The organism is Sphaerotilus hippei, assembly GCF_003201595.1.
In the GTDB taxonomy this organism is placed as follows: Bacteria; Pseudomonadota; Gammaproteobacteria; order Burkholderiales; family Burkholderiaceae_C; genus Sphaerotilus; species Sphaerotilus hippei.
Window position 1 is genome coordinate 1 of record NZ_QJJS01000001.1, and the last position, 222,006, is coordinate 222,006.

At 70.3% G+C, this 222,006-nt stretch carries 221 protein-coding genes, 1 pseudogene, 2 riboswitches and 1 other annotated feature (1 of these 225 only partly in view); of the genes and pseudogenes, 89 read left to right on the forward strand and 133 right to left on the reverse strand.

Going from position 1 to position 222,006, the window contains the following annotated elements; genetic code table 11:
• Positions 1-493, reverse strand: a pseudogene (locus tag C7444_RS00005) (transposase); the annotation flags it as partial.
• Positions 99-215, reverse strand: a sequence feature (AL1L pseudoknot). Its footprint overlaps the pseudogene before it by 117 nt.
• 173 nt (positions 494-666) lie before the next feature.
• Here C7444_RS00005 and C7444_RS00010 point away from each other — a divergent pair.
• Positions 667-3,105, forward strand: coding sequence for a hypothetical protein (locus tag C7444_RS00010; protein ID WP_146219317.1), 2,439 nt, complete (start codon positions 667-669; stop codon positions 3,103-3,105).
• A gap of 326 nt (positions 3,106-3,431) precedes the next feature.
• Here the strand turns inward: C7444_RS00010 and glmS are convergent, their stop codons facing one another.
• Positions 3,432-5,294 carry a glutamine--fructose-6-phosphate transaminase (isomerizing) gene (gene glmS / locus C7444_RS00015; RefSeq protein ID WP_110398781.1) on the reverse strand — a complete coding sequence of 621 codons (1,863 nt, stop codon included), beginning with the start codon at positions 5,292-5,294 and terminating at the stop codon, positions 3,432-3,434.
• Between the two features lie 156 nt (positions 5,295-5,450).
• On the opposite strand from glmS, the gene C7444_RS00020 reads away from it, so the two are divergent.
• Complete coding sequence (locus C7444_RS00020; protein ID WP_110398782.1) at positions 5,451-5,927, forward strand: Lrp/AsnC family transcriptional regulator; 477 nt, start codon at positions 5,451-5,453, stop codon at positions 5,925-5,927.
• A 21-nt stretch (positions 5,928-5,948) separates the two neighbouring features.
• Here the strand turns inward: C7444_RS00020 and C7444_RS00025 are convergent, their stop codons facing one another.
• Together C7444_RS00025 and glmU are read right to left on the reverse strand one after the other, a co-directional pair.
• Entirely contained in the window at positions 5,949-6,251 is a 303-nt protein-coding gene (locus tag C7444_RS00025) for a hypothetical protein (RefSeq protein ID WP_110398783.1), read from the reverse strand.
• A gap of 4 nt (positions 6,252-6,255) precedes the next feature.
• Positions 6,256-7,656 carry a bifunctional UDP-N-acetylglucosamine diphosphorylase/glucosamine-1-phosphate N-acetyltransferase GlmU gene (gene glmU / locus C7444_RS00030; RefSeq protein ID WP_110398784.1) on the reverse strand — a complete coding sequence of 467 codons (1,401 nt, stop codon included), beginning with the start codon at positions 7,654-7,656 and terminating at the stop codon, positions 6,256-6,258.
• A gap of 34 nt (positions 7,657-7,690) precedes the next feature.
• Between glmU and C7444_RS00035 the strand changes: the two genes are divergently transcribed.
• A complete protein-coding gene (locus C7444_RS00035; protein WP_110398785.1) occupies positions 7,691-8,626 on the forward strand; it encodes a DUF6279 family lipoprotein in 936 nt (311 codons plus the stop codon).
• Here C7444_RS00035 and C7444_RS00040 read toward each other — a convergent pair.
• Genes C7444_RS00040 through C7444_RS00055 form a run of 4 tightly spaced genes read right to left on the reverse strand, consistent with a single transcriptional unit; the run spans position 8,607 to position 11,516 of the window.
• On the reverse strand, positions 8,607-9,278 hold the full coding sequence (locus C7444_RS00040) for a DUF4136 domain-containing protein (protein ID WP_110398786.1): 672 nt from the start codon (positions 9,276-9,278) through the stop codon (positions 8,607-8,609). The two genes, C7444_RS00035 and C7444_RS00040, sit on opposite strands and share 20 nt — an antisense overlap.
• Positions 9,279-9,294: 16 nt before the next feature.
• A complete protein-coding gene (ttcA, locus tag C7444_RS00045; RefSeq protein ID WP_110398787.1) occupies positions 9,295-10,296 on the reverse strand; it encodes a tRNA 2-thiocytidine(32) synthetase TtcA in 1,002 nt (333 codons plus the stop codon).
• A 25-nt stretch (positions 10,297-10,321) separates the two neighbouring features.
• Positions 10,322-10,693, reverse strand: a complete 372-nt coding sequence (locus C7444_RS00050; protein ID WP_110398788.1) for a dihydroneopterin aldolase — start codon at positions 10,691-10,693, stop codon at positions 10,322-10,324.
• Between the two features lie 10 nt (positions 10,694-10,703).
• The gene (locus tag C7444_RS00055; RefSeq protein WP_110398789.1) at positions 10,704-11,516 is read right to left on the reverse strand and encodes an SDR family oxidoreductase; all 813 of its coding nucleotides are present in this window, start codon (positions 11,514-11,516) and stop codon (positions 10,704-10,706) included.
• Positions 11,517-11,530: 14 nt separating this feature from the next.
• Here C7444_RS00055 and C7444_RS00060 point away from each other — a divergent pair, with 14 nt between their 5' ends.
• The gene (locus C7444_RS00060) at positions 11,531-12,670 is read left to right on the forward strand and encodes a class I SAM-dependent methyltransferase (protein ID WP_375136893.1); all 1,140 of its coding nucleotides are present in this window, start codon (positions 11,531-11,533) and stop codon (positions 12,668-12,670) included.
• A 22-nt stretch (positions 12,671-12,692) separates the two neighbouring features.
• The gene (locus C7444_RS00065) at positions 12,693-12,884 is read left to right on the forward strand and encodes a DUF2905 domain-containing protein (RefSeq protein ID WP_110398790.1); all 192 of its coding nucleotides are present in this window, start codon (positions 12,693-12,695) and stop codon (positions 12,882-12,884) included.
• Here C7444_RS00065 and C7444_RS00070 read toward each other — a convergent pair.
• Entirely contained in the window at positions 12,847-14,103 is a 1,257-nt protein-coding gene (locus C7444_RS00070; RefSeq protein WP_110398791.1) for a multifunctional CCA addition/repair protein, read from the reverse strand. The genes C7444_RS00065 and C7444_RS00070 overlap by 38 nt on opposite strands.
• A 204-nt stretch (positions 14,104-14,307) precedes the next feature.
• On the opposite strand from C7444_RS00070, the gene C7444_RS00075 reads away from it, so the two are divergent.
• Positions 14,308-14,925, forward strand: coding sequence for a PEP-CTERM sorting domain-containing protein (locus tag C7444_RS00075; protein WP_110398792.1), 618 nt, complete (start codon positions 14,308-14,310; stop codon positions 14,923-14,925).
• Between the two features lie 9 nt (positions 14,926-14,934).
• Here C7444_RS00075 and C7444_RS00080 read toward each other — a convergent pair whose 3' ends face one another.
• Both C7444_RS00080 and C7444_RS00085 read right to left on the reverse strand, forming a co-directional pair.
• Positions 14,935-15,915 carry a complex I NDUFA9 subunit family protein gene (locus C7444_RS00080; RefSeq protein WP_110398793.1) on the reverse strand — a complete coding sequence of 327 codons (981 nt, stop codon included), beginning with the start codon at positions 15,913-15,915 and terminating at the stop codon, positions 14,935-14,937.
• Positions 15,912-17,984 (reverse strand): lytic transglycosylase domain-containing protein, encoded by a 2,073-nt coding sequence (locus tag C7444_RS00085; RefSeq protein WP_245909335.1) that lies wholly within the window; start codon positions 17,982-17,984, stop codon positions 15,912-15,914. The genes C7444_RS00080 and C7444_RS00085 overlap by 4 nt, the downstream gene beginning before the upstream one ends.
• 202 nt (positions 17,985-18,186) lie before the next feature.
• Between C7444_RS00085 and C7444_RS00090 the strand changes: the two genes are divergently transcribed.
• Positions 18,187-18,783 (forward strand): 5-formyltetrahydrofolate cyclo-ligase, encoded by a 597-nt coding sequence (locus C7444_RS00090; protein WP_110398794.1) that lies wholly within the window; start codon positions 18,187-18,189, stop codon positions 18,781-18,783.
• A 96-nt stretch (positions 18,784-18,879) separates the two neighbouring features.
• On the opposite strand, the gene C7444_RS00095 is transcribed toward C7444_RS00090, so the two are convergent.
• The 8 genes from C7444_RS00095 to C7444_RS00130 all read right to left on the reverse strand — a co-directional run bounded on the left by C7444_RS00095 (position 18,880) and on the right by C7444_RS00130 (position 26,465).
• The gene (locus tag C7444_RS00095) at positions 18,880-19,476 is read right to left on the reverse strand and encodes an OmpW/AlkL family protein (RefSeq protein WP_110398795.1); all 597 of its coding nucleotides are present in this window, start codon (positions 19,474-19,476) and stop codon (positions 18,880-18,882) included.
• Positions 19,477-19,688: 212 nt separating this feature from the next.
• Positions 19,689-20,546 (reverse strand): methylenetetrahydrofolate reductase [NAD(P)H], encoded by an 858-nt coding sequence (gene metF, locus C7444_RS00100; protein WP_110398796.1) that lies wholly within the window; start codon positions 20,544-20,546, stop codon positions 19,689-19,691.
• 43 nt (positions 20,547-20,589) lie between these two features.
• On the reverse strand, positions 20,590-21,399 hold the full coding sequence (locus C7444_RS00105; protein WP_110398797.1) for a TlyA family RNA methyltransferase: 810 nt from the start codon (positions 21,397-21,399) through the stop codon (positions 20,590-20,592).
• Between the two features lie 14 nt (positions 21,400-21,413).
• Entirely contained in the window at positions 21,414-22,847 is a 1,434-nt protein-coding gene (gene ahcY / locus C7444_RS00110) for an adenosylhomocysteinase (RefSeq protein WP_110398798.1), read from the reverse strand.
• A 104-nt stretch (positions 22,848-22,951) separates the two neighbouring features.
• A riboswitch (S-adenosyl-L-homocysteine riboswitch) is annotated at positions 22,952-23,042 on the reverse strand.
• Positions 23,043-23,169: 127 nt separating this feature from the next.
• Complete coding sequence (ppk2, locus tag C7444_RS00115) at positions 23,170-24,387, reverse strand: polyphosphate kinase 2 (RefSeq protein WP_245909336.1); 1,218 nt, start codon at positions 24,385-24,387, stop codon at positions 23,170-23,172.
• A 90-nt stretch (positions 24,388-24,477) separates the two neighbouring features.
• The gene (locus C7444_RS00120) at positions 24,478-25,461 is read right to left on the reverse strand and encodes a DUF6976 family protein (RefSeq protein WP_110398800.1); all 984 of its coding nucleotides are present in this window, start codon (positions 25,459-25,461) and stop codon (positions 24,478-24,480) included.
• 16 nt (positions 25,462-25,477) lie between these two features.
• Positions 25,478-25,699, reverse strand: a complete 222-nt coding sequence (locus C7444_RS00125; protein WP_110398801.1) for a hypothetical protein — start codon at positions 25,697-25,699, stop codon at positions 25,478-25,480.
• A gap of 139 nt (positions 25,700-25,838) precedes the next feature.
• The gene (locus C7444_RS00130) at positions 25,839-26,465 is read right to left on the reverse strand and encodes a DUF2238 domain-containing protein (protein ID WP_110398802.1); all 627 of its coding nucleotides are present in this window, start codon (positions 26,463-26,465) and stop codon (positions 25,839-25,841) included.
• Positions 26,466-26,544: 79 nt separating this feature from the next.
• Here C7444_RS00130 and C7444_RS00135 point away from each other — a divergent pair, with 79 nt between their 5' ends.
• A complete protein-coding gene (locus C7444_RS00135; protein ID WP_110398803.1) occupies positions 26,545-27,222 on the forward strand; it encodes a ProQ/FINO family protein in 678 nt (225 codons plus the stop codon).
• A gap of 62 nt (positions 27,223-27,284) precedes the next feature.
• Here C7444_RS00135 and metK read toward each other — a convergent pair whose 3' ends face one another.
• Entirely contained in the window at positions 27,285-28,466 is a 1,182-nt protein-coding gene (gene metK, locus C7444_RS00140; protein WP_110398804.1) for a methionine adenosyltransferase, read from the reverse strand.
• A gap of 173 nt (positions 28,467-28,639) precedes the next feature.
• On the opposite strand from metK, the gene C7444_RS00145 reads away from it, so the two are divergent.
• The 6 genes from C7444_RS00145 to C7444_RS00170 all read left to right on the forward strand — a co-directional run bounded on the left by C7444_RS00145 (position 28,640) and on the right by C7444_RS00170 (position 33,822).
• A complete protein-coding gene (locus C7444_RS00145) occupies positions 28,640-29,536 on the forward strand; it encodes a lysophospholipid acyltransferase family protein (RefSeq protein ID WP_211317448.1) in 897 nt (298 codons plus the stop codon).
• Positions 29,533-30,432, forward strand: coding sequence for an LpxL/LpxP family acyltransferase (locus C7444_RS00150; protein WP_110398805.1), 900 nt, complete (start codon positions 29,533-29,535; stop codon positions 30,430-30,432). The genes C7444_RS00145 and C7444_RS00150 overlap by 4 nt, the downstream gene beginning before the upstream one ends.
• 38 nt (positions 30,433-30,470) lie before the next feature.
• Positions 30,471-31,331 carry a diaminopimelate epimerase gene (gene dapF, locus C7444_RS00155; protein ID WP_110398806.1) on the forward strand — a complete coding sequence of 287 codons (861 nt, stop codon included), beginning with the start codon at positions 30,471-30,473 and terminating at the stop codon, positions 31,329-31,331.
• 79 nt (positions 31,332-31,410) lie between these two features.
• A complete protein-coding gene (locus C7444_RS00160; RefSeq protein ID WP_211317449.1) occupies positions 31,411-32,091 on the forward strand; it encodes a DUF484 family protein in 681 nt (226 codons plus the stop codon).
• Between the two features lie 12 nt (positions 32,092-32,103).
• Entirely contained in the window at positions 32,104-33,045 is a 942-nt protein-coding gene (locus tag C7444_RS00165; protein ID WP_110398808.1) for a tyrosine recombinase XerC, read from the forward strand.
• Positions 33,046-33,183: 138 nt separating this feature from the next.
• Positions 33,184-33,822: a hypothetical protein gene (locus C7444_RS00170; RefSeq protein ID WP_110398809.1), complete on the forward strand. Its 639-nt coding sequence runs from the start codon at positions 33,184-33,186 to the stop codon at positions 33,820-33,822.
• A 41-nt stretch (positions 33,823-33,863) separates the two neighbouring features.
• Here C7444_RS00170 and xylB read toward each other — a convergent pair whose 3' ends face one another.
• From xylB to C7444_RS00210, 8 genes are read right to left on the reverse strand one after another with little or no spacing between them, the layout of a single operon-like run.
• On the reverse strand, positions 33,864-35,333 hold the full coding sequence (gene xylB, locus C7444_RS00175; RefSeq protein ID WP_110398810.1) for a xylulokinase: 1,470 nt from the start codon (positions 35,331-35,333) through the stop codon (positions 33,864-33,866).
• 26 nt (positions 35,334-35,359) lie between these two features.
• Entirely contained in the window at positions 35,360-36,292 is a 933-nt protein-coding gene (locus C7444_RS00180; protein ID WP_110398811.1) for an AraC family transcriptional regulator, read from the reverse strand.
• A 20-nt stretch (positions 36,293-36,312) separates the two neighbouring features.
• The gene (locus tag C7444_RS00185) at positions 36,313-37,104 is read right to left on the reverse strand and encodes an L-iditol 2-dehydrogenase (protein ID WP_110398812.1); all 792 of its coding nucleotides are present in this window, start codon (positions 37,102-37,104) and stop codon (positions 36,313-36,315) included.
• The gene (dalD, locus tag C7444_RS00190; RefSeq protein ID WP_245909337.1) at positions 37,101-38,519 is read right to left on the reverse strand and encodes a D-arabinitol 4-dehydrogenase; all 1,419 of its coding nucleotides are present in this window, start codon (positions 38,517-38,519) and stop codon (positions 37,101-37,103) included. Before dalD ends, C7444_RS00185 begins: the two co-directional genes overlap by 4 nt.
• Positions 38,520-38,557: 38 nt before the next feature.
• Complete coding sequence (locus C7444_RS00195) at positions 38,558-39,616, reverse strand: ABC transporter ATP-binding protein (RefSeq protein ID WP_110398814.1); 1,059 nt, start codon at positions 39,614-39,616, stop codon at positions 38,558-38,560.
• A 33-nt stretch (positions 39,617-39,649) separates the two neighbouring features.
• Complete coding sequence (locus C7444_RS00200) at positions 39,650-40,480, reverse strand: carbohydrate ABC transporter permease (RefSeq protein WP_110398815.1); 831 nt, start codon at positions 40,478-40,480, stop codon at positions 39,650-39,652.
• 14 nt (positions 40,481-40,494) lie between these two features.
• A complete protein-coding gene (locus C7444_RS00205) occupies positions 40,495-41,352 on the reverse strand; it encodes a carbohydrate ABC transporter permease (protein WP_110398816.1) in 858 nt (285 codons plus the stop codon).
• Positions 41,353-41,412: 60 nt separating this feature from the next.
• Entirely contained in the window at positions 41,413-42,720 is a 1,308-nt protein-coding gene (locus C7444_RS00210; RefSeq protein WP_110398817.1) for an ABC transporter substrate-binding protein, read from the reverse strand.
• A gap of 264 nt (positions 42,721-42,984) precedes the next feature.
• Here C7444_RS00210 and C7444_RS00215 point away from each other — a divergent pair, with 264 nt between their 5' ends.
• The 3 genes from C7444_RS00215 to C7444_RS00225 all read left to right on the forward strand — a co-directional run bounded on the left by C7444_RS00215 (position 42,985) and on the right by C7444_RS00225 (position 45,161).
• Positions 42,985-44,166: a class I SAM-dependent rRNA methyltransferase gene (locus C7444_RS00215; protein ID WP_110398818.1), complete on the forward strand. Its 1,182-nt coding sequence runs from the start codon at positions 42,985-42,987 to the stop codon at positions 44,164-44,166.
• Between the two features lie 154 nt (positions 44,167-44,320).
• On the forward strand, positions 44,321-44,770 hold the full coding sequence (locus C7444_RS00220; protein WP_110398819.1) for a universal stress protein: 450 nt from the start codon (positions 44,321-44,323) through the stop codon (positions 44,768-44,770).
• Between the two features lie 49 nt (positions 44,771-44,819).
• The gene (locus C7444_RS00225; protein WP_110398820.1) at positions 44,820-45,161 is read left to right on the forward strand and encodes a zinc ribbon domain-containing protein YjdM; all 342 of its coding nucleotides are present in this window, start codon (positions 44,820-44,822) and stop codon (positions 45,159-45,161) included.
• Between the two features lie 32 nt (positions 45,162-45,193).
• On the opposite strand, the gene C7444_RS00230 is transcribed toward C7444_RS00225, so the two are convergent.
• The 7 genes from C7444_RS00230 to C7444_RS00260 all read right to left on the reverse strand — a co-directional run bounded on the left by C7444_RS00230 (position 45,194) and on the right by C7444_RS00260 (position 50,907).
• Positions 45,194-45,685 (reverse strand): heme-degrading domain-containing protein, encoded by a 492-nt coding sequence (locus tag C7444_RS00230; RefSeq protein WP_110398821.1) that lies wholly within the window; start codon positions 45,683-45,685, stop codon positions 45,194-45,196.
• Positions 45,686-45,697: 12 nt separating this feature from the next.
• Positions 45,698-46,747 (reverse strand): oxidoreductase, encoded by a 1,050-nt coding sequence (locus tag C7444_RS00235; protein ID WP_110398822.1) that lies wholly within the window; start codon positions 46,745-46,747, stop codon positions 45,698-45,700.
• On the reverse strand, positions 46,744-47,511 hold the full coding sequence (locus C7444_RS00240) for a DeoR/GlpR family DNA-binding transcription regulator (RefSeq protein ID WP_110399130.1): 768 nt from the start codon (positions 47,509-47,511) through the stop codon (positions 46,744-46,746). The genes C7444_RS00235 and C7444_RS00240 overlap by 4 nt, the downstream gene beginning before the upstream one ends.
• A 69-nt stretch (positions 47,512-47,580) precedes the next feature.
• Positions 47,581-48,600: a TRAP transporter substrate-binding protein gene (locus C7444_RS00245; protein WP_110398823.1), complete on the reverse strand. Its 1,020-nt coding sequence runs from the start codon at positions 48,598-48,600 to the stop codon at positions 47,581-47,583.
• 38 nt (positions 48,601-48,638) lie between these two features.
• Complete coding sequence (locus C7444_RS00250) at positions 48,639-49,931, reverse strand: TRAP transporter large permease (protein ID WP_110399131.1); 1,293 nt, start codon at positions 49,929-49,931, stop codon at positions 48,639-48,641.
• A gap of 5 nt (positions 49,932-49,936) precedes the next feature.
• Positions 49,937-50,431, reverse strand: coding sequence for a TRAP transporter small permease (locus C7444_RS00255; protein WP_110398824.1), 495 nt, complete (start codon positions 50,429-50,431; stop codon positions 49,937-49,939).
• Complete coding sequence (locus C7444_RS00260) at positions 50,428-50,907, reverse strand: gluconokinase (protein ID WP_245909361.1); 480 nt, start codon at positions 50,905-50,907, stop codon at positions 50,428-50,430. The genes C7444_RS00255 and C7444_RS00260 overlap by 4 nt, the downstream gene beginning before the upstream one ends.
• Positions 50,908-51,116: 209 nt before the next feature.
• Here C7444_RS00260 and gntR point away from each other — a divergent pair, with 209 nt between their 5' ends.
• Positions 51,117-52,142, forward strand: a complete 1,026-nt coding sequence (gene gntR / locus C7444_RS00265) for an HTH-type transcriptional regulator GntR (RefSeq protein ID WP_110398826.1) — start codon at positions 51,117-51,119, stop codon at positions 52,140-52,142.
• Between the two features lie 31 nt (positions 52,143-52,173).
• Here the strand turns inward: gntR and C7444_RS20365 are convergent, their stop codons facing one another.
• From C7444_RS20365 to C7444_RS00300, 7 genes are all read right to left on the reverse strand, one after another.
• Positions 52,174-54,210 (reverse strand): S8 family peptidase, encoded by a 2,037-nt coding sequence (locus tag C7444_RS20365; protein WP_211317450.1) that lies wholly within the window; start codon positions 54,208-54,210, stop codon positions 52,174-52,176.
• Between the two features lie 130 nt (positions 54,211-54,340).
• Positions 54,341-55,072 carry an amino acid ABC transporter ATP-binding protein gene (locus tag C7444_RS00275; protein WP_170130594.1) on the reverse strand — a complete coding sequence of 244 codons (732 nt, stop codon included), beginning with the start codon at positions 55,070-55,072 and terminating at the stop codon, positions 54,341-54,343.
• A gap of 19 nt (positions 55,073-55,091) precedes the next feature.
• Positions 55,092-55,742, reverse strand: coding sequence for an amino acid ABC transporter permease (locus C7444_RS00280; protein WP_110398828.1), 651 nt, complete (start codon positions 55,740-55,742; stop codon positions 55,092-55,094).
• Between the two features lie 13 nt (positions 55,743-55,755).
• The gene (locus C7444_RS00285; protein WP_110398829.1) at positions 55,756-56,430 is read right to left on the reverse strand and encodes an amino acid ABC transporter permease; all 675 of its coding nucleotides are present in this window, start codon (positions 56,428-56,430) and stop codon (positions 55,756-55,758) included.
• Positions 56,431-56,455: 25 nt separating this feature from the next.
• Positions 56,456-57,244, reverse strand: a complete 789-nt coding sequence (locus tag C7444_RS00290) for a transporter substrate-binding domain-containing protein (RefSeq protein WP_110398830.1) — start codon at positions 57,242-57,244, stop codon at positions 56,456-56,458.
• A gap of 140 nt (positions 57,245-57,384) precedes the next feature.
• Complete coding sequence (locus C7444_RS00295; RefSeq protein WP_245909338.1) at positions 57,385-58,191, reverse strand: alpha/beta fold hydrolase; 807 nt, start codon at positions 58,189-58,191, stop codon at positions 57,385-57,387.
• Positions 58,188-59,237 carry a M14 family zinc carboxypeptidase gene (locus C7444_RS00300; protein ID WP_375136894.1) on the reverse strand — a complete coding sequence of 350 codons (1,050 nt, stop codon included), beginning with the start codon at positions 59,235-59,237 and terminating at the stop codon, positions 58,188-58,190. The genes C7444_RS00295 and C7444_RS00300 overlap by 4 nt, the downstream gene beginning before the upstream one ends.
• A 161-nt stretch (positions 59,238-59,398) precedes the next feature.
• Between C7444_RS00300 and C7444_RS20750 the strand changes: the two genes are divergently transcribed.
• Together C7444_RS20750 and C7444_RS00305 are read left to right on the forward strand one after the other, a co-directional pair.
• Positions 59,399-59,524 (forward strand): hypothetical protein, encoded by a 126-nt coding sequence (locus C7444_RS20750; protein ID WP_259372546.1) that lies wholly within the window; start codon positions 59,399-59,401, stop codon positions 59,522-59,524.
• 143 nt (positions 59,525-59,667) lie between these two features.
• The gene (locus tag C7444_RS00305) at positions 59,668-59,889 is read left to right on the forward strand and encodes a DUF2061 domain-containing protein (RefSeq protein ID WP_110399133.1); all 222 of its coding nucleotides are present in this window, start codon (positions 59,668-59,670) and stop codon (positions 59,887-59,889) included.
• 17 nt (positions 59,890-59,906) lie between these two features.
• Here the strand turns inward: C7444_RS00305 and C7444_RS00310 are convergent, their stop codons facing one another.
• Positions 59,907-60,173 carry a YkgJ family cysteine cluster protein gene (locus tag C7444_RS00310; RefSeq protein ID WP_110398832.1) on the reverse strand — a complete coding sequence of 89 codons (267 nt, stop codon included), beginning with the start codon at positions 60,171-60,173 and terminating at the stop codon, positions 59,907-59,909.
• Between the two features lie 49 nt (positions 60,174-60,222).
• Here C7444_RS00310 and C7444_RS00315 point away from each other — a divergent pair, with 49 nt between their 5' ends.
• From C7444_RS00315 to C7444_RS00340, 6 genes are all read left to right on the forward strand, one after another.
• Positions 60,223-60,822 carry a YecA/YgfB family protein gene (locus tag C7444_RS00315; protein ID WP_110398833.1) on the forward strand — a complete coding sequence of 200 codons (600 nt, stop codon included), beginning with the start codon at positions 60,223-60,225 and terminating at the stop codon, positions 60,820-60,822.
• A 3-nt stretch (positions 60,823-60,825) separates the two neighbouring features.
• Positions 60,826-61,410, forward strand: coding sequence for a M48 metallopeptidase family protein (locus C7444_RS00320; protein WP_110398834.1), 585 nt, complete (start codon positions 60,826-60,828; stop codon positions 61,408-61,410).
• Between the two features lie 199 nt (positions 61,411-61,609).
• Positions 61,610-63,628: a tRNA uridine-5-carboxymethylaminomethyl(34) synthesis enzyme MnmG gene (gene mnmG / locus C7444_RS00325; RefSeq protein WP_110398835.1), complete on the forward strand. Its 2,019-nt coding sequence runs from the start codon at positions 61,610-61,612 to the stop codon at positions 63,626-63,628.
• A gap of 1 nt (position 63,629) precedes the next feature.
• Entirely contained in the window at positions 63,630-64,295 is a 666-nt protein-coding gene (gene rsmG / locus C7444_RS00330) for a 16S rRNA (guanine(527)-N(7))-methyltransferase RsmG (RefSeq protein WP_110398836.1), read from the forward strand.
• A 40-nt stretch (positions 64,296-64,335) separates the two neighbouring features.
• Positions 64,336-64,956 carry a LysE family translocator gene (locus C7444_RS00335; protein ID WP_110398837.1) on the forward strand — a complete coding sequence of 207 codons (621 nt, stop codon included), beginning with the start codon at positions 64,336-64,338 and terminating at the stop codon, positions 64,954-64,956.
• 91 nt (positions 64,957-65,047) lie between these two features.
• The gene (locus C7444_RS00340) at positions 65,048-65,827 is read left to right on the forward strand and encodes a ParA family protein (RefSeq protein WP_110398838.1); all 780 of its coding nucleotides are present in this window, start codon (positions 65,048-65,050) and stop codon (positions 65,825-65,827) included.
• Here C7444_RS00340 and C7444_RS00345 read toward each other — a convergent pair.
• A complete protein-coding gene (locus C7444_RS00345; protein ID WP_110398839.1) occupies positions 65,814-66,887 on the reverse strand; it encodes an MBL fold metallo-hydrolase in 1,074 nt (357 codons plus the stop codon). The genes C7444_RS00340 and C7444_RS00345 overlap by 14 nt on opposite strands.
• Before the next feature lie 56 nt (positions 66,888-66,943).
• Here C7444_RS00345 and C7444_RS00350 point away from each other — a divergent pair, with 56 nt between their 5' ends.
• The 4 genes from C7444_RS00350 (at position 66,944) to C7444_RS00365 (ending at position 70,663) form a co-directional block, all read left to right on the forward strand.
• On the forward strand, positions 66,944-67,390 hold the full coding sequence (locus tag C7444_RS00350) for a MerR family transcriptional regulator (RefSeq protein ID WP_110398840.1): 447 nt from the start codon (positions 66,944-66,946) through the stop codon (positions 67,388-67,390).
• Positions 67,391-67,454: 64 nt separating this feature from the next.
• Positions 67,455-68,177, forward strand: a complete 723-nt coding sequence (gene can, locus C7444_RS00355; RefSeq protein WP_110399134.1) for a carbonate dehydratase — start codon at positions 67,455-67,457, stop codon at positions 68,175-68,177.
• Between the two features lie 24 nt (positions 68,178-68,201).
• The gene (aceK, locus tag C7444_RS00360; protein ID WP_110398841.1) at positions 68,202-69,986 is read left to right on the forward strand and encodes a bifunctional isocitrate dehydrogenase kinase/phosphatase; all 1,785 of its coding nucleotides are present in this window, start codon (positions 68,202-68,204) and stop codon (positions 69,984-69,986) included.
• Entirely contained in the window at positions 69,983-70,663 is a 681-nt protein-coding gene (locus tag C7444_RS00365; protein ID WP_110398842.1) for a LysE family translocator, read from the forward strand. Before aceK ends, C7444_RS00365 begins: the two co-directional genes overlap by 4 nt.
• 4 nt (positions 70,664-70,667) lie before the next feature.
• Here C7444_RS00365 and C7444_RS00370 read toward each other — a convergent pair whose 3' ends face one another.
• From C7444_RS00370 to argS, 8 genes are all read right to left on the reverse strand, one after another.
• Positions 70,668-71,285, reverse strand: coding sequence for a hypothetical protein (locus C7444_RS00370; RefSeq protein WP_110398843.1), 618 nt, complete (start codon positions 71,283-71,285; stop codon positions 70,668-70,670).
• Positions 71,286-71,364: 79 nt separating this feature from the next.
• Positions 71,365-71,685 (reverse strand): hypothetical protein, encoded by a 321-nt coding sequence (locus C7444_RS00375; RefSeq protein ID WP_110398844.1) that lies wholly within the window; start codon positions 71,683-71,685, stop codon positions 71,365-71,367.
• A gap of 262 nt (positions 71,686-71,947) precedes the next feature.
• Complete coding sequence (gene rpoN / locus C7444_RS00380; RefSeq protein WP_110398845.1) at positions 71,948-73,639, reverse strand: RNA polymerase factor sigma-54; 1,692 nt, start codon at positions 73,637-73,639, stop codon at positions 71,948-71,950.
• 14 nt (positions 73,640-73,653) lie between these two features.
• On the reverse strand, positions 73,654-74,394 hold the full coding sequence (gene lptB / locus C7444_RS00385; protein ID WP_110398846.1) for an LPS export ABC transporter ATP-binding protein: 741 nt from the start codon (positions 74,392-74,394) through the stop codon (positions 73,654-73,656).
• Positions 74,391-74,945 carry a lipopolysaccharide transport periplasmic protein LptA gene (gene lptA / locus C7444_RS00390; protein ID WP_170130579.1) on the reverse strand — a complete coding sequence of 185 codons (555 nt, stop codon included), beginning with the start codon at positions 74,943-74,945 and terminating at the stop codon, positions 74,391-74,393. Before lptA ends, lptB begins: the two co-directional genes overlap by 4 nt.
• A gap of 131 nt (positions 74,946-75,076) precedes the next feature.
• Positions 75,077-75,745, reverse strand: a complete 669-nt coding sequence (locus tag C7444_RS00395) for a thiol:disulfide interchange protein DsbA/DsbL (RefSeq protein ID WP_110398848.1) — start codon at positions 75,743-75,745, stop codon at positions 75,077-75,079.
• A 17-nt stretch (positions 75,746-75,762) separates the two neighbouring features.
• Complete coding sequence (locus C7444_RS00400) at positions 75,763-76,392, reverse strand: SPOR domain-containing protein (protein WP_245909339.1); 630 nt, start codon at positions 76,390-76,392, stop codon at positions 75,763-75,765.
• A gap of 30 nt (positions 76,393-76,422) precedes the next feature.
• Positions 76,423-78,108, reverse strand: a complete 1,686-nt coding sequence (argS, locus tag C7444_RS00405) for an arginine--tRNA ligase (protein WP_110398850.1) — start codon at positions 78,106-78,108, stop codon at positions 76,423-76,425.
• An 82-nt stretch (positions 78,109-78,190) separates the two neighbouring features.
• On the opposite strand from argS, the gene C7444_RS00410 reads away from it, so the two are divergent.
• The 8 genes from C7444_RS00410 (at position 78,191) to C7444_RS00445 (ending at position 84,047) form a co-directional block, all read left to right on the forward strand.
• On the forward strand, positions 78,191-79,537 hold the full coding sequence (locus tag C7444_RS00410; protein WP_110399135.1) for a protein kinase domain-containing protein: 1,347 nt from the start codon (positions 78,191-78,193) through the stop codon (positions 79,535-79,537).
• A gap of 117 nt (positions 79,538-79,654) precedes the next feature.
• Positions 79,655-79,927 carry a hypothetical protein gene (locus C7444_RS00415; RefSeq protein ID WP_110398851.1) on the forward strand — a complete coding sequence of 91 codons (273 nt, stop codon included), beginning with the start codon at positions 79,655-79,657 and terminating at the stop codon, positions 79,925-79,927.
• A gap of 62 nt (positions 79,928-79,989) precedes the next feature.
• A complete protein-coding gene (locus C7444_RS00420) occupies positions 79,990-80,430 on the forward strand; it encodes a CopD family protein (protein WP_110398852.1) in 441 nt (146 codons plus the stop codon).
• Between the two features lie 22 nt (positions 80,431-80,452).
• Positions 80,453-81,601, forward strand: a complete 1,149-nt coding sequence (locus C7444_RS00425) for a VanZ family protein (RefSeq protein ID WP_110398853.1) — start codon at positions 80,453-80,455, stop codon at positions 81,599-81,601.
• Complete coding sequence (locus C7444_RS00430) at positions 81,598-81,927, forward strand: (2Fe-2S) ferredoxin domain-containing protein (RefSeq protein ID WP_110398854.1); 330 nt, start codon at positions 81,598-81,600, stop codon at positions 81,925-81,927. The genes C7444_RS00425 and C7444_RS00430 overlap by 4 nt, the downstream gene beginning before the upstream one ends.
• A gap of 19 nt (positions 81,928-81,946) precedes the next feature.
• Positions 81,947-82,558 (forward strand): alpha/beta hydrolase, encoded by a 612-nt coding sequence (locus C7444_RS00435; RefSeq protein WP_110398855.1) that lies wholly within the window; start codon positions 81,947-81,949, stop codon positions 82,556-82,558.
• A gap of 35 nt (positions 82,559-82,593) precedes the next feature.
• Positions 82,594-83,742, forward strand: coding sequence for a D-alanyl-D-alanine carboxypeptidase family protein (locus tag C7444_RS00440; protein WP_110398856.1), 1,149 nt, complete (start codon positions 82,594-82,596; stop codon positions 83,740-83,742).
• Positions 83,742-84,047, forward strand: coding sequence for an HP0495 family protein (locus C7444_RS00445; protein WP_211317451.1), 306 nt, complete (start codon positions 83,742-83,744; stop codon positions 84,045-84,047). The genes C7444_RS00440 and C7444_RS00445 overlap by 1 nt, the downstream gene beginning before the upstream one ends.
• Positions 84,048-84,053: 6 nt before the next feature.
• Here C7444_RS00445 and C7444_RS00450 read toward each other — a convergent pair whose 3' ends face one another.
• Together C7444_RS00450 and C7444_RS00455 are read right to left on the reverse strand one after the other, a co-directional pair.
• A complete protein-coding gene (locus C7444_RS00450) occupies positions 84,054-84,263 on the reverse strand; it encodes a DUF2788 domain-containing protein (RefSeq protein WP_110398857.1) in 210 nt (69 codons plus the stop codon).
• A 95-nt stretch (positions 84,264-84,358) separates the two neighbouring features.
• Positions 84,359-85,132 carry a DUF2189 domain-containing protein gene (locus tag C7444_RS00455; protein WP_110398858.1) on the reverse strand — a complete coding sequence of 258 codons (774 nt, stop codon included), beginning with the start codon at positions 85,130-85,132 and terminating at the stop codon, positions 84,359-84,361.
• A 207-nt stretch (positions 85,133-85,339) separates the two neighbouring features.
• Between C7444_RS00455 and C7444_RS00460 the strand changes: the two genes are divergently transcribed.
• Both C7444_RS00460 and C7444_RS00470 read left to right on the forward strand, forming a co-directional pair.
• Positions 85,340-86,206, forward strand: coding sequence for an HDOD domain-containing protein (locus C7444_RS00460; protein ID WP_110398859.1), 867 nt, complete (start codon positions 85,340-85,342; stop codon positions 86,204-86,206).
• A 1,038-nt stretch (positions 86,207-87,244) separates the two neighbouring features.
• Complete coding sequence (locus C7444_RS00470) at positions 87,245-88,945, forward strand: long-chain-fatty-acid--CoA ligase (RefSeq protein ID WP_110398860.1); 1,701 nt, start codon at positions 87,245-87,247, stop codon at positions 88,943-88,945.
• A gap of 210 nt (positions 88,946-89,155) precedes the next feature.
• Here the strand turns inward: C7444_RS00470 and C7444_RS00475 are convergent, their stop codons facing one another.
• Positions 89,156-89,542: an SET domain-containing protein gene (locus tag C7444_RS00475; RefSeq protein WP_245909341.1), complete on the reverse strand. Its 387-nt coding sequence runs from the start codon at positions 89,540-89,542 to the stop codon at positions 89,156-89,158.
• Positions 89,543-90,049: 507 nt separating this feature from the next.
• Here C7444_RS00475 and C7444_RS00480 point away from each other — a divergent pair.
• On the forward strand, positions 90,050-92,728 hold the full coding sequence (locus tag C7444_RS00480; RefSeq protein WP_110398861.1) for a bifunctional acetate--CoA ligase family protein/GNAT family N-acetyltransferase: 2,679 nt from the start codon (positions 90,050-90,052) through the stop codon (positions 92,726-92,728).
• On the opposite strand, the gene C7444_RS00485 is transcribed toward C7444_RS00480, so the two are convergent.
• From C7444_RS00485 to C7444_RS00495, 3 genes are all read right to left on the reverse strand, one after another.
• Positions 92,715-93,626 carry a helix-turn-helix domain-containing protein gene (locus C7444_RS00485; protein WP_110398862.1) on the reverse strand — a complete coding sequence of 304 codons (912 nt, stop codon included), beginning with the start codon at positions 93,624-93,626 and terminating at the stop codon, positions 92,715-92,717. The two genes, C7444_RS00480 and C7444_RS00485, sit on opposite strands and share 14 nt — an antisense overlap.
• Positions 93,627-93,772: 146 nt before the next feature.
• Entirely contained in the window at positions 93,773-93,973 is a 201-nt protein-coding gene (locus C7444_RS00490) for a zf-HC2 domain-containing protein (protein WP_211317452.1), read from the reverse strand.
• Positions 93,970-94,527, reverse strand: a complete 558-nt coding sequence (locus C7444_RS00495; protein WP_110398864.1) for a sigma-70 family RNA polymerase sigma factor — start codon at positions 94,525-94,527, stop codon at positions 93,970-93,972. The genes C7444_RS00490 and C7444_RS00495 overlap by 4 nt, the downstream gene beginning before the upstream one ends.
• 134 nt (positions 94,528-94,661) lie before the next feature.
• Here C7444_RS00495 and C7444_RS00500 point away from each other — a divergent pair, with 134 nt between their 5' ends.
• The gene (locus tag C7444_RS00500) at positions 94,662-95,015 is read left to right on the forward strand and encodes a hypothetical protein (protein ID WP_146219318.1); all 354 of its coding nucleotides are present in this window, start codon (positions 94,662-94,664) and stop codon (positions 95,013-95,015) included.
• Positions 95,016-95,020: 5 nt separating this feature from the next.
• Here C7444_RS00500 and C7444_RS00505 read toward each other — a convergent pair whose 3' ends face one another.
• Together C7444_RS00505 and C7444_RS00510 are read right to left on the reverse strand one after the other, a co-directional pair.
• Positions 95,021-95,242, reverse strand: coding sequence for a tautomerase family protein (locus C7444_RS00505; protein ID WP_110398866.1), 222 nt, complete (start codon positions 95,240-95,242; stop codon positions 95,021-95,023).
• Between the two features lie 16 nt (positions 95,243-95,258).
• On the reverse strand, positions 95,259-96,179 hold the full coding sequence (locus C7444_RS00510; protein WP_110398867.1) for a DMT family transporter: 921 nt from the start codon (positions 96,177-96,179) through the stop codon (positions 95,259-95,261).
• Between the two features lie 105 nt (positions 96,180-96,284).
• On the opposite strand from C7444_RS00510, the gene C7444_RS00515 reads away from it, so the two are divergent.
• Positions 96,285-97,178: a LysR family transcriptional regulator gene (locus C7444_RS00515; protein WP_110398868.1), complete on the forward strand. Its 894-nt coding sequence runs from the start codon at positions 96,285-96,287 to the stop codon at positions 97,176-97,178.
• A gap of 9 nt (positions 97,179-97,187) precedes the next feature.
• On the opposite strand, the gene C7444_RS20135 is transcribed toward C7444_RS00515, so the two are convergent.
• On the reverse strand, positions 97,188-97,361 hold the full coding sequence (locus C7444_RS20135) for a hypothetical protein (RefSeq protein ID WP_170130580.1): 174 nt from the start codon (positions 97,359-97,361) through the stop codon (positions 97,188-97,190).
• 113 nt (positions 97,362-97,474) lie between these two features.
• Positions 97,475-98,320, reverse strand: coding sequence for a 2OG-Fe(II) oxygenase family protein (locus C7444_RS00520; RefSeq protein WP_110398869.1), 846 nt, complete (start codon positions 98,318-98,320; stop codon positions 97,475-97,477).
• Positions 98,321-98,356: 36 nt separating this feature from the next.
• On the opposite strand from C7444_RS00520, the gene C7444_RS00525 reads away from it, so the two are divergent.
• Positions 98,357-99,289 carry a Rossmann-like and DUF2520 domain-containing protein gene (locus tag C7444_RS00525; protein ID WP_110398870.1) on the forward strand — a complete coding sequence of 311 codons (933 nt, stop codon included), beginning with the start codon at positions 98,357-98,359 and terminating at the stop codon, positions 99,287-99,289.
• Here the strand turns inward: C7444_RS00525 and C7444_RS00530 are convergent.
• On the reverse strand, positions 99,271-99,624 hold the full coding sequence (locus C7444_RS00530; protein WP_110399138.1) for a nucleotide pyrophosphohydrolase: 354 nt from the start codon (positions 99,622-99,624) through the stop codon (positions 99,271-99,273). The genes C7444_RS00525 and C7444_RS00530 overlap by 19 nt on opposite strands.
• Before the next feature lie 368 nt (positions 99,625-99,992).
• Between C7444_RS00530 and C7444_RS00535 the strand changes: the two genes are divergently transcribed.
• The 13 genes from C7444_RS00535 (at position 99,993) to C7444_RS00590 (ending at position 110,164) form a co-directional block, all read left to right on the forward strand.
• Complete coding sequence (locus C7444_RS00535; protein WP_110398871.1) at positions 99,993-100,922, forward strand: branched-chain amino acid ABC transporter permease; 930 nt, start codon at positions 99,993-99,995, stop codon at positions 100,920-100,922.
• Positions 100,923-100,940: 18 nt separating this feature from the next.
• A complete protein-coding gene (locus tag C7444_RS00540) occupies positions 100,941-102,023 on the forward strand; it encodes an ABC transporter permease subunit (RefSeq protein WP_110398872.1) in 1,083 nt (360 codons plus the stop codon).
• A gap of 10 nt (positions 102,024-102,033) precedes the next feature.
• Positions 102,034-102,822 carry an ABC transporter ATP-binding protein gene (locus C7444_RS00545; protein ID WP_110398873.1) on the forward strand — a complete coding sequence of 263 codons (789 nt, stop codon included), beginning with the start codon at positions 102,034-102,036 and terminating at the stop codon, positions 102,820-102,822.
• A 14-nt stretch (positions 102,823-102,836) separates the two neighbouring features.
• Entirely contained in the window at positions 102,837-103,580 is a 744-nt protein-coding gene (locus C7444_RS00550; RefSeq protein WP_211317453.1) for an ABC transporter ATP-binding protein, read from the forward strand.
• A gap of 182 nt (positions 103,581-103,762) precedes the next feature.
• Positions 103,763-104,905 carry a branched-chain amino acid ABC transporter substrate-binding protein gene (locus C7444_RS00555; RefSeq protein WP_110398874.1) on the forward strand — a complete coding sequence of 381 codons (1,143 nt, stop codon included), beginning with the start codon at positions 103,763-103,765 and terminating at the stop codon, positions 104,903-104,905.
• Positions 104,906-105,265: 360 nt separating this feature from the next.
• A complete protein-coding gene (locus C7444_RS00560; protein ID WP_110398875.1) occupies positions 105,266-106,024 on the forward strand; it encodes a class I SAM-dependent methyltransferase in 759 nt (252 codons plus the stop codon).
• The gene (locus tag C7444_RS00565) at positions 105,999-106,868 is read left to right on the forward strand and encodes a transglutaminase-like domain-containing protein (RefSeq protein WP_110398876.1); all 870 of its coding nucleotides are present in this window, start codon (positions 105,999-106,001) and stop codon (positions 106,866-106,868) included. Before C7444_RS00560 ends, C7444_RS00565 begins: the two co-directional genes overlap by 26 nt.
• A 94-nt stretch (positions 106,869-106,962) precedes the next feature.
• On the forward strand, positions 106,963-107,262 hold the full coding sequence (locus tag C7444_RS00570; RefSeq protein WP_146219319.1) for a hypothetical protein: 300 nt from the start codon (positions 106,963-106,965) through the stop codon (positions 107,260-107,262).
• 124 nt (positions 107,263-107,386) lie between these two features.
• A complete protein-coding gene (locus C7444_RS20755; protein WP_259372547.1) occupies positions 107,387-107,521 on the forward strand; it encodes a hypothetical protein in 135 nt (44 codons plus the stop codon).
• A 298-nt stretch (positions 107,522-107,819) separates the two neighbouring features.
• A riboswitch (FMN riboswitch) is annotated at positions 107,820-107,988 on the forward strand.
• A gap of 8 nt (positions 107,989-107,996) precedes the next feature.
• Positions 107,997-108,476: a 6,7-dimethyl-8-ribityllumazine synthase gene (locus tag C7444_RS00575; protein ID WP_110398878.1), complete on the forward strand. Its 480-nt coding sequence runs from the start codon at positions 107,997-107,999 to the stop codon at positions 108,474-108,476.
• 1 nt (position 108,477) lies between these two features.
• Positions 108,478-109,167 carry a tRNA-uridine aminocarboxypropyltransferase gene (locus tag C7444_RS00580; protein ID WP_245909342.1) on the forward strand — a complete coding sequence of 230 codons (690 nt, stop codon included), beginning with the start codon at positions 108,478-108,480 and terminating at the stop codon, positions 109,165-109,167.
• 45 nt (positions 109,168-109,212) lie between these two features.
• Positions 109,213-109,428, forward strand: coding sequence for a YjfB family protein (locus C7444_RS00585; protein ID WP_110398879.1), 216 nt, complete (start codon positions 109,213-109,215; stop codon positions 109,426-109,428).
• Between the two features lie 145 nt (positions 109,429-109,573).
• Positions 109,574-110,164, forward strand: a complete 591-nt coding sequence (locus tag C7444_RS00590) for a DUF1345 domain-containing protein (RefSeq protein WP_110399141.1) — start codon at positions 109,574-109,576, stop codon at positions 110,162-110,164.
• An 18-nt stretch (positions 110,165-110,182) separates the two neighbouring features.
• Here the strand turns inward: C7444_RS00590 and C7444_RS00595 are convergent, their stop codons facing one another.
• Both C7444_RS00595 and nhaR read right to left on the reverse strand, forming a co-directional pair.
• Positions 110,183-112,489 carry an ATP-dependent DNA helicase gene (locus C7444_RS00595; protein WP_110398880.1) on the reverse strand — a complete coding sequence of 769 codons (2,307 nt, stop codon included), beginning with the start codon at positions 112,487-112,489 and terminating at the stop codon, positions 110,183-110,185.
• Positions 112,486-113,406 carry a transcriptional activator NhaR gene (gene nhaR, locus C7444_RS00600; protein WP_110399142.1) on the reverse strand — a complete coding sequence of 307 codons (921 nt, stop codon included), beginning with the start codon at positions 113,404-113,406 and terminating at the stop codon, positions 112,486-112,488. The genes C7444_RS00595 and nhaR overlap by 4 nt, the downstream gene beginning before the upstream one ends.
• Before the next feature lie 77 nt (positions 113,407-113,483).
• Here nhaR and C7444_RS00605 point away from each other — a divergent pair, with 77 nt between their 5' ends.
• Both C7444_RS00605 and C7444_RS00610 read left to right on the forward strand, forming a co-directional pair.
• Positions 113,484-114,245, forward strand: coding sequence for a TerC family protein (locus tag C7444_RS00605; protein ID WP_110398881.1), 762 nt, complete (start codon positions 113,484-113,486; stop codon positions 114,243-114,245).
• 31 nt (positions 114,246-114,276) lie between these two features.
• Positions 114,277-114,966, forward strand: a complete 690-nt coding sequence (locus tag C7444_RS00610) for a Bax inhibitor-1/YccA family protein (RefSeq protein WP_110398882.1) — start codon at positions 114,277-114,279, stop codon at positions 114,964-114,966.
• Between the two features lie 18 nt (positions 114,967-114,984).
• Here C7444_RS00610 and zwf read toward each other — a convergent pair whose 3' ends face one another.
• The 7 genes from zwf to C7444_RS00645 form a co-directional block, all read right to left on the reverse strand.
• Positions 114,985-116,448 (reverse strand): glucose-6-phosphate dehydrogenase, encoded by a 1,464-nt coding sequence (gene zwf / locus C7444_RS00615; RefSeq protein WP_110398883.1) that lies wholly within the window; start codon positions 116,446-116,448, stop codon positions 114,985-114,987.
• Between the two features lie 96 nt (positions 116,449-116,544).
• The gene (locus C7444_RS00620; protein WP_110398884.1) at positions 116,545-116,835 is read right to left on the reverse strand and encodes a hypothetical protein; all 291 of its coding nucleotides are present in this window, start codon (positions 116,833-116,835) and stop codon (positions 116,545-116,547) included.
• A 37-nt stretch (positions 116,836-116,872) separates the two neighbouring features.
• Positions 116,873-117,313, reverse strand: coding sequence for a CBS domain-containing protein (locus C7444_RS00625; RefSeq protein WP_110398885.1), 441 nt, complete (start codon positions 117,311-117,313; stop codon positions 116,873-116,875).
• Between the two features lie 103 nt (positions 117,314-117,416).
• Entirely contained in the window at positions 117,417-118,304 is an 888-nt protein-coding gene (locus C7444_RS00630) for an NRDE family protein (protein ID WP_110398886.1), read from the reverse strand.
• A gap of 41 nt (positions 118,305-118,345) precedes the next feature.
• Entirely contained in the window at positions 118,346-119,185 is an 840-nt protein-coding gene (locus C7444_RS00635; protein ID WP_110398887.1) for a class I SAM-dependent methyltransferase, read from the reverse strand.
• A gap of 55 nt (positions 119,186-119,240) precedes the next feature.
• A complete protein-coding gene (locus C7444_RS00640) occupies positions 119,241-119,816 on the reverse strand; it encodes a chromate transporter (RefSeq protein WP_110398888.1) in 576 nt (191 codons plus the stop codon).
• Positions 119,813-120,430 carry a chromate transporter gene (locus tag C7444_RS00645; protein ID WP_110398889.1) on the reverse strand — a complete coding sequence of 206 codons (618 nt, stop codon included), beginning with the start codon at positions 120,428-120,430 and terminating at the stop codon, positions 119,813-119,815. Before C7444_RS00645 ends, C7444_RS00640 begins: the two co-directional genes overlap by 4 nt.
• A 147-nt stretch (positions 120,431-120,577) precedes the next feature.
• Here C7444_RS00645 and C7444_RS20140 point away from each other — a divergent pair, with 147 nt between their 5' ends.
• The gene (locus C7444_RS20140) at positions 120,578-120,745 is read left to right on the forward strand and encodes a hypothetical protein (protein WP_170130581.1); all 168 of its coding nucleotides are present in this window, start codon (positions 120,578-120,580) and stop codon (positions 120,743-120,745) included.
• A gap of 14 nt (positions 120,746-120,759) precedes the next feature.
• Here the strand turns inward: C7444_RS20140 and C7444_RS00650 are convergent, their stop codons facing one another.
• Entirely contained in the window at positions 120,760-121,164 is a 405-nt protein-coding gene (locus tag C7444_RS00650) for a ribbon-helix-helix domain-containing protein (RefSeq protein WP_110398890.1), read from the reverse strand.
• A 144-nt stretch (positions 121,165-121,308) separates the two neighbouring features.
• On the opposite strand from C7444_RS00650, the gene C7444_RS00655 reads away from it, so the two are divergent.
• The gene (locus tag C7444_RS00655; RefSeq protein ID WP_110398891.1) at positions 121,309-121,818 is read left to right on the forward strand and encodes a TerB family tellurite resistance protein; all 510 of its coding nucleotides are present in this window, start codon (positions 121,309-121,311) and stop codon (positions 121,816-121,818) included.
• Positions 121,819-121,841: 23 nt separating this feature from the next.
• Here C7444_RS00655 and C7444_RS00660 read toward each other — a convergent pair whose 3' ends face one another.
• The 23 genes from C7444_RS00660 to choX all read right to left on the reverse strand — a co-directional run bounded on the left by C7444_RS00660 (position 121,842) and on the right by choX (position 150,343).
• Entirely contained in the window at positions 121,842-122,417 is a 576-nt protein-coding gene (locus C7444_RS00660) for a DJ-1/PfpI family protein (protein WP_110398892.1), read from the reverse strand.
• A gap of 106 nt (positions 122,418-122,523) precedes the next feature.
• Entirely contained in the window at positions 122,524-123,615 is a 1,092-nt protein-coding gene (locus C7444_RS00665) for a GlxA family transcriptional regulator (protein ID WP_110398893.1), read from the reverse strand.
• Between the two features lie 28 nt (positions 123,616-123,643).
• Positions 123,644-124,468 (reverse strand): ABC transporter permease, encoded by an 825-nt coding sequence (locus C7444_RS00670; protein WP_110399143.1) that lies wholly within the window; start codon positions 124,466-124,468, stop codon positions 123,644-123,646.
• Positions 124,469-124,502: 34 nt separating this feature from the next.
• A complete protein-coding gene (locus C7444_RS00675; protein WP_110398894.1) occupies positions 124,503-125,549 on the reverse strand; it encodes a quaternary amine ABC transporter ATP-binding protein in 1,047 nt (348 codons plus the stop codon).
• A 197-nt stretch (positions 125,550-125,746) separates the two neighbouring features.
• Entirely contained in the window at positions 125,747-126,862 is a 1,116-nt protein-coding gene (locus tag C7444_RS00680) for an FAD-binding oxidoreductase (RefSeq protein WP_110398895.1), read from the reverse strand.
• Between the two features lie 52 nt (positions 126,863-126,914).
• Positions 126,915-128,213 (reverse strand): aromatic ring-hydroxylating oxygenase subunit alpha, encoded by a 1,299-nt coding sequence (locus C7444_RS00685; protein WP_110399144.1) that lies wholly within the window; start codon positions 128,211-128,213, stop codon positions 126,915-126,917.
• Positions 128,214-128,268: 55 nt separating this feature from the next.
• Complete coding sequence (locus C7444_RS00690) at positions 128,269-129,093, reverse strand: hypothetical protein (protein ID WP_110398896.1); 825 nt, start codon at positions 129,091-129,093, stop codon at positions 128,269-128,271.
• Positions 129,090-130,223 carry an electron transfer flavoprotein subunit alpha/FixB family protein gene (locus C7444_RS00695; protein WP_110398897.1) on the reverse strand — a complete coding sequence of 378 codons (1,134 nt, stop codon included), beginning with the start codon at positions 130,221-130,223 and terminating at the stop codon, positions 129,090-129,092. Before C7444_RS00695 ends, C7444_RS00690 begins: the two co-directional genes overlap by 4 nt.
• Positions 130,220-132,178 carry a DUF3483 domain-containing protein gene (locus C7444_RS00700; protein ID WP_110398898.1) on the reverse strand — a complete coding sequence of 653 codons (1,959 nt, stop codon included), beginning with the start codon at positions 132,176-132,178 and terminating at the stop codon, positions 130,220-130,222. The genes C7444_RS00695 and C7444_RS00700 overlap by 4 nt, the downstream gene beginning before the upstream one ends.
• A gap of 2 nt (positions 132,179-132,180) precedes the next feature.
• Positions 132,181-134,253: an NADH:flavin oxidoreductase gene (locus C7444_RS00705; RefSeq protein WP_110398899.1), complete on the reverse strand. Its 2,073-nt coding sequence runs from the start codon at positions 134,251-134,253 to the stop codon at positions 132,181-132,183.
• Between the two features lie 24 nt (positions 134,254-134,277).
• A complete protein-coding gene (locus tag C7444_RS00710) occupies positions 134,278-134,817 on the reverse strand; it encodes a DUF5943 domain-containing protein (protein WP_110398900.1) in 540 nt (179 codons plus the stop codon).
• A 58-nt stretch (positions 134,818-134,875) separates the two neighbouring features.
• Positions 134,876-135,853 carry a dipeptidase gene (locus tag C7444_RS00715; protein ID WP_110398901.1) on the reverse strand — a complete coding sequence of 326 codons (978 nt, stop codon included), beginning with the start codon at positions 135,851-135,853 and terminating at the stop codon, positions 134,876-134,878.
• A gap of 24 nt (positions 135,854-135,877) precedes the next feature.
• Positions 135,878-137,152 carry a serine hydroxymethyltransferase gene (glyA, locus tag C7444_RS00720; RefSeq protein WP_110398902.1) on the reverse strand — a complete coding sequence of 425 codons (1,275 nt, stop codon included), beginning with the start codon at positions 137,150-137,152 and terminating at the stop codon, positions 135,878-135,880.
• Between the two features lie 26 nt (positions 137,153-137,178).
• Positions 137,179-137,850: a sarcosine oxidase subunit gamma gene (locus C7444_RS00725; RefSeq protein WP_110398903.1), complete on the reverse strand. Its 672-nt coding sequence runs from the start codon at positions 137,848-137,850 to the stop codon at positions 137,179-137,181.
• On the reverse strand, positions 137,843-140,851 hold the full coding sequence (locus C7444_RS00730; RefSeq protein ID WP_110398904.1) for a sarcosine oxidase subunit alpha family protein: 3,009 nt from the start codon (positions 140,849-140,851) through the stop codon (positions 137,843-137,845). Before C7444_RS00730 ends, C7444_RS00725 begins: the two co-directional genes overlap by 8 nt.
• Complete coding sequence (locus C7444_RS00735) at positions 140,848-141,156, reverse strand: sarcosine oxidase subunit delta (RefSeq protein ID WP_110398905.1); 309 nt, start codon at positions 141,154-141,156, stop codon at positions 140,848-140,850. The genes C7444_RS00730 and C7444_RS00735 overlap by 4 nt, the downstream gene beginning before the upstream one ends.
• Positions 141,157-141,170: 14 nt before the next feature.
• Complete coding sequence (locus tag C7444_RS00740) at positions 141,171-142,430, reverse strand: sarcosine oxidase subunit beta family protein (RefSeq protein ID WP_110398906.1); 1,260 nt, start codon at positions 142,428-142,430, stop codon at positions 141,171-141,173.
• A gap of 369 nt (positions 142,431-142,799) precedes the next feature.
• On the reverse strand, positions 142,800-143,690 hold the full coding sequence (locus C7444_RS00745; RefSeq protein WP_110398907.1) for a glycine betaine ABC transporter substrate-binding protein: 891 nt from the start codon (positions 143,688-143,690) through the stop codon (positions 142,800-142,802).
• A gap of 163 nt (positions 143,691-143,853) precedes the next feature.
• A complete protein-coding gene (locus C7444_RS00750) occupies positions 143,854-145,245 on the reverse strand; it encodes an L-serine ammonia-lyase (protein WP_110398908.1) in 1,392 nt (463 codons plus the stop codon).
• A gap of 59 nt (positions 145,246-145,304) precedes the next feature.
• The gene (gene betA / locus C7444_RS00755; protein ID WP_110398909.1) at positions 145,305-146,990 is read right to left on the reverse strand and encodes a choline dehydrogenase; all 1,686 of its coding nucleotides are present in this window, start codon (positions 146,988-146,990) and stop codon (positions 145,305-145,307) included.
• Positions 146,991-146,998: 8 nt separating this feature from the next.
• Entirely contained in the window at positions 146,999-148,453 is a 1,455-nt protein-coding gene (gene betB, locus C7444_RS00760; protein WP_110398910.1) for a betaine-aldehyde dehydrogenase, read from the reverse strand.
• Positions 148,454-148,511: 58 nt separating this feature from the next.
• Positions 148,512-149,393, reverse strand: a complete 882-nt coding sequence (locus tag C7444_RS00765) for a formyltetrahydrofolate deformylase (protein ID WP_110398911.1) — start codon at positions 149,391-149,393, stop codon at positions 148,512-148,514.
• 2 nt (positions 149,394-149,395) lie between these two features.
• Positions 149,396-150,343, reverse strand: coding sequence for a choline ABC transporter substrate-binding protein (gene choX / locus C7444_RS00770; RefSeq protein WP_110398912.1), 948 nt, complete (start codon positions 150,341-150,343; stop codon positions 149,396-149,398).
• Positions 150,344-150,639: 296 nt separating this feature from the next.
• On the opposite strand from choX, the gene katG reads away from it, so the two are divergent.
• Positions 150,640-152,823 carry a catalase/peroxidase HPI gene (gene katG / locus C7444_RS00775; RefSeq protein ID WP_110398913.1) on the forward strand — a complete coding sequence of 728 codons (2,184 nt, stop codon included), beginning with the start codon at positions 150,640-150,642 and terminating at the stop codon, positions 152,821-152,823.
• Positions 152,824-152,838: 15 nt separating this feature from the next.
• Here katG and C7444_RS00780 read toward each other — a convergent pair whose 3' ends face one another.
• A complete protein-coding gene (locus C7444_RS00780; RefSeq protein WP_110398914.1) occupies positions 152,839-153,888 on the reverse strand; it encodes a MerR family transcriptional regulator in 1,050 nt (349 codons plus the stop codon).
• Between the two features lie 185 nt (positions 153,889-154,073).
• Here C7444_RS00780 and C7444_RS00785 point away from each other — a divergent pair, with 185 nt between their 5' ends.
• Genes C7444_RS00785 through C7444_RS00805 form a run of 5 tightly spaced genes read left to right on the forward strand, consistent with a single transcriptional unit; the run spans position 154,074 to position 158,597 of the window.
• Positions 154,074-154,382 (forward strand): high-potential iron-sulfur protein, encoded by a 309-nt coding sequence (locus C7444_RS00785; protein WP_245909343.1) that lies wholly within the window; start codon positions 154,074-154,076, stop codon positions 154,380-154,382.
• Between the two features lie 16 nt (positions 154,383-154,398).
• Positions 154,399-156,018 (forward strand): cryptochrome/photolyase family protein, encoded by a 1,620-nt coding sequence (locus C7444_RS00790; RefSeq protein WP_110398915.1) that lies wholly within the window; start codon positions 154,399-154,401, stop codon positions 156,016-156,018.
• Complete coding sequence (locus tag C7444_RS00795; RefSeq protein ID WP_110398916.1) at positions 156,015-156,746, forward strand: SDR family NAD(P)-dependent oxidoreductase; 732 nt, start codon at positions 156,015-156,017, stop codon at positions 156,744-156,746. Before C7444_RS00790 ends, C7444_RS00795 begins: the two co-directional genes overlap by 4 nt.
• Positions 156,747-156,757: 11 nt before the next feature.
• Positions 156,758-158,239: an FAD-binding domain-containing protein gene (locus C7444_RS00800; RefSeq protein ID WP_110398917.1), complete on the forward strand. Its 1,482-nt coding sequence runs from the start codon at positions 156,758-156,760 to the stop codon at positions 158,237-158,239.
• A gap of 10 nt (positions 158,240-158,249) precedes the next feature.
• Positions 158,250-158,597: a hypothetical protein gene (locus tag C7444_RS00805; protein ID WP_110398918.1), complete on the forward strand. Its 348-nt coding sequence runs from the start codon at positions 158,250-158,252 to the stop codon at positions 158,595-158,597.
• A 28-nt stretch (positions 158,598-158,625) separates the two neighbouring features.
• Here C7444_RS00805 and C7444_RS00810 read toward each other — a convergent pair whose 3' ends face one another.
• From C7444_RS00810 to C7444_RS00835, 6 genes are all read right to left on the reverse strand, one after another.
• Positions 158,626-159,324 (reverse strand): pentapeptide repeat-containing protein, encoded by a 699-nt coding sequence (locus C7444_RS00810; protein ID WP_110398919.1) that lies wholly within the window; start codon positions 159,322-159,324, stop codon positions 158,626-158,628.
• 126 nt (positions 159,325-159,450) lie between these two features.
• Positions 159,451-160,230, reverse strand: coding sequence for an HpcH/HpaI aldolase family protein (locus C7444_RS00815; protein ID WP_110398920.1), 780 nt, complete (start codon positions 160,228-160,230; stop codon positions 159,451-159,453).
• Positions 160,231-160,244: 14 nt separating this feature from the next.
• Positions 160,245-161,417 carry an iron-containing alcohol dehydrogenase gene (locus tag C7444_RS00820; RefSeq protein ID WP_110398921.1) on the reverse strand — a complete coding sequence of 391 codons (1,173 nt, stop codon included), beginning with the start codon at positions 161,415-161,417 and terminating at the stop codon, positions 160,245-160,247.
• Positions 161,418-161,434: 17 nt separating this feature from the next.
• Complete coding sequence (locus tag C7444_RS00825; RefSeq protein ID WP_110398922.1) at positions 161,435-162,649, reverse strand: sialidase family protein; 1,215 nt, start codon at positions 162,647-162,649, stop codon at positions 161,435-161,437.
• Positions 162,646-163,653, reverse strand: coding sequence for a 4-hydroxythreonine-4-phosphate dehydrogenase PdxA (gene pdxA / locus C7444_RS00830; RefSeq protein WP_110398923.1), 1,008 nt, complete (start codon positions 163,651-163,653; stop codon positions 162,646-162,648). Before pdxA ends, C7444_RS00825 begins: the two co-directional genes overlap by 4 nt.
• A gap of 72 nt (positions 163,654-163,725) precedes the next feature.
• A complete protein-coding gene (locus C7444_RS00835) occupies positions 163,726-164,727 on the reverse strand; it encodes a Bug family tripartite tricarboxylate transporter substrate binding protein (RefSeq protein ID WP_110398924.1) in 1,002 nt (333 codons plus the stop codon).
• Positions 164,728-164,890: 163 nt separating this feature from the next.
• Here C7444_RS00835 and C7444_RS00840 point away from each other — a divergent pair, with 163 nt between their 5' ends.
• From C7444_RS00840 to C7444_RS00885, 10 genes are all read left to right on the forward strand, one after another.
• Positions 164,891-165,721 carry a DeoR/GlpR family DNA-binding transcription regulator gene (locus tag C7444_RS00840; protein ID WP_110398925.1) on the forward strand — a complete coding sequence of 277 codons (831 nt, stop codon included), beginning with the start codon at positions 164,891-164,893 and terminating at the stop codon, positions 165,719-165,721.
• A complete protein-coding gene (locus tag C7444_RS20830) occupies positions 165,718-166,851 on the forward strand; it encodes a four-carbon acid sugar kinase family protein (protein ID WP_110398926.1) in 1,134 nt (377 codons plus the stop codon). The genes C7444_RS00840 and C7444_RS20830 overlap by 4 nt, the downstream gene beginning before the upstream one ends.
• A 118-nt stretch (positions 166,852-166,969) precedes the next feature.
• The gene (locus C7444_RS00850; protein WP_110398927.1) at positions 166,970-167,935 is read left to right on the forward strand and encodes a Bug family tripartite tricarboxylate transporter substrate binding protein; all 966 of its coding nucleotides are present in this window, start codon (positions 166,970-166,972) and stop codon (positions 167,933-167,935) included.
• The gene (locus C7444_RS00855) at positions 167,925-168,635 is read left to right on the forward strand and encodes an SDR family NAD(P)-dependent oxidoreductase (RefSeq protein WP_110398928.1); all 711 of its coding nucleotides are present in this window, start codon (positions 167,925-167,927) and stop codon (positions 168,633-168,635) included. Before C7444_RS00850 ends, C7444_RS00855 begins: the two co-directional genes overlap by 11 nt.
• Positions 168,636-168,822: 187 nt before the next feature.
• The gene (locus C7444_RS00860) at positions 168,823-169,179 is read left to right on the forward strand and encodes a DUF2946 family protein (RefSeq protein ID WP_170130582.1); all 357 of its coding nucleotides are present in this window, start codon (positions 168,823-168,825) and stop codon (positions 169,177-169,179) included.
• Between the two features lie 252 nt (positions 169,180-169,431).
• Positions 169,432-171,396 carry a TonB-dependent receptor gene (locus C7444_RS00865; RefSeq protein ID WP_110398930.1) on the forward strand — a complete coding sequence of 655 codons (1,965 nt, stop codon included), beginning with the start codon at positions 169,432-169,434 and terminating at the stop codon, positions 171,394-171,396.
• A 5-nt stretch (positions 171,397-171,401) separates the two neighbouring features.
• A complete protein-coding gene (locus C7444_RS00870) occupies positions 171,402-172,517 on the forward strand; it encodes a PepSY-associated TM helix domain-containing protein (protein WP_170130583.1) in 1,116 nt (371 codons plus the stop codon).
• Between the two features lie 33 nt (positions 172,518-172,550).
• Positions 172,551-173,147 carry an SAM-dependent methyltransferase gene (locus C7444_RS00875; RefSeq protein WP_110398932.1) on the forward strand — a complete coding sequence of 199 codons (597 nt, stop codon included), beginning with the start codon at positions 172,551-172,553 and terminating at the stop codon, positions 173,145-173,147.
• A 17-nt stretch (positions 173,148-173,164) separates the two neighbouring features.
• Positions 173,165-173,443, forward strand: a complete 279-nt coding sequence (locus C7444_RS00880) for a helix-turn-helix domain-containing protein (protein WP_110398933.1) — start codon at positions 173,165-173,167, stop codon at positions 173,441-173,443.
• Positions 173,444-173,528: 85 nt separating this feature from the next.
• Positions 173,529-173,795, forward strand: coding sequence for a DUF2798 domain-containing protein (locus C7444_RS00885; RefSeq protein WP_110398934.1), 267 nt, complete (start codon positions 173,529-173,531; stop codon positions 173,793-173,795).
• Between the two features lie 9 nt (positions 173,796-173,804).
• On the opposite strand, the gene C7444_RS00890 is transcribed toward C7444_RS00885, so the two are convergent.
• Together C7444_RS00890 and C7444_RS00895 are read right to left on the reverse strand one after the other, a co-directional pair.
• Entirely contained in the window at positions 173,805-174,482 is a 678-nt protein-coding gene (locus C7444_RS00890; protein ID WP_110398935.1) for an HAD family hydrolase, read from the reverse strand.
• Positions 174,483-174,624: 142 nt separating this feature from the next.
• Positions 174,625-176,856, reverse strand: coding sequence for a glycoside hydrolase family 3 protein (locus tag C7444_RS00895; protein WP_110398936.1), 2,232 nt, complete (start codon positions 176,854-176,856; stop codon positions 174,625-174,627).
• 233 nt (positions 176,857-177,089) lie between these two features.
• Between C7444_RS00895 and C7444_RS00900 the strand changes: the two genes are divergently transcribed.
• The 3 genes from C7444_RS00900 to C7444_RS00910 all read left to right on the forward strand — a co-directional run bounded on the left by C7444_RS00900 (position 177,090) and on the right by C7444_RS00910 (position 180,052).
• Complete coding sequence (locus C7444_RS00900; protein ID WP_110398937.1) at positions 177,090-178,067, forward strand: LysR substrate-binding domain-containing protein; 978 nt, start codon at positions 177,090-177,092, stop codon at positions 178,065-178,067.
• Between the two features lie 102 nt (positions 178,068-178,169).
• Positions 178,170-179,477, forward strand: a complete 1,308-nt coding sequence (locus C7444_RS00905) for a tryptophan--tRNA ligase (protein WP_110398938.1) — start codon at positions 178,170-178,172, stop codon at positions 179,475-179,477.
• Between the two features lie 29 nt (positions 179,478-179,506).
• Positions 179,507-180,052, forward strand: a complete 546-nt coding sequence (locus tag C7444_RS00910; protein WP_259372548.1) for an NADPH-dependent FMN reductase — start codon at positions 179,507-179,509, stop codon at positions 180,050-180,052.
• Between the two features lie 87 nt (positions 180,053-180,139).
• On the opposite strand, the gene C7444_RS00915 is transcribed toward C7444_RS00910, so the two are convergent.
• Together C7444_RS00915 and C7444_RS00920 are read right to left on the reverse strand one after the other, a co-directional pair.
• Positions 180,140-180,703 carry an ester cyclase gene (locus C7444_RS00915; protein ID WP_110398939.1) on the reverse strand — a complete coding sequence of 188 codons (564 nt, stop codon included), beginning with the start codon at positions 180,701-180,703 and terminating at the stop codon, positions 180,140-180,142.
• A gap of 45 nt (positions 180,704-180,748) precedes the next feature.
• Positions 180,749-181,381: an NADPH-dependent F420 reductase gene (locus C7444_RS00920; protein ID WP_110398940.1), complete on the reverse strand. Its 633-nt coding sequence runs from the start codon at positions 181,379-181,381 to the stop codon at positions 180,749-180,751.
• A gap of 123 nt (positions 181,382-181,504) precedes the next feature.
• On the opposite strand from C7444_RS00920, the gene C7444_RS00925 reads away from it, so the two are divergent.
• Positions 181,505-182,404: a LysR family transcriptional regulator gene (locus tag C7444_RS00925; protein ID WP_110398941.1), complete on the forward strand. Its 900-nt coding sequence runs from the start codon at positions 181,505-181,507 to the stop codon at positions 182,402-182,404.
• Between the two features lie 27 nt (positions 182,405-182,431).
• On the opposite strand, the gene C7444_RS00930 is transcribed toward C7444_RS00925, so the two are convergent.
• From C7444_RS00930 to C7444_RS00985, 12 genes are read right to left on the reverse strand one after another with little or no spacing between them, the layout of a single operon-like run.
• A complete protein-coding gene (locus C7444_RS00930; protein ID WP_211317455.1) occupies positions 182,432-183,184 on the reverse strand; it encodes a class II aldolase/adducin family protein in 753 nt (250 codons plus the stop codon).
• Positions 183,185-183,215: 31 nt separating this feature from the next.
• A complete protein-coding gene (locus C7444_RS00935) occupies positions 183,216-184,271 on the reverse strand; it encodes a ketopantoate reductase family protein (protein ID WP_245909345.1) in 1,056 nt (351 codons plus the stop codon).
• A gap of 32 nt (positions 184,272-184,303) precedes the next feature.
• Positions 184,304-185,284, reverse strand: coding sequence for a tripartite tricarboxylate transporter substrate-binding protein (locus tag C7444_RS00940; protein WP_110398942.1), 981 nt, complete (start codon positions 185,282-185,284; stop codon positions 184,304-184,306).
• A 19-nt stretch (positions 185,285-185,303) separates the two neighbouring features.
• Positions 185,304-185,843, reverse strand: a complete 540-nt coding sequence (locus C7444_RS00945) for a flavin reductase (protein WP_245909346.1) — start codon at positions 185,841-185,843, stop codon at positions 185,304-185,306.
• Positions 185,844-185,882: 39 nt separating this feature from the next.
• The gene (locus tag C7444_RS00950) at positions 185,883-186,854 is read right to left on the reverse strand and encodes a PDR/VanB family oxidoreductase (RefSeq protein ID WP_110398943.1); all 972 of its coding nucleotides are present in this window, start codon (positions 186,852-186,854) and stop codon (positions 185,883-185,885) included.
• Between the two features lie 30 nt (positions 186,855-186,884).
• Positions 186,885-187,652 (reverse strand): SDR family oxidoreductase, encoded by a 768-nt coding sequence (locus tag C7444_RS00955; RefSeq protein ID WP_110398944.1) that lies wholly within the window; start codon positions 187,650-187,652, stop codon positions 186,885-186,887.
• Between the two features lie 13 nt (positions 187,653-187,665).
• Positions 187,666-188,151 carry an aromatic-ring-hydroxylating dioxygenase subunit beta gene (locus tag C7444_RS00960; RefSeq protein WP_110398945.1) on the reverse strand — a complete coding sequence of 162 codons (486 nt, stop codon included), beginning with the start codon at positions 188,149-188,151 and terminating at the stop codon, positions 187,666-187,668.
• A gap of 34 nt (positions 188,152-188,185) precedes the next feature.
• Positions 188,186-189,460: an aromatic ring-hydroxylating oxygenase subunit alpha gene (locus C7444_RS00965; RefSeq protein ID WP_110398946.1), complete on the reverse strand. Its 1,275-nt coding sequence runs from the start codon at positions 189,458-189,460 to the stop codon at positions 188,186-188,188.
• A gap of 55 nt (positions 189,461-189,515) precedes the next feature.
• Complete coding sequence (locus C7444_RS00970; RefSeq protein WP_110398947.1) at positions 189,516-190,091, reverse strand: nuclear transport factor 2 family protein; 576 nt, start codon at positions 190,089-190,091, stop codon at positions 189,516-189,518.
• 10 nt (positions 190,092-190,101) lie between these two features.
• Positions 190,102-190,482 carry an IacB protein gene (locus tag C7444_RS00975; protein ID WP_110398948.1) on the reverse strand — a complete coding sequence of 127 codons (381 nt, stop codon included), beginning with the start codon at positions 190,480-190,482 and terminating at the stop codon, positions 190,102-190,104.
• A gap of 27 nt (positions 190,483-190,509) precedes the next feature.
• Positions 190,510-191,688, reverse strand: a complete 1,179-nt coding sequence (locus C7444_RS00980) for an acyl-CoA dehydrogenase family protein (RefSeq protein WP_110398949.1) — start codon at positions 191,686-191,688, stop codon at positions 190,510-190,512.
• Positions 191,660-192,823: an amidase gene (locus C7444_RS00985; protein WP_110398950.1), complete on the reverse strand. Its 1,164-nt coding sequence runs from the start codon at positions 192,821-192,823 to the stop codon at positions 191,660-191,662. Before C7444_RS00985 ends, C7444_RS00980 begins: the two co-directional genes overlap by 29 nt.
• 479 nt (positions 192,824-193,302) lie before the next feature.
• On the opposite strand from C7444_RS00985, the gene C7444_RS00990 reads away from it, so the two are divergent.
• The 6 genes from C7444_RS00990 (at position 193,303) to C7444_RS01015 (ending at position 199,674) form a co-directional block, all read left to right on the forward strand.
• Positions 193,303-194,460 carry an ABC transporter substrate-binding protein gene (locus C7444_RS00990; protein WP_110399150.1) on the forward strand — a complete coding sequence of 386 codons (1,158 nt, stop codon included), beginning with the start codon at positions 193,303-193,305 and terminating at the stop codon, positions 194,458-194,460.
• 10 nt (positions 194,461-194,470) lie between these two features.
• A complete protein-coding gene (locus C7444_RS00995) occupies positions 194,471-195,511 on the forward strand; it encodes a branched-chain amino acid ABC transporter permease (protein WP_110398951.1) in 1,041 nt (346 codons plus the stop codon).
• Positions 195,508-197,388, forward strand: a complete 1,881-nt coding sequence (locus C7444_RS01000; RefSeq protein WP_110398952.1) for a branched-chain amino acid ABC transporter ATP-binding protein/permease — start codon at positions 195,508-195,510, stop codon at positions 197,386-197,388. The genes C7444_RS00995 and C7444_RS01000 overlap by 4 nt, the downstream gene beginning before the upstream one ends.
• Positions 197,385-198,155, forward strand: a complete 771-nt coding sequence (locus C7444_RS01005; protein WP_110398953.1) for an ABC transporter ATP-binding protein — start codon at positions 197,385-197,387, stop codon at positions 198,153-198,155. Before C7444_RS01000 ends, C7444_RS01005 begins: the two co-directional genes overlap by 4 nt.
• Positions 198,156-198,296: 141 nt before the next feature.
• A complete protein-coding gene (locus tag C7444_RS01010) occupies positions 198,297-198,770 on the forward strand; it encodes a MarR family winged helix-turn-helix transcriptional regulator (RefSeq protein ID WP_110398954.1) in 474 nt (157 codons plus the stop codon).
• A gap of 34 nt (positions 198,771-198,804) precedes the next feature.
• On the forward strand, positions 198,805-199,674 hold the full coding sequence (locus tag C7444_RS01015; protein ID WP_110398955.1) for a helix-turn-helix domain-containing protein: 870 nt from the start codon (positions 198,805-198,807) through the stop codon (positions 199,672-199,674).
• Here C7444_RS01015 and C7444_RS01020 read toward each other — a convergent pair.
• The 11 genes from C7444_RS01020 to C7444_RS20835 all read right to left on the reverse strand — a co-directional run bounded on the left by C7444_RS01020 (position 199,671) and on the right by C7444_RS20835 (position 213,391).
• Positions 199,671-200,777, reverse strand: coding sequence for a porin (locus C7444_RS01020; protein WP_110398956.1), 1,107 nt, complete (start codon positions 200,775-200,777; stop codon positions 199,671-199,673). The genes C7444_RS01015 and C7444_RS01020 overlap by 4 nt on opposite strands.
• Positions 200,778-200,939: 162 nt before the next feature.
• Positions 200,940-202,658 (reverse strand): methyl-accepting chemotaxis protein, encoded by a 1,719-nt coding sequence (locus C7444_RS01025; RefSeq protein ID WP_110398957.1) that lies wholly within the window; start codon positions 202,656-202,658, stop codon positions 200,940-200,942.
• A 25-nt stretch (positions 202,659-202,683) separates the two neighbouring features.
• On the reverse strand, positions 202,684-203,700 hold the full coding sequence (locus tag C7444_RS01030; RefSeq protein ID WP_110398958.1) for a cytochrome-c peroxidase: 1,017 nt from the start codon (positions 203,698-203,700) through the stop codon (positions 202,684-202,686).
• A 234-nt stretch (positions 203,701-203,934) separates the two neighbouring features.
• Entirely contained in the window at positions 203,935-204,702 is a 768-nt protein-coding gene (locus tag C7444_RS01035) for an amino acid ABC transporter ATP-binding protein (RefSeq protein ID WP_110398959.1), read from the reverse strand.
• 20 nt (positions 204,703-204,722) lie between these two features.
• Positions 204,723-205,835 carry an amino acid ABC transporter permease gene (locus tag C7444_RS01040; RefSeq protein WP_110398960.1) on the reverse strand — a complete coding sequence of 371 codons (1,113 nt, stop codon included), beginning with the start codon at positions 205,833-205,835 and terminating at the stop codon, positions 204,723-204,725.
• Positions 205,836-205,839: 4 nt separating this feature from the next.
• Positions 205,840-206,919, reverse strand: a complete 1,080-nt coding sequence (locus tag C7444_RS01045) for an amino acid ABC transporter permease (RefSeq protein WP_110399151.1) — start codon at positions 206,917-206,919, stop codon at positions 205,840-205,842.
• A 68-nt stretch (positions 206,920-206,987) separates the two neighbouring features.
• Entirely contained in the window at positions 206,988-208,007 is a 1,020-nt protein-coding gene (locus tag C7444_RS01050) for an amino acid ABC transporter substrate-binding protein (protein WP_110398961.1), read from the reverse strand.
• Positions 208,008-208,137: 130 nt separating this feature from the next.
• The gene (locus C7444_RS01055) at positions 208,138-209,199 is read right to left on the reverse strand and encodes a pirin family protein (protein ID WP_110398962.1); all 1,062 of its coding nucleotides are present in this window, start codon (positions 209,197-209,199) and stop codon (positions 208,138-208,140) included.
• Between the two features lie 13 nt (positions 209,200-209,212).
• Positions 209,213-210,262: an L-glyceraldehyde 3-phosphate reductase gene (mgrA, locus tag C7444_RS01060; RefSeq protein ID WP_110398963.1), complete on the reverse strand. Its 1,050-nt coding sequence runs from the start codon at positions 210,260-210,262 to the stop codon at positions 209,213-209,215.
• 187 nt (positions 210,263-210,449) lie between these two features.
• A complete protein-coding gene (locus tag C7444_RS01065) occupies positions 210,450-211,967 on the reverse strand; it encodes a two-component system response regulator (protein WP_110398964.1) in 1,518 nt (505 codons plus the stop codon).
• Positions 211,964-213,391, reverse strand: a complete 1,428-nt coding sequence (locus C7444_RS20835; protein WP_110398965.1) for a sensor histidine kinase — start codon at positions 213,389-213,391, stop codon at positions 211,964-211,966. Before C7444_RS20835 ends, C7444_RS01065 begins: the two co-directional genes overlap by 4 nt.
• A 193-nt stretch (positions 213,392-213,584) precedes the next feature.
• Between C7444_RS20835 and alaC the strand changes: the two genes are divergently transcribed.
• Together alaC and C7444_RS01080 are read left to right on the forward strand one after the other, a co-directional pair.
• Positions 213,585-214,793, forward strand: coding sequence for an alanine transaminase (alaC, locus tag C7444_RS01075; RefSeq protein ID WP_110398966.1), 1,209 nt, complete (start codon positions 213,585-213,587; stop codon positions 214,791-214,793).
• 265 nt (positions 214,794-215,058) lie between these two features.
• Complete coding sequence (locus tag C7444_RS01080; RefSeq protein ID WP_110398967.1) at positions 215,059-217,434, forward strand: putative bifunctional diguanylate cyclase/phosphodiesterase; 2,376 nt, start codon at positions 215,059-215,061, stop codon at positions 217,432-217,434.
• Positions 217,435-217,461: 27 nt separating this feature from the next.
• Here the strand turns inward: C7444_RS01080 and C7444_RS01085 are convergent, their stop codons facing one another.
• The 3 genes from C7444_RS01085 to C7444_RS01095 form a co-directional block, all read right to left on the reverse strand.
• Positions 217,462-219,462, reverse strand: a complete 2,001-nt coding sequence (locus C7444_RS01085; protein WP_110398968.1) for a tetratricopeptide repeat-containing protein — start codon at positions 219,460-219,462, stop codon at positions 217,462-217,464.
• Positions 219,463-219,545: 83 nt separating this feature from the next.
• Entirely contained in the window at positions 219,546-221,324 is a 1,779-nt protein-coding gene (locus C7444_RS01090) for a toll/interleukin-1 receptor domain-containing protein (protein ID WP_110398969.1), read from the reverse strand.
• A gap of 83 nt (positions 221,325-221,407) precedes the next feature.
• Positions 221,408-222,006 carry the 3' portion of a metallophosphoesterase family protein gene (locus C7444_RS01095; RefSeq protein WP_110398970.1) on the reverse strand. It continues 388 nt past the right edge of the window, so 599 of the gene's 987 nt are visible here — the last part of the coding sequence; its start codon lies beyond the right edge, outside the window; it ends in the stop codon at positions 221,408-221,410.

Here is a 222,006-nt window from a genome sequence, read left to right on the forward strand (position 1 = left end):
ACCCGTTGGATCTCAGGGGCCAGCACATCGTCGCTCCGGGCTCGCGCACAGCGCCTGTGCGGTTCGCGCTGAAGCGCTGCATGCCGGCGATATCCGGACGGGGAAATCTGCAGAACCTTGCAGATCGGCTCGACCCCGAACGTATCCCGGTGCTCGTCGATCAGCGCCCTCAGGACTTGAATCGGCGGTCGAGCTCCGCCTGGGCGAAAAACGCGCTGGCCACCTTCAGGATCTCGTTGGCCCGGCGCAGTTCCTTGACCTCGCGCTCGAGTTCCTTGACGCGCATGGCCTCGCTTGTGGTCACGCCTTCACGCACGCCGGAGTCAATCTCGTGGCGCTTGACCCAGGTCAGCAGCGTCTGCGGCACACACCCGATCTTCGGAGCAATCGACTCGATCGCCAGCCACAGCGAGGGGTACTCCCCCCGGTGCTCCAGCACCAGGCGCACCGCGCGCTCGCGGACCTCAGGTGAGAACTTGTTCGACTTGTTCATGGCTCCATCTTCTCAAAGGTTGGAGCCTCCACAATTCCCGGGCCGGTTCACGGTAGCTGACGGCGAAAAAAATGGCGCAGTAGACTTCTTGAGCGCATGATGCGCGGAGCTAGGGACAGCGGGACCGCGCAGGAGCTATGCGCGCTCGCCAAGTAGAACGCTGAGAGGGATGAATGCTGCGATTGCTGGATGCGCGAATCAAAGACGCCGAGAAGTTGAAAGACCCAGCACACGTAAGAAGTGCGACGCTCGGCCTTTATCGAATCATCATGCAGCATGCTTGCGTGACTCTGGGCGAGTGGCTTTCAAGCCACTTGCGAGAGCACCCTGATCAACTCGCTCGATACTCGCCGGTCGACGTCAGTGCTTTCACCGCGCCATCGGACGGAGCTTTGATCGATCTGTTATCCCAGCTACTGGTAGCAGCGGAAAACCTGGACTGGCGCTCTGCTGGTAGGCCGTTCTGGATGCAGCAGAAACTGCCGCCTGAGTTGCGCTCGTTGGCCACCGCAGCTTCAGCCAACCTCGAGACGGTCTTGCGTGCCTTCGTCCGTTCCCGCAACGACGGCGCAGAGGGGCACGGCCTGCCAGGCGATTACACCCCCGAAGCCGACATCGCCGTGCTGCGTGCGCTGCTGCAGGGCGTGGAGCGCCTCATACCCGTGGCCAACAAGGAAACGGGCCAACTAAGCCTGCCGGAAATTGACGGCAAGCCCCCCGTTGGGCTTGCCACTCTAAAGCTAAGCGACGGCCACCCAATCTGTTATCGCCGCCTCAGCAGGGTTAGCGCAGGACGTCTTCTGGTCGACGCGCAGGTTCAGAAAACGTCCCTGACCAGAGGGGAAATCTCATTTGAGGTGCCGAACATTCTCCTGGACCTGCCGAAAGCCGCAGTGCCGGAATATGCCTTTTGTCAGCCCACTTGGTCTGATTCCTGGCGTCCGCTTGTCTATATCCCCGATCGTCTGGCAACAGAGAAGGTCTTCACCGGTCGCGCTAAAGAGCTTTCATCTCTGGCCCAATGGATGGACGACTCCGACTCTAGGAAATGCATGGTGTGGGGGGACGGCGGCGTTGGCAAGACAACCCTTGTCGTCGAATTTCTGCATCGCCTCCTGGACGGAAGCACCCCCGTTCAGTGGCGCCCCGAGATCATCACGTTTTATACGGCGAAGAAGACTCGTTGGGGAATCGATGGTTTGGAACATATATCGGCCCAGGACATTGGTGTGGCCGACGTGGCGCTCGATATAGCGCGTATGCTCACGACGCCTGCGCTAGACCGGTCATGGTTTGGCAAAGAACCTAAGGAGGTGATTCAAAAGCTCGGAGGACTTCTGGCGGAGATGAAGGTCAGCCGCGATCAGCATTTGATCATTCTCGACAACACTGAGACGATGGCCAGGAGTACTGCGGACATCGAGTCACTTGCCTCGCAGATAAACGAGCTATCGCGGCGTGTGGGCAAGGTTGTCTTGACTTCGCGACGCAGAGAGCAAATAGAAGCCCTTCCCATTCAGATCGAAGGATGGTCCGATGACGAGGGCGCGGAGTTCCTGAAGAAGCGTGCAGAGATGTTGCGCTGCAACTCAATCTTGCAGGCTGGCATCCCCACACTCAAGAAGTACTCTGGCCAGCTCGTCAACAAGCCCATCGCTCTGGAGGTATTCGCACAGGCTGCGGCCGGCGTAGGCGTAGGTCTTGAGGCCGCCTTTACGCGTGTGCAGCGCATGCAACGCCGCGACCTCGGCCAGTTCCTGTACGACGATGCTTGGGCGCGCCTGGCTCCCAGCCTGCGGCGTGTGCTGTTGCTTATGAGCCGCATAGCGGACACGCTGGATCAATTCTTGATGCAGCTGTGCTGCCAGCGAGCCGAAGTGTCAGTCTCGGCGGCAAGTGAGGCCATTGAGGAGAGCCGCGGCATCGGTGTAGTCTCGCGAACTGCGGGCGCCCTTTACTTCTCATTCAACCCGGAGTTCCATAACTATTGCGTTGAGCGATCGGAGATGATCGGCGGCGTGTCTACGCCCACCGATGAGGATGTCGAGTGGGTGCGTCGCCGCTACACGGAGTTCATCAAGAGCGCAAACGTCAAGGTCAAAGACCGTAACTTCAAGGCCTTCCGAGTACCTGCGGCGCGTGCGGCATGGAAGTGGTTCACTGACGGCGATCCTGTGAGAGCTTTGGAGTATTACGAACTTGCGGAGTTGGAAGACCCCGAGAACGGGTGGCTGTTTGATCGATATGCATACTGCCTCATGCGCATGAGGCGGTTTGAGGACGCCATGCTGAAGGCCTCGCGCGCTGTCCAATTAGAACCAAGCGACCCTGAAGTTCATTTCACAAAGGGAATGATTCACAGCCGGGCGGGCCAAACAGACGAGTCCATCTCGGAGCTCAACCTTGCGGCCAAGCATGGCAAGCCTAAGCATCTCTGCGAAATGCAGAAGGCCTACGCCTATGTCTACGCGGCAAAGCCGGACTTTGCGACGGCCAGAGTTGCCGTTGAGGCCGCTCGGAGGTCCGCCCCGAAGGACAGCTTCCAGAACAAATTTCTGAGCGAGCTCACACGATTCGAAAGGCGTTGGCTACCGGAAGAAGCTCGCTATTGAAACTAACCGCAGAAAAATGCAGGCGCGCTTCACAACGAATTTGACACGGTAGCTAAATCAACCCTGGACCTCACTAGTGACGGTTCAGCGACATGATTGCTTACATGGAGATGGCGAACCGCTGTCCGCTGCCTAGTCAGCGCGGTCATTCGGCCTACCCACTACGAGCCTTTTGCGGGCCATCGAGGCGACACTGCAAATCAGTGCAGAGAGCAAAACCCTCAGTGACCCGATCATGTCTCTGACATTGATGCGCCGTCTCAGACTTTAATGCGCTGTCTCAGACATTAATGGCAAAGAACACCAGTCACCGCCCGATCCGCGGCTCACTCCACCGTCACGCTCTTCGCCAGGTTGCGCGGCTTGTCCACGTCGGTGCCGCGGGCGCAGGCGGTGTGGTACGCCAGCAGCTGCAGCGGGACGACGTGCAGGATGGGGCTGAGCGGGCCGTAGTGCTCGGGCAGGCGGATGACGTGCACGCCGGGCTCGCTCTCGATGCGGGTGTCGCTGTCGGCGAAGACGTAGAGCTGGCCGCCGCGGGCGCGCACTTCCTGCATGTTGCTCTTGAGCTTCTCGAGCAGGGCGTCGTTGGGGGCGACGGTGACCACCGGCATCTGGGCGGTGACCAGCGCCAGCGGGCCGTGCTTGAGCTCGCCGGCGGGGTAGGCCTCGGCGTGGATGTAGCTGATTTCCTTGAGCTTGAGCGCGCCTTCGAGCGCGACCGGGTAGTGCAGGCCGCGGCCGAGGAAGAGCGCGTTCTCCTTGCTGGCGAAGTCCTCGGCCCAGGCGATGACCTGGGGCTCCAGCGCCAGCACGGCCTGCAGGGCGACGGGCAGGTGGCGCATGGCCTTGAGGTGGGCCTGCTCCTCGGCCTCGCTCAGGCGGCCCCGCGACTGCGCCAGCGCCAGCGTCAGCAGGAACAGGCCGGCGAGCTGGGTGGTGAAGGCCTTGGTGGAGGCCACGCCGATCTCGACGCCGGCGCGCGTGATGTAGGCGAGCTTGCACTCGCGCACCATGGCGCTGGTGGCGACGTTGCAGATGGTCAGCGTGTGTTCCATCCCCAGGCCGCGGGCGTGCTTGAGGGCGGCCAGCGTGTCGGCGGTCTCGCCGCTCTGGGTGATGGTGACGACCAGCGTGGCCGGGTCGGGCACGCTGTCGCGGTAGCGGTATTCGCTGGCGATCTCGACCTGGGTCGGGATGCGGGCGATGGATTCGAGCCAGTACTTGGCGGTCAGGCCGGCGTAGGAGCTGGTGCCGCAGGCCAGGATCAGGACCTTGTCGATGGCCTTGAAGACGCCGTGGGCGCCGTCGCCGAAGAGCTCGGGGGTGATGGCCTGCACGCCTTCGAGCGTGTCGCCGATGGCGCGCGGCTGCTCGAAGATCTCCTTCTGCATGTAGTGGCGGTAGGGGCCGAGCTCGGCCGCGCCGCTGTGGGCGTGCACGGTGCGCACCGGCCGCTCGACCGGCGTGCGGCTGCCGTCGGCGGCCATGGCGGTGATCCAGTAGCGGGTCTGCTGCAGGTCGACGACGTCGCCGTCCTCCAGGTAGACGATCTGGTCGGTGACGCCGGCCAGCGCCATGGCGTCGGAGGCGAAGAAGTTCTCGCCCTGCCCCACGCCCAGCACCAGCGGCGAGCCCAGGCGCGCGCCGACCACGCGCTGCGGCTCCTCGCGGCAGAACACGGCGATGGCGTAGGCGCCCTTGAGCTGCGGGATGGCGCGCTGCACGGCGTCGAAGAGGTCGTCCTGGTAGCAGGAGTCGATCAGGTGGGCGATGACCTCGGTGTCGGTCTGGCTGACGAACTCGTAGCCGCGGGCGCGCAGCGCGGCGCGCAGTTCGTCGTGGTTCTCGATGATGCCGTTGTGCACCAGCGCGATGCGGCCGGGGCGCTGGCTCATCGCGTCGGCGCCGGGGCCGTGCGAGAAGTGCGGGTGGGCGTTGTGCACCGCCGGCACGCCGTGGGTGGCCCAGCGGGTGTGGGCGATGCCGATGCGGCCTTCGACGCCGTCATGGTCGACCAGCGTGCCCAGTTCGGCGACCCGGTCGGTGCTGCGCGAGCGGCGCAGTTCGCCCCCCTGGTGCACGGCGACGCCGCAGGAGTCGTAACCCCGGTACTCGAGGCGCTGCAGGCCCTGGATCAGGACGGGAACGATGTTGCGCTGACTGACGGCGCCGACGATGCCACACATGAAGCACACCTCCGAAGGTTCGTGATGGCCGGAATGCTAAGCAGGACCGGCTGAAATAAAACACCTGGATATCGTCATTTGCGATGGAAAATTCGACGTTTCAGCCAGCATGAGCATTCATTTCTTGGAAGCTGATCTGATGAAATCATCCATCACATGAACAAGCCGGAACTGGATGCGATCGACCTGCGGCTGCTCGACGAACTGCAGCGTGACGCCAGCCGCACCAACCAGCAGCTGGCCGAGGCGGCGCATGTGTCGCCGGCCACCAGCCTGCGCCGCATCCGCCGGCTGGTCGAGGCGGGCGTGATCGAGCGCACGGTGGCCATCCTGTCGCCCGAGGCGCTGGGCCACGGGCTGACGGCGATCCTGGAGGTGACGCTGGACATCCAGAACGTGGACACGCTGGGGGCCTTCGAGCAGCGGGTGCTGGGCGAGCCGGGGGTGCAGCAGTGTTACCGGACCCAGGGCGGGCCGGACTTCGTGCTGATCGTGCAGGTGGCGGACATGGCGGCCTACGACGGGCTGTGCCAGCGCCTGCTGACGCAGGACGCGCGGGTGCGCAACGTGCGCAGCTTCTTCAGCGTGCGGCGGGCGCGCCACCACACCCGGATCAGCCTGCCGGGCGCCTGAGCCCCGTCCTGGCGGGCGGGCTCAGGCCCGCAGGCCGCCGACCAGTGCGGCCAGCAGCGCCAGCACGCACGCCACCGCGGCCAGGCGCAGCAGGCGCCGGCGCCGGACCGCGCGGGTGATGGCCGTCCGTTCGCGGCGCAGGTAACGGTCGTAGACCTGGCGGCGGCGGCCGTCGGCCAGCACCGCCAGCGCGAGGCGGGCGGCCTCGTCGGCGGGCGCCGGCCGCCCGGCCAGCGCGGCCAGCTCGGTGGCGGTGACGTCCTCGGCCAGGCCCAGCACCGCGTAGTGCGTGGGGTCGAGCGGCGGGCCGTGCCGGGGGTTCAAGGCTTCAGCCCGCCTTGGGCGCCTTGACCGGGCGCTTCCAGCCGGCCAGGCTGAGCTGCTTGGCCCGCGCCACGGTGAGCTGGCCGGCCGGCGCGTCCTTGCCCAGGGTCGAGCCGCCGCCGATGGTGGCGCCTTCGCCGATGGTGATCGGGGCGATCAGCACGCAGTTGGAGCCCACGTGCACGTCGGCGCCGATGACGGTGCGGTGCTTGTTGGCACCGTCGTAGTTGGCGGTGATGCTGCCCGCGCCGTAGTTGACCCGCTCGCCGACCGTGGCGTCGCCCAGGTAGGCCAGGTGGTTGGCCTTGGCGCCGTCGGCCAGCGTGGAGTTCTTGACCTCGACGAAGTTGCCGATGTGCACGCCCGCGCCCAGCGTCGCGCCGGGGCGCAGGCGGGCGAACGGGCCGATCAGCGAGCCTTCGCCGACGGTCACGCCCAGCGCCTCGCCGTCGATGTGGGTGAAGGGGTGGATGACGGCACCGGCGGCGATCGAGGCGTTGCGGATGACGCAGTTCGCGCCGATGCTCACGTCGTCGCCCAGGGCGACCGTGCCTTCGAAGACGCAGTTGACGTCGATGGCGACGTCACGGCCGCAGGTCAGCGCGCCGCGCACGTCCAGGCGGGCCGGATCGGCCAGGCGCACGCCGGCCTCCATCAGCGCGTCGGCGACCTGGCGCTGGTGGCGCCGCTCCAGGTCGGCCAGCTGCAGCGGGCTGTTGACGCCGAGCACCTCGGTCTCGCTGCCGGCCAGCGTGGCGACCACGGGCACGCCATCGGCCTCGGCCATCGCGACGATGTCGGTCAGGTAGTACTCCTGCTGCGCGTTGTCGTTGCGCAGCGCGGCCAGCCAGCGCCGCAGCATCGCCGTGGGCACGGCCATCATGCCGGTGTAGCCCTCGCGGATGGCGCGCTGCGCCTCGCTGGCGTCCTTGTGCTCGACGATGGCGAGCACGCGCTCGCCGGAGGCGTCGCGCACGATGCGGCCGTAGCCGGTCGGGTCGGCCAGCTGCACGGTCAGCAGCGCCAGGCGCTCGCCCCCGCAGGCGGCCAGCAGCGCCCGGGCGGTCTCGGCCCGCACCAGCGGCACGTCGCCGTTGAGGATCAGCGTCGTGCCCTGCTCGCCCAGCGCGGGCACGGCCTGCTGCACGGCGTGGCCGGTGCCCAGCTGCGGCTCCTGGCGCACGAAATGCAAGGGCGCCTCGGGCAGGGCCGCACGCATGGCGCGCTCGACAAGATCGGCACCATGGCCGGTCACGGTGATCAGGCGCTGCGCCCCCAGGCCGGCAGCGGTGTCGAGAACATGCTGCAATAGGGCGCGTCCGGCCAGGGTGTGCAGCACCTTCGGACGGGCGGACTTCATCCGCGTGCCTTTGCCGGCGGCCATGATGACGATGTCGAGTGCCATGAACGTGTTCTCTCTGGATGGTTCTGGAAAGCGGATGCAACTACAGCCGATTATCGACAGCCCGACCCGTCCGACCGGTGACGGCCGCTGGAAGCGACGGGCGATCGCGGCACTGCTGGGCGTGACGCTGCTGGCCGGCTGCAGCACGTTGCGCCTGGGCTACAGCCAGGGCAGCACCCTCGCCTACTGGTGGCTGGACCGCTACGTCGACTTCGACGCCAGCCAGACCCCCGCGGTGCGGCAGGCGCTGGAACGCTGGTTCGACTGGCATCGCCAGACCCAGCTGGGCGAGGACGTGCGCCTGCTCGAGCAGGCCGCCCGCGAGATCGAGCTCGACGGGGGCAGCACCCAGGCCTGCCACTGGCTGCGCACGGCCCAGAAGCGCCGTGACCTGTATGCGCAGCAGGCCCTGCCGGCGGTGGCCGAGCTGGTGTCGCAGCTGAGCCCGCAGCAGCTGCAGCACCTGCGCCACCGGTTCGCCGAGCAGGACGAGGACTGGCGCGAGCAGAACCTGCAGCCCGATCCGGCCGAGCGCCGGGCCGCGGCGCTGGAGAAGGTGGTCGATCGTGCGCAGATGCTCTACGGCCGCCTCGACGCCGGGCAGAAGCGTTTCCTCGCCGAGCGGCTGCGCAACTCGCCCTGGGATCCGGAGCGCTGGCTGCTGGAGCGGCAGCGGCGCGCCGGGGACACCGTCGACACCTTCCGGCTGCTGCAGGGCACGGAGATGACGCCGCTGCAGCAGCGCGAGGTGCTGAACCAGTGGCTGCTGCGCGCCACCCGCCCGGTCGACCCGCAGACGCAGGCCCATCTGGACGAGCTGAGCACCGCGCAGTGCTCGCTGGCCGCCGACCTGCACAACCGCACCAGCACCGAGCAGCGCCGCCATGCGCAGGGGGTGCTGCGGGGCTGGGCGCAGGACCTGCGCGGCTTCCTGCCGATGAAAGCGGCTGCTACGGCAACATCCCGGTGACGCGGCGCTCGCCCGCGGGCAGGTCCGGAAAACCCTGCAGCGCCGCATCGAGCATCAGCGGCAGCATGTCGTCGCCGGCCACGCGGCCCTCGTGGCGCACCCGCACCTCGACCAGCACCTGGCGGGAGGCCCGGTCGATCAGCAGCAGGCGCAGCTCCTGCTCGTCGCGGACCGGATCGGACGGCCCCCAGCCCCAGCCGAGACCGACGGCCCCGCGCGAACGCCCGCCGTAGCCGATGCCCACGCGCCAGCCCGGCGCCGGCCAGCCCTGCTCGTGGGCGGGGTCGACCATGCGGCCCTCGCGCCAGTCGAGCTGCACCAGCACGTCGGCCGCGTCGGCCGAGCGGGCCGGACTGAAACCGACCTTCTCGAGCGAGGGGCCGGCGAGCAGCTCCAGCCGGTCACGCGCGGCACCGCCCTGCGCCTGAGACGGCAGGCGGTCGAAGGCCCAGCGCCCCGGCGCACGTCCGGCCGGCCACCGGCCGAAGGTGCCGACCGACATGCTGACCTGCCTGAGGGCGGCGCAGCCCCCGAGCACCGAACCCGCCAGCGTGGCCACGCCCAGCGCCAGCAGCCGGCGACGCGGCGGCGACGGCGATGCGCCGGTGGCCGACGCCACGGCTCCGGTCAGCGACAGCTCGGTGCGGGTCATGGTCGTCTCCTTGAGGTCAATCCCTGGGTCGGCGCACGAACTCCATCGGTACCGCGACCTCGCCCAGGGGGGCCGGGGTCGGGGTGGCGCAGGTCTCGTCCTCGTCCTCGTCGAAGGCCTTGTCACCGGCCGGGTCGGCCAGGCCGGTGGGCACGATGGTCTCGAAGGGAAACAGCTGGCGGTCCATCAGGTGCGAGGGCACGACCTGGGAGAACGCACGGTGCATGTTGTCGATGCGGCCCGGATGCTTGCGGTCCCATTCGCGCAGCATGTTCTTGATCTGCACGCGCTGCAGGTTCTCCTGGCTGCCGCACAGGCTGCACGGGATGATCGGGAACTGGCGGTGCTCGGCCCAGCGCTCGAGGTCGGTCTCGGCCACGTAGGCCAGCGGGCGGATCACCGTGTGGCGGCCGTCGTCGCTGACCAGCTTGGGCGGCATGCCCTTGAGCTTGCCGCCGAAGAACATGTTCAGGAAGATGGTGCCGAGGAAGTCGTCGCGGTGGTGGCCCAGCGCGATCTTGTTCGCCCCCAGCTCGTCGGCCACGCGGTAGAGGATGCCGCGGCGCAGGCGCGAGCACAGGCTGCACATCGTCTTGCCCTCGGGAATCAGGCGCTTGACGATGCTGTAGGTGTCCTGGTTCTCGATGTGGAAGTCCACGCCCAGGCCCTTCAGGTAGGCCGGCAGGATGTGGTCCGGGAAGCCCGGCTGCTTCTGGTCGAGGTTGACCGCGACGATGCTGAAGTCGATCGGCGCACGCTGGCGCAGCGACAGCAGGATGTCGAGCAGGCCGTAGCTGTCCTTGCCCCCCGACAGGCAGACCATGACCTTGTCGCCCTGCTCGATCATGTTGTAGTCGGTGATCGCCGCGCCCACCTGGCGGTGCAGGCGCTTGCTGAGCTTGTTGGTCTCGTGCGCGGCACGCTGCTCGGCGGAGCGGCCGGGTGCTTGGGCGGTCCCGGCGGCGGCCTGCGGCTCGCACGGGGTCTCGGACGGATCGGCGGAAAGAGCGGTGTTCATGGCGGGATTGTCGGGGTTCAAGGCTTCACCACTGGCCGGTCTCGACCCGGATCGCGACCTCGCAGTCATCGAAGATCTCGAGCTTGGCGATGCGCACGCGCACGCCCAGCACGCCGGGCAGGTCCATCAGCCGGGCCGCGACCTTGCCGATCAGGCTCTCGAGCAGGTTGACGTGCCGGGCGGTGCACTCCTCGATGATGATGCTGCGCACCCGGCGGTAGTCGAGCACGTGGTGGATGTCGTCGTCCGCCGGGGTCAGCGGCTGGGTGCCGAGGTTGAGCTCGGCGTCGACCGCGATGGGCTGCGGCGCGGCCTTCTCGTGCTCGAGCACGCCGAGGCTGGCGTCAAAGCGCAGGCCGGTCAGGGTCAGGATCTGGGTGCCGCGGGTGGTGGACATCGTCAGGGGCTCACATCAACGAAAAATCGCGCTCGAATCGGCGCAGGTGCTGGCCGGCGTCGACGAGCAGCGTCGTGCCGGTGATCGAGCGGGTCTCGATCACGAAACGCACGGTGCGGGCGACATCCTCCGCGGTCGACGAACGACCGAGCAGGCCGGCGCTGCGGTGCAGGGCCTCGAACTTCTCGCCCTGCAGCCACTCGCTGGTCAGCGTCAGGCCCGGCGCCACGCCGGCCACGCGCACGCGGGGCGCCAGCGCCAGCGCCAGCAGCGTGGTGGCCGACTCCAGCGCCGCCTTCGAGAGCGTGTAGCTGAAGAAGTCGGGGTTGGGGTTCCAGAGCTTCTGGTCCAGCAGGTTGACCACGACCGCGGGCGGCTCGCCCGGCAGCGGCGGCTGGGCGTCACGCTGCTCGGCCAGCGCCTGGGCCAGCACGATGGCCGGGGCGGTGTTGGCGCGCAGGTGGCGCTCGAGCATCGCGTAGCTGAAGCTGCGCACGTCGTCGAACTCGAAGGTCGAGGCGCTGTGCACCACCGCGTCGAGCCGGCCCAGCGCCGCCACGCACCGCGGCGGCAGCGCCCGGCAGGCCGCCTCGTCGGCCAGGTCGGCCGGCAAGGCGCAGGCCCGCGCACCCAGCGCCTGCAGGTCGGCCACGGTGGCCAGCGCCTCGGCCTCGGAATGGCGGTAGTGCACCACGACGTCGTGGCCGTGGCGCGCCAGGTCGAGGGCGATCTCGCGGCCCAGCCGCCGGGCCGCGCCCGTCACCAGCACGACGGGCCGCACGGGCGTGGCACACGCGCCTTCAGGCGTCGGGGTCGAGGTCATGGGAAACTGGAGGGGTGAATGCCCAAAAGACAAGCAGTGTAGCCAGCACCCCGCTGGCCGACCTCATCGCCGCCGAAATCCGCCGCCAGGGCGGGTGGATCGGCTTCGAGCCCTTCATGGCGATGGCCCTCTACACCCCCGGCCTGGGTTACTACAGCCGCGACGACCGCCAGTTCGGCAGCCTGCCGGCCGACGGCAGCGACTTCATCACCGCGCCGGAGCTGTCCCCGCTCTACGGCCGGGCGCTGGCCCGCCAGGTCGCGCAGGCGCTGGAGCTCAGCGGCACCCGCGAGGTCTGGGAGTTCGGCGCCGGCTCCGGGGCGCTGGCGGCCCAGCTGCTGGAAGCGCTGGGCGAGCGCATCGATCGCTACACCATCGTCGACCTGTCGGCCACGCTGCGCGAGCGCCAGCGCCAGACAGCGGAACAGCGAGTGCCCGCTCACGTGGCCAAGCTGCACTGGGCGGACGAGCTGCCCGAGCAGATCGCCGGTGTCGTGGTGGGCAACGAGGTGCTCGACGCGATGCCGGTGGCGCTGCTGCACTGGGACGGCTCGAGCTGGTTCCAGCGTGGCGTGGCCCTGGCGGACCCCGAGGGGGCGGCCGGTTTCACCTGGGCCGACCGACCGACCGACCTGCGCCCGCCGCTGGAGACCGGCTTCGTGCCCGGCACCGTGATCGAGCTGCCCCGCCAGGGCAGCGCCTTCATCCGGACGCTGGCCGGACGGCTGCGGCAGGGCGCGGCCTTCTTCATCGACTACGGCTTCCCCGAACACGAGTTCTATCACCCGCAGCGCACCGGCGGCACGCTGATGTGCCACCGCAGCCACCAGGCCGACACCGACCCGCTGGTCGAGGTCGGCCTGAAGGACATCACCGCCCACGTCGACTTCACCGCCATCGCGGTGACGGCGCAGGACGCCGGCATGGACGTGCTCGGCTACACCAGCCAGGGCCGCTTCCTGCTCAACTGCGGCCTGGCCGACGACCTGGCCGCCGCGCACGCCCGCGGGGACGTGCGCACGCTGGCCCACGCGCAGAAGCTCATCACCGAGCACGAGATGGGCGAGCTGTTCAAGGTGGTCGGCCTGGCCCCGGGCGGCGGCGAGTTCGACGCGCTGGGCTTTGCCGCCGGTGACCGCTCGCACACGCTCTGACCCCCTCGGCACGATCGGCACCATGCGCTGGCTCATCGTCTTCACCTTCGCGTTCATCGTCTTCAACGGCCTGCGCGAGGTGCTCGCCAAGCTGGGGCTGGGCCGGGTGCCGGGGGATTTCAGCTTCCGCTTCGCCGGGCGGGAATGGTTCTTCCCGTTCGGCTCCAGCGTGCTGATCAGCCTGCTGACGATGGTGGTGGCGCGCTGGCTGTGAGCGACCCGGCCGCCACGGCCTCCACCCGGGCCTGGTGCAGCGCCTGCCCCACCGCCGGCCCCCTGAGCCCGCGCGCCAGGGCCGCCGCCGTGACGGCCGATGCCTCGAGCCCGCTGGCCTGGGCCAGCGCACCACGCAGCAGCGGCGCGGCGTCGTAGGGTTCGTCCTCCAGGCCCAGGCGCCCCCGGGCGTCACATTCGCAGGCCAGCAGCATGGCCTCGAACCGCTCCGGCCGCCGCCAGGCGTCGCAGCGGTCGAGCAACCGCACCAGCGCCGCCGCGCCCAGCCCGGTGCAGCGGTGCACATTGCCGTGTTCACGCGCGACCAGATCGGCCAGCTCGCGGCACTCGACCGGCACCCGCAGGCGCTGCGCCAGCGGCCCGAGCAGCGCCGCGCTGCGGCCTTCGTGGCCGAGGTGGCGCGGCAGCAGCTCCGCCGGGGTCGTGCCCTTGCCCAGGTCGTGGGTCAGGCAGGCAAAACGCACCGGCAGCGACGCCCCGAGCCGGGCCGCCATCTGCAGCACCATCATCACGTGCACGCCGGTGTCGATCTCGGGGTGGTACTCGGCCCGCTGGGGCACGCCGAACAGCCGCTCGACCTCGGGCAGCAGCCGGGCCAGCGCCCCGCAGGCCCGCAGCACCTCGAAGAAGCGCTGTGGATGCGCCTCCATCAGGCCCCGCGACAGCTCCTGCCAGACCCGCTCGGGCACCAGCGCGTCGACCTCGCCCTGATCGACCATGCGCCGGCACAGCGCCAGTGTCTCGGGCGCCACGTCGAAGTCACCGAAGCGGGCGGCGAAGCGGGCCAGCCGCAGGATGCGCACCGGGTCCTCGACGAAGGCCGGACCGACATGGCGCAGCACCCCGGCCCGCAGGTCGGCCTGACCGCCATGGGGATCGATGACCGTGCCGTGCTCGTCCTCGGCCATCGCGTTGATCGTCAGGTCGCGGCGACCGAGATCCTCCTCGAGCGTCACCTCCGGCCCGGCGTGGCAATCGAAACCCCGGTAACCCGGTGCGGTCTTGCGCTCGGTGCGGGCCAACGCGTACTCCTCGCGGGTGCGGGGGTGCAGGAACACCGGGAAATCGATGCCGACCGGCGTGAAACCCGCTAGCACCATTTGATCGGGCGAACCACCGACCACCACCCAATCACGGTCCCCGGACGGGCGCCCAAGTAAACGGTCACGTACCGCACCACCCACCAGATAGGTTTTCATGTTCGTTTTTCGCTTTCAGGGCATCCCTCACCACGCTCGAATCGAGGGTTTGCCCGAGATCCATCCACATCGTTTTGAATACCCGCGGTCTAATTCCCCCGGAGGAATGCGCGGCCCTACAAGCGTACGGGACATCCGACCGGGACTCGTCACCGTCCTCCCACCACGCCCATCAGGCCCACGACCACTCCGGGAGTTATCGACATGCACGCTCATTCAAGACTGCTCACATTGGCAGCCGCCATGGCCATGACGGCTGCCAATGTCCACGCGGGAGTATTCACGTATACCGAACTGGAAACCCTTCCAGGCGGCAACAGCAACAGCATCGGCACGCCGGAGCTCGTCGGTCCGCTGGCGGCCGGGGATACCCTGACCATCACCGGATACATCGGTGCCAGCAGCCCCGACTTCTATTCCTTCATCACCAGCGAAGCCCTGCTGCTGAACCTGACGCTGAAGGAATACACGAACGCCAATTTCATCGACACCTTCGACAATGGTGCGGCCAATGGCGTGCTGGGTTTGTTCAACGGATTCAATCTGCTGACCTATTCCAGCGAGAACAGCGATCTGGTCGATACCATTTCGAGTACTTATACGCTGAGTCTGCCGGGCACCTTCAAGACCGCGGTGGCCGGCTACAGCCCGGGCATCTCGCCGTTCGACAGCGGCGGCCTCGACACCGGCTGGTACTACCGGCTCGAGATCTCGGCCACGGCCGCACCCGTGCCCGAGTCGAGCACGCTGATGATGATGCTGGCCGGCCTGGGGGCGACCGGCCTGGTCGCCCACCGACGCCGCCAGCGCCCCGCCGCCTGACACGCCGGATCAGCCGCGCCGGGCTCGGGCGCGCCGCAGGTCCTCGCTGCCCGGCCCGCCCGACAGCAGCGGCGGCATCACCACCGACAGCGCGGCGGGCGTGATGCCCAGCTCCGCCAGGCCGGCCACGGTGCCGCTGGCGACGTTGGGCACGCGCATCGAGGCCAGGTTGTCGGCCGACATCAGCGGCTCGCCCGGCAGGCAGCCCAGCACCAGCGCCTGCAGCCGGCCGGCCCATTCCGGCAGCGGCACGATCAGGCGGCGGTGGCCACTCCAGGCGCCGGCCAGGCGCACCAGCTCGGCCAGCGTGTGCACCTCGGGTCCGGCACATTCGAAGGTCCGGCCGATGCAGCGGTCGTCGCGCAGGCTGTTCACCAGCGCCTGCGCCACGTCCTCCACCCAGACCGGCTGGAAACGTGCGTGCGCCCCCGCCAGCGGCAGCATCGGCGCCAGCGCCTGCAGCCGGGCGAACAGGTTCAGGAACCGGTCCTCGGCACCGAAGATCACGCTCGGACGCAGCACCGTCAGGTCCAGCCCGCTGGCGCGCAGCGCCTGCTCGCCGCGGGCCTTGCTGCGCAGGTAGTTCGACGGGGCACTGGCCGACCCCTCCACCGGCACCCCCAGCGCGCTGACGTGGACCAGCCGGCGCACCCCGGCCCGCCGGCAGGCGGCGCCGATCTGCTGCGCCAGCTCGACATGCACCCGCTCGAAGCGGGCCGCGCTGCCATGCAGCACGGCGATCAGGTTGACCACCGCGTCACAGCCCGCCACCAGCGCCGCCAGGCGGGCCGGATCGTGCACGTCGGCCTGCACCAGCTCCACCCCAGGCAGGCTGGCCAGCGCGCGGGCACGGGCGGCGTGGCGGCTGGGCACGACCAGCGTGGTGCCCGGACCGATGTCGGCCAGCCAGCGGGCCACGAAGCTGCGGCCGACAAAGCCGGTTCCTCCCAGCACCAGGATGCGGCGGTGCCCGCGGTGGCAGATCGTCATGGCAGCTCCTTGCGATCCGCCGGCGCTCCCGGCACCTTGGGACCCACCAGCACGGGCTGCAGGCGCGGCTTGAGGGTGGCCACGCTCTGGCCGCCCATCACCGCCGCGTAGTAGCTGGCGTTGGACAGCACCTTCTTGACGTAGTCGCGGGTTTCCTGGAACGGGATGTTCTCGGCCCAGGCGGCCAGCTCCGTCGGCGGGCCCTCGCGCCAGCGGCGGGGCCGGTTCGGCCCGGCGTTGTAGGCGGCCGCGGCCATCGCCTGCGAACCCTCGAAATCGTCGAGCACCAGCTTCAGGTAGCCGGTGCCCAGGCGCAGGTTGAGCTGGCGGTCGGTGATCTGCTCGGCGCTGTAGTTCAGGCCCATGCGCTTGGCGGTCCACTTGGCCGTCGCCGGCATGATCTGCATCAGCCCGGAGGCGCCGACGCTGGAGCGGGCGTCCATGATGAAACGCGACTCCTGGCGGATCAGGCCGTAGACATAGGCCGGATCCAGCCCGATCTCGCCGGTGACGGCCAGCACCTCGGCTCGGAACGGCGTCGGGAAACGCTGGGCCATGTCGACCTCCTGGCGGGTGCGCTCGCTGGTGTTGATGCAGCGGTCCCAGACCTCGCGGTCACAGGCCCGCTGGGCGGCGGCCAGCAGTTCACGGTCGGTCAGGCCGCGGAGGCCGTAGTTCCATTCGCGCACGCCCTCGTTGCGCAGGCCCAGGTCGATCAGCGCCAGCGCCCGCGACAGGCCGGGCGAACGGGCCGCCAGCTCACGCTCGGCGGCCGTCAGCGGCGCCGGACGCGGCGGCAGCAGCTGTGACCGGCCCAGCTCCTCGGAGGCGAGCTTGCCGTAGAAATGGAACTGCGGCGCCAGCCGCTCCTGCAGCAGCTGGGCGGCCATGCGCTGGCCGTCGCCGGCGGCACCCGCCTCGGCGGAGGCGTTCAGCGCACGGGCCTTCCAGTAGACCCAGGTCGGGTCGGCCTGCGCGGAGGCGCTCATCGCCGCGATGCCGGCCAGCACGCGCTGCCAGCGCGCCGCATCACCGGCACGCAGCGCCGCCCTCACCCGCCAGGCCTGCGTCTCGTCGCCCCAGTCGGCCGGCACGGCGCCGGGCACCCGCGCGGCGCGCTGGAACCAGCGATCGGCCTCGGGCTGCAGGCGGGTCGCCGCCTGGCGGGCGATCGAGGCCCAGACCCAGGCCTGCGCCTCGGGGGTGAGCTCGGACAGCCAGCGGCCGTCGAGCTGCTGGGCCGCGGCCGACGGGTCGCTGGCGGCCAGGCGGATCAGCGCCAGCGCCACCAGATCGGCCGGCGCGCCCGAGGCCGTGTCGGTCGCCCGGCGGCTCAGCCAGGGGCCGGGCTGCTCGAGCAGCGGCCCCAGTTCCCGGCGAGCCATGGCCTCGTCGATCAGGCCGACCGCCTGGCGCACGGCACGGCTGCGGTTCAGCTCGGTCGACTGGCGGGCCTTGAGCCAGGCATCGGCCGGTGTCAGCCGGCGCGCCTCGTAGAGCGTGGTGGCGAGCAGGGAGCAGCCGCTGTCCGCATCGCGCGGGCCCAGCCAGAGCTCGCGGGCCGCGGCCAGCACGTCCTCGCCGGCCTGGTGGCGCAGCAGCAGCGCATAACAGCTGACCTCGCGGTCGTCGTTCATGCGGAAACGCGGGTACTCGAGCGCCAGGTTGCTCCAGTCGCGGCGCTTGCCCAGCTCGAGCAGCCAGTCGTTGCGCAGCCGGTCCTCGACGTAGCTGGCGGGCCAGCGTGCATAGAAGGCCTCGAGCTCGGGCTGGGTCGCGGTGTCGAGGCGGCTGCTCAGCTCCCAGTAGTCGGCCCACTGGGCCAGCGGATGGCGGGCGGCGACGAGCGCGTCACGCTCGAGCTGCAGGCGCGCGCGGTCCTTGCGGCGCAGCGCCTCGCGGGCTTCGAGCACCCGGGCGTCGAGCAGCTTCTGCTCGGCCTGGCTCCAGGCGGGCGCCGGGCGATCGGCCTCGGGCGTCGCGGCCGGCAGGGCCGCCGTCATCAGCATCAGGCTCAGCCCCAGGGCAGGACGCAGCGCCTGCTTCCAGAGCGTGTTCTTCAAGGACATGTCGTGTCTTCCAGCAGGGCCGCACCCGAGGTGCGGCGGTTCGATCCACCTCGTAGCGTACGCCCTGGCACGCCGTCTTGCGCGAAGGCACGCAACGGGCCGGTGCGCCCGCGGGCCTTGTTCTCCTTTGCCCGAGCCATTTGCCCCGGCAAGGCCGGGCAAGCACAATGCAGGATCCCCGCTGCGATCGTCTGCCTCAGCCATGAACCTGCCCCCCTTCAAGCTGCCTGAGCCCCCCCGCGACAAGGCCACGCTGCGCAAGCAGCTGCAGGCCGAGCGCATGGCCATGAACGATCGCCACCAGCGATCGGTGCACCTGCAGGAAGTGCTGATGGTGTGGCTGCTGTCGCGCAAGGAGAGCACCATCGGGGCCTTCTGGTCCATCAAGGGCGAGTTCGACGCCCTGCCCGCGCTCTACCGCTGGGCCGAGGCCGACCCGAAGCGCCGCCTGGGCCTGCCGGTGATGGACCGCATGACCAAGCAGCTGCGTTTCCATGTCTGGTACCCGGGCTGCCCGATGGAGGAGGATGCGTTCGGCATCCTCAAGCCCAAGGACACCGAGGAGTTCCACCCCGAGCTGCTGCTCGTGCCCTGCGTGGGTTTCGGGCCCCGGGGCGTGCGCCTGGGTTATGGCGGCGGTTTCTACGACCGCACGCTCGCGTCGCTGCGCCCGATGCCCTTCACCGCGGGCGTGGGCTACGGCCATGGCTACATCCCCTGGCTCGAGGCCGAGGCGCACGACGTGCCGCTGGATGCGATGCTGACCGAAGAAGGCGTGATCTGGGACCGCGACGCCTGAAACGCGGGCCCCAATGACAACGGCCGCACGGAAGGTGCGGCCGGGTCTCCTCCACGGGAGCGCCTCTCGTGAAGGCGCGTGCTCCCGGGTCCTGGGTCAGAACTTGTAGCCGAAGCCCATGCCGATCAGGGTCGGGTCGACCTTGATGGTGCCGAGGTTGGTGCCACCGGCGCTCAGGTCGGTGCGGATCTGGACCTTCTTGACGTCGATGTTGAACGACACGGTCTTGGTCAGGGCGAAGTCGACGCCGGCCTGCAGCGCCAGGCCGAAGCTGTTCTTCTCGATCGAGAAGCCGGCCGGCAGGTTCACGCTGGAGAAGCGGGTGTAGTTGACGCCGGCGCCCAGGTAGGGCTTGACCGGACCGAAGCCGGTGAAGTGGTACTGCGCGGTCAGCGTCGGCGGCAGGTGCTTCAGGGTGCCGATCTGGCCACCGTGGGCCGACGAGTAGACCTTCTGCTTCTGGGGCACGGTCAGGATCAGCTCGGCGGCGAAGTTCGGCGTCACGAAGTACGTGAAGTCGACTTCAGGGATCCACTTGTTGTTGATGGTGACATCGGTGATCGCGATGCTGTCGTTGTTCGCGGCTTCGAGGTGCACGGCGCGGGCACGGACCACGAGGTCACCGGCCGACTGGGCCATGGCGACGGGGGCGAGGGCGGCGACGGCGGCGGCGATGCAGAGCTTCTTGATCATGGTGGGACTCCTGTGTCGGTTGAACACGGCCCGGCGTGTGCGCTCGGGTCTGGAGTCCATTGGAAGATCGCCACAGCCTGTTGCGTTTGAGCGACCTCAAACCGGCCGGCGCCCTGAGGGCAGCGGCTGTCGCCGCTTGACATGAGTCAAACGAGCAACAGTGTGACGATGCGAGCGCACCACACCTGCAGCGTGGTGCGCCCCGGCGCCGCTCAGGCGGACCACTTCAGGCGACGGCAGATCTCCAGCACCGTGGCGCTGCTGTTCATCGTGTAGAAGTGCAGCGCGGGCACACCGGCCGTGCGCAGCTGGTCGCACAGGTCGGTCACGACCTCGAGGCCGAAGGCCTTGATGCTGGCGCTGTCGTCCCCGAAGCCCTGCAGGCGCAGGCGCATCCAGCGCGGGATCTCCGCCCCGCAGCTGTCGGCGAAGCGCAGGATGCCGCTGGAGTTGGTGATCGGCATGATGCCGGGCACCACCGGGATGTCCACGCCCAGCGCCAGCGCGTCGTCGACAAAACGGAAGTAGGCGTCCGAGTTGAAGAAGAACTGCGTGATGGCCGAGTCCGCCCCGGCGCGCACCTTGGCCGCGTAGGCCTGCAGATCGGCCTGCGGGCTGCGCGCCTGCGGGTGCATCTCGGGATAGGCGGCCACCTCGATGTGGAAGTGATCCCCCGTCTCGGCGCGGATGAAGGCCACCAGGTCCGAGGCGTAACGGAACTCGCCCATCTGGCCGTAGCCGCTGGGCAGGTCGCCGCGCAGCGCGACGATGCGGCGCATGCCCATGGCGCGGAACTGCGCCAGCCGGTCGCGCACCGACTCGCGGGTCGCCCCGACGCAGGTGAAGTGCGAGGCGCCCGCCTGCCCCTCGTCCAGGATGGCCTGCACCGTGGACAGCGTGCCGTCCTGGGTGCTGCCACCGGCGCCGTAGGTCACCGAGCAGAACTGGGGGCTGAGCGCGTACAGCTCCTGGCGGGTCGCGGCCAGCTTGAGGGCCCCCTCGGGGGTCTTGGGCGGGAAGAACTCCAGACTCAGCGGCAGGGCGGCGTCGGATGCGGCGGTGAAGGTCATGACAGGTCCGTTTGGGTCGGGCGCGGCGGGCCGGATGGAGTCATCAGGCGGCGCGCTTCTTCGGTGGCGTCGAGGCGGCGATCGGCTTGTCGCCGGCTTCGGGGTGACGCGCCCACAGGAAGAACTCGGTGTTGCCATTGCCACCCGTGATCGGGCTCTGGAAATAGCCGTGCACCTTCATCGGCCAGGCGCGGCAGGTGTGGCGGATGCGGGTCTCGACGTCGGCGAACAGCGCCTTGTCGCGCACGATGCCGCCCTTGCCGATCTGCTCGGGCTGCAGCTCGAACTGCGGCTTGACGAGCACCAGCAGGTCGCCATCGGGCGCCAGGTAGTCGAACAGCGTGGGCAGCACGTGGGTGAGCGAGATGAAGGAAACGTCGGCGGTGATGAAGCCGAAGCTGGCCACCGGCCAGGCTTCGGCGAAGGCCGTGCCTTCGACATCCCGCGCATTGACCCCCTCGAAGCTCACGACACGCTCGTCCTCGCGCAGCTTGGCGGCCAGCTGGCCGTGGCCGACGTCGAGGCCGACCACCTTCGTGGCGCCCTGCTGCAGCAGCAGGTCGGTGAAGCCGCCGGTGCTCTGCCCCACGTCCAGGCAGGTGCGGCCGCGCACGTCGAAGCCGCAGCGGGCGATCGCGCCCTCGAGCTTCAGGCCGCCACGCGACACGAAGCGCAGCTCCGAGTCGTCGGTGACCTCGACGGTGGCCCCTTCGGGCACGTCCTCGCCGGCTTTCGACGGCACGGCCCAGCCCTTGGGGCCGAGCCAGCGAACGGCCTTGCGTTCGATCAGCCGCTGGGCCGCGGAGCGGGTCGGGACCAGGCCCAGTTGAACGATCAGCTGATCGATGCGCATGAAGGGGTTCTTTCTCAGTAGCGGTAGGTGTCGGGCTTGTACGGGCCCTGCTTGGGCACGCCGATGTAGGCGGCCTGTTCGTCGGTCAGCTCGGTGAGCATCGCGCCGACCTTCTTCAGGTGCAGGCGGGCGACCTTCTCGTCGAGGTGCTTGGGCAGCACGTAGACCTTGCCATTGTCGTAGCCATCCGGATGGCAGAACAGTTCGATCTGCGCGATGGTCTGGTTGGCGAACGAGGCGCTCATCACGAAGCTCGGGTGGCCCGTGCCGCAGCCCAGGTTCACCAGGCGGCCCTTGGCCAGCAGGATGATGCGCTTGCCGTCCGGGAAGATCACGTGGTCGACCTGCGGCTTGATCTCTTCCCACTGGTAGCCGGCGAGCGAGGCGACCTCGATCTCGTTGTCGAAGTGGCCGATGTTGCAGACGATGGCCTGGTCCTTCATGGCCGCCATGTGCTCGTGGCGGATCACGCCCTTGTTGCCGGTGGTGGTCACGAAGATGTCGGCCTTGTCGGCGGCCCACTCCATGGTCACGACCTTGTAGCCTTCCATCGCGGCCTGCAGCGCGTTGATCGGGTCGATCTCGGTCACCCAGACCTGGGCCGACAGCGCACGCAGCGCCTGGGCCGAGCCCTTGCCCACGTCACCGTAACCGGCCACCACCGCCACCTTGCCGGCGATCATCACGTCGGTGGCGCGCTTGATGCCGTCCACCAGCGATTCGCGGCAGCCGTAGAGGTTGTCGAACTTGCTCTTGGTGACCGAGTCGTTGACGTTGATGGCGCGGAACAGCAGCGTGCCGGCGGCGCTCATCTCCTTCAGGCGGTGCACGCCGGTGGTCGTCTCTTCGGTCACGCCGATGATCTGCGCGGCCTTGCGGCTGTACCAGGTCGGATCGACCGCCAGCTTGGCCTTGATGGCGGCGAACAGCTCGGTCTCTTCTTCGCTGCCGGGGTTGGCGATGACCTTCGGGTCGCGCTCGGCGCGCTGGCCCAGGTGCATCAGCAGCGTCGCGTCGCCGCCGTCGTCGAGGATCATGTTCGGGCCTTCGCCTTCGGTGCCGGCCGCGCCGAACTCGAAGATGCGATGGGTGTAGTCCCAGTAGTCCTTCAGCGTCTCGCCCTTGTAGGCGAACACCGGCGTGCCCTTGACCACCAGCGCGGCGGCGGCATGGTCCTGGGTCGAGAAGATGTTGCACGAGGCCCAGCGCACGTCGGCGCCCAGCGCCTGCAGCGTCTCGACCAGCACGGCGGTCTGGATCGTCATGTGCAGCGAGCCGGTGATGCGCGCGCCCTTGAGCGGCTGCTTGGCGGCGAACTCCTCGCGGATCGCCATCAGACCGGGCATCTCGGTCTCGGCGATGCGGATTTCCTTGCGACCCCAGTCGGCCAGGGACAGATCGGCAACCAGGAAATCCTGGTCGTGGACGGTTTTGACGGCAGCGTTCATCGGACAAGCTCCAGAGATTGAGCCGCCCGCAGGGCCGTGCACGGAAGGGACAGGGGCGATGCCGATGGCATGAGCTCACCCCGGATCCTCGCCGTGTGGATGCGAGCGGGTGAGCGCCGTTGCCTGAAAGGAGGGGTCCGAGCCTGGGGTGGATGCCACTCTGACGGCACCAGCCTTGCAACGCTCCTCGGACGCAAGGCGCGATTGTAGCCAGAGCCGTCCGGGCTGGCGCCGCGCCGGGCCCCTCGTCCGTCAGGCGCCTGCGGGCTTTGCCTCAGGCGCACGATTCTCGGTCTTTCGAGCGGCCCCCCGCTCAAGTCGCTCAGCTGCCGGCCGAGCCCCCGGCCAGCTGGTCGTCGGTGGCGCCCGGCACCAGCGAGGGCCGCCCCACGATCAGCGGGTCGGCCGCGCCGATGGTGGCCGGGTCCTTGCGCGCATAGGCCAGGCGGTGCAGCACGTAGCGCATCGCGTTGAGCCGTGCGCGCTTCTTGCAATTGGACTTGATGACCGTCCACGGCGCATCGGGCGTGTCGGTGTTGAGGAACATCGCCTCCTTGGCCCGGGTGTAGTCGTCCCACTTGTCGAGCGAGGCCATGTCGATCGGGCTGAGCTTCCACTGCTTGAGCGGATGGCACTCGCGCTCCTTGAAGCGGCGGCGCTGCTCGGCCCGGCTGACCGAGAACCAGAACTTGAAGACGTGGATGCCGCTGCGCACCAGGTGGCGCTCGAACTCGGGCGCCTCGCGCATGAACTGGTCGTATTCGGCGTCGGAGCAGAAGCCCATCACCCGCTCGACACCGGCGCGGTTGTACCAGCTGCGGTCGAACATGACGATCTCGCCGCGGGTGGGCAGGTGCTGCACGTAGCGCTGGAAGTACCACTGGCCACGCTCGACCTCGCTGGGCTTCTCGAGCGCGACGACGCGGGCGCCGCGCGGGTTGAGGTGCTCCATGAAACGCTTGATCGTGCCGCCCTTGCCGGCCGCGTCACGGCCCTCGAACAGGATGACCACCCGCGCACCGGTCTCCTTGACCCAGGCCTGCAGCTTGAGCAGCTCGACCTGGAGGCGGTACTTCTGCCGCTCGTAGCTCTTGCGGCTGAGCAGGTTCCTGTACGGATACGCCCCTTCGCGCCAGCCGGCCGACAGCTCCAGGTCCGGGTCGACCCCGGGCACACCGGCCTGCTCCGGGCGGGCGAACAGCGTGCGGCGCAGCGCCTTCAGGTCGTCGGGCGAAGCGCCTCCGGCCAGCGTGCGCACCTGCTCGAGCCAGGCGGCCTGGCTGATCGAGCCGCGCTCACGTTCGGCCAGGCCGTCGTTGAGCGCCATGGCCTGGACGGTGCGGGCGGCCTCCAGCGAGGCCTGCACCTCGTAGCGCTCGATGCCCGCGGCGCCGGCGGCATGCTCGGGCTGCCCGACCCCGACCACCGGCTCGCCCGCCCGGGGGCGTCGGCGCCGGCCCTCGGGCCTGGACGCCGGCGAGCCCGGCGCGCGGACCGTGGACGAAGAAGAGGATTCCTGGGTCATGGGCGGCACTTTCATCGGTCGATTCGATGACGACATGATGAAACGTGGCCGCATCCACGTCTTGCGCGACATCAAGACCGCCCGTCACGCGGGCGGTCGGCCGCCTCACTGCAGGCGCACCACCACCATCGTCTGGTTGAGCAGCTGGTAGCCGATCTCGCCGAAGGTGACCGGGCCTTCCACGCCGCCGATGGCCTTGCCCTCGAGCTCGCCGAACAGGAAGTTCAGGATGCAGTTGCACGAGAACACCGCACCGGTGGCGTCGTACTCGGCCAGGCGGCGGCGGAACTCGGCCGCGTAGTCGCCGACCGGGCGGGCGATGCGGTAGTCGACGCCCGGGAACACCGGTGCATACAGCACGACCTTGCCCTGCTCGACGTCGACCGTCTGGAAGGACACGTTGATGTGCGCCCCGGCGTAGTCGCCGACCAGCGGCAGGCGACCGTCGGCGATGCCACGCTCCTTCAGGTAGGCCGCCAGGTTGACCTTGCGGCCCGCCACCTCGCACTCGCCGATCTCGAAGCCGACGCGGTCGAAGCGCAGCACGTCACCGCCATCGGGCTCGAAGATGTTGATGATCTCGACCGAGGCCAGCTTGTCGTCGGCCAGGCGGATGTGGGCCACCACGGCACCGTCGGCGTGGGCCTGCCCGGTGCGGCCGTCGAACACCAGCGGCTTGCGGCTGCCCAGCTCGCTGAGGTGCACCCCGGCGATCCAGCCCACGGTGGGCTTGACGAAGGCGTCCTCGTAGGTCGCGGCCTCGCGGGCGAAACGGCTCAGCGCCTCGCCACCGGCGGGAATGATGGTCAGCGAGAAGCTGTTGTCCGGCGCCTCGGTGGTGATGCGCTGCAGCTGGTCGGCCGGGTAGTAGGCCAGCGACACGCTGCCCGCCTTCGACAGATCGGTGACGAACAGGCGCTCGTCGGTCACCACGACCCCGCCGCCGGCAGCCATGAAGTAGGGGATGGTGCCGCCGATCCAGTTGCCCGCGGGCAGCTGGCGCAGCACGTCTTCCGGGCCGGCCACGCTCAGCGGCACACCACGGCGGATCAGTTCGGCAGCGGCCGAGACGGAGGTCAGTTCATTCATGTCGAATCCTTGATGCTTACACGGTGGTGATCTGGCTCAGTTCCGCCGTCAGGATGCGTTCCCACTTGGCGAAAAAGGCATGGATTTCAGCGGCCTTGACGGCCACGGAATCCGGGCTGCGCTCGATGCGCTTGGCCAGCAGCTGCGTGCCGAGGTGGTTGGTCTTGAGGCGCTGGAGCCCCCCGGTGGCCAGGCGCTGCCAGCAGGGGTTCGAGGGAGGAGGAACAGGAAGTGCCATGGCGGGACCAGTCGTTGAATCGTTAGTCCCTGTGCTTTCGGCCGCGCACCGCGCGACTGAATGGCGGACAAACCCCCGATCCGGCAGAACTTGAGCGCAAACCGGACCTCGGCGTGAAGCCGGTCACGGAACCCGCCGGTCAGGCGTCGCGCCGCTTTTCCAGTTCCCGGTCGTGGCGCCGCGCCAGCAGCGCCTGCACCACCACGGCGCCGATCCAGGCCATCGCCATGTCCTTCTGGGTGTCCCAGACATCCCCCTGCGTGGCCAGGAATTCGTCGGCCCCGGCCCCCAGCGCCACCGCCGCGCCCCACTCGATCAGCTCGTAGATGGCGCTGACGGCCAGCGCCACCGCCGTCACCAGCGTGAACAGCCAGCCGCCGGGGCGCAGCGGCGTGCAGCGCAGCAGCAGCTCGCGCGCGACCATCGCCGGCACGGCCCCCTGCATGAAATGGCCGATGCGGTCGTAGTGGTTGCGCTCGAAACCGAACCACTCGCGCATCCATTCGCCCAGCGGCACCCGGGCATAGGTGTAGTGGCCGCCCAGCATCAGCACCGCCGCATGCACGAAGATCAGCGCATAGAGCAGCCGCGTCAGCGGGAAGGCGCCGCGTGTCAGCGCCATCAGCGGCAGCGCCACGATCGCCGGCAGGACCTCCATCAGCCAGGTGCCCCGCTCGTGGGGCCCGAGGCCCGACGCCAGCAGAAGGGCCATCCAGGCGCCGGCATAGACCAGCGATTCACGCAGCGTCGGCAAGGTCGATTTCATCGTGCCATCTTGCCCGAAGCCGCGGGGGTCGCGCTGCAGGCACAATCGAAGGCTTTCGATCCCACTGCCTGCGCCGTCCATGTCCTTGCCTGATACCCCGAACCCGATCCCGGCCGAGGCCCCGATGACGCCGGCCGAGTGCGCGCGCCAGCTCAAGGAGCGTTTCCCGGCGCTGTTCGGGAGCTCGCCCAAGCCACTGAAGCTGCGCATCCAGGCCGACATCCAGGAGCGTGCGCCCGGCGTGTTCACCAAGCAGGCGCTGTCGGCCTTCCTGCGCCGCTACACCGGTGGCACCGCCTACCTGATCGCGCTGAGCCGGGCGAAGCACCGCTTCGACCTCGACGGCCAGCCCGCCGGCGACCTCACCGACGAGCACCGCCAGGTCGCCGACGAGGAGCTCAAGCGCCGCCGCGCGGTGACCGACGAGCGCCGCGCGCTGGAAGAACAGCAGTGGCTCAACCGCGCCCACCTGCTGCGCGACTTCGAGGCCACCACGCTGACGCGGCCGAACTTCTGCGCCCTCAAGGGCGTGGAAGAGGACAAGCTCGACGGCCTGCTCGAGATCGCCCGCAAGGAACGCACCGAATGGGAGGCGAACCGGCCGGCCCCCGGCAGCGAGCGCCGTGCGCCGCGGCCCGGCGGCCCCCGCGGCGAGGGGGCGGGTGCGCAGCAGCGTCCTCGCCGCGAAGGCGAGCGAGCGCCCCGGGGCGAAGGCCGTGGCGATGGCGGCCCGCGCCGCCAGCGTCCGGCCCGTTGAAGCCGTCGACCATCAAAAAAGCGACCTCACGGTCGCTTTTTCATGGCCGCTCGGCGCCAGGCTCACAGGCCGGCGGCCGCGCGCAGCGCCTGGACCTTGTCCGTGCGCTCCCAGGTGAACTCCGGCTCGTCACGGCCGAAGTGGCCGTAGGCGGCGGTCTTGGTGTAGATCGGGCGCAGCAGGTCGAGCATCTGGATGATGCCCTTGGGGCGCAGGTCGAACAGCTGGTTGACCAGCCGGGCGATCTCGGCATCGGGGATCACGCCGGTGCCTTCGGTGTAGACCGTCACGTTCATCGGACGGGCCACGCCGATGGCGTAGGCGACCTGGATCTGGCACTGCCGGGCCAGACCGGCGGCGACGATGTTCTTGGCGACGTAGCGGGCGGCATAGGCGGCCGAGCGGTCGACCTTGGTCGGATCCTTGCCCGAGAACGCGCCGCCGCCGTGCGGGCAGGCGCCGCCGTAGGTGTCGACGATGATCTTGCGCCCGGTCAGGCCGCAGTCGCCCTGCGGGCCGCCGATGACGAAGCGCCCGGTCGGGTTGATCAGGTACTTGGTGTCCTGCAGCCATTCCTTCGGCAGCACCGGCTTGATGATCTCCTCGATGATGGCCTCGGTGAACGAGGCCTTCATCGTCGTCGCCGTCTCGCTCTGGTCGGGGCTGTGCTGGGTCGACAGCACGACGGTGTCGATCGAGTGCGGCTTGCCGTCGACGTAGCGCATCGTCACCTGGCTCTTGGCGTCCGGGCGCAGGAAGGGCAGCCGGCCGTCCTTGCGCAGCTGCGCCTGGCGCTCGACCAGCCGGTGCGCGTAGTAGATCGGCGCGGGCATCAGGTCGGGCGTCTCGTCGCAGGCATAGCCGAACATCAGGCCCTGGTCACCGGCACCGATGTTCAGGTAGTCGTCGCTGGCGCGGTCCACGCCCTGGGCGATGTCGTTGGACTGCTTGTCGTAGGCGACCAGGACCGCGCAGCCCTTGTAGTCGATGCCGTATTCGGTGTTGTCGTAGCCGATGCGCTTGATGGTGTCGCGCGCGACCTGGATGTAGTCGACGTTGGCCTGCGTGGTGATCTCGCCGGCCAGCACGACCAGGCCGGTGTTGGTCAGGGTCTCGGCGGCCACGCGCGACAGCGGATCCTGTGCAAGGATCGCGTCGAGGATCGCGTCCGAGATCTGGTCGGCCACCTTGTCGGGATGGCCTTCGGAAACGGATTCCGAGGTGAAGAGAAAATCGTTCGCCACTTCTTACACTCCTGGAGAGGTCAAGGCATCTGCACCTGTTGATGGGTTGCGATCGCCTTGGGTCCGGGGGAGACTGCGGCGAACGCTTTAGCGGCATTTGTTGATCTTCATGAAGAAGATCCAGGTGACCTGAGCCATCCTGTCGCCCCGCAAGTTGTTCCTTAACTCGGCGAATGTCCGATTTTAATGCTGTGATCGAATCCTTGTTCCGCGCGGCTTCCGGCCTTTCCCTGCCGCTTTTGCACCGATTGGGGTCCGCCCTGGGTTGGCTGACCTATGCGGCCTCCCCCACCTACCGCCGCCGCATGCGTGCCCACGTCGCCCAGGCCGGGCTGGAGTGGGCGCACGCACGGGGGGCGGTCGCCTCGACCGGGCGCATGCTGGCCGAACTGCCCCGGCTCTGGTGCCGGCCGGCCGACCAGGCACTGGGCGACTTGGTGCGCTGGGAAGGCGTCGAGCACCTGGAGACGGCGCTGTCGGCCCGGCGCGGCCTGGTGATGCTGACGCCGCACCTGGGCTGCTTCGAGGTCATCGCCCAGGCCTATGCGGAGCGTTTTGGCGCCCGCAGCCCGATCACCGCGCTCTACCGCCCGGCCCGCCAGCCCTGGCTGCGCACGCTGGTGGCGCAGTCGCGCGACCGGCCCGGGCTGCTGACGGCGCCCGCGACGCTGTCGGGCGTGCGGCAGATGATCCGGGCGCTGCGCCAGGGGGGCACGGTGGGCGTGCTGCCCGACCAGGTGCCGCCCGAGGGCATGGGCGTGTGGGCGCCGTTCTTCGGCCGCGAGGCCTACACGATGACGCTGGCCTCCCGGCTGGTGCAGCAGACCGGCGCCGCCTGGCTGCTGTTGCGCTGCGAGCGCCTGCCGGCCGGTCAGGGTTATGTCATCCACGTCAGCGCACCGCAGCAGCCCATGCCGCCGGCCGACGATCCGGTCGGCGCCGCCACCGTGGTCAACCAGGAGATGGAACGCCTGATCCGCGCCTGTCCGCACCAGTACCTCTGGGCCTACAACCGCTACAAGGCCCCGCGTGCCCAGCCCGCCGCGGAATCCGGCGGGGAGCAGCCATGAGGTCGCGCCCGCTGGAGAGCGTGGCGGCGCGCCTGGTGCTCGGCCTGCTGTGGCTGATCCACTGGCTGCCGCTGGGGGTGCAGGACCGCCTCGGCCGCGGCCTCGGGGCGCTGCTGTGGTCGCTGGGCAAGTCGCGCCGGCGGGTGGCGCTGCGCAACCTCGAGCTCTGTTTTCCCGAGCGGGACCTGGCCGAGCGCACGGCGCTGGCCCGCGAGCATTTCCGCTGGCTGGGCCGCAGCTTCATCGACCGCGGCATGCTCTGGCACGCCAGCGCCGAGCGGCTGCGCCGGCTGATCCATGTCGAAGGCGAGGTGCGGCTGGCCGAGCACAGCGAGCGCCCGGTGATGTGGCTGGTGCCGCACTTCCTCGGCCTCGACGTGGCCGGCCAGTCGGTCACGCTGTACCAGACCCGCACCGCCGGCTCGATCTACCAGACCCAGTCCAACCCGGTGATCGACGCGGCGATGCGACGCGGCCGCCTGCGTTTCGGCAACGCGCAGATCTACGCGCGCAGCGAGAGCGCCAAGCCGATCGTGCGCGCCATCAAGCGCGGCGACGCCTTCTTCAACCTGCCCGACATGGACTTCGGCGTCCGCGACGCCGCCTTCGTGCCCTTCTTCGGCGTGCCGGCGGCCACGCTGCTGGCGCCCTCGCGCATGGCCAAGATGCTGGGCATGGTCGTGCAGCCCGTCGTGGCCGAGCTGCTGCCCGGCGGCGCCGGCTGGCGGGTGCGCTACCTCGAGCCCTGGACCGACTTCCCCACCGACGACGCCGTGGCCGACACCGCCCGCATGAACCGCTGGATCGAGAGCGAGATCCGCCGCAACCCGGCGCAGTACCTGTGGGTGCACAAGCGCTTCAAGACCCGCCCGCCGGGCGAGGCCGGGCTGTACTGATGCCGGCGGTCGAGACACAACCGCGATAATCTCCCGATATGAAACTGCGCTTCACCAAGATGCAAGGCGCGGGCAACGACTTCGTCGTGCTCGACGCCACCGGACAGCCGCTGGCGCTCGACGAGGCGCAGCTGCGTTTCCTCGGCGACCGGCGCTTCGGCGTCGGCGCCGACCAGATCCTCGTGGTCGAGCGCAGCCTCACGCCCGGCGTGGACTTCCGCTACCGCATCTTCAACGGCGGCACCGGCGAGGAGGTCGAGCACTGCGGCAACGGCGCACGCTGCTTCATGCGCTTCGTGAGGGACCGCGGCCTGACCACGCGTGACGTCGTGCAGGTGGAGACCGTCAACAACCGGCTCGAGCTGCGCATGCAGGCCGACGGCCGGGTCACGGTGGACATGAACGAGCCGATGTTCGAGCACGCCCGCCTGCCCTTCGACGGCAGCGGCCTGGTGCCGCGCGAGCTCGGCGGCTTCGAGCTCTGGCCGCTGCAGGACGAGCACCACCGCTGCGAGGTCGCCGTCGTCTCGATGGGCAACCCGCATGCGGTGCAGCGCGTGGACGACGTGGACACGGCCGCGGTCGAGTCGCTGGGCCCGTGGGTCGAGGCGCACGCCCGCTTTGCCCGGCACGTGAACGCCGGCTTCATGCAGGTGGTCGGGCGCGATCGCATCCGGCTGCGGGTCCACGAGCGCGGGGCCGGCGAGACGCTGGCCTGCGGCACCGGCGCCTGCGCCGCGGTGGTCGCCGGCATCCGGCTGGGCTGGCTGGACGGCCGGGTCGACGTCGAGATGCGGGGCGGCCTGCTGACCATCGAATGGGGCGGCCCGGGTCACCCGGTGCTGATGACCGGACCGGCGGTGCGGGTCTTCGACGGCGAGCTGGAGCTGCCCGCCTGAGCGCGACGCGGGGATGACCGGTGCAAACCGCCCGTTTATCTCCCCCGATCCCACAACCTTTCCGGACTACCCTCCCGACATGAGCATCCCGGGCATCACCGAAGACGAAATCGCCAACTACCTGGCCCACACGCCCGGCTTCTTCGAGCGCCACGCCGAGCTGCTCGCCAGCGTCGAGCTGGCCAATCCGCACGGCGCGCGCGCGGTCTCGCTGCAGCAGCGCCAGATGGAGATGCTGCGCGAGCGCATCCGCGGCCTGGAGCGGCGCATCATGGACATGATCCGCCATGGCCAGGAAAACGCCGGCCTGGGCGACCGGCTGCACCAGTGGACCCGCAACCTGATGCTGTGCGGCGATGCCCGCGACCTGCCCGACGTGCTGGTGCTCGACCTGCAGGAGCAGTTCCTGGTGCCCGAGGTCGCGCTGCGGCTGTGGGACCTGCGCGCCGAGTTCTCCCGCGAGGTCTTCGCCGGCCCGGTCAGCGAGGAGGTGCGCCACTTCGCGTCGAGCCTGAACCTGCCCTACTGCGGCGCCAACGCCTCGTTCGAGCCCGTGCAGTGGCTGGGCAACAGCACCACGATGACCTCGCTGGCCATGGTGCCGCTGCGGCGCGGCCCGTCGGCACCGGCCTTCGGCCTGCTGGTGCTGGGCTCGCCGGACCCGACCCGCTACACCGCCGACATGGGCACCGAATTCCTGGTGCGGGTGGGCGAGCTGGCCAGCGCCGCCCTCACCCGCCTGCTGCCACCGGTCGACTGAGGGCACGCGCCCATGGTGGCCGACACCCCGCTCGGTCCCGAGTCCTGCGCCTTCCTCGAGCACCTGCGCCTGCAGCGCCGCCTGGCCGACCGCACGCGCACGATGTACCGCGACGCGCTGCTGCGCCTGGAGGCCGGTGCCGCCGAAGCGGGCATCGACCTCACCGCCGTTCAGAGCGCCCACATCCGCCGCTGGGCGGCCCGGCTGCACGCCCGCGGCCTGGGCTCGCGCAGCATCGCCATCCACCTGGCCGCCTGGCGCGGCCTGTACCGCTGGCTGGGCGGCGAAGGCCGGGTCGCCTTCAATCCGGTCGACGGCGTCCGGGCGCCGAAGGCCGGCCGACCGCTGCCCAAGGCGCTGCCGGTCGACCAGGCGATGGCGCTGGCCGACGCGCACGACGAGACCACCGACCCGCGGCTCGACCTGCGCGACCATGCCATCACCGAACTGCTCTACGGCGGCGGCCTGCGGGTGGCCGAACTGACCGGACTGGACCTGCACCCGAGCCCGCAGGCACGCGGCTGGATCGACCTCGAGGCGGGTGACGCCCATGTGCTGGGCAAGGGCAGCCGGCGCCGCGTGGTGCCGGTGGGCCGCGCGGCGCTGGAGGCCCTGCGCACCTGGCTGGAACCGCGCACCGCGCTGGCCGCCCCCGAGGAGCCCGCCCTGTTCGTCAGCCAGCGTGGCACCCGGCTGACCGACGGCCAGCTGCGCCGCCGGCTGGCGCGGCGCGCCCAGGTCGCCGGGCTGCCCACGCACGTGCATCCGCACATGCTGCGCCACAGCTACGCCTCGCACCTGCTGCAGTCCAGCGGCGACCTGCGCGCGGTGCAGGAGCTGCTCGGCCACGCCCAGATCAGCACCACGCAGGTCTACACCCGGCTGGACTTCCAGCACCTCGCCAAGGTGTACGACGCCGCTCACCCGAGAGCGAAAAAGAAGACCGCGGACTGAGCCTTCACCGCGCATCGGCGGGATTGAAACAAGATGTAAGTTATGCTGACCGGACTTCACGCCGGCCGGCCTTGCACGACACCAGGGCCCGCCCGGCGCCCGGACCGAGAGGCCGACATCGTTGGAGGTGGTCGCACCATGGCGACACGCTGGAATCGCAGTTTCCTGAACCGGGCGATCGCCCCGGGCATCGCCGACCTGACCGCCTGCGACATCCCCGATCTGGAACACTGGCCGGCGGAGGCCGAGGGCTGGCTGCGCAACGACGTCCTGAGCGGCGTGCATGCCGCCGCCTTCACCGGCCATGCGCGCCAGCACGCGATCACGCTGCTGCACCGGGCCCAGGCGACGGTCAGCCAATACCATCAGGCGCGGCGGAGCACGCTGGACTTCCTGCGCCTGAGCACGCCCCACGACCCGAGCACCCCGCTCTACTACGCCGCGATCACGCAGTGGGAGAGCTGCCTGATCAACCTGCAGGTCTTCACCGACACCGCGGCCCGTTTCCACGGCCGGCGCAGCTTCCTGCCCAACGACGGCAGCGCCGCGTTCCGGGCCCATGCGATCGGCAACGTCATCCGCGCCTGGGGCTCGCCCGCGCTGCGCACCGAACTGCACGACGACGAGGTGATGCCGCTGTGGCTGTCCAACACCGGCGTCCACACCCGCACGCTCAGGCTCACCTACCTGGAGCTGTTCCGCGTCGTCGAGGACGCGGCCATCGTCGCGCACCGGATCCAGCATCCGCACGCCGCCGGCAGCAGGCTCAAGGCATGAGCCCGCCAGGGCCGTGACGGCCACGACGGAAGACAGACCGTTCAGGCGGACGGGAACAGCGGTGCCACGGCCCGGTAGAGCGCCTTGAAACGCTCGTGGCGCGGCTGCAGCCGTGCGGTCTCGGCGGGGTCGGGCAGGAAGGTCGCCGCCACCGGAGGGGCGACACACACCTCGTCGACGCTGCCCCCATCGGCCAGCCAGGCCAGCCGCGCCGCGCCCAGCGCACCTCCGGCCTCGCCCCCCTGGCGGGTGACCATGGGCACGTCGAGGGCGCTGGCCAGCATCTGGGCCCACAGGGCGCTGCGGGCGCCTCCGCCGACCAGGGACAGGCTCTGCACCTCGCCCGGCCGGGTGCCCAGGCTGTGCCAGCCGTCGAGCAGGCCGAAGGTGACCCCCTCGATCACCGCATGGGCCAGCGTCGCCGCGTCGTGGTCGTTGCCCAGGCCGAAGAAGACGCCCTGGGCATGCGGATCGTTGTGCGGCGTGCGCTCGCCGTTCAGGTAGGGCAGGAACAGCGGGGCGCGCTCGCGCTGCGCGGGCGTCAGGCGGGCGACCTGCTCCAGCAGGGCCGCCTCGCTGCCGGCGCCCAGCAGCCGCGTGACCCAGCGCAGGCCGTTGGCCGCGCTGAGCATCACGCTCATCTGGTGCCAGCGCCCGGGCAGCGCATGGCAGAAGGCGTGCATCGCGCTGGCCGGGTTGGGCCGGTAGCGGTCGCTGCTGAGGAAGATGACCCCCGAGGTGCCCAGCGAGACGAAGCCCTCGCCCGGCCGCACCGCCCCGATGCCCACCGCGCTGGCGGCGTTGTCGCCCCCGCCCCCGGCGACGATGACACGCGCGCCCAGGCCCCAGCGTGACGCCAGTTCAGGCCGCAGCTGCCCGGAGACCTCGCTGCCCTCGACCAGGCTCGGCATCTGAGCCACCGACAGCCCGCAGGCCGCCAGGATGGCCTCGGACCAGCAGCGCCGGCCGACATCGAGCCACAGCGTGCCGGCGGCATCGCTCATCTCGCTGACCAGCTCGCCGGTGAGCCGCAGGCGCAGCCAGTCCTTGGGCAGCAGCACGCAGGCCACCCGCTCGAACAGCTCCGGCTCGTGCTTGTGCACCCACAGCAGCTTGGGCGCGGTGAAACCCGGCATCGCGAGGTTGCCGGTGATCTCGTGCAGGTCGGGGCAGGCGGCTTCCAGCTCGGCACATTCGACGCCGCTGCGGCCGTCGTTCCAGAGGATGGCCGGGCGCAGCACCTGCTGGTCGCCGTCGAGCAGCACGGCACCGTGCATCTGGCCCGACAGGCCGATGCCACGCACCTGCGCCATCGCGGCGGGGTGGCTGGCGCGCAGGCGCAGCAGCGCACGATCGGTGGCCGCCCACCAGTCGCCGGGCAGCTGTTCGCTCCACAGCGGCTGCGGGCGCTGCACGCTCAGGGATTCGCCGACGGTGGCGACCAGCCGGTGCTCACGGTCGAGCAGCAGACACTTGACTTCGGAGGTGCCGAGATCGATGCCGAGGTACATGGGTTCGGGTCCGTTGGTGACCACCCTCAGCCCGTGGCCGAGCCGAAGCGGTTCTCCGACTGCTTGCGGAATTCGCTGGGCGTCATGCCCTTGATCTCCAGGAAGCGGCGGTTGAAGTTGGCCACGTTGTTGAAGCCCACTTCGTAGCAGATGTGGGTGATGAGGCGATCGGACTCCATCAGCAGCTGGCAGGCGCGGTTGATGCGCAGGCGGTTGACGAAGTCGGTGTAGGTGTTGCCGGTGGCGCGGCGGAAGAAGCGGCTGAAGCGGCTTTCGCTCATGCCCAGCTCGGTGGCGACCTCGGCGGCCGAGCGCTGCTCGGCCACGTTGTCGGTCATGCGGTTGACGATGGTGTTGATCTGGTCGACCTGCGCGTCGTCGTCGGCGCCCTGCAGCTGCACGTTCGACAGCAGCCGGTAGTCGGTCCAGCGCGACAGCTCGCCCATGAAGTCGCAGAAGGCGGCGAAGCGGCACAGGCCGCTGCTGCGCTTGATGTCGCGCAAGCGGGTCATCGCGACCTCGCCCAGCCCGAAGAACTCGATGCCGTGGCGCGCCCGCTCGAGCAGCGGCAGCACCTCGGTCAGCTCGGGAATGAGCTCGGCCGCCCGGGCGATCGGCTCGTGCGGGAACTGCACCGCCAGGTCACGCTGGGGCACGCCGCCTTCGGGCAGGTCCAGGGTGATCCAGTTGTGCGGCAGGCGCGGGCCGCACAGCACCAGGTGGCCGGGCTGGAACGGCCCGATCCAGTCGCCGATGAAGGCCTTGCCCGAGGTGGCCGTGATCAGGTGCAGCTCGTACTCGTCGTGGTAGTGCCAGCGGGCCAGGGGCGTGGGGAAGCCGTGCTCCAGGCAGCGCACCAGGCCGGCCGGGCCCTCGTAGCCCAGCGACGGGCTGCGGGCGTAGTCGTGCTCCAGCTCGGGCTTGAGCTGGCGCGGCAGGTGGCGAGGCTTGCTGGCCATGGTGCGGACGCCGGACCGGATCAGCTCATCACGTTGCCACCGTCGACGTTGAGCGTCTGCGCGGTGATGTAGGACGCCTCGTCGCTGGCCAGGAAGACCGCGGCACCGCAGATGTCCTTCGGGTCGCCCATGTAGCCCAGCGGCACGGCCTCGCCGACGCGCTTCTTCTTCTCGCCCAGCGGCAGGTTCTCGTACTTCGCGAACAGCGCGTCGACGTGTTTCCACATCGGCGTGGCGATCACGCCCGGCGAGATGCCGTTGACCCGGATGTGGTGCGGCGCCATCGCCAGCGCGGCGCTCTGCGTGTAGCTGATCACCGCGGCCTTGGTCGCGCAGTAGTGCGACACCAGCGACTCGCCGCGCCGGCCGGCCTGCGAAGCCATGTTGACGACCGAGCCCTTGACGCCGGCCTCGACCATCTGGCGCAGCACGGCCTGCATGACGAAGAACATCGCCTTGACGTTGACCGAGAACAGGCGGTCGTACATGGCCTCGTCGCTGTCGAGCAGCGGCGCCATGTCGAACACCGCGGCGTTGTTGAACAGCACCTCGATGGCGCCGAAGCGCGCCTGGGCGGCCTCGATGACACGGGCGATCTCGCCCGCGGCGGTCAGGTCGGCGCCGACGTAGTGCACCTGGTCGGGCCGTTCCTGGGCCAGCAGCTGCACGCCGGCCGACGGCTGGCTGGTGATGTCGACCACCGTGCAGCGCGCACCTTCGGCCACGTAGGCCTGCAGCACCGACAGGCCGATGCCACCGCCGGCACCGGTCAGCAGCGCATGGCGTCCTTGCAGGCGTTGGGATCCGTTCATGAAACACTCCTCGAGGCCACGAAGGCCTTCACTCTTGAAAAGGCGCCACGCACGGCGGCCACCAGACGTTCATCGCCCGCCAGCGGGCCCCACAGCGGCGCGTCGGCGCAGAAGGCAGCCACCGGATCGGCCGCCTCGCAGATCGCGTGGGCGAGCGCCGGGTCCATCGCCTGGTCCTGGTAGGCGTAGGGAATCAGGCCGGCATGCCAGCGCTGCAGATAGGCCAGGAACAGCGCGGGCAGCATCGCCACGCTGTCGATGGACTCGCCGCGGGCCAGGCGCTCGCGGAAGGTCGGCGCGATGAAACCGGGGATCTTGCTGAAGCCGTCCATCGCCACGCGCTGGTTGGTGTCGGCGATGGCCGGGTTGCCGAAGCGGTCGAGCACGACGTCGCGGTAGGCGGCCAGATCGATCGGGCTCGGGCTGAGCACCGGGATCACGTCGTCGGTGACGTAGTCGTGCGCCATCCTGCGGATCTCGGCGTCGTGCGTGCCTTCATGGATGTAGAGGTAGCCGATCAGCGTGCCGGCCCAGGCGATGCAGCTGTGCGGGGCGTTGAGCAGGCGGATCTTGGCTTCTTCATACGGCGCGACCGACTCGACCATCTCGACGCCGACCCGCTCCCAGGCGGGGCGACCGGCGACGAAACGGTCCTCGATCACCCACTGGATGAAGCTCTCGCCCATCAGCGCGGCCGGATCGTCCACGCCGGTGGCCGCCAGCACCCGCTCGCGCACCTCGGCCGTGGGCCGTGGCGTGATGCGGTCGACCATCGCGTTGGGGCTGCTGGTGTGCTCGAGCACCCAGGCCAGCAGCTCGGTCTCGCCGGCCATCTCGATGAACTGCAGCAGCCCGGCACGCGAGCGTTCGCCGTTGTGGCGCAGGTTGTCGCAGTTCAGCAGCGTGACGGCACCACCGCCACGGTTCATGCGCTCGCGCAGGATCGCGGTCAGCGCACCGTAGAGCGTCGAGCCCGGGCGGCCTTCGCGGGCGGCCTCGAGGTCGGCCTTCAGGTCGGCGAAGCTCAGGTCGAGGCGGTTCTTCGCGTCGAGGTAATACCCCGCCTCGGTGACGGTGAAGGAGATGATGCCGGTGGTGGCATCGGCCCCCAGGTCGATCAGCCCGCGCAGGTCGGCCGTCCACGGCACGACGGTGCGGATGGACTGGATGCGCTGGTAGCGGCGCTCGCCCTGGGGCGTGACGGTCTCGAGCGTGTAGGCGCCCCCCTGGCTGCGCAGGGCCTCGATCGTCTCGGCCATGTCGGGGCGCAGGTTGCCACCGGCCAGCACCCAGGTGGAGTCACCCAGGGCGTGCAGCTGGTCGAGGTAGACGGCCTGGTGGGCCCGGTGGAAGGAACCCAGCCCCAGGTGGAGCATCACCCGGGCCGGGGCGGAAGTGGCGTGGTCTTGGGCCATGATCGGTCAGTCCAGTGAGGATACGGAAGGGCCGTCGGTCAATGGATGACCGGCGTCTCCAGCGCGGCACGGGCCAGGCGGCCCTGGGCGTCGAACAGGTGGGCGGTGCGGGTGTCGATGTCGAGGCCGACCCGGTCGCCCAGGTGCAGGCCCGTGCGGTGGCTCTGGCGGGCGACCAGCTGCGTGCCGTTGCCGGTGCCGACGTAGATCAGCGTCTCGGCGCCCAGCGCCTCGATCAGCTCGACCTGCCCCTGCACCTGGCCCGCACCGGCGGCGGTGATGGACAGCGCCTCGGGGCGCAGCCCCACCGAGCCGCCGGCGGGCACCTGCTGGCCGAACACCGCCTGCAGGTGCGGCGACTGGGCCAGTGCCACCACGTTCATCTGCGGCGTGCCGATGAACTGGGCGACGAACTGGTTGGCCGGACGGTCGTAGAGTTCCAGCGGCGTGCCGACCTGCTCGATCTGGCCGTCGCGCAGCACCACGACCCGGTCGGCCAGCGTCATCGCCTCGACCTGGTCGTGGGTCACGTAGATGGTGGTCGCGCCGAGGTCGCGGTGCAGCTTGGCGATCTCGACCCGGGTCTGGCCACGCAGCGCGGCGTCCAGGTTGGACAGCGGCTCGTCGAACAGGAAGACCTTGGGCGCGCGCACGATGGCTCGTCCGATGGCCACGCGCTGGCGCTGGCCGCCGGACAGGTCCTTGGGCGTGCGCTGCAGGTAGGCGCTCAGGTTCAGGATCTTCGCGGCCCGCTCGACCTTCTCCTGGATGAGCTTCGGGTCTTCCTTGGCCAGCTTGAGCGCGAAGCTCATGTTCTCGAACACGCTCATGTGCGGATAGAGCGCGTAGCTCTGGAACACCATCGCCAGGTCACGCTTGGACGAAGGGGCGTCGGTGATGTCGCGTCCGTCCAGATGCAGCGTGCCGCCGTCGATGTTCTCGAGCCCGGCGATCAGGCGCAGCAGCGTGGACTTGCCGCAGCCCGACGGGCCGACGAAGACGATGAACTCGCCCTTCTGGATCGCCAGGTCGATGCCCTTGATCGCACGGTGGGTGCCGAAGAACTTTTCGACGCCTTGGAGTTGCAGGAAGGCCATGGGGGCTCCTCTTCAGATTCTGATGTTCGAGAGTTACTTGACGGCGCCGAAGGTCAGGCCCTGCACCAGCTGCTTCTGGCTGAACCAGCCGAAGACGATGATGGGTGCGATGGCCAGCAGCGAGGCGGCGGACAGCTTGGCCCAGAACAGGCCTTCCGGGCTGGAGTAGCTGGCGATCAGCGTGGCCAGCGTGCCGGCCTGGGCCGCGCTCAGGTTCAGCGACCAGAACGCCTCGTTCCAGCTCAGCACCAGGCACAGCAGGCCGGTCGACGCCAGGCCGCCCATGCCCAGCGGCAGCAGCACGAAACGCGCTTCCTGCCACAGCGTGGCGCCATCCATGCGCGCGGCCTCGAGGATGTCCGGCGGGATGTCCTTGAAGTGCGAGTACAGCATCCACACCATGATGGGCAGGTTGCTCAGCGTGAAGACGATGGTCAGCGCGCTGAGGCTGTCGAGCAGGCCGGTGGTCTGCGCCAGCACGTAGATCGGCACCAGCGCGCCGACGGCCGGCATCATCTTGGTCGACAGCATCCACATCAGGATGTCGCGGGTGCGCTTGCTGCGGAAGAAGGCCATCGAATAGGCCGCCGGTGCCGCGATCAGCAGCCCCAGCACGGTGGAGGCCACGCTGGTGATGAACGAGTTCTTGGCGTAGAGCAGGTAGTCGCTGCGTTCCTGCACCTCGTGGAAATTCTCCAGCGTGGGCGAGAAGAACAGCTCGGGCGGCACCGCGATGGCCTGCAGCTCGGTCTTGAAGGCCGTCAGGAACAGCCAGCCCAGCGGGAAGAAGAGCAGCAGCGTGACGGCCCAGGCCGCCGCGGTGCGCACCACCAGGGCCACGGAAAACTTGGATTTCTTGGACATGTGGGGGCTCCGCTTCAGTCCAGGCTCTTGCCGATCAGACGGATCAGGAACGCCGCGGCCACGTTGGCCAGCAGCACGGCGAACAGCGCACCGGCCGAAGCCACGCCGGCATCGAAGTTCAGCAGCGCCTGCTTGAAGATCAGGAACGCGACGTTCGTGCTCGCGTCACCCGGACCGCCGCCGGTCGTGGTGAAGATCTCGGCGAACACGCTCAGCAGGAAGATCAGCTCGATCATGATGACCACCGCGACCGAACGGCCCAGGTGGGGCAGCACCATGTAGCGCAGCTGCTGCAGGTAACCGGCACCGTCCATGCGGGCGGCTTCGAGCTGCTCGCGGTTCAGGCTCTGCAGCGCGGTCATGAAGATCAGCGTGGCGAACGGCAGCCACTGCCAGGCGATCATCACGATGATCGAGAACAGCGGCAGATCGGTCAGCCAGTCGACCGGTGTCAGGCCGAAGAAGATCCACACCTGGGCCAGCACGCCGTAGATGGGGTTCATCATCATGTGCTTCCACAGCAGCGCATTGACCGTGGGCATGACGAAGAAGGGCGAGATCAGCAGCACCCGCACCAGCGCACGGCCGGGGAAAGGGTCGTCGATCAGCAGGGCCAGGGCCACGCCGCCGATCACCGTGATCAGGATCACGCTGCCCAGCAGCAGCAGGGTGTTGCTCACCGACGGCCAGAACGAGGGGTCGGTGACGAAGTATTCGAAGTTCTCCAGACCGATGAAGCCGGTCTGGTCGGGTTGCATCAGGTTGTAGCGGATGACGGAAAAATAGATCGTCATCAGCAGCGGCACGATCATCCACAGGAAGAGCGTGACCACCGCAGGCGCCATCAGGGCGCGGGGCAGGAATCTTTTCATGACAGGCCTTCAGCGAAAGGGGCACGCAGGACAGGGCCCGCGTGCCCGGAAGCGGCTTCCTTACTTGTAGTAGCCGGCCTTCTTCATCTCACGCTCGGCAGCCGTCTGGCCCGCCTTCAGCGCCGCCTCGACCGAGGTCTTGCCGGCCAGGGCCGAGCTCATCTGCTGACCCACCGCGATGCCGATGGCCTGGAACTCCGGAATGGCCGCGAACTGCACGCCCACATAAGGGCTCTTGGGCAGCGTGCTGTCGTTCGGATTGGCCGAGTCGATGGCCATCTTCTCGGCAGCGGCGAACTTCGCGGCCTTCTGGAAGTCGGCGTTCGCGTAGGTGCTCTTGCGGGTGCCGGTCGGCACGGCGGCCCAGCCATTGGTCTTGCCCACCAGCTGGATGTACTCCTTCGAGGTGGCCCAGTTGACGAACTTCTGCGCGGCGTCGACCTTCTTGGAGCCGGCGGGAATCGCCAGCGACCAGGCCCACAGCCAGTTCGCGCCCTTGGGGGTCACGGCGGTCGGCGCCTGGGCGAAGGCCATCTTGTCGGCGACCTTGGACTGCTTCGGATCGCTGACGAAGGAGGCGGCGATGGTCGCGTCGATCCACATGCCGCACTTGCCGGCGTTGGTCAGCGCCAGGATCTCGTTGAAGCTGTTGGCCGACGAGCCCGGAGGGCCGTAGTTCTTCAGCAGGTCGACGTAGAAGGTGATCGCGTCGTTCCAGGGCTTGGACTCGAGCTGCGGCTTCCAGCTCATGTCGAACCACTGGCCACCGTAGGTGTTGACCAGCGTCGACAGGAAGGCCATGTTGTCGCCCCAGCCCGGCTTGCCACGCAGGCAGATGCCGTACACGCCGTTCTTCGGATCGTGGATCTTGGCCGCCAGGTCCTTGATCTGCACCCAGGTCGGGCGGTCCGGCACGGTCACGCCGACCTTGTCGGCCAGATCCTTGCGGTACATGAGCATCGAGCTCTCGCCGTAGAAAGGCGCCGCGTACAGCTTGCCATCGACCGACAGGCCGTTGCGCATGGCCGGCAGCAGATCGTCCACGTCGTAGGCCGCGTCGGTCTTGAGCTCCTGCAGCCAGCCCTTCTTGCCCCAGATCGGGGTTTCGTACATGCCGATGGTCATCACGTCGAACTGACCGCCCTTGGTGGCGATGTCCGTGGTCACGCGCTGGCGCAGCACGCCTTCTTCCAGCGTCACCCACTTGAGCTTGATGTCGGGATTGGCCTGCTCGAAATTCTTGCCGAGCTTCTGCATCTCGATCATGTGCCCGTTGTTGACGGTCGCGATCACCAGTTCGGTGGGTGCTGCGTTCGCCAGTCCTGCGGCCAGACCAAAAGCCAGTGCCAGGGATGCCTTCAACTTCATTTGAGTCTCCTCGTCGATGGGATCACGTTCAGTGGAGTGCGACGTGTCTTCATGCACATCGGACGGTCGCAACGATAGGGGCCAGGGCCTCCTGCTCCTGATACGAGCCCAGCAAGGATCCGTACTCTCTTGCAAGAAAAGATCAGTGTTTTCCTTGATCCGATGCCATAACGTATTGGTTTTCGCGTTTACCCGCCCATTGCACGCAAGCGAGGCTCGAGTCCGGGCGGCGGGCGCCTGGCGCGGGCAGCGACAATTCGCCCCATGAAAACCATCCGACTGCGTGAAGGCAAGGAGCGCTCGCTCCAGCGCCGCCATCCCTGGGTCTTCCAGGGCAGTGTCGAAAAAGGCAAGGCCGACCCCGGCGAGACGGTGCGTGTCGAAAGCCACGACGGCCGTTTCCTTGCGTGGGGAGCGTTCAGCCCCAGCTCGATGATCCGGGTGCGGGCCTGGAGCTTCGACGAGGCCGAGCGCATCGACGCGGCCTTCTTCGCCTCGCGCCTGCAGGCCGCCGTCGCGATGCGCGCCCGGCTGGGCGTGAGCAGCAACGGCGTGCGGCTGGTGCACGGCGAGGCCGACGGCCTGCCGGGTCTGGTGGTCGACCGCTACGGCGACATCCTCAGCGTGCAGTTCCTGAGCGCGGGCACCGAGCGCTGGAAACCGGTCATCGCCGACGCGCTGCTCGCGGCCACCGGCTGCACGCGGCTGTACGAGCGCTCCGACGTCAGCGTGCGGACGCTGGAAGGGCTGGAGCCCGTCACCGGCTGGCTGCGCGGCGACGGCGACACGCGGGTGACGCTGACCGAGCACGACTGGCAGCTCACCGTCGATGTCGCCGAAGGCCACAAGACCGGCTACTACCTAGACCAGCGCGACAACCGGGCCGGCTTCGCGCGGCTGGTGCGGCAGTTCGGCTGCCAGCGGGTGCTCAACTGCTACAGCTACACCGGCGGCTTCTCGGTCGCGGCCCTGGCGGGCGGCGCCACCGAGGTGATCAGCGTCGACTCGTCGGGCCCGGCACTGGCCCGCGCCAGCGCCCACGTCGGCCTCAACGGCTTCGACGCCAGCCGCCACGCCACGCTGGATGCCGACGTCAACGCCACGCTGCGCCAGATGCTGCAGGACGGCCGGCAGTTCGACGCCATCGTGCTCGATCCGCCCAAGTTCGCGCCCACCGCGGCCCATGCCGACCGCGCCAGCCGGGCCTACAAGGACATCAACCGGCTGGCGTTCAAGCTGCTGGCCCCAGGCGGTCTGCTGCTGACCTTCAGCTGCTCGGGCGGCATCAGCGCGGACCTGTTCCACAAGATCGTCGCCGGCGCCGGGCTGGACGCGGGCGTGGACGGTTATCTGCTGCAGCGCCTGGAAGCCTCGAGCGACCACCCCACGACGATCAACTTCCCCGAGGGCGAGTACCTGAAGGGGCTGGTGGTGCTCAAGCGCTGAACGCCGGCGCGGAACGGACGCGGCACCCGACCTTGATCCATGTCGGGCCGCCGCACCGGCGGCTGGCGGCACCAGGCGGCGGCGGCGTACATTGGCAAGGCGGACCAGGCCCGTGCGCACCCGCGCCACGGCGGTCTCGCGGAGGAGACCAAGCATGCTGATTCTTGTCCCGGTCGATGGATCCCCGGCCTCGCTGGACGCGGTGCGACACGTGCTGCGCCTGCACCTGCAGGGCCTGGAGCTGTCCTGCGTGCTGGCCAACGTGCAGGACGAACCGCACCTCTACGAGGTGATCATGGGCGCGGACCTGGAGGTCGTGGCCGGCGCCAGCCACGATGCCGCGGAAGACGCGCTGGCCCCGGCCCGCACGCTGCTGAGCGCCGCCGGGCTGACCGTCGACACCGAGATCACGCACGGCGAGGTCGGCCCGCAGCTGGTGGACATCGCCGAGCGCTACGGCTGCGAGGCGATCGTCATGGGCAGCCAGGGCACCGGCTGGCTCGGCACGGCCCGGCTGGGCTCGGTGTGCCAGTGGGTGCTGCTGCACGCGGGCGTGCCGGTGACGGTGGTGCGGCATGCCACGCGCGAACCGGACGCCGCGTAGACCGCCGCCGCTATAGTGCCGCCCTCTTCTGCCACCGTCCGGATCCACCATGTCGACCACGCCCGCCTGCCCGCAATGCACCCTGGAGAACACCTACCCGGACGGCGACCACCTGGTCTGCGCCGACTGCGGGCATGAATGGTCCGAAGGCGGCGAGGCCGGCAGCGACGACGAGGCCGAGGCGGTGGTCCGGGACGCCAACGGCACGGTGCTGGCCGACGGCGACGCCGTCGTGCTGATCAAGGACCTGAAGGTCAAGGGCTCGTCGACCACGCTCAAGCAGGGCACCAAGGTCAAGAGCATCCGCCTGGTCGGCGGAGACCACGAGGTGGACTGCAAGATGGACGGCGGCAGCTTCATGCTGAAGGCCTGCTTCCTGAAGAAGGCCTGAGCGCGCACGGGGTGGCCGCTCGCCACCCCGGCTCAGTCGAGGTGCAACGCCGGTTCGTCGCGGCCCAGCAGGCGGGCCAGCACCTGCACCACCAGCGCATGGTCCTCACGCTGGGGCAGGCCCGAGACGGTGATGGTGCCGATCACGCCGGCCCCCGCCACGATGAGCGGGAAGCTGCCTCCGTGGCAGGCGTAGTCACGCTCGGGCAGGCCCATCTTCTGCTGCACGTCGCGGCCGTCGCGCCGGCCCTCGAGCGACATCGCGTAGGAGCTGCGCTGCACCAGCTCGACCACGTGGCGCTTGCGGCGGGCCCAGTCGGCGTTGGCCGGCGTGGTGCCGGGCATGGCGTGGAAGAACAGCAGGCCCTCGCCCCGGCGGATCTCGATGGTGACCGCGCCCTGCCGCGCCCGCGCGGCCTCGCGCAGCGCCACGCCCAGCTGCCAGGCCGTGTCGGCGTCGAAGTGCGGAAACACCAGCTCGGCCTCCTGGATGGCGATGCGCTGCAGATCGGCTTCGATGTCCATGCCGACCTCCCCTCAGCCCAGATCGCCGACCGTGACCACCCGGCCTTCGGCCACGCTGGCGTGGCCGAGCTCGATCAGGCGCATGACCTGCAGGGCCTCGCGCGCCGGCACCGGATTGGGGGCCCCGTCGACCAGCGCGTCGCGGATGCCGGCGTAGTAGCGGGTGTAGTCACCCGCCGCCCCCTCGAGCACCGAGGCCTCCAGCCCGTCGGCGCCGATCCGGGTCCAGGTGCCAGGCGCCGGGTCGGCGCCCCAGCCCGGCGTGCCGGGGCACCCGCCGGCCTTGAGCGCGTCCTCCTGCGGATCGAGGCCGAACTTGGTGTAGCTGCCCAGCGTGCCGTGCAGCGCGAAACGCGGCCCCAGGCCAGCCACCAACGCGCTGGCGTGCAGGATCACGCGCAGCTCGCCATAACGCAGCACGGCGTGGAACCAGTCGTCGGCCTGGCCGCCGTCACGCTGGGTCGCCAGGTCGAGCGACAGCGTCCGCGGCGGACCGAACAGGCGCAGCACCTGGTCGAGCAGGTGCGGCCCGAGGTCGTACCAGAGGCCGCTGCCCGGCCCGCCGCCTTCGCGCCAGCGCGGACGCACCTCGGGGCGGAAGCGGTCGAAGTGCGACTCCACATGGGTCAGGCGCCCCAGCGTGCCGGCAGCCACCAGCTGCTGCACGGTGAGGAAGTCGGCATCCCAGCGCCGGTTGTGGAAGACCGACAGCAGCCGGCCAGTCCGGTCGGCGAGCTCGATCAGCTCGCGCGCCTGGGCGACGTCGAGCGTGAAGGGCTTGTCCACCACCACGTGCTTGCCGGCGGCCAGCGCCTGCAGGGCCAGGGGATGGTGGGTGTCGTTCGGCGTGGGGATGACGACCAGGTCGATGTCCGGCCGCTCGAACAGCGCCTGGGCCGACGTGCAGACGTCGACCCCCGGCCAGCCGGCGCGCACCTTGTCCGGGTCGCTGCTGGAGATCGCGGCCAGCCTCAGACCCGGCACCGAGCGGATCAGCGGGGCGTGGAAGGTGGTCGTGGCAAAACCGCAGCCGACGATGCCGACCTGGATGGCTTGGGTCATGGGGTGAGTTCCTGGGGCGGGGTGACGACGGTGATCGCCGGGGCCGGGCCGCCGGTGGGCGGCAGCGCCACCGGGCGATCGGTGTAGAGGTGGTCGAAGTCGGCCAGCGGGGCCACGGCCCAGGGCTGGCGGCGCTCGAACTTGCTGTGATCGGCCACCAGCACCCGGGTGCCGGCGGACGCGAGCATGCGTCGCTTCAGGCGGGCATCCGCCGCGTCGGTGGCGGTCAGCCCGCACTGCACGTCGACCGCGCAGGCGCCGAGCACGGCCACGTCGGCGCGGCAGGAGGCGATCAGCGCCTCGGCCGCCTCGCCGTGGAAGAGGCGCTGGCGGGCACACCACTCGCCCCCGGCCAGCACCAGCCGGATGCGCGGGCGCGCGCCCAGCAGCACCGCGATGTCGAGCGAGGGCGTGATCACGGTCAGCGCCACGTCCGGCAGCGCACGCGCCACCGCCAGCAGCGTGTCGCCCGCGTCGAGCATCAGGATCTGGCCCGGCGTCACGGTGGCCGCCAGCGCCGCCCCCAGCGCCTGCTTGACCGGCGCCAGCACCCGCTGGCGCGGCACCCGCGCCATCGCCGGCACGTCCAGCGCCACCGCGCCGCCGTGGGTCTTCTGCAGCACGCCGTCGTCGGCCAGCGCCTGCAGGTCCCGCCGCACGGTGTCGTCGGAGACCCCGAAGCGGGCGGCCAGCGCGGCCACCGTCACCCGGCCGGCGTCGGCGATCAGATCGAGGATGGCTTGCTGGCGCTCATGCGTGGACATGCATGGATGATAGAACAAGCCGCAACATAACGCACCAATACCGCATTCATTGCGGTATTGGTGCCGGTTTCACTTGCGGGCGCGCAGCTTCGCCAGCTCGGCCTGGGTCTCGTTCCACAGGTCCATGCCGACGCTGACGCCGATGCCGGCGTTCACGCGCGTGAGCCGGGTGCGCATGCGCGCGGCCTCCATCGGCGACAGCTCGTTGACCTGCATGCCCTTGGCCTTGAGCTCGACCAGCGCACGGCCGGCCTCGTCGCGGGTGTCCTTGCGCTCGAAATCGCGGCTGGCCACGGCGGCCTCGCGCAGCACCTTCTGCTCGGCCGGACTCAGGCCGTCCCACCACTTGCGGCTCACCAGCACGATCCACGGGCTGTAGACGTGGTTGGTGATGCTCAGGTACTTCTGCACCTCGAAGAACTTGCTCGACAGGATGGTGTTGTACGGGTTCTCCTGGCCGTCGACCGCCTTGGTCTCGAGCGCGCTGAACAGCTCGGAGAACGGCATCGGCAAGGCGTTGGCGCCCAGCTGCTTGAAGCTGTCGAGGAAGACGTTGTTCTGCATCACCCGCAGCTTGATGCCCTCGAGGTCTTCCATGCGGGTCACCGGGCGCTTGCTGTTGGTGAGGTTGCGGAAGCCGTTCTCCCAGTAGACCAGGCCGACCAGGCCCTTGTCCTGCACCTTGGCCATCACCTTCTGCCCGATCGGGCCGTCCAGCACCGCATCGGCCTGCTGGGCGGTGTCGAACAGGAAGGGCGTGTCCCACAGCGCCATCTCGCGGGAGATGCCCACCAGCGTGGCGGTGGAGCCGACCATCATCTCCTGCGCGCCACCGATCAGCGCCTGCTGCATCTGCGTGTCCGGGCCGAGCGCGGCCGCGCCGATGGCCCGCACCTTCATCTTGCCGCCCGAGGCCTTCTCGACCTGCTCGGCGAAGAACTTGACGGCCCGGCCCTGGTTGCTCTGCTCGTTCAGGCCGTAGCCGAAGCGGATCAGGCGCGGCTTGATGTCCTGCGCGACGCTGGCCAGCGGGGCCAGCAGGGCGGTGGCGGCCGCGGCGGCCAGCAGGGTGCGGCGAACGAATGTCATGGAAGGTCTCCTTCAGGGGGAATGGGTCAGGGACGGGTTCAGCGCAGCCAGACCACCGGAGCGGTGACGATCTGCGGGAAGAGGACGAACAGCGCCAGGATCAGCGTGTAGGTGACGAGGAAGGGGTTCACGCCCTTGATGACCTGGTGCAGCGGCAGGCGGCCCACGCCGGCCACCACGTTGAGCACCGTGCCCACGGGCGGCGTGATCAGCCCGATCGCGCCGTTGAGCACGAACATCAGGCCGAAGTAGACCGGGTCGATGCCCGCCTTGACCGCGATGGGCAGCATCACCGGGGCGAAGATCAGGATGGTGGGCGTCAGGTCGAGCGCGGTGCCGATCAGCACCAGCACCAGCATCATCACCGCCATCAGCAGCTTGGGCGATTCCACCAGCGGGCCGAGCCAGCCGGTCAGCACGCCCGGCAGGTCGGCCAGCGTGATCATGTAGCTGGCCACCTGGGCACCGGCGCACAGGAACATCACGACGGCCGTCGTCTTGCCGGCGCGCACCAGCACGCCGTGCAGGTCGGCGAGCTTCATCTCGCGGTGCACGAACACCGCGATGACCAGCGCGTAGACGGCCGCCACCACCGCCGCCTCGGTCGGCGTGAACACGCCGCTCTTCATGCCGCCGATGATGATCAGCGGCATCAGCAGGGCCCAGAAGGCCTTGACCGTGGCGCGCAGCCGCTCGCACAGCGGCAGGGGCTGGCTGGCCTTCAGGTCCAGGTCCCGCAGCACCAGCTGCCAGGCCACGATCAGGCCGGCGCCCATGATCAGCCCCGGCACGATGCCCGAGACGAACAGCGCCGAGATCGAGGTGTTGGTGGTGACGCCGTAGATGACGAAGGGCATCGAGGGCGGGATGATCGGCGCGATGATGCCGCCCGAGGCCACCAGCCCGGCCGAGGTGCCCAGCGGGTAGCCCTGCTGGCGCATCATCGGCAGCAGGATGGTCGCCAGCGCGGCGGTGTCGGCCAGGGCCGAGCCGCTCATCGCGGCCATCATCACGGCCGCGCCGATGGCCACGTAGCCCAGCCCGCCGCGGATGTGGCCGACCCAGGCCTGGGCCATGTCGATGATGCGGCGGCTGATGCCGCCCCCGTTCATCAGCTCGCCGGCCAGGATGAAGAACGGCACCGCCAGCAGCGCGAAGCTGTCGACCCCGGCCACCAGGTTCTGTGCCAGCAGCTGGGTGTCCCAGAAATCCAGCACCCAGGCCATGCCGGCACCGGTCAGCACCAGGGCCAGCGCCATGTTCAGTCCGATCCCCATCAGCGCCAGCATGCCGACGCAGAAGACGATGAAGGCTTGTCCTTCAGAGCTCATGTCCATCACTCCACTTCGGCGCCATGGCCGAGGTCCAGCGGCGTGCGCCGCAGCAGTTCGACCAGCGCGCACAGGCCGATGCACACCGCGCACAGCAGGGCCGGCAGCGGCAGCAGCGCGACGGGATAAGCCAGCACCACCGAGCGGCTGTCCAGGCCCACCACCACCTGCTGCCAGGCCCCCGCGCCCAGCAGCGTGCAGGCCAGCAGCACCAGCAGGCGGATCAGCACGGTCATCAGCGCCAGCGCCCGGCCGCGCAGCAGGCCCACCAGGCTGGTGAAGGCCATGTGCTCACCCGCCGGATAGGCCGCGGCCGCCCCGATGAAGACCATCCACACGAACAGCAGCCGCGACAGCTCCTCGCTGGCCGGCAGGCCGTCGCCGAAGCCGTAGCGCAGCACGACGTTGACGAACACGGCCATCGACATCACCGCCAGGCACAGGGCCATCGCCCAGTGCGCCAGGTGCCGCAGGCGGGTGGACAGGCCCGGCGTGCTCATGCGCCCTCCTTCGCCAGCCAGGCGTCGATCCGCTCGACCAGCTGCGGCAGCGGCCGGGTCGCGTCGACCTGCAGCACGCCCGCCTCGTCCAGCGGCGGCTCGAGCGTGGCGAACTGGTTGTCCACCAGGCTGGCGGAGAAGAAGTGGTCGGCGCGCTGGGCCACCCGCCGCAGCGCCTCCTGCGGGTCGATGTCGAGGAAGACGAAGCGCAGGCCGGGCGCGGCCGCCCGCAGCCGATCGCGGTAGCGGCGCTTGAGCGCCGAGCAGGTCAGCACGGCCCCCCCCGGCTGGCGGCCCAGCGCGTCGGCCAGGCTGGCCAGCCAGCCTTCGCGGTCGGCATCGTCGAGCGGCACGCCGCGGCTCATCTTGTCGAGGTTGGCCGGCCCGTGGAAGGCATCACCCTCGATCAGGGTCCAGCCCCGGCTCGCCGCCACGGCCGCCCCGACGCTGGACTTGCCACAACCGGCAACTCCCATCATCACGACTGGTTCATTCATTGGATAGCGCTGTCCGAATCAGGAAAAAGAAAGGGCCGTGGATGCGGAGGATCCCGACCGGGAGGCGGCATGTCGACCTTGGATAGCGCTATCCTAAAGATCCGGACCCACCCCTCACACCCGGGCAAACCCGGATCCGCCTGCTGGGCACAATGCTTGGCAGCAACAGGCACAGGCCCGACGACACCATGAACGAACCCCGAGAACGCCGCCGGTCCACCGGACGCATCACCCTGGCCGACGTGGCGCGCACCGCCGGTGTCAGCCCCATCACGGTGTCGCGGGCGCTGCGCGGCGAACGGGCCGTCGATCCCGAGCTCGTCGCCCGGGTGCAGGCCGCCGTGCAGGCGCTGGGTTACGTGCCCGATCCGGCCGCGCGGGCGCTGGCCTCGCGCCACGGCTCGCACGTCGCGGTGCTGATCCCGCTGCTGTCGAATGCGCTGTTCGTCGACCTGCTCGAGGCGGTGCAGCGCGAGATGCGACCGGCCGGCTACCAGACCCTGATCGGCATCACGCACTACGACGAGAACGAGGAGGAGCAGCTGCTGCGCGAGCAGCTGATGCACCGCCCGGCCGGGCTGATCGTCACCGGCTTCGACCGCAATGCGGCGGCCCATGCCCTGATCGACCGCAGCGGCGTGCCCTGCGTGCACGTGATGGAGACCTCGCCGCAGCCGGGGGTGCACTGCGTCGGCTTCTCGCAGGCCGATGCCGGTGCAGCGCTGACGCGCCACCTGATCGCGCGTGGACGGCGCCGCATCGCCTTTGCCGCCGCCCAGCTCGACCCGCGCACCCTGCAGCGGCTGCAGGGCTGGCAACAGGCGCTGCAGGCGGCCGGCCTGCAGGCCCCGGAACTCGCCTGCCTGGACCCGGCGCCTTCGTCGCTGGCGCTGGGCGGGCGCATGTTCGAGCAGATCCTGGCGGCCCATCCGGACGTCGACGCGATCTTCTTCTGCAACGACGACCTGGCCCAGGGCGCGCTGCTGGCGGCCCTGCGCCTGGGCGTGGCCGTGCCCGGTCGGGTGGCCGTGGCCGGCTTCAACGACCTGACCGGCAGCGACCAGATGCTGCCGGCGCTGACCACGGTGCGCACGCCCCGGGCGGCGATCGGCACGCATGCGGCGCGCATGCTGCTGGCGCTGATCCGCGGCACGCCGCCGGCCGGCGGCTGCATCGACCTGGGCTACGAGCTGGTGGTGCGCGCCAGCAGCTGAAGCGCAGAAGGCCGGCGCGCCCGCGCTCGGCTCAAGGCCTGGTCGACGTCACCGTCTCGACGACGTTGCGCGTGGCGTTGTAGGCCATCGGCCCGGTCACGGACCTGACCTTGAAGCGCACGCTGGCGATCTTGTTGCTCACCGTCGCACCGAAGGTGCACTGGCCCAGCGCATTGGTGGTGCAGCGGTAGCTGCCCGAGGTGCTGGTGTCGGTGACGAGCCGGGTGGCCCACACCAGGGCTCCCGCCACGGGCTGGCCGTCGGCATCCACGACCGAGGCGGTCACGCTGGCCCGCCAGTAGGACGCGTTGTAGGCCGCCGACTGCGCCGCCAGCGCACTGACGAAACCGTCCTTGCGCACCGGCCGGCTGATGTCCAGCGCATCGAGCCGGTTCTCGCCCAGGTTGTAGGGGTAGGTCGGCGAGGTGACGGTGGTGACGACGAACCGGGTGCTCTCCAGCGACTCCAGCAGATTGGTGGTCGTGACCTTGCAGGTGCCGTCCACGCCGGTCTTGCACCTGGCCTTGTTGCCCCCGACGGTGAAGCCGCCGTTGAGGGTGACGTTGGCGATGCCGGTGCCGTCCTGGTTGGCCGCCTTCAGCGTCACGGTCGCGCGCCAGCCCTGGGCGCTCAGCAGCGTGGTCACCGGCGTCAGCGATTCGATGTGGGTGGTCCAGGCCACGGCAGGCGTGCCATCGGGCGCCGGTGCGTACAGCATCAGGTTGGGCGAGCCGGTCTTCATGCCGGTGAGCACGCTGGTGGCCGCCTGAGCCCGCAGCTGCTGGGTCACCTGAGCCGGGGTCAGGGCGGGATGGGCCTCCAGCAGCGTCGCGACCGCTCCGGCCACGTGGGGCGAGGCCATCGAGGTGCCGCTCTTGTAGGTGGCCTCGGTGTTCGAGGTGTTCAGCGCCGACAGGATGCCCGAGCCCGGCGCGAACAGCTTGACGCAGCTGCCGTAGTTGGAAAAGCTCGAGACCGCGTCGGCCGACGTGGTGGCGCCGACCGTCAGCGCCGACGGCTCGCGTGCCGGTGACACGTTGCAGGCGTTGGCGGTGCTGTTGCCCGCGGCGACCACCACCGGGATGCCCCGGGCGACGACCCGCGCCACCGCCTGGTCCATGGCGGTGGAAGCCCCGCCGCCCAGCGACATGTTGACGACCGCCGGCCGGATGCCGTTGGCGGCCACCCAGTCCAGCGCGGCGACGATGCCGCTGGTCGAGCCCGAGCCCTGGCAGCCCAGCACCCGCAGCGCCACGACCGTCGCCCCCGGCGCGACGCCGTAGGTCGTGCCGGCCACCGTGCCGGCCACGTGGGTGCCGTGGCTGTTGCAGTCGCCGACGCCGTAGCCGTCGCCGACGAAGTCCCGCCCGGCGCCGACGCGCCCGGAGAACTCGCTGTGCGAGGCGTTGATGCCGGTGTCGAGCACGTAGGCGGTGACGCCCGCGCCGGTGCGGGGGTTGGTGTAGAGGCCGTCGTAGGCGCGGGTCTTCACGTCGATGCGGTCCAGGCCCCACAGCGAGCCGCCGACCGTGCGGGTCGACAGCGCGCGCATGGTCGGCTGCAATGACGCGACGGTGGCGTCGGTCGGATCGTCGGGCAGGCGGGCCTGGTCGGGCTCGATCGACAGCACGAACGGATCCTCCCGCAGCGACTGCAGGGCCGTGACCTCCTGGCCGACGGGCACGTTGACCAGGAAATCCTTGCCCGAGACCCCGCCGCCGTGCTGCGCCTTGATCGCGGCCAGCGCGTCCAGGGTCGATGTCGGCGCGGCGGGACTGAGCGCCACGATGTAGCGGGCGTGGGTGGCCGGATCGCTGCCGACGTCGAGGGCGGCCAGCGCGGTGCGATCGGCCGCCGAGGCGATCTCGATGGCCAGCGGCTCGGTCACGGCCAGGGCGTTGTTCTCGTCGTAGACGGGTTCGGCCGCAGCCTCCGACGAGTTGTCGGTCGCGGGGTCCTGGACCACCGTCTCCTCGGCCGCCGCCGTGTCCCCGCCCCCACCACCGCCGCCGCAGGCGGTCAGCGCCGCGGCGCCCAGCAGCAACGTGATGAAACCCTTCTTGTTCATGTGACCACCCTCATCGGCATCCTGTGCGTCGAAAACGCCCGACAGCGAGGAGCACCGACATGCGGCAGATCACGACATGGACGCCCCCAGTCGTCTTATCGGCAGGCCGCCACCGCGGCTGTAGCCGGATTCAGCCCGGATCCAGCGTCGACAGGAACTGGCGCAGCTCCGGCGTGCGCGGGGCGCCGAAGATCTGCGCCGGGGGGCCGACCTCGTGTGCCCGCCCGGCGTGCATGAACACGACCCGGCTGCTGACGCGGCGGGCAAAGGCCATCTCGTGGGTGACGAGCAGCAGCGTCATGCCGTCGCGCGCCAGGTCCTCGACGGTGCGCAGCACCTCGCCGACCAGCTCGGGGTCGAGTGCGGAGGTGATCTCGTCGCACAGCAGCACGGCCGGCTGCATGGCCAGCGCCCGCGCGATGGCCACCCGCTGCTGCTGACCGCCGGAGAGCTGGTCGGGCCAGGCGTCGAAACGATCGGCCAGGCCGACGCGGGCCAGCAGCGCCCGGGCGGCCGCCTCGGCCTCGCCGCGTGCGGTCTGGCGCACGAGCGTGGGCGCCAGCATCACGTTGCGGCCCACGCTCAGGTGCGGAAACAGGTGGAAGCCCTGGAAGATCATGCCCACGTGCCGGCGCAGCCTGCGCAGGGCCTCGTCGTCACCGGTCTTCAGCGCCACGCCGTCGACCGCGATGTGCCCGGTCTCGGCGGTCTCGAGGCCGTTGAGGCAGCGCAGCAGCGTGCTCTTGCCCGACCCGCTCTGGCCGATGATGCAGACCACCTCGCCGGCGGCGATCTCCAGATCGATGCCACGCAGCACCGCGTGTGCCCCGTAGGCCTTGTGCAGGCCCCGGATGACGACCATCGGCGCGGCAGCGCCCAGCTCAGTGTCCACGGGCAAGCCGATGCTCCAGTTGGCGGCTGGCGCGCGAGATCGGCCAGCACAGCAGGAAATAGAACAGCGCCACGCAGGCGAAGACCACGAAGGGCTTCAGCGTGGCGTTGCTGATCATCGAGCCGGTCTTGGTCAGCTCGACGAAACCGATCACCGAAGCCAGTGCCGTGCCCTTGATGACCTGCACCAGGAAACCCACCGTGGGGGCCACCGCGATGCGCAGGGCCTGGGGCCCGATCACATGGCTCAGCGACTGAGCCAGCGTCATGCCCAGGCTGTCGGCGGCCAGCCACTGGCCACGCGGCACGGCATCGATGCAGCCGCGCCAGATCTCGGTGAGGAAGGCGCTGGCGTAGAGCGTCAGCGCCAGCGCCGCCGCCGTCCAGGCCGAGACGTTCAACCCCATCAGCCCGAGCCCGAAATAGGCCAGGAAGAGCTGCATCAGCAGCGGGGTACCCTGGAACAGCTGCACGTACAGCGACACCCCGCGCCGGGCGCCGGGCCAGTGCGCCAGCCGCGCCCACAGCAGCAGCGCGCCGACCAGCCCGCCCCCGAGGAAGGCCAGCAGGGACAGGGCGACAGTCCAGCGGGCGGCCAGCGCCAGATTGCCCAGGATGTCCAGCAGGGTGAACTCGATCATGCGGGACTCCGGTTCAGCGATGGGCCGGGGCGACTCGCCCGAACAGGCGCGGCCCGAGGGCCACGAGCAGGTGCCGCAAGGCGATCGACAGCCCCAGGTAGATCGCGGTGGCGACGATGAAGGACTCGAAGGCGCGGAAGTTGCGGCTCTGGATCAGGTTGGCCGCGTAGCTCAGTTCCTCGGTGGAGATCTGGCCGCACACGGCCGAGCCCAGCATCACGATGATGATCTGGCTCACCACCGACGGCCAGACCCGCCCCAGCGCCGGCGGCAGCACCACGCGCCAGAACAGCTGGCGCTCGGTCAGCGCCAGGCTGCGTGCGGCCTCGATCTGGCCGCGCGGGGTGCTCTGCAGGCCAGCCCGCACGATCTCGGCCGCGTAGGCGCCCAGGTTGAGCACCATGGCCAGCACGGAGGCGATCTCGGGCGTCAGGCGCAGCCCCAGCCCGGGCAGGCCGAAGAAGATGAAGAACAGCTGCACGATGAACGGGGTGTTGCGGAACAGCTCGACATACGCCCCCACCCCCAGACGCAGCAGCCCATGACCATGGACCCTGACCTTCGCGCAGGCGATGCCCAGCATCAGGCCGAGGACGGTGGCGACCGCCGTCAGGCTCACCGTGTGAGCCATGCCACGCAGCAGCAGCGGCCACTCGGCCAGCACGGCGACGAAATCCAGTGCGATCATGGGGCGATCCTGTGCGTCGACGGACTCAGAGCGGCAGCTCGCCGGCCGGGCGACCCAGCCACTTCTGCGACATGCGGTCGAGCTCGCCGGCGGCCCGGGCCGACGCGATGATCTCGTTGATCCTCAGGCGCAGCTTGTCCTCGCCCTTGGCCACGCCGATGAAACAGGGCGAGTCCTTGAGCACGAACTTGTATTCGACGCTGAGTTGCGGGTTGCGCGCCATCATGTTGCCGGCCACCGCCGCACCGACGGCGATCGACTGCACCTGGCCTGACACGAAGGCGGCCACGGTGGCGTTGTTGTCCTCGAAGCGGCGCACGTCCATGGTGGACGGACCGATCTTGCCCAGTTCCTGGTCCTCCATCGCGCCGCGGGTCACGCCCACGGACTTGCCGGCCAGGTCGGCCGCGCCCTTGATGGCGATCGTCTTCGGCCCGAACACCGCCTGGTAGAAGGGTGCATAGGCGGAGGTAAAGTCGATGACCTTCTCCCGCTCAGCGTTCTTGCCCAGCGTCGAGATCACCAGGTCGACCTTGCGGGTCTGCAGATAGGGAATGCGGTTGGCGCTGGTGACCGGCACGTACTCGACCTTGACGCCCAGCCTGGCGGCGATCAGGTTGGCCATGTCGACGTCGTAGCCCTGGGGCTTCATGTCGGTGCTGACGAAACCGTAGGGCGGGTAGTCGGTCGGCACCGCGATGGTGATGAGCTTCTTGGCCATCACGTCGTCGAGGGCGGTCTGCGCGGCCGCCTGCTGGCTGCTGCTCAGGCCCAGCAGGGCAAGACTCAAGGCAATGGCGTGGCGACGGAACATCGGGCGGACTCCTGCGGCAAAAGGGGATCGGACGGATCGGCCCCGCTCGCACCACGCAGGTGCAGGCTCGGGCCGGATCCCGAGCGGTTCGCAATCTGCATGCCAATGTGTATACGATCGATGCCGGCGCACCGATGGCGTCAGCCGAGGTCGTCGAGCCCGACGTGATCGAGCATGCCGAGCAGCTGCCGCTCGAGCCAGTCCGGCGCATCCAGCGGCAGGTCGTGGCCGGCAGCGGGGTGCACATGCAGCGGCAGGCCCCAGGCCTCGGCCAGCGCCCGCGAGCAGCGCGGATCGACCAGCTGGTCACCCGCACCGGCCAGCAGGCGCAGGGGCACGGCCGGCCGCACGGCCGGCGCCTGGAAGCGGGCGGCCGCCACCAGCTGGCGCCAGGCGTTGCGGGCGCTCACCGGACACTGCCGGCGCCAGCGCACCCAGTCCTGCAGCAGGGCACGGGCCGCATCGCCGTCCGGCGCGAACTGCCGCGAGGTCAGGCGCAGGATGGTGCGCTCCCAGCGCGGGGCATCGGCCCGGCCGGCCAGGCAGCGCAGCAGCGCCGGCACGCTGGCCGGCCGCAGGCGCTGCCACGGCGGGCTGAAGGGCCGCACGCTGGTGTTGACCAGCACGCAGTGCGCCAGCTCACGGGGATGGCGATCGGCCCAGGCGATGGCCACCATCGCCCCCAGCGACATCGCCAGCAGGTGGTAAGGCGCCAAGGCCCCCGCGGCCTGCAGCTCGGCACGCAGCCCCTCGACCATGTCCTCGACCCGCAGCGGGCTGGTTTCGCGCCAGCGCCGGCCGTTGCCGGGCAGGTCGGGGGTCAGCACGCGGGCGCCCGGCAGCGCCGCGGCCAGGCGCTGCGGCCAGGGGCCCCAGTGGCGCGCCTCGCGGGTCAGGCCGCGCAGCAGCACCCAGGTGGGTCCGGCCGCGCTGGGCGGGGGGCTCACCGCCGCCCCCGGTACCAGAGCGCCAGCGCCTGCTGGTGGTGCCATTCGCGTGCCGCGCCTTCGGGCATCCAGCGGCGGTGGCCGATGGCCGCGCGCACGACGAAGTCCAGCCAGCCCAGGTGGCGGCGCAGCACCCGCTGCTGGCGGTGCGCGATCAGCGGATTGAAGAGGCCGTGGCGGGTGAAGAGCTGGCGCGGGTTCTTGCGCACCCACATCCACGAGCCCATCTCCAGCGTCAGCGGCAGGAAGACCCGCGGCGAGGCCGCGCAGGCCTGCAGGTAGAGGTAGTCCCACAGGTCACCGTGGGCGAGGTACTGGCGGCTCTGCGGCTCGAAGACGTAGGGGTGGTGCAGCTGGGTCTGGTCGAGGATGGCCTTGAGCGCATGCAGCTCGGGCAGGTGGGCGATCGGCTCCGGCGTGTGGGCATGCGGGAACCAGATGCGGTCGTTGACGCCGAAGCCGGAGTGGCAGTCCACCACCAGGCTGAAGCGGTGCGGCAGCAGCTCCCGCTCGACCAGGGTGCAGACGGCCTGGTTCTCCATCTCCATGGCTGCGCCCCGCGGGCCGCGGTACCAGGGCAAGCCGGCACTCAGGCGCTGCCCGCCGACCAGGAAAGGCACCCGCGAGCGGGCGTCGAGCGGGGCGTTGCGCATCAGGTCGACCCCGTTGGGGTTGGCGCGGGTGCCGCGCCAGACCCCTCCCGGGTTGACCATGGGCATGAACACCAGGCGCACCTGCTCGAGCTCGCGGTGCAGCACGGCATCCCAGGCCAGTCGCTTGATCAGGCTGTGCAGGTAGGCGATGACCACCTCGGCGCCGATGCGCTCGAGCCCGTGCACGCCGCCGAAGAAGCCCACGGCCGGCACCTCGGGGTCCGGGTTGCCCAGCGTGTAGGCCTGCACCGGAAAACGCCGGGTGCCCACCATGACCTCACACAGCACCTCGTGGGCCAGGTGGGGCGAGCCTTCACCCGACAGCGCACGCAGGCCCGCCAGATCGGCCAGGTCGGCCCGTTCGTTCAGCTCGGCTTCAGGCAAGGCGGACAAGGGACGGGTGCCGGATCGATGCAATCCGCCAGCATACGCGGACCGGCCGGCCTGCCGCCTGGGTGTTGGCACGGAGTCACGGCGTCACGGACCTGCCATGCCCCGGTCATGCCGCGCCGCTAGCGTGGCAGGTTTCCAGTCCCGCACGGGGAGTCCCCGCCATGACACGTCGCCTGTTTCCGTGGATCGTCCACCCTGCCCTGGCGCTGGGCAGCACCCTGCTGTGGGGCGCGATCGAGTTCGTCGCCCTGTGCCGCTGCCGGCTGGGCGTGCGGCGCAGCGACTGACGTCCTGACGCGGCGTCACGTCCACCGTCGAACAGCACAAAAAGCTATCGAACAAATCAGGACGATTGATCCTGAAGATGGGTGATTTCGGCGACCATGAACCCCTGTCCAGGCCGCGTGGCCAGTTTCCGGGAGCATCGATCATGGCCAAGTCCGCCACCTTCGGCGTCATGCACGTCGGCATCGCCTTCGGCGTGAGCTACTCGCTCACCGGCAACTGGCAGATGGCCGGGGCGATCACCATCGCCGAGCCCATCGTCAACACGGTGGCGCACTACTTCTTCGACCGCTGGTGGGAGGGCCGCCAGGACGCCCAGTCGTCGCAGGACGGCACCTCACCCGACCCCGTGGCCCTGCCCGCCTGAGGCGGCCCACGAGCCTTTCAGGGCCGGGTCGCGGCCTCCAGCCAGCCCAGCCAGTGCATCGCCTGCCCACGGTCCTGTCCGCACATCTGCGGGTCGGGCTGCAGCCCGGCGCAGACCGCCGGGCGGTCCGGGTGGCCGAAGAGGCGGCAACGCAGCTGCTCGTCGAGCTGGACGCAGGGCACGCCGGCGGGCTTGCCCGCAGGCATGCCGGGGATGGGGCTGGAGATCGACGGCGCGGTGCAGCAGGCGCCACACCGCGGTCGACAAGGATGGGCTGGACTCATGACCCGGCGATGGTAAGGTGCCGGTCGACCCCGAACAGGAAACCACGCCGTGAACTACGCCCAGCACAACCCCGCCCTGCCCCTGGACCCGCTGACCGATGACGATCTGAACAAGCTCGAGCAGATCCTCAACGGCGTGCCCACCGAATCCGCGATGGACCTGGAGTGCCTGGACGGCTACCTGACCGGGTTGCTGGTCTCGCCCCGGCTGCCGCCCACCGAAGCCTGGATCCCGCTGATCTGGGGCGGTGACACGCCCGAAGGCCCGCCCTTCGTCAGCGGCAAGGCGCACAAGCGCTGCGTGCTGCTGATCATGCGCCTGCTGGCCGAACTGGACGCCCGCCTGCGCCACGACGTCGAGGCGATCGAGCCGATGTTCGGCGCGGCCTGGGTCGACGACGAGGAGCTGGTGGATGGCGAGCTCTGGTGCATCGGTTTCCTGCATGGCCTGTCCGCCTGTGCCGAACAGTGGGACGGTCACCTCGACGATGCCGCCGTGGCCCTGGCGCTGCGCCCGATCAGCCTGATGGGCAGCGACGAGTTGGGCGCCGAGGATGCCGCGCTGATCGAGACGCCCCGGCAGCGCGACGAATGGAGCCGCCAGGTGCCGGAATCGGTCGTGACGCTCTACCGCCACTGGCGGCCCTGAGACATGGCGTCGTCGCCCCGTCCGGCCGGGTCCGTCGACACCGGCGCGGCGGCCCTGCAGCCGCGCCCGGCGCTGCCGTATCTGGGCAGCTACCCGCCGGCGCTGCGCCAGCAGGTGCAGGACCTGATCGACGCCGGCCGCCTGGGCTCGTGGCTGCAGCAGCGTTATCCGCAGGTGCACACGGTGCAGACCGATCGTCTGCTGTACGAGTACACCATGGAGCTGAAGGACCGCTACCTGCGCAGCAGCGTGCCGCTGTCCAAGGTGGTGTACGACCCCAAGCTGCACATCATCCGCAACGCGCTGGGCACCCACACCACCGTGGCGCGGGTCCAGGGGGGCAAGCTGAAGGCCAAGCGCGAGATCCGGGTGGCCCAGCTCTTTCGCCAGGCTGCGCCCGAGTTCCTGAAGATGATCGTCGTGCACGAGCTCGCCCACCTGCGCGAGCGGGAGCACGACAAGGCCTTCTACGCGCTGTGCGCGCACATGGAACCCGACTACCACCAGCTCGAGTTCGACCTGCGCCTGTGGCTGACCTGGCGCGAACTGGCCCCTGCCCCCGCCGCTGCCCCCGCCCACCCGGCCTGAAACGACGGGCCTTGTTCCACGTGGAACAAGGCCTCGACCGGATCAGGGCACCACGCCCCGGCTCGTGACTTGTCCACAGCCTGTCACTTAAAATGGCGTGCTTCCCGTATCGAACACGTCCCGCCAGTCAGCTGCTGTGCGGGTTTTTTTGCTGGCATTCCCACCCCTGCGTGGACAGCCGGCCCGAGGTGGACCCCGTATGCTGTATCCCCAGGAATTTGACGTCATCGTCGTCGGCGGTGGACATGCCGGCACCGAAGCCGCGCTCGCCGCTGCACGCATGGGCGTGCGCACGCTGCTGCTGACCCACAACATCGAGACCCTCGGCCAGATGAGCTGCAACCCGTCGATCGGCGGGATCGGCAAGGGCCATCTGGTGAAGGAGGTCGATGCGCTGGGGGGTGCGATGGCGATGGCCACCGACGAGTCGGGCATCCAGTTCCGCATCCTCAACTCGAGCAAGGGCCCGGCCGTGCGGGCCACCCGGGCACAGGCCGATCGCATCCTCTACAAGGCGGCGATCCGTGAGCGGCTGGAGAACCAGCCCCATCTGTGGATCTTCCAGCAGGCGGTCGATGACCTGATGGTCGAGGGCGACCGGGTGGTCGGCGCGGTGACCCAGATCGGCGTGCGGTTCCGCGCCCGGGCGGTGGTGCTGACGGCCGGCACCTTCCTCGACGGCAAGGTGCACGTGGGCCTCAACAACTACCCGGCCGGACGCGCGGGCGATCCGCCGGCGGTGAGCCTGTCGGCGCGCCTGAAGGAGCTGAAGCTGCCCCAGGCGCGGCTGAAGACCGGCACGCCTCCACGCATCGACGGCCGCTCGATCGATTTCAGCCGCTGCACCGAGCAGCCCGGCGACCTGGATCCGGTGCCGGTGTTCAGCTTCCTGGGCGACGCGGCCCAGCATCCACGCCAGGTGCCCTGCTGGATCACGCACACCAACCAGCAGACCCACGACATCCTGCGCACCGGTTTCGACCGCAGCCCGATGTTCACCGGCGTGATCGAAGGGGTCGGGCCGCGTTATTGCCCCAGCATCGAGGACAAGATCAACCGGTTCGCCGACAAGGACTCGCACCAGATCTTCCTGGAGCCCGAAGGCCTGACGACCAACGAGTTCTACCCGAACGGCATCTCGACCTCCCTGCCCTTCGACATCCAGCTGGCCGCGGTGCGCACGATGGCCGGGCTGGAGAACGCCTACATCCTGCGCCCGGGCTACGCGATCGAATACGACTACTTCGACCCCCGCGAGCTGCGCTCGACCTTCGAGTCCAAGGCCATCGGCGGGCTGTTCCTGGCCGGCCAGATCAACGGCACCACCGGCTACGAAGAAGCGGCGGCACAAGGCCTGTTTGCGGGTGCCAACGCCGCCCTGCAGGTCCAGGGCAAGGACGCGCTGACGCTGGGCCGGGACCAGGCGTATCTGGGCGTGCTGGTCGACGACCTGATCACCAAGGGCGTGACCGAGCCCTACCGCATGTTCACCAGCCGGGCCGAGTTCCGGCTGCAGCTGCGCGAGGACAACGCCGACATGCGCCTGACCGAGATCGGCCGGCAGGTCGGCCTGGTCGACGACCGGCGCTGGGATGCCTTCAACCGCAAGCGGGACGCTGTTTCACGTGAAACCGAGCGGCTGAAATCGACCTGGATCTTCCCGAGCATCTTCCCGGCCGCCGAGGCCGAAGCCCTGCTGGGCAAGGCCATCGACCACGAGTACAACCTGGGTGACCTGCTGCGCCGACCGGGCATCAGCTTCGACACCCTGTCACAGGTGATGACGGTGGCCGAGCGTCAGCGTGCGCTGCAGGCCGGCCACCCCGAAGCGGCCGCCGTGGTTTCACGTGAAACACTGCGCACCGAACTGGGCGCGGCCGTGGCCGACGCGGTGATCGAGCAGGTCGAGATCGCGACCAAGTACGCCGGCTACATCGACAAGCAGAACGACGAGGTGCAGCGCGCCGCCGGCCTGGAGCACCTGAAGCTGCCGGCCGAGCTGGACTATGCCCAGGTCACCGCGCTGTCCTTCGAGGTGCGCCAGACGTTGATCAAGCACCAGCCGGAAACCCTGGGTCAGGCCTCGCGCCTGTCGGGGGTCACTCCGGCGGCGATCTCGCTGCTGCTGATCCACCTGAAGAAACGCCGCGGCCGCAGCGAGATCACCGGTGATCCGCGCCCCAGCGCCTCTCCCTCCAACCCCAGCGTGACCGCCTGACATGTCCGATACCCGCAGCGCCGAGCGCCTGACCCTGACCACCGGCGCCCAGGCGCTGGGCCTGTCCCTGAACGACACGACGGTCGAACGCCTGCTGGCCTACCTGGACCTGCTGCTGCAGTGGAACCAGACCTACAACCTGACGGCGATCCGCGACCGCCAGCATGCCCTCACCCACCACCTGCTCGACAGCCTGACGGTGGTGCTGCCCCTGCAGCGTCACCTGTCCGCACGTTCGCTGTCCCAGGCCAGCGTGCTCGACGTGGGCAGCGGGGGCGGCCTGCCGGGCGCCGTGCTGGCCAGCGTCTGTCCTGAATTGCAGGTGACCTGTGTCGATGCCGTGGCCAAAAAGGCCGGTTTCATCCGCCAGACCAGCGCCGAGCTGGGCCTGCCCCGGCTGCAGGCCCGCCACAGCCGGGTCGAGCAGATCCAGGACGCCCGCTACGACGTCATCACCTCGAGGGCGTTTTCTTCGCTGCCGGACCTGATCCGCCTGACCCGGCCGCTGCTCGCGCCCGGCGGTGTCTGGATGGCGATGAAGGGCCAGCACCCGGGCGACGAGCTGGCGGCCCTGCCCGCGGACATCGAGGTGTTTCACGTGGAACCCCTGCAGGTGCCCGGACTGGAAGCCGAACGCTGCCTGATCTGGATGCGCCCCCGCGTCTGAGCCTGAGCCTGAATCCACCACCCCTTCTCGGAGCCCCCTCATGTCGTTCTTCGGCATCGCCGACTACCCCGCCTTCTGCGGTGCCGTGGTGATCTTCCTGGCCCTGCCAGGGCCGGGCACGTTCGCGCTGCTAACCTCGACCGCCAAGGGCGGCTTCAAGGCCGGGGCGGCGGCCACGGCCGGGCTGATCCTGGGTGACCAGGTGCTGCTCTGGCTGGCCGTGGCCGGCGTGGCGGCGCTGCTGGCGGCTTATCCGGCCGTTTTCAGCCTGGTTCGATGGGCAGGGGCAGCCTACCTCGGGTGGATCGGCTGGAAGCTGCTGACGAGCCGCTCACCGGGCGCCGCGAGCCCCGTGCACATCGAGCCACGTGACTACGCCCGCCAGGCGCTGATGATCACGCTGCTGAACCCCAAGGCCATCGTGTTCTACATGGCCTTCTTCCCGCTCTTCATCGACCCGGTGCAGCACCGCGGCGGCATCACCTTCGTGGCGATGGCGCTGACCATCGCCGGCATCACCGCCGTCTGGTGCCTGGGTCTGTGCGCGCTGGCCCGGACGCTGGCCGAGCGGCTGCGCCAGCACCACGGCCTGACCCGATGGCTGGAACGGGCGGCCGGCGCCTGCCTGATCGGCTTCGGCTGGCGCCTGTTGCGCGACTGAGCGCCCGAAACACTTCCGGGTGAAGGGCCGAGCCGCGACAATCGCAGGCGCGCCTCATCGCTCCGACAAGGCGCCCTCACCCACTGTGCTCATGGCCCGCATCTTCTGCATCGCAAACCAAAAAGGTGGGGTCGGCAAGACCACCACCACCGTCAACCTGGCGGCCGGTCTGGCCGCCCTCGGTCAACGTGTCCTGGTGATCGATCTGGACCCCCAAGGCAATGCCACGATGGGCTCGGGCATCGACAAGCGCTCGCTCGACCCGTCGATCTACGACGTGCTGATCGGCACGGCCGACGTGCGCAGCGCCCGCCGCCACAGCGACAAGGCCGGCTACGACGTGCTGGGCGCCAACCGGGAACTGGCGGGTGCCGAGATCGAGCTGGTCAGCCTGGAGCACCGGGACCGGCGCCTGAAGATGGCGCTGCACGACGTCACCGCCGACTACGACCTGATCCTGATCGACTGCCCACCTTCGCTGAGCCTGCTGACGCTCAACGGCCTGAACTGTGCCCACGGCGTGATCGTGCCGATGCAGTGCGAGTACTTCGCGCTAGAGGGCCTGTCCGACCTGGTCAACACCATCAAGCAGGTCTACGCCAACCTGAACCGCGACCTGCAGCTGATCGGCCTGCTGCGGGTCATGTTCGATCCGCGCATCACGCTGCAGCAGCAGGTCAGCGAGCAGCTGAAGGACCACTTCGGCGAGAAGGTGTTCAACACCGTGATCCCGCGCAACGTGCGCCTGGCCGAAGCGCCGTCCTACGGCCTGCCCGGTGTCGTGTTCGACCCCAACTCCAAGGGGGCGCAGGCCTTCATGGCGCTCGCGCACGAGGTGGTCGCGCGCATCGGTGACATCAGGCCAGGCTGAAGCGCCAGACCCCCGCCGCGTCGCGCTCGCGGCGCAGCAGACCACGGTGCCACAGCGCATTCAGGTGAGCCACCGCCTCCCCCATCGCGAAGGTGGTCTGGTGCAGGTCCAGCTCGCGCCGGAACAGCACCGGCAGCGCATCGGCCGCGCTGCAGGGCGATGCCTGGCAGGCGGCCAGCAGATCGGCCAACCGCTCCTCGTGATGGGCATGCAGCTGGGCCACCCGCTCGTGCAGGCCGCGGAAGGGCTTGCCATGCGAGGGCAGCACCAGCGTATCGGCCGGCAGCACCCGCAGCCGGTCCAGCGACGCCAGGTAGAGCGGCAGCGGGTTGCCCTCGGGCTCCAGGTCGATCACGCTGACGTTGGTGGAGATGCGGGGCAGCAGCATGTCGCCCGAGATCAGCACGCCCAGGTCGGGCGAATGCAGGCTGATGTGCTCGGGCGCATGCCCGTAGCCGACCAGGCAGCGCCAGGACCGACTGCCGACATCGACCGCCTGCCCGTCCAGCAGGCGCCGGTACTGGCCCGGCACCTGCGGCACCATGCTGGCGTAGTAGTTGCCGCGCGCGCGCACCTTGGCTTGCGCCGCCGGATCGATCAGGCCATGGCTGGCGAAGAAGGCCGCGGCGGCCTCGCCACCGAAGCCGGTGGTCTGCTGCGACGCCATGCGGGCGGCATTCCAGTCGCTGCCGCTGATCCACAGCCGGCAGGTGCGTCCATCGAGGCTCCAGCGCTGTGTCAGCCAGTGCGCCAGCCCGATGTGGTCGGGATGCATGTGGGTCACGATCAGGCGCAGCACCGGCAGGCCGTCCAGCGCCTCGGCGAAGATGCGCTCCCACGCCGACTGGGTGCTGTCGTTGGTCACGCCGCAGTCGACGATGGTCCAGCCCTCGATGCCGTCCTGGCGGTCGCGCAGCAGCCAGAGGTTGATGTGATCGAGCGCAAACGGCAGGCCCATGCGCACCCAGAGCACCCCGGGGGCCACTTCCAGCAACTGGCCACGCTCGGGCAGGGTGTCACCCAGCGGGTAGCTCAGCTGGTGTTCATTCGGGTTGGCCATGCGCTTCTCCTGCAGCGGAATGCTTAGACTGACGGGACGTTCAACGCAGTTTACCCATGCCCCCCGAAGCCGCTGTCGCCCAGGTTCCACGTGAAACACGCACCTGCACCATCACCGAACTCGCGCAGGAGTTCGACATCACGCCACGGGCCATCCGCTTCTATGAAGACGTCGGCCTGCTCACCCCTTCCCGATCGGGTCGCAACCGGGTGTACAGCCAGAGAGATCGCGTACGCTTGAAACTGACGCTGCGGGGCAAGCGCCTGGGCCTGAGCCTGCTGGCGGTCAAGCAGCTGGTGGACATGTACGAGTCACCGGCCGACACCGAGCCGCAGCTGCGCCGCTTCATCGGCATGCTGCAGGCTCAGCGCCACCAGCTCGAGCAGCAGCTCGAGGACCTGAACCTGACGCTGCACGAGGTCCGCCAGCACGAGGCGAACTGCGAGCGGCTGCTGGCGCAGCGCCTGACGGGCGCCGAACCCCCTGCTCCGATGGCTGATTGACGTTAACGTCAATTTCCAGACCCTTTGACAGCCTGGTGCCATGGTCATGGGTCAGAATTCACGCATGACGACCGAACTTCACGAACTGTTTGAGAGCAACCGCGAGTGGGCCCGCGATGTCGAGGAGCGCACCCCGGGGTTCTTCACCAAGCTGCTGGAGCAGCAATCCCCCCAGTACCTGTGGATCGGCTGTGCCGACAGCCGGGTGCCGGCCAACGAACTGGTGGGCCTGCTGCCCGGTGAGCTCTTCGTCCACCGCAACGTGGCCAACGTGGTGGTGCCGACCGACCTGAACGCCCTGTCGGTGATCCAGTTCGCGGTGGACATGCTGCGCGTGCGCCACATCATCGTGGTCGGGCACTCCAACTGCGGTGGCGTCAAGGCCGCGCTGTCCAATCTGCGCGTCGGGCTGGCCGACAACTGGCTGCGCCATGTGCAGGACGTGCGCAACCGCCACCTGCGTTTCCTCGACGGCCTGCCGGCGCACCTGCGGGTCAATGCGCTGTGCGAACTCAACGTGCTCGACCAGGCGCGCAACGTCTGCCGTACCACCATCGTCGAGGACGCCTGGCAGCGCGGTCAGGACGTGGTCATCCACGGCTGGGTCTACGGCCTGCACAACGGCCTGCTGGAGGACCTCTGCATGACCGTCAGCAGTGCCGACCAGGTGGAGATCGCCTACGAACGCGCGCTCGCGGCCGTGATGGCGCGTTACCACGCCGAAGTGCCGCTGCCTTCGCTGGATCCGCAGATCGCGGACCGGTCGTCGGGCACCGGGCAGCCCTGACGCCCCACCGTCCCCAGGCGCGCCATGCACCCGCAGCAGCTCGATGACGGTCGCGCCTTCGACATCGCCGCGGCCCTGATCGCCGGCTTCAACCGGCACTATCGCCTGTTCCGCGAGACCAGCGCCGCGGCCCGGCAGCGTTTCGAGGCCGCCGACTGGCACGGCCAGCAGCGGGCCCAGCGCGAACGCATCGAGTTCTACGACCTGCGGGTGCAGGAGGCGGTCGAGCGGCTGCAGCACGAGTTCCAGGCCTCGAGCCTGTCCAGCGACACCTGGCACCAGGTCAAGCTGCACTACATCGGCCTGCTGATCGACCACCACCAGCCGGAGCTGGCGGAGACCTTCTTCAACTCGGTCACCACCAAGATCCTGCACCGCAGCTACTTCCACAACGACTTCATCTTCGTGCGGCCGGCGGTCAGCACCGAGTACATCGAGAACGAGGAGCCGGCGGCCACACCGACCTACCGCGCCTACTACCCGACCGAGGAGACGCTGCAGCAGGCCCTCACCCTCACGATCACCCACTTCCAGCTGCAGCGCCCGTTCGACGACCTCGAGCGCGACGTGCACGACGTGCGCAAGGCGGTGCTGCGCCAGCTCGGCGACAGCCAGCTGCGGGCGAACTTCCAGATCCAGGTGCTGGCCTCGCTGTTCTTCCGCAACAAGGGCGCCTACGTGGTGGGCAAGATCGTCAACGGCTACAGCGAGATCCCGTTCGCGCTGCCCATCCTGCACGACCCGCAGGGCCGGCTGGTGATCGACGCGGCGCTGTTCGGCGAAGACGATCTGCAGGGGCTGTTCAGCTTCGCGCGGGCCTATTTCATGGTCGACATGGAGATCCCCTCGGCCTGCGTGCAGTTCCTGCGCTCGATGATGCCGCGCAAGCCGCGCAGCGAGATTTACAACGCGCTGGGCCTGCAGAAGCACGGCAAGAACCTGTTCTACCGCGACTTCCTCTACCACCTGCGCCACAGCAGCGACCGCTTCCGCATCGCCCCGGGCATCAAGGGCATGGTGATGCTGGTGTTCGACCTGCCCAGCTTTCCCTTCGTGTTCAAGTGCATCAAGGACTTCTACCCGCTGCAGAAGGACACGAGCCGCGAGCTCATCCAGGGCAAGTACCTGCTGGTCAAGCAGCACGACCGGGTCGGTCGCATGGCCGACACGCTGGAGTTCAGCAACGTCGCCTTCCCGCGGGCGCGCTTCGACGACGAGGTCATCGCCGAGCTGCGGCACTTCTGCCCCAGCCTGATCGAGGACGACGGCGAGACGCTGGTGATCCGCCACGTCTACATCGAGCGCCGCATGATCCCGCTGAACATCTACCTGCAGGACGCCACGCCCGCCCAGGTCGAGAAGGTGGTGATCGAGTACGGCAACGCGATCAAGGACATGGTGGCGGCCAACATCTTCCCGGGCGACATGCTGTGGAAGAACTTCGGCGTGATGCGCCAGGGCAAGGTGGTCTTCTACGACTACGACGAGATCGAGTACGTCACGGACTGCAACTTCCGCCGCGTGCCGCCCCCGCGCAACGAAGAAGAGGAGATGAGCGGCGAGGTCTGGTATTCGGTCGGCCCCAGGGACGTGTTTCCCGAGACCTTCGGCCCCTTCCTGCTGGGCCATCCGGCGGTGCGGCAGGTGTTCATGAAACACCACGGCGACCTGCTCGAGGCGGACTTCTGGCAGCAGCACCAGCGGCGCATCAACGCCGGCCACGTGCACGACGTCTTTCCCTACGATCCTGAAAAGCGCTTTGCACACCAGCGTGAACGGCGCGTGATGGACGACCTGGCCTCTCCATGATCCCTCTGTCCGAACTGTCGAGCGGCCTGGGGCTGCAGCACCTGGCGCTGTTCTCCGGCACGGTCCTCGTGCTCAACGCGACCCCCGGGGTGGACATGCTCTGCACCCTCTCGCGCACGCTGCAGGGTGGGCCGCGTGCCGGCCTGGCCACGGCCGCGGGCATCGTCGCGGGCTGCCTGGTGCACACGCTGCTGGCCGCCTTCGGGCTGGCCGCGCTGCTGGCGGTGGCCGGCCGGGCCTTCCAGCTGATCAGCTGGGGCGGCGCGGCCTACCTGGCGTGGCTGGGCTGGGGGCTGCTGCGGACGGCCCTGGCGCGTCCGGGGAGGACGGCCGCCGCGACGCCCGCCGGCACCACGAACGCCCGCTCGGGCTGGGCCGATTTCCGCCTCGGGCTGCTGACCAATGTGCTCAACCCGAAGGTCGCGCTGTTCGTGCTGGCCTTCCTGCCGCAGTTCATCCGTGCCGACGCGCCCGACAAGACGCAGGCCTTCCTGGTGCTGGGGATCTGGCTGGTGCTGCAGGGCGCGCTGTTCCTGGCGGTGCTGGTGGCGGCGGTCGCCCGGCTGCGCGGGCTGGGGCGGCGTCCGGGCCTGCAGCGCGGCCTGCAGGCGCTGGGCGGCGGCCTCTTCATGGCGCTGGCCGTGCGACTGGCGCTGAGCGACCTGCCGCGCCCCTGAGCGCTCAGCGGGACGGGGGCAGGTAGAGCTGGTCCGAGTAGGTGGCCAGCCACTGCGGACGGAAGGCCACGAAGATCGACGCCAGCATGCCGCTGAGCACCGCATCACCCCAGGCGGCCAGCCAGCGACCGATCATCTGCTCGGCCGGATCCAGCAGCGGGGACCTGTCACCCCACCACCAGGCCAGCCAGCCCGAGCAGGCGGTGGCCAGCAGGGTCGCGAAGAACCCCCGGCCCAGGATGTAGACGAACAGGTGATGCGGCAGCCAGCGCCGCACCCCGGCCCCCAGCACCATCGCCAGCGTGCCCGGCAGCACGCCGAGCCAGACCATGCGGTGCAGGGCTTCGGCGGCGTCGACATGGGCCACGCCGATCATCATCAGCGTGACGGGCACCAGGCACAGCATCGCCAGCGGCCAGCCGGCCATCAGCACCAGCAGCGACGCGCCCGACAGCGGCTGCAGCACCGCGCTGGCCACCAGCCGGTCGCTGCTCCAGGCCCAGGGCAGCAGCGCACACCACAACAGCCAGGGCCAGGGTGGCCCGGACCAGCCGACCGCACGCCAGGGGCGGCAGGACAGGGCGGCCATCAAGGCGACCGACGCCAGCAGAAGATCAAGCATGCGGCGATGCTAGGGCAGCCGGCCGGCGCCCGCCTGACGGCGCGCAAGCCCGGCGCGTCCCGCGTGGACGGGAAGACGGTCAGGACAGCGGCGTCATGCTCGAGGGCACGCCGGCCGCGGACATCACCACGCCGACCTGCTGGCCCTGGCCTCGTCTCCCCCCGCCGACCGACAGGGGCCGGCCCGCCGGAGGCATCGGCAGGCGGGAAAACTCGTCGCCCAGGCGCACGAGCTCGGCGTTGCCGCTGGCGCGGCACAGGCTGAGCACCGCACGGGCGTATTCGGGCGGCCCCAGCATCAGGTTCATGTCCACGTCCTCTCCCAGCTCGTAGAGCAGGAGGTCGTGGATGCGGCCGGCCAGTCGTTGTCGGTTGCTGTCGATCATGGTGTCGTCTCCCATGACCATGCTCCATGCAGACGCCGTGCCGCACCACCCTCGCAAACGCGCAAATCTGCATCAGCATGTGAGCGAGCGTGAGCGGCATCACGCCGGACGCCCGGTACCAGCATCAGGCATCAGGGTCGGTCCCTAGTCGCGGAAAGGGCGACTGTCAAGTCCCGGCGCATGCCTGCCCCGGTACCGGGCACACGAACCCGTCGCCGATGGGCAGGGATGGTGCATGGATGGCGCGCACTGCACCATCGGGCACCGCGGACAGGGCTCACATCGCCTTGCGCTGGTTGGCAGGCGAGATCTTCAGCGCCTCGCGGTACTTGGCCACCGTGCGGCGCGCGACCTGGATGCCCTGCTCCTCGAGCATGTCGCTGAGCTGGCTGTCCGACAGCGGCTTCTTCGGGTCCTCGGCGGCGACGAACTGCTTGATCAGCGCCCGCACCGCCGTGCTCGACGCGTTGCCGCCGGCATCGGTGTTGAGCGAGCTGCCGAAGAAGTACTTCAGCTCAAAGGTGCCGAACGGCGTGTTCATGTACTTGGCCGTCGTCACGCGCGAGATGGTCGACTCGTGCAGGCCCAGCTCGTCGGCGATCTCGCGCAGCACCAGCGGCTTCATCGCGATCTCGCCGTGCGTGAAGAAGCCCTTCTGGCGCTCGACGATGGCCTGCGAGACGCGCTGGATGGTGTCGAAGCGCTGCAGGATGTTCTTGACGAACCAGCGGGCCTCCTGAAGGCGCGCCGACAGGGACGAACCGGCCTCGTCGGCGCCGTTGCCCGCGCTCTTCTGCTGGCCGCGGTGCTGGCGCAGCACCTGCGCGTACATGTCGTTGATGCGCAGCTTGGGCATCACGTCCGGGTTCAGCACCACGCGCCAGCCGCGCCCCGACTTCTGCACGATCACGTCGGGCACGATGATGTTGGCCTCGGCGCGCGAGAAGCGCCGCCCCGGCTTGGGCTCGAGCGTGACGATCAGGCTCTGCGCGGCGCGGATGAGGTCCTCGCTGGAGGCGGTGGCCGCCACCAGCTTCTTGACGTCACGCCGGCCGAGCAGCTCCAGGTGGCCGTTGCAGATGCGCATGGCCACGGTGCGGGCCTCGCTGCCGGGCAGCTCACGCAGCTGCAGCAGCAGGCACTCGGACAGGTCCCGCGCGCCCACGCCGGTGGGCTCCATGTTCTGCAGCCAGGCCAGCGCGCAGCGCAGCCGGCCGAGCAGATCCTCGCGCAGCAGTTCGACGTCGGGCTCTTGCTCGTCGGCCCAGGCCGCGGCTTCGGCGACGGCGTCCTCCACCATCGCCACCAGTTCCCCCTCGAGGGCCGGCACCGGCTCGTGCACCAGGCTGGCCACCGTCGGGAAGCTGCCCAGCTCCAGGCTGTCGGCCAGGCGATCGGCGATGTCCTCCAGCCGGTCGGCCAAGTAACCGTCCTCGCTGAGCGAATCGATCAGGGCCTCGACCAGCAGCGCGTCGACCGGCTGCAGGTGCAGGCCGCGCAGCTGGGTGCGCAGGTGGTCGGCCAGCGTCAGCGCGACGGTGGAGCGTTCGCTCCAGTCGGTGTCGTCGTCGTCGAGGGCGCCGTTGCGCACGCCCGGGGACTCGGCGATGCCGTCGAAATCGTCCCGCTCGGTGCCGTTTTCCCAGTCGTCACGCTCGGTCGCGCCAAACTCCATCTGGTCGACGGCCACGTCCGGCTCGGCCGGGGTGTCCGAAGGACTGGAGCCGGTTTCCGCGCCATCCCAGGCCTCCTCGGAGGCGCTGGTCCGATCGGGCGCCGGCGCTTCCAGCGCGGTGCGATCGGGCAGGGGCATGTCGTCGTCGGTCTCGAGGAACGGGTTCTGCTCGAGCATCTGCTCGACTTCCTGATGCAACTCGAGCGTCGAGAGCTGCAAGAGCCTGATCGATTGCTGCAGCTGGGGCGTGAGCGCCAGGTGCTGCGAGAGGCGGACCTGCAAGGACGGTTTCACGGATCAGCCTTTGTTCACATGCGGAAGTTCTCGCCCAGATAGACCTTGCGAACATCCGGGTTCTCGACGATTTCGGCCGGCGTGCCTTCGTACAGCACCCGACCCTCACTGATGATGTAGGCCCGGTCGCAGATGCCGAGCGTCTCGCGCACGTTGTGGTCGGTGATCAGCACCCCGATGCCACGGGCCTTGAGGAATTCGATGATGCGCTGGATCTCGATCACCGCGATCGGATCGACGCCGGCAAACGGCTCGTCGAGCAGGATGAAGCGTGGCTGGGTCGCCAGCGCACGGGCGATCTCGACCCGGCGGCGCTCGCCACCGGACAGCGCCGGGGCGGGGCTGTCGCGCAGCTTGCCGATCGACAGATCGCTCAGCAGGCCGTCGAGCAGCTGCTCGATGCGGTCCTTGCGCAGCGCCCGCCCCTGCTCGTCGACCTGCAGCTCGAGCACGGCGCGGATGTTCTCCTCGACGGTCAGGCGGCGGAAGATCGAGGCCTCCTGCGGCAGGTAGGACAGCCCGAGGCGGGCACGCTCGTGGATCGGCAGGCGCTCGATCGCCGCCCCGTCGATGCGGATGCGGCCGGCATCGGCTCGCACCAGGCCGACCAGCATGTAGAAGCTGGTCGTCTTGCCCGCGCCGTTCGGGCCGAGCAGGCCGACCACCTCGCCGCTGTGCACCGACAGGTGCACCTCCTTGACGACCTTGCGTGCGCCGTAGCTCTTCTGCAGGCCTTCGGCTTCCAGCACGCTCATCGGGCGCCTCCCGCCGGCGCCGAGGCCGCATCGGACGCAGCCCGCGGGGTCACCACCGCCCGCACCCGTCCCGGCACGGCGCCGGTCGCGCCCAGCACCTCGACGACGTCACGCTGGCGGTCGTAGGTGATCTGGTCGCCGCTGACCTGGTCGGCCAGCTTGCCGTCGCGGTAGACCCGTACGCGGGCGGCCTCGATGAAGCGCACGGTCTCGGAGGCCGCGTCGTATTCGATGCGCCGGGCGTCACCCTCGATCACCTCGTCGGGGCCGACGCGCTTCTGGCGGAAGGTCGCCGGCTGGGCGGCCGTGCCCAGCGCGGTGGCCAGCGCCCCCCGGGGTCCTTCGCGCATCTCGACCTCGCCGGCCTTGAGCACCAGCGAGCCGCGCGTGATCTCGACCCCGCCGGTGAGCTGGCGGGTGCGGCGCTTGCCGTCGATCTTCATCTGGCCGGCATCCACCGTCAGCGGTTCATCCCGGTCGGCCGCCCGGGCAGGCAGGCCGATCGAGACCATCAAGGCCAGGGCGAGGAGAGCGTTGGGCAGCGGACGCATTGCGGCATGAATTTTGCATTGATTGTAGCCACGAAGCATAAAGGCTCACGACCTTCGCCGCGAGCCTTTATCTGCCTGTGGTCTCGATGACACGTCCGTGTCCGCCAGGACACGGCACGCGCCCGCGGGGATCAGGTGCCCTTGCGCGCGCGCAGGATCAGCTGGTCTACCAGCTGCAGCGCCCGGCCGTGGCCGACGGCTTCGGGCGCGTTGTCGCCACCCGCCAGCGCGGGCGAGGTGTAGAAGCGGCCGTGCACGCCCAGCGCCGGCACGCCCTCGATCTTGTAGGCCTCGGCCAGCTTGCTGCTCTGGCGCACCCGGTTGGCCATGCCAAAGGAGTTGAAGATCTCCTTGAACTTCGCCTCGTCGACGCCGTTGGCCACGGCCCAGGCGATGATGGCCTCGGGCCGGTCCAGGCGCTCGCCCTCGACATGGATGCGATGGAAGACCTTGCGCTGCAGGCTGTCCATCAGGCCCATCGTCTCCAGCGTCAGCGCCAGGCGCTGCTGCGGCTCGAAACTCGGCCGGAAGCCCACATGCACGCGGCGGAACACCACGTCGGCCGGCAGCTTCTTGACCCAGGCCTCCAGCGTCGGCTCGAACGCGTTGCAGTGCGGGCAGCCGTACCAGAAGAACTCGACCACCTCGATCTTGCCGGCCGGCACCGACACCGCCACCGACTGCGGCAGGCGCACGTAGTGGCGCCCCTCCTGGAAAACAGCCTGCGCCGACGCGGCACCTGCTGCACCACCCGCCACCAGCAGCGCACTGCCCTGCGCGATGAATGCGCGACGATCCATGACCAGTCCTTTCAGATTCACTTGGCGACGCGCACCAGCGCGGATTCGCCATAACCAGCCCCTGCCGCCTCTTCCTTGGCCTTCTCGGCGTCGGACTGCGTGTCGAAGGGCCCCAGACGTACCCGGTAGATGATCCGTCCGCTCTGTTCGCGTTCCGTGATTCTGGCGGTCAGGCCGCTGATGGCGAGCTTGGCACGCTGCTGCTCGGCATCCTCGGTGCGTGTGTAGGCACCAACTTGCACGTAGAACTGCGTGCCTTCAGCACTGCCCGAACGAGCGGCGGACGATGCCGCCGACGCGGCGGCCGCCGGACGGGGTGCGGCGACCACGGCCGACGGCGTGGCCGCCGGTGCGGGTGCCGCCGCCGGCGGCTGGGCCGCACCGGACTGCACCACCCCGCTGGCGACCCCGGCGGGCGCACGGGCGGGGTTCTTGCCGTACAGCGGTGCGTTCGGGTCCCAGTTGCGGTTGCGCTCGGTCTCGGCCGCGTCCTGCTCCTGGGTGCGCTGGGGCACCTTGTCCACGAACGGCACCGGTGCCTTCGTCACGTACAGGGCCACCGCCAGGGCGACCGCCAGCCCGACCAGCAGGCCCACGACCATGCCCAGGCCGAAGCCGCCCCGCTGACGCTTCATGCTTGTCGCCATCACCCATCACTCCTCTGGAGGTTCGTCAGATCACATGCGATCGGGCGCACCGACGCCGAGCACCGCCAGCGCATTGCGCAGCACCTGGGCGGTGGCCGCCAGCAGCGCCATGCGGGCACGCATCAGCGCGGCGTCGTCGACCAGGAAACGCACGGCCGCGTAGTAGCCGTGATAGAGCGCGGCGAGGTCACGCAGGTAGAACGCGACATCGTGCGGCGCCAGGTCACCGGCGGCACGCGTCAGCATCTCGGGGTAGTCCGACAGCTTGTTCATCAGCGTGGCCTCGGTCGGCTCGACCAGCAGGCTCAGGTCGGCCGCGCCCAGGTCGGCCAGCACGCCACCGTGCTGCTCGACGTACTTCGCCAGCACCGAGCGGATGCGCGCATGCGCATACTGCACGTAGATCACCGGGTTCTCGTCGTCCTCCTTCAGCGCCAGATCGACGTCGAAGACGAACTCGGTATCGGCCTTGCGGCTGATCAGGAAGAAGCGCACCGCATCGCGGCTGGTCCAGTCGATCAGGTCGCGCAGCGTCACGTAGCTGCCGGCACGCTTGGAGATCTTGACCTCCTCGCCGCCGCGCATCACTGTGACCATCTTGTGCAGCACGTAGTCGGGCCAGCCCAGCGGGATGCCCACGCCTGCGGCCTGCAGGCCCGCGCGCACCCGGGCGATCGTGCCGTGGTGGTCGCTGCCCTGCACGTTGACGACCTTGTCGAAGCCCCGCTGCCACTTGTCGATGTGGTAGGCCACGTCCGGCACGAAGTAGGTGAACGTGCCGTCGGACTTGCGCATCACACGGTCCTTGTCGTCACCGTAGTCGGTCGAGCGCAGCCAGAGCGCGCCACCCTCCTCGAAGGTCTTGCCCGCGTCGCTGAGTTTCTGCACCGCCGCGGCGACCTGGCCGCTGCTGTAGAGGCCGGACTCGAGGAAGTAGTGATCGAAGCGCACGCCGAAGGCCTGCAGGTCCAGGTCCTGCTCGTGGCGCAGGTAGGCCACGGCGAACTGGCGGATGCCGTCGAGGTCGTCCGGGTCGCCCGAGGCGGTGAACTCGCGGTCGTCGGCCTTGACCGTCTCGCGCGCCAGGAAACCGCGGGCGATGTCGGCGATGTAGTCGCCGTTGTAGGCCGACTCCGGCCAGCCGGCGTCGCCGGGCTTGAGGCCCTTGATGCGGCACTGCGTCGACGTGGCCAGCGTGCCGATCTGCACCCCCGCGTCGTTGTAGTAGAACTCGCGGTGCACGTCCCAGCCCTGCGTGGCGTAGAGGTTGCACAGCGCATCGCCCAGTGCCGCCTGGCGGCCGTGGCCCACGTGCAGCGGCCCGGTCGGGTTGGCCGAGACGAACTCGACCATCGCGCGCCGGCCCTGGGCCGGCTGGCTGCCGTAGCGCTCGCCGGCACCCAGCACCGCCGAGACGATCTGCTGGCGCGCGGCGGGCTTGAGCTTCAGGTTGATGAAGCCCGGCCCGGCGATGTCCATCGACTCGACCCAGCGCTGCACCGCCGCCTGCTGCTGCAGGGCGGTGACCAGCGCCTGGGCGAGCTCGCGCGGGTTCTTGCGCAGCGGCCGGGCCAGCTGCATGGCCAGGGTGCAGGCAAGGTCGCCATGGGCGGCCTGCTTGGGGCTTTCGAAGGCGGGAGCGACCTGCGACTCGGGCGCCACCTGTGCCACCGCGTCCCTCAGGGCGAGCAGCAAGTCATCTTTGGCTTGGATCATGCGCGGATTCTACGGTTGGGGCTCCCGGCGGCATTACGCACTTGCCGCTGCCGGCCGCGAGTGAAAAGATCGGGCAGTGATCATGCCCACCTCTTCCTCCAGCCCACCCTCGGGTGCCATGCCGCTGCGCATCGGCAAGTACCGCATCATGCGCCGCATCGGCGAGGGCACGACCAGCGAAGTCTTCCTGGGCCATGACGAGTTCAACGACCGGCCGGTCGCGGTCAAGCGGGTGCGCGGCAGCATGCTGCGCGACGCCACCGACGGGCATGTGTTCTCGCGCTTCTTCGCCTCCGAGGCCGCGCTGGCCGGCCGGCTGCACCACCCCAACGTGGTCGACATCTACGATGCCGTGCCCGACCCGGTCGAGCCTTACCTGGTCATGGAGTACGTGCCGGGCACGACGCTGCGGGCCTACTGCCAGCCCGACCACCTGCTGCCGCTGGAGCAGATCGTCGAAATCGGCTTCAAGTGCGCGATGGCGCTGGGCTACTGCTACCGCCAGGGCCTGATCCACCGCGACGTCAAGCCCGCCAACATCTTTGCCGTCGAGGCCCAGGGGGTCGTGACCGACGTGAAGATCGGCGACTTCGGCAGCGCGCTGAACCTGACCTCCGAGGCCACCCAGGTGCACCGGGTCGGCTCGCTGGCCTACATGTCGCCCGAGCAGCTCGACGGCAGCGAGCTCGACGCGCGCGCCGACATCTACTCGCTGGGCGCGCTGCTCTACCACCTGATCGCAGGCCAGCCCCCGTTCGACGGCGTCAGCCAGGCCACGCTGATGCACCAGATCTGCCACGCCCACCCGCCGTCGCTGGTCAACCTGCGCACCGGCGTGACCCCGGCGCTCGACCAGGTGGTGCAGCGCTGCCTGGCCAAGCAGGCCGGTGACCGCTACGCGACCTGGGACGAGGTCGGCGAAGCGCTGTCGCAGCTGGTCAGCCTGCACCACGTGCCCCGCGGCGCGCTGCAGGGCGTGCTCGACTCGGAGCGCTTCACGCTGCTGCGCACGCTGGACTTCTTCACCCAGTTCGGCGACGTGGCGCTCTGGGAGGTCGTGCACCGGGCGCGCTGGCAGCGCTTCCCGGTCGGCCACCCGCTCTACAGCCGCGGCGACGAGGGCCGCACCTTCCACATCATCGCCGCCGGGGCGGTCGAGGTCTACCGCGAGGGCCGGCGCGTGGCCCAGCTCGGCAGCGGCACCTCGGTGGGCGAGATGGCCTACCTCGCGCCCAGCCCGGAACTGCGCCAGCACAGCGCCGACATCGTCGTGACCGAGGCCAGCACGACCATCTCCTTCACGCCCGACACGCTGGCGCGGCTGAGCCCGAACTCGCGCCACCTCTTCGACGAGGCCTTCATCCGGGTGCTGGTGCGGCGCCTGCACGCCGCCCACGAATCGCTCGCCCACCCGCGACGCATCCTCTGACGCCACGGTACCTGTGCGTCCATGTGCCGATCCACGCGCTTGCCTGCCGGCGCCGACCGCGCTCCAATGCGCGGGCAGCAGCACGCTGCAGATCACATCGTGGAAGAGGAAACCGACATGAAGACCATCATCACCATCGCCGCTCTCGCCCTGGCCAGCCTGGGCCAGGTCGCCTACGCCGCCGACGCCACCTGCGCCGAGAAGGCCGCCGAGAAGAAGCTGGCCGGCGCGGCCAAGAACAGCTTCGTCAAGAAGTGCGAGAAGGACAGCGGCGCGGCCGCCGTGCCCCCCGCCCAGGCCGCCTGCGACATGAAGGCCGCGGAGAAGAAGCTGGCCGGCGCGGCCAAGAACAGTTTCGTCAAGAAGTGCGTGGCCGACGCCGCCAAGTGAATCCGCCGGCCTGCAGGGCCTGAAGGTGGGCGGCCGTCGGCCGCTCTTCGTATGATGGCCCCATGAGCCATCTCTACCTCTGGGTCAAGGCCCTGCACATCATCTTCGTGGCCAGCTGGTTCGCGGGGCTGTTCTACCAGCCCCGCCTCTTCGTGAACCTGGCCATGGTGCCCTCCGACAGCCAGGCCGAACGCGAGCGGCTGCTGCTGATGGCCGACAAGCTGCAACGCTTCGCGACCCTGCTGATGGTCGTGGCGCTGGTCACCGGGCTGGTGCTGTGGCTGGGCTTCGGGCTGTGGCGCGGGCCTGGCAACGGCTGGCTGCATGCCAAGCTGACGCTGGTGCTGGCCGTCATCGGCTATCACCACTGGAACCGCCGCATCCTGCGCTCCTTCGAGGCGCGCGAGAACCGCCGCAGCCACCGCTGGTTCCGCGTCTACAACGAGTGCTCGGTGCTGCTGTTCGCCGCCATCGTCGTGCTGGTGGTGGTCAAGCCCTTCTGAGCCACCACCGCGGTCGCCGATCATGTCCTCACGCTCGTCCGCCTGGCCGCTGGCCGGGATCTGGGCTGCGCTGATCGTCTATGCCAGCCTGCATCCCTTTGCCGGCTGGCGCTGGCCGGCCGTGCTCGACACCGCCGGCTGGACGGCGCTGGTGTGGCCGCCGATGCCGCACTACTCGTCGCCCTTCGACCTGGGATCCAACTACCTGGGCTACCTGCCGATCGGACTGCTGCTGGCGATCGGCTTCCTGCGCGCGGACTGGCGGCCCTGGCTGGCGGGGCTGAGCGCCCTGCTGCTGGCCGGCCTGTTGTCCTGGAGCATGGAGACGCTGCAGCACCTGCTGCCCCGGCGTTATCCGTCGCGCATCGACCTGGCGATGAACAGCGCCGGCGCCGGCACCGGCGCCTTGCTGGCGCTGGCGGCCGCCCGGCTGGGCTGGCTGCGCCACTGGCAGCAGCTGCGTGACCAGTGGTTCGTGCCCCACGGCACCGCCGGGCTGGCCCTGCTGCTCTCGTGGCCGGTCGGGCTGCTGTTTCCCCCGCCGCTGCCGCTGGCGCTGGGACAGGGCCTGGGCCGCCTGATGGAGGCCATCACCGACACGCTGGCCGACTCGACGCTGGCCATCTGGCTGCCGCTGCCCACGCCGCACGGCCAGCTCGCCCCGCTGCTGGAGCTGATCTCGACCACGCTCGGCGCGCTGGCGCCCTGCTTCGTGGCCTACATCATGTCGCGGCGGCCACGCCACCGCATCGTGCTGATGCTGGGCTCGCTGGGCCTGGGGCTGGTGGCCACCACGCTGTCGACCGCGCTGAACTTCTCGCCCGAATACGCGCTGGCCTGGCTGACCCCGCCCACCCGACCGGCCCTGGCCACCGCGCTGGTGCTGGGCGTGGCCATGGCCTGGCTGCCGCGCCGGGCGGTGGCCGCGATCGGCCTGCTGGCGATCAACTCGCTGATCGCGCTGGTCAGCCAGATCGCGCCCGACCCCTATTTCGCCGACAGCCTGCAGGGCTGGGAGCAGGGCCGTTTCATCCGTTTCCACGGCCTGGCGCAGTGGGTGGGCTGGCTGTGGCCCTTCGCCGCGATGACCTTTCTGCTGGCGCATCTGATCGACGTTCCGGCCCCGGCCCGGCGGGCCGACACCCCTCGCACTCCTACAATCGACCCATGAGCAGTTACTTCCAGCGCCACATCTTCTTCTGCCTCAACCAGCGCCCGTCCGGCGAGGACTGCTGCGCCAACCATGGCGCCCAGGAGGCCTTCGAGCACTGCAAGGCCACCGTCAAGAAGGCGGGGCTGGCCGGTCCGGGCCAGGTGCGGGTGAACAAGGCCGGCTGCCTGGACCGCTGCGCCGGCGGCCCGGTGGCGGTGGTCTACCCCGACGCGGTCTGGTACACCTTCGTGGACAAGACCGACATCGAGGAGATCGTCGAATCGCACCTGCGCAACGGCCAGGTGGTCGAGCGCCTGCGGCTGGCCGACGACGTCGGCCGCTGAGCACCCCGGAGCTGTCCCGATGAACTCGCAGACCCGGCGCCTGCTGATCGACGGCCCCGTCGGCCGCATCGACTGCACGATCGACGAGCCCGCCGCCGCGCTGCGCGGCGTGGTCGTGATCGCCCACCCGCACCCGCTGTTCGGCGGCACGCTGGACAACAAGGTGGTGCAGACCATCGCACGCGCCTTCGTCCAGATGGGCTACCGCGCGGTGCGCTTCAACTTCCGCGGCGTCGGTGCCACCGAAGGCAGCCATGACGAGGGCCGGGGCGAAAGCGACGACCTGCTGGCCGTCATCGCCGCCTTCCGCCTGCCCGACCTGCCGCTGGCGCTGGCCGGCTTTTCCTTCGGCGCCTACGTCACCACGCTCGCGGCGGCCCGGCTGGACGAGTCCGGACGGCCTGAACGCCTGGCGCTGATCGGCCCCTCGACCCAGCGCGCGCTGCCGGCGGACGTGCCGGCCGACACGCTGGTCATCCACGGCGAGAGCGACGATGTCGTGCCGCTGTCGGCCACGCTCGACTGGGCCCGGCCGCAGCAGCTGCCGGTCATCGTCATGCCCGGCGTGGGTCACTTCTTCCATGGCCAACTGCCCCGGCTGCGCGACCTGATCGTGCGCAGCTGGCACTGAGACACGGGCTTCATGCCCTCACGACCCGAATCCCGATGAAATCACTGCACGCCTTGCTGGCCCTGTGCCTCGCACTGCCTTCGACGGCCCTGCTGGCCCAGACCCCCGCCCCCGACATCGCCGCCAAGGCCTATGTGCTGGTCGACGTGACCGCCAACCAGACCCTGGCCGAGCGTGAGGCCGACACCCCCGTGGAGCCGGCCTCGCTGACCAAGCTGATGGCCGCCTACCTGGTGTTCCAGGCGCTGCAGCAGAAGAAGCTGACGCTGGACCAGGAGCTGACCGTGTCCGAGCGCGCCTGGCGCACCGGCATGACCGACGCCTCGCGCATGTACATCCAGATCGGCACCAAGGTGAAGGTCGAGGACCTGATCAAGGGCATGATCGTGCAGAGCGGCAACGACGCCACCGTGCTGCTGGCCGAAGCGGTGGGTGGCACGCTCGAGAACTTCGTCGCGATGATGAACCGCCAGACCCAGGCCTTCGGCCTGAAGGTCACGCAGTTCAAGAACCCCGACGGCCTGCCCGCGCCGGGCCACATCAGCACCGCCCGCGAGCTGGGCATCATCGCCTCGCGCCTGCTGCGCGACTTTCCGGGCGAGGTGAAGTACTACTCGATCAAGGACTTCACTTACAACAAGATCACCCAGACCAACCGCAACCTGCTGCTGTGGCGTGACCCGAGCGTCGACGGCCTGAAGACCGGCTACACCGACGCGGCGGGCTACTGCCTGATCGCCACCGCCAAGCGGGATCTGCCGGCCGGCCAGCGCCGCCTGCTGACCGTCGTGGTGGGCGCGAACTCCAAGGAAGCACGTGCCACCGAGAGCCAGAAGCTGCTGAACTGGGGCTACAGCGCCTGGGACACGGTCAAGCTCTACGACGCCAGGCAGACCATCACCACCGCCCCGGTGTGGAAAGGCACGAGCAACACCGCCAAGCTGGGCCTGAACCAGCCGCTGTTCATCACGATCCCGCGGGGCGAGGCCGCCCAGCTCAAGCCGCAGCTGACCCGCACCGATCCGCTGATGGCGCCGATCACGGTGGGCCAGCAGATCGGCACGCTCAAGGTGATGTCGGGCAGCAAGGTGGTCGCGCAGGTGCCGGTGACGGTGACCGAAGAAGTCCCTGCTGCCGGCATCTTCGGCCGGGCGTGGGACAGTCTGCGCCTGATGATCAAGTGATGCGGATCGACACCGCGACGACCATGATGATGAAAGAGATCCCGCCCGAACAGTCCCTGATCACCTACCCCTGCGAGTTCCCGATCAAGGTCATGGGCGCGCAGGTGGACGGTTTCAAGGAAGCGATCACCGCGGTGGTGCTGCAGTTCGATCCCGGCTTCGATGCCGGGACCATCGAGCAGCGCCCCAGCAAGAGCGGCAACTACCTGGGGCTGACGGTCACGGTCACGGCCACCAGCCGGGAGCAGCTCGACGAGCTCTACCGCACGCTGACCACCCACCCGATGGTCAAGATCGTGCTGTGAGGCCGCTCAGCCTTCCATGAACCAGGTCAGGATGGTCTTGGCGATGAAGCCGACCATCCCGAAGGACAGCACGACGAACAGGACGAAGGTCCCGAAGCGCCCGGCCTTCGACTCGCGCGCCAGCTGCGCGATGATGAAGAGCATGTAGAGGATGAAGGCCCCCACCCCGAAGGTGAGTCCGAACTGGGCCAGTTGCTCTTCAGAATAACCAAACATGGTGCGCCGGGATCAGGGTTAACGCTCGCCAGGGGCGAACCCACGATCATATGCGGCCTGCCGCCGCCCGTGTGATGCGGCGTCGCCACGCCGGATCAGCGCTCGCCGGCCGGCAGGCAGTCCCGGTAGGCATACCAGGTGGCGTGACCCAGCATCGGGATCACGAACACCAGGCCCAGCAGCAGCGAGCACAGGCCCAGCAGCGTGAAACCGAGCACCACGGCCGCCCACACGCCCATCGGCACGGGGTTCTCGAGCACAGTGCGCCAGCTGGTCAGCACCGCCTCGAGCAGGCCGATCCGGCGATCGATCAGCAGGGGAATGGCCACCACGCTGGAGGCGAACACCGGCGCGGCCAGCAGCCCGCCCAGCATCAGCCAGGCCTCGAACAGCCAGCCGGAGGACTCCGACACGATCAGCCGCAGGAAATCGGCCGGCGTGACGACCGGCGTGGGCGCGAACAGCGTGATCAGCGCCGCCGAGGTCAGCACCCAGCCGGTGCCGGCCAGTGCCAGCAGGAGCCCGAAACCGACCAGGCGACGATCCAGCGAGCTCCAGACCCGCCAGACCGAGGACCAGCCGGCGGGCTCGCCCCGCTCGAGATCGCGGCTGATCGCGTACAGGCCGGTCGCCAGGATGGGGGCCACCAGCAGGAAACCCGACAGCGCACCGGCCAGCAGCCAGAAACGCTGCCAGGCCACGGCCACCACGACCCAGCCGAACAGGGCCAGCACCGCGCCGTGGGCAAAACTCGCCGCGGGCGCCCGGCGGATGTCGTGCCAGGCACGCTCCAGCCAGGTCAGGGGTTGGAGGGTGCGCAGCGTACGCACCCTTCCGGACGGAAAGGACGCAACAGCCAGAGTGGTCATATCGGCACCTTGCAACAGCGCTTGCGGTCGGGATGGCCGCAACCGGGGATCGACAGGGATGATGCTATCGGGGTGCATCGTTCCCCGATACTCGCACTCGCCCGGAGTCCCTGCTGCGCCCGAGGTGGCGCCGCGGCGATTCAAGCGTGGCCGGACGCCGGCCGATAAAGCCGTCACCCCCATCCGTCGCCCCACTGGAGAACCTGCATGACGCTGCCATCCGGGCTGGCCTGGCCCGACCCCGAGGCCTGGGCGGAGGCACTGGCCGCCGCACCGATCCCCATCATGCAGGCCACGGCCGACGAGCTGGCGCTGCTGGCCGCCATCGAGGCCCGGCGGGGCGATGTCGACGCCCGCACGATCGCCCAGGTCGTCGCCGACGATCCGCTGATGATGGCGCGGGTGCTGGGCGAGGCGGCCCGGCTGCGCCACACCCGCCAGGTCAGCGACACCGAGACCGTGACCGCCGCGGTGGTGATGATGGGCATGAGCCGCTTCTTCGCCAGCCTGGACGGGCTGCTCACCGTCGAGCGGCAGCTGGCCGCCCACCCTGCCGCGCTGGCCCGCCTGCAGCACCTCGTGCGCCGCGCCCACCGCAGTGCCAGCCTGGCGGCCGGCCTCGCGGTCCACCGCGGCGACGATGACGCCGAGGCGATGCAGGAGGCCACGCTGATGCAGGACCTGGGCATGATGCTGCTGTGCTGCCACGCCCCGGACTTCGTCGAGGCCACGCTGTCCGGCCGGCCGGACCTGGACACCGAGACGATGGCGCTGAGCCTGGCGCTGATGCGCCGTGCCTGCTTGCCCGAGGTGCTGATCCGGCTCAGCGATGACCAAGCCCCGGACCATGCGCTGATCCAGCCGCAGCGCCAGGTCGTGAAGCTCAGCCGGGAACTGGCGCGCCTGACCGAGACCGGCTGGCCCGGCTTCGACCCGCTGCGGGTCGGCCCCTCAGCCGAGCAGGCCGATGCCGGAGTCGACCCCTACCACGCCCGGCTGCTGCCCCTGCTCGGCCCGCTGACGGGCCTGTCGCCCCTCGCCACCGATCGCCTGCTGCGCACCCTCGACCTCTGATGCGGCCGGCGCCTGCCGCAGCAGCGCCAGCACCTGTTGCCAGACGAGCGGATCGAAGACCATCTCCAGGTGCGCCCGGCCCGGCAGCGGCAGCGCCGCCGCACCATCGAGCGTGGCCTGCAGCGGCGGAAAGACGACGTTGTCGCAGTGGCTGTAGACGCAGGTGAAGCGGGCACGCCAGGCCGGCGTCTCCGCCGCGGCCAGCGCCTGCAGCCAGGCGCTGCGCTGACGCATCTGGCGGGCATTGGTGGTCAGGCCCGCACGCGCCAGCACCGTCCCGCGATGGGGAGTGCCCAGCGTCAGCACCGCGGCGACGCGTGCGGTGACGGCCTGCGCGCCCTGCCCCTGCACCCGTTGCGCCCAGCGCCACCAGGCCCGCACGGCCAGTCCACCCATGCTGTGCGCCACGACCACCGGCGCCCGCCCCGTGGCGCGGTGGAGCTCGCGCAGGCCCTGCTCGATCAGGGGAGCGTAGTGCTCGATCGAGCCGAACATCGGCAGCAGGTCGACGCAGACATAAGGGATGCCGGCCCGATCCAGCTCCGCCTGCCAGGGCTGCCACATGCCACGCCCGCAGGTGTAACCGTGCACCAGCAGCACCCCGCGCGAACCGCCACGGCCCGGCCGACCTTGCGGTCGATCCGGGAAACGGGCCTCGGCCCAGGGCTGGACCCAGCCGAACAGGCGATAGCACCAGCCGATCTCGGCGCCACAGGCCCGCAGCCAGGCCCGCCAGCCCGCCCGCGGACTCGTGTCGCCGGCATGGAACAGCGCGGACATCAGGCACTCGAGCGCCACGGCCAGCGCAGGCAGCAGGACCGGCAGCAGCACGCCCCCCAGCACCCAGCCCCAGGCCCCGCGCGACGCCTGCAGCAGCCCCCACGCCAGCACCAGGCCCGCGACGAGAACCTGCACCCACCGGTGACGTCGGGCGACGCCGCCCGCTGAAAAGACCTTCATCGTTCCTCCCTGTCCCGACCTCGGCACCAAGGGCAAGCCCCAAGCCGCTCGTGCGCCAGCAGGATGATTATTCATGCCATGAACATCCACCTGCCTCCCCCCCGACCCTGGCTGGCCAGCTACCAGCCGGGCGTGCCCGAGGACATCGATCCTTCGACTTGTCCGACGCTGGTCGACCTGCTCGAGACGGCCTTCCAGCAGCACGCCGACCGCGACTTCGCCCTGTTCATGGACGAGCCGATCGGTTTTGCCGAGGTCGACCGCCAGTCGCGTGACCTCGGCGCCTTCCTGCAGGGACTGGGACTCGCCCCGGGCGCCCGGGTCGCGCTGATGATGCCCAACATCCCGCCTTACCTGGTGGCGATCGCGGCGGTGCTGCGTGCGGGCTGCACCGTGGTCAACGTCAATCCGCTCTACACCCCGAGGGAGCTGCAGCACCAGCTCGAGGACAGCGGCGCCGAAGTCATCGTGCTGCTCGAGAACTTCGCCCACACCCTCGAGCAGGTGCTCGAACGCACGCCGGTGCGCCACGTCGTGCTGGTCGCGATGGGGGACATGCTGCGCCCGGTCAAGCGGCTGCTGGTCAACCTGGTGGTGCGCCACGTGCGCAAGCTGGTGCCGCCCTTCCGGCTGCCGCGCACCTACGGCCGCACTGTCACCCGCTACGGCGAGGCGCTGCGCCAGGGCCGCCACCAGCACCTCGCGCACCGCCCGGCCCGCCCGGACGACATCGCCTTCCTGCAGTACACCGGTGGCACCACCGGCGTGGCCAAGGGCGCGATGCTGCAGCATCGCCACGTCGTGGCCAACATCCTGCAGACCGAAGCCTGGTTCCGGCCGACGCTGCTGCGCCTGGGCCCGCGCCAGCTGACCGCCGTCTGCGCGCTGCCGCTATATCACATCTTCGCGCTGACGGTGTCCTACTTCATGAGCGCCCGGCTGGGCAGCCGGATGATCCTGATCCCCAATCCGCGGGACCTGCCGGCGCTGATCCAGGCCATCGGCCGGCACAGGATCCACCTGTTTCCCGCCGTCAACACCCTCTACAACGCACTGGCCAACCACCCGGACTTCGCGCGGCTGGACTTCTCCGAGCTGGTCGTCAGCAACGGCGGGGGCATGGCCGTCCAGAAAGCCACCGCCGATCGCTGGCTGGCCATCACCGGCTGCCCGATCGCCGAAGGCTACGGGCTCTCGGAAACCTCGCCGGTCGTGACCGCCAACCGGCTGGACGTGCCGGCCTACACCGGCAGCATCGGCCTGCCGCTGCCCGGCACCGACGTGAGCATCCGCGACGACGACGGGCGGGAACTGCCACCGGGTCAGCCCGGGGAGATCTGCATCCGCGGCCCGCAGGTGATGGCGGGCTACTGGAACCGGCCCGAGGAAACGGCCGAGGCGATGACCGCCGACGGCTACTTCCGCTCCGGTGACATCGGCACCATGGACGAGCAGGGCCAGTTCCGGATCGTCGACCGCAAGAAGGACATGATCCTGGTCTCGGGCTTCAACGTGTACCCGACCGAGATCGAGCAGGTGGTGAACCAGCATCCCGGCGTGCTCGAGTGTGCGGTGGTCGGCATCCCCGATGAGCACACCGGCGAAGCGGTCAAGCTGTTCGTGGTGCGCAAGGATCCGTCGCTGGACGAGCCGACGCTGCGCCGGCACTGCCAGGAACAGCTCACCGGCTACAAGCGGCCGCGCCACATCGAATTCCGCACCGAACTGCCCAAGTCGACTGTGGGCAAGATCCTGCGCCGCGAGCTTCGCCCGTCCTGAGTGGACAAGATATCAACAGCGCGAGGATGTGGACAAGTTCATCCGGATCATCTTGTCACCACACTTGTCCACATGTGGACAAGCGCCTATTTCCTCTATGAAGAAGCAGGCCCTGTGGACAAGATTTCATCTTACTTGTCCACAGACCGGATGCATCGGCTGTCCCGCGAAGGCCGAAGGTTCTCCACAAAACTGTCCACAGCCTGTGGATCACAGATTGCCGCGACATTTCGGCGCCCCGCAGCGGCAGGCCAGCTGCCCCTCGTGGTGGGTCTCGCCGTAGTCGCAGGTGATCTCGTCGCCGGTGTCGATGTCACGCATCGCATAGATCTCGACCCGTCCCTGACGGATGCGCAGCACCGCATTGGGACAGCAGGAATGGTTCGTGAACCGCAGCGGATCGGCTGAATTGGAGGCATCGATCGCTCTTCGTGGAGAAACCTCCACGATCATGATGCGATCCAGCTTCTTCGCCCGCTCCCAGGCCTCGTAGACGCTGATCGTCTCGCCCCGGATCTCGCCGATCTTGCGGCGTGCCGGGATGGGCTCGGCCGCAAACGCCCCCATCCCGTCGATGCGGCTGGGGGCGTTGAGCACGGCAAATTTCTGCGGATTGGCGGGAGTTCCCAAGACAGCCTCGTGACAAGAGTTGCCTCATGGTCGGAGTGCGTCCAGGAGGTGTCAAGTGACAACTCTGTGGACAGTTCAGGAACAAGCGGCTGGATATCCACAGGCCTGGCGCCCGGGGATCAAGTTGTTGTCATTTCATCCTATGAAAAAACAGGGTGCAACCCACACAGTTGATAACTTCTCAAGTCATTGATTTAAAAAATGAAAAGTGACTTGTCCACAGAAACAGGCGACCTCTACTACGACTACCAATTCAAGAATTTAAGAAATACCTGTTGATAGAACGGAAGTGCACGGCACAAAAAAAACCGGAACTGAGGTCAGGGGCAGACAGCTGCAGGCACATCCCCCGGGCTTTCCGGCAAGATGGCTGGAGGTCTTGAGGCCGCACAAGCATCGAGATCGGTCGATGCATCAAAGTTGTCTCGACCGCAGCAGCTGCACCGCAGCCTTCTCCATCACCGAGGCCGATCCGTGGACCGCCACTTCCTGACCCCCCTCTTCGCTCCCCGATCCATCGTCGTGTTCGCCGGAGACCCCGACCAGCTCGACACGCAGACCAATCTCGGCCGCACGATGCTGGGCGAGCTCAAGGTCAATGGTTTCGAGGGTCAGGTGACCTACCTGAGCACCGACATGAAAGGCACGCTGTCGGACCTGGCGACGACCCGGGCCGACCTCGCGCTGATCGCGCTGCCGCACGAGGAACTGGCCGGGGCACTGGAGATCGCGGGGCGCATCCGCTGCCGGGCCGCGCTGGTGCTGACCTCGGGCGTGCCGCCGGCGCTGTGCACCCAGCTGCAGGCCATCGCCAGGCACCACGACATGCACCTGCTCGGCCCCAACAGCCTGGGCATGCAGCGGCCGCACCTCAAGCTCAACGCAGGCGCCGCCGGACTGCTGGCCGCCCCCGGTCCGCTGGCGCTGGTGTCGCAGTCGGGCGCGCTGACCTCCTCCGTGCTGGACTGGGCCAGCCGCAATGCGGTGGGTTTCTCGGCCGTGGTCTCGCTGGGTCCGAACACGTCAGTGGACTTGCCGCAAGTTCTTGACTTTCTTGCCAACGATCCTTCAACGCACAGCATCCTCATCTATATGGAGGGGATCCACAATGCGAGAAGGTTCATGAGCGCGCTGCGCGCTGCGGCCTACATCAAGCCGGTGGTGGTGATGAAGGCCGGCCGCCGCGCGGCCGGATCCCATGCGGCGCTGACCCATTCGGCCTCCATCGTCGGCTCCGACGACGTGTTCGAGGCCGCGCTGCGGCGTGCCGGAGTCGTGCGGGTGCGCACCGTCACCCAGCTCTTCTCGGCGGCCAAGTGCCTGGCCTCGCGCTTCAAGCCGGTGGGCAAGCGCCTGGCCATCGTCACCAATGGCGGCGGCCCGGCCGTGCTGGCCGCCGACTGGGCCAACGAACTCGGCCTGGACGTGGCCCACCTGAGCGACGAGGTGCGCAGCGAGCTGAGCACCAAGCTGCCCGCCTGCGTGCAGCTGGAACAGGTGCTCGACCTGGCCGAGGACGCCAGCCCCGACGACTACCGCGAGGCCCTGCTGGCCTGCGCGCGCGACAAGGGCGTGGACGGCATCCTGGTGATCTACGCGCCCAAGCCCGACAGCGACGCCAACGGCATCGCGCAGGCCGTGGCCGAGGTGTTCGGGCGCATCGGCAAGCCGGTGCTGACCTGCTGGATGGGCGACGAGCGCGTGCGCACCGGCCGCTCGACGCTCAATGCGGCGCACCTGCCGACCTTCCGCACGCCCGAGTCGGCGGTGGACGCGTTCAACAACATCGCCAGCTTCTACCAGAACCAGCAGCTGCTGCAGCAGACCCCGCCGCCGATGTCGACGCTGGCCAAGCCCGATGCCGAAGGTGCGCGGCTGCTGATCGAGGGCGTGCTGTCCGAGCGCCGCCGCGTGCTCACCGAGATGGAGTCCAAGGCGCTGCTGGCGGCCTTCCACGTGCCGGTGACCCGCACGATGCTGGCCCGCTCGGCCAACGAGGCGATGCTGATCGCCAACCAGCTGGGATATCCGGTGGCGCTGAAGATCGACTCGCCCGACATCTCGCACAAGTCGGATGTCGAGGGCGTGGCGCTCAACGTCACCACCGCGACGCGGGTGCGCGACACCTTCAACGACATGCTGGCGGCCGTGACCAAGGCCATGCCCGACGCGCGCATCAACGGCGTGACGATCCAGCCGATGTGCGCCAAGCGCCGCGGCCGCGAGATCTACATCGGGCTGACCACCGACCACCCCTTCGGGCCGGTCATCACCTTCGGTGCGGGGGGCACGATGATCGAGCTGATCGCCGACCGGGCGATGGAGCTGCCGCCGCTGAACCAGTTCCTGGCGCGCCGCCTGATCGAGCGCGCCCGGGTGGCCGAGATGCTGCACGAATGGCGCGGGGCCCCCCCGGTCGACATGGACGCGATCGAGCAGATCCTGCTGCGGGTCTCGGAGATGGTGTGCGAGCTGCCGCAGCTGCGCGAGATGGACATCAACCCGATCATCATCGACGATGACGGCGCGATGGCCGTCGATGCACGCATCGTGGTCGATCATGCGCCGCCGTCGGCACGCAGCTACAACCACCTGGCGATCCTGCCCTACCCCGCCAGCTACGAGCGCGAGTGGCCGATGAAGGGGGGCGGCTTCTACACCATCCGCCCGATCCGGCCCGACGACGCCGACATGCTGCAGTCCTTCGTGCGCAGCCTGTCCCAGGAAAGCCGCTACTACCGCTTCGCCAGCGCGATGCACGAACTGCCCGCGCGCATGCTGGCGCGCTACACGCTGATCGACTACGACCGCGAGATGGCGCTGGTGGCCGAGCACCGCAAGCGTGAACCGGACGGCGAGGGCGGCTTCACCGAGCAGGTCGAGGTGATCGGCGTGTCGCGCTACATCACCAACCCGGACCAGACCACCTGCGAGTTCTCGCTGGTGGTGTCGGACCACTACAAGGGCCAGGGCCTGGGGTCCCGGCTGATGCTGTCGATCATCGATTTCGCCCGCGACAAGGGCCTGTCCGACATCGAAGGGCTGGTGCTGGCCAACAACGACAACATGCTGCGCCTGATGCGCGGCCTGGGCTTCGCCGTGCGGCCGTTCCCCGAGGATCCGGACTTCAAGCTGGTCGTCAAGGCGCTCTGAGGCGCCGTGGATCGAGCTGGCGGCCGAGCCAGGCCGTCGGGCTCGTGCCCAGCCGCTGCCTGAACACCCGGGCAAAGGCCGCGGGCGAGGCATAACCGACGGCCGACGCCACGTCGTGGATCGCCCGGCCCTCGCGCAGCAGCGTCTGCGCCACGCCCAGGCGCCACTGCGTCAGGTAGTCCGCGGGCGCCTGCCCCAGCAAGGCCTTGAAACGGGCCGCGAAGCGCGCCCGGGACATGCCGGCGACGTCGGCCATCGTCTCGAGCGTCCAGGGCGCCTGAGGGCGCTGGTGCACGGCGTCGAGCACCCTGGCCAGCCGGGGGTCCGCCAGTCCGGCGATCAGCCCTTCCGGCGGGGTTTCATGGTCGCCGCGATGGACCTGCCCCCGCAGCAGCTGCACCACCAGCACCTCCATCAGGCGCCTGAGCACGGCCTGGTGGGCGCAGCCCTGACCCAGCAGTTCTTCCCACAACGCCGTCCAGATGCCCTGCAGCGGCCCCAGATCGGTGGCATGGATCTGCAGCGATGCCGGCAGGCTGCGCAGCAGCGGGTTGAGCTCCGGGCGGCCCATCTGCAACCGGGCCGCCAGCAGCTGGACCCCCTCGACCGTCATCGCCTGCAGGGCCACCGACCCGGCCGAGTGCGGCACCCACAGCAGCCCGGGCTGGGTGATCTGGCGGCGGGGCAGGTCGGTCCGTGCCGTTTCCACCTGCACCGCGCCCCGGCGCACCAGCACCAGCAGGCCCTCGGCCGTGCGTGCGTTGCGGGCCTGTGCATCGCCTGCGGGCGTTCCGGAGGGTTCATGGCCGGGGAGGGCGGGGCGGACCAGCAATCCCGCGTGGGTCAGGCGTGCAGCGGGCTGGAAGCGTTCGAGGAGAACCTGGAGGCGGTCAGCCATCGGTGCTCAGGAGTGAACAGGGTGAGACGATTTGCATCGTTTAATCCATAAAATATTGCAGATCGTACCTTGTCTTGAATGTGTCTCCTATGAGAGACACTCAAGGGTTCAATGTCTATTTCTGGTTGACATTCACTGGATTTTCGTTACCGCTTTTCCTGGTCTCGGTAGGAGCGCCACGGGTCCATCGTGCGGGCCATGAAACGTGTCTGCTGGCGAAAGCGCCTGCAGTGCCTGCACATGAGCAGGTGCAGGCGCAGCGACAGCCGTTCGATCGGTTGCAGCTCACGGTCCGCTCCCTGCAGCATCAGGGTGGCAGCTTCTCGGCAGGTGCGCATCAGTTTCATGGCGTCCTCGATACAAACCAGCGCTGCTGCAGGCACTCGCGCAGACGCAGGCGGGCACGGTGCAGCAGCACCCACAGGTTGGTCGACGAGATCGCCATTTCCTTGCAGATCTCGTCGGCGTCCAGTTCCAGCCACTCGCGCATCATGAAGACCCGGCCCTGGGTCGCCGGCAGGCGTTCGATGCAGGCGTCGAGCACGCTCAGGAACTGCTGCTGGCCGAGGCAGTGCTCCGGGTCGCCCCAGTCGGCAGGGGATGTTCTCCAGTGACCGTCCTGGTCGAACAGCAGGTCGTCGAGGTCCGCCTCGTCGTCCTGGCTGAGCACCGTGGCCTCCCGGGCATGGCGGCGCAACTGGTCGATCAGCTTGTGCTTGAGGATGCCGACCAGCCAGGTCTTGAGCTGTGAGGTGCCGGCATAGCTGTGCGGCTTCTCCAGCGCGGCCAGCAGCGTGTCGGACACGGCATCCTCCGCCCACGCGTCGTTGCGCAACTGGCTGCGGGCGTAGCGCATCAGCTGAGGGCGCAGGGCCTCGATCTCACGGGCGAAGGGGCTCATGGCGGCAGCGGGAGCGCTCCGGAGTGGGGTGTGCCGGGCAGTGTACGGACCCGGGGTGATCGATGCGCGGCCGGTCACGCCGGAACCATGCCGCCGGGCTCCGGTCGAACCCGCATCCCATGGAGAATCCCCGCATGAACAGCTCACCACGTCCTTCCGTCCGGGCCGTTGCGCTCGTGGTCCTGACGATGGCGTCCGGTCTGGCCGCCGCGCAGCAGCCGGCGGCAGAGGCCGCGTCGGCCAGCGTGACCGACCGGGCCCGGGAGACCGGCGCGGCCACCGCCGAAGCGGCCCGCAAGGCCGGCCAGACCGTGCGTCAGGCCGCCCAGGAGACAGGCAAGGCCGCGTCGGTGGCCGCCAGCGGCGTCGCCACCACGGCGGTCCAGGCCTTTCAGCAGGCCCGCAGCACCGGCCGGAAGGTGGTCTGCGAGGTGGCCGAACGCACCCGCGAGGTGGCCGAGAAGGTCAAGGGTGCGGTCAAGGACTGACGCCCTCAGGTCGAGCGGGGCGGGGCGCTGCGCAGGCGGCGCTGCGTGATGCTCTCGCCACCGATGCCCCAGTTGTCGGTCGGCACCTCGTCGATGACGACCACGGTCGTCTGCGGGTTCTTGCCCAGCACGTCCTGCAGCAGCCGGGTGACGCCTTCGATCAGGCGGGCCTTCTGCTCGGCGGTGGCCGGACCTTCTTCAGTGATCTTGATGTTCACGTAGGGCATGTGGATTTCCTTGGTCTCATGAGGGTCGGGAGGTGCCGCGGGCGACCGTCGTCGGCCGGGCGGCCAGGAAGGCCCCGGTCGACACCAGGGCCAGCCCGCCCAGCAGCCAGGCGGTGACGGCCTCGCCCAGCAGCGGTGCGGCGGCCAGACCGGCCAGCACCGGCACCAGCGCGATCATCGCTCCGGTGCGCTCGGGGCCCAGATGCTGCACCGCTTTCAGGAACAGCAGCATGGCCAGGATGGTCGGTCCCAGGCCTTGATAGAGGCCCTGGAAGATCAGCATGCCCACCGGCACCTGCGACAAGGCCTTGGGCAGCCACAGCAGATAGACCGGCAGGTAGACCAGTGCCGACGCCAGCGCCACGAAGCGGGTCAGTGTCCAGGGGGCAGGGCCCCAGCGCTTGGCCAGCAGGCTGTAGCCGGCCCAGACCACCGAGGACAGCAGCAGCAGGCCGTCGCCCAGCAGCAGGTCGGCGCTCCAGCGGTCCTGCCCGCTGACATAGGGCCAGGCGACGCAGGCGAGGCCGGCCCCCATCGCCACCAGCCCCGTCAGGCGCGCGCGGCCGGGCAGGGCGCCGGTCGTCAGCCAAGCGAGCAGCGCGATCAGGAAGGGCTGCAGGCCGGGCAGCAGGATGGCGCCGTGGGCCGCAGGGGCGTGCTTGAAGCCGCTGTAGACCAGCAGCCCGTAGCCGGCGCCACCCAGCATGGCCAGGCACCACAGCCGCGGATCACGCCAGATGCCCGCAGGCAGCCGCCGGGCGCCGACGGAAAGCGGCAGCAGCACCAGCGCGGCCGTGCCCAGGCGCAGGGCCAGCACGTCGCAGGCGGTCAGCGCACTGCGGCCGCCCAGCCGGGAAATCAGGATGAAGCCGGTCCAGATCGCGACCGTTCCCAGGGCGGCCAGGTCACCGGTGCGGCTGTTCGTGCGTGAGGTCATTCGAGCGCGGGGCCGGGAGGCCGGGTGATGCACGGGTCGCCAGCTTAGGCCCGGTCGTTCATGCTGGGAAATGAATTAACATGAATCAAATTATCTTGAAATGAGATGGATCTGGACGATCTCCACATCTTCCGCACCGTGGTGCGCGAAGGCGGCGTCACCCGGGCGGCCGAGCGGCTGCACCGGGTGCAGTCGAACGTGACCACCCGGGTGCAGCAGCTGGAGGCGGCGCTCGGGGTGGTGCTGTTCCATCGCGAGGGGCGCCGGCTGGTGCTGGCGCCCGCGGGGCATCTGCTGCTGGGTTATGCGGACCGGCTGCTCGATCTGGCCGAGCAGGCCCGTGCGGCGATGCACGGCAGCGAGCCGCGCGGGCGCCTGCGGCTGGGCTCGATGGAAAGCACGGCCGCCGCCCGCCTGCCGGGCAGCCTGGCGCGGTTCCATGTCGCCCACCCGAAGGTGCAGCTGGAGCTGCGCACCGCACCGACCGCGGCACTGATCGCCGACGTGCTGGACGGCCGGCTGGACGCCGCGCTGGTCTGCGCGCCGGTGGACACCGAGCGCCTGGACGTGCTGCCGCTGTGGCAGGAGGAACTGGTGCTGATCGCGCCGGCCACCCAGGGGCCGATGCGCAGCGCGCGCGAGCTGCAGACCCGCACGCTGCTGACCTTCGGCGCCGGTTGTGCCTACCGGCTGAGGCTGGAGTCCTGGCTGGCGGCCGAGGGGGTCACGCCCGAGCGCATCGTCGAGATGGGCTCCTATCACGCGATCCTGGGCTGCGTGGCCGCCGGCATGGGCATGGCCCTGGTGCCGCGGGTGCTGCTGTCGGCCGACCCGCAGGCGGTGCTGAGCGTGCATCCGCTGGGCCGGGCCGATCATGCGGTGGCGACCACGGTGCTGGTCCATCGCCGCGGTGCCGGCATGCCGGCCCTGCAGGCCCTGGCGGATCAGCTGGTCGCCGACACGCAGGTCGTCGCCACCGTGTCCGGTGGCACGGCCTGAGCCGAGGGCTCAGACCGCCGAAGGCGCGTCTTCCTGCCCCGGGGCAGCGCCCTGGGTGTTGTCGTGCTCCTGGCCATCCGACGGGCCGCCCGTGGTCTTGCGCTGTTCCTTTTCCGCTTTCTTCTTCTTCTTGGCCATTTCGCGCTGACGTTTTTCGAACTGGTAATTGGGCTTGGTGGCCATGGGGATCCTTGGGTCTGGTGGGGCGCGACCCGAACCAGAAAGGGCAGGGGCCGCTCTTCAGGGTACACCACTGCGGCGCGGGCCCGGCCCGGAGCGCCCGCAGGCGGGGGGCCTCAGATCACCCCGAGTTCGCGCAGCCGCTCGTCCAGGTAGCTGCCGGCGGTGTGCCGGGCCGAGAGCCGGACGTCCGGTCGCGGGTGCAGGAACAGCGGCAGCGACAGCCGCGAACGCTGTCGCGCCGCGCCCTGCGGATTGACCACCCGGTGGGTGGTCGACGGGAAATGTCCGCCCGAGGCCTCCTGGAGCATGTCGCCGGTGTTGATCACCAGCGAGCCGAAGTCGCAGGGCACGTCGCGCCACCGGCCGTCGAGGCCACGCACCTGCAGCCCCGTGTCGCTGGCCGCAGGCAGCACCGTGAGCAGGTTGATGTCCTCGTGGGCGGCGGCCCGCAGCGCGTCGGGGGGCTCGTCACCCTGCAGGGGTGGATAGCGCAGCACCCGCAGCAGGGTCTGCCGGCTGCCCTGGATCATGTCGGGCAGCGGCATGCTGTAAGCCGCCCGGACCGTCTCGGGCGAGCCCGCCTCGACCCAGCCCAGCAGCTCGGCCGCCAGCGACTGCGCCAGGTCGTGGTAGCGCCGCGCCGCATCGGACACCTCGGCCGGATAGCGGCCCCAGGGGTAGACGTGGAAATACTCCTTCAGGTCACGCCGGGTGTGGCCCTTGGCCGTCTCGGCCACCTGGGGGGCGAAATGACCATCCTGGCGCCGCGGATCGAAGGGGTAGGCCAGACGGGCCGGCGAGTCGAAGAAGTCCAGCCATTCGGCGTAGATGCCCTGGACCAGGCTCGCCGGGATCGGGTGCCGCGTCAGCACGGCAAACCCGGTGTCGCGCAGGCTGTCGCAGAAGCGGCGAGGGGCGTCGGCGACGGTGCAGTCGACCACCTGGATGTCGTGGCTCATCGGGAAAGGCTAGCACCGTTCGGCCACACTGCGGCCATGTTGCAGACGAACGAACCTTCTCCGACACCGGCGCTGAGGCGGCCGGTGATCGGCTTCATCGGCACCGGCCGGGTGGCTCAGGCCCTGATCCGCTGCCTGCTGGCGCTGGACTGGCCGCTGGCCGGCCTGGCCGGCCGTGACCTCGAGCGCACGCGCGCGCTCGCCACGGCACTGGGGCGGCCCGGGCTGGCCCTCGAGGTCGCGCCCCTGGTCGAGCGGGCCGACCTGGTGCTGCTCACCGTGCCTGACGATGCCATCGAAGCCACGGCGGCCGCCTGGCCCTGGCGACCGGGCCAGGCGGTGGTGCACTGCAGCGGGGCGAGCGAGCTGCAGGTGCTGTCCGCGGCGCAGCGTCGTGGCGCCCGGGCGGGTGGATTCCACCCGCTGCAGATCTTCTCCGATCCCGAACGGGCGGCCGGGCGCCTGTCGGGCTGCAGCGTGGCGGTCGAGGCCGCCGACCCGGCCTTGCACGAAGACCTGCGCGCACTGGCTGCCGCGCTGGGGCTCGTGGCGATCACGCTGCCTCCGGGCATGCGGGCGCGTTACCACGCCGCGGCCGGACTGGCCGCCAGCGGCCTGATCTCGGTGCTGCACGAGGCCGCGCAGCTGTGGGCGAGCTTCGGCGTGGACGAGGCCGCCATGCTGCGCGCCCTGCTGCCCCTGTCGCGGGGCGCCCTGGCGGCAGCCGAGGCACGGGGCCTGGCCGGGGCCGTGGCCGGCCCGGTGGCGAGGGGCGATGACGGCGTGATCCGGCACCAGCGCCAGGAACTGGTGACCCTGGCACCAGGCCCGCTGGCGCTCTACGACGCGCTGGCGTGGCGCCAGCTGGCGTTGCTGGACGGCGCCGGCCGGCTCGACGCGGCGACCCTGCAGCGCCTGGCCACCGCGCTGCAGGCCTCGCCCGCGCCGGTTCAGGTGGCCGAGGGCTGATCGGCGCCCGCCTCGGCGCGGCGCAGCGGCGGGTGCTTGATCGCGTTCATCCCGATCTTGCGGTGCACGGCCGCGCCGATGTCGATGCCGCTGTGGTCCGCGATCTGCACCAGATAGAGCAGCACGTCGGCGATCTCCTCGCCCAGGTGCTGCTGCACCTCGGGCTGCTCGGCGATCCGGGTCGACGCCTCCGGGGTCATCCACTGGAAGATCTCCACCAGCTCGGCGGCCTCGACCACCATCGCCATCGCGAGGTTCTTGGGCGTCTGGTACGGCGCCCAGTCCCGCTCGTCGGCAAAACGGCGCAGCCGGGCCTGCAGCGCGCCGATGTCCAGCACACCGCCGGCGGGTGTGCTCCGTGGCGGAGCAGCGGTCACCGGAGCGCAAGCCGGGGTTTCCTCGCTGGCAGGGACGAACCCGGTCTCGGGACAATCGGATACAGACTGAGTTTTTGACGGGATCATCCGGATAAACACAAAAGAAATTCAAGTGGTGCGCATTTATGATGCGCAAATGCACTGCTGAAGTGCATTTGAGCCGCATCCTGATCATTTTGGGATGCGGCTTTCCGTGTCGCCGAACGGGCGCCACAGGGTAAAGCAGGCCCGACACCGGTTTCTGCACGGTCAGGCATCAGGCTTGCTCGTGTGGACGGATACGGCAAGAACAAGGCGGCACAACTGCCTTCAACAGGAACGACCGGATGGACATTTTTGTACAACAGATCATCAACGGTCTGGTGCTGGGCAGCATGTATGCCCTCGTTGCACTGGGCTACACGATGGTGTATGGAATCATCAGCCTGATCAACTTCGCCCACGGCGAAGTGCTGATGGTCGGCGCAATGACCAGCTGGAGCGTGGCCACGGCCCTCGCCGGCACAGGCTGGCCCGGCTGGGTCATCCTGCTGATCTCGATGGTCGCGGCCATCGTGGTCTGCTCGCTGCTGAACTTCGCGATCGAGAAGATCGCCTACCGGCCCCTGCGCAATGCACCTCGTCTGGCGCCGCTGATCACCGCCATGGGCATGAGCCTGCTGCTGCAGACCCTGGCGATGATCATCTGGAAACCCAACCCCAAGCCCTATCCGCAGCTGCTGCCCGACACGGTCTACAACCTCTGGGAAGACGGGCCGGTCATCACGGTCACCCAGATCGTGATCCTGATCGTCACCGTCGTGGTGCTGTCGGCGCTGCTCTGGCTGGTCAACAAGACCAAGCTGGGCCGCGCGATGCGGGCCACGGCCGAAAACCCGAAGGTGGCCGGCCTGATGGGCGTGCGTCCTGACCACATCATCAGCGCCACCTTCGTCATCGGCGCGACCCTGGCGGCCATCGCCGGCATCATGTGGGCGTCCAACTACGGCACCGTGCAGCACAGCATGGGTTTCCTGCCGGGCCTGAAAGCCTTCACGGCCGCGGTCTTCGGCGGCATCGGCAACCTGGCCGGAGCGATGGTCGGCGGCGTGCTGCTCGGCCTGATCGAGGCCATCGGTGCGGGCTACCTCGGCGACCTGACCGGTGGTGTCTTCGGCAGCCAGTATGTCGAGATCTTCGCCTTCGTCGTGCTCATCCTCGTGCTGACCCTGCGCCCCAGCGGCCTGATGGGCGAGCGTGTGGCCGATCGCGCCTGAGCCCCCAAGGACATCGACATGAATCGACAGACTCGAATCATCGCTTTTCTGCTGGCGGCCGTCGCGCTGCTGGCGCTGCCGCTGTTCGCGGCCCAGTTCGGACAAGGCTGGGTGCGCATCATGGCGCTGGCCCTGCTCTACGTGCTGCTGGCCCTGGGCCTGAACATCGTGGTGGGCTACGCCGGCCTGCTCGACCTGGGCTACGTGGCGTTCTACGCGGTGGGGGCCTACCTCTACGCGCTGGGCGCCTCGCCGCACCTGAGCGAGAACTTCCCGGCCATCAAGGCCATGTTCCCCGACGGGCTGCACCTGCCGATCTGGGTGATCATCCCGGTGGCCGCGCTGGTGGCTGCCGGGGCGGGCATGCTGCTCGGGGCCCCCACGCTCAAGCTGCGCGGTGACTACCTGGCCATCGTCACGCTGGGCTTCGGCGAGATCATCCGGGTGTTCATGAACAACCTGGAGTACCCGATCAACATCACCAACGGCCCGCGCGGCCTGAGCCAGATCGATCCGATGAACATCGGCGGCTACAGCTTCGGCGACGACCACGTGCTGTTCGGCGTGACCATCCCGTCGGTCGCGATGTACTACTACCTGTTCCTCGCCCTGGTGGTGTTCAGCGTGATCATCTGCCACCGCCTGGAGTACTCCCGCATCGGCCGGGCCTGGATGGCCATCCGCGAGGACGAGATCGCCGCCAAGGCCATGGGCCTGAACACCCGCAACCTCAAGCTGATGGCCTTCGGCATGGGCGCGACCTTCGGGGGCGTGTCCGGCGCGATGTTCGCGTCGTTCCAGGGCTTCATCTCGCCGGAGTCGTTCACGCTGGCAGAGTCGGTGATCATCGTCGCGATGATCGTGCTGGGCGGCCTCGGCCACCTGCCGGGCGTGATCCTGGGTGCGGTGCTGCTGGCCGCGCTGCCCGAAGTGCTGCGTTATGTCGCTGGCGACATCCAGGCCATGACCGACGGTCGCCTCGATGCCGCCATCCTGAGGCAGTTGCTCATCGCGCTGGCGATGATCGCCGTCATGCTGCTGCGCCCGCGTGGCCTGTGGCCTTCGTCCGAGCACGGCAAAGCCGCGATCCAGCCGAAGTGAGGACACCGACATGACCCAGAAATCATCCGACATCGTCTTCAACGTCCAGGGTGTCTCCAAGCGCTTCGGCGGCCTGCAGGCCCTGTCCGACGTCTCGATGACCATCCAGCGGGGCCACGTCTACGGCCTGATCGGCCCCAACGGCGCGGGCAAGACCACCTTCTTCAACGTCGTCACCGGGCTCTACACGCCCGACGGCGGCACGTTCGAGCTCGCCGGACGGCCCTACACGCCCCAGGCCGTGCACCAGGTGGCCCAGGCCGGCATCGCCCGCACCTTCCAGAACATCCGGCTGTTCGCCGAGATGACCGCGCTGGAGAACGTGATGGTCGGTCGCCACGTGCGCACCGGCTCCGGCCTGCTCGGCGCGATCTTGCGCACCCCCGGCTTCAAGGCCGAGGAGGCGGCGATCACCGCCCGGGCGCATGAGCTGCTGGAGTACGTGGGCATCGGCAAGTACGCCGATTTCAAGGCCCGCACGCTGAGCTACGGCGACCAGCGTCGCCTCGAGATCGCCCGTGCGCTGGCCACCGATCCGCAGCTGATCGCGCTGGACGAGCCCGCCGCCGGCATGAACGCCACCGAGAAGGTCGTGCTGCGCGAGCTGATCGACCGCATCCGCACCGACGGCCGCACCATCCTGCTCATCGAGCACGACGTGAAGCTGGTGATGGGCCTGTGCGACCGCGTCAGCGTGCTGGACTACGGCAAGCTGATCGCGCAAGGCACGCCTGCAGAGGTGCAGAGCAACGAGAAGGTGATCGAGGCCTACCTGGGCGCCGATCACCAGACCCACTGAGCATGACCGACACCATGGCAAGTGCAATTCCCAATTCTTCCGCCGCCGCGCCGGTCCTGCTCAGCCTGTCCAACCTGAAGGTCGCCTACGGCGGCATCCAGGCCGTCAAGGGCGTGAGCCTCGAGGTCCGCGAGGGTGAGCTGGTCAGCCTGATCGGGGCCAACGGGGCGGGCAAGACCACCAGCCTGAAGGCCGTCACCGGCCTGCAGCCGGTCGCCGATGGCGACGTGTCCTATCTGGGCCGCAGCATCCGTGGCCAGGGCGCCTGGGATCTGGCCAAGCAGGGCCTGGTGATGGTGCCTGAAGGGCGTGGCACCTTCACCCGCATGACCATCACCGAGAACCTGCAGATGGGCGCCTACGTGCGTGACGACAAGGACATCGACGCCGACATCGAGAAGGTCTTCGCGATCTTCCCGCGGCTCAAGGAGCGGCGCGACCAGCTGGCCGGCACGATGTCCGGTGGCGAGCAGCAGATGCTGGCCATGGGCCGTGCGCTGATGGCGCGCCCCAAGGTGCTGCTGCTCGACGAGCCGTCGATGGGCCTGTCGCCCATCATGGTCGACAAGATCTTCGAGGTCGTCGCCGACATCCACCGCCAGGGCGTCACCATCCTGCTGGTCGAGCAGAACGCCAGCCGTGCGCTGGCGCTCGCCAGCCGGGGTTACGTGATGGATTCCGGCCAGATCACGATGACCGGCCCCGGCCGTCAGCTGCTGGACGATCCCAAGGTGCGCGAAGCCTACCTCGGCCATTGATGTCGATTCCGCACGGTCCGGTCCCCCGGATCGGGCCGTGTTTTCCCGAGTCTGCCGACCGATGTCGGCGACCTGCGACGCTCATCCGTTGTCTGCGGCAGTGCCTTGCGCACGCGGCTTGCATGGGTCCGCCGTCCATGTTTATTCTTTGTCTCTGTCCTTCAACCTCGAGGCTCTCGCTCATGAAATTCATCGTGAAACCCGTCCTGGCTGCCATCGCCGTGGCTGCTGCCGGCTCCGCGTTCGCTCAGGAAGCCGTCGTGAAGATCGGTCACGTGGCTCCGACCAGCGGCGGCATCGCCCACCTGGGCAAGGACAACGAATACGGTGCGCGCATGGCCATCGACGAGCTCAACGCCAAGGGCGTGGTCATCGGCGGCAAGAAGGTCAAGCTTGAACTGCTGGCCGAAGACGACGGCGCCGATCCGAAGCAGGGCACCGCCGCGGCCCAGAAGCTGGTCGACTCGAAGGTCGCCGGTGTCGTCGGCCACCTGAACTCGGGCACCTCCATCCCGGCCTCGAAGATCTACAGCGATGCCGGCATCCCGCAGATCTCGCCGTCGGCCACGAACCCGACCTTCACCCGCCAGGGCTTCAAGACCACGTTCCGCGTCGTGGCCGATGACGTGCACCTGGGTGGCACGCTGGGCCGTTATGCGGTCAAGAACCTGAAGGGCAAGACGGTCGCCGTCATCGACGACCGCACCGCCTATGGCCAGGGCGTGGCCGAGGAGTTCATCAAGGGCGCCACCGCCGCGGGCGCCAAGGTCGCCGGCCGCGAAGCCACCAACGACAAGGCCACGGACTTCACCGCCATCCTGACCAACATCAAGTCGAAGAAGCCGGACGTGATCTTCTTCGGCGGCATGGACGCCGTGGCCGGACCGATGATCCGCCAGATGAAGCAGCTGGGCATCAAGGCCAAGTTCATGGGCGGTGACGGCATCTGCACCGGCGAGCTGCCCAAGCTGTCGGGCGGCGCGATGGCCGACGAGCAGGTCGTCTGCGCCGAGGCCGGTGGTGTCGAAGGTGAAGCCAAGAAGGGCATGGACGTCTTCCGCACCGCCTTCAAGGCCAAGTTCAACACCGACGTGCAGATCTACGCACCGTACGTCTACGACGCGACCAACGTGCTGGTGGCCGCGATGGTCAAGGCCGGCTCCGCCGAGCCGGCCAAGTACCTGCCGGTGCTGGCCAAGACGACCGGCTACAAGGGCGTGACCGGCACCATCACCTTCGACGAGAAGGGTGACATCAAGAACGGCGCGCTGACGCTCTACACCTACAAGGGTGGCAACCGCGAGCAGATCGCCGTGGTGCGCTGATTCACCGTTCCGGCCCACGGCTGCCCTTCCGGGTGGCATGGCAGGCCGGATGGACGCCCCGTCATGGGGCGTGGACGGGCGGCTTTCGGGCCGCCCGTTTTTTTGTGCCCCGATCTTTCGGGGTCGAGCGCCGGGCGCGTATGCTCGGCCATCGCCGTCGGGCCCTGCACCGGGCGGCGATCTTCGTTCTGCCTCGCGTCCATGCCCTCGGCGCCCGCAGTGGCGCCCGCTCGGCGAGCGGGCCGCACACCGTGCCCTGATCCATCTTCGTACAGCACAGCGCCGATCTTCGGAGCGTTCACCCTGAGGGCGAGCGCTCCGGTTCCTGCCGCGCATCTCTGCTTCCAGAAGGGCCGACCCGTGCCGGGTTACCTCGTCAAACACGAACACATCACGGTCGCCGGCCTGGCGAGCCTGCACATCCGCAGCCTGCTGGATCGCCAGCAGTACGCCGATCCGCTCGGCGAAGCCGAGGCGGTGGGCATCTCGTCGGCCGCCTGGCCGCTGTTCGGGCTGCTCTGGCCTTCGGGGCTGCACCTGGCGGCGGCGGCGGCGATCCGGCCGGTGCGTGCCGGCGAGCGCATCCTCGAGATCGGCTGCGGCCTGGCCCTGGCCAGCCTGATCAGCCACCGCCGCGGGGCCGACGTGACGGCCAGCGACTGCCACCCGCTGGCGGGCAGCTTCCTGCTCGAGAACCTGAGGCTCAACGGCCTGCTGCCCTTGCCCTACTGCCATGGCGACTGGGCGATCAGCGATCCGGACGCGCCGGCAGAGGCCGGGCCGGCCAGTCCGCACGGCTCCAGCCTGCACGGACGCTTCGGCCTGATCATGGGCAGCGACGTGCTCTACGAGCGCGACGAGGCGGGGGTGCTGCCCCAGTTCATCGCCCGCCACGCGACGGCGGCAGGCGAGGTGATGATCATCGACCCCAACCGCGGCAATCGCAGCGCGTTCAACCGGCGCATGGCGGCGCTGGGGTATGGTCTGCAGGAAACGATCATCAAGGACCCCGAGGGTCCCGGTGGCGCCTACAGCGGGCGCCTGCTGCACTTCCGCCGCGAGGGCCTGGCCCCGTCCGTGCTCCAGGAGATCCATGGTTCGCATTCAACTGGTCATTGACCTGAATTACACCGTCGCGCCCCCCGGCGCCGACTTCGTCTTCAACATCCACTGCGCGCACACCCGCTGCCAGACGGTGGTCAGCCAGCAGCTGCACATCAACCAGCCGGTGCGCCCGCTGGTGCACACCGATCCGGTCACCGCCAACCGCTACCTGCGTCTGGCCGCCGTCCCGGGGCCGCTGCAGGTGCTCTACACGGCCTGCGTCGACATCCAGCAGCACTTCGAGTGGCCCGACCGGCTCGAGGAGGTGCCGGTGGCCCAGCTGCCCACGCCGGTGCTGAACTACATCTACCCCAGCCGCTACTGCCAGTCCGACCGGCTGGGCGCGCTGGCCACGGCCGAGTTCGGTCACCTGCCCAAGGGCTACCGGCGCGTGATCGCGATCCAGAACTGGGTGCGCCAGCGGGTCAGCTTCAGGCAGAACACCACCAACTCCCACACCTCGGCGCTGGACACCCTGACCGACCGGGTCGGCGTCTGCCGTGACTTCGCCCACCTGATGATCGCGCTGTGCCGTGCGTTGAGCATCCCGGCGCGTTTCACCACCGGCATCGACTACGGCGCCGACCCGGCCCTGGGCCCGACCGACTTCCATGCCTATGTCGAGGTCTACCTGAGCCACCGCTGGTACATCGTCGATCCCTCCGGCACGGCCATCCCGATGGGCTTCGTGCGCCTGGGGGTCGGGCGGGATGCGGCGGACGTGGCCTTCGCCACCATCTTCGGCGGCGTGCAGTCGGCGCTGCCGCGCCTGGAGGTGCGTGCGGTGACCGACGACAGCGGCCGCTGGGCCGTCCCGCAGCACCGCATCGAGGCCTTGTCGACCGATTCGGGGCCTTGAACCCCCGGATCGATGGGGTGTTCACAACGGCGTGAAAAACCCCTTCGATTCGTCACGCAATGGTGCTATGTTTCGTCAACTACCGGAGACGAGCATGGCCTCTACCCCCTCCACCGCCCGCGGCGGTGCCCGCAAGGGACGGCTGCCTTCCGGGGTTGCCGCTCAGGTGACTCCGCCACCGGTGCCGCGTCTGGAGCAGCTGCGCCGTGCCCTGCTGCCGACGATGGACTGCCTGCGCCGCTGCCGCGCCGACCTGATCGACATGGCCCTGATCGACGACTACGTCGACCTGAACTGGCTTGAATGGCAGGGGGGCAGCCTCAAGCTCACCGTGACCGGCCGCAACATCTGCGCGCAGCTGCAGCGCGCCCAGCGCGAAGCCAGTTCCGGTTGAGGTTCCGGCCCCACGCTGGCCGGGGCGTGCCTGCCGGCCTGACCGTTCTGCGTGCCAGCGCACCGACCGGCCCGATGCCGTCCTGCACCATGAGGCGCTCGACATCCATCGCAAGGAGGCGCACATGTCCAAAGGCAAGAACGGCAACAAGGAAGTCAAGAAGCCCAAGAAGGATCCAGGGCCGGGCAAGTCCATGACACCTGTCGTCGCCACCCCCGTGGTCGCCGCGGCCGCGCCGGTCCGGGCCCGCAGGAAGTGATGCGGGTGGCCGCCTGCCTCGGCGGGCGGCCCGCGGTGTCAACGGCACGGGGCCGAGGCACCTCACCTCGCAAGCCCATCGTCGTCCCACCGAACGTGGGGCAGCACGACCCGGTCGGCGAGCACCGCCTTTTCGCCGATCCGCGACGGCCGGATCCGGGACCGGCGCCCGCCTGATCGGTGGCTTGCGCCGCAGCACGTCGGCCGGCATGGCGGACCTGTTCCCGCGCCGGACGGCCCGGGCGCCGCGCGGTTGAGCGCATTACACTGTGGCCCGGAGGCGCTCGCAACGGCGCCTCCAGCGTTCTCAGGGCGGGGTGGAATTCCCCACCGGCGGTGATGGTGGTGGGGCTGCTCGCGGGCTCACGGCATGAGCCCGCGAGCGCCCGCAGGCTCATGCCGGCGGGGTCAGCAGACCCGGTGTGACTCCGGGGCCGACGGTCACAGTCCGGATGAAAGAGACTGGCCACACCATCATGACTCACACCTCTGCTGCTTCCGCTCCCCGCATCGCTGCCATCAGCGCTTCCTGGCACCGTGACATCGTGCACCGCGCACGTGACGCCTGCGTGGCCGAACTGGCCCGCCATGACGTCGCCGCCAGCCAGGTCGAACATTTCGACGTGCCCGGCGCGTTCGAGATCCCGCTGCTGGCCCGGCGCCTGGCCGAATCCGGCCGCTTCGATGCCATCGTCGCCTTCGGGCTGGTGGTCGATGGCGGCGTCTACCGCCACGACTTCGTCGCCACCGCCGTCATCGACGGCCTGATGCGCGTGCAGCTCGACAGCGGCGTGCCGGTGCTGTCGGCCGTGCTGACCCCGCACCAGTTCCACGAGCACGCCACCCACCAGGGCTGGTTCTCCGAGCACTTCGTGACCAAGGGCATCGAGGCCGCCCAGGCCGCGCTGCAGACCCTGGCGCTGCACCGCCAGGTGTCGACGCTGCTGTCGCGCTGACGTGACGCAGGGGCCCGACGCCCTGGCGGCGCCGAGTCCTTCGCGCCGCGCCCTCTGCCCCGCCTGCCAGCGGCCGCTGGCCAGCTGCCTGTGCCGCTGGGCGGCCCCGACCGATCATCAGGTCGAGGTGCTGATCCTGCAGCATCCACTCGAGGTGAATCAGGCCAAGGGCAGCGCGCGCCTGCTGCAGCTCAGCCTGGCCCGTTGCCGGCTGTTCGTCGGCGAGACCTTCGATCCGGTGTCGCTGGAAGCTTGGTTGCGACCGCCGGGTTCGTCGCGCCGCCCGGTGCTGCTCTATCCTGACACCGATGCGCAGGCTGACCCCGGCCTGCGGTCCGCGCCGGCCGCGTGCCCGGACGAGCTGCAGGATCCGGCGCGGCTGCGCCTGGTCGTGCTCGACGGCACCTGGCGCAAGAGCCGCAAGATGCTCTACCTCAACGCGCTGCTGCAGCAGCTGCCGCGCCTGGCGCTGCACGACCCGCCGCCCTCGCACTACCGTGCCGTGCGCCGGGCCCGCCGGCCCGATCAGCTCTCGACGCTGGAGGCCACCGTGCTGGCACTGCAGCAGCTGGAATCGACGACCGCCAGGGGCGACCCGCAGCGCTGGCAGGCGCTGCTGGAGGCCTTCGACGGTTTTGTCGAGGACCGGCTGGTGCGGGCGGCCTCCAGTTCGGGGCCGCCGTGCCGATGACCCGGAAGGTCCCATCCTTCGTGCAGATTTGAGCAGGAGCCTCCCATGAGCCCCATCAGTGCCTCCACCGCCAGCAGTGCGCTGGTCAACGGCGCGTCGTCGGGTCCTCCCGGCACGGTGTCGGGCGCGGCCTCGATGCTGGTGCTCAAGAAGGCGCTCGATGTCGAGGCCGGTTCGGCCGCCCAGCTGCTGCAGGCCTTGCCGCAGCCGCCGCTGGCCACGTCGGGATCGGTCGGCACCCAGATCAACACCTACGCCTGAGTCCGGCGGCCCTACCATCCGGGCATGTCCCCGCCGGTCGCGGGGGTCCTGACCTGGAGAGACGCTGCCCGTGACTGCGCATGTCCCCCGGCTCGCCGCCCACCTGCGGGCCCATCCTCGTCTGCTCGCGGCGCTGGTCACGGGCATGGCGGCGGCCTGGCTGCTGCCGGCCACGTCCGCGCTGATCACCCGCAGCCTGATCGGCTGGAACGTGACGGTGTGGCTCTACCTGCTGCTGGCCGGCCTGATGATGCTGCAGGCCGATCACCTGCGGCTGCGGCGCATCGCCGTGGCCCAGGCCGAAGGGGCGGCCACCGTGCTGTTCATCGTGATCGTGGCGGCGATGGTGAGCCTGGCGGGCATCGTGGTCGAACTGTCGGCGGCCAAGGTGCCGGGCGCCCGGCATGCCCTGCCGCACATCGCCCTGGCGCTGGCGACCGTGGCCGGTTCGTGGCTGCTGGTGCCCACCATGTTCGCGCTGACCTACGCGAGCGTGTACTGGCGCACGCCCCATGGCAGCGGGCTGCGCTTCCCGGAGGCCGATCCGGCCTTCCGGCCCGATTACGGCGATTTCCTCTACGTCGCCTTCACGATCGCCGTGGCCTCGCAGACCGCCGACGTCAGCATCACGAACCCGCCGATGCGTCGCCTGGTGCTGCTGCAGTCGCTGCTGTCCTTCCTGTTCAACACCGCCATCCTGGCGTTCTCGATCAACATCGCGGCGAGCATGTTCTGACGCGCGGGCATGGCCCGCTCAGCCGGGCGGCGTCGGCGGGGTCGACCCGCCGCCCGTGCCGTCCAGCGACCACCAGGCCGGCAGCAGCGCACGCACCTCGCGCCGCGCGAAGCGCTCGTCCAGCAGGTGCACCACCCCGCGGTCCTGCGGCGTGCGGATCACGCGGCCGGCGGCCTGCACCACCTTCTGCAGGCCGGGATAGAGGTAGGTGTAGTCGAAGCCGTGGCCCAGCAGCTGGTCGATGCGCTGGCGCATCTGCTCGTTGACCGGATTGACCTGCGGCATGCCCAGCGTCGCGACGAAGGCGCCGATCAGCCGGTCGCCCGGCAGGTCGATGCCTTCGGCAAAGGCGCCACCCAGCACCGCGAAGCCCACGCCCCGTCCGCCGGGAACGAAGCGCGCCAGGAAGGCCGCCTGCTCGGCTTCGCTCATGCGGCGCGACTGGCGCCACAGCGGCAGCCCCGGATGCCGCGCCTCGACGCAGGCGAGCACCTGCTCCAGGTAGTCGTAGCTGCTGAAGAACGCCAGGTAGTGGCCGGGGCGCTCGCCGTACTGCTGCGCGATCAGGTCGGCGATGCGCTCCAGCGAGGCGGCACGGTCCTTGTAGCGGGTCGACAGCCGCCGGGCGATGTGCACGGCCAGCTGGCCGCTGTCGAACGGGGACTCGACGTCGATCTGCGCCGTGTCCTGCGGCAGCCCCAGCAGCTCGCGGTGGTAGTGCCCCGGCTGCAGCGTGGCCGAGAACAGCGTGCTGCTGTGCGCGGCGGCCCAGCGCGGCGCCAGGAAGCCGGCCGGCACCACGTTGCGCAGGCACAGCGTCACCGCCAGCCCGCTGCGGGTCAGGTCCCACAGCGAATGGGGGCCGTCGCTTTCGGCCAGCCGGGTCAGCGCCAGGGTGTCGAGCAGGAAACCCTGCAGGTCGGCGTCGACCTCGGTCGGGTGCTCGGCCAGGTGCTCGTGGATGGCCGAGTGGGCCTGCTGCAGCGCCTGCAGCAGCGCCTCCGGCGCCTCGGCCAGCAGCTGGTGGTCCTCGGGATGGGCGCCGAGCAGCGCCTTCCAGCGTTTCTGCAGCCGCTGCAGCGGCAGGCGCAGCGCCGGGGGCGCGGTGTCGCGCACCCGCTTGAGGCTGGCGGCCTCCAGGCTGGCGCTGTACATCGAGCGGGCGCGGTCGACCAGGTTGTGCGCCTCGTCGACCAGCAGCGCCACGCGCCAGTCCTGCGTGGCGGTCAGTCCGTGCAGCAGCGCGCTCGAGTCGAAGAAGTGGTTGTAGTCGCCCACCACCGCGTCGCTCCAGCGGGCCAGCTCCTGGGTCAGGTAGTAGGGGCAGATCGTGTGGGTGGCGGCCAGCGCGCGGACCGTTTCGCGGTCCCACGCCGGCAGCGCGAGGGCGGCCTCGCGTGCGGCCCCCAGGCGGTCGTAGAAGCCCCGGGCCAGAGGGCAGGACTCGCCGTGGCAGGCCCGGTCCGGGTGTTCGCAGGCCTTGTCGCGTGCCACCAGCTCCAGCGTGCGCAGCGGCAGGTCGGCACTGCGGCGCAGCGTCTCCAGCGCGTGCAGCGCCATGGCCCGGCCCGAGGTCTTCGCGGTCAGGAAGAACACCCGGTCGATCCGCTGCGCCGGCATCGCCTTGAGCAGCGGGAAGAGCGTGCCCACCGTCTTGCCGATGCCCGTGGGCGCCTGCGCCATCAGGCAGCGCCCGGCGCGCGCGCCCTTGTAGACGGCCTCGGCCAGCGGCCGCTGGCCGGGGCGGAAGTCCGGGTGCGGAAAGCGCAGCGTCTCCAGCGAACGGTCCCGGTCGCTGCGGTGCAGTGCCTCCTGCGCCGCCCAGGCCAGATAGGCCCGGCAGCGCTGCTCGAAGTGGGCCTGCAGCGCCGCCGCCGGCGCCCGCTCGGTGAACACCGTCTCCTGCTGCGTGCCGATGTCGAGGTAGGCCAGCGCCAGTTCCACCTCCGCGAGCCCCTGCTGCGCGCACAGCAGCCAGCCGTAGATGCGCAGCTGCGCCCAGTGCAGCGCGCGGTGGTTGGCGGGCTGCCGGTCGAGCCGGCCGCGGTGGGTCTTGATCTCCTCGAGCCGCTGGCGGGCCATGTCGTAGCCGTCGGCCCGCCCGCGCACCCGCAGCGTGCCGAAGTCGCCGCTCAGCGGCAGCTCGGCCTGCCAGGCCGGGCCGCGGCGGGCGGCCACCAGCGCATGCCCCTCCTGGCCCTCGAGCGCGGTGGGCGAGGGCGTGAAACGCAGGTCGAGGTCACCCGCCTTGGCGGTGAACTCGCACAGCGCCCGCACGGCGACGGTGCACGTCGGCGTGCAGGGGTCGTTCCCGGCGGAGGTCATGTCGTCACCGGCGCGGCCGGGCGGGGCGCGAGGAAGTGCTCCCGGGCCGCCTCGGTGATCGCCGCGACGCAGGGGTGGGTGATGCGCCGCTCGACGGAGATGGCGAAGAACTCCTCCACCAGCACCCTCGACTGGCCGAGGATCTCGACGCCGTACTGCTCGCAGGTCTCGGCCTCGAGCACGGTGGGTGACATGAAGATCCCCCGGCCCTCGGCGCCGAAGGCCTTCAGCAGCGCCGCATCGTCGAACTCGCCGACCAGCCGCGGGCGCAGCCGGTGTTCGGCCAGCCAGATGTCGAGCCGCTGCCGCATCGCCGAGGTGGCGCCCTGCACCAGCATCGGCGCGCCCTCCAGGCAGGCCGGAAACTCGCCCTGCAGCGCATCCCGCAGGGCCGGCGTGGCGAAGAAGCTCATCGCCGTCGTGCCCAGCGCGTGGCTGAAGGCCTTGACGCTGAGGTTCTTGCCCATGGCCTCGTCGGCGATGACCAGGTCGAGCCGGTGCACCGCCAGCTGGGCCAGCAGGTCCTGCAGCTTGCCTTCATGGCAGATCAGGCGCACCGGATCCGGTCCGTCCAGCGCCGGCTCCAGCAGCCGGTAGGCGATGGACTTGGGCACCTGGTCGGCGATGCCGACCCGGAAGTCGAGCACCGTCTCGCGGTGGCGCACCTTGCCGATCGCGGTCTCCAGCTCGGTGCCCAGCGCGAAGATCTGGTCGGCATAACCGAGCGCCACCCGGCCGTCGTCGGTCAGCTCGAGCCGGCGCCCGCTCTTGCGGAACAGCGCACAGTCCAGGCTCTCCTCCAGCAGCTTGATCTGGGTCGACAGCGTCTGGGGCGTGGTATGCAGCTGCTCGCCCGCGCGCATGACCCCGCCGGCCTTGGCCGTGGCCCAGAAATAATAGAGGTGCTTGAAGTTGATCACTTCTGTTTTTCAGATCTGATGATTCTTGATATTCGACTTTACGCGAAGTGTTGGAGCCGCTAGATTTCGTCACCATGGAACTCCTGCTCGACCCCAACCTCTGGATCGCATTCGCGATGCTGACCGCCCTGGAAATCGTCCTGGGCATCGACAACATCATCTTCATCTCCATCCTGGTCGGGCGATTGCCACCCGAACAGCGTGACCTGGCCCGCCGCCTCGGCCTGGGCTTCGCGATGGTCTCGCGGCTGCTGCTGCTGTTCTCGCTGAGCTGGGTGATGGGCCTGACCGCCGACCTGTTCACCGTGATGGGCACGGGCATCAGCGGACGTGACCTGGTGCTGCTGTTCGGCGGCCTGTTCCTGCTCTACAAGGCGTCCCACGAGATCTTCGTCGAGGTCGAGGCCCGTGAGCAGCAGGGCCCCGATGCGGGCGAGACCCCCGCAGCCAAGAGTGCCGCCGGCAAGAAGGCGCTGCTGGGCATCGTCGGCCAGATCGCGGTCATCGACATCGTGTTCTCGCTCGACTCGGTGATCACCGCCGTGGGCATGGTCGACCAGATCGGCGTCATGGTGGCGGCCGTGGTGACCTCGGTGGGCGTGATGCTGTTCGCTGCCAAGCCGATCGGTGACTTCGTCGACGCGCACCCGTCCGTCAAGGTGCTGGCCCTGGCCTTCCTGGTGATGGTGGGCATGGCGCTGACTGGCGAAGCCTTCGACATGCACATCCCCAAGGGCTACATCTACGGTGCCATGGCCTTCTCCCTGGCGGTCGAGGCGCTCAACATCCGTGCCCGCACCAAGCGCCTGCGCCTGGCCCAGGCCGACGCGTCCTGATCCTCGTCGTTCCAACCTTCAAGGAAACATCATGAACAATGTCCAGTCCTTCCACTTCGGCCATGCCGAGGTATCGGTTGCCGAGCGCAACCGGACGCTGCGCAACACCTACTGGCTGCTGGCGCTGTCGATGGTGCCCACGGTGCTCGGCGCCTGGATCGGCGTGGCCACGGGCATCACCCGCGCCATGTCGCCGATGATGGGCATGATCATCTTCATGGCCGGCGCCTTCGGCTTCATGTTCGCCATCGAGAAGACCAAGAACTCCGCCGCCGGCGTGCCGGTGCTGCTGGGCTTCACCTTCTTCATGGGCCTGATGCTGGCGCGCCTAGTCGGCACCGTGCTGGGCCTGGCCAACGGCACCAGCCTGGTGATGACCGCCTTCGCCGGCACCGGCGCGATCTTCCTGGGCATGGCCTCGCTGTCCTCGGTGATCAAGCGTGACCTCAGTGCCATGGGCAAGTGGCTGTTCATCGGCGCGATCATGATGATGGTGGCCGGCATCGCCAACATCTTCCTGCAGTCGAGCGCGCTGATGATCACGCTGACGGTGCTGTCCATCGGCATCTTCTCGGCCTTCATCCTGCACGACCTCAAGCGTGTCCAGGACGGCGAGGAAACCAACTACATCACCGCCACGCTGGGTGTCTACCTGAGCATCTACAACGTGTTCCAGTCCCTGCTGATGCTGCTGGGCATCTTCGGCGGCAAGGACGAGTGAGGCCGGGGCGGCAGGGCCTCAGCCGCCATGGCGGTTGGGGTCCCGCCAGGCCCGCTCGAAAGGCAGCCGCCAGGCGTGCGGCGCGATGAGCTGGTGGATGGACTTCGGTCCCCACGAGCCCGGCGCATAGAGCCGCACCGGCGGCGGCGCCTCCAGCAGATGGGTCGACACCTCCCACAGGCGCTCGATGCCCTCGGCGGTGGTGAACAGCGTGCGGTCTCCCCGCATCGCGTCGAGGATCAGGCGCTCGTAGGCCTCGAGCACATCGCCGATCAGGCCCGTGTCGTGCATCGCGAACTGCAGGCTCAGCTTGTCCAGTCGCATGCCCGGCCCGGGCCGCTTGCCATAGAAGGACAGCGACATCTTCGAGGCGTCCGCCAGATCGAAGGTCAGGTGGTCCGGGCCCTGCGCCCCGACGCCCGAGCCGGCCGGGAACATGCTCTTGGGCGGTTCCCGGAAGGCGATCGAGATGATGCGCTGCCCCTCGGCCAGGCGCTTGCCGGTGCGCAGGAAAAACGGCACGCCGGCCCAGCGCCAGTTGTCGATGAAACACTTCAGCGCGATGAAGGTCTCGGTCTCCGATTCGGGATCGACCCCCTCCTCGTCGCGGTAGCCGGTGTACTGCCCGCGCACCACGTCGTGCGGCTGGATCGGCAGCATGCTGCGGAAGACCTTGTTCTTCTCCTCGCTGATGGGAGCGGGCTCCAGCGCGGTGGGCGGCTCCATCGCCATGAAGGCGAGGATCTGGAACAGGTGGGTCACCACCATGTCGCGGTAGGCGCCGGTCTGCTCGTAGAAGCCGCTGCGCTTGCCCAGGCCCAGGGTCTCGGGCACGTCGATCTGCACGTGGTCGATGAAGTTGCGGTTCCAGATCGGCTCGAATAGGCCGTTGGCGAAGCGGAAGGCGAGGATGTTCTGCGCCGGCTCCTTGCCCAGGAAGTGGTCGATGCGGAAGATCTGCTCCTCGGCGAAGACCTCGTGCAGCCGGGCGTTGAGCGTCACCGCGCTGGCCTTGTCGGTGCCGAAGGGCTTTTCCATGACGATGCGCGAGCGCTCCACCAGGCCGGCCTCGCCCAGCAGGCGCACCGCCGACAGCGCGGCGCTGGGCGGCACGCTGAGGTAGTGCAGCCGGCGGCTCTCGCCGCCCAGCGACATCTCGGCCCGGTCGACCGCGGCCCGCAGCGCACCGGCACCGGCGGCCAGCGGCACGTAGTCCAGGCTGCGCGCGAACGCCTCCCAGTCCGGCTCGGTCAGCGTGCGGCTGGAGAACTCCTCGAGCGCGCCGCGCGCGGCCTGCCGGAAGCCCTCGACGTCCATCTCGTCGAGCGAGACGCCGATGATGCGGCAGCCCGGGATGAACCCGGCGCTCGACAGGTGGTAGAGCCCGGGCAGCAGCTTGCGCCGGGCCAGGTCGCCCGTCGCACCGAACAGCACCACCACCTGCGGGTAGCGCGGGCCCACGCCCGGGGAAATCTTGGCCACTGTGTGCTCCTCGTCATCGGGATGAACGGCGCCCGCCCCGGGCGCATCGGAACACCCGGTCAGCAAGTCCTGGGCCTGAAGGTCCCGCACGGCGGGTCAGATCGGCAGCGTGTAGACCTCGGCGGCGGCCCGCTCTTCGGCGCTGTGGCCTTCGAGCGCATGGTCCCATTCCGGTGCCGTGGCACCCCGGATGGGCACCAGGCCCTGGGTCAGGCGACTGGCTTCCTCGGCCCCGGCATCGAACTCGGCGGCGACCGTCCGGTTCTCGAGGAACAGGCGCACGACCGTCGAGCCACCCGAGTCGATGAGCACGACGTAGCGCGCCGGGGGCCGGTGCGGGGTGCTGCTGTGCTTGCGGGGCAGTTCGCTGCCAAAACCGTGGTCCATGGTCGCACCTCCTGGTCGTGTCGTCGTGCCGTGCCGTTCAGCTCCGTTCCCCGGAGATGTAGTGCTCGAGCTGCTCGATGATGAACCGCTGCTCGGAGATGATGCCCTTGACCAGGTCGCCGATGGAGATCAGCCCCAGCAGCTGGCCGTCGGCCATGACGGGCAGGTGGCGCAGCCGGTTGCGGTTCATCAGGACCATGCAGTCCTCGGTGGTGTGCTCCGGGCCCACGTACATCACGGCCGAGGTCATGATCTCGTTCACCCGGGTCTCCTTGGACGAGCGCGACAGCAGCACGACCTTGCGGGCGTAGTCCCGCTCGGTGACGATGCCGACGACGTCGGGGCCCTGCGTCACGAGCAGCGCTCCGACGTTCTTTTCCGCCATCAGCTTGACCGCCTCGAACACCGACGCCGCGGGGCCGATGCAGTGCACGGTCTGATGGGGCTTGGACTTGAGCAACTCGGCAGCGGTCTTCACGGCACTCTCCTCGGTGATCAGGATCGCTCTAGTTAAGCATCTCTCGGGGGTGTTGTCGATGCGGATGTCTGCCGGTTGAATTCACCCCGGACTGCCCGGCGTTTCACGGCGCGGCGCCGAACACCCCGCCGTCCTGCTGCCACTGCTCCAGCACGGTGCCGCAGGGCTCGCCGGCGGCGTCGAAGCTGCGCTCCTCGAAATGCACCCGGCCGTCGCGCGCCATGATCAGCACGGTGCTCGAGCGGGTGCCGTGTTCCGCGCCGACGACGAACGGGGCCGAGCGGCGCTCCTCCTCCGCCGCGTCGAGGCCGGTGTCGGGCAGGCCCGCGCGGGTGGTGCCGCGGTCGGCCAGCATCAGGAAACCGGCCGCGGCGATGTCCTGCGGGCTGAGTTCGTCCTGCGGCACGGGCAGCTGCAGGCCGCGGCGGGCGAGCACGTCGCCGATGCGCGGGTAGCCGTCGACCAGCGTGACGAAGCCGCCGGTGCCCTTGACGTAGGCGCCGAACACGGTGTCCAGGCGCTCGGCGTTCGGCCAGCGCTGGTCGATCAGGCCGTTGCCCAGCACGTGGATGCCCTCGGTCAGCGGCAGCGAGACCCGCGCGCGGGTCGCCGCGTAATGCGCCTGGCGCGGGTTGCCCACGATCAGGTTGAACGGCGCGTACGGACCCTTGTCGCGGGCATAGCGCCGGGCGTGCACGACCGGCTCTTCGCCGGAGCCGAAGAACTCGACGGGCAGCCGGCCCCGGCTGGGCGTGCCGGGCTCGACCGGCGTGGTGTCCCGCAAGGGCGTGACCATCGCGAAGCGGCCGTCGTGGCGGTTCACGCCCAGCCAGGTGCCGCCACCCGCCAGGTCCCGCCCGGCGAGCAGGCCGTCGTGCCCGGGCCACCAGGCCGCCGGTGCGGTCGGGCGGTCGTGGCGCTCATCGCGGTTGCACAGCACGATCAGCGGGAAGTCGGGGTGGGCGCGCCAGGCGATGCTGATGAGGCTCATGGGGTGATCTCGCTCGAGGTGGAAGGGGGTGGCGCGCCGGTTCAGCAGGGTGCGGGCAGGGCCCGGGTGGCCACGGCCAGCAGGCGCACGCCGGTGTGGCGGATGCCTTCGTCCGTGCGCACGCGCACCAGCTCGGCCGCCACCTCGGAGCGGGCCCGGGCACGCAGGTTGAACGGGGTCTCGGGCAGCTGCCGCAGGAAGCGGCCCCAGCGACCGGCCTGGACAAATTCGATCGCGGCGTTGACGGAGGGGTGCACGGTCACGTCGGCCTGCGCCTCGATCCGCACCCGCTCGAACCCGGCCTCGTGCAGCAGCGCCTCGAGGCCGGTGGCGTTGACTGCCTGCCCGAGGTCCTCGGCGGCCGGTGGATGGCGGTCGTAGGGCTTGCGGGCCAGCACCGCGGCCGTCGCGGTGTCCACCGGGTGGGGATGGTCCCGGCATGGCGTCACCAGGCCGAGTCGCCCGCCCGGTCGCAGCACGCGGTGCAGCTCGTGCAGGACCTGCGCCGGCTCGGGCCAGGTGTGCAGCAGGTCGTTGGCGACGACGGCGTCGAAGCAGCCGGCCGGAAAACGCCCCAGCGTCGTGGCCGAGCCCACCTGCACCCGCACATGGGGCCGGGCCCGCTGGTGCGCGATGGTCACGTGATACGGCGACGGATCCAGGCCCAGCACCTCGCCACCCGGGCCCACCACCTCGGCCAGGTGCTCGCTCAGCAGGCCGGTGCCGCAGCCCAGCTCCAGCACGCCGCCGCCCTGCAGCGGCCCGAGCGCGGCCACCAGGGCCCGACCGGCCTTCAGGTGGCGGTCGGTGACGATGCGCGCGAAATGCTCCGCCAGGTCAGGCGGGGGCTGGGTGGCGGGACCGGGTTCCGGAGGGCTCATGGCCCATTGTTGGGCCGCAGGAGAGTCGTGGTGTCGTGGTCGGGATCCGGGCGGGTCAGATCCAGCCCAGCGCCCCCATCAGCGCGCCGGCTCCCAGCAGCCACAGCAGGTGCACCCGCGTGCGCCAGACCAGCCCGGCCGACACGGCGGTCACCAGCCACACCGGCAGGTGTTCGAGCGGCGCGCCCAGGCCCAGGTCCAGCACCGTGGCGGTGGCCAGCATCATGCCGATCACCACCGGTGCCATGCCCTGCTTGAAGGCCCGCACGCCGCGGTCCTCGTGGTGGCGCCGGGCCCAGCGGGTGGTCAGCAGCGTCAGCACCGAGCTGGGCAGCAGGATGGCCAGCAGGCTGAGCGCCAGGCCCAGCAGCGCGAGCGGCAGGCCGCCGGCGTTGAGGCCGACGTGCCAGCCGACCAGTCCGATGAACAGCACGTTCGGCCCGGGGGCGGCCTGCGCCAGCGCGACCGACGCGCTGAACTGGCCATCGCTGAGCCACTGGTGGTCCACGACCAGGCGGCGCTGCAGGTCCGAGGCCACGGTGATCGCCCCGCCCACCGACAGCAGCGACAGCAGCGCGAAGTGGCCGGCGAAGACCAGCCAGTCGAATCCGTCCAGGTGCACCCCGTTCATGGCCGACCCCCGGCACCGGGGCGCACCGCCTCCAGGCGGGCGAGCCGCCAGGCCACCAGCAGGCAGGCCGGGCCGCCCAGGCCGAGCAGCACCCAGGGCAGCGGCAGCCGCAGCACCGCGATCGCGACGAACACCAGGGCGGCGATCAGCGCCGCGGCCGGTCGGCCCAGCACATGGCGGTGCAGCGCCGTCGACAGCTTCAGCGCGGTGGCGACGATCAGGCCGGCGGCCACCGCGCCCATGCCCCGCAGCGCCCCTTGCACCTGCGGCAGGTGCTGGTAGTGGGCGAAGCCCAGCACCAGCACCATCAGCAGCAGCAGCGGGAAGACCAGCAGCCCCAGCATCGCCGCCGCCGCGCCGCGCCAGCCGAAGTGGCGATCACCGAACATCAGCGCCAGGTTGACCACGTTGGGGCCGGGCAGCACCTGGGCGACGGACCAGTCCTCGACGAAGCCCTCGCGCGTCAGCCAGCCGCGGCGCTCGACCAGCTCCCGCTGGATCACGGCCATCACGCCGCCGAAGCCCTGCATCGCGAGCAGGGAGAAGGCCAGGAAGAGCTCCCGGCAGGACCCGGGTCGCGGGCGGTCGGGCAAGGTCGGTGCGGAGGGACTCATGCGGAAATGGTAGCCGGGTCGTCCCCGGCGGCCCGGCGGCAGCGGGGCGTCCCTCAGAACAGGTGTCGCAGGCCCAGCTCCAGCCCGGTCGAGCGGCCACCGGCCTTCAGGCCGGCCGGCCCACCCGGCAGCAGCAGCTGCACCGCGTTGTTCGAGCGCACCCGCGTGTTCTGCGCGGTGCCGAAGGCACTGCGGATCGGGCCGGTCTGGCTGTCACCCGCCGCGCAGCAGCTCTACCCGCTCTTCCTGGAGATGAAGAAGGCCAGGCCCTCGCGGGCCCGCGGCGGCGCCTCGACGCGGGCCGCTGCGGGCTGAAGCCCGGCCGGGGCTCAGTGCCGGAGCGCCCCCGGCCGGTGGCCCGGCTCGTCGGGCGGCGCGGCGGTGGCGGCCCCCGGTCGGGCCAGCCCGTGCAGCACCTGTTGCGCGTCCAGCGAGCGGATCGGCACGGACAGGTCCCGCGGCAGCCGGCCCTGGGCGATCAGGCTCTCGTAGCGCAGCGCGCACACCCGCAGGAAGGAGCTGAAGTTGCCCACCGCGCCCCGTTCGGCCACCAGCTCGTCGTAGAGCCGCTCGATCAGCTGCACCACGCCCATGCCGTCACGCCGGGCGATCTCGTCGAGCACGTCCCAGTAGAGGTTTTCCAGCCGGATGCTGGTCACCACGCCGTGCAGCCGGACCGAGCGGGTGCGGCTGTCGTAGCTGGCGGGGTCGGCACTGATGAAGATCCTGCACATCTGTTCACGCTCCTGGGATCCATCGGCCTGCCGGAGGGATTGAACTCTTTTCCACCAGACCCATCTGACATGGCCGGATCGCAGATCCGGTGGCAGTTTCTGCACTTTATTCCAACGCACCACCCCACTGACGGAGATACACGAATGGGTCTGTTCGACATGTTCAAGAGCGACACCGGCGACAAGATGACGCCCCACCTCGCCTTCACCACCGCGCTGATCTACATCATGTCGGCCGACGGCGAGATGGACAGCGAAGAGGTCGGTCACCTGCTGTCCGTGCTGGGCGGCCAGGACGACGGCAAGGGCACGATCGGGGTCGGTGCCCAGAACCAGGCCCTGCTGGACGCGGCACTGAAGTACCGCCGGAAGAATTCGCTCGAGACCTTCCTGGCCGAAGCCGCTCCGCTGCTCAGCGATGCCCAGAAGATGTGCATCATGGTCAACCTGATCGACTCCTCGCTGGCCGACGGCCAGCCCGAGCCGGAAGAGCAGGCGATGTTCGCCAAGTTCCTGAGCGCCTTCGGCATCAGCGAGGAGCGTTTCCGCCCCTTCTTCGAGGTCATCATGCTCAAGGCCGACCGCACGGTCTTCACCAACCAGAGCCACCCGAAGAACCAGCCGGGCTACCAGGTCAAGCTCGCGCTGAACTGATCCCCGGCTTCACGCCTCACGCCTCACAGCGTGATGCGTGTGCCCAGCACCACCAGGAACTGGCCTATCCAGGCCGGGTGCGCCGGCCAAGCCGGCGCGGTGACCAGATTGCCGTCGGTGATGGCCTGGTCGACCGGGATGCCGACGTACTCGGCGCCGGCCAGTTCCACTTCCACCTGGCAGGCCGGATAGGCCGACACCCGCCGGCCCTTGATCAGGCCCGTGGCCGCCAGCAGCTGCGCGCCGTGGCAGACCGCCGCCACCGGCTTGCCCTCCTCCAGGAAATGCCGCGTCATGGCCACCACGCTGGCGTGCATGCGCAGGTATTCGGGCGCCCGACCACCGGGGATCACCAGCGCGTCATAACGGTCCACCTTCACGTCGGCGAAGCCGAAATTGAGCGTGAAGCGGTGGCCGGGCTTTTCGCTGTAGGTCTGCGCACCCTCGAAATCGTGGATCGCCGTCATCACGAAGTCGCCGGCCTTCTTGTCCGGGGCGACGGCGTGCACCGTGTGGCCCACGGCCTGCAGTGCCTGGAAGGGCACCATGGTCTCGTAGTCTTCGGCGTAGTCGCCGCACAGCATCAGGATCTTGCTCATGGCTCGTCTCCGGGGTCAGTGGGAAGGACGAGTCCATTGTCGAAAACCCGCCGCCACGGCGGGTAGTAGCCGCCTGTGGTCGAAACTGGGGTTCTCCCTGAGTGGATCAGGCCACCCGCAGTGCCGGCCGGCTGCCGATCGCCGGCGGCACGAACAGGCCGGCGCGGTCGGTCGGCAGGGCCGTGACCCCGGCCCCGAGCCGCCCCTTGCGCCGATGGTCGCTGGGTGCATGGCCGAACAGCGCCCGGTAGGCCTTGCAGAAGTGCGACGAGGACTGGAAGCCGCAGGCCACGGTGATCTGCATGATGGGAGCGCTGCTGTGGGTCAGCAGCTCGCGGGCGCGGCGCAGGCGCAGGTTCATGTAGTGCTGCGCCGGGTTCATGCTGTAGTAGCGGTGGAACAGCCGCTCCAGTTGGCGCAGCGAGATGCCGGTGGCCGCGGCGATCTCCGACAGCGTCAGCGGCTCCTCGATGTTGGCGGCCATCAGCTCGGCGGCCTCGATCAGGTGCTCGTAGCCCGGCCCGATGCACTCGGGCTGCGGCAGGCGCTGCTGGTCGGTCGGGGCGCGCACCCGGTCGACGATGAACTGCTCGGAGATGTCCATCGCGAGCTTGTTGCCGTGGTGGCCGCGGATCAGGTGCAGCATCAGGTGCAGCGGCGCGGTGCCGCCCGACGCGGTGCTGCGGTCGCGGTCGATCAGGAACACCTCCTGGGCGAAATGCACCTTCGGGAAGGCCTCGCGGATCGCCGCCAGGTTCTCCCAGTGCACCGCGCAGCGGTAGCCGTCGAGCACGCCCGCGGCCGCCAGCGCATGGGTGCCGGTGCACAGCGAGCCCAGTGCCTGGCCGCGCGAGGCGCGGCGCCGCAGGTCGGCCCGCACCAGCTCCGTGGTGGCGCTCTGCACCTCCACGCCCCCGCAGACGAACATCAGCTCGCAGTCGTCGAGTGTCGACAGGCTCGCACCGTGATCCACCCTCAGGCCGTTGCTGGCCTCGACCAGCTCACCGCCCGAGCCCACCACGGTCCAGCGGTAGAGCTCGCGCCGGCTGAGGTAGTTGGCCATGCGCAGGGCCTCGAGCGCGTTGGCGAACGCGATCATCGAGTAGTTCTGCAGCAGCAGGAAGCCGATGTGCCTCGGCGGTGGAGCTTCGGTGCGCGGGGTAGGGGCCATGGCGGGTGCGGTGTTGAGCGTGGACATCGAGGCGGCGGCGGGTCCGGGCGGGCGCTCAGCGTTCGACCTTGACGGTGCCGAAGCTTTCGGTCAGCCGGTCGAGGATGATGGCCAGCAGCACCACGGCGAGCCCGCTCTCGAAGCCCAGGCCGATGTCCAGGCGCTGGATGCTGGCGAGCACGTCGTTGCCCAGGCCGCCCGCGCCGACCATCGAGGCGATGATCACCATCGACAGCGCCATCATGATGGTCTGGTTGACCCCGGCCATCAGCGTGGGCAGGGCGATCGGCAGCTGCACCTTCCACAGCAGCTGCAGCGAGGTGCAGCCGAAGGCCTGGCCCGCCTCGACCTGCTCGGCGTTGACCTGGCGGATGCCCAGGCTGGTCAGGCGCACCACCGGCGGCATCGCGAACACGACGGTGGCCAGGATGCCCGGCACCCGGCCCAGGCCGAAGACCATCGCCGCCGGGATCAGGTAGACGAAGGCCGGCATGGTCTGCATGAAGTCCAGCACCGGGCGCACCAGCGCGTTGAAGCGCTCGCTGCGGGCGCACAGGATGCCCAGCGGCACGCCGGCCACCAGGCTGATGATCGTGGCCGAGAACACCAGGGCCAGCGTCACCATGGTCTGGTTCCAGAAGCCGGTGATCGTGATGATCATCAGGCTGACGGCGACGAAGAGGCCGAACTTCCAGTTCAGCCGCCACACGCCCAGCGCGACGAACGCCAGGATGCCGATCCACGAGGGCAGGGCCAGGAAGGCGCCCTCGATCTGCTCGGCAAAGCCCTCGACGATCGCGCCGATGGCGTCGAAGAACGAGCCGCCGTGCTCGAGCATCAGCTTGACGCCGTCGTTGACCAGCGCACCCAGCGGCAGCATGCCCTTGGTGTCGCCCAGCAGTTGGTTCAGGAAATCAGCAGACATGGCGGGTACTCGCGATCTTGACCAGCAGGCTCTTGGGCGTGATGCAGCCCAGCAGGTGTTCGGCGTCGTCGAAGACGCTCACGGGTTGATCCAGACCAAGCACGGTCTTCATCGCGTCGGGCAGAGTGGTAGTGGCCGGAAGTCTGGTCATGCCCTGGATGAACGGAAAATCGGCCGACGGCATCGCACTGTCGACCAGGTCCGCCGCGGTCAGGTAGCGCGAGGTGTCCACCCCCTTGAAGAAGCGGCGCACGTAGTCGTTGGCCGGTCGGGTCACGATCTCGTGCGGCGAGCCTTCCTGCACCAGGTTGCCCCCTTCCATGATGGCGATGCGGGTGCCGATCTTCAGCGCCTCCTCCAGGTCGTGCGAGACGAAGAAGATGGTGCGGCGCTGCTCGCGCTGCAGGTCGAGCATCAGGTCCTGCATCTCGTTGCGCTTGAGCGGGTCCAGCGCCGAGAAGGCTTCATCCATCAGCAGGATGTCCGGGTCCACCGCCAGCGCCCGGGCCAGCCCGACCCGCTGCTGCATGCCCCCCGACAGCTGCGACGGGTACTTCTGCGCATAGGTCTTCAGCCCCACCTGCTCGAGCGCGTCCATCACCTTGCGCTTGTAGTCCAGGCGCGCCATGCCGGCGATCTCCAGACCGAAGGCGACGTTGTCGAACACCGTGCGGTGCGGCATCAGCGCGAAGCTCTGGAACACCATCGCCACCCGCTTGCGGCGCCAGCGCACCAGTTCGCCCTCGGGCAGCCTGGCCACGTCCTGGCCGTCGATCGTGATCGATCCGGCGGTGGGCTCCACCAGCCGGTTGATCAGCCGGATCAGCGTCGACTTGCCCGAGCCCGACAGGCCCATCAGCACGTAGATGTCGCCGGCATTGACATTGAAGCTGACCTTGTTGACCCCCACCACCTGGCCGGTGCGCTGGAAGATGTCGTCCTTGCCGACACCTTGGCGCAGCAGCGCCAGGGCCTGCTCGGGACGAGGGCCGAAAACCTTGGTCAACTCGCGTACCTGAATCTTGGGTTCAGACATCCTGGCCTCCTCGGGCTGTTTGAATTCGGTGGGGTGCCGTCATGTTCGCAAACCCTGTGCCATTGATGCACCATGTTTGCCCTCGTGTCATGGACGGCGCTCCGCGAACGCCCCGACGGATCGGGGCGGTGTGCATCACATCGTGGGCAGCCCGCACGGTCACGGTGCGCGCTGCCGGGTTCATGGGCCGACCGTGCTCAGCGGTCGAGTTCCAGATCGCTCAGCGGCTGGCTGCAGCAGGGCAGGAACCAGCCCTGCGCGACTTCGCGCGGGCGCAGTCCGCCACCCTGCTGCATCTGCACCTCGCCGGACAGCTTGCGGGTGCGGCAGGTGCCGCACACGCCGTTCGAGCAGGAGAAGGGCAGCCGCAGCCCGGCCCGCTGGGCTGCCTGCAGCACCGTCTCGCCGGCACTGCAGGCAAACCGTTCGCCGCGCTGGCGCAGCTGGATCTCGAAGGTCGGCGCCTCGGTCGGCGCCGGGGCGGCGGCCTCGCCGCTCGACGGCGAGCTGCCCTCGAGGGCCGGGGCCTCAAATGAAAAACTCTCTTCGTGGTAGCGGGCCATGTCGAAGCCCAGCGTGCTCAACATGGTGCGCACGGCGGCCATGAACGGTGCCGGTCCGCAGCACCACACCTCACGCTCGAGCAGGTCGCCGACCTGGCCCTGCAGCAGCGCCGGGCTCAGGCGGCCGAGCAGGCCGGTGTAGCCGGGCTGATCGCCGCGCTGCTCGCAGACCACGGTGGCCCGCCAGCGGGGAAGCGTGCGCGCCAGCAGCGTGATCTCCTCGGCGAAGACCACGTCGCGCGGCGTGCGGGCGGCATGGATGAACTGCACGTCGGCATCGAGGCCCAGGTCGGCACAGGCGCGTGACATCGACATCAGCGGCGTGATGCCGCTGCCGCCGCTGAGGAAGAGCTGGCCCCGCGCCGGCACCGTCACCGGCCCGGGCGCAAAGCAGCTGAAGTCACCGGCCGGACCGGTGGCGCTCAGCCGCATGCCCGGCTGCAGGTGGTCGTGCAGCCAGTTCGACACCACCCCGCCCGGCACCCGCTTGACCGTGATGGTCACCGTGTCCGGCCGCGTCGGGCTTGAGCACAGCGTGTAGCAGCGGTGCAGGCGCTCGCCGCCGATGTCCAGGGCCAGCGTGATGAACTGGCCCGGGCGGTAGCGGAAGCAACGGGGCTCGACCGACCGCAGCACGAAGCTGCGCACGTCGTGGGTCTCGTCGCGCACCTGCACGCAGGTCAGCCATTCGTCGTCGACGGACCAGGCGGGAGCGGGTGAAGCGGCCAGGTCGGGTGCGGAGCTGTTCATCGGCGTGGACTCGTGCGTGAAAGTCGTGGAGGGCGGTCGGTCGGGTCGGGCGTCAGCGCAGCGTGCTCACGCCGGCGCGCAGGCGATCGACATACCAGGCGCAGAACTTCTCGACCAGACCTTCCGTGTACGGCGAGTAAGGACCGGGCTCGTAGGCCCGGCTGGCCACGCCGATCTGCGATTCCTCGACGAGCCGGCGGTCCTGGTCGTTGGTCGCGTTCCACACCCGGGTCAGGTTCTCGACCGTGTAGTCGACACCTTCGACCGCATCGCGGTGCACGCACCAGGTCGTGCGCACCAGCGTGCGGCCCGGACCGACCGGGATGACCGAGAAGCTCACCACGTGATCGCTCATGAAGTGGTGCCACGAGTTCGGCTGGGTCCAGAACGACAGGCCGCCCAGCGCCTTGTCCGGGAAGTCGGCCAGCAGCTTCTTGCAAGCCACCTCGGTGCTCATCGTCTGCGACTGGCCGGCGCGGTCCAGCGGCAGGCGCTGGGTGCGGAAACCCGAGACCATCGAATCCAGCGTCTCGATCTCGGCGCTGGGCAGGCCCATCGCTTCCCAGCGGGCGTGGCTCTCGCGCACGATGCCCTCGAAGCGCGCCAGGCCCTCGGCATTCTGCGGACCGGGCTGGTAGCCGAAGCCGTGCTCGAACAGCGAGATCGTCAGCTCCGGATGGTTGCCCACGCAGTGGTAACACTCGCGGTTGTTCTCCATCGTGAGCTTCCAGTTGCTCTGCTCGATCAGGTCGACCTGCGCCGCGACCTTGCATTCGTTCAGGCGGTGCGGCGCCATGTAGGGGCGCATGCGCTCGGCCAGCTGATCGAAGTCCTGCGGCGGCTCGTCGGCCAGGCAGATGAAGAGCAGGCCTTCGAGGTTGCGCAGGTGCACGGGTTTCAGGCCGTGGCTGCGGCGGTCGAAGCTCTCGCCCATGTGGTCCGCATGGATCAGCTGGCCTGTCAGGTCATAGGTCCATTGGTGGTACGGGCAGACGATGTTGCCCAGGCTGCCCTGGTGGGCCTCGCACAGGCGCGAGCCGCGGTGGCGGCAGACGTTGTGGAAGGCCTGCACCTGCATGTCGTCGTCGCGCACGATCAGGATCGAGTCGTGTCCCACATCGACGGTGATGTAGTCGCCGGCCTCGGGCACCTGCGGCGCCACGGCGACGAAGATCCAGTGGCGGCCGAAGATCAGCGCCATGTCGGCCTGGAAGATCTCGTCGCTCAGGTAGAACGGCGCCTCCAGGCTGTAGCCCGCGCGGCGGCGTTCCAGCAGCTCGCGCAGCGCGGCGGTGGAGGTGCCGGCGGCGGCGTTCGGGTTCGGTTGCAGGGTGATCGGTTGGGTGGGCATCATGGGCTCCCTGGTCATGTGTTCAAGAGGTGGGAAAACGGGATCGGTCGTGGCTTCAGGGCGCGACCAGCGCGAGCTGGCGCAGGTGCTCCAGCAGGACACGTGCCTTGTCGTCGGTCGAGCCGGCACGCACCACGGTGCTGCTGCTGGCCGCGGGGGTGCCGGAGCCGGTGGCGCGTGCCATGCGGGCCGCGCCGCTTTCCTGGCGCTCGGCCTGCAGGGCCCGCAGCTGGCGGCGCGCGGGCGTCGGCTGCCAGGCGGGTTCGGCCCGTGGCCCTGGCGTGGCCGGGGTGGTCACGGCGAGAGTCTCGATGCGACCGCGCCGGGCCGCATCCCAGGCGTGACGCTGCGGCAGGTCCTCGCGCAGCGCCAGGCGGGCGCTGGTGACCAGCACCGCGCGGGTGCCGGCCTGCAGGCGCAGCTGGCGGCGGGCGCCCCGCGGCAGCGCCTGGCTCAGCAGCCAGCTGCCGTCGGTCATCGGCTGCAGGTCGATCACGTCGGCGATCAGCAGGTGGCCCAGGCGGTGAGCCAGTGCATAAGGCAGCAGGCCGCTGGCGGCGCCGGATTCGGCCCGTGCGCCGGTGAGCACCAGCGTGCTCGTGCGGCAGGCCGTGGCCAGCGCCTCCAGCACGTCGATCGTGCTGCCGTCCGGCGCGGCGAGCTGCACGATCCGGCCCGTTCCCTGCGCCAGGTAGGCGCGTGCCACCGACTCCGGCATCGCGCCGGCGGTGCACAGCACCGGCTCGCCCTGCGGGTGGCGGGCCTGTGCCAGCGCCACGGCGGCGGCATCGGCGCGGCTGGGGGTCGCCCGGCCGCTGACGGGGTCGATGCGGCTGCTGACCAGCACGGTCAGCAGCGCATCCTTGATGCCGGTGTTCATGGCAGCGCCTCCTTCGCACGCCGTTCGGCGCGCACCTGTTCGAGCATCGATCGCATCAGCGCCTGGGCGTCCTCGACCACGGTCAGCTCGGCCCGGCGCACCATCGGGGCCGCCGCATCGGTGTTGACCGCCATCACGTGCCGGCATTCGCGGATGCCCTGCAGGTGCTGAACGGCCCCGGAGATGCCGAAGGACAGATAGCCGCGTGCCTGCACCGTCTTGCCGGTGGCGCCGATCTGCTGCGGCCGGGTGAAGCGGCCGTCGTCGACGGCCACGCGCGATGCGCCGATGGCCGCGCCCAGCGCCTCGGCCAGCTCGTGGAACAGCGCCACGTCGGTCACGCCGTTGCCGGCGGCGACGATGAACTCCGCCTCCTCCAGCGCGATCTGGCGGGCCTGGCCGGCGACGATGCCCAGGTCGGTCAGTCCGGCCGGGCGCAGCGCCTGCGGTGCCGGCAGCTCGATGCGTTCGCCCAGGCCGGTGCAGTGCAGGGCCGTGCGCGCGACCTGGCGGGCCAGCAGCAGCAGTGCGGGCAGCGGCGCGAGGGCATCGCCCGGGGCGCTGTCGGGTCCGCCGGTGCAGCGGCCGAGGTGGCGGATGCGCACCTGGTCCGCATGGATCTCGACCACCGGGCCGGCCAGCACCAGGCCCTGCACGACGGCCAGGCGTCGACCGAGGTCGGCGTCCGCGCCCCGGTCGGGCAGCAGCGTGTGGCGCGGGCTCAACGCCGTCCAGCGCGCCCGCACCACCTCCAGCAGCGCCTCGGGCGAGGTGCCATCGTCGACCGGCAGCTGCTCGATCCGGTCCACCCCCAGCGCGGCGGCTTCGTCGCCCACGCTGAAGCCAGGGCCGACCGGCGCGATCAGTACCACCGCCTCGTCCGGGCGGGCCAGCAGCACGGTGGCCGCGATGGTCTCCCGGGCATGCTCGTCCAGGCTGCCGCGGTCGGTGTGGGCGATCACCAGCAGGCAGCCGCGGGCCGGGGCGCTCAGGCGCTGCGGCAGCGTGGCGGCGCCGTCGCCGGCCAGGCGACCGGGTTCACGGTCACCCCGTTCACTGCCCAGCACGATGCGGCGCCGACCCAGCGGCGTGATCAGTGCCGGGCGGCGGGGATCGATGCGGCGGGTCATGCTTGCACCTCCAGGGAGCGGGCCACCAGTTCGGCGATGTCGAGCACCTCGGGGCGTGGTCCGACCACCCCTTCGAGCATGGCCGTGCACTGCGGGCAGGCCACGGCGAGCAGGCCGGCGCCGGTGGCACGGGCGTCGTCCATGCGCAGGTCGGGGATGCGCTGCGTGCCCGGGATGTCGGTGCACGGGGCCCCGCCGCCGCCGCCGCAGCAGCGGGCGTTCGTGCCGTGGCGCTCCATCTCGACGACCCGGATGCCGATGGCCTTCAGCGTGCGGCGAGGCGCTTCGGTCTGGCCGTTGTAGCGGCCGAGGTAGCAGGGGTCGTGCAGCGTGACGGTCGTGTCGGCCGGCGGCGCGGCGAGCGGTTTCAGCGCCCCCCGCTCGAGCAGATCGGCCAGCAGCTCGCTGTGGTGCCAGACTTTCGTGCCGCGGGCCAGGTGGGCGCTCCAGGCGGCGTCGAAGGCCGGGTATTCGTTGCGCAGCGCGTGCAGCAGGTGCGGGTCGGCGGTGACCAGGTGGCTCGCCGGATGAGCCTGGAGCGTGTCGATCAGCTGCCGTGCCAGGCGCTGGTAGCCGGCCTCGTCCCCCAGGCGGCGGGCGACGTCGCCGCAGTCCGTCTCGGCCGCGCCCAGCACCGCCGGGGTGATGCCGCCGGCCTGCAGCGACTGCACCAGCGCCCGCAGCGTGCGCTGGCCGCGCAGGTCGAAGCCGGACTCGCCGGCCAGCAGCAGCCACTCCACCGACTGGCCGGCGCGTGCCACCGGCAGGTTCAGGTCGGTGGCCCAGTGGTAGCGTGCCGACAGCGGGTGGCGGCCCTGGGTGTCGGTCTCGCGCAGCGCGGCCAGCACCTCCTGGCCCTTGTTGGGCACCGTGCCGCCCACCAGGGTCAGGTGGCGGCGCAGGTCGACCACCAGGTCCACCTGCTCGATCAGCATCGGACAGGCCTGCACGCAGGCGCGGCAGGTCGTGCAGCTCCACAGCGTGTCGGCGCCGATCAGCCCGGGCACGATCGCCGCGTCGGGACGGCCCTGGTGCTCACCCGTCGGACGGCCGGGGTAGGGGTTGCCGTGGTAGCTCGCGTCGCTGCCGCCGGACATGCCGGTGACCAGGTCCTGCACCAGCTTCTTCGGGTTCAGCGGCTGGCCGGCGGCGTAGGCCGGGCAGGCCGCTTCGCACTTGCCGCACTGCACGCAGGCGTCGAAGGACAGCAGGCGGTTCCAGGCCAGGTCGGCCGGACGGGCGACGCCGGGCGCGTCGGTGGCCAGATCCAGGGCCTTCAGCGCGCTGGCCGGGCGCCGGGCCGCGGGGCCGACGGGCTGGACGTCGAAACGTTCCGGACGGGGATGCAGGCCCAGGTGCAGCAGCCCGGCGATCGCGTGTTTCATCGGTCCGGCCAGCCCGACGCCCAGCGCCAGTTCGGCGGCACCGACGGCCAATGCGCCGGCGCACAGCCCCGCCCACCACGGCGCGATCTGGCTGCTCCACAAGGCACCGGCGGCCAGCAGCGCCGCACCGGTGGCGCCCAGCGCCAGGGTCCACGGCAGGCGATCCCACGGGCCGTGCGACACCCGTGCGGCCACCGCGGCCTGGCGGCGGCGGGCCGCCATCATCAGCGTGCCGGCCAGCATCAGCAGCGCGGCGGCGACCAGCGCCACGTCCAGCAGCACCCAGCGCAGCCGCAGGCCGTCGTTGAGCGCGACCAGCGCCAGGCTGGCCAGCGCGCCGCCGGCGACGGCGACATGGGCCCGCGCGGCCAGCGGCTCGCGCACCACCACCGCATGCAGGTCGACGAAATAACGTTTCGGGATGGCCAGCAGGCCGCTCCAGGCCACCGGGGCGGCCCGGCCGCTGCGCCACAGCGTGGCGCGGCGGGCCGTGCCGATCAGCAGCGCGACCACGGCCAGCCAGAACACGGCCGTGACCAGATCACGCCAGACGAGCTCGGAGGTCAGCATGGTCAGAAGTCCTTGCACAGGCGCAGCGCGTCGTAGATCGCGCCGTGGATGTTGTGCATCGACACGCCGTCACCGATGCGGAACAGCGCGAAGCGGTCGCCCCCCAGCGCCTGCGACAGCACCGGCTGCGGCTGCGCGTCGTAGAGCGTGTCGATGTCGGTCTGGCCCCGGTTGAGCGAGCGGTCCTTGAGCTGCCAGTACAGCGCCTCGTTCGGGCGGATGCCGTTCTCGATCACCACCTGGTCGACCGCCCGTTCCTCGAGCACGTCGGTGTATTCGTTGCGCAGCACGGCGATCAGCTTGTCGCCGTCGGGCGTGCTCTCGCGGTAGACCTGATCGAGCCAGCAGTTGGGCGTCAGGATCACGCCCTGGGCGTAGAGCTGGCGGTAGAAGATCGGGAAGGTCGTGCCGCCGACGTCGTCGGCGATCTTGACGTCGGGGGTCACCATCTCGACCCGGTGGCCGCGGCTGGCGATGAAGTCGGCCACGCCGGTGCCGGCATGGCCGCTGATGGCGTCGTAGACCAGCACGTTGCCCTGCGGCGCGACCCGGCCCGACAGGATGTCCCAGCCGCTGACGGCCAGGCCTTCGGCCACGCCCCAGGCCGGCACCTGGTCGGTGTGGGCGATGCCGCCGGTGGCCAGCACGACGATGTCGGGCCGCTCGTCCATGATCATCGCCACGTCGGCCTCGACCCCCAGGCGCCGGTCGATGCCCAGGCGCTGCGTCTCCAGGTCGAACCAGCGGATGATGCCGGCCATCTGCTCGCGCTTGGGCGCCTTGGCCGCCAGGTTGACCTGGCCACCGACCTGGGGCTGCTTCTCGAACAGCACCACGTCGTGGCCCCGCTCGCGGCTCACGCGGGCGGCCTCCAGCCCGGCCGGGCCGGCCCCGACGACGACGACCTTGCGCTTCGGGCCGCTCGACTTCGTGATGACGTGCGGCATCGTGCGCTCGCGGCTGGTGGCCGCGTTCTGCACGCACAGCACGTCCAGGCCGTTGTACTGGCGGTCGATGCAGTAGTTGGCGCCCACGCACTGCTTGATCTGGTCCTCGCGGCCGTCGCGGATCTTGATGACCATGTGCGGATCGGCGATCTGCGCGCGGGTCATGCCGACCATGTCGACCATGCCCGCGGCCAGCAGGCGCTCGGCCTGCTGCGCGTCGCGGATGCTCTGCGCGTGCATCACCGGGATCTTCACCACGCTCTTGATGCCCCCGGCCAGGTGCACGAAGGGCTCGGGCGGCAGCGCCATCGGCGGCATGCAGTTGGCCAGGGTGTTATGGGTGTCGGCGCCCGAGCCGATCACGCTCAGGTAGTCGATCAGGCCGGTCTCGCTCATCGCCTGGGCGATCTCCTTGAGCGCCTCGTGGTCCAGGCCGTCCTCGTGGAACTCGTCGCCGCACATGCGCAGGCCGACGCAGAAATCGGCGCCGACCTCGTCGCGCACCGCGTTCAGCACCTCCATGCCGAAGCGCATGCGGTTGGCCAGCGAGCCGCCGTACTCGTCCGTGCGGAAGTTGCTGCGCGGGCTCCAGAACTGGTCGATCAGGTGCTGGTGGGCGGCCGAGATCTCGATGCCGTCCAGGCCGGCGGCCTTCACGCGGCGGGCGGCCTTGGCGTAGTCGCCGACGATGCGGCGGATCTCCTCGATCTCGATGGTCTTGGCATTGCCGCGGTGCACCGGCTCGCGCACGCCCGAGGGGCTCACCAGGTGAGGCCAGTCGAAGCCGTGCCAGGCGTTGCGCCGGCCCATGTGGGTGGCCTGGATCATGATCTTGGCGCCGTGGCGATGCATGGCCTCGGCCAGCCTGGCCAGGCCGTCCATGGTCTCGTCACGCGACAGGTTGACCGAGCTCCACCAGGCGCTCGGACTGTCCTTGGCCACCGGGCTGGAGCCGCCGCAGATGGCCAGGCCCACGCCGCCCCTGGCCTTCTCCTCGTAGTAGCGGATGTAGCGTTCGCCGGGCATGCCGTCGTCGGCATAGACCTCGGCATGGGCGGTGCTGACGATGCGGTTGCGGATCGTCAGCCGGTTCAGCTGGATGGGCTCGAAGAGGTGCGGGTAGCGCATGGCGGCAGCTCGGTGCGGTCGAGGTCAGGCGGTGATCGGCGTCACGGTGAAGATGCAGTGCGCATGGCCTTCGCCGGCGCACTTGGTCTCCTCGCTGCGGGTCTTCCAGGTCTGGCCGGTGGCCTGTCCGACCCAGTCCATCGCCCCGGAGAACCAGCCGGCGAACAGGTAGCAGGCCTTGTCGGCGCTGACCGGCACCCCGGCGATGCCCTGGGCGAGCACGAACACCGAGTGGTGCAGCGTGACGCGGGCATGTCCCGTGGCGGCGTCGACGGACTCGAAGGCGAACTGCCCCCAGCCGCGCTGCGACAGGCGCTTGAGGTAGTGCTCGTAGACCGCCAGGCCCTGCAGGCCGTGGGTCTTCGACTCCTGCTCGCACCAGAACCAGGCCGAGCGGTAGCCGCCCTTGTACAGGCCGGCGGCATAGGCCTCGCGGCCGATCGCGGCTTCGGCCTCGACGTGGTTGTTGACGAAGAAGTGCCGCGGCACGTAGATCATCGGCAGACCGTCGGTGGTCCACACGCCGGTGTCGGCGTTCACGTCGATGGGGAGCTGGGGTTGCATGGTGAGGGCCTGCGGAGAAGGGGGTTCGGGTGGGGAGCGGCGTCGGCGTGGCGGGGGCTCACTCACCCCAGACGTTGGCGAAGAAGCGCATCCAGTTGCGGCCCAGCACCTTGCCGATGCGGTCCTCGGACCAGCCGGCCTGCTGCATCGTGGCCGTCAGGTTGGGGAAGTCGCCGATGGTGCGGATGCCTTCGGGATTGACGATCTTCCCGAAGTGGGTCAGGCGGCGCCAGCGGCCCTTGTCGTGCGTCAGCATCTCGAAGAACTCGTGGCCATGGCCCTGGGTGAAGTCCGAGCCCAGGCCCACGCAGTCCTCGCCGACCAGGTTGATCACGTAGTCGATGGCCTCGACGTAGTCGTGCACCGTCGAGTCGTTGCCACGCTTGAGGAAGGGCGAGAACATGGTCACGCCGATGAAGCCGCCGTGGTCGGCGATGAACTTCAGCTCCTCGTCGCTCTTGTTGCGCGGGTGTTCCTTCAGGCCCAGCGGCAGGCAGTGGGTGTAGGCCACCGGCTTGCTCGAGGCCAGGATGGCTTCTTCCGAGGTCTTGCTGCCCACGTGCGACAGGTCGACCAGGATGCCCACGCGGTTCATCTCGGCGATCACCTCGCGGCCATAGCCCGACAGGCCGCCGTCGCGCTCGTAGCAACCGGTGCCCACGAGGTTCTGCGTGTTGTAGCAGAGCTGGACCACGCGCACGCCCATGTCGTGGAAGGCCTCGATGTAGCCGAGGTTGTCCTCGAAGGCGTGGGCGTTCTGGAAGCCCAGGATGATGCCGGTCTTGCCTTCGGCCTTGGCTTGGACGATGTCGGCCGTGCTGCGGGCCAGGGTCACCAGGTCGCTGTTGTCGCGGATCAGCTGCTTGAGCTGGGCGATGTTGTCGACCGTCCTGGGAAAGTCGTCCCACACCGAGACGGTGCAGTTGGCGGCGGCCAGACCGCCCTTTTTCATGTCCTCGAAGACGCTGCGGTCCAGCTTGGCGATGATCAGGCCGTCGATGACGATGGACTGGTCGTGCAGGGAGGGGGTGCTCATGGGTCGGGCTCCTGTGGCGGTGGCTCAGCCGTAGATCGGGAAACGGGAGGTCAGGCTCTGCACCTGTTCGCGCACCAGCGCCTCGACGCGGGCGTCGCCGGCCGGGTCCTTGCGCAGGGCCTGCATCACGTCGAGGATGAGGCGGCCCACCTCGCGGCAGTCCTCCTCCAGGAAGCCGCGCGTGGTGATGGCCGCCGTGCCCACGCGGATGCCCGAGGTGACCGTGGGCTTCTCGTCGTCGAAGGGGATGCCGTTCTTGTTGCAGGTGATGCCGGCGCGTTCCAGCGCCACCTCGGTGGCGTTGCCCTTCAGGCCCAGCGGGCGCAGGTCGACCAGCAGCAGGTGGTTGTCGGTGCCACCGGTGACCAGGTCGAGGCCACCGGCCTGGAGCACCTCGCCCAGCGCGCGGCTGTTGGCCACGACCTGCTCGGTGTAGGTCTTGAACGAAGGCTGCAGCGCCTCGCCGAAGGCCACGGCCTTGGCGGCGATCACGTGCATCAGCGGGCCGCCCTGGGCCCCGGGGAAGACGGCCGAATTGAACTTCCTGGCCAGCGCTTCGTCGTCGGTCAGGATCACGCCGCCGCGCGGACCGCGCAGGGTCTTGTGCGTGGTCGAGGTGGTCACGTGGGCATGCGGCACCGGGCTGGGGTAGACGCCGGTGGCGACCAGGCCGGCCACGTGGGCCATGTCGACCATCAGGTAGGCGCCCACCTTGTCGGCGATCTCGCGGAAGCGCGCCCAGTCGATCACGCGCGGGTAGGCCGAGAAGCCGGCGATGATCAGCTTGGGCTGGTGCTCCAGCGCCAGGCGCTCGACTTCGTCATAGTCGATCAGGAAATCCTCGTGGCGCACGCCGTACTGCACGGCCTTGAACCACTTGCCCGACAGGGCCGGCTTGGCGCCGTGGGTCAGGTGGCCACCGGCCGACAGCGACATGCCCAGCACCGTGTCACCGGGCTGCACCAGGGCCAGCATCACGGCCGTGTTGGCCTGGGCGCCGGAGTGCGGCTGCACGTTGGCGAAGCGCGAGCCGAAGAGCTGGCACAGGCGGTCGATCGCCAGCTGCTCCACCACGTCGGCGTTGTCGCAGCCACCGTAGTAGCGCTTGCCCGGGTAGCCTTCGGCGTACTTGTTGGTGAAGACGCTGCCCTGCGCATCGAGCACGGCCCGGGAGACGATGTTCTCCGAGGCGATCAGCTCGATCTGGTCCTGCTGGCGGTGCAGCTCGGCGGACAGGGCGCTGGCGATGGCCGGATCGGCCTGTGCCACGGTGGTGGAGAAGAAGGCGGAGGTGGACATGGAGGGCGATCGTGGGGAAGAAGGGCTCAGTGCCGGGCGGCCAGCAGCGGCGTGAACAGCGGATCGGCGTTGCTGCCGGGCTGGGTCACGCACAGGCCGTAAGGCGCGGCCGTGCGGCGCAGCAGGCGCCAGAAGTAGTCGGCAAAGCTGCGGCGGAACAGCAGCACCACGCCCTTGTCGTCGGTGCGGCAGACCGAGACCACGGCCTTGGCCATCACGGTGCTCACGGCCTTGCCCACGGGCAGGCTTTCGAAGTCATAGGGGCCGAGGTGGCGAAGCAGCAGCATGTGGGCGGGGCCCGTCACGCGCATGGCGGTGTGGCCGCCGCTGTTGTCCACCACCTGGGCGAACACGCCTTGCAGCGCAGCCGTCAGCTTCGCCACCAGGGCATCGCGGCCAGCGCGGGGGGCGATCACCCACCACTCGTCGGGCGAGACCCACTGCACCACGCCACCCGGCGTCTGCACCAGGCTGGCGGGCTGGGTGGGCAGGCTGGCGCCGAGCACCGAAGCCACGCCATCCATGAAGGCCGCATCATCGGCCCGGCCACGCAGGATCACATAGGCCAGGTGGGGCAGCTCGCTGACCACCACGCCATCCTTGGCGGTGGGCGTGCGGGCTTGGGCCGGCAGGTCGAAGGCGTGCAGCGGGGTGCGCAAGCGCGCCAGGCCCGCGTCGGGGATGCGGTGATCAGACATTCTGGCGGTCTCCCTTGGGGTCGACGAAGACGGCGCTCGGGGCGAGCTTGACGGGGGTCACCTTGCCGCCTGCGAAGGCGTAGAGGGTGCTGTCCTGGTGCTGCTTCAGGCCGCCCTGGACGACGGCCATCGCGATGGACCGGCCCAGGAAGGCGCTGTGGTAGCTGGAGGTCACGTGGCCCAGCATCCGGGCGCCCGGGTTCGTGTCGGGCGTGGCCAGCAGCTGGGCGCCTTCGGCCAGCACGGCGTGCGGGTCCACCGGCAGCAGGCCGACCAGCTGCTTGCGGTCGGGCTTGGCCGTGTCGCTGCGGCTCAGCGAGCGTTTGCCCAGGAAGCTGAACGGCTTCTTCATCGACACCGCCCAGGACATGCCCAGGTCGATCGGGGTGACCGAGCCGTCGGTGTCCTGGCCGACGATGATGAAACCCTTCTCGGCGCGCAGCACGTGCATGGTCTCGGTGCCGTAGGGCGTGATCTCGAACTCGGCACCGGCGGCCATCACGGCCTCCCACAGCTCGTGGCCGTGGCCCGATTCCACGTTCAGCTCGTAGCTCAGTTCGCCCGAGAAGGACACGCGGAACACGCGGCAGGGCAGGCCGGCGACGGTGCCGGCACGCCAGTCCATGAACTTGAAGGCCTCGGGCGACAGGTCGATGTCCTTGCACAGCTTGGCCAGCACGGCGCGGGCCTTGGGGCCGACCAGGGCTACGGTCGACCAGTGGTCGGTCACCGACGACATCCACACCTTCAGCTCGGGCCACTCGGTCTGGTGCCAGCGCTCCAGCCAGGTCAGCACCTTGGCGGCGCCACCGGTGGTGGTGGTCATGTAGAACTGGGTGTCGTTCACGCAGGCGGTCACGCCGTCGTCCATCACCATGCCGTTCTCGTCGAGCATCAGGCCGTAGCGGCACTTGCCCGGGGCCAGCTGGCTCCATGCGTTGCTGTAGATGCGGTTGAGGAACTCGCGTGCATCGGGGCCGTCGATCTGGATCTTGCCCAGCGTCGAGGCGTCCATTACGGCCACGCCGTTGCGGGCGGCCAGGCACTCGCGGTGGACGGCGGCGTGCAGGTCTTCGCCCTTCTTCGGGAAGTACCAGGGGCGCATCCACTGACCCACCGGTTCCAGCTCGGCCCCACGCGCTTCGTGGGCGGCATGGCAGGCGGTGTAGCGGCTGGGCTCCAGCGTGTCCCCTTCCATCGTGCCGGCCAGCGCGCCCAGGGTCACCGGGGTGTAGGCGGGGCGGTAGGTGGTGGTGCTGACCTGCGACACCGGGCGCTTGAGCGCACGCGCCGTCAGCATGAAGCCGTTGACGTTGGACAGCTTGCCCTGGTCGGTGCCGAAGCCCAGCGCGGTGAAGCGCTTGACGTGCTCGATGTGCTGCCAGTTCTCGCGGATGGACAGCTCGATGTCGGCCGCGGTGACGTCGTTCTGGTAGTCGACGAAGGCCTTGGCACCCACGCCTTCCGGCTTGCCGTCGGGCAGGCGGTACATCGGGCGGGCCGGCGAGCCGGCGAGCTTCGGCACGGTCGGGGCCACCAGCTGGCCCGGGCGGCCCAGCGTGGCCAGCACGGCCTGCATGGCGACCGTGGTCTGCTTCAGGCACTCGCCCAGCTCGAAGGCGCCGGTCACGGCGCCCACGCAGGCCACGCCTTCACGGCCTTCACGCGGCACGACGAAAGCGGCGCAGGACTCGTCCCAGAGGGGGCGGCGGCCGTCGTGGCAGAACAGGTGCACCGTGGGCGACAGGCCACCGGAGGACAGCACCACATCGGCCTTGACGGTCGGGCCCTCGCCTGCCACCTCGTCGCGCTCGGCGTGCAGCTTGACCAGGCGGGCGCCGGTCGCGCGGCCGCGGCCCTTGACCTCGGCGATGCCGTGACCCTTGAGCACCCTCACGTTGGGCGGCAGGCCTTGCGGGTCGACCTTGCTGCGCACGTCGGCCACGGTGACCTGGGCGCCGGAGGCGGCCAGGGCGCGGGCCGCGTCGTAGATCAGGTCGCTGGTGCCGCAGATCAGCACCTGCTCGCCCACGCGCACGGCGTAGCGGTTCAGGTAGGTCTGGCCGGCCGAGACGGTCATCACGCCGGGCAGGTCGTTGTTGCCGTAGACCAGCGGGCGCTCGATGGCACCGGTGGCCAGCACCACGTGCCGGGCGTGGATCTTGTGCAGGCGCTGGCGCGGGCTCTCGTGCGAACGCTGGGCCACCGGCAGGTGATCCTGGATCAGCTCGACGGCCTGCACCAGGTTGTTGTCGTACAGGCCGAAGGCCGTGGTGCGGCTCAGCGTGCTCACGTGCGGCATGGCCTTCAGCGACGCCAGCGCGGCGTGGATGTAGGCGGCGCCGTCTCGGCCGTCGATCCGGGCCGTCGGGTCGGACAGCAGCCAGCCGCCGAACTCGTTCTGCTCGTCGACCAGCAGCGTCTTCAGACCGGCCAGGCCGGCCTGCTGCGCGGCCAGCAGGCCGGCGGCACCGCCGCCCACCACGACCACGTCCACATGGTGGTGCAGGTGGTCGTAGAGGTCGGGGTCGTTCTCGGTGGGCGCGTGGCCGAAGCCCGCGAACTTGCGGATCACGGCCTCGTAGGCGGGCCACAGCTTGCGCGGCCACTTGAAGGTCTTGCTGTAGAAGCCCGCCGGCATGAAACGCGAGGCGGTGCCCAGCACGGCCTTGAGGTCGAAGTCCAGGTGAGGCCAGCCCGAGGTCGAGGTCGACACCAGACCCGCGTACAGCTCGGCCTGCGTGGCCTTCACGTTCGGCACGGTCAGCGCGCCTTCGCCCAGCTGCACCAGGGCATTGGGCTCCTCGGCGCCGGCGCCGATGATGCCGCGCGGGCGGCCGTACTTGAAGCTGCGGCCGACGAGCTGGATGCCGTTGGCCAGCAGCGCCGAGGCCAGCGTGTCGCCGGGGTGGCCGGTGCAGGCCTTGCCGTCGTAGGTGAAGGAGACCGTCTTCGACGGGTCGATGCGGGCCGTGGCCAGCGGGATGCGTCGGGCGCTCATGGCTGCACCTCCGCGGCCCGGTCGGCCAGGAACAGCGGCTTGCCTTCGGCCAGCGTCCAGGTGCCGGCGATCTCGTAGGTGGCGGTGTGGCGCTTGACGGCGAACACCTTGCGGCAGCCGGCGCTGTGCTGCCACTGTTCCCAGAACCAGCCCTTGGTGTTGGTGCGGGCGAAGAGGTAGTCGCCCCAGGTCTCGTCGTCGACGGCCTCGGGCTGGGCCGGGCGCGCGATGTAGGCTTCACCGGCGCAGCTGAACTCTTCTTCGTCCCGCGTTTCGCCGCAGTGGGGGCAATGCAAGTGCAACATGGTGGGGGTCCGGATCAGTGGGCGACGGCGGCCGCGCCGTGCTCGTCGATGAGGTGGCCGGTGGTGAAGCGGTCCAGCGAGAAGGCCGCGTTGACGGGGTGGGGGGCGTCGTGGGCGATCGTGTGCGCGAACACATGGCCCGAGCCGGGGGTGGCCTTGAAGCCGCCGGTGCCCCAACCGCAGTTGAAGTACAGGCCCTGCACACGGGTCTTGCTGATGATCGGGCAGGCGTCGGGCGAGACGTCGACGATGCCGCCCCACTGGCGGTTCATGCGCACGCGCGAGAACATCGGGAAGAGCTCGATGATGGCCGCGGCCGTGTGGTCGATGATGTGCGGGCTGCCGCGCTGGCCGTAGCCCAGGTAGCTGTCGATGCCCGCGCCGATCACGAACTCGCCCTTGTCCGACTGGCTCAGGTAGCCGTGCACGGCGTTGGACATGATCACCGTGTCGATCACGCGCTGCATCGACTCGCTCACGAAGGCCTGCAGCGGGTGGCTTTCCAGCGGCAGACGGATGCCGGCCATCTTGGCCAGCACACCGGAGTGACCGGCGGCCACGCAACCCACGCGTCCGGCCTTCACGTAGCCCTGGCTGGTCTGCAGGCCCTGGATGCGGCCGGCCTCGATGTCCAGCCCCGTGACCTCGCAGTTTTCGATCAGGTCCACCCCCAGGCGGCTGGCGGCGCGGGCAAAGCCCCGGGCCACCGCGTCGTGGTGGGCGATGCCCGCGCGCGGCTGGAAGCTCGCGCCCAGCACCGGCAGGCGGCGGCTGCGGCTGATGTCGAGCTGCGGGATCCTCTCCTTGACCTCGGCGGCCGTCATCACCACGGCGTCGATGCCCTGCAGGTGGTTGGCGTTGACGCGGCGCTCGATGTCGCGCATGTCCTGCAGCGTGTGGCCCAGGTTGTAGACGCCACGCTGGCTGAACATCACGTTGAAGTTCAGGTCCTCGGTCAGGCCCTCCCAGAGCTTGAGCGAGTGCTCGTACAGGCCGGCGGCCTCGTCCCACAGGTAGTTGGAGCGCACGATGGTCGTGTTGCGTGCCGTGTTGCCCCCGCCCAGGTAGCCCTTCTCCAGCACCGCGATGCGGCCCACCTGCGGGTGGTTCTTGGCGAGGTAGTAGGCGGTGGCCAGGCCGTGGCCGCCACCACCGACGATGACCACGTCGTAGTGGCTCTGCAGCGGCCGCCGCTCCCAGGCCGGTTCCCAGGTCTTGTGGTGCTTCAGGCCGTGCTTGAGCAGGCTCCACCAGGAGTATTTTTCGCCGTGCATCGGGTTGTCCGTGTGATGCTTTGATGAAGCTCATTGTTTGGCGGAGTCCCCCTCGGACCTTGCGCAGGGCGGACACGCACTTGTCTGGAAACGACATCGACAGCACATCCGCGACAACCGGCCCGGGGGGGTCATCAGCCCCCTGGAACGGTGTTTTCCCCCTTGCAAATCAACGCTGGTGCATGGTGGGTCATGCTGGTGCGCGGGGTGCACCGTTGCGGGTCGGACTGGCCTGGAAACGACAGCGCGGAAACGACCTGGCGGCCACTCGGCCCGTCGCCTGCGCGTGGGCGACGGGCAACAAAAAACCGGCAGCGGGCGAACCCGGTGCCGGTCGATCGGGGCCGCGGACGGCCGCGGCTCAGGGTGTCACTTGACGGCGGACAGCCACTTGGTGACGGTCTCCGGATGGCTGGAGATGTAGGCGGCCGCTTCCTTGGCGGCGCTGCTGTCCTTGGCCTTGAGCATCACGCCTTCCAGGTCGGCCAGCGAGATCTTCAGGTTGCGGATGAAGGCGGCGGCCTTCGGGAAGTCGGCCGAGAAGCCCTTGCGGCCGACCGCGTGGATGGACTCCGCACCCCCCAGCGCCTGCTTCGGGTCCTCGAGGTAGCGCAGCTTGTACTGCGAGAACATCCAGTGCGGCGACCAGGTGGTCACGACGATCCACTGCTTGCGCTGGACCGCGCGGTCCAGCGCCACGACCATGGCCGCGTCCGAAGCCGACTGCAGCTTGTAGTCCAGGCCGTAGGTCTTGATCGCCGCTTCCGACAGCTTCATCAGGCCGGCGCCGGCGTCGATGCCCTGGATCCTGCCGCCGAGCTTTTCCTTGACCTCGGGCTTGTTCAGGTCGTCGATGGTCTTGAGCAGGCTGACCGGGATCTCGTCGGGCACGGCCCAGCCGAGCTTGGCGTTGGTGTAGAGCGGGCCCAGGTCCTCGACGTCGGCCGAGACCTTCTCCCAGTAGGCCTTGTGCGTGCCGGGCAGCCAGGCCATCAGCATCACGTCGATCTGGCCGCGTTGCAGGCCGGCGTACTGCAGGGCGATGTCGGTCATCACCAGCTCGACCTTCTGGGCCAGCTTCTGTTCGAGGATCTGCTTGGCGATCTGCGTCACCGCCTCGGCGTCGGACCAGGAGGTCCAGCCGATGCGCAGGGGCTTGGCCTGGGCCAGCACGCTGGCCGAGGTGCCGGCCAGGACGAGGGTGGTGGTGGCGCCGGCCACGAATTGCCGGCGGGTCAGCGAAGAGGAATCGCGGGTCATGCACAGGCTCCGGAGTGAGAAGACAAGCCCCGGACCGGAGGTCCGGGCGTCGTCCTCACCTTAAGGCCTGCAAGACGCCGGCCTGTTCCGCGGGCGACATGGATGTGTCCACCGGCGACAGACCCGCCATCGATTCCGGGCTGCAGGTTTCAGGCTGGCGGCCTCAGCACTCGACGATGTTGACCGCCAGGCCGCCGCGGGCGGTCTCCTTGTACTTGCTCATCATGTCGGCGCCGGTCTCGCGCATGGTCTTGATGACCTTGTCCAGGCTCACGTGGTGAGACCCGTCGCCCCGCAGCGCCATGCGCGAGGCGTTGATGGCCTTGACCGAGGCGATCGCGTTGCGCTCGATGCAGGGGATCTGCACCAGCCCGCCCACCGGGTCGCAGGTCAGGCCGAGGTGGTGCTCCATGCCGATCTCCGCGGCGTTCTCGACCTGTTCGGGCGTGCCGCCGGTGACGGCGGCCAGCGCACCCGCGGCCATCGAGCAGGCCACGCCGACCTCGCCCTGGCAGCCTACCTCGGCGCCGCTGATGCTGGCGTTCTCCTTGTAGAGCATGCCGATGGCCGCCGCGGTCAGCAGGAAGTCGATCACGCCCGCATCGTTGGCCCCGGGGATGAAGCGGGTGTAGTAGTGCAGCACCGCCGGCACGATGCCGGCCGCGCCGTTGGTCGGCGCGGTGACGACCCGCCCGCCGGCGGCGTTCTCCTCGTTGACCGCCAGCGCGTACAGGTTGATCCAGTCCATCGTCTGCATCGGGTCGCGCAGCGCGGCCTCGGGGTGGGCTGTGAGCTGCTGGAACAGGCTGGCGGCGCGGCGGCGCACCTTGAAGCCCCCGGGCAGCACCCCTTCGGTGGCGCAGCCGCGCCGCACGCAGTCCTGCATCACCTGCCAGATGCGCAGCAGGCCGGCATCGATCTCGGCGTTGCTGCGCCAGTGGCGCTCGTTGCGGCGCATCAGCTCGGCGATGCTGCAGCGGTGGATGCGCGTCAGCGCGAGCAGCTCCTCGCCGCTGTGGAAGGGGTGGGGCAGCACCGTGGTGTCGGGCGCGATGACCTTCTGCTTCTCGCCGTCGGCGGCGACTTGGTCGCTGACGACAAAGCCGCCCCCCACCGAGTAGTAGCAGCGGCTCTCCAGCTCGACGCCGTCGGCATCGAAGGCGATGCAGCGCATGCCGTTGGCATGGAAGGGCAGGGACTCGGTGCGGTGGAACACCAGGTCCTCGCGCTCGTGGAAGCCGATCGGGTGCCGCCCGCCCAGCGCCAGGCGGGCCCCTTCGCGGATGGCCGCCAGCAGCTGCGGCACGGCCTCCACGTCGACCGTCTCCGGGTCGTGGCCGGCCAGCCCGAGCAGCACCGCCTTGTCGCTGCCGTGGCCGCGCCCGGTGGCGCCCAGCGAGCCGTAGAGCTGCACCTGCACCCGCTGGCAGCGCGCCAGCGCGCCGGTGCCGGCCAGCCGGTCGGCGAACAGCCGCGCGGCGCGCATCGGCCCGACGGTGTGGGAGCTCGACGGCCCGATGCCGATCTTGAAGAGGTCGAAGACGCTGACGGCCATGGCGGATGCAAGGATGAAGTCGACAGGAAAGGGCCTGCGGCCGGCGGGTGCAGCCGCGCTCAGCGCTGCTGCGTCTGCCAGTGCGGGTGCACGAAATAAGGCGCGGTCGAGCGCGGCAGCGGAGTGCGGCCGCGGATCGTGTCCGCCAATTTTTCGGCCATCATGATCGCCGGCGCATTGAGGTTTCCGCTCACCACGTCGGGCATGATCGATGCGTCGACCACCCGCAGGGCGCTGACGCCGTGCACCCGGGCGCTGCCGTCGGTCACGGCCATCGGATCGTCGGCGCTGCCCATGCGGCAGGTGCACGAGGGGTGCAGCGCACTCTCGGCATGCTCGCGGATGTGGGCGTCGATCTGCGCGTCGCTGCGCACCTCGTCGCCCGGAGACACCGCCGCGCCGCGGAAGCGGTCGAAGGCCGGCTGGGCGAAGATCTCGCGGGTCAGGCGGATCGCCGCACGCATCTCCTTGCGGTCCTGCTCGGTGCCCATGTAGTTGAACAGGATGCGCGGCGCCTCCTTCGGGCTGACGCTGCGGATCTTCACGTGGCCGCGGCTGGTCGGGCGCATCGGGCCGACGTGGGCCTGGTAGCCGTGGAAGCTCGCCGGCGAGCTGCCGTCGTAGCTGATGGCCATCGGCAGGAAGTGGTACTGCAGGTCGGGGTGCTTCACGCCCGCCTCGCTGCGGATGAAGCCGCCGGACTCGAAGTGGTTGGTCGCCCCCAGCCCGGTGCCGCGCAGCAGCCACTCGGCGCCGATCTTCAGCTTGGCCAGCGGGTTCATCGCCGAGTACAGCGTGATCGGCTCCTTGCAGGCCACCTGCACATAGGTCTCGAGGTGATCCTGCAGGTTCTCGCCCACGCCCCGCAGCGGCGCGACCACCTTCAGCCCCAGGCGGCGCAGCTCGTCGGGGTTGCCGATGCCCGACAGCTGCAGCAGCTGCGGCGAGTTGATCGCCCCGCCGCTGAGGATGACCTCACGCTCGGCGCGGATCAGGTCGGCGTGCGCGCCGTTGACCACCTCCACGCCGATGGCCCGCGGCGGGCTGCTGCCGGGCTCGAACACCACCCGCGCCACCAGCGCGCGGGTGCGCACCTGCAGGTTGGGGCGTTTCATGGCTGGGCGCAGGTGGGCCATCGCCGTGCTCCAGCGCCGGCCCTTGTGCACCGTCATGTCCATCGGCCCCAGGCCTTCCTGGCGGTGGCCGTTCATGTCCTCGGTGCGCGCGTAGCCGGCCTGCCGGCCGGCCTCGATGAAGGCGTCGTAGAGCGGGTTGCGGCAGGCGCCGGTGGACACGTGCAGCGGGCCGCTGCCGCCGCGGTAGTCGTCGGCGCCCTTGGCGCGGGTCTCGGCGTGGCGGAAGTAGGGCAGGCAGTCGGCGTAGGACCAGTGCGCCAGCCCCGGCTGCGCCGCCCAGCCTTCGTAGTCCAGCGCGTGGCCGCGGATGTAGACCATGCCGTTGATCGACGACGAGCCGCCCAGCACCCGCCCGCGCGGGCAGTAGATGCGCCGCCCGTTCATGAAGGGCTCGGGCTCGGAGTGGTAGTACCAGTTGAAGCGGTCGTTGGCCAGCGGGTAGGCGAAGGCCGAGGGCATGTGGATGAACAGGCTGCGGTCGCCGGGGCCGGCCTCCAGCAGTAGCACCCGCACCTGCGGATCTTCGGTCAGGCGGTTGGCCAGCACGCAGCCGGCCGAGCCGGCCCCCACGATGATGTAGTCGAAACGGTCAGGGTTCGCGGCGCTCATGGCAGTTCTCAGCGGTAGCTGCAGGCGACGTCGCCCAGCTCGAGATAGACGGTCTTGACCTGCGTGTAGTGCTCCAGCGCGAGCAGGCTGTTCTCGTGGCCGATGCCCGATTCCCGCGCGCCGCCGAAAGGCATCTCCACCGGCGTGATGTTGTAGTTGTTGATCCAGCACAGGCCGGTCTTCAGGCGGGCGGCCATGCGGTGGCCACGCTTGATGTCCTGCGTGAACACGCCCGCGGCCAGGCCGAAGCGGGTCGCGTTGGCCCGCGCCAGCACCTCGTCCTCGGCGTCGAAGGCCAGCACGCTCATCACCGGGCCGAAGATCTCCTCCTGCACGATGCTCATGTCGTCACGGCAGTCGGCGAACACCGTCGGCGCGACGAACCAGCCGCCGCAGCCCGGCACCGTCACCGCCGTGCCGCCGACCACCAGCCGCGCGCCGGCCTCGAGGCCCTGGGCGATGTAGCCCATCACCTTGTCGTGGTGCGCCGCCGAGATCAGCGCGCCCACCTCGGTGACCGGATCGCTCGGGTCGCCCACCCGCAGCAGCGCGGTGCGTTCGGCCAGTCGCTCCAGGAAACGTGGCAGCAGCGCCCGCTGCACGAACACGCGCGTGCCGTTGGTGCACACCTCGCCCTGGGTGTAGAAGTTGGCCATCATCGCCGCCGACACCGCCTGCTCCAGGTCGGCGTCGTCGAAGACGATCAGCGGCGACTTGCCGCCCAGCTCCATCGTCACGCGCTTGAGCGTGCCCGCGGCGGCGGCCATCACCCGCTTGCCCGTGGGCACCGAGCCGGTCAGCGACACCTTGGCCACCTCCGGGTGCTGCGCGAGCAGCGCCCCGGTGGCGCCGCGCCCCTGCAGCACGTTGAACACGCCCGGCGGCAGGCCGGCCTCGGCATAGACCTCGGCCAGCTTCACCGCCGTCATCGGCGTCAGCTCCGAGGGCTTGAAGATCATCGCGTTGCCCGCGGCCAGCGCCGGGGCCGACTTCCAGCAGGCGATCTGGATCGGGTAGTTCCACGCGCCGATGCCCACGCAGAGGCCCAGCGGCTCGCGCCGGGTGTAGGCCAGCGCGGTCTTGAACGGGTACTGCGCCCCGGTCAGCGTGGCCGCGGCGCCGCCGAAGTACTCCAGGCAGTCGGCGCCGCTGGCCACGTCGACCACCGCCGCTTCCTGGATCGGCTTGCCCGTGTCGGCCACCTCCAGCGCCGCCAGCTCGTCGTTGCGCTCGCGCAGGATCGCCGCCGCGCGGCTCAGCACCCGGCCGCGCTCGGCGCCGCTCATCGCCGACCAGACCTCGAAGCCGGCCTGCGCCGAGGCGATCGCCGCCTCCACGTCGGCGGCCAGGGCCTCGTGCACCTCGCCGATCACCTGGCCGGTGGCCGGGTTCAGGGTCGGGAAACGTTCGCCCTGCCCGTGGCAGGGCCGGCCGTCGATGAAACTGGGAATCAGGAGGCTCATGGCGTGGCAGCTTGCAAGAAGGTGGCCCGGGGCGATCGTAAGAAGGAGGGGGACGGATTCAGCGCAGCACGACGGTGCGCAGCCCGTTCATGAAGACGCGGCGCTCCAGCACGTAGCGCAGCGCCCGCGACAGCACCAGGCACTCGACGTGGCGGCCCACCTGCTGCAGCCGCTGCGCGCTGTCGGCGTGGTCGACCCGCTCGAGCGCCTGCTCGATGATCGGGCCCTCGTCGAGGTCGCCGGTGGCGAAGTGGGCGGTGGCGCCGATCAGCTTCACGCCCCGCTCCCAGGCCTGCAGATAGGGGCGGGCGCCCTTGAAACCCGGCAGGAAGCTGTGGTGGATGTTGATCACCCGCCCGGCCAGCCGCTTCGTCAGCCCGTCGGAGAGCACCTGCATGTAACGCGCGAGCACCACGTACTCCGCGTCGTGCCGCTCGATCAGCGCCTCCAGCGCCGCCTCCTGCTGCGGCTTGGTCTCGGGGCTGATCGGCAGGTGGTGCCAGGGCAGGCCTTCGGCCTCGGCCAGCGGCGCCAGGTCGGGGTGGTTGGAGACGACCGCCACCACCTGCATCGGCAGCTCGCCGCGCCGCCAGCCGCCCAGCAGCTCGCGCAGGCAGTGGTCGAACTTCGACACCATGATCAGCACTCGCGGCAGGCGCGCCAGGTCGTGCACCGCGCACGCCGCGTGGCCGAAGCCGCGCGTCAGCGCGACGAAGTCCTCGTCCAGCGCCTGCTCGGCCGCCCGCCGCGCCGCGGGGCCGCCGGCCGGCGTGGCCCGGCGGAACACCGCCCGCACGAAGAAGCGGGCGCTCGGCGCATCGTCGTGCGCCGCCAGCGACTCGACGTAGGCACCGTGCGCGGCCAGCCGGGCCGACACCGCGGCGATCTGGCCCGGCCCGCTGTCGCAGGCCAGCGTCAGGCAGTAGCGCGACTCGTCCATGTTCAGCCCTGCAGCGCCTTGCGCACCACCGGCAGCGCGTCCTCACCCTTGAAGGTCTTCACGCCCTTGAGCCAGGGCTCGATCGCCTGCGGGTGCTTGACCAGCCAGTCGCGGGCCACCTGGTTGGGCTTGCCCTTGTTCAGGATGCCCTGCATCACCTCGTTCTCGATCGTGGTCGTGAACTGCAGGTTCTTCAGGAAGGTCACCACGTTCGGGCACTTCGCCTCGTAGCCGCTCGGCACCGCGGTGAACACCCGGGCCTCGCCGAAGTTCGGGCCGAACACGTCGTCCCCGCCCGTCAGGTACTTCATCTTCACCTGCACGTTCATCGGGTGCGGCTCCCAGCCCAGGAACACGATCGGCTTCTTGCCGCGCGCGGCCCGCTGCACCTGCGCCAGCATGCCCGCCTCCGACGACTCCACCAGCTTGAAGTCCTTCAGCCCGTACTGGTTCTTCTTGATCATGTCGGCGATCAGCGCATTGCCGTCGTTGCCCGGCTCGATCCCGTAGATCTTTCCCTCCAGCGCCTTGGCGAACTTCGGCAGGTCCTTGAAGTCCTTCAGGCCGGCGTCGTGCAGCGCCTCCGGCACCGCCAGCGTGTACTTCGCGCCCACCAGGTTCGGCGTCTCGAACACCTGGATCTGCCCCGCCTTCACGAAGGGCTCGATCATTGGCGTCATGCTCGGGTTCCAGTAGCCCAGGAACGCATCGAGCTGCTTGCTCTTCATGCCCGCGAACGTGATCGGCACCGACGCCACCGTCACCGTCGGCTGGTAGCCCATCGCCTCCAGCACCACCGAGGCCAGGCCCGTCGTGGCGGCGATGTCGCTCCAGCCCACGTCGGCAAACCGCACCTTCTGGCAGGCGGCAGCCTCCTGCGCCTGGGCGGGGGCGGTGGTCAGGCCCAGCATGCCGGCCAGGGCGACCAGGGTCAACGAGATCCTCTTCATGGCAGTCCTCTTGCGCGTATCGATGGAGTGGCGGGCGTGGCGCCGCAGCGCCCCCGGATGCCCTGACTGTTCCATGACGTGACGCAGGAACTTGCCCACACGCGACGCGGAATGCTCCGAATTCACCAGCGGGGCCTCGACCACATCCCCCTCACCGTCCCGCCCCTGGCGCGGGCGGGTGGCGCGGCGCCTGCCGATTCACCCTATCGCCGTGGTTGCCAGAACCAAATGGCGCTATGAGGGTCTCCAACCTACAGTGACTGCATCACACAGTGGTCACCCACAAGGAGAGACGAATGTCCAATGAAGCCAAATGTCCGTTCCATGTCCAGAAGCATGTGACCGCGGGGGCGCCGTCGAACGCCGACTGGTGGCCCGAGCAGCTGAAGGTGAACGTGCTTCACCAGCATGGCGCCCAGTCCGACCCGATGGGGGTGGCGTTCGACTATGCCGAGGCGTTCAAGCGCCTGGACCTGGACGCGGTGGTGCAGGACCTGCGGGCGCTGATGACGGACTCGCAGGACTGGTGGCCGGCGGACTTCGGCCACTACGGGCCGCTGTTCGTGCGCATGGCCTGGCACAGCGCGGGCACCTACCGCACGCACGATGGCCGCGGCGGCGCGGGCACGGGCAACCAGCGTTTTGCGCCGCTCAACAGCTGGCCGGACAACGTCAACCTCGACAAGGCGCGCCGGCTGCTGTGGCCGATCAAGCAGAAGTACGGCCGCAGCCTCTCGTGGGCCGACCTGATGATCCTGACGGGCAACGTGGCGCTGGAGTCGATGGGCTTCAAGACCTTCGGTTTCGCCGGCGGGCGCGAGGACATCTGGGCGCCGGAAGAGGACATCTACTGGGGCGCCGAGAAGACCTGGCTGGCCGACCAGCGCTACACCGGGGACCGCGAGCTGGAGAACCCGCTCGCCGCGGTGCAGATGGGCCTGATCTACGTGAACCCGGAAGGCCCGAACGGCCACCCGGACCCGATCGCCGCGGCGCGTGACATCCGCGACACCTTCGCCCGCATGGCGATGGACGACGAGGAGACGGTGGCGCTGATCGCCGGCGGCCACACCTTCGGCAAGACGCACGGCGCCGGCGACGTGAAGCACGTGGGCGTCGAGCCCGAGGCGGCCGGCATCGAGGCGCAGGGCCTGGGCTGGGCGAACAGCTTCGGCACCGGCAAGGGCGGCGACACGATCGGCAGCGGCCTGGAAGTGACCTGGACCACCACGCCGACGCAGTGGAGCAACAACTTCTTCGAGAACCTGTTCGGCTTCGAGTGGGAGCTGACGAAGAGCCCGGCCGGCGCGCACCAGTGGACCGCCAAGGGGGCCGACGCGACGATCCCGCATGCGCACGATCCGGCCAGCAAGCTCGTGCCCACGATGCTGACCACCGACCTGTCGCTGCGCTTCGACCCGGCCTACGAGGTGATCTCGCGGCGTTTCCTCGCCCATCCGGAGCAGTTCGCCGATGCGTTCGCCCGGGCGTGGTTCAAGCTGACCCACCGTGACATGGGTCCGGTGTCGCGTTACCTCGGCCCGCTGGTGCCCAAGGAGACGCTGCTGTGGCAGGACCCGGTGCCCGCGGTGGACCACCCGCTGATCGACGCGGCCGACATCGCCGCGCTGAAGGCGCAGCTGCTGGCCTCGGGGTTGAGCGTCGCGCAGCTGGTGCGCACGGCCTGGGCGTCGGCGTCGACCTTCCGCGGCAGCGACAAGCGGGGCGGGGCCAACGGCGCGCGCATCCGCCTGGCGCCGCAGAAGGACTGGGCCGCCAACGAGCCGGCCGAACTGGCTCAGGTGCTGCAGACGCTGGAAGGCGTGCAGGCGGCGTTCAACGCCGCGCAGGCCGGGGGCAAGAAGGTGTCGCTGGCCGACCTGATCGTGCTGGGCGGCTGCGCGGCGGTGGAAGCGGCCGCCCGGGCGGGTGGCCACGACGTGACCGTGCCTTTTGCGCCGGGCCGCACCGATGCCACGCCGGAGCAGACCGACGTGGCCGCGTTCGCGGTGCTCGAGCCGGTGGCCGACGGCTTCCGCAACCATGTGCGCCCCGGGCTGGAAGGCTCGGCCGCCGAGCGCCTGATCGACAAGGCCCAGCAGCTGACCCTGACCGCGCCGGAGATGACGGTGCTGATCGGCGGCCTGCGCGTCCTGGGCGCCAACGTCGGCCAGGCGGCGCACGGGGTGTTCACCCGGCGCCCGGGCACGCTGAGCAACGACTTCTTCGTCCACCTGCTCGACATGGGCACGAAGTGGCAGCCGTCGGCCGCCACCGCGGGCGTGCTGGAAGGGCGTGACCGCCGCACGGGCGAGCTGAGGTGGACGGGCACGGTCGTCGACCTGGTGTTCGGCTCGAACTCGCAGCTGCGGGCCGTGGCCGAGGTCTACGGCAGCAGCGACGCCCAGGCGGTGTTCGTGCGCGACTTCGTGGCGGCGTGGAACAAGGTGATGAACCTGGACCGCTTCGACCTGAAGTGAATGCGGGCCGGCCTCCTACGGTGACGCGGGGGGCAGGATCAGGCCTTCATGCCGGGCCACGTGCTCGAGCGCGGCCTCGAAGCGGGCCCGCGACGTGGCGGCGACCTGCCTGAGGTAGGCGTGCAGCTCGGCGTCGGCCGGGCTGCGGTGCTCGCACTCGGCGCTGTAGGCCTCGAAGTGCGACAGCTGCACCAGCAGTTCGGCGACGTGGCGCGGGCACTCGCAGGCCACCGTCGAGGACAGGCCGGCGAAGTCGGCCAGCGCGGCGTCGTCCCAGCGGCGCGGGGGCACCCCCCCGTCGACCCGGGGTGCCTCCATCTCCGGCGGCCGGGCCGCGGCAGCGGCCGACAGGCTGCACAGCCATTGCGCCACGACCACGTCGGGCTGCGGCTCGCGCAGCAGCGCCGTGCCGCCGGCGGCCAGGGTCTCGCACACGGCGTCGGACGCAAAACGGTAGAGCACGGCCTTCGGCACCGCGGCCAGTGCCGGTGCGGCCGCATCGAAGGCCGCTTGCCAGCCGGCGTGCAGCCGGGGTTCGTGCACCAGCAGCGCATCGAGGTCCGCAGGCTGCAGCGCCGCGGCGGCCTGCGCGGCGTCGTCGAACGGACCCAGCAGCTGCACCGGCCGGCCCAGCCGGCGCTGCAGCCCGGGCTGCCGCAGCCGGCGGCCCAGCGTGGCGCCGATCACGCCGACCCGCCAGGCCCGGGCGGGCGGGGGCGGTGCCACGACCGCCCGCTCGCCCTGCGTGGCCGTCAGCGCCTGGGCGTGGGTCGCGGCCACCCGCTGCAGCTGCGGCATGTCCAGCGGCGCCAGGCTGCCGATCGCGTGCCCCAGGTCCGTCAGCTGCTTGATCAGGGCCAGCCGCCGCACGTCGTCGGCCGAGTAGAGGCGCTGGCCGCTCGGCGACAGCTCGGGCCGGGTCAGGCCGTAGCGGCGTTCCCAGACCCGCAGCGTCGCCACCGGCATGCGCAGCATGCGGGCCACGGCGCCGCTGCGGTGCAGCGACGGGGCCTCGGTGTCCGTGGCGCGTTCGCCAGGGGGTCGTGCGGGCGGGGTCGTGTTCATGTGCATCCCATGTTGACGCTGATTTGACGCCGATTATCGGAGGGATCCGGCAGGTCTAACGCCTGATGAGTTGATATTGAACTGGGTGGACGTAGGATGCGGGCACTGTCGACAAGACCGATGCCCCGTGGCACGGCCGCTGTCGCGCCCCCGAACCGTCCTGCCACTCATCCGAGGAGCCTGTCATGACCCCTTCCGCACATCGCCGCGTGTTCCTGATGACCCTGGCCGCGTCCGGCGCCGCGCTGGCCACCGGCGCCCAGGCCCAGGCCCTGGTCGACGAGAAGGATGCGCAGGCGGTCGCGCTCGGCTACGTCGCCGAGGCCCGGCGCGTCGATGCCAGGAAGTACCCGAAGTTCGCGGCCGGTCAGAACTGCACCAGCTGCGCGCTCTATCAAGGCAAGGCCGGCGACAAGGCCGGTGGCTGCCCGCTGTTTGCCGGCCGGCAGGTGGCGGGCGCGGGCTGGTGCAGCGCCTGGGCCAAAAAGGCATGAACCCGCGGGTGGGCTGATGGCTGAGCTGCGCACCCTGGTCGTCGTGCTGGGCGACCAGCTCGACCTCGAGGCGTCGGGGTTCGACGGCTTCGATGCCGGGCTCGACGCGGTGTGGATGGCCGAAGTGGCGCAGGAGTCGACCCACGTCTGGTCGAGCAAGCCGCGCACGGTGCTGTTCCTGGCGGCGATGCGCCACTTCGCGCTCGCGCTGCAGGCCGCCGGCCGGGCGCTGCACTACACCCGGCTGGAGGCGCCGGACAACGCCGGCAGCCTGGCCGCGCAGCTGCAGGCCGACCTCACGCGCCTGCGGCCGGCCCGCCTCGTGATGACGGCCCCGGGCGACTGGCGGGTGCTGAAGGCGCTCCAGGCGGTGGCCCAAGCCAGTGGCCTGCCACTGGAGGTGCGCGAGGATCGCCATTTCTTCTGCAGCGTGCGTGAGTTCGCGGCGCATGCCCGCGGCCGCAAGTCCCTGCGCATGGAGTATTTCTATCGGGAACAGCGCCAGCGCCAGCAGGTGCTGATGCAGGACGACGGGCCGGTCGGCGGCCAGTGGAACTTCGACGCCGACAACCGCGAGGCCTTCGGTGCCGCCGGACCGGGTGCGGTGCCGCCACGCCCGCGCTTCGAGCCCGATGCCGTGACGCGCGAGGTGATCACGCTCGTCGACACCCGCCTGGCGTCGCACCCCGGCCGGCTCGACGGCTTTGCCTGGCCCGTCACGCGCGCGCAGGCGCAGCAGGCGCTGCAGGCCTTCATCCGGGAGCGCCTGCCACGGTTCGGCCGCTACCAGGACGCGATGTGGCCGGCCGAGCCGTGGCTCTACCACTCGCACCTGTCGGCCGCGCTCAACCTGAAGCTGCTGAACCCGCGCGAGGTGGTGGCTGCGGCGCAGGCGGCCTGGCAGGACGGGTCGGCACCGCTGGCCAGCGTGGAGGGTTTCATCCGCCAGATCCTGGGCTGGCGCGAGTACGTGCGCGGCATCTACTGGACCCGCATGCCGGCCTACCTGGAAGGCAATGCGCTCGAGGCCCGCGAGGACCTGCCCGCCTGGTACTGGACTGGCCGCACCGACATGGCCTGCCTGCGCGACACGCTGGCGCAGACGCTCGAGCACGGTTACGCCCACCACATCCAGCGTCTGATGGTCACCGGCCTGTACGCGCTGATGCTGGGCGTCGAGCCCAGGCAGGTGCATGCCTGGTATCTGGCGGTGTATGTCGATGCCGTCGAATGGGTCGAGCTGCCCAACACCCTGGGCATGAGCCAGTACGCCGACGGTGGCCTGATGGGCAGCAAGCCCTACATCGCCACCGGCAAGTACATCGAGCGCATGAGCCCGTACTGCAAGGGCTGCCGCTACGACCCCGCGCAGCGCAGCGGCGAGCGCGCCTGCCCGTTCACCACCCTGTACTGGGACTTCCTGATGCGCCATGAAACGATGCTGGCCAAGCACCCGCGCGTGGCGCTGCAGGTGAAGAACCTGGCCCGGCTCGATGACGGGCAGAAGCGGGCGGTGCAGGACCGTGCGGCGGCGATCCGCCGCGGCGAGGTCGGGGTGGGGCCCGAGACCCGGCCCGCGAACCTCTTTTCTGCCGTCCCCTCTTTTCCCCCTTCACCTCCGGAGCCCGCACCATGAGCACGATCGCCCTCATCACCGGCGCCAGCGGCGGCATCGGCCGCGCCCTGGCGCAGCAGCTGCACGCCGGGGGCTGCCGCGTCGCCGCCGTGGGGCGTGACGCCGCCCGCCTGGCCGAGGTGCCGGCCGCGCTGCGCATCGCGGCCGACACCACCACGCCCGACGGCGCCGCACTGGCCATCGCCACCTGCCAGGAGGCGCTCGGCGCGGCGCCGACGCTGCTGGCGCATTGCGTGGGCAGCACGCTGATCGCCCCGCTGCACCGCACCCGCCTGGAGGCCTACCGCGAGGTGATGCGCATCAACCTCGACAGCGCGGTGTTCATGCTGCAGGCCTGGGTGGGCGCGCTGCAGGGCGCCCCCGGCGCGGCCGTGTTTGCCAGTTCGGTGGTGGCCCGCATCGGCGTGGCCAACCACGAGGCCATCGCCGCGGCCAAGGGCGGGGTCGAAGCCCTGGTGCGCAGCGCCGCCGCCACCTATGCGGGCCAGGGCCTGCGCATCAATGCCGTGGCCCCGGGCATGACCGAGACGCCGATGACGGCCGGCATGCTCAAGCTGCCCGCGATGCGCGAGGGCGCCGGGCGCCAGTACCCGCTGGGTGGTGTGCAGACGGCCGAGCAGGTGGCCGATGTGATGGCTTGGCTGCTCGGTGACGGCGCGGCGCGCCTGACGGGGCAGGTGATCGCGGTGGACGGCGGTTTCACGACCGTGCGGCCGCTGCTCAAGTGAGCTGATGCGACATGAGCGGGCCGGCCGCCCTGGTCTGGTTCAAGCGTGACCTGCGCGTGCGTGACCACGCTCCGCTGGCCGAGGCGGCGCGCTTCGAGCGGGCGCTCGGCCTGGTGGTGATCGAGCCGGCCTGGCTGCAGAGCCCCGAGTGCGATCCGCGCCAGGTGGGTTTCCTGCTGGACGGCGTGGCCGCGCTGCAGCGCGATCTGGCCGCCCGTGGCCTGCCGCTCATCGTGCGCGTGGGCGACATGCCGCAGGTGCTGCAGGCGCTGCGGCACGAGTTCAGCTTCACGCACTTGCTCAGCCATGAAGAGACGGGCCCGGGCTGGAGCTACACCCGTGACTTGGCCGTGGCCGACTGGTGCGGCCATCACGCGGTGTCGTGGACCGAATGGCCGCAGACCGGCGTGGTGCGGCGCCTGCGCTCGCGCAGCGGCTGGGCCGGGCGCTGGGCCCAGCGCATGAACGCGCCCGAGGCGCCGGCCGCGCAGGGCTTCCACGCGCCGCCCGGTCTGCACGCGGGATCCGTACCGACACTGCGTGACCTGGGCCTGCCCGCCCTGGCCACGACGCTGCCACCCAGCGGGGAGCGTGCCGCCTGGGCCACGCTCGACGGCTTTCTCGCGGGACGCGGACGCGATTACCGCCGCGCGCTGTCCAGCCCGCTCATGGCCGCCGAGGGCTGCAGCCGGCTCAGCGAACACCTGGCCTTCGGCACGATCTCGATGCGCTGCGTGCATCAGGCCACCGAGGCGAGCATCGCCTCCACGCCCGATCGTGAGCTGGCCTGGGCGCTGCGCGGTTTTTCCAGCCGCCTGCGCTGGCACTGCCACTTCATGCAGAAGCTCGAGGACGAGCCGGCCACCGAGTTCCGCAACGTCGCACGTTCGGTCGACGGGCTGCGCCCGGGGGACGGCGTGCACGGGCATCCGCTCGACACCGAGCGCCTGCAGGCCTGGTGCGAAGGCCGCACCGGCTACCCGATGGTCGATGCCTGCATGCGCCAGCTGCGCGCCACCGGCTGGCTGAACTTCCGCATGCGCGCGATGCTGGTCAGCTTCGCCGCCTACCACCTGTGGTTGCACTGGCGCGAGCCGGGGCTGTTCCTGGCCCGGCAGTTCCTCGACTTCGAGCCCGGCATCCACTGGAGCCAGATGCAGATGCAATCCGGCACCACCGGCATCAACACGCTGCGCATCTACTCGCCGGCCAAGCAGGCGCGTGACCACGATCCGCAGGGCCTGTACCTGCGGCAATGGGTGCCGGAGTTCGGCACCCCGGCCTACCCGGCGCCGATCGTCGACGAGCGCACCGCCGTGGCCGCTGCCAAGGCCAGGCTGCACGGCCTGCGCCAGACCCGCGAGGCCCATGCCGAGGCCGACGCCATCCAGCACCGGCACGGTTCGCGCCGCAGCGGCCTGCCCCCCACGGCGTCCACCTGCCGCCTTGCCCGCGCCCGCGCCGTGCCGCAGGGCCAGGGTGAATTGTTCTAGAGAGGTCCGCATGAACCTGTTCAACAAGCGGCCCGGCTCGGTCCGATCGGCGCCGGGGCTGGAGCATCGCCTCTGGCGCCGCCTGCCCGCCATCCTGCTGTGGGGCACGCTGCTGCCGCTGGTGCTGGCGGGCGCCAACCATGTGCTGATGCCGGCCGAGCCCCTGCCCGCGGTCGACCACCGGGCGCAGCTGTTGTGGGACTACACGATGGCAGGTGTCGTCGTGCTGCACTGGACGCTGGTGCTGACGGTCGCCCTGGGGTGTTTCATCGTCCGGGTGATGAAGGGGCCGGCGTACGTGGCCGACCCCTATCCGCCACCGGAGCGCACGGCCCCGGCACCGCCGTGGATCCCCTGAACAGGCCCAGGCCCGCAGGTCCTCCGCCTCACAGCACCCGGATCCCCAGCGCGCTGACGAGTGCCGCGGCCTGGTCGGCCGAGATGGTGCTGCCCTTGCAGAACTGGGCCAGCTGGGTCAGCGACAGTCCGCCGAGGTCGACCGACCGCAGGTCGGCGCCGGTGAACCGGGCGTTCTTCAGGTTGGCGTCGCGCAGGCTGCCACCCTCGAACACGCTGTCCCGGAAATCACATCCGGCCAGGTCGGCGTCGGACAGGTCCAGCTGGTGCAGCCGCTGCTTGCGGAACGACACGCCCCGCAGGTCGGCGGCCACCAGCAGCGAGGCGTGGAAACCGAGCCCGAGGGTGCGGGCGTCGCCGAACGAGGCGCCCGTCAGCTTCACCTCGTCGAACTGCACGCCGGCCAGTTGCGCGCGTCGCCATGAGGTGTTGTTCAGGTCGCAGGCCGTGAAGCGGGCTTCCGACAGGTCGCTCAGGTGGAAGTCCGCCTGGCGTGCCTTGCAGGCCAGCCACCGGGTCATCGCGAGGTCGCAGCGCTCGAACGAGGTCTCGGCCAGCGAGCACGAGGTGAAGCGCGCCCCGCGCAGGTCCAGCCTCGAGAGGTCCTCGCCGTCCAGGCTGCAGTGCTCCAGCTGCAGCGCGCCGGGCCGGTCGGCCAGCAGGGCGACGAGGTCGGCCCGGTTCAGGGTCTGGCCGGACAGCAGCAGGGCTTCGGAGGAGGCGTTCATGGCAGGGGAGCAGGAGGACGGCTGCGCACTGTAGACGCCCCGATCACCCCCGGCCCGCAAGACCCCGGTCCGGCGCTCGGGCATCCGCTGGCGGGGTTGACGCCCGGCGCCAGCCGTGAACACGCCTCACTGGTCACGCCAGCGCTGTGCCAGCGCATCGGCGGCGCCGATCAGCAGGTGCAGGTCGGTGCCCACGCCCACCATGGTCGCGCCCTGGGCCAGGTAAGGCTCGGCCTTGCCGTCGGCGGCGAGGATGCCCACGGTCCGGCCGGCGGCGCGGCCGGTGGCGATGGCCTGCGCGATCGCGGCCTGCACCTCGGGGTGGCCGGTGTTGCCGCGGTGGCCCAGGCTGGCGGCGAGGTCGGACGGGCCGATGAACACCGCGTCCACGCCGGGCACGGCGCAGATGCCCGCCAGCGCGTCCAGCGCCTCGCGCGATTCGATCTGCACGATCACGCCGATCTCGTCGTTGGCGCGGGCCAGGAAGTCCTTGCGCCGCAGCCAGCCGCCGGCGCGCGTGCTGCTGGCCACGCCACGCTGGCCTTCGGGGGCGAAGCGCGTCCACGAGACCACCTCGCGGGCCTCTTCCACGCTGCGGATGTTGGGCACCATGATGTTGGGCGCGCCGGCGTCGAGCACACGCTTGATCCAGGCCATGTCGTGGATGGGCACGCGCACGATGGGCGCCACCGGCGTGCCGCGCAGGGCCAGCAGCTGCTGGCCGACGATGTGAAGGTCGCTGGGGGTGTGCTCCATGTCGAGCAGCAGCCAGTCGAAGCCCGAGCCGGCCAGCACCTCGGTGATGGGGCCGTGGGCGAAGTTGACCCACAGGCCGAGCAGGCGCTCGCCGGCCAGCAGGTCACGCTTGAAGGTGTTGTCGGGCAGGGTGTGGACGAGGGTGTGCATGGGAGGCTTTCGGTTCAGAGCACGGCGGCGTAGAGCGCGCGCATGTCGTCGCGGCCCATCGGGCGCGGGTTGTTGTCGAGCAGGCGGGTGACCTTGGAGGCCCCATCGACCAGCGCATCCAGATCGGCCTCGGTCACGCCCAGGTCGCTCAGCCGGGTGGTGATGCCCAGGTCGGCGTTGAGCCGGGCCAGCGCCTGGACGAACAGCGTGGTGGCCTGCGCGTCGCTCAGGCCGGCCACCGGCAGGTCCATGGCCCGGGCCATGGCGGCGAAGCGGGCCTCGTTGCCCACGCAGTTGTAGGCCATGATGGCCGGCAGCAGCATGGCGTTGGACAGCCCGTGCGGCACGCGGTAGCGCCCGCCCAGCGGATAGGCCAGCGCGTGCACGGCGGTGGTGCTGGAGGTGGCGATGCAGACGCCGCCGTAGTAGGAGCCCAGCAGCATGTCCTGCCGCGCGGCCACGTCCTGGCCATCGGCGAAGGCGCGGCGGATGCTGCGGCTGATCAGGCGGATGGCCTCCAGGCCGTAGAGGTCGCTGAAGAGGTTGGCCTTCTTCGAGGTGTAGCACTCGATGGCGTGGCACAGCGCGTCGATGCCGGTGTGGGCGGTGACGGCCGGCGGCAGCGTGAGGGTGAGCAGCGGGTCGAGCAGCACCAGGTCGGGCAGCAGGTGCGGGCTGACGATGCCGACCTTGAGCGCGTCCTGCGGCACCAGGATGATGGAGTTGGGCGTGGCCTCGGCACCGGTGCCGGCGGTGGTGGGCACCATCACCGTGGGCAGGCCGCGTCCGGGCACCGGGGTGCCGGACAGCAGCTCGCGCACGCTCACCGGATGAGCCAGCAGCACGGCCACGGCCTTGGCCACGTCGATGGCGCTGCCGCCGCCCACGCCGACCACGAGGTCGACCGGACCGGCCTGGCGGGCGGCGGCCAGCACGGCGTCCACGTCGGCCACTTCGGGCTCGGGCGGCACGGGGTCGAGCAGCAGCACGTCGATGCCCGCCGCGGTCAGGGCGGCGTGCAGCGCGTGCACCGGGCTGTCGGGGGTGACGGCGCGGCCGACCACCAGCAGCAGGCGCTCGGGCTTCCAGGAGGCGATCAGTCCGGGCAGCTGCAGCAGGCAGCCGGCGCCGGTGACGACACGACCGGCCTGGTGCAGCACGGCGGGAGAGGAGACGGCAGGAGTCATGGCGGATCGGTCCGGATTCAATCGGTGAGCGGGGTCGGCAGGTGGGCGTCGGCGGGCAGCGTGGCCACCCAGGCCTCGTCGCAGCGCACATGGCGGATGTGCTGGCGGTGGCGGGTGTAGGCCACCTGCAGCTGGCCGTCGGCGCTCTGGTGGATGCTGGGGTAGGAGAGCTCGCGGTTGCGCTGTTCGGCCGAGTTGTTGCTCATGCAGTAGCCGTCGCCGCACTCGAGGTCGCGGCGCATCGGCCAGCTGCGGCCATCGTCGTCGGACATCATCAGCGCCATCGGCGCGCGCGGGGTGCCCCAGAAGGCCAGGCGGCGGCCGTCGGCGGTGCTGGCGCTGGCCTCGGGCAGCGGAGCGGCGGCGTCGTCCTCCGACTCGATCTCGTCGTACAGCGACACGCGGCGCTCCTGCGCATGCTCGGCGCCCACCGGGTTGCAGACCATCGCCAGCCGGCCGCTGGCCAGCCGGATGACCTGGATCGACGAGTTGTTGTTGGGCACCGGCGTGGGTTGCGGCGCGCTCCAGGTCTCGCCGCCATCGGTCGACTCGTTGCGGTGCACCCGGTCGGCCCAGCGGCTGCGGTAGAAGGCCAGCAGGTGGTCGGGGCCGGCGCTGCCCGGCACGATGTTCATGTGCACGCAGCCGCTGCTGCCGGGCACCTCGCGGGTCTGCCAGCTGCGGCCCTGGTCGTGGCTGAGGTAGACGATGCTGTCGTCGTCGTCACCGCTCCAGCGCAGCCCGGGCAGCGCGCGGCAGCGGAACACCGGCAGCAGCCAGGCGCCGTCGCGCCGCACCACCGGCGGCTGGCGCACGAACAGGCCGCTGCCGGGCAGCAGGTCGCGTGGCGCGTCCCAGCTCAGGCCGCCGTCGGTCGACGTGCGGCAGCGCACCACGGCCGTGTCCTGGTGGCCGGCGCGCTGGGCGGTGTGCAGCAGCCAGAGCCGGCCGTCGGGCGCGTTGAACAGGATCGGGTTCTGCTCGGAGCGGCCGTCATCGTGGCTCAGCCGGACCGGGGCGGTCCAGGTGCTGGTGCCCGCGGGCAGGCGCGAGAACCAGACGCAGATGTCCGACAGGCCTTCCTGCGTGCCGCCGAACCAGACGCAGGCCAGGCTGCCATCGGGCAGCGTGGCCAGGTTGGCGGCGTGGCTCTGCACGCCCGAGGCGGGCAGGTCGAGCACGGTCTGGCCGGGGCGCAGATCGGGGTGCAGTCCCTGGGCGATGCGGGTCATGCCTGGGCCCTCCGTCCCTTGATGAGGTTCTGCGCGTAGTGGATCGCGTCGACCAGGCTGTCGGCATTGGCCACGCCGGTGCCGGCGATGTCGAAGGCGGTGCCGTGGTCGACCGAGGTGCGCAGGATGGGCAGGCCGAGCGTGATGTTGACGCCGCTGATGGCCTGCCACTTGCCGGTCGCCGGGTCGACGTTGAAGCCCAGCAGCTTGACCGGGATGTGGCCCTGGTCGTGGAACATGGCCACCACCGCATCGAACTGGCCGGCGCGCAGCTTGATGAACACGGTGTCGCCGGGATAAGGGCCGCTCACCGTCTCGCCGCGCGCCTGGTACTCGTGGATGACGGGCGCGATGACGGCGTCGTCCTCCTTGCCCAGCACGCCGTTCTCGCCGGCATGCGGATTGAGCCCGCACACGGCCACGCGGGGCTGCTGGATGCCGAGTGCCCGCAGCGCATCGAGCGTCACGTCGAACACGCGGCGCAGGCGCACCGGCGTGACGCGGGCCGGCACGCTGGCCAGCGCGCAGTGCGTGGTGACGTGGGAGACGCGCAGGTTCTCGTGGGCCAGCATCATCACCGCGTCGCGCTGGCCCGTCAGGTGAGCCAGCAGCTCGGTGTGGCCTTCGAACGGGTGGCCGGCCAGGTGCAGCGCCTCCTTGGACAGCGGCCCGGTGACGATGGCGTCGGCCTCGCCCGCCTGCACCAGCTCGACCGCCCGCACCACCGCCCGGTAGGCCCATTCGCCGCCCGCGGCGCTGACCTCGCCGGTGCGCCAGGGGGCGTCGACCGGACCGACGTCGACCAGGCGGTAGCGGGCCGAGTCGGCCGACAGGCCCATCCCGTCTTCGGCCTGCTGCAGCGCGGCGGCGCAGCCGCAGACGATCAGGTCCAGCTCGCCGCTCTCGACGGCGGGCCGCAGCTGGCGGGCCGCCTTGGCAATGATCTCGGGGCCGATGCCGGCCGGGTCGCCCATCGTCAGGACCAGTCGGGTGGGGGTGCTCATGCGCAGTCTTTCAGTGTGACCGGTCGCGCCCGCGGGGGGCGGCGATCCGGTGCAGGGGAAGGGAACGGGAACTCAGTCGGCCTTGATGTTGGCCGTCTTGATCAGCTTGCCGATGCGCTCGTATTCCACCGGCACCAGCCGGGCCAGTTCGGCCGAGTCGCCGCTGGCCGGCGACACGCCCACGCTGCGCAGCTTTTCGATCACCTCGGGCTGCTTGAGCGCGGTCTGCAGCGCGGCGGACAGCTTGGCCACCACGTCCTTGGGCGTCCTGGCGGGCGCGAACAGGCCATACCAGGCGGTGAACTGGAAGCCCGGGTAACCGGCTTCGGCAAAGGTGGGCACGTTGGGCAGGTCGGCCAGGCGCTGCGGCATCGACACGGCCAGCGCGCGCACCTTGCCGCCACGCAGCAGGGGCATGGAGTTGGTGGCGGTGTCGAAGATCACCGGCACGCGCCCGCCGATCAGGTCGATGATGTGGGCGTTGCCGCCCTTGTAGGGCACGTGGGTCATCTGCGAGCCGTTGAGCGCGTCGAACATCTCGCCGGCCAGGTGCAGCGGCGAGCCGTTGCCGGAGGAGCCGTACATCATCTCGCCGGGCTTCTTCTTCGCGATCTCGCCCACATCCTTGAGCGTCTTCAGGGGCGATTCGTTGGCCGTGATGACCACGATCGGCGCCTGTCCCAGCAGACCGATGGCCTCGAAGTCCTTCACCGGGTCGTAGTCGGCCTTGATCAGGTGCGGGCTGGCCGCATGGGTGGCCAGCCCGCCCACCAGCACGGTGTGGCCGTCGGCCGGCGCCTTGGCCACGGCGTTGGCCCCCAGCAGCGCACCGGCGCCGGGCTTGTTGTCGATGATGACCGTGGCGCCCAGCGCCTCGCCCATCTTCTGGCCGATCAGCCGCCCCAGCATGTCGTTGGCCCCGCCGGCCGGGTAGGGCACGACGAAGGTGACGGGCTTGGACGGGAAGGGCGCCTGCGCCAGGGCAGCGGGCGCCAGGCTGGCACCGGCGAGGGCGGCGGCCCCCAGCACGAGGGCACGACGGGAGAAGGCGAACGGTGCGGAAGAAGCGGCCATGGTTTGTCTCCAGATTGATCTTGGTGCGTTTTGATCGTTTTTGGCTGAACGCGGTGCATATCGTGTCCAAAGCTTCAAAAAGCGTCAATAGGTGTCACATCCGATCAAACCCTGGGGTGATCTCGCTACCATGAAGCTCCGATGTCCTCCTCCCGCTGCCGACATGAGCACTGAACCTGCCTCTCCTTCCGCGCCGCCGCTGGCGGTGGTGTCGCTGCTGCCGGCGCAACGCCGCCAACGCATCGTCGATTTCCTGCGTCGCCATGGCGCGGTCACGCTGGCGCAGCTGGAGCAGGCGCTGGAGGTGTCGCTGTCCACGCTGAGGCGGGATCTGGACGGTCTCGCGGCCGAGGGCATGATCGACCGCACCCACGGCGGGGCGCTGCTGCGCCAGCAGGGCTACACCGCGTTCGAGCCGGACTCGGTGGCGTCCTCGGAGCTGTCGCCCCGGGAAAAGCGCGCCATCGGCGCGGCCGCGGCCGCCACGCTGCAGCCGCACCAGAGCGTGATCTTCGACAGCGGCTCCACCGTGCTCGAGGCCGCCCGCGCGGCGGTGCAGCGGGGCATCCCGTTCACCGCGGTCACCAACGACCTGGCCATCGCCCAGGTGCTGGGCGGCAGCAGCCAGGTGCAGGTCCATGTGCTGGGCGGCCACCTGCGACCGGGCAGCCAGACGCTGGTGGGGGATGCGCTGATCGAGGCGGCACGAGCGATCCAGGCCGACGTGCTGCTGTGCGGCGCCCATGCGATCACCGACGGCGTGATCACCGAGACCTCGCCCGAGGTGGCCGCGGTCAAGCGTGCGCTGATGCGCGCCGCGGTGTGCCGCCGGCTGCTGGCCGATGCCTCCAAGTTCCGTCCGCGCACCTTCATGCAGGTCGCCACGCTGGCCGAGGTCGAGGAGATCATCTGCGACGAGGCGCTGGCGATCGAGGAGGCCGAGCGCATCCGCACGCTGGGCCGGCGGCTGACGCTGGTGCCGGTGCCGGCATGAAGGCGCGCTGGCCGGTCCGCCTGCTGGCGGACGACCTCACCGGTGCGCTCGACAGCGCGGCCGCTTTCGGCGCGGGCGTGCCGGTGCACCTGGACCACCCGCCGGCGGGCGATGCGGCGCCGGTGAGCGTGGTGGCCACCGCCACGCGCGACGTGGGCCCGGCCGCGCTGCCGGCCGCGCTCGACGCCAGCGTACGCTGGCTGGGCGAGGCCGGCCTGGCGTTCAAGAAAGTGGACAGCCTGCTGCGTGGCAATGCACTGGCCGAGGTGCGCTGGCTGGCCGCGGCCGGGGGCTTCGAGCGGGTGGTGTTCGCTCCCGCCTTCCCGGCCCAGGGGCGTTACCTGCTGCAGGAGCGGCTGGTCGTGGTGGCCCCGGGCGAGGCCGCCGACCCCGCGGCGCGGCGCGGCGAGCCGCTGCGTGGCGCGCTGACGGACGCGGGCTGGCCGGGCCGCTGCGAGCTGCTGCTGCCCGATGTGCGCGGTGATGCCGACCTCGACCGGCTGTGCCGCGACGCGGCCGGATCCGGCGCGCGCACCCTGTGGTGCGGCAGCGCCGGCCTGGCCGCGGCGCTGGCCCGCCAGCTCGTGGTGCCGGCGGCCGCACCGGCCGCCACGGCACCGGCCGCCGGGCCGGTCTGGGTGCTCGGCGCCAGCCACCAGGCGGTGACCCGGCGCCAGTGGGCGCGCGTGATGGCCGCCCATCCGCAGGCGCCGAGCGTGCGCCACGGCGATGCACAGGCCTTCGAGCAGGCGCTGTCGGCGCAGGCCCGGGCCGAGGCGCCCCTGGCCCTGCTCGACCTGTCGCCGCTGACGCCCCTCGATGCCGGGGCGGCGGCGGCCCTGCTGCGGTCCCAGGTCACGCGGCTGGCCGCGTTGCCGCAGCCGCCCGCGCGCCTGCTGGTGCTCGGGGGGGACACCGCACGGGCGCTGGCCGGCGCCACCGGGGTGGACCATCTGGTGTCCGGCCAGCCGCTGCGGCCCGGCTGGGGCCAGGCGCGCTGGTGCGGCGGGCGCTGGGACGGCCTGTGGATGGACTGTCGCTCCGGGGCCTTCGGCGACGACGATGACCTGCTCGCCGCCGTGGCCGCCGCCCGGGAACCGCACAGGGCCCGCGAAGCCCGCCAGGCCTGACCCGGGGCGCCGCCCGCGTGGCGCGCCGACCCCTCGCCCCGTTTTCCCCATCGATGCCGTCCACCGGATGGCAGGGCGGACCCACGCCCGCTGTCGTTCCCCTCAGGAGACAAGAACCATGCAACGTCGACACTTCCACCGCGCCCTGCTGGGCGCCGCGCTGGCCGGCCTGGGCACGCTCGCCCTGGCGCAGGGCTACCCCGCCCGCCCGGTCACGGTGATCATTCCTTTTCCGCCGGGCGGCACGCTCGATGCCGTCGGCCGCATGCTGGCCCAGCGCCTGGGCGAACAGACGGGCCAGACCTTCGTGGTCGAGAACCGCGCCGGTGGTGCCGGCACCATCGGCGCGCTCGCGGTGGCCAAGGCGCCGGCCGACGGCCACACCCTGCTGTTCAACGCCTCCGCGCTGACCACCACGCCGATGACCATGAAGACGCCGCCGTACGACGTGGCGAAGGACTTCAGCCCGATCGCGCTGGTGGCCAAGGCGCCGCTGGCCGTGGCCGTCAACCGCAACCTGCCCTTCAACGACATCAAGGGCCTGCTGGCCTACGGCCGCAGCCACCCCGGCAAGCTGAGCTTCGCCGTGGGCTCCACCGCGTCCGCGGGCCACCTCTCCACCGAGCTGCTGCGCCGCAGCGCCGGCATCGACCTGATGATCGTGCCCTACAAGGGCTCGGCGCCGGCCTACCAGGACCTGGTGGGGGGCCAGATCGACGCTTTCATCGACCCCATCCTGGGCTCGGCCGCCTTCGCCCGGGCCGGCCAGCTGAAGGTGCTGGCCGTGACCTCCACCCAGCGTGTGCCCGCCCAGCCCGACCTGCCCACCGTGGCCGAGACCGTGCCCGGTTATGCCTTCTACAGCTGGTACGGCCTGTGGGGCCCGGCCGGCCTGCCGGCGGCCATCACGCAGCGGCTGAACGCCGAGGTCAACAAGGCCCTGGCCACCGACATGAAGGACAAGCTGGTGCAGCAGGGCCTGGTGCTGACGCCGGGCAGCATCGCCGACTTCGCCCGCTTCCAGGCCGAGGACATGGCGAACTCGGCGCGCATCATCCGCGAAGGGGGCATCCGTGCCGAATGACACCCCGGATCGTCCGCTCGCGGTGGTCTCCGGGGCCAGCTCCGGCATCGGCCTGGCCATCGTGCAGTCGCTGGTGGCGCAGGGCTGGGCGGTCCGCGGCCTGAGCCGCCACGCGCCGGCGCACTGGACCCATCCGGCGTTCACCCACCGTGCCGTCGACCTGCTGGACCCGCAGGCCACCGAGGCCGCCGCCCGCGAACTGGCGGGCGCCCGGGCCCTGGTGCATGCGGCCGGTGTGCTGCGGGTGGGGCCGCTGGGGCAGCTGGACGCGTCGGCGGGGGCGGCCATGTGGCAGCTGCACGTGGGGGCGGCCGAGTGCCTGGCCAACCACCTGCTGCCGGCCATGGCCCGCGCCGGCCAGGGCCGGGTGGTGCTGCTGGGCAGCCGGGTGGCCCAGGGCAAGGCCGGGCGCAGCCAGTACGCCGCGAGCAAGGCGGCCCTGGTGGCCCTGGCGCGCAGCTGGGCCGCCGAGGTGGTGGCGCAGGGCGTGACGGTCAACGTGGTGTCGCCTGCCGCGACCGACACCGCCATGCTGGCCGATCCGGCGCGCCAGGCCCAGGCTCCGGCGCTGCCGCCCATCGGCCGCCTGATCCGCCCCGAGGAGGTCGCCGCGCTGGTGGCGTTCGTGCTTTCGCCGATGGCGGCGGCCATCACCGGCCAGGAGCTGCAGATCTGCGGGGGCGCCTCGCTGCCCCGCTGACGCGGACGCGACACCCGCCCCGGTGCGCCCCGAGTGTCGTTTTTCCGCCGGTGGGCGGTGCACTTGATCTCCATCATGGCCTGCCCCCTGGGGGGCTCGGGTACATTTCGACCGCCCGACGGCCGGCATCGGCGTTCTGGCGGCTTCCATGCGCTTCTTCCGTCTTCATCTGCCTCACCTCGTTCGGATGGCCTGCTGGCTCATCCTGGCCGCGGCATTGATGCCGACGGTGGTGCGCGCGATGGCGGCCGCCGATCCGTGGCGCGCAGCGGCCTGGTCCGAGCTGTGTTCCGCGGCCGCATCGGCCGACCGCGAGGGCACGGCCGGCCAGGCTCCGCAGGATGCTGCCGACGACCCCGCTTCGGCGCATTGCCCGCTGTGCACGACCCCGGGCCTGGCCTGGCGCTGGCCCGCACCGGACGGCCGCGCGGACTTCGCTGCGGCACCGCATCGCCTGCGTCCGGTGAGCGAACCCCTGGGATCGCCCCGACCGGCCCCGGTCTGGCGGCTGGAACCTCCGCGCGCGCCTCCCGCGCTCGACTGATCGCGACGGCGCACGGCGCGCCTCGCGCCCGAACCTCTTCCGGTTCGTCGTCGACGCGTGCGCGTCGGGTCTTTCCCTGTCCGGTTCCTTGCCATGAATGTTCTTGCTTTGCCCCTGGCCCCGCGGGCCACGGCGGCTGCCTTGCTGCGTGTCTTTCCGTCGTTGCTGTTGCTGCTGCCGTTGCACGCGGCGGCGCAATCCGGGGCTCCCGTCTTCGTCCCCGCGGCGGTCCGTTCCGAGCCGGAGGCTCCGATGCGGGCCGATCCGGAGGCGGCCGATGCCACGCCGCGGTTCGACATCGGCCGGGTCGAGGTCAGGGGCCGCCGGCGCGGCCCGCTGTCCAGCGGTCTGCTGCTGACCTCGATCGACGCGCTGCACCGCGACGTCATCGCCGAGCAGTCCACCCAGACGACCTGGGAGCTGTTCAGTCTGGTGCCGGGCGTGCTGCTGACGAACTACAACCAGGGCACGACGTCGGGCAAGGTGGCTTTCCGGGGTTTCAATGGCGAGGGCGAGGTCAACGCGGTCAAGCTGCTGATCGACGGCGTGCCGTCCAACAGCAACAACGGCAACATGCCCTACCTGGACGGGGTGTTTCCGCTGGAGCTGGAGTCGGTCGAGGTGGTGCGCGGCACCAACGACGCCCGCCACGGTCTGCACAACATCGGCGGCAACATCCACCTGACGACCCGTCAGGGTGGCAATGACACCCTGGTGCGGCTCGGCGCGGGGTCGTTCGGCAGCCACGATGTCCAGGTGGCCAAGGGCGTGGAGCAGGGCGGCGTGAGCCTGAACCTGTTCGCCGGGTTCAAGCACACGGATGGCTGGCGCCAGCACTCGGCGTCGGACCGCAAGGTGCTGTCCGGCCGCTGGTCCGTTCAGGACGGCGGCTGGGCGGTCGGCATGACGGCCCGCTACTTCGAGCACGAAGCCCAGGAGCCAGGCTACCTCACGCAGGCCGATGCTCAGGCCGATCCCGAGCAGTCGTATGCCTATGTGTCCACCGACGGCGGCCGGCGCAAGACCGGCCAGCTGGCCCTGCACCTCGAGAACCAGGTGACGCCGGAGCTGACGGCCACCGGCCGCCTCTACTACAACCGATACCGGGACGACCGCTGGGTGAGGTTCTCGGCCGCCGTGTCCCAGCAGGAACGCTGGACCAGCGAGGACCACACCGGCGCCCAGGTCGGCTGGAGCTGGCGTCCTCGCGTGGGCGGGCTGCACGCCTTCGCGCTGGAGGGCGGGCTCGACATCGAGTCGCAGGACAACCAGAGCCAGCGCTACACCACCGTGGAGCGGGTCCGGGGCACGCAGACGCGCGATCAGTCCTACACCTTGCAGACCACGGGGGCGCACCTGCAGGCGGTGATCCAGCCGACCGCGGCCTTCAAGCTGGTGCCGGGGTTCCGGGTGGATCAGGTTTCGGGCCGCTTCACCAATGGACTCACCGGCGAGACGGCCGACGTCAACGACTACGGCACCATCCGCCAGCCCAAGCTCAGCGCCGTCTGGACCCTGCGTCCAGAGGCTTCGCTGTATGCCAACTGGGGCCGCACCTTCCAGATTGGCACCGAAGCGGCGGCCTACAAGGTGCCGCCGCGCACGGCCGACCTCAAGCCCTCGATCAACGAGGGCTGGGAACTGGGCGTGAAGTTCGCGCCACTGCCCTGGCTGGACGGCCGCCTGGCTGGCTGGCAGCAGACCGCCACCGATGAGGTGCGCCGTCGCCTGAACGACCCGAGTGGCGATTCGGACAACATCGGCGCCACCCGCCGCCGCGGGGTGGATCTGCAACTGGGGCTGCATCCGTCGTCCACGGTGGACGCCTGGGTGGCGGTGACCTTGCAGAAGGCCGTGATCGTCACGCCCGATCCCGCCGCGCCGGCCACGCAGGGCAAGGAGATCGACCACGTGCCACACCGCATCCTCCATGCGGGTCTGGACTGGTCGCCTCTGGCCCGCTGGAAGTTCACGGCGGCGGTGCAGGGCCAGAGCGACTACTACCTGGAGCGCACCAACACCACGGGCCAGTTCGGCGCCTGCACGGTGCTGAACCTGGGTGCGGCCTGGCAGGTGACACCGCGGGTGAAACTCGAGGCCCAACTGCGCAATGCGACCGACCGCAGCGCCGAGTACGTGTGGCATGACGGCACGCAGTCGCTGCACTCGCCCGGCGCACCACGTTCGCTGTCGCTGGCCCTGAGCGCCTCGCTGTGAGCGCCGTGCGTTCCCGTGCACGCCGGTCCTGGCTGCTGCTGCACCGCTGGCTGGGCCTGGTGCTGGGCCTGTGGTTCCTGCTGCTGGGACTGACCGGCAGCATGCTGGTGTACTACCGCGGCATCGACGAACAGATCGACGCCCGGCTGGCGCACCGGCCGCAGGCGCGCGCCCTGCCCACGCTGGAGTCGGTCTACCAGTCCTTGCGCCGGGCCCATCCGCAGCGGGAGGCCGGCTGGCGCCTCGAGGTGCCGCAGCGGGTGGGCGAGCCGGTCACGGCCCGGTTCCTGAAGCCGGTCGAGACGCAGGGCCGCGGTTTCGCGCCGCTGCTGGCCACGGTCGATCCGGTGAGCCTGGAGGTGGTCGCCAACCGCTTCTGGGGCGAGCATGCGACCACCTGGATCTACGACCTGCACTACACGCTGCTGCTGGGTGAGCCGGGTCACCAGATCGTCGGCTGGGGCGGACTGGTGTTGCTGGTGTCGGTGGTCAGCGGGGCCGTGCTGTGGTGGCCGGCGCGTGGGCAATGGTCGCGGGCGCTGCATTTCAAGCGCCATGCGTCCGGGGTGCGGCGGGTGTACGACCTGCACAAGCTGGCGGGTGTCTATGGTGGGCTGGTGCTGCTGATCCTCGGCTTCACCGGGGCGGTGCTGGCGCTGCCGGACGTGGTCAGGCCCTGGGTAGCGCAGGTCAGCCCGCTCACGCCCATGCCCAAGCCCGTGCCTTCGGGCGCCAGCGGGCCGCGCTGGAGCGTGGATGCCGCGGTGGCCCGGGCGGTCGCGGTGTTTCCCGGCAGCGAGCCCCGCTGGGTCGATGTGCCGGCCGCTCCGGGCGGGCTGTACCGCGTGCGCCTGCGCCAACCGGGTGAACCGGGCGACCGCTTTCCCGACTCGCTGGTGTGGGTCGATTCGGTCACCGGTCAGGTGGTGGCGCAGCGTGATCCGAAGGCCTACACCGGTGGCGACGTCTTCCTGCAGTGGATGCATCCGCTGCACGGCGGCGAAGGTTTCGGTGCGATCGGGCGGCTGATCGTGTGCGTGTCCGGGCTGGTGCCGGTGCTGCTGGCCGTCACGGGCTGGCTGCGCTGGCGCGACAAGCGGCGGGCCCGGCGGCCCCGCTAGGATCCGTGCACCTGCATTCACCCGGACCTTGCCATGTGGAATGAACGCTACGCCGCCGACACCTACTTCTACGGCACCCAGCCCAACGACTTCCTCGCCGCCCGGGCGACCTGCTGGCAGCCCGGCCAGCGCGTGCTCTGCCTGGGCGAAGGCGAGGGCCGCAACGCCGTCTGGCTGGCCGGCCAGGGCCTGGAGGTCACGGCGGTGGACCTGTCCACCGTCGGGCTGGACAAGACCCGCCGCCTGGCGGCGCAGCGTGGGGTCGAGGTCCGCTGCGTGCACGCCGACCTGGCCGACTTCGAGCCCGGCCATGACGCCTGGGACGGCATCGTGGCCATCTTCGCCCACCTGCCGGCCGACGTGCGGGCCAAGGTCTGGGGCCGCATCCCCGCGGCGCTGCGCACGGGGGGCTTCCTGGTCGTCGAGTCCTACGCCCCGGGCCAGGAGACCCGCCCCACGGGCGGCCCGCGTGAGCGCAGCTGGCTGGTCGATCCGGCCGCCATCGGGTCCGCCTTCGGCACCACGCTGGACACCGTGCACCTGTGGAGCGGCGAGCGCGAGGTGCTCGAAGGCCAGGGCCACACCGGCCCGGCGCTGGTGACGCAGTACGTGGGGCGCCGGGTGGGTTGAACAGCGACAATCCACCCATGGCTCAAGGCAAGCGAATCTCTGCAGACATCGATGGCGGCGCCCTGCAGACCATCAAGGACATGGGGGCGGCGGCCAGGCAGGCCCGCCTCCGGGCGGGTGAGGGCCAGGCCGCGGCGGCGGCCCGCCTGGGCGTCCATGTGCAGACGATCGCCCGCATCGAGTCCGGTGAACCGGGCGTCGCGCTCGGCCACATGATGGGCCTGCTGGCGCTCTACGGTCTCTCGGTCCGGCTGGCGCCGCCACCGGGTGAGCCGGTGCCGCCCACGCCTGCGTGACCGGGCCGCGCGACCCCACGGACGTCCGGCTCCCCTACCATCACGGTCTCGAAGACACCGCTGCACTGCAGGCAGCCCAGGCCGCATGACGACGTTCCGCAAACTGCCCGCCCGCTACACCCCGGTGGTGTTCTCGTTCTTCATGGCCGCGATCATGGCCTTCGTGATGAGCGGGGTGCTGGTGGGCGTGAACACCGGCATCGGACCGGGTTTTCCGGGGCGGGTGCTGCACGCCTATGCACTGACCATGCCGGTGGCCTTCGGCGCGGTGATGGCGGTGCGGCCGCTGGTGCTGCTGCTGGTGTCGTGGACCGTGGCGCCCCCCGGCGCTCAGCCGCCCGACGCGCGCTGAGCGCGCCGGTCAGCGCCGGGCGGCCTGCAGGGCCTCGATCACCCGGTGCAGGCTGTCCACGACGGTGACGCCTTGCGCCAGCACGTCCTCGGCGGGGGGCAGCAGGTCCGGCACCATGATCACCCGCGCGCCCGACGCCAGGCCGCCACGCACGCCGGTGTTGGAGTCCTCCAGCACGAGGCAGTCGGTGATGGGCACACCCAGCAGGCCGGCCGCGGCCAGGTAGATGTCGGGTGCCGGCTTGCCGCGGGTGACCTCGTCTCCCCCGACCAGCGCATGCAGGCGAGGCCACACGCCCACGCCCTCGAGCTTGGGAATGGCGCGGCTGCGGCGCGTGGACGTGGCCACGGCGCGCGGAATCTGCCGCGCATCCAGCAGGTCGAACAGCTCGTGCACGCCGGGCTTGAGGTCGAAGCGGCCCGCGTCGATGGCGGCCTCGTAGCGGCGACCGAACTCGGCCATGTGCGCATCGGCCGGAAACCCGGCGCCGAAGGCCTCGCGCATGACACGATAACCATCCTGCGAGTTCAGCCCCACGAGCGCCATGGCGACCTCGTGCGTCCACGGCAGCCCCAGGTGTTCGCTGGCCTCGCGGCCGATGGCATAGGCCACGCGCTCGCTGTCGAGCAGCAGGCCGTCCATGTCGAAGAGGATGGCGCGGATGGGGGTGAGGTCTGGGGTGGGCATGGGTGGGTCAGGCGGAGGCGGGCAGGTCGGGGATCACGCGCCCGCAATGTAGCTCGGTTGCGCGGTTCGTCTCCGGGTTCCGTGGCGGCTCCAGCGCACCCGACTGCCGACCGGCAGCCGGGCCCATGGCTTGACCGGACGGTCAGTAGGTCAGGCCGAAGCCTTTTGGATGCAGCGTGTCTGCCGCCGGGTAGCCGGGCGCATCGGGCTGGTTGTCGATCACGGCCTGCAGCTTGTTGGCCAGCGCAAAGGGCAGCTTGCCCTGCGGCCTGAACTTGCCGCTCAGCACCTCCAGCAGGGCCACGTCGCTGACACCGAAGGTGCCCACGACGGCGCCGGCGTTCTTCAGCCCGCTGGCATCATCGAGCACGTAGGGCTGGCGGAAGTAGATCGCCAGCACCGTGTTCTTCGCGCCGACCTCGTTCATCACCGCCTGGATGTCGGCCAGAGAAGGCGTCATCTGCCACGACTGCGAGGCCGCCATGGTCGTGAACGACAGGTGGTTGACTTCCCACGGGAAGGCGCCACCGAAGATCAGGCCGGTGTCATCGACGCAGTTCGGGTTGCGCGCCGGGAACAGGACGCACGGGTCCTCGGCACCCCAGACCTGGCCTGTGCGCGGGTTCAGCCGGGTCGGGTCCGCCCCGGTGGTCGCACCCTTGGTGCGGTAGCCTGCGGTGATGGCCGCGGGGTTCGTGACCTGCACGCGGATCACGGCCGCGTCATGGCCCGCCGCGCTGGGTCGTGCTCCGGGTGTGGTGTAGTTGCCATCGGTGACGACGTAGCCGTACTTCTCCACGTCCGCCTTGCCCATGCCCATGGTGTAGAGGCGCTTGCCCGCGGCCAGCGGCAGCAGCTTCGTTCCCGCACCCGCGTCGCTGTTCTGCAGCAGCACGATGGATTGTTTCTGCACCTCCAGTCCCTTGGCGCGGTGCGCTTCGCTGCCGATGACCGTGTCCACCTGGGCCACGTCCACGTAGGGGTTCTCGAACAAGCCCAGCTTGAACTGCTCGGCCAGCAGTCGTCGCGCCGCTTCGTCCACGCGCGCGGCGCTCACCAGCCCGTCTGCCACCAGATCCGTGATGGTCTGGTTGCTGTTGAAGCCCGAGAGCACGTCCACGCCGGCATGGATGGCGGCAGCCGCGCGTTCCGGCACGGTCTTGTTTTCCAGGCCCCAGGCCCGGTCGTTGATGATGCCGGTGTCGGAGTTGACGTAGCCCTCGAATCCCAGTCGGCCGCGCAGCAGGTCCGTCACGATCTGCTTGTTGAACGCGAAACCGGTCTGGTCGTAGGTCACGCCTTCGTAGCTCACGCTGATGGGCACGCCGTAGTACGGCATGATCGACGAGACGCCCGCATGGATGGCGGCCATGAAGGGCTTGAGGTGGTCGCTGAAGTGGTTGCCCGGGTACACCTGCTGCTTGCCGAAGGCATAGTGCGGATCGAGTCCCTGCTCCTGCGGGCCGCCGCCAGGAAAGTGCTTCATGGTCAGCGCCACGGCCGTCCGGGTGCTCAACGGACCGCCCTGCAGGCCCTTCACGAGCGCCGTCATGATGTCGGCGTTGAGGTCGGCATCCTCGGTGAAGGTCTCGGAGACGCGGTACCAGCGTGGCTCGGTGGCCAGGTCGGCCATGTAGGCGTAGGCACCGCGCAGGCCCACGGCGCGCCACTCCGCGCTCATGACTTCGGTGAGCTTGCGGACCGGCGTCATGTCGCCGGTGCCCAGCGCTGCCGCCGCGATCCCGGCCTCGCGCGGGAACTCGGTGAAAGCGCCGGCACTGCCGGAGATGCCGAAGCGCGGGTCGCTGTTGTAGTGGTTGCGCGCGTTGTCCTTGAACAGTGCCGGAATGCCCAGCGACTCGGCCTCCGCCAGGGCCTGCACGGCGTTGTGGAACTCGGCGAGCTGGCGCGGCGTGACGGTGAAGCCGCTGCGCCCCGGCGACGTGCCGACGCAGGAACCGGGTGTGGCGCTGGCGACGTTGCGCAGAATGAAGCGGGTCATCTTCTGCGTCTGCACGAAGTTGACCGCCTGCGTCCCCTCGATGGTGCCGGCGCAACCGGCGTTGAGCGTGTCGATGAGCATCATTCCGGCCTTCTGCTGCAGCGTCATGCGCGGCAGCAGGTCGGCGATGCGGGCCTCGGCGGGCAGGCGCCAGTCCTCGTAAGGGTCGAGCTGACCGTTGCCGTTGGCGTCTCGGAACTCGTAGCCGTCCTGGGCCAGCTTGGCCTTGCTGCGGATGCCGATCGTGGGTTGCTCCAGGCGATCAGCCTCGTCGTCATCGCTGCCCAGGCAGCCGCTCAGGGCCAGTCCGGCCAGGCCCAGCGAGCAGGCTGCGGCCACGGTGCGCCGCCGGAATGCGTTTCGGTTCGTCATGTCGTCTCCTCGCGCGGGCCTCGTCCGGCCCGTCACATCGATGGTCAGATGTCTCTGCCTAACGGCTCGGGAGCGCCGTGGGCAGGTTCTGGATCTCGGCCTGTTGCACAGGATCTTCTGGTGGGCCACAGGTCTGCACGACCTGTGACTGCCAGCAAGTTTGGCCATACGGACGTTTTGCGTCCAATGCCAAAATAATTCCGACTTGATACCTTTTCCGTAAGAGGATGGCGATGGATCTGAGGCAGTTGAACTATTTCGTGGCCGTGGCGCAGACGCGGCATCTGGGACGTGCCGCCGAGAAGCTGCACCTGTCACAGCCGCCGTTGACCCGGCAGATCCAGCAACTCGAGGCGGAACTGGGCGTGCAGTTGTTCAAGCGCACGCCGCACGGCATGGAACTGACGCCCGCCGGGGAAGAACTGCTGCGTGATGCACAAAGCATCCGCAGTCTCGTGGCGCAAGCCGCAGAGCGGGCCCAGCGCGTCGGGCGTGGACAGGCCGGTCGCCTGGACGTCGGCGTCTACGGCTCGGCGATCTTCGGTCTGGTGCCCCAGGTGCTGGCGGCGTTCCATGCCGAACACCCTGAAGTGGAGCTGGTGCTGCATCACGCGCAGACGCCGGCACAGTTGCCTGCGCTGCGCCAGGGCCGGGTGGCTCTGGTGTTCGAGCGGATGCTGCCCGAGGAGGTCGATGTCGAAGTGGAGCTGGTGGCGCGCGAGCCGCTGCTGCTGGGCCTGTCCGAGCATCATCGGCTGGCCGCCCAGGACCGCGTCGATGTCGCGACCCTGCGGGATGAAAAGATGCTCATCGGGACGTCACCCTCCATTGCGGCCATGACGCTGCAACTTTGCCGGGCGCACGGCTTCGAGCCGCGACTGGCGTCACCGGCGACCGACATCGTCACGGCCACGCTGCTGGCGGCTGCGGGCCTGGGGGTGACGTTCGTCCCGGGCTCGATGACCAGCGTCCATTTTCCGGGCGTCACCTACCGGCCGCTGCAGTCGCGTGTCGACGCCTACATGGACCTGCATTGTTTCTACCTGCGCGACAACGGCTCGCCGCTGCTGGCGGCCCTGCTGCAGACGGTGCGGGCGTTCCGCACGAGATTCGCCCCGGCCAGGCTGCGCACCAGGCGATCCGGATCCCCAGGCTCGGCCACGGGCCTGAGGTCGAAGCCGCGTGCACGGCCCGGTGGCCAGGTGGAGTAGCCGGCCGTTCAAGGCCGTTCTCATGCTCGCCCGTTGCCGGTCACAATCACGTTCTCGCGCGGGCCTGCACCGCGCCTCCTCGCGACGAACTCCTGCCTCCCCATGACCCACCGCGTCCTCACCGGCATCACCACCACCGGCACCCTCCACCTCGGCAACTTCGTGGGCGCGGTGCGCCCGGCGATCGCGGCCAGCCGCGAGGCGGGGGTGGAGAGCTTCTTCTTCATGGCCGACTACCACGCGCTGATCAAGTGCGACGACCCGGCGCGCATCGAGCGCTCGCGGCTGCAGATCGCGGCGACGTGGCTGGCGGCGGGGCTGGACACGTCGCGCGTGGTGTTCTACCGCCAGAGCGACATCCCCGAGATTCCGGAGCTGACGTGGCTGCTGACCTGCGTCACGTCCAAGGGCCAGATGAACCGCGCCCACGCCTACAAGGGCGCGGTGGACGCCAACGTGGCGGCGGGCGAGGACCCGGACGCGGGCGTCACGATGGGGCTCTACAGCTACCCGATCCTGATGGCCGCCGACATCCTGATGTTCAACGCCCACCGGGTGCCGGTCGGGCGCGACCAGATCCAGCACATCGAGATGGCGCGTGACGTGGCGCAGCGCTTCAACCACCTGTTCGGCCAGGGGCGCGAGTTCTTCGTGCTGCCCGAGGCCCAGGTCGACGAGACGATGGAGCTGCTGCCCGGCCTGGACGGCCGCAAGATGAGCAAGAGCTACGACAACGTGATCCCGCTGTTCGAGGGCGGCGCCAAGGCGCTGAAGGAGGCGATCGCGCGCATCGTCACCGACAGCCGGCTGCCCGGCGAGCCCAAGGATCCGCAGGGCTCGCACTTGGTCAGCATCTTCGATGCGTTCGCGACGGCCGAGGAGCGCGAGGCCTTCCGCGCCGAGCTGCGGGCGGGCCTGGCCTGGGGCGAGGCCAAGCAGCGGCTGTACGACCTGATCGAGGCGCAGATCGGCCCGATGCGCCTGCGCTACGAGGCGCTGATGGCGCACCCGGAGCAGATCGAGGCGATCCTGCAGGCGGGCGCCGCGCGCGCGCGTGCGATCGCGTCGCCGCTGCTGGCCGAGCTGCGCCACGCGGTGGGGCTGCGCCGCTTCGAGCCGATCCAGGCTGCTGCTGCACCGCAGGTCAAGGCGAAGGTGGCGCTGCCGGTGTTCAAGCAGTACCGCGAGGCCGACGGCCAGTTCTACTTCAAGCTCAGCGCCCACGACGGCCGCGTGCTGCTGCAGAGCCAGGCCTTCGCCGGTGGGCGCGATGCGGGCGAGTGGGTCAAGAAGCTCAAGACCGACGGCGCGGCCGCGCTGGCCAGCGCGCCGGTGGCGCTGGGCGAGGGCGTCGCGGCCGACGAGGTGGCGCAGGCGCTGGCCGCGCTGATCGCGGCGGCCGAGGCCTGAACGGCGCGGGGTCCGCAAAGGTCCCCGGCCTGTGCGGCAGCCTGCGCGCGGGCTCGATCAACCGCATGGCCCTGAACCTGGCCGGCGAGCTGATGCCGGACTCGATGCAGCTGGACGTCGTCGACTGGCGCGACATTCCCATGTTCGACGCGGACCTGCTGGCTCAGGGCGTGCCCGCCTCGGTGCAGGGCCTGGCCGAACGGATCCGGTCGGCCGACGGCGTGATCATCGCCACGCCGGAGTACAACTTCACCCTGCCGGGGGCGTTCAAGAATGTCCTCGACTGGCTGAGCCGGGGCGACGACCAGCCCTTTGCCGGCAAGCCGGTCGCCATCCTGAGCGCCACGCCCGGCCCGCTGGGCGGCGCCCGCGTGCAGTACGACCTGCGCCGGGTGATGCTGTTCCTCAATGCGATGGTGCTGGTCAAGCCGGAGATCTTCATCGGCGGGGCCGGCGCCAAGTTCGACGCCTCGGGGCGCTGCAGCGACGACACGACCCGCCAGTTCGTGACGGCGCAGATGACGGCCTTCGAGAAGTGGATCCGGGCCACGGCCGCCATGAACGCTGCCCGCTGACGCGGCGAGGATCCCGGGCCGGCCGACCCCGGCCGAGCCCTTGAGGGTCCGACCGCGCGGCAGGCGTCGAGCCGCGCGGGCCCCGGCTCACTTCCCGCCCAGCCCGAGCTGCTTCATGAAGTCCTGGTTGTCCCAGAACAGCCACTCGTGGTCCATCGTGCCGCGCTGCCAGTGGCCGATCGTGGCCATGCTGATCGCGAAGCGCTGGCCGGTGGGCGCGATGCTCGTGCCGTCGGGCAGCGGCATCGGCCGCGTGAAGGTGCCGGTCATCACGCCGGTGGCCGTCGTCCACGAGCCCGAGCCGAAGCGGACCGGATGGGTCTTGATGCTGATGTCGGGCGCGAACACGAACATCGCCTTCAGGTCCTCGGTGTGACGGTCCAGGCCTTTGGTCTCATGGCCGTCGGGCCAGGTCACGACGATGTCCTTCGCGTGGCTCTCGTGCAGGCGGTCCCACTTCTGGTGGCTGAAGACGTCGAAGTCCAGCGTGTCGAACTTCTTCAGGTGCTTCTCGACCTGGGGCGACTGGCGCTCGTGCTTCGGTGCCGGCGTCGGCGGATTCTCGGCCGGCGTGGCCGCCTGGGCGATGCTGGCGGCGAAGGCGGCGACCGCGATCAGTGCGGTGGCGAGCGTGGTGCGGGTGGCGTTCATGGCTGTTGTCCTTGTCGTGTGCGGATCGTGGTTCGATGCGGCCGGTCAGCCCTTGCGCAGCCAGGTCGGCGCGATCGCCGTGCCCAGACCGGCGCCGTAGCCGAAGTGGATGTTCAGCCCGGCCAGCGGCTCCAGGTAGCGCGCGTTCTTCAGGCCACCGGCGTCGACCACGTCGAAGCCGAGGCTCTCGGCGACGGCTCGTGCCGTCTGCTTGGCGGCCGCGCTGTCGCTGGCGACGAAGACCGGCACGGTGCGGCCGTTGCCGAAGTCCGGCCCCTCGTTCAGCACCTGGGCGAACACGGTGTTGAAGCCCTTGACCACCAGCGCGCCCGGCACGGCGGCGGCGATCTGCTCGGCCGCCGAGGTCTCGTGGCCGATCGTCAGGCCCATGTAGTCGGGCGTCAGCGGGTTGGTGATGTCGATGACGACCTTGTCGTCCAGGTCGCCCAGCGAGCGCAGTGCCGCGACCGCGTCGGCGTAGCCGGTGGCCAGCACGATGGCGTCGGCATCGGCCGCCGCACCGGCGGTGGGCACGGCCTGAACGCCGGGGAACTTCGCGGCCAGCGCCGCGGCCTTGGCGCTGTCACGCGCGGTGACACGGACCTGGTGGCCGGCGCGGACCAGTTGCGGGACGAAAGCCGAGCCCATGTTGCCGGCGCCGAGTACGGTGATCTTCATGACGGTGTTTCCTGGGGTTCGTGCAGCGGGATGGCTGCGATGGGTTGAACTGTAGAAACATCGCTTCTGGAGATAAACCGCCAGATTGGAGATGGACTGTCTCGATGAAAGAGATAATCGGGCATGGACCGATATCAAGCCCTGCAGTCCTTCGTGGCCGTCGTCGACGCCGGCAGCTTCGTCGCGGGGGCCGAGGCGCTGGGCATCTCGAAGGCGGCGATCTCGCGCCACGTCGGCGAACTGGAGTCGCACCTGGGCGTGCGGCTGCTGAACCGGACGACACGCCGGCTGTCGTTGACGGTCGAGGGCGAGATCTATCTGGCGCGCGCCCGCGAGCTGCTGGCCGGCTTCGACGCGGCGCAGGCCGAGATCAGCTCGCGCAGCGGCGAGGCGGTCGGTCCGCTGAAGGTCAATGTGCCGGTCAGCTTCGGCCTGCTGCACCTGGCGCCGCTGTGGGCCGGTTTCCTGGTGCAGCACCCCAAGGTCGTGCTGGACGTGACGCTGTCGGACCGTGTGGTCGATCTGGTCGACGAGGGCTACGACCTGGCCGTGCGCATCGCCCGGCTGCCGACCTCGTCGCTGGTCAGCCGCAAGCTGACCTCGACCCGGCTGGTGCTGTGCGCCACGCCCGAGTACCTGCGCCGGCACGGCTCGCCGGCTCACCCGTCAGAGCTGGCCGGCCATGCGGTGATGGCCTACAGCCTGCTGTCGATCGGCGAGAACTGGGCCTTCGACGGCCCCGACGGCCCGGTGACGGTGAAGATCACGCCGCGCATGCGCACCAACAGCGGCGACAGCTGCCGCAGCGTCGCGCTGGCGCACGGTGGCATCGTGCTGCAGCCCACCTTCCTGGTCGGCGATGCTCTGCGGTCGGGCGAGCTGGTCGAGGTGCTGCCGGCCTTCCGCTCGATCGAGCTGGACGTCTACGCGGTCTACCCGAGCCGCAAGCACCTGACGCCCAAGGTTCGGCTGCTGGTCGACCACCTGGTGGAGGCGTTCCGGGTGCGGGGCTGGCCGGCCTGACGTACCCGCCCGGCCCCTTCGTGCGGCTCAGCCGCGCGGACGCAGCCGGCGCACCATCGCCGCGAAGAACTTCTCGGCGAAGTCGTCCTCGCGGATGAGCTGGGCGGTCAGGTCGGCGCAGCGCTGGCTCACGGCGGGAGCCAGTGCCACGTTGTCGCCCGGGATGGCGCCGGCTGCGCACTGGATCTCGGCGGCGCGCTGCACCGTCCACAGCAGGAAGAAGGTGCGTGGGATGTCCATCTCGCCCACGGCCACGCCGTGGTTGCGCAGCACCAGGATGTGCTTGTCGCCCAGGCTGGCCAGCATGCGCGGCTTCTCGTCCTCGAACAGCGTGATGCCCTCGAAGGCGTGGTAGCCGACGCGGCCGGTCAGCTGCGCGCCGTAGAAGTCGTCGTGGCCGAAGCCGGCGCGTTTCATCGCCACCGCCGAGACCTCGGTGGTGTGGGTGTGGATGACGCAGTGGATGTCCTCGCGCGCGCCGTGGATGGCGCTGTGCAGCGCGAAGCCGGCCGGGTTGGCGTCGTAGGGCGAGGGCTCGACCTTGTGGCCGTCGAGGTCGACCTTCAGCAGGTTGGCGGGCGTGACCTCGTCGTAGTTCAGGCCGAAGGGGTTGACCAGGTAGTGCTCGCTGCCGGGGATGCGCGCCGAGATGTGGTTGAAGATGGTCTCGGTCCAGCCGAAGTGGTCGACCAGGTGGTAGCAGTGCGCCAGCTGCTGGCGCAGGGTCCATTCGGCCTCGCTGATGTGGGCGGGCTTCAGGTCGGTCGGGCTCATGTCCATGGGGTCTCTCCAGGTTCTCGGATCAGTGGGATCAGGCCGTCGCGGGCTCGGCGAGGCGGCGTTCCGCGCGCCGCGCGGCGTGCCAGCGGGTCTGGCTCAGCAGGGTGCGGGTGGCGGGCATGGGCAGGGCGTAGCGCTCGGCCAGCTCGACCACCGCGTCGCCGATGGCGGCCAGCTCGAGCGGGCGGTCGCGCTCGAAGTCCTGCAGCATCGAGGTGCGCACCGCCCCCATCCCGGCGCCCAGTTGCAGGAACTCGATCGGGTCGATCGACAGCCGGGCGCCGTAGGCGCTGGCCACCAGCATGGTCTCGTGCATCACCGCGCGCACCGTCTCCAGCAGCACCGGGTCGGAGTAGATGGCCTGCAGCGTGGCGCGGGTGACCACCGACAGCGGGTTGGAGGTCAGGTTGGCGATCAGCTTGGTCCACAGCGTGTCGCGCAGGCGCTCCTGCGGACGGGCCTCGATGCCGGCCTGCGCGAACATCTCGCACAGCGCCTGCAGCCGGGGGCTCAGGCCGCCGGCGGGCTCGCCCAGCATCAGCAGGTGCGGCGTGCGCGAGCGCACCCGGCCGGCGCCGGTGCTCTCGGCGGTGACGAAGACCACCGCGCCCAGCACCTGGTCCAGCGGCAGCGCCTGCGCCAGCCGGCCCTGCGGGTCCACCGCCTGCACCGTCTGGCCGTCGAAGCGGCCTCCGGCGCCGTGGAAGAACCAGAACGGCACGCCGTTGACCAGCGGCACGATCAGCGTGCCCGGCCCGAGGCAGGGCTGCACCTGTTCGGCCAGCGCCGGCAGGTCCTGCGACTTGCTGCACAGCAGCACCAGGTCGGGGGCGGGCTCGTTGCCGTGCTCGTTCTGGCGCTCGTCCACGTGGGCGATGGCGCGCACCGGCGAGTGCCACCGGCCGTCCAGGTCGTCGAGCACCAGGCCCTGCTCACGCAGGGTCTGCAGCGTGCGGCCACGGGCCAGCAGGTCGACCGTGTGGCCGGCGGCGGCCAGCCGCGCCGCCAGCGTGCAGCCGATGGCGCCGGCACCGGCGATCAGCACGCGCCAGGGGCGCACGGGGTCGAGAAACATCGAGATCGTCATGAAGCATCAGTTCCAGGGTGGGGGGCCGCGGTTCAGTCGTCGGCGCTGTAGCCGCTGGCCTTGACGATCGGGCCCCAGCGCTCCAGGTCGGCGCGCACCAGGGCGGCGAACTGAGGCTGCGGCAGCGTCATCGGGTCGAGCGAGAGCTTGTCGAGCTGGGCCAGCAGCTCGGGCGACTGGGCGATCTGCGCCAGCGCCTGCTGCCACTGGGCCAGCAGCGGCGCCGGCGTGCCGGCGCGCAGGTAGGCGCCGTAGTACACGTCGGCCCGGATCTGCGGGTGGCCCAGCTCGGTGAAGGTGGGCACATCCGGCAGGCGGCGCGAGCGCCTGGCGCTGGCGATGGCCAGCACGCGCAGCCGCCCGCCGCCCAGGTGCGGCATCGCCAGGCTCATCGAGGTGACGGTCGAGGCGATCTGGCCGCCCATCACGTCCTGCACCGCCGCCGCGCCACCGCGATGCGGCACGTGCAGCAGGTCGATGTGGCTGGCATGGCCCAGCTGGCTGCCGACGAAGTGCATCGTCGTGCCGGCCGCGGCCGTGGTGTAGGAGGCGTCCTTCGGGTTCTGCCTGCACCAGGCCAGGAAGTCGGCCAGCGTGCGCACGCTGGCCGGCACCATCGGCCCCACCGCCAGGCCCACCGGCTCGGAGGCGATGGGCAGCACCGGCAGCACGTCGGTGGTGGTGTTGTAGGCGATGTTGCGGAAGACGTGCGGATAGATCGTCAGGATCGGGTCGGCCGTGATCAGCAGCGTGCGGCCGTCGGCCGGTGCGTTCTTCAGTTCGGACACCGCCAGGCGGCCACCGGCACCGGGCTTGTTCTCCACGATCACGGGCTCGCCCTCGCGGGCCGGCAGGCGCTGCTGCAGCGCGCGGGCCAGCACGTCGGCCGTGCCGCCGGGCGGAAAGCCCACCAGCAGCCGGGTGAGGCCGCGGCTGCCCTGGGCACGGGCGAGGCCGCTGGCCCCTGCTGCGGCCGCGGCGAGCGTGGCCAGGACCTGACGACGGGTGTTCATGAGATCGTGCTCCACGGCTTCAGGCGGCCACGCCCAGGGCGTGGTAGCGGCGGTTGAAATAGGCCAGCCCGGCGGGCGGCGCGGTGCTGTCGGGCTGGCGGACCTGGCGCAGCTCGACGATGAAGACGCTGTGGGTGCCGACCTCGTGGGTGGCGACGATCTGGCCGTCGAGCTGCACCAGGGCGCCGTCCAGCGCCGGGGCGCCGGTGGCCAGCGCCTGCCAGGGGCTGCGCTCGAAGCGCTGCGCCATCGGCACCTCGCGGTTGGCGAACAGCGCCGAGAGGTCCTGCTGGTCGGCGCCGAGCACGTTGACGCACAGCACGCCGTTGTCGGCGAAGTGGCGGTGCGCGAACGACGAGCGGTTCATGCAGACCAGCACGGTGGGCGGGCTGTCGGTCACGCTGCAGACCGCCGAGGCGGTGAAGCCGGCCACCCCGGCCGGCCCGTCGGTGGTGATGACGGTGACCGCGCCGGGCAGGCGGGCCATGCCGTCACGGAAGTCGCTGGTCGCCACGGGGGCGGCCGCAGCAACGGGAGCGGGCGAGGAAGAGGCGGACATGGGCAGGCTCCAGATGAATCGTTGGACGGCGCGGGCGGCTCAGATGTCCAGCACCAGGCGGGCAGAGCGTGCGCGTGAGCAGCACACCAGGATCTGGTCGTTGGCCTCGCGTTCCTCGTCGGTGAGGTAGGCGTCGCGGTGCTCGGGCTCGCCTTCGAGCACGGTGCAGGCGCAGGTGCCGCACACGCCCTGCTCGCACGAGACCTGCACCTTGATGCCCACGCGCTCCAGCGCGCTGCGCAGCGTCTCGTCGGCCGCGGCGACCACGGTCCTGCCGCTGCGCCGGGCCACGATCTCGACGGGCTGGTCGCCTGCGGCCGGGGTCACGATGGGTGCGCTGAAGTACTCGCGGTGGCGCTGCGCGGCGGGCAGGCCGGCGGCCTCGGCCTCGGCCAGCACCCAGTCCATGAAGCCCGACGGGCCGCAGACGTAGAGGTGGCTGCCCGCCGGTGCGGCGCGCAGCAGGGCCTGGGGGGCCAGGCGGGTGTCGGCGGCCTCGTCGTCGGCATGCACCGTCACGCGGGCCGCCCACGGGGCCTGCACCAGCTCGTCCAGGAAGGCGGCCTGCGCGCGGCTGCGCACGCAGTAGTGCAGCTCGAAGGACGCGCCCGTGGCGTGCAGGCGCGCGGCCATCGCCAGCATCGGCGTGATGCCGATGCCGCCGCCCGCCAGCACGCTGTGCGGGGCCGACTCGTCGAGCGGGAAGTGGTTGCGTGGCGCGCTGATGGCCAGGCGCGTGCCCTCGCTCAGCAGGTGCTGGTGCACCGCGACCGAGCCGCCGCGCGAGGCCGGGTCCTTGAGCACGCCCAGGCGGTAGTGGTGGGTGTCGGCCGGGTCGCTGCAGAGCGAGTAGGGGCGCACCAGGCCGCCGGGCAGGTGCAGATCCACGTGGGCGCCGGCGCTGAAGGCGGGCAGTGGGCGGCCGCTGGCGTCTTCCAGGTGGAAGATGGCCACGCTCTGGCCTTGCAGGGTGGGCTGGCGCACCACCACGTCGAGGAGTTCTGTGCTCATGGGGAAAGGTCCGGGTGGGGTGGGCGCGCCTCAGCGCATGAACAGGCCGCCGTTGAGGTCCCAGGCGGCGCCGGTGACCGAGGCGGCGTCGTCGCCGGCCAGCAGCACCACGGTGCGGGCGATGAAGCGGGCGTCGCCCAGGCGCTGCACCGGGATGGTTTGCACGATCTGAGCCAGCTTGTCGGCCGGCACCATCGCGTGCACCGAAGGCAGGTCCAGCGGACCCGGAGCGACCGCGTTGACGGTGACCCCCTGGCCGGCGAGCGCGCGGGCGAAGATCTTGGTCAGCGCCAGGATGCCGGCCTTGCTGGCAGCGTAGTGCGCGCCCGAGGCCGTGCCGCCGTTCTGCCCGGCCAGCGAGGCCACGTTGACGATGCGCCCGAAGCCCGCCGCCGCCATGGCCGCACCGATGACCTGGCAGCCCAGGAAGCAGCCGCGCAGGTTGACGTCGGTGACGCGGCTGAACTCCTCGGCGCTGATCTGCATCACCGGCGTGGTCAGCGTCAGCGCGGCGTTGTTGACCAGCACGGCGGGCGTGCCCCAGCCTGCGGACAAGGCCGCCAGCGCGGCCTCGAAGTCGGCCTTGGCCAGCACGTCGAGCGCGCGGCCGGCGGCGGTGGCGCCGCCGGCGTCCAGCGCATGGGCGGCGCTGGCGGCGGCGTCGCCGTCACGGTCGGTCAGCAGCACGCGCCAGCCGGCGGCGTGCAGCTCGGTGGCGATCGCCAGGCCCAGGCCGGCGGCGGCGCCGGTGACCAGGGCCACGGGTTTGGCCGATGCAGTGGAGGCAGCAGTCGTCATCGCCGGGTTCCGATCAGAGGATGAAGCCGATGCCCAGCAGGGTGTCGGTGGAGTTGATCAGGCGCAGCACCTTGCGCTGGATGCGCCAGGCACCGTCGCCGGGGCCGTTCTTCACCAGCGTCCAGGTGACGTCGGCGGTGTACTGGTGCAGGTTCTCCTTGCGGAACTCGCGCAGGTCCTGCGCGCCGCGCAGCGTCACGGTGTCACCGTCCTCGGCGATGACACGCAGCCGCGAGACGCTGCGCACCGTGCGCGCCATCGGCTGGGTCGAGACCGATTCGCCGCTGGTCAGGCGCGCGACGCGGGCCGAGCGCATGCCGGCGTTGTCGTGGGCGTAGTTCAGGGTGTTGTCGAAGTCGGTGGTGTCCGGGTCGATCGGCACGATGTAGTGGCCGGTGGGCGACCACAGGTCCAGCCAGGCGGCGTATTCGCCGTGGTCGAGCATGTCGGCCTCGGCCCAGACGAAGGCCGTGACGCTGTTGAGCAGTGGGAGGTTCATGGCAGCAGGTGTTGAGTGAGTTGGATGGCGGCGCTCAGGCGGTCATCAATTTTTTCCACTGGCGGTAGGCGGCGCGCATGCCGGTCTCGGCGCTGACGTCGCTCGCCTTGCCGTCTTCGGTGATGCGCTCGCCGGGCAGGCCGCGGTTGACCATGACCCACAGATCCTTGCCGGCGCTGGCGCCCTTCTGCACGCGCTCCCAGGCTTCCGAGTCGTCCGGCGTGCCGAAGCCCATCGGGCCCTGGAAGTGCTCGTGCAGGCGCAGCCGGGCCTGGTTGGCCACGGCCGGGCCGCCGTCCATCACGATCGCGGCGTGGTGGATCTCGGTCTCGTTGACCGACACCGGCTGCAGCACGCGGAAGAAGGCCATCGAGCAGGCGATGTTGGGGAACAGGTTCAGGTTGAAGCCGGTGCCGCCCACGGCGCGCACCAGGCGGCGCACGGTGGTGTCGTCATGGCCTTCGTCGCGCAGCGCCTGGGCCAGCTCGGCGAAGCGCTCGGGGATGGGCGCGTCGAGGTTGGCCTCCAGGTCGACCAGCGACGGGATCATCACCATCACGCTGTGGCCGTTGCCCAGATCTTCCACGTAGCCCGGGCCCTTGACGAAGTCGAAGACCTGCTTGGTCTCTTCGTCGATCGAGCTCAGGAAGCTCTTGTGCACCAGGGGGAAGTGGTAGGCGTCGGTGGTGTTCTCGAGCTGGATCTTCCAGTTGCCGGGGAAACGAAAGCGGTGTTCGCCCGCCACCTTGACCGGGTAGCCGCCGGCCTGCTTCATGAACAGGTCGATCCACTTCCTGGCCGGGCCGAGCCAGTCGACCAGCGGCTCCAGGTCGTCGCGGAAGGTGGCGAAGACCATGCCGTTGTAGGTCTCCACGCGCAGGCTCACCAGCGGGAACTCGCCCTTGTCCAGGCAGTCGCCGTAGCTCTCGGGGTGGGGCACGCCGCGCAGCTGGCCGTCCAGCGCATAGGCCCAGCCGTGATAGGGGCAGACGAAGCTGGCCGTCTTGCCCTTCTTGTGCTCGCAGACGGTGGCGGCGCGGTGGCGGCAGCGGTTGAGCAGCACGTGGATCTGGTTCTTCCGGTCGCGGCTGACGATGACCGGCTCCATACCCACCCAGTGTGTCTTGAAGCTGCCGGCCTCGGGCAGTTCGCTTTCGTGCGCCACCCAGACCCAGCAGTTGCGGAAGATCCTGTCCATCTCCTGGTCGAAGAGGGCCGGGTCGGTGTAGAGCGAGGTGTGCACACGGTCGTCGCGGACCAGGTCGCCCACCGGGCGCTGGAAGGTGATGGGGGAGACGGGGGCGTTCATGGCGGAGGAGGTTCCTGGGCAGAAGGGTGGAGGCAAGAGGCGGCGGTCGGGCACGTCAGCCGTGCGGCGCGGCCTGCGGCGGGATCGCGGTGGCCGCGGGCACCGGCAGGGCGGTGTCGCTCTGCCAGTGGTCGACCGGGCGGCTGAAGAGGTTCTCGGTCTCGAAGCGGGCGATGCGCCACTGGCCGTCCAGGTCGTGCACCATGCGCAGCCGCAGCTGGGCGGCGTTGAGGTGCGAGCGGCCGTCGGCGAAGGTGGAGGTCTGCAGCATCACCCAGTGCGCATCGGCGCTGTAGGGGCTGTCCACGTGGATGAGTTCCGAGCAGAGGAAATGCACGTTCAGCGCAAAATGCGCCGGCGTGCCCATGTAGCGCGCCAGCATCGTGCCGATGGCGGCACGCCCCTCGTGGCGCCCGAAGCTGCTGCCGTAGCGGCTGCCCCGGCCGCTCCAGACCGCGTCCTCGGTGAACAGCGACAGCAGTTCATCCAGCGGGGTGCGGGCATCCAGCCGGTCGCACAGCGCCATGTAGCGGTTCACGCAGGCGCGGATGGCCTGTTCGGCCTCCAGCGTCTGCAGGCGCGCCTCGAGCTGCTGCAGCCGGGTCTCGGCATCCGTCGTGGGGTGGGCCATGGTGCCGGCCTCAGGCGGTGGCGGCCGCGCTCGGGGGCACCACCAGCGCCCGGCCGACCCGGGCCTCGACCTTGGCGTATTTCCAGAGCTTGTGCGCCCCGTCGCCGACCGGCAGCGTGCGGAACAGGTTGCAGGCCGCGTGCACCGTGGCCAGGTCCGGCACGTCGGCCAGCACGTAGCAGGTCCAGGGCCACTGGGTGGACGGGCCGACCATGGACTGGTCGTCGTCCATGTTGCCCAGCACCGTCACGCCCGGCAGCTCCGCGATGCCGTTCATCATGCGGCCGAAGGCCTGCCAGACGGCCTTGGCCTCGTCGGCCGTGGCATCGAAGAAGTTCTGGTTGATGCCGATGCAGAACAGCGTGCGCAGGGCAGGGGTCGGAGAGCTCATGGCGGATGTCCTTTCAGGGATGGGGATTCACAGATAACCCGGCAGCGCGGGCTGGCCGAACAGCATCGCGCCGGCGTTCTGGTAGGTGATGTCGCCGAGGAAGGCGTGCTGCGTCAGCACCAGGCTGTCGCGCACCTGGCGGGCGATCGGGCTGCGGTCGTAGACGCCGGTCATGCCGGTCTGCATCTGTACCGCGCGGGTCACCTCGGCGCCGACGCGGGCCGCGTGCGTGGCCGACAGGCGCAGCGTGCTGGTCTGCTCGGGGCTGACGTCGTCGCCACGCAGCAGGCTGTCCCAGGCGTCGTCGATGGCCTCGTAGAAGAAGGCGCGGGCCGCGCGCAGCTGGGCTTCGGCACGGGCCAGCTCGATCTGCACCTGCGGCCGGTCGGCCAAGCGGGGCGCGCCGGTGACGGAGATGCGGCCACTGGCCAGGCCGCGCAGCTCCTCGATCGCGCCGCGGGCGATGCCCAGGCCCACGACGGCCAGCACCTGCGCGGCGAAGGACAGCGTCGGGTAGCGGAACATCGGCTCGTCGAGCAGCGAGCGGCTGCCGCGCACGAAGGTCCAGTCCTCCGGCACGACCACTCGGTCGACCACCAGGTCGTGGCTGCCGGTGCCGGTCAGCCCCATGACTTCCCAGGTCGGCTCGATCGTCACCTGCGCACGCGGCATCACCGCCATGCGCGGCAGTCCGCTGTGTTCGCCGTCGGTCGGGCTGATGCCCACGCCGATCAGGTTCGCGCCCATGCAGCCGCTGGCGAAGGCCCAGCGGCCGCTGACCTCGAAGCCGCCCGCCACCCGCGGGGCCCGCTGCGGCGGGAAGATGCCGCCGGCGAACACCACGTCGGGCGAGTCGGCGTAGATCTGTCGCAGCGTGGCCGGCGGCAGCGCGGCCAGGTAGGTCACGGCCATGCCGAAGCTGGCGACCCAGCCGGTCGAGCCATCGGCCTGCGCGATGGTCTCCACCAGCTCGCAGAACTCGCGCGCGCTGCGCTGCTCGCCACCCAGGCGGCGCGGCACCAGGGCGCGGTAGACGCCCAGCTGCTTGAGCCGCTCGATGATGTCCGGCGAGATGAAGCGCTGGCGCTCGAACTCGGCGCTGCGGCGTCGCACGTCGGCGAGCAGCGACTCCAGGGCGGACGCCGCGGGAGCAGCGCTGGAAACGGCGGGGGCGGGATCAGCGCGCGTGGGGCTGAGTGTCGGCATGCGAGGCTCCGGTGACGGCAGTGAGTTCAAGTTGGTGGCTCAGAAGCTGAGCCACGGCGCAGAGGTATTCATCGGCGCCCCGTCGCGCGACCAGCTGCAGGCCGACGGGCAGGCCGTCGGCCGTGTTCAGCGGCAGGCTGATGGCGGGGTGGCCCGACAGGTTGAAGGGCCGCACCAGCGCGGTCATGCCGACCGCGGCGGCGGTGTCGGCGGCATCGGCCAGCCGCGGCGCGGGTTCGGACAGCGTGGGCAGGGCCAGCACGTCGCAGTGCGCCAGCGCCTGGTCGACCTCGGCGGCGAAGCGTCGGCGCACATGCTCGGCGGCAGCCAGCTCGGTGGCGTCAGTGTGGCGGGCCCGCTGCAGCCGGGCGGCCACGTCCGCGCCGACCCGGCCGGTGTCGAGCAGCGCGCCGCAGGCGGCCCAGGTCTCGGCGTTGATGACCGACAGGCCGGCCTGGTAGGCGGCCTGGAAACCCTTGAGCGACACGGCCTGCAGCGTGTGGCCGCTGCGCTGCAGCAGGTCGTCGACCGCCTGCTGCGCGGCGGCCCCCGCCAGGCCGCGTGGCACGCCCAGGCGCAGCGGCCCGTCCAGCGCCGGCAGCGGGCCGAAATCGGGAGTGATGGCCTGCATGGCCTGGATCAGCCAGGCCATGTCCGTGGCCAGCGGGCCCACGCAGTCCAGCGTGGAGCGTGCGGGCAGCACCCCGTCGCGGCTGACCCGGCCGAAGCTGGGCTTGAGGCCGAAGATGCCGCAGCAGGCCGCCGGCACGCGCACCGAGCCGCCGGTGTCGGTGCCCAGCGCGACCGGCACCAGGCCGGCGGCCACCGCGGCGGCCGAGCCGCTCGACGAGCCACCGGGCACGCGGTCCGGCCAGGCCGGATTGAGCGGCGTGCCGCAGCCGTGGTTGATGCCGGTCGTGCCGAAGGCCAGCTCGTGCAGCACGGTCTTGCCGGTGATGCGCCAGCCGGCGTCCAGCAGGCGCTGCACCACCTCGGCATGCCGTGCTTCGGGGGCCGCATCCTGCAGCGCCAGGCTGCCGGCCCGGGTGGGGGTGCCCGCGATGGCGATGGTGTCCTTGACCATCACCTCGGGGCCGGCCGACCCGAGGGACAGCGGCAAGACGACTGGATTCATGGGGTGGACCGAACGGTGTTGAGGTGGCGCAAAGGTAGGATTTATTACGTGAAAAGTCAAATAAAAACTCGACCTTTGAGCCTGAGCAAAACCGGTGCGGAAAATCCGTGTTCGCGCCTGCTGCTGGGGCGTTGCGCCCTGAATTGGTGGATCGTCCATCAAGGTCATGGACCTGATATCACCTTGCAATCAAAGGCAATGAACGAACCGGTGTGATGTCGTGCGAGGGCGGTCGCTGGACGCTGATCCGTGAATGCACAACGGCTCGTCACGCTGATGCGTGGGATGCCTGCGCAGGCAACTGCTTGAAATGTCCCGCAATGAAAAGATGGAATTTGGCATGGAATCTGCTGATCTGCATCAACACGTCGACGCCGGTCTTCGATCACCGCAGGCGTCGCGGTCCGTTGCGGATGAACCTCGCCCGCCTTCTTTTCCACCTCAGGTGCCATGTGCGCCCAGGAGCTCCCGACATGTCGATGACCTGCCTCGTTCGCCCCCTTCTGCGTTCTCTTCTGCTCGGTGGCCTGGTGGCCTGCGCAGCGGGGGCCCAGGCCCAGATCAAGATCGGTGTCGTGTCCTCGTCGACCGGGCCGATCGCGCTGGTGGGCATCCCGCAGAAGAACACCGTGCCGCTGCTGCCCACGCGGGCGGGCGGGCAGACGATCGAGTACATCTCGCTCGATGACGCGAGCGATCCGACCGCCTCGGTCTCGGCGATCAAGAAGCTGATCAACGAGGAGAAGGTCGATGCGCTGATCGGTCCGAGCGGCTCGCCCAACGCGATGGGCGTGATCCAGTTCGTCGCCGAGGCGGGCGTGCCGATGTTCGCGCCGGTGGGCACGGCCGCGGTGGTGCTGCCCATGACGGAGCAGAAGAAGTGGGTCTTCAAGACGACGCAGAACGACGACCTGATCGCCGCCGCCCTGGTGCAGCACATGGGCCGCACCGGCGTGAAGACGCTGGGCTTCATCGGCACGGCCGACCCCTACGGCGACAACTGGCACAAGGTGCTCGAAGGCCTGGCGGGCAAGGCCGGCATCCGGATGGTGTCGGCCGAGCGCTTCCAGCGCCAGGACACCTCGCTGACCGCGCAGTCGCTCAAGACGCTGGCGGCCCGCCCGGATGCGGTGCTGATCGCCGCCCCGGGCAGCTCGTCGGTGCTGCCCCAGACCACGCTGCATGACCAGGGCTACAAGGGCAAGGTCTACCAGACCCACGGGGCGGCGCTGCCCGACTTCCTGAAGCTCGGTGGCAAGAAGGTGGAAGGCACCATCCTGGCCGCCAGCGCGATGCTGGTGCTCGACCAGGTGCCTGACAGCCACCCGACCCGCAAGATCGCCGCGTCCTACGTCGCCGCCTACGAGAAGCTGCACGGCAGCAAGCCGGCCACCTTCGGTGCCAACGTCTTCGATGCCGGCCTGCTGCTGCAGGCGGCCATCCCGGTGGCGCTGAAGTCCGGCAAGCCGGGCACGCCCGCCTTCCGCTCCGCGCTGCGGGACGCGGTCGAGCAGATCCGCGAGCTGCCGGCCACGCAGGGTGTCTACAACCTGAGTGCGGCCGACCACAGCGGCTTCGACGAGCGCGGCCGCGAGCTGATCACCGTCAAGAACGGTCAGTGGACCCTGCTGAAGTGAGCCCTCGACCATGAACACGCAGATCGCACTCCTGCTGGGGCAGGATGGCGTGACCAGCGGGGCGATCTATGCCCTGCTGGCCCTGGCCATCGTCCTGGTGTTCACCGTCACCCGGGTGATGCTGGTGCCGCAGGGCGAGTTCGTCACGTTCGGCGCGATGACCATGGCGGCGCTGCAGGCCGGCCAGCCGGCGTCGCTGACCTGGCTGCTGCTGGGCCTGGCGCTGCTGCGGTCCCTGCAGCAGGGCTGGGCGCTGCGCACCGCCGGCGGGCGGGCGCTGCGGCAGGCCTGGCCGATCCTGGTGATGCCGCTCTATGCCTTGCTGCTGCTGGCCATCGGCCGCAGCGACATGGCCACGCACTGGCCGATGGCCGCCCAGGTGCTCTACACGCTGGCCCTGGTCGTGCCGCTGGGCCCGCTGCTCTATGACCTGTGTTTCCGCCCGGTGGCGTCGGCCCATGCGCTGGTGCTGCTGATCGTCTCGATCGCGGTGCACGTGGTGCTGGTCGGCCTGGCGCTGCTGATGTTCGGCGCCGAAGGCGCGCGCACGCAGCCCTTCTCCGAGGACGGCCTGCCGCTGGGGCCGGTGCAGATCGGGGCCCAGACGCTGTGGGTGGTGGCCGCCGCGCTGCTGATGATCCTGGCGCTGTACGTGTTCTTCGAGCGCACGCTGCAGGGCAAGGCCTTGCGCGCCACGGCGGTCAGCCGCCTGGGGGCGCAGCTGATGGGCATCTCGCCGGCGGCGGCCGGGCGGGCCAGCTTCGGCCTCGCCGCGCTGATCGGCGGCCTGTCGGGCGTGCTGATCGCGCCGATCACGACGCTGTACTACGACTCGGGCTTCATCATCAGCCTCAAGGGTTTCGTCGGTGCGGTCGTCGGCGGCCTGGTGAGCTATCCGCTCGGCGCGCTGGGTGCGCTGGCGGTCGGGCTGGTGGAGGCCTATTCCACGTTCTGGGCCAGTGCCTACAAGGAGGTGATCGTGTTCACGCTCATCCTGCCGTTCCTGTTGTGGCGCTCGCTGAGCGCCCGCCATTCCGAGGAGGACGCATGAGCGCGACCCCGCTGTCCCGTCATGCCGCCGCGGGGTCCGCCGCTGCGGACACGCCGTCGTCGGCCTGGCGACGCCGGGCCTGGTGGCTGCTGCCGCTGGCCTTCCTGCTGGCCGGGCCGTGGCTGCCGGTCTTCCAGCTGACCCTGCTCAACAACATCGGCCTGGCCGCGCTGGTCGCGCTGGGGCTGGTGCTGCTGACCGGCGTGGCCGGCATGACCAGCTTCGGCCAGGCGGCGTTCGTCGGCCTGGGCGCCTACAGCTGCGCCTGGCTCAGCGTCGGGGTCGGCCTGCCGGCCTGGCTGCAGCCGCTGGCGGGCTCGCACCTGGCGGCGCTGCTGCTGGGCCTGGTGCTGACGCTGGCCGTGGCGGCGGTGCTCGGGGCGGTGACGCTGCGCCTGTCGGGCCACTACCTGCCGCTGGGCACGATCTGCTGGGGCCTGGCGCTGTTCTACCTGTTCGGCACGCTCGAGTCGCTGGGGGGCCACACCGGCCTGTCGGGGCTGCCCGCGCTGAGCCTGGGGGGCCTGGTGCTCGACGGACCGCAGAAGATGTTCGTGCTGATCTGGGTGGTGCTGCTGCTGGCCGTGGCGCTGGTGCACAACCTGCTCGACTCGCGCAGCGGCCGGGCCATCCGCGCCCTCAACGGCGGGCAGGCGATGGCCGACTCGATGGGGGTGCCGGTGCTGCGGGCCAAGCTGTCGGCCTTCCTGATCTCGGCGGCGCTGGCCTGCGTGTCGGGCTGGCTGTACGCGTGCAACCAGCGCTTCGTCAGCCCGGCGCCGTTCAGCCTGGGGGCGGGCATCGACTACCTGTTCATGGTGCTGATCGGCGGGGCCGGCCACCTCTGGGGCGCGGTGGCCGGTGCGGTGGTCGTGACGCTGTCGCGCGACCTGCTGCAGGACACGCTGCCTCGCCTGCTGGGCGAGGGCGGCAACTACGAGGCCATCGTGTTCGGCCTGCTCATCGTCGTGCTGATGCACCGGGCTCCGGGGGGGCTGTGGAGCTGGGTGCACCGGCTCTGGATGGCGCGGGTGCAGGGCCCGGCCACGGGCCGCGGACCGGCGGCCGCGACCGGCCCGGCCCCCGAGCCGCTGCCGCGGCGCACGCTGCCCGAGCGTGGCCAGGTGGTGCTGGAGACCCGCGGCCTGACGCGTCGCTTCGGTGGCCTGGTGGCCAACCGCGACCTCGACCTGAGCCTGAAGGCCGGCGAGATCCTGGCGGTGATCGGCCCGAACGGCGCCGGCAAGAGCACGCTGTTCAACCAGCTGTCCTGCGTCGACCAGCCCAGCGCGGGCGAGGTGCGGTTCGCCGGTCGCAGCGTGCTGGGCTGGACGCCCCGGCGCATCGCCGCGGCCGGGCTGTCGCGCACCTTCCAGCACGTGCGCCTGCTGCCGACGATGAGCGCGCTGGACAACGTGGCGATCGGTGCCCACCTGCGCGGGCGCCGCGGGCTGCTGGCCAGCGCCTTGCGCCTGGACCGTGGCGAGGAGGCCCGCCTGCTGGCCGAGGCCCGGCACCAGCTCGAGCGCGTGGGCCTGGGCGCGCTGGCCCACGTGCCCGCCGGCAGCCTGGCGCTGGGGCAGCAGCGGCTGCTGGAGATCGCCCGCGCGCTGTGTGCCGATCCGGCGGTGCTGCTGCTCGACGAGCCCGCCGCCGGCCTGCGCCACCAGGAGAAGCAGGCGCTGGCCACGCTGCTCAGGCGCCTGCGGGACGAGGGCATCGCGGTGCTGCTGGTGGAACATGACATGGACTTCGTGATGAATCTGGTCGATCGGGTGGTGGTGATGGTGTTCGGCGCCAAGATCGCCGAGGGCCTGCCTGCACAGGTGCAGCAGGATCCGAAGGTGCTCGAGGCCTATCTGGGAGCGACGACATGAACGAGCCGGTGCACACACCGCTGCTGGAGGTGCAGGACCTGTCGGTCGCCTACGGCAAGATCGAGGCGCTGACGGGGGTCTCGCTGACCCTGGGCGCGGGCGAGATCGTCACCGTCATCGGTCCCAACGGCGCGGGCAAGAGCACGCTGCTGGGTGCGCTGATGGGCGTGCTGCCGGCGACCCGGGGCCGGATCCGCCTCGAGGGCCGCGAGATGGACCCGGCGGCCGCCGACGTGGGTGACCGGGTGTCCCGCGGCGTCGGCCTGGTGCCCGAGACCCGGGCGCTGTTCGCCAGCATGAACGTCGAGGACAACCTGCGCCTGGGCGCCTTCCGCTTCCGCCAGGAGCCGGCGTCGCGGCACGCCCGCTCGCTCGACGAGGTCTACGAGCTGTTCCCGCGGCTCAAGGAGCGCCGCGGGCAGATGGCCGCGGCGCTGTCGGGCGGCGAGCGCCAGATGCTGGCGCTGGGCCGGGCGCTGATGGGCCGTCCCCGCCTGCTGATGCTCGACGAGCCCAGCCTGGGGCTGGCGCCGCTGATCGTGCGCGACATCTTCCGCATCATCGTGCAGCTGCGCCGCCAGGGGGTGTCCATCCTGCTGGTCGAGCAGAACGCGCGTGCGGCCCTCGAGGTGGCCGACCGGGCCTACGTGCTCGAGCTCGGTCGCGTGGTGATGCAGGGGCCGGCCGCGCAGCTGGCCGGGGACCCGCGCATCGTCGAGGCCTACCTCGGCCTGCAGGGGCGCCACCAGGCGCTGCTGTCGAGCTGAGGCGGCCGGCCGCCACGATCGAGGCCCGCGGTAAGATGATTTCCCCACCCCTGCGCCCCTGGCGCCGTGCCCTTTCCGCAGGCCCCGTGGCCCCGGCCCCGTCCGGAGCCCCGGCGGTCCCGGTCCTTCGCCTGTCCCGTCATGGTCACCAAGAACCGCCTGAGCCGCTGCAACCCCGCCAGCCCCGAATTCCGCAAGGAGGAGTTCCCGTTCTACTGGCTGGCCCGCGTCCACGGCGCCTACACCATGGAGATGGAGCAGGCGCTCAAGACGGTGGACATGGACATCCCCACCTGGCGCACGCTGTTCATCCTCAAGGAGAACGGCACCAGCAGCATCTCCGAGATCTCGCTGCACGCCATCGCCAAGCTGTCGACGGTCACCAAGATCGTCTACCGCATGAAGGCCGAGGGCCTGGTCGACACCGCGCCGTCGCAGCAGGACGGCCGGGTCACCGAGGTCACGCTCACCGAGACGGGCCGCCAGGCGATCGAGCGCATCCAGCTGGCGACCAGCCACCTGTTCCTGCGCAGCTTCAACGGCATGACCACCGCCCAGATCGACAAGCTCAACGAACTGCTGCAGCTGCTGCTGCGCAACATCGCGGCGCCCTGAACCTGCGTCCGCCTCTCACCCGAGGAGTTCCGACGTGGAAAAAGGCGTACCGATCCGGTCGCTGAGCCGCGGCATCGCCGTGCTGCAGCTGATCAACCGCCTGGGGGCGGTGTCCCTGACCGACATCACGCGCCAGCTGGCGCTGCCCTACCCGACGGCCTGCCGCATCGTGCAGACGCTGGTGCATGAAGGCCTGGTCGAGCAGGAGGTGCTGCACAAGCGCTACCGCGCCACCCGCCAGGTCGATACCCTGTCGCACGACTGGCGTGACCAGGGCCGCCTGGTGGAGGCGGGGCGCCAGGTGCTGGTCGAGGCGACGCTGCAGCACGGCTGGCCGCTGACGCTGACCACCCGCCTCGGCCAGTCGATGCGCGTCACCGACTCCAGCTGCGCGCTCGGCGCGCTGGCGCTGCGCCACATCGACCGCGGCAGCACCTTCCCGATGCTCGACTGCGCTGCCGGCCATGTGCACCTGGCCTTCTGCGACGAGCCCGCGCGCCTGCACCTGACGGGCACGCTGGAGCGCGGGCCGCGCAGCGAGGCCCTGGAGCGCCTGCGCTCCGGGCAGCTGGTGCGCAGCGTGCGCACCGCCGGCCACGCGCTGCATCACCGTGGTGGCAGCGGCGTGCATCCGGTGCGCACCTCGTCGCTGGCGGTGCCGGTGTTCGAGGCCGGACGACTGGTGGCGGAGCTTTCGCTCAGCTTCTTCGCCTCGGCCATGAGCCTGGAGCAGGCCGAGCAGCGCCATGCCGCCGAGCTGCAGGGCCAGGCCCGCCGCATCGGCCAGGCCCTGATGCAGGAGCCCCGTGCTCTGGTCGATCCGGCCACGGGCGCCAAGCCGGCCTGGCCGGCGGCGGTCGCTGCTGCCGCACCGGCGCGTCCGCCGGTGCCGACGCTGGTTTAGAACGCCTTGCGCATGCCGACCTGCACCATGCGCTTCTCGCCGATGTATTCCTTCAGCGAGTCGGTGGCGAAGGCGACGCCGCCGTAGACCGCCGTCTGGCGCGACAGGTCGTACTTCACCGCCGCGGCGATGCGGCCCAGGCCGACCTCGCTGCCCGCACCGCTGTAGGTGGTGTGCGTGTAGTTGCCGCCCAGCGTCAGCGCGCCCAGCGGCACCGCCACGCCGGCGGTCCAGGCCTCGAGCTTGCTGGCCACGAAGGTGGTCGGCCCGGTGATGGTCCAGTTGGTGATCGCGGTCAGGTTGCCGGTGCTGCCGCTCAGGTCGCGGGCCGATTGCAGACCGCCCATCAGCTTGAAGGCGCCGAAGTTGTAGCTGGCGGTGGCCGTCAGCGTCTTGTTGGTCTTGCGGTCCGTGCTGCGGTCCGTGTTCCATTCGTAGGCCATCGCGGTGAACAGCGGGCCCTGCGCATAGGCGGCCTTGACCCCCTGGTAGCGGTCGGTGCTGCCTTCACCCAGGCCGACGGCGACCTGGCCGGTCAGCCCGCCTAGGCTGGGCGACAGGTACTGCACCATGTTGTCGATGCGCGGCCCGTCGATGAACTGCGGCAGCAGCGGGGAGGTGGTGTTGGTCAGTCCGGCGCCGCCGGGGAACATGACGGTGCTGCCCGTGAACGGGTTGTTGGGCACCAGCACCTCGTCGTGCATCGCGTACTGGCGACCGAGGCGCACCTCGCCCAGTCCGGCCTGCGCCAGCCCCAGGTAGGCCTGGCGACCGAAGGCGCGGCTGCCCTGCTTGAGCGTGCCGTCGTCGACGCCCAGACCCTGTTCCAGCACGATCGCGGCCCGCATGCCGTGGCCCAGGTCCTCGTTGACCTTCACGCCCCAGCGCGAGCCGTTGAGGCCGTAGGTGTGGCCGTCGTTCATGCGGGTCACCGACGCGCCGCCGTTCTTCTTCTCGCCGGCGGTGGCGCGGTTGATGTTGGCGTCCAGCACGCCGTAGAGGGTCACGTTCGTGCCCACCTGCGTCTGTGCCTGGCTGGCGACGGCGGCGGTGGACAGTGCCACGGCCATGCCGATCGTGAAGGTCTTGCGGGTCTTGCTCATGTCGGACTGCGCTCCTGCTTCCCATGTGGATGAACGGGTTCATGCTAGGAGCGTGGTCTCGAGCGCGTGCGAGGGCGTGCGCTTCTTCCGTGCAGCGGAATCAGGCGGGGCTGGAGGGCCTCGTTTCTCCGCCTGGCGGTAGCGGGCCGCGCGGCGGCCGCCTCAGAAGGTCTCCCAGTCGTCGGTGCCGGTCCGTGCCGGGGCCGCGAGGGACGTGGATTCCTGCTGCGGCGCGGCCGCGCCCGGGCGGTCGGCGCGGGCGCTGAACGGCGCACGCACCACGTTCTTCGCCCGGTCGGGGCCGCGGCGGTCGGCGCCGTTCCAGGTGTCCGGTCCGGCACGGGAGGCCGCCTGGGCCGCCGTGTCCATCCGGAACACCGCCATCGCCTCCACCAGCTGCTGGGTCTGGGCCTTCAGGCTCTCGGCGGCGGCGGCACTCTGCTCGGCCAGCGCCGCGTTCTGCTGCGTGGCCTGGTCCATCTCCGTGACGGCCCCGGCGACCTGCGAGACGCCTGCGCTCTGCTGCTCGCTGGCCCCGCTGATCTCGCTCATGATCGCGGTGACGCGCTGCACCGCGGCGACGATCTCCTGCATGGTCGAGCCGGCCTGGTCGACCAGGTCGGAGCCCTGTTCCACCTGCTCGACGCTGGCGGTGATCAGGCTCTTGATCTCCTTGGCCGCATCGGCGCTGCGCTGCGCCAGGCTGCGCACCTCGGAGGCCACGACCGCGAAGCCGCGGCCCTGCTCGCCCGCGCGCGCGGCCTCGACCGCCGCGTTCAGCGCCAGGATGTTGGTCTGGAAGGCGATGCCGTCGATCACCGTGATGATGTCGACGATCTTCCTGGACGAGCTGTTGATGTCCTGCATGGTGTGCACGACCTGGCCGACGACCTCGCCACCCCGCGTGGCGATGGTCGAGGCGCCGCGGGCGAGCTGGTCGGCCTCGCGGGAGCTCTCGGCGTTGTGGCGCACGGTCTGGCCGAGCTGCGTCATGGTGGAGGCGGTCTTCTCCAGCGCGCTGGCCTGCTGCTCGGTGCGTGCGCTCAGGTCGGCGTTGCCGGAGGCGATCTCGCCGGCGCCCTCGGACAGGCACAGGCTGATCTGGCGCACCCGCTGCACGGTCTCGCGCAGCGAGCGCTGCATGCGGGCGGTGGCGGCCATCACGCTGCCTTCGGGGATGCCGGCGGTGCGGATCTCGATGGACAGGTCGCCGTCGGCCACGGCGTTGGCGATCGCGGCCACTTCGGCCGGGTCGCCCCCGATCTGCCGGCGCAGGCTGCTCAGCGCGTACCAGCCCAGGCCCAGGCCCAGGCCGATCGCCAGCACCAGCTCGCCGATGGTCCAGAACCAGGCGCTGCGGGCGCTGCTCGCGGCCACGGCCATGGCGGCGAGCTCTGCCTCGTGGCTGCGCGCGACCAGTTCGGCGATCTTGCCGGTCAGTGCCGCCCCGGCGCCCTCGAGGCGGTGGTAGGACGGCAGCTCGGTCTGGCCTTCGCTCGACAGGTGCTGGCCGGCCAGCGCGGCCCACTGGTCGACCTGGCGGGCGGCGTCCACCGCCAGCGCCTGGGTATCGCCCTGCGCGGCGGCCTGGATCGCCGCGGCGGTGCTCCGCAGCTGCGTGATGCTGTCGAGCACCGCCTTGCGGTGCTCGGCCATCGTGGCCGCGTCGACGAAGGCGGTGGCGGCCTTGAACTGCTCATCGGCCCGCACGAACAGCGCGCCCAGGGTCTGGGACTGGTTCGAGACCGCGCTGCTCGTGGCGATGGCTTCGGCCGCGCCGCTCAGGCGCGAGACCTGCCACAGCGACTGGGCGCCCTGCAGCCCGAGCAGCAGCAGCAGCGCACCGATGCACAGGTAGAGGCTTTGCTTGACGATGTTCATGGGGGCGTCCTCCGGTGGCGCGGGCTCAGTGGGCCGGCAGGTTGGGCATGGCCAGCGTGGTCTGCGGGCTCGACAGGCTGCGCAGGAAGGTGATCAGGTCCTGCACTTCCTGCGGCTGCAGCGGCGTGGGCTGGATCAGCGTCGAGCGGGAGGGGCGGGGCACGCCGCCACCGACGTAGTGCGCCAGCACCGCCTCGAGGCTGGCCACGCTGCCGTTGTGCATGTAGGGCGCACGGGCGGCGATCTCGCGCAGGCTCGGGGTCTTGAAGCCGTGCTGGTCCGCCTCGGCCTGCGTGACGCCCCGGCGGCCGATGTCCTCGGTGGGCAGGCCGATGTCGTGGAACTTGTCGTCGGTGAAGTTCCAGCCCGTGTGGCAGGCCGCGCAGGCGGCCTTGCCGGTGAACAGGGCGAAGCCGCGCCGTGCGCTCTCGGACAGCGCCTTGTCGTCCCCGCGCACCCAGCGGTCGAACGGCGTGTCGCCGGTGACCACGGTGCGTTCGTAGGTGGCGATGGCCTTGAGGATGTTGAGCTCGGTCAGCCCGTCGGCGGGGAAGGCGCGCTGGAACGCGCTGCGGTAGCCCTCGACCTCCTTGAGCCGGGTGGCGGCGGTCGCCAGCGGCAGGTCCATCTCGACGGCGGCCTCGATCGGCCCGCGGGCCTGGGCCTCGAGCGTCGGCGCCCGGCCGTCCCAGAACAGGTTCCGGCTCCAGGCCTGGTTGAGCACCGTCGGCGCGTGCCGGCCCAGCGGCTTGCCCCCGGCGCCGATGGCCTTGTCGAACGGCACCTCCCAGCCGAACGACGGGCTGTGGCAGCTGGCGCAGCTCAGGTTCTTGTCGCGCGACAGCCGCGTGTCGAAGAACAGCATCTTGCCCAGCGCGGCCTTCTCCGGCGTGTAGGGGTTGTCCTTGGGAAAGGGGATCGAGGCCGGGCGGGCGTAGGCCGCCTTCTGCGCGTCGCTCGGGGCCTGGGCCTGGGCGCCCAGGGTGGCCTGGAGCAGCAGCAGGGTCAGGCTGCCCAGTCGGATCAGACGGGAAGGGATCATGGTCGAGGGCTTCCTTTGCGCATCCACGGGGGACAGGGCGGGCGTGGAACGACCAGGAACCTTCTCGGCGTTCACCCCCTCGCTGATCGCGTCAGCTTGTCCATGAACCTTAAGGGGTCAATCCGGTGGACGGGATCGGAAGAAGAGGGGGGGATCACGGCCAATTGTGCGGCTGACCTGCGGACCGCGCGCCGGGTGCGTGCAGGTGCACCAGCCTCGTGCACCCGACCGGCTTCAGTGGGCCAGGATGCGTTCGAGGAAAGCCTGGGCCCGGCGCGTGCGGGGCTGGTCGAAGAAGCGGTCGGGCGGGCCCTGCTCGACGATCTGGCCCTGGTCCATGAACACCACCCGGTCGGCGACCGAACGGGCGAAGCCCATCTCGTGGGTGACGCAGACCATCGTGATGCCCTGGCGGGCGAGCTCGCCCATGACGTCGAGCACCTCGTGGATCATCTCGGGGTCGAGCGCCGAGGTGGGCTCGTCGAACAGCAGGATCTGCGGGGCCAGGCACAGCGCCCGGGCGATCGCCACGCGCTGCTGCTGCCCGCCCGAGAGCTGCAGCGGGAACTTGTGCGCCTGCTCGGCGATGTGCACCCGCTCAAGCTGCTGCAGGGCCTGGGCCTCGGCCCGGGCGCGTGGCAGGCGGGCGACGTGCATCGGCGCGAGCGTCAGGTTCTGCAGCACCGTCAGGTGCGGGAACAGGTTGAACTGCTGGAACACCATGCCCACCCGCTGGCGCACCCGCGTCACCGCACGGTCGTCCTCGCGGCCCTCGACGCCCAGCTCGATGCCGTCGACGAGCAGCCGGCCCTCCTGGAAGGGCTCCAGCGCGTTGATGCAGCGGATCAGCGTGGACTTGCCCGAGCCCGACGGGCCGCAGACGACGATGCGCTCGCCGCGGGCCACCGTCAGGTCGATGTCGCGCAGCACGTGGAAGCTGTCGCCGAACCACTTGTTCAGGCGCTCGAAGCGGATGAGGGGAGCGGGGTCGGCAGGGGTCATGGGGGCGCGTGGCGTCGGGTTCATCGGACCTGGCTGCGGGCGAGCTGCTGCTCGACCCACAGGCTGTAGCGCGACATGGCCGCGCAGATCACGAAGTAGATCAGGGTGATGAAGACATAACCCTCGATCAGGAAGGGGCGCCAGACCGGGTCGCCGTTGAGCGCCAGGCCGAGCGAGCCGGTCAGCTCGTAGAGGCTGACGATGGTGATCAGCGAGCTGTCCTTGAAGATCGAGATGAAGCTGTTGAGCAGGCCGGGCACGACGGTGGCCAGCGCCTGCGGCAGCACGACCAGGCGCTGCGTGGCCCACCAGCCCAGGCCGACGCTGGCGGCGGCTTCGGCCTGGCCGCGCGGGATGGCCTGCAGTCCGGCGCGCACCGTCTCGGCCAGGTAGGCCGCGGCGAACAGCGAGATGCCGGCCAGCACCCGCAGCAGCACGTCCGGGCTCGTGCCCGCGGGCAGGAAGAGCGGGAACAGGAAACTCGCCATGAACAGCACCGAGATCAGCGGCACGCCCCGCACCAGCTCCACGTAGAGCCCGCACAGCGTGCGGATGGCGGGCATGCGCGAGCGCCGCCCCAGCGCCACCAGCACGGCCAGCGGAAAGGCCAGCGCGATCGACAGCGTCGAGAGCATCAGCGTCAGCGGCAGGCCGCCCCAGCGGTCGGTGGGCACCGGGGCGAGCCCGGCCAGCCCGCCGCCCATCAGCACGAAGAAGCCGGCCAGCCCGAGCCCCCAGGCGAGCACCAGCCCGCGGTGCCAGCAGCGCCGCACGCCGCTGGCGACCAGCAGCACGAACAGCCCGGCCGTGGCGAGCGCCGGGCGCCACTGCTCCTCGAGCGGGTAGCGGCCGAAGACGATCAGGCGGTGTTTTTCGGTGATCACGCCCCAGCAGGCGCCGCTGCCGCGAGCGGCCTGGCAGGCGTCGAGGTCGGCGCGCCAGACGGCGTGCAGCAGCGCCTGATCGAACAGCGGCGGCAGCGCCCAGGCCGCCGCGGCCAGCAGCGTCAGGGTGGCCAGCGTGCTGGCCCAGCCGTCGAACAGGTGGCGGCGCGCCCAGGCCCGCACGCGGGCGGCGGGGCCGCCGGGGTGGCGCGGTGCCGGGCGGGCGGGGATCAACGGGGTGTCGCTCATGGGCTCAGCGCTCCCGGATCGCGGCGCGCCGGTCGAAGGCGGCCATCAGCGCGGCCGTCAGCAGCGAGGTGCCCAGGTAGACCGCCATCAGGATGACGATGCACTCCATCGCCCGGCCGGTCTGGTTGAGCGTGGTGTTGGCAATCGACACGAGGTCGGGATAGCCCACGGCCACCGCGAGCGACGAGTTCTTGGTCAGGTTCAGGTACTGGTTGGTCAGCGGCGGCACGATCACGCGCAGCGCCTGCGGGCCGGTGACCCGGCGCAGCGTCTGGCGCCGGCTCAGGCCGATGCTCTGCGCGGCCTCGATCTGGCCGCGTGCCACCGAGCGGATGCCCCCGCGCACCACCTCGGCCACGTAGGCCGCGGTGTAGCAGACCAGCCCGAGCAGCACGGCCAGGAATTCGGGTGACAGCGCCGCGCCGCCGCTGAAGGACAGGCCGTCGAGCACCGGCACGCTCCAGTGCCAGCCAGCGGCGGCGCCGTCCACCGCGGCCCCGCCGTGCGCTGGCCACGGCAGCGACAGCCCCGCCTGGCTCAGGAAGACCGTGTCGCGCCAGTTCATCGCCTCGGTGACGCCCGGCAGCTGGCTCACCAGCAGCAGGTACCAGACCAGCAGCTGCACCAGCAGCGGCACGTTGCGGAACAGCTCCACATAGGTCCGGCACAGCCCGCGCACCAGCAGGTTGCGCGACAGCCGGCCCAGGCCCACCAGCGTGCCCAGCAGCGTCGCCCCGACGATGCCGGCCAGCGCCACCCGCAGCGTGTTGAGCAGCCCGACCAGGAAGGCGCGCCAGTACGGGTCGCCCGACTCGTAGGGCACCGGCTGCTCGCCGATGTCGAAGCCGGCGGTCTGCATCAGGAAGTCCCAGCCGCTCTGGATGCCGCGCGCGGCCATGTTGGTGGCGGTGTTGTGCGCCAGCCAGCCGAGCCCGCCGGCCAGCGCCAGCACGGCCAGCACCTGCCAGGCCAGCGCGCGGGTGGCCGGGTGGCGCCACGACCGGCGTGGCCGCGGGCGCGCCGGCCTGGGGCGTGCCGCGCGCAGCGGCGGGTCTTCGGCGGGGACGGGAACAGGATCACTCATCGAGGGCAGGCGAAGCAACGCCCGGGCCACGCGGGCGCCGGGCGGGACGGTTCAGGGCCGGTGCGGGTTCAGCGGATCGGCAGCGCGTACATCAGGCCGCCGTCGGTCCAGAGCCGGTTCTTGCCGCGCGGCAGGCCCACGGGGGTCTTCTCGCCGACGTTGCGCTCGTAGATCTCGCCGTAGTGGCCCACCGCCTTGATGGCGCGCGCCAGCCAGTCGCGGTCCAGGCCCAGCAGCTTGCCGGTGTCGTCGCCCTTGCCCAGCAGGCGCATCACGACCGGGTCGGTGCTCTCGGCCTTGAGCTTGTCGACGCTGGCCTGGGTGATGCCGTTCTCCTCGGCCTCGAGCAGGCCGTAGACCACCCACTTGACGATCGCCTCCCACTCGTCGTCACCGCGGCGCACCAGCGGGCCCAGCGGCTCCTTGGAGATGATCTCGGGCAGGATCATGTGCTCCTTCGGGTCCTTGGCCTCCTTGGCGCGCACGGCGGCCAGGCCCGACGCGTCGGTGGTGTAGGCCTGGCAGCGGCCGGCGAAGTAGGCGGCGTTGGCGGCGTCGAACTTGTCGAACACCACCGGCTTGAGGTTGAGCTTGTGGGCGCGCGAGAAGTCGGTCAGGTTCTTCTCGGTGGTGGTGCCCGACTGCACGCAGACGGTGGCGCCCTTGAGCTGCTTCGCGCTCTTGAGCTTGAGCTTGGTCGGCACCATGAAACCCTGGCCGTCGTAGTAGACGACCGCGGTGCCTGACAGCCCCATCGACGCGTCGCGGGTCAGCGTCACCGTGGTGTTGCGCGACAGCACGTCGACCTCGCCCGACTGCAGCGCGGTGAAGCGCTGCTGCGAGGCCAGCGGCACCCACTTCACCTTCTCGGCGTCGCCCAGCAGCGCCGCGGCGATCGCCTTGCCGACGTCGACGTCCAGCCCGGTCCACTTGCCGGCGCTGTCCGCGGCGGAGAAGCCGGCCACGCCGGTGCTCACGCCGATGACGATCTGGTCACGCTGCCGGATGGTGTCGACGGTCTTGCCGGCGAAGGCCGGGGCGGTCAGCGCCAGCAGCGTGGCGGCGAGGGTCAGTCGGAAAGAGGTCATGCTTCGGGCTCCCGGAAGGTGGATCGATCCGCCGGGGCAAACCCCGGTCACCCGCCCACGATAACGGCTGGCGTCCCGATATCCAAATGACGGAAACGGATGAGCCCGGCCCGGCGCGCGCGCCAGGCGCTCAGCCGGGCGTGGCCGGCGGCTCGGGCCGGTGTTCCTCGCGGCCGTCGACATGGCGGGCGAACCGGCCCGCGCCGGCGCCGTGCACCGGGGCGCCGTCGGGCCAGGGCCAGCCGCCGAAGCCGGTGCGCTGGTAGTCGTCGAAGGCCTGCTGGATCTCGGCGCGGCTGTTCATGACGAAGGGGCCGTACTGCGCCACCGGCTCGCCGATCGGGCGCCCCTGCAGCAGCAGCAGGTCGGCGGGCCGGTCGCCGTTGACCAGCTCGACCGCGGCGTCGCCCCGCAGCTGCAGGGCCACGCGCTGCGTGATGTGGCGACCGGCCACGCCGATGGCGCCGGGCGTGACGGTGTAGAGCATGCGCTGGGTGGTGGCAGCGGCGGCGGCCGGCAGGGTCCAGCGGGCGTGCGGGGCCATGCGGATGGTGGCGATGACCAGGTCGGCATCGGGCTCGGCGGCCCAGGAGTCGGGTGGCGGTGCGGGCGGTCGGGCCTCGCCCGCGCCGAGCCGGCCGGCGGCGTGGCGCACGGTCGTGGCGCGGCCTTCGGCGTCGTGGTGAGTCACGTCCGGGATCTGGTCGGACCACAGCATGGTGAAGTGCGGCTCGGCCATCTTGCGGCGGGCCGGCAGGTTCAGCCAGATCTGGAACAGCTCCAGCGGGTTGTCCCGGTCGGTGCGCAGCAGCGGGAACATCTCGGCGTGCACGATGCCGCGGCCGGCGGTCAGCCACTGCACGTCGCCGGCGCCGAAGCGGGCCGCCGCGCCCAGCGAGTCGGCGTGGTCGATCAGGCCCTGGCGCACCACGGTGACGGTCTCGAAGCCCCGGTGCGGGTGGGCCGGAAAGCCCGGGATGCGCTCGCCGTGGTACAGGTTCCAGCCGTCGAGGCCGGCGAAGTCCTGCCCGATCGAGCGGCCGGCCAGCGAGGCGTCGGGGCCGAGCCGGCCGTCCCCGCGCGGGTAGGCGTCGTGGTGGTGCACGCAGAACAGGAACGGGTCGATGCAGGGCCACGGCGTGGGCGACGGGCCCAGTGCGGTGGCCTGCAGCAGGAGGGTGGTGTCCGTCATGATCGGCTCCCGTTCAGTCGGCCCAGTCGGTGCTGGGCGCGCGCCACAGGTCGATGCCGCCTTCCTGCGCATGCAGGTCGATCTCGGCCAGCTCCTCGGCGCTGAAGGCGAGGTGGCTCAGCGCGCCGACGTTCTCGCGGATCTGCGCGGCGCTGCTGGCGCCGATCAGCGTGGTCGTCACGCGGGCGTCACGCAGCACCCAGGCCAGCGCCATCTGCGCCAGGCTCTGGCCCCGGCGCCGGGCGATGCCGTCGAGCGCCCGGACCTTGCCCAGGTTGGCCTCGCTCAGGTGCGCGGGCAGCAGCGAGCCGCCGCCCGGGCGGTTGACGCGGGCATCGGCCGGGATGCCGGCGAGGTACTTGTCGCTCAGCAGGCCCTGGGCGAGCGCGGTGAAGGTGATGCAGCCCGCGCCGACCTCGGCCAGCGTGTCGAGCAGGCCGCCTTCGATGTGGCGGTTGAGCAGGTTGTAGCTGGGCTGGTGGATCAGCAGCGGCACCCCTTCGGCCTTCAGCAGCCGGGCCATCTCGGCGGTCTTGCCGTGCGAGTAGGACGAGATGCCGATGTGCAGCGCCTTGCCCTGGCGCACGGCCTGGGCCAGCGCGCGGGCGGTTTCCTCGAGCGGCGTGTCGCGGTCGTAGCGGTGCGAGTAGAAGATGTCGACGTAGTCGAGGCCCAGGCGCTTCAGGCTCTGGTCGAGGCTGGCCAGCACGTGCTTGCGCGAGCCGCCGCCCTGGCCGTAGGGGCCGGGCCACATGTCCCAGCCGGCCTTGCTGGAGATGACCAGCTCGTCGCGGTAGGGCTTCAGGTCCTCGCGCAGCAGGCGGCCGAAGTTGAGCTCGGCGCTGCCGTAGGGCGGGCCGTAGTTGTTGGCCAGGTCGAAGTGGGTGATGCCCAGGTCGAAGGCGGTGGTGACCATCTCGCGCTGGCGCGCGATCGGCGTGGTGTCGCCGAAGTTGTGCCACAGGCCGAGCGACAGCGCCGGCAGTTTCAGGCCGCTGGCGCCGCAGCGGCGGTAGGGCATGGTGGCGTAGCGGTCGGCGGCGGGGGTGTAGGACGTCTGCATGGGTGGGGACCTGTTGGGCCGGTGGCCGGACATGGCGAGCGTCGCATGATCGGCGCCCGGGCGCACCCCCTGCCGGCCTGGGGACATCCCGGTCCCCCGCACATGCAGCCCCTGGCTCATCCACCGGCAGGGTTCCGGCATGCGCATGTCGCCGTGGTGATGCCGGTCATCGACACCGACCGCGGCTTCAATCCGTCGGCCCGCCCGGCGACGGCGGGCCGACGCGCCAGCAGCCGCGCCCGGCCGACTTGGCCGCATACATCGCCGCGTCGGCCTGCCGCATCAGGTCGGTGGCGCGCAGCCCGTGCTCGGGGAAGCAGGCGATGCCGATGGTGGCGCCGACCTGCATCGTGTGCGGCTCGACCACCACCGGCCGCGACAGGCTGGTGATCAGCCGCTCGGCGAGCGTGCCCAGCGCCTGCGGGTCCTGCACGTGCTCGAGCAGCACGACGAACTCGTCGCCGCCCAGCCGCGCGGCCGTGTCGGACTCGAGCAGCTGCTGCCGCAGCCGGTGGGCGATCTCCTGGAGCAGGCGGTCGCCGAGCTCGTGGCCGAGCGTGTCGTTGATCTGCTTGAAACGATCCAGGTCGATGAACATCAGCCCCAGGTGCTCGCCCAGGCGGGCGGCGCCGTCGATGGCGTGCTCCAGCCGGTCGAGCAGCAGCGCGCGGTTGGGCAGGCCGGTGAGCGGATCGTGGAAGGCCAGGTGGCGGATGTGGTCGTCCTGGCGGCGCAGCGCGGTGACGTCGTTGAAGATGCCCACGTAACGCGCCGGCTGGCCGGGCGTGACCGGCACGGCACTGATGTTCAGCCATTCGCAGAAGACCTCGCCGTCCTTGCGGCGGTTCCACAGCTCGCCGGTCCAGCGGCCGGCCTGGAGCAGCAGGTTCCACTGCTCGCGGTAGAAGTTCGGCTCGTTGCGGTCCGAGCGCAGCAGGCTCAGCTTGCGGCCGATCGCCTCGGCCGCCGTGTAGCCGGTGAGCGTCGTGAAGGCCGGATTGACCGACAGGATGCACGAGCGCTCGTCGGTGACGACGATGCCGTCCATCGCGTTGTCGAACACGCTGGCCGCCAGCTGCAGCTGGGCCGAGGTGCGCTGGCGCTCGGCCAGCTCCTGCTGCAGCTGGCGGTTGGCCGCCTCCAGCTCGGCCGTGCGGGCGCGCACCTGGGTCTCCAGCGTGCTGGCGTGCTGCATGGCCTGCCGGGTGGCCTGCCACTTGGCGGTCAGCGTGTCGGCCATCTGGCTGACCTCGATGGCGTCGAAGGGCTTCTTCAGGATCAGCAGCCGGTCGCGCGCGTCCAGCCGCTCCAGCACCTCGTGCCAGGCGTAGTCGGAGTAGGCGGTGCAGATGACCACCTGCAGCCGCGCATCGACCTGCCAGAGCCGCTCGATGGTCTGCACGCCGTCCCAGCCCGGGGGCATGCGCATGTCCACGAAGGCCACGGCGTAAGGCCGCCCGGCCTGCAGGGCGGCCTGGACGCAGGCCAGCGCTTCCTGGCCCTGGTAGGCGGAGTCGAGCTCGAAACCCGCCGCGCCTGCGGGCGCGACGACCGGCTCGCCGAACAGCGCCTGCTCGAAGGCGTCGAAGTCGGCGGTCGGGGCCGGCCCGCCCAGGATCTTGCGGAAGTCGGCGTGGATCGCCGGCATGTCATCGACCAGCAGGATGCGGCGGTGGGCCGGCTCCGAGTGCGCCGGTGCCGTCATGACGGGGTGTCGGCCGAGGGCCGGGCCGGCACTTCCAGCGTGAAGGTGGCGCCCAGGCCGGGGCCGTCGCTGCGGGCGACCAGGCTGCCGTCCATCTCGCGCGCGGCCACCACGCAGCTGTGCAGGCCGAAGCCATGGCCGTTGGCGCGGGTGGTGAAGCCGTGGGCGAAGATGCGCGTGAGGTGCTCGGGCGAGATGCCATCCCCTTCGTCGGCCACGCGGATGCACAGCCGCTGGTCGGCGGTGATGTGCGCGGCCAGGGTCAGGCAGTGACCCCGGCTGTTCTCGGTGTCCATCGCCTGCTTGGCGTTGCTGATCAGGTTGATCAGGATCTGCAGCACCTTGTGCTTGTCGATCAGCAGCTCGGGCATGGGCTCGATCTGCCGCACCACCGTGATCTGGTGGCGTGACAGCGCCCCGGCGTTCATGCGCAGCGCGTCGTCGATCAGCTGCTCGACGCGGGTGGCCACCAGGCTGCTGGAGCCGCCGGCATAGGCCTGCTGCGTGGCCACGATGTCCTTGATGTGCTCGATGCTCCGGCCCATCTGGCCCAGCTCGTCGCCCATCGCCCGCTGCTCGTCGACCAGCACCACCGACAGGCGGGCCAGGTAGCCCGGCAGCCGGCGCCCCTGCTCGGTGTCGGTCAGGAAGGGCGCCAGATCCCCCTCGTGCTCCTGCAGCAGGCCGACGGCCCGGCCCAGCCCCGGCAGCTTGGACTGGCGCAGCTGCTGCGTGATCACGCCGGCCGACACGTTGACGCTGTTGAGCACGTTGCCGACGTTGTGCAGCACGTTGGTGGCGATCTCGGCCATGCCCGCCTGGCGGGCGCTGTCGATCAGCTCGGCCTGGGCCTGGCGCAGCTCGGCGGTGCGCTGGCGCACCCGCTCCTCCAGCTCGCCGTGCAGGGCGCTGAGGTGGTCGTTGGCCACCTGCAGCTCGGCGGTGCGCTGCTGCACGCGCGCTTCCAGCTCGCCGTTGAGGCGGCGCACCTCGGCCTCGGCCTTGCTGCGCTCCTCGACCTGCTGGCGCAGGTCGTCGTTGACCGCCTGCCACTGGGCCGGGCCGGGCAGGGCGATCGCCTTCGGGATCAGCGGCACCAGCACCAGGGCCGTGCCCACCGACGCCAGCGCGGTGATGACCTTCACCACCGCGCTGGCCAGGTAGTCGGGGAACCACAGCGTCCACAGCGACATCACGTGCGTGGCCCCGCAGGCCATGATGAACAGGCCGAACAGCACGAAGACCCAGCTGAACTGGAGGTCCTTGCGTTCGCGCACCAGCTTGAGCAGGTGGAAGGGAATGGTGGAGTAGGCCGCCGCGGTGATCGCGTCGGCACCGATGTGGGCCACCATCAGCCCGGGCTGCCAGGACAGGCAGAAACCGTGCGGAATCAGGTTGGCGGTGATGGCGGACCAGGTCGACATGGCTTGCTCGGCGCTCTCGGCTTTCGTGGGCTGCCCTGCAGATTAGTGGCGCGCCCCCGGATCCGATGTCCGGAAATGAGGCCGCCGGGCGTGCATCTCCGGTCTTCTTCACGTACGATGCCCGCCGGAGTCCGTCATCGGGCTCCGACGTCGCTCGGACGGTTCCGGGCGCTCACGTGAAAGTCACTGCCACATGTCCTCCAGCTCCTCGGGCAAGCGCCGCTTCGCCCGCATCGACCGCCTGCCCCCCTACGTCTTCAACATCACGGCCGAGCTCAAGCTCGCCGCGCGCCGCCGTGGCGAGGACATCATCGACCTCAGCATGGGCAACCCCGACGGCGCCACGCCCGCGCACATCGTCGCCAAGCTCACCGAGGTCGCGCAAAGGCCCGACACCCACGGCTACTCGGCCAGCAAGGGCATCCCGCGCCTGCGCCGGGCCATCAGCCACTGGTACCAGGACCGTTACGAGGTCGACATCGACCCCGACAGCGAAGCCATCGTCACGATCGGCTCCAAGGAAGGCCTGGCCCACCTGATGCTGGCCACGCTGGACCGGGGCGACACCGTGCTGGTGCCCGATCCGAGCTACCCGATCCACATCTACGGCGCGGTGATCGCCGGGGCCGACATCCGCAGCGTGCCGCTGGTGCCGGGCGTGGACTTCTTCGCCGAGCTCGAGAAGACCATCCGCGGCAGCTACCCCAAGCCCAAGATGATGATCCTGGGCTTTCCGAGCAACCCGACCGCGCAGTGCGTCGAGCTCGACTTCTTCGAGCGCGTGATCGCGCTGGCGAAGAAGCACGACATCTTCGTCGTGCACGACCTGGCCTACGCCGACATCGTCTTCGACGGCTGGAAGGCGCCCAGCATCATGCAGGTCAAGGGGGCCAAGGACATCGCGGTCGAGTTCTTCACGCTCAGCAAGAGCTACAACATGGCCGGCTGGCGCATCGGCTTCATGGTCGGCAACCCCGATCTGGTCGCGGCGCTGGCTCGCATCAAGAGCTACCACGACTACGGCACCTTCACGCCGCTGCAGGTGGCGGCCATCGCCGCGCTGGAAGGCGACCAGCAGTGCGTGAAGGACATCGCCGCGACCTACCAGAAGCGCCGCGACGTGCTCCACAAGGGCCTGACCGAAGCCGGCTGGCCGGTGGAGAAGCCCAAGGCGTCGATGTACATCTGGGCGAAGATCCCCGAGCACTACGCCCACCTGGGCTCGCTGGAGTTCGCCAAGCAGCTGATGGAGCGGGCCAAGGTCTGCGTGTCACCGGGCATCGGCTTCGGCGACCACGGCGACGACCACGTGCGCTTCGCCCTGATCGAGAACGAGGGCCGCATCCGCCAGGCGGTGCGTGGCATCAAGGCGATGCTCAAGGCTGACGGGCTGACGGGCTGACGGGCTGACGGGCTGACGGGCTGACGGGCTGACGGGCTGACGGGCTGACGGGCCGGCCACGCGCCCGGCGCCGTCGTGCAAAGGTACCGGCTGACGCCGCCTGAATGAAGGGGCGTAACAGTCGGTACGGGCCCCCGTCCCGAGATCCTGAAGTGCAAAATACCAACCGGTTCCGGTCGTGTCGTTTGGATTGGGCATCACCACCTCGTGCGGGCCTGCCCGTGAATGGATCTCTGCCTTGTCTTCTTGCTGTCGCCGGTGGTTTGTGCTCCAGATCGAGCGTCTGCGCGCCTGCTGGACCATCCCGGGCGCGGACGCCGCGCTGGCGGGGCGCCTGCTGAGCCGGCAGGTCCAGAGCACCCCGGTCAGCCGATGGATCACCGAGGTGACGCTGGTCCTCGCGGCGGTGCTGCTCGCCGTGCTGGCCTGGCTCGACGGCTCGGGGCGGCCCTGGGCCCCGCTCTGGCTGACGGGGGTCGTGCTGACCTGCGTCGGCAAGGTCCGGCTGCGCTGGCTGGCGGCCTCGGGCCGTGGCCGTTCGCCCCGGCGCTCGATGAGGGCCTTGTCCGCTCACACCTTCTGCGTGGGGGCCGTGTTCTCCAGCTACCCGGCCTGGCTGTTCGTGCAGACGAACGACGGCCTGCGCATGGTCATCGCGGCGGTGGTGGCCGGGGCCATCTGCTCGGGGGCGCTGAATGCGGCCCGCATGCCGGTGTCGGGCCTGGCCTGGGTCGGCACGCTGACGGGGGTCTCCGGCCTGGCGCTGGCGGCCTCCGGTCGGGTGGTCGATGTCTGCCTGCTGGCGGCGCTGCTGGCTTATGCGGTCCTGCTGGTCTCGGACATGCTGCTGCTGTCCCGCCAGTTCGTCTCCCGCTGCCAGGCCGAGTTCGAGGCCGAGCGCCAGACGCAGATGGTCAGCCTGCTGCTCAGCGACGTCGAGGGCTCGTCGCGTGACTGGTTCTGGGAGTGCGACACCGCGGGTCGGCTGACCCATGCCTCCGCGCTGCTGCCCCAGCTGCTCGGCGTGCCGTCCGATCAGGTGCCGGGCCGTTCGCTGGTGACGCTGCTGCGGGGCGAGGCCCAGCCGCTCGAGATCGAGCGCCGCACGGCGCTGCAGCTGCTCGGGGAGCGCCTGGCCGGCCAGCGCCCTTTCCGCGAGCTGGTCGTGCCCCTGCAGGTGGCGGGGGAGCCGCAGTGGTGGGCGCTGAGCGGCAAGCCGCTGCTCGATGTCAGCGGGCGGCTCGTCGGCTGGCGGGGCGTGGGGGTCGACGTCTCGGCCGCCCGCCGTCACGAGCGTGACCTGCGGCGCCTGGCCGGCACCGACCCGCTGACCGGCCTGACCAACCGCCACGGCTTCAACCAGTTCCTCGACGGCTGTTTTGCCCCGCCCGATCCGGATGCCGGCGTGGGCCTGCTGACGCTGGACCTCGACGCCTTCAAGTCGGTCAACGATGCCCACGGCCACGGGGTGGGGGACCGGCTGCTGCACGCGGTCGCACAGCGCCTGCGGCCGCTGTGCGGCGCCGGTGAATGCCTGGCCCGGCTGGGGGGCGACGAGTACGCGCTGGTGGTGCCCGGCGAGGGTTCGTCCGCCCGGCTGATGGCGCGTGGCGAGGCGCTGCTGCAGGCCCTGCGCCTGCCGTTCAGCCTGGGCGACCTGCGCATCGAGGTGCGTGGCAGCATCGGGCTGGCCCGCACGTCGCTGCATGCCAGCGACGCACAGGGCCTGCAGCAGGCGGCGGACATGGCGCTCTACGCCGCCAAGGACCAGGGGCGCGACACGATCCGCCTGTACGACCACGAGATCGGCCAGCGGGCCTACAGCCGCGCGCGGCTGATCCGTGACCTGGCCGAGGCCCGGGAGTCCGGCCAGCTGAGGCTGGACTACCAGCCGGTGTTCGACGCCCGGACCGGCGAGGTCCAGTGTGCCGAGGCGCTGCTGCGCTGGCATCACCCGCAGCGTGGCCTGATGGCGCCGCTGTCCTTCATCTCGCTGGCCGAGGAGACCGGCCTGATCGTGCCCATCGGGGCCTGGGTGCTGCGGCAGGCCTGCAGCGACGCGATGGGCTGGCCGCAGCCGCTGAAGGTCGCGGTCAACCTGTCGGCCGTGCAGCTGCACAGCCGCGGGCTGGTCGACGAGGTCCGCCGCGTGCTGGCCGACACCGGCCTGCCCCCGCACCGCCTGGAGCTCGAGCTGACCGAATCGGCGCTGGTGCACGACGGTGAAGCGGTGGCCGACACCCTCGTCGCCCTGCACCGGCTGGGCGTGAGCCTGGCGCTGGACGACTTCGGCACCGGCTTCTCCTCGCTGTCCTACCTGCAGCGCTTCCGCTTCGACCGCCTCAAGATCGACCGTTCGTTCGTGCAGCCGCTGGCGGGCACGCCGAGCGCCGCGTCGATCGCGCTGGTGCGGGCCATCGTCGGCCTGGCCGATGCGCTGGGCATGCGCTGCACCGCCGAGGGCATCGAGCACGCCGAGCAGACCCGGTTGCTGCAGGGGCTGGGCTGCGGCGCGCTGCAGGGTTTCCTGCTGGCGCGGCCGATGCCGGCGTCGCAGGTGGGGGACTGCCGCGCAGGCGAGATGCCGCCGGGTGCCGACGAGCGGCAGACGGCCCCGCCCCGGCCGGTGGTGATGGCCTGAGCGGGACGTCGACCGCGGCGCGGGCGCTCAGGGGCCGGCGGGCAGCAGGTCGCGGGTGTCCACCCACCAGACCTCGCCGGTGCGCTGCTGCGCCTCGGCCATCAGGTGCTGCGTGCCCCCGGGGCCGTCGCCGCCGGCGCCGTTCCACAGGCAGATGAAACGCAGCTTGTCGGGGCCGTGGGCCAGGGCGGTGTTGAGCAGCCAGCGGTTGCCGCGCTCGAAGGGGTCGGTGCCCCGTGGTGGCGGGCCGAGGTCGGCCGGCATCATGCGCAGCGGGGTGCCGAGCCGCGGCTTGAGCGCCGCCCAGCGCTGGCGCCAGCGGGCGCCGTCGATGCTGGGCAGGATCGAGCGCTGCACGAACTCCGGCTCCTCCAGCGGCAGCATCACCTGGCAGCGCACGCCGCGGGCGACGCAGGCCTCGAGGAAGAGCAGGTCGCCCCCCGCGGCGGCCTGGCACAGCGCGAGGTCGGCCGGACCGGCGTCGTGGTGGGCCAGCGCGGCGTTCAGCCGGTCGGCGGCGGCGCCCTCCATCGCGGGCGGAAAACGCGGTTTCTCGCGGCCGGGCTGGTCCATCATGTGGCCGGAGAACAGCAGCACCTGGCGTGGCACGAAGGGCGGCTCGCTGCGCCGGATCTCGCGCTCGACGATGTCGAGCGCCAGGGTGGTCTCCGCCGGACGGAAGCCGAGGTCACGCAGCAGCAGCAGCGTCTGGCGCGAGGAGTCCAGCGCGAACCAGTCCTTGTCGGCGGCGGCGATGGCCGCTCTCCAGTCGCGGCCGACCGTGGCCGCATCGGCGCACAGCAGGCTCAGCTCGGCCCGCGAGGCACGGGCCCAGTAGTCCCTGGGCGAGCGCTCCAGCGTGCTGTCGATGGCCCAGCGCACGCCGCCCCGCAGCGCCTCGGTGTCCTCGGGGCGCACCGGGCCGCCCAGGTGCGCACGCATCACGGTCAGCGTCAGCGCGTTGATGCCGGAGTAGCAATGGCCCGGATCGGCCGCGAACGCGGTGCGGTAGGGCACGATGGCCTCCTCCAGCAGCGCATCCTCGCCGGTGGCCGCGGCCAGCAGCGCGGCGGGCTCGACCACGGTGCCGGCCCCGCCGCGGGGCCGCCAGCGCTCGACCCAGCTGTCCTTCTCGACCCGCCCGGCCAGCGCCCAGTTCTCCGCGTCACTGGCCGCGTCGCCGATCAGCGCATGGACCCAGCCGCGGGCCTCGTCGAACCGGTGCAGCCGCCCCAGGCAGATGGCCTTCTTCTGCCGGCTGGGGATGTCGCCGGGGTCGATGGCCAGCGCGGCCTCGAACTGCTCGAGCGCCAGCGCCGGCTGCTGCAGCTTCAGCAGGCTGGTGCCGGCGGTGATGCGGGCCTCCAGCGCCAGCGCCCGGGTCGGGGTCTCGTCGGCCAGCGTCAGGATGTCGCCCGGCTGGTTGCAGCGCCGTGCCAGCTCCAGGCGCTGGGCCCACTCCTTGTAGGCGTCGCTGAACTCGTTCGTGCCGCTGAGCAGCAGCTTCTTCCACTGCGGCTGCTGCAGATGGGGCAGCAGCGAGTAGACCGGGCTGACGAGCCGGCGGGTCGAGCTTTCCAGCGTCTCGCGGGCCATGGCGGTGAGCTGCTCGATGCAGGCGCCCCGGCGGGCCGGGTCGGGCACGCCATCGGGGGTCAGCGCATAACGCAGCTTGCGATCGGTGTAGACGTCGAAGGCCTGGGCCGACGTGCTGCCGTTGACGGTGCCGTACACCAGCACGACCCCGCGCATGCGCAGCGCGTGGCGCACGCCCAGCTCGTACCAGACGTTCGGGTTGGCGATCGTCAGGTCGGCCACCACCAGATCGGCGATCAGCAGCTCCTGGAACATGTCGGTGCGGATGTCGCCGGCCCGCAGTTCCTCGTCGGCCCGGAAGACCTCGAAGCCGGCGCGGGCCAGCGCCGGCGCCAGCAGCTCCTTGTGCACCCGGTCGAAGTTGATCAGGCCCTGGCCATCCGGTCCGGGCTTGAGGCCGAAAGGCATCGCGATGAAGGCGTGGGGCTTCATGGTCGGGTCCGCGGGGTCGTGCTGCGTGGTTCGTCCCGTCTGCGCAGGCAGCGGCGGGCGTCGGTCGAGGGCCGCGGCCGGCTTCAGGGGTCGTTGCCACAGCCGGCCACCGTGCGTCCGCCGGGGGCGCAGAGGGCGGCATCGAACCAGATCTCGTAGGTGTCGTTGTCCGGGCGGGCGTTGCGCAGCAGGGCCAGGCCGGCCGGCAGGCCGGCCACCTCGCCGAGGACACGCTGGTTCCAGCGCGCCAGGTCCGGATCGCTCGCGCCCTGGCTGCGCACCTCGGGGCGGGCGGGTGCACGGGCGGCGCCGGTGTTCTCGATCGCCGGGGTCCGGTAGCCGGCCCGGGCCAGGCGGCTCAGCAGCGCTTCGGCCACCGGTCGCTGGCGCTCGTGGGCGATCTGCACATAGGCCACCGGCCGCTCCCGCTGGCTGCGCTGCAGCGCACGCTCCAGGGCCTGCGACACCTCGCGCACCGCCGGGTCGTCCACCGGGGCCATGCCCTGCAGCAGCTGGCGCAGCGCGGGCTCCTGGCCGCGCAGGGTCGACGGGCTGGCGCGTCGCAGCAGGGCCGCCGCGGTGACCAGGCCTTCGCGCGTGGCGGCGTCGACCGGGGTCTGCTGCAGGGCCGACCGGGCCCGGGCGATCGCCGTGGGCAGGGCCTCCGCGGCCAGCGTGGCATCCAGCGTCAGCGCCGCACCGGCGGCCAGGCGGGCCTCGCGGTCGCGGCTGAAGAGGGCTTCGGCCCGCTGGCGGGCCTGTTCGGCGGCCGCGGCCGGGGCGGCGATGCGGGGCAGCTGCACGGCTGCAGCGGCGGCGGCGGTGATGCGCGGCGCGTCCGGCGGGGCCGATGCCGGCGTCCAGCCCGGTCGGGCGGCCGCCACCGGGGGCGGGGCGGCCGGTGGCTCGCTGGCCGGGAGGTCGGCCGGTGCGGTGCTGCGGGACAGCGCCGGGGCGGCATCCTGCAGCCGCAGCGCGCCCAGCTGCTGGCTGGCGACCAGGCGCTGGCTGGTGTCGAGCCGGGTCGGTTCGGCCCGGGCCAGCTCGAGCGCGGCGGCGAAGTGCTGCAGCGCGTCGCTGCGCAGGGCCTCGAGCACCTCGCCGGCCGGGGGGGGCGAGCCGCGCAGCATCAGCTGCACGTAGAGGTGGGCGAGGAAATAGTGGCCACGGGCCAGCGCCGGGTCGAGCGCCAGCGCGTCGGTGTAGGCCGACTGCGCGCCCTCGAGCTGCGGCGGCTGGGCGAAGTGCAGCTGCAGGGCCCGTTCGAGCCGCTCGCGGGCTTCCCGCCGTCCCTGTTCGTGCTGGCTGCGCTGCCAGCCCAGCCAGCCGGCGCTGCCGGCCAGACCGGCCACGCCGGCCGCGCCCAGGGTCGTCAGCAGACGGCGCCGGCGCCGGCGGGTGAGCGAGGCCTCGGGTCCGGCTCCACCGGGGCCGTGCGAGGTGTCGGCGCCGCTGCCGGGGCGCCGGGCCACTTCCAGCCGCTGCCGGATCTGCTCGATCAGGCGGGCGCAGGCCTCGTCGTCCGCATCCCCGTCCCAGTCCAGCAGGTCGAGCGTGTGCAGCGTGCCGAAGCCCAGCGGCAGCTGCACGTCCTCGATGCGCACCGGCAGCAGCTTGCCCTGTTCCCGCGCGCGGGTCGACTCGTCACGCACGAAGCCCGACAGCACCGAGGCGGTCGACCACAGCACCAGCACCACCGGGGCGATGCGCAGCTGGTACTCGATCTTGGTGGCGAAGTCCTCGCCGCCGGCGAGTTCGCGGTCCCACCACACGGACAGTCCGTGGGACTCCAGGGCATCGGCCAGCGCGTGCGCGGTGTCGCGGTCCTCGCGGGCGTAGCTGATGAAGATCTCGGTGTTCATCGCCAGGCTCCCCGGCGACGGCAGGACGGCCGGTCAGCCCCCTTTCGCGCCAGCGTCCAGCATAGTCCCCTGAACCGGAAATTTCATCTGCCTCGAATGCAGGGGGCGCCCGGCACCTCGATCACCTGGGTCGCCTCGAACCGGGCCTGCTCGCCCTTGCCGGCATAACCGAGCGGATTGGCCACGACCCGGCAGCGGCCGGTCGAGCCGTCGGGCCGCGGGCCCTCGGCGACGTAGTCGACCGGGCAGTGCAGGTGGCCGTGCAGCCACAGGTCGGCCAGCGGCAGCAGCTCGTCGAGCGCATTGCAGAAGCCGGCGGTGCCGGGCACCAGGCCGTAGCGGGGATCGGCGCTGCGCAGGCTGGGCGCGAAGTGGGTGACGACCACCGTCGGTCCGTCCGGATGGGGCGTCGCCAGCGCGGTGCGCAGCCAGGCCTGCGCGCGCAGCCCCAGCTCGCGCAGGTCCTCGGCCAGCATCGGCCGGCCGTCGGCCTGCAGCGTGGTGTTCTTGCCGAGGTAGAAGTTGGCGGCGCGGAAGGCCTTGTCCCGCTCGCGCAGCTGGCGCGTCAGCTCGCTGGTCGGATCGACCGCGGCCGTCTGCGCCGCGCGCAGCTCGCGGCGCACCGTCTTGCGGCTGGGCTGCCCGGACAGCGTGCCGCCCACCAGCCCCTGGGCCTTGAGCT

Coding starts and splice junctions, on each gene's coding strand:
- C7444_RS00960 (WP_110398945.1), bottom strand. CDS start 188,151: ATGAACCTCCCACTGCTCAACAGCGTCACGGCCTTCGTCTGGGCCGAG.
- C7444_RS00400 (WP_245909339.1), bottom strand. CDS start 76,392: ATGGCGACAAGCATGAAGCGTCAGCGGGGCGGCTTCGGCCTGGGCATG.
- C7444_RS00420 (WP_110398852.1), top strand. CDS start 79,990: ATGAGCCATCTCTACCTCTGGGTCAAGGCCCTGCACATCATCTTCGTG.
- C7444_RS00950 (WP_110398943.1), bottom strand. CDS start 186,854: ATGAGCACAGAACTCCTCGACGTGGTGGTGCGCCAGCCCACCCTGCAA.
- xylB (WP_110398810.1), bottom strand. CDS start 35,333: ATGTACCTCGGCATCGATCTCGGCACCTCCGAAGTCAAGTGTCTGCTG.
- C7444_RS00585 (WP_110398879.1), top strand. CDS start 109,213: ATGAGCCCCATCAGTGCCTCCACCGCCAGCAGTGCGCTGGTCAACGGC.
- C7444_RS00645 (WP_110398889.1), bottom strand. CDS start 120,430: ATGAGTCCCTCCGCACCGACCTTGCCCGACCGCCCGCGACCCGGGTCC.
- aceK (WP_110398841.1), top strand. CDS start 68,202: ATGCACCCGCAGCAGCTCGATGACGGTCGCGCCTTCGACATCGCCGCG.
- C7444_RS00685 (WP_110399144.1), bottom strand. CDS start 128,213: ATGCCCACCCAACCGATCACCCTGCAACCGAACCCGAACGCCGCCGCC.
- C7444_RS00455 (WP_110398858.1), bottom strand. CDS start 85,132: ATGACCACTCTGGCTGTTGCGTCCTTTCCGTCCGGAAGGGTGCGTACG.
- C7444_RS00800 (WP_110398917.1), top strand. CDS start 156,758: ATGAGCGGGCCGGCCGCCCTGGTCTGGTTCAAGCGTGACCTGCGCGTG.
- C7444_RS00570 (WP_146219319.1), top strand. CDS start 106,963: ATGGCCTCTACCCCCTCCACCGCCCGCGGCGGTGCCCGCAAGGGACGG.
- C7444_RS01020 (WP_110398956.1), bottom strand. CDS start 200,777: ATGAGCAAGACCCGCAAGACCTTCACGATCGGCATGGCCGTGGCACTG.
- C7444_RS00375 (WP_110398844.1), bottom strand. CDS start 71,685: ATGGGAGACGACACCATGATCGACAGCAACCGACAACGACTGGCCGGC.
- C7444_RS01065 (WP_110398964.1), bottom strand. CDS start 211,967: ATGACGGCACCGGCGCACTCGGAGCCGGCCCACCGCCGCATCCTGCTG.
- C7444_RS00630 (WP_110398886.1), bottom strand. CDS start 118,304: ATGAGCCTCATCAGCATCGCCTGGCGCGCCCACCCCGACTTCCCGCTG.
- C7444_RS00915 (WP_110398939.1), bottom strand. CDS start 180,703: ATGAACGCCACCCGCACCACGCTCGCCACCGCACTGATCGCGGTCGCC.
- C7444_RS00680 (WP_110398895.1), bottom strand. CDS start 126,862: ATGAACAGCTCCGCACCCGACCTGGCCGCTTCACCCGCTCCCGCCTGG.
- C7444_RS01000 (WP_110398952.1), top strand. CDS start 195,508: ATGAGCGCGACCCCGCTGTCCCGTCATGCCGCCGCGGGGTCCGCCGCT.
- C7444_RS01030 (WP_110398958.1), bottom strand. CDS start 203,700: ATGATCCCTTCCCGTCTGATCCGACTGGGCAGCCTGACCCTGCTGCTG.
- alaC (WP_110398966.1), top strand. CDS start 213,585: ATGTCCTCCAGCTCCTCGGGCAAGCGCCGCTTCGCCCGCATCGACCGC.
- C7444_RS01045 (WP_110399151.1), bottom strand. CDS start 206,919: ATGAGTGATCCTGTTCCCGTCCCCGCCGAAGACCCGCCGCTGCGCGCG.
- C7444_RS00470 (WP_110398860.1), top strand. CDS start 87,245: ATGAACATCCACCTGCCTCCCCCCCGACCCTGGCTGGCCAGCTACCAG.
- C7444_RS00745 (WP_110398907.1), bottom strand. CDS start 143,690: ATGACCCGCGATTCCTCTTCGCTGACCCGCCGGCAATTCGTGGCCGGC.
- C7444_RS01055 (WP_110398962.1), bottom strand. CDS start 209,199: ATGACGGACACCACCCTCCTGCTGCAGGCCACCGCACTGGGCCCGTCG.
- C7444_RS00180 (WP_110398811.1), bottom strand. CDS start 36,292: ATGGCCAGCAAGCCTCGCCACCTGCCGCGCCAGCTCAAGCCCGAGCTG.
- lptA (WP_170130579.1), bottom strand. CDS start 74,945: ATGCGTCCGCTGCCCAACGCTCTCCTCGCCCTGGCCTTGATGGTCTCG.
- C7444_RS00035 (WP_110398785.1), top strand. CDS start 7,691: ATGCAACTACAGCCGATTATCGACAGCCCGACCCGTCCGACCGGTGAC.
- C7444_RS01050 (WP_110398961.1), bottom strand. CDS start 208,007: ATGACCTCTTTCCGACTGACCCTCGCCGCCACGCTGCTGGCGCTGACC.
- C7444_RS00835 (WP_110398924.1), bottom strand. CDS start 164,727: ATGGCCGCTTCTTCCGCACCGTTCGCCTTCTCCCGTCGTGCCCTCGTG.
- C7444_RS00485 (WP_110398862.1), bottom strand. CDS start 93,626: ATGGCTGACCGCCTCCAGGTTCTCCTCGAACGCTTCCAGCCCGCTGCA.
- C7444_RS00185 (WP_110398812.1), bottom strand. CDS start 37,104: ATGAACGGATCCCAACGCCTGCAAGGACGCCATGCGCTGCTGACCGGT.
- C7444_RS00070 (WP_110398791.1), bottom strand. CDS start 14,103: ATGAAAACCTATCTGGTGGGTGGTGCGGTACGTGACCGTTTACTTGGG.
- C7444_RS00250 (WP_110399131.1), bottom strand. CDS start 49,931: ATGAGCTCTGAAGGACAAGCCTTCATCGTCTTCTGCGTCGGCATGCTG.
- C7444_RS00275 (WP_170130594.1), bottom strand. CDS start 55,072: ATGGTCGTCATCCGGGGCCTGCACAAGGCCTACGGGGCACACGCGGTG.
- C7444_RS00450 (WP_110398857.1), bottom strand. CDS start 84,263: ATGTTTGGTTATTCTGAAGAGCAACTGGCCCAGTTCGGACTCACCTTC.
- C7444_RS00500 (WP_146219318.1), top strand. CDS start 94,662: ATGAACAGCTCACCACGTCCTTCCGTCCGGGCCGTTGCGCTCGTGGTC.
- C7444_RS00440 (WP_110398856.1), top strand. CDS start 82,594: ATGAAATCACTGCACGCCTTGCTGGCCCTGTGCCTCGCACTGCCTTCG.
- C7444_RS00670 (WP_110399143.1), bottom strand. CDS start 124,468: ATGCTGCCGCTGGGTGCGCTGGTCAACGACGGCGTCAAGCTGATGCTC.
- C7444_RS00150 (WP_110398805.1), top strand. CDS start 29,533: ATGAGGTCGCGCCCGCTGGAGAGCGTGGCGGCGCGCCTGGTGCTCGGC.
- C7444_RS00040 (WP_110398786.1), bottom strand. CDS start 9,278: ATGACCCGCACCGAGCTGTCGCTGACCGGAGCCGTGGCGTCGGCCACC.
- C7444_RS00125 (WP_110398801.1), bottom strand. CDS start 25,699: ATGGCACTTCCTGTTCCTCCTCCCTCGAACCCCTGCTGGCAGCGCCTG.
- C7444_RS00200 (WP_110398815.1), bottom strand. CDS start 40,480: ATGTCCAAGAAATCCAAGTTTTCCGTGGCCCTGGTGGTGCGCACCGCG.
- C7444_RS00610 (WP_110398882.1), top strand. CDS start 114,277: ATGAACAATGTCCAGTCCTTCCACTTCGGCCATGCCGAGGTATCGGTT.
- C7444_RS00210 (WP_110398817.1), bottom strand. CDS start 42,720: ATGAAGTTGAAGGCATCCCTGGCACTGGCTTTTGGTCTGGCCGCAGGA.
- C7444_RS00895 (WP_110398936.1), bottom strand. CDS start 176,856: ATGACGAACCGAAACGCATTCCGGCGGCGCACCGTGGCCGCAGCCTGC.
- C7444_RS00605 (WP_110398881.1), top strand. CDS start 113,484: ATGGAACTCCTGCTCGACCCCAACCTCTGGATCGCATTCGCGATGCTG.
- C7444_RS00925 (WP_110398941.1), top strand. CDS start 181,505: ATGGACCGATATCAAGCCCTGCAGTCCTTCGTGGCCGTCGTCGACGCC.
- glyA (WP_110398902.1), bottom strand. CDS start 137,152: ATGTCCACCTCCGCCTTCTTCTCCACCACCGTGGCACAGGCCGATCCG.
- mgrA (WP_110398963.1), bottom strand. CDS start 210,262: ATGCAGACGTCCTACACCCCCGCCGCCGACCGCTACGCCACCATGCCC.
- C7444_RS00065 (WP_110398790.1), top strand. CDS start 12,693: ATGCGCTGGCTCATCGTCTTCACCTTCGCGTTCATCGTCTTCAACGGC.
- C7444_RS00120 (WP_110398800.1), bottom strand. CDS start 25,461: ATGAATGAACTGACCTCCGTCTCGGCCGCTGCCGAACTGATCCGCCGT.
- C7444_RS00260 (WP_245909361.1), bottom strand. CDS start 50,907: ATGGGAGTTGCCGGTTGTGGCAAGTCCAGCGTCGGGGCGGCCGTGGCG.
- C7444_RS00020 (WP_110398782.1), top strand. CDS start 5,451: ATGAACAAGCCGGAACTGGATGCGATCGACCTGCGGCTGCTCGACGAA.
- mnmG (WP_110398835.1), top strand. CDS start 61,610: ATGCTGTATCCCCAGGAATTTGACGTCATCGTCGTCGGCGGTGGACAT.
- C7444_RS00555 (WP_110398874.1), top strand. CDS start 103,763: ATGAAATTCATCGTGAAACCCGTCCTGGCTGCCATCGCCGTGGCTGCT.
- C7444_RS00305 (WP_110399133.1), top strand. CDS start 59,668: ATGGCCAAGTCCGCCACCTTCGGCGTCATGCACGTCGGCATCGCCTTC.
- C7444_RS00410 (WP_110399135.1), top strand. CDS start 78,191: ATGCCCACCTCTTCCTCCAGCCCACCCTCGGGTGCCATGCCGCTGCGC.
- C7444_RS00810 (WP_110398919.1), bottom strand. CDS start 159,324: ATGAACGCCTCCTCCGAAGCCCTGCTGCTGTCCGGCCAGACCCTGAAC.
- C7444_RS00705 (WP_110398899.1), bottom strand. CDS start 134,253: ATGCGCTACCCGCACCTCTTCGAGCCCATCCAGCTGAACCGGCTGACG.
- gntR (WP_110398826.1), top strand. CDS start 51,117: ATGAACGAACCCCGAGAACGCCGCCGGTCCACCGGACGCATCACCCTG.
- C7444_RS00240 (WP_110399130.1), bottom strand. CDS start 47,511: ATGTCCACGCATGAGCGCCAGCAAGCCATCCTCGATCTGATCGCCGAC.
- C7444_RS00335 (WP_110398837.1), top strand. CDS start 64,336: ATGTCGTTCTTCGGCATCGCCGACTACCCCGCCTTCTGCGGTGCCGTG.
- C7444_RS00255 (WP_110398824.1), bottom strand. CDS start 50,431: ATGAGCACGCCGGGCCTGTCCACCCGCCTGCGGCACCTGGCGCACTGG.
- C7444_RS00595 (WP_110398880.1), bottom strand. CDS start 112,489: ATGACCTCCGCCGGGAACGACCCCTGCACGCCGACGTGCACCGTCGCC.
- C7444_RS00785 (WP_245909343.1), top strand. CDS start 154,074: ATGACCCCTTCCGCACATCGCCGCGTGTTCCTGATGACCCTGGCCGCG.
- C7444_RS00740 (WP_110398906.1), bottom strand. CDS start 142,430: ATGCACGGCGAAAAATACTCCTGGTGGAGCCTGCTCAAGCACGGCCTG.
- C7444_RS00700 (WP_110398898.1), bottom strand. CDS start 132,178: ATGCTGACCTCCGAGCTCGTCTGGCGTGATCTGGTCACGGCCGTGTTC.
- C7444_RS00350 (WP_110398840.1), top strand. CDS start 66,944: ATGCCCCCCGAAGCCGCTGTCGCCCAGGTTCCACGTGAAACACGCACC.
- C7444_RS00130 (WP_110398802.1), bottom strand. CDS start 26,465: ATGAAATCGACCTTGCCGACGCTGCGTGAATCGCTGGTCTATGCCGGC.
- lptB (WP_110398846.1), bottom strand. CDS start 74,394: ATGAGCGTGCTGGAAGCCGAAGGCCTGCAGAAGAGCTACGGCGCACGC.
- C7444_RS00930 (WP_211317455.1), bottom strand. CDS start 183,184: ATGGACATGAGCCCGACCGACCTGAAGCCCGCCCACATCAGCGAGGCC.
- pdxA (WP_110398923.1), bottom strand. CDS start 163,653: ATGAGCACCCCCACCCGACTGGTCCTGACGATGGGCGACCCGGCCGGC.
- glmS (WP_110398781.1), bottom strand. CDS start 5,294: ATGTGTGGCATCGTCGGCGCCGTCAGTCAGCGCAACATCGTTCCCGTC.
- C7444_RS00940 (WP_110398942.1), bottom strand. CDS start 185,284: ATGAACACCCGTCGTCAGGTCCTGGCCACGCTCGCCGCGGCCGCAGCA.
- C7444_RS00665 (WP_110398893.1), bottom strand. CDS start 123,615: ATGTCCACGCTCAACACCGCACCCGCCATGGCCCCTACCCCGCGCACC.
- C7444_RS00230 (WP_110398821.1), bottom strand. CDS start 45,685: ATGGACATCGAAGCCGATCTGCAGCGCATCGCCATCCAGGAGGCCGAG.
- C7444_RS01040 (WP_110398960.1), bottom strand. CDS start 205,835: ATGAGCGACACCCCGTTGATCCCCGCCCGCCCGGCACCGCGCCACCCC.
- C7444_RS20755 (WP_259372547.1), top strand. CDS start 107,387: ATGTCCAAAGGCAAGAACGGCAACAAGGAAGTCAAGAAGCCCAAGAAG.
- C7444_RS00890 (WP_110398935.1), bottom strand. CDS start 174,482: ATGCCCACCCCAGACCTCACCCCCATCCGCGCCATCCTCTTCGACATG.
- C7444_RS20830 (WP_110398926.1), top strand. CDS start 165,718: ATGAAGGCGCGCTGGCCGGTCCGCCTGCTGGCGGACGACCTCACCGGT.
- C7444_RS00820 (WP_110398921.1), bottom strand. CDS start 161,417: ATGACTCCTGCCGTCTCCTCTCCCGCCGTGCTGCACCAGGCCGGTCGT.
- betB (WP_110398910.1), bottom strand. CDS start 148,453: ATGAGCCTCCTGATTCCCAGTTTCATCGACGGCCGGCCCTGCCACGGG.
- C7444_RS00765 (WP_110398911.1), bottom strand. CDS start 149,393: ATGGACGAGTCGCGCTACTGCCTGACGCTGGCCTGCGACAGCGGGCCG.
- C7444_RS00920 (WP_110398940.1), bottom strand. CDS start 181,381: ATGAAGATCACCGTACTCGGCGCCGGCAACATGGGCTCGGCTTTCGTC.
- C7444_RS00710 (WP_110398900.1), bottom strand. CDS start 134,817: ATGCAACCCCAGCTCCCCATCGACGTGAACGCCGACACCGGCGTGTGG.
- C7444_RS20135 (WP_170130580.1), bottom strand. CDS start 97,361: ATGGCCACCAAGCCCAATTACCAGTTCGAAAAACGTCAGCGCGAAATG.
- C7444_RS00310 (WP_110398832.1), bottom strand. CDS start 60,173: ATGAGTCCAGCCCATCCTTGTCGACCGCGGTGTGGCGCCTGCTGCACC.
- C7444_RS00975 (WP_110398948.1), bottom strand. CDS start 190,482: ATGAGCTCTCCGACCCCTGCCCTGCGCACGCTGTTCTGCATCGGCATC.
- C7444_RS00290 (WP_110398830.1), bottom strand. CDS start 57,244: ATGTTCCGTCGCCACGCCATTGCCTTGAGTCTTGCCCTGCTGGGCCTG.
- C7444_RS00945 (WP_245909346.1), bottom strand. CDS start 185,843: ATGTCCGCCTCTTCCTCGCCCGCTCCCGTTGCTGCGGCCGCCCCCGTG.
- C7444_RS00415 (WP_110398851.1), top strand. CDS start 79,655: ATGAAGACCATCATCACCATCGCCGCTCTCGCCCTGGCCAGCCTGGGC.
- ahcY (WP_110398798.1), bottom strand. CDS start 22,847: ATGAACGCTGCCGTCAAAACCGTCCACGACCAGGATTTCCTGGTTGCC.
- C7444_RS00365 (WP_110398842.1), top strand. CDS start 69,983: ATGATCCCTCTGTCCGAACTGTCGAGCGGCCTGGGGCTGCAGCACCTG.
- katG (WP_110398913.1), top strand. CDS start 150,640: ATGTCCAATGAAGCCAAATGTCCGTTCCATGTCCAGAAGCATGTGACC.
- C7444_RS00805 (WP_110398918.1), top strand. CDS start 158,250: ATGAACCTGTTCAACAAGCGGCCCGGCTCGGTCCGATCGGCGCCGGGG.
- C7444_RS00165 (WP_110398808.1), top strand. CDS start 32,104: ATGGTGGCCGACACCCCGCTCGGTCCCGAGTCCTGCGCCTTCCTCGAG.
- C7444_RS00510 (WP_110398867.1), bottom strand. CDS start 96,179: ATGACCTCACGCACGAACAGCCGCACCGGTGACCTGGCCGCCCTGGGA.
- C7444_RS00535 (WP_110398871.1), top strand. CDS start 99,993: ATGGACATTTTTGTACAACAGATCATCAACGGTCTGGTGCTGGGCAGC.
- C7444_RS01035 (WP_110398959.1), bottom strand. CDS start 204,702: ATGACCCCTGCCGACCCCGCTCCCCTCATCCGCTTCGAGCGCCTGAAC.
- C7444_RS00875 (WP_110398932.1), top strand. CDS start 172,551: ATGTGGAATGAACGCTACGCCGCCGACACCTACTTCTACGGCACCCAG.
- C7444_RS00525 (WP_110398870.1), top strand. CDS start 98,357: ATGTTGCAGACGAACGAACCTTCTCCGACACCGGCGCTGAGGCGGCCG.
- C7444_RS00245 (WP_110398823.1), bottom strand. CDS start 48,600: ATGACATTCGTTCGCCGCACCCTGCTGGCCGCCGCGGCCGCCACCGCC.
- C7444_RS00090 (WP_110398794.1), top strand. CDS start 18,187: ATGAACCTGCCCCCCTTCAAGCTGCCTGAGCCCCCCCGCGACAAGGCC.
- metF (WP_110398796.1), bottom strand. CDS start 20,546: ATGACCTTCACCGCCGCATCCGACGCCGCCCTGCCGCTGAGTCTGGAG.
- C7444_RS00095 (WP_110398795.1), bottom strand. CDS start 19,476: ATGATCAAGAAGCTCTGCATCGCCGCCGCCGTCGCCGCCCTCGCCCCC.
- C7444_RS00205 (WP_110398816.1), bottom strand. CDS start 41,352: ATGAAAAGATTCCTGCCCCGCGCCCTGATGGCGCCTGCGGTGGTCACG.
- C7444_RS00660 (WP_110398892.1), bottom strand. CDS start 122,417: ATGAGCAAGATCCTGATGCTGTGCGGCGACTACGCCGAAGACTACGAG.
- C7444_RS00195 (WP_110398814.1), bottom strand. CDS start 39,616: ATGGCCTTCCTGCAACTCCAAGGCGTCGAAAAGTTCTTCGGCACCCAC.
- C7444_RS00750 (WP_110398908.1), bottom strand. CDS start 145,245: ATGGCCGTCAGCGTCTTCGACCTCTTCAAGATCGGCATCGGGCCGTCG.
- C7444_RS20365 (WP_211317450.1), bottom strand. CDS start 54,210: ATGAACAAGAAGGGTTTCATCACGTTGCTGCTGGGCGCCGCGGCGCTG.
- C7444_RS00080 (WP_110398793.1), bottom strand. CDS start 15,915: ATGACGATCTGCCACCGCGGGCACCGCCGCATCCTGGTGCTGGGAGGA.
- C7444_RS00490 (WP_211317452.1), bottom strand. CDS start 93,973: ATGAAACTGATGCGCACCTGCCGAGAAGCTGCCACCCTGATGCTGCAG.
- C7444_RS00055 (WP_110398789.1), bottom strand. CDS start 11,516: ATGACCTCGACCCCGACGCCTGAAGGCGCGTGTGCCACGCCCGTGCGG.
- C7444_RS00010 (WP_146219317.1), top strand. CDS start 667: ATGCTGCGATTGCTGGATGCGCGAATCAAAGACGCCGAGAAGTTGAAA.
- choX (WP_110398912.1), bottom strand. CDS start 150,343: ATGAAGAGGATCTCGTTGACCCTGGTCGCCCTGGCCGGCATGCTGGGC.
- C7444_RS00815 (WP_110398920.1), bottom strand. CDS start 160,230: ATGCACACCCTCGTCCACACCCTGCCCGACAACACCTTCAAGCGTGAC.
- C7444_RS00970 (WP_110398947.1), bottom strand. CDS start 190,091: ATGGCCCACCCCACGACGGATGCCGAGACCCGGCTGCAGCAGCTCGAG.
- ttcA (WP_110398787.1), bottom strand. CDS start 10,296: ATGAACACCGCTCTTTCCGCCGATCCGTCCGAGACCCCGTGCGAGCCG.
- C7444_RS00160 (WP_211317449.1), top strand. CDS start 31,411: ATGAGCATCCCGGGCATCACCGAAGACGAAATCGCCAACTACCTGGCC.
- C7444_RS00495 (WP_110398864.1), bottom strand. CDS start 94,527: ATGAGCCCCTTCGCCCGTGAGATCGAGGCCCTGCGCCCTCAGCTGATG.
- C7444_RS00965 (WP_110398946.1), bottom strand. CDS start 189,460: ATGAACGCCCCCGTCTCCCCCATCACCTTCCAGCGCCCGGTGGGCGAC.
- C7444_RS00990 (WP_110399150.1), top strand. CDS start 193,303: ATGACCTGCCTCGTTCGCCCCCTTCTGCGTTCTCTTCTGCTCGGTGGC.
- C7444_RS00905 (WP_110398938.1), top strand. CDS start 178,170: ATGACCCACCGCGTCCTCACCGGCATCACCACCACCGGCACCCTCCAC.
- betA (WP_110398909.1), bottom strand. CDS start 146,990: ATGAGCGCCGCGAACCCTGACCGTTTCGACTACATCATCGTGGGGGCC.
- C7444_RS00235 (WP_110398822.1), bottom strand. CDS start 46,747: ATGACCCAAGCCATCCAGGTCGGCATCGTCGGCTGCGGTTTTGCCACG.
- C7444_RS00850 (WP_110398927.1), top strand. CDS start 166,970: ATGCAACGTCGACACTTCCACCGCGCCCTGCTGGGCGCCGCGCTGGCC.
- C7444_RS00860 (WP_170130582.1), top strand. CDS start 168,823: ATGGCCTGCTGGCTCATCCTGGCCGCGGCATTGATGCCGACGGTGGTG.
- C7444_RS00145 (WP_211317448.1), top strand. CDS start 28,640: ATGTCCGATTTTAATGCTGTGATCGAATCCTTGTTCCGCGCGGCTTCC.
- C7444_RS00690 (WP_110398896.1), bottom strand. CDS start 129,093: ATGAACACCGGCATCAAGGATGCGCTGCTGACCGTGCTGGTCAGCAGC.
- C7444_RS00170 (WP_110398809.1), top strand. CDS start 33,184: ATGGCGACACGCTGGAATCGCAGTTTCCTGAACCGGGCGATCGCCCCG.
- C7444_RS00650 (WP_110398890.1), bottom strand. CDS start 121,164: ATGTGCAGGATCTTCATCAGTGCCGACCCCGCCAGCTACGACAGCCGC.
- C7444_RS00085 (WP_245909335.1), bottom strand. CDS start 17,984: ATGTCCTTGAAGAACACGCTCTGGAAGCAGGCGCTGCGTCCTGCCCTG.
- C7444_RS00445 (WP_211317451.1), top strand. CDS start 83,742: ATGCGGATCGACACCGCGACGACCATGATGATGAAAGAGATCCCGCCC.
- ppk2 (WP_245909336.1), bottom strand. CDS start 24,387: ATGAAAGTGCCGCCCATGACCCAGGAATCCTCTTCTTCGTCCACGGTC.
- C7444_RS00995 (WP_110398951.1), top strand. CDS start 194,471: ATGAACACGCAGATCGCACTCCTGCTGGGGCAGGATGGCGTGACCAGC.
- C7444_RS01090 (WP_110398969.1), bottom strand. CDS start 221,324: ATGAACACCGAGATCTTCATCAGCTACGCCCGCGAGGACCGCGACACC.
- C7444_RS00135 (WP_110398803.1), top strand. CDS start 26,545: ATGTCCTTGCCTGATACCCCGAACCCGATCCCGGCCGAGGCCCCGATG.
- C7444_RS00865 (WP_110398930.1), top strand. CDS start 169,432: ATGCGGGCCGATCCGGAGGCGGCCGATGCCACGCCGCGGTTCGACATC.
- C7444_RS00545 (WP_110398873.1), top strand. CDS start 102,034: ATGACCCAGAAATCATCCGACATCGTCTTCAACGTCCAGGGTGTCTCC.
- C7444_RS20835 (WP_110398965.1), bottom strand. CDS start 213,391: ATGTCGACCTGGTCCGCCATCACCGCCAACCTGATTCCGCACGGTTTC.
- C7444_RS00280 (WP_110398828.1), bottom strand. CDS start 55,742: ATGATCGAGTTCACCCTGCTGGACATCCTGGGCAATCTGGCGCTGGCC.
- C7444_RS00550 (WP_211317453.1), top strand. CDS start 102,837: ATGGCAAGTGCAATTCCCAATTCTTCCGCCGCCGCGCCGGTCCTGCTC.
- C7444_RS00460 (WP_110398859.1), top strand. CDS start 85,340: ATGACGCTGCCATCCGGGCTGGCCTGGCCCGACCCCGAGGCCTGGGCG.
- C7444_RS00520 (WP_110398869.1), bottom strand. CDS start 98,320: ATGAGCCACGACATCCAGGTGGTCGACTGCACCGTCGCCGACGCCCCT.
- C7444_RS00675 (WP_110398894.1), bottom strand. CDS start 125,549: ATGTCTGAACCCAAGATTCAGGTACGCGAGTTGACCAAGGTTTTCGGC.
- C7444_RS00715 (WP_110398901.1), bottom strand. CDS start 135,853: ATGAGCACCCCCTCCCTGCACGACCAGTCCATCGTCATCGACGGCCTG.
- C7444_RS00840 (WP_110398925.1), top strand. CDS start 164,891: ATGAGCACTGAACCTGCCTCTCCTTCCGCGCCGCCGCTGGCGGTGGTG.
- C7444_RS00345 (WP_110398839.1), bottom strand. CDS start 66,887: ATGGCCAACCCGAATGAACACCAGCTGAGCTACCCGCTGGGTGACACC.
- C7444_RS00320 (WP_110398834.1), top strand. CDS start 60,826: ATGGCGTCGTCGCCCCGTCCGGCCGGGTCCGTCGACACCGGCGCGGCG.
- C7444_RS00395 (WP_110398848.1), bottom strand. CDS start 75,745: ATGGATCGTCGCGCATTCATCGCGCAGGGCAGTGCGCTGCTGGTGGCG.
- can (WP_110399134.1), top strand. CDS start 67,455: ATGACGACCGAACTTCACGAACTGTTTGAGAGCAACCGCGAGTGGGCC.
- C7444_RS00590 (WP_110399141.1), top strand. CDS start 109,574: ATGGCGGCGGCCTGGCTGCTGCCGGCCACGTCCGCGCTGATCACCCGC.
- C7444_RS00340 (WP_110398838.1), top strand. CDS start 65,048: ATGGCCCGCATCTTCTGCATCGCAAACCAAAAAGGTGGGGTCGGCAAG.
- C7444_RS01010 (WP_110398954.1), top strand. CDS start 198,297: ATGGTCACCAAGAACCGCCTGAGCCGCTGCAACCCCGCCAGCCCCGAA.
- C7444_RS00215 (WP_110398818.1), top strand. CDS start 42,985: ATGAAAACCATCCGACTGCGTGAAGGCAAGGAGCGCTCGCTCCAGCGC.
- argS (WP_110398850.1), bottom strand. CDS start 78,108: ATGATCCAAGCCAAAGATGACTTGCTGCTCGCCCTGAGGGACGCGGTG.
- C7444_RS00285 (WP_110398829.1), bottom strand. CDS start 56,430: ATGATCGCACTGGATTTCGTCGCCGTGCTGGCCGAGTGGCCGCTGCTG.
- C7444_RS00695 (WP_110398897.1), bottom strand. CDS start 130,223: ATGACCCGCCGCATCGATCCCCGCCGCCCGGCACTGATCACGCCGCTG.
- C7444_RS00825 (WP_110398922.1), bottom strand. CDS start 162,649: ATGACCCGCATCGCCCAGGGACTGCACCCCGATCTGCGCCCCGGCCAG.
- C7444_RS00635 (WP_110398887.1), bottom strand. CDS start 119,185: ATGAGCCCTCCGGAACCCGGTCCCGCCACCCAGCCCCCGCCTGACCTG.
- C7444_RS00565 (WP_110398876.1), top strand. CDS start 105,999: ATGGTTCGCATTCAACTGGTCATTGACCTGAATTACACCGTCGCGCCC.
- C7444_RS01025 (WP_110398957.1), bottom strand. CDS start 202,658: ATGAACATCGTCAAGCAAAGCCTCTACCTGTGCATCGGTGCGCTGCTG.
- glmU (WP_110398784.1), bottom strand. CDS start 7,656: ATGGCACTCGACATCGTCATCATGGCCGCCGGCAAAGGCACGCGGATG.
- C7444_RS00540 (WP_110398872.1), top strand. CDS start 100,941: ATGAATCGACAGACTCGAATCATCGCTTTTCTGCTGGCGGCCGTCGCG.
- C7444_RS00880 (WP_110398933.1), top strand. CDS start 173,165: ATGGCTCAAGGCAAGCGAATCTCTGCAGACATCGATGGCGGCGCCCTG.
- C7444_RS00435 (WP_110398855.1), top strand. CDS start 81,947: ATGAACTCGCAGACCCGGCGCCTGCTGATCGACGGCCCCGTCGGCCGC.
- C7444_RS00735 (WP_110398905.1), bottom strand. CDS start 141,156: ATGTTGCACTTGCATTGCCCCCACTGCGGCGAAACGCGGGACGAAGAA.
- C7444_RS00430 (WP_110398854.1), top strand. CDS start 81,598: ATGAGCAGTTACTTCCAGCGCCACATCTTCTTCTGCCTCAACCAGCGC.
- C7444_RS00425 (WP_110398853.1), top strand. CDS start 80,453: ATGTCCTCACGCTCGTCCGCCTGGCCGCTGGCCGGGATCTGGGCTGCG.
- C7444_RS00885 (WP_110398934.1), top strand. CDS start 173,529: ATGACGACGTTCCGCAAACTGCCCGCCCGCTACACCCCGGTGGTGTTC.
- C7444_RS20750 (WP_259372546.1), top strand. CDS start 59,399: ATGACACGTCGCCTGTTTCCGTGGATCGTCCACCCTGCCCTGGCGCTG.
- C7444_RS00780 (WP_110398914.1), bottom strand. CDS start 153,888: ATGAACACGACCCCGCCCGCACGACCCCCTGGCGAACGCGCCACGGAC.
- C7444_RS00050 (WP_110398788.1), bottom strand. CDS start 10,693: ATGTCCACCACCCGCGGCACCCAGATCCTGACCCTGACCGGCCTGCGC.
- C7444_RS00575 (WP_110398878.1), top strand. CDS start 107,997: ATGACTCACACCTCTGCTGCTTCCGCTCCCCGCATCGCTGCCATCAGC.
- C7444_RS00790 (WP_110398915.1), top strand. CDS start 154,399: ATGGCTGAGCTGCGCACCCTGGTCGTCGTGCTGGGCGACCAGCTCGAC.
- C7444_RS00955 (WP_110398944.1), bottom strand. CDS start 187,652: ATGACGACTGCTGCCTCCACTGCATCGGCCAAACCCGTGGCCCTGGTC.
- C7444_RS00640 (WP_110398888.1), bottom strand. CDS start 119,816: ATGAACGGGGTGCACCTGGACGGATTCGACTGGCTGGTCTTCGCCGGC.
- C7444_RS00105 (WP_110398797.1), bottom strand. CDS start 21,399: ATGCGCATCGATCAGCTGATCGTTCAACTGGGCCTGGTCCCGACCCGC.
- C7444_RS00220 (WP_110398819.1), top strand. CDS start 44,321: ATGCTGATTCTTGTCCCGGTCGATGGATCCCCGGCCTCGCTGGACGCG.
- C7444_RS00980 (WP_110398949.1), bottom strand. CDS start 191,688: ATGCCGACACTCAGCCCCACGCGCGCTGATCCCGCCCCCGCCGTTTCC.
- dalD (WP_245909337.1), bottom strand. CDS start 38,519: ATGGCCCAAGACCACGCCACTTCCGCCCCGGCCCGGGTGATGCTCCAC.
- dapF (WP_110398806.1), top strand. CDS start 30,471: ATGAAACTGCGCTTCACCAAGATGCAAGGCGCGGGCAACGACTTCGTC.
- C7444_RS00225 (WP_110398820.1), top strand. CDS start 44,820: ATGTCGACCACGCCCGCCTGCCCGCAATGCACCCTGGAGAACACCTAC.
- C7444_RS00730 (WP_110398904.1), bottom strand. CDS start 140,851: ATGAGCGCCCGACGCATCCCGCTGGCCACGGCCCGCATCGACCCGTCG.
- C7444_RS00370 (WP_110398843.1), bottom strand. CDS start 71,285: ATGCTTGATCTTCTGCTGGCGTCGGTCGCCTTGATGGCCGCCCTGTCC.
- C7444_RS00075 (WP_110398792.1), top strand. CDS start 14,308: ATGCACGCTCATTCAAGACTGCTCACATTGGCAGCCGCCATGGCCATG.
- C7444_RS00505 (WP_110398866.1), bottom strand. CDS start 95,242: ATGCCCTACGTGAACATCAAGATCACTGAAGAAGGTCCGGCCACCGCC.
- C7444_RS00515 (WP_110398868.1), top strand. CDS start 96,285: ATGGATCTGGACGATCTCCACATCTTCCGCACCGTGGTGCGCGAAGGC.
- rsmG (WP_110398836.1), top strand. CDS start 63,630: ATGTCCGATACCCGCAGCGCCGAGCGCCTGACCCTGACCACCGGCGCC.
- C7444_RS01005 (WP_110398953.1), top strand. CDS start 197,385: ATGAACGAGCCGGTGCACACACCGCTGCTGGAGGTGCAGGACCTGTCG.
- C7444_RS01085 (WP_110398968.1), bottom strand. CDS start 219,462: ATGAAGCCCCACGCCTTCATCGCGATGCCTTTCGGCCTCAAGCCCGGA.
- C7444_RS00985 (WP_110398950.1), bottom strand. CDS start 192,823: ATGAATCCAGTCGTCTTGCCGCTGTCCCTCGGGTCGGCCGGCCCCGAG.
- C7444_RS00795 (WP_110398916.1), top strand. CDS start 156,015: ATGAGCACGATCGCCCTCATCACCGGCGCCAGCGGCGGCATCGGCCGC.
- C7444_RS00655 (WP_110398891.1), top strand. CDS start 121,309: ATGGGTCTGTTCGACATGTTCAAGAGCGACACCGGCGACAAGATGACG.
- C7444_RS00900 (WP_110398937.1), top strand. CDS start 177,090: ATGGATCTGAGGCAGTTGAACTATTTCGTGGCCGTGGCGCAGACGCGG.
- C7444_RS00935 (WP_245909345.1), bottom strand. CDS start 184,271: ATGACGATCTCGATGTTTCTCGACCCCGTGCGCCCCTGGCGCGTGCTG.
- C7444_RS00725 (WP_110398903.1), bottom strand. CDS start 137,850: ATGTCTGATCACCGCATCCCCGACGCGGGCCTGGCGCGCTTGCGCACC.
- C7444_RS00620 (WP_110398884.1), bottom strand. CDS start 116,835: ATGGACCACGGTTTTGGCAGCGAACTGCCCCGCAAGCACAGCAGCACC.